The organism is Anaerocolumna jejuensis DSM 15929 (assembly GCF_900142215.1).
GTDB classification, from domain to species: Bacteria; Bacillota; Clostridia; order Lachnospirales; family Lachnospiraceae; genus Anaerocolumna; species Anaerocolumna jejuensis.
Genome location: NZ_FRAC01000007.1, coordinates 356,083 through 586,768 on the forward strand (window position 1 = coordinate 356,083; position 230,686 = coordinate 586,768).

General features: G+C 41.7%; 195 protein-coding genes, 1 other RNA gene and 1 other annotated feature (1 of these 197 cut by a window edge). Of the genes, 158 read left to right on the forward strand and 38 right to left on the reverse strand.

The window, feature by feature from the left end; genetic code table 11:
* Positions 1-95: 95 nt before the first annotated feature.
* The 5 genes from BUB77_RS05055 (at position 96) to mutY (ending at position 5,110) form a co-directional block, all read left to right on the forward strand.
* Positions 96-1,088 carry a glycosyltransferase family 2 protein gene (locus BUB77_RS05055; RefSeq protein ID WP_073273523.1) on the forward strand — a complete coding sequence of 331 codons (993 nt, stop codon included), beginning with the start codon at positions 96-98 and terminating at the stop codon, positions 1,086-1,088.
* Positions 1,089-1,134: 46 nt separating this feature from the next.
* Positions 1,135-2,094, forward strand: a complete 960-nt coding sequence (locus BUB77_RS05060) for a glycosyltransferase family 2 protein (RefSeq protein ID WP_073273525.1) — start codon at positions 1,135-1,137, stop codon at positions 2,092-2,094.
* Positions 2,095-2,283: 189 nt separating this feature from the next.
* Positions 2,284-2,790, forward strand: coding sequence for an acetolactate synthase small subunit (gene ilvN, locus BUB77_RS05065; protein WP_073273527.1), 507 nt, complete (start codon positions 2,284-2,286; stop codon positions 2,788-2,790).
* An 83-nt stretch (positions 2,791-2,873) separates the two neighbouring features.
* Positions 2,874-3,884 (forward strand): ketol-acid reductoisomerase, encoded by a 1,011-nt coding sequence (gene ilvC / locus BUB77_RS05070; RefSeq protein WP_073273529.1) that lies wholly within the window; start codon positions 2,874-2,876, stop codon positions 3,882-3,884.
* Between the two features lie 140 nt (positions 3,885-4,024).
* Positions 4,025-5,110 (forward strand): A/G-specific adenine glycosylase, encoded by a 1,086-nt coding sequence (gene mutY / locus BUB77_RS05075; RefSeq protein ID WP_073273531.1) that lies wholly within the window; start codon positions 4,025-4,027, stop codon positions 5,108-5,110.
* 114 nt (positions 5,111-5,224) lie between these two features.
* Here the strand turns inward: mutY and BUB77_RS05080 are convergent, their stop codons facing one another.
* Positions 5,225-5,722, reverse strand: coding sequence for a hypothetical protein (locus BUB77_RS05080; protein ID WP_073273533.1), 498 nt, complete (start codon positions 5,720-5,722; stop codon positions 5,225-5,227).
* 20 nt (positions 5,723-5,742) lie between these two features.
* A complete protein-coding gene (locus BUB77_RS05085; RefSeq protein WP_073273534.1) occupies positions 5,743-6,696 on the reverse strand; it encodes a LysR family transcriptional regulator in 954 nt (317 codons plus the stop codon).
* 120 nt (positions 6,697-6,816) lie between these two features.
* On the opposite strand from BUB77_RS05085, the gene leuB reads away from it, so the two are divergent.
* The 6 genes from leuB (at position 6,817) to BUB77_RS05115 (ending at position 13,091) form a co-directional block, all read left to right on the forward strand.
* Positions 6,817-7,902, forward strand: a complete 1,086-nt coding sequence (gene leuB / locus BUB77_RS05090) for a 3-isopropylmalate dehydrogenase (protein ID WP_073273535.1) — start codon at positions 6,817-6,819, stop codon at positions 7,900-7,902.
* Positions 7,903-7,987: 85 nt separating this feature from the next.
* The gene (gene leuC, locus BUB77_RS05095; RefSeq protein ID WP_073273537.1) at positions 7,988-9,253 is read left to right on the forward strand and encodes a 3-isopropylmalate dehydratase large subunit; all 1,266 of its coding nucleotides are present in this window, start codon (positions 7,988-7,990) and stop codon (positions 9,251-9,253) included.
* A gap of 101 nt (positions 9,254-9,354) precedes the next feature.
* Positions 9,355-9,885 carry a 3-isopropylmalate dehydratase small subunit gene (gene leuD / locus BUB77_RS05100; RefSeq protein ID WP_330392505.1) on the forward strand — a complete coding sequence of 177 codons (531 nt, stop codon included), beginning with the start codon at positions 9,355-9,357 and terminating at the stop codon, positions 9,883-9,885.
* Positions 9,886-10,301: 416 nt separating this feature from the next.
* Positions 10,302-11,174: a DegV family protein gene (locus BUB77_RS05105; RefSeq protein WP_073273540.1), complete on the forward strand. Its 873-nt coding sequence runs from the start codon at positions 10,302-10,304 to the stop codon at positions 11,172-11,174.
* 95 nt (positions 11,175-11,269) lie between these two features.
* Positions 11,270-12,901 carry an MBL fold metallo-hydrolase RNA specificity domain-containing protein gene (locus BUB77_RS05110; RefSeq protein WP_073273542.1) on the forward strand — a complete coding sequence of 544 codons (1,632 nt, stop codon included), beginning with the start codon at positions 11,270-11,272 and terminating at the stop codon, positions 12,899-12,901.
* A gap of 1 nt (position 12,902) precedes the next feature.
* Complete coding sequence (locus BUB77_RS05115) at positions 12,903-13,091, forward strand: hypothetical protein (protein WP_073273545.1); 189 nt, start codon at positions 12,903-12,905, stop codon at positions 13,089-13,091.
* Between the two features lie 6 nt (positions 13,092-13,097).
* Here the strand turns inward: BUB77_RS05115 and BUB77_RS05120 are convergent, their stop codons facing one another.
* On the reverse strand, positions 13,098-13,892 hold the full coding sequence (locus tag BUB77_RS05120; protein ID WP_073273547.1) for a shikimate dehydrogenase family protein: 795 nt from the start codon (positions 13,890-13,892) through the stop codon (positions 13,098-13,100).
* Positions 13,893-14,322: 430 nt separating this feature from the next.
* Between BUB77_RS05120 and spoIIIAA the strand changes: the two genes are divergently transcribed.
* The 8 genes from spoIIIAA to BUB77_RS05160 all read left to right on the forward strand — a co-directional run bounded on the left by spoIIIAA (position 14,323) and on the right by BUB77_RS05160 (position 19,841).
* Complete coding sequence (gene spoIIIAA / locus BUB77_RS05125) at positions 14,323-15,276, forward strand: stage III sporulation protein AA (RefSeq protein WP_073273549.1); 954 nt, start codon at positions 14,323-14,325, stop codon at positions 15,274-15,276.
* A 16-nt stretch (positions 15,277-15,292) separates the two neighbouring features.
* Entirely contained in the window at positions 15,293-15,823 is a 531-nt protein-coding gene (locus BUB77_RS05130) for a stage III sporulation protein AB (protein WP_073273550.1), read from the forward strand.
* A 37-nt stretch (positions 15,824-15,860) separates the two neighbouring features.
* Entirely contained in the window at positions 15,861-16,055 is a 195-nt protein-coding gene (spoIIIAC, locus tag BUB77_RS05135; protein ID WP_073273552.1) for a stage III sporulation protein AC, read from the forward strand.
* A 15-nt stretch (positions 16,056-16,070) separates the two neighbouring features.
* Positions 16,071-16,454, forward strand: coding sequence for a SpoIIIAC/SpoIIIAD family protein (locus BUB77_RS05140; RefSeq protein ID WP_073273554.1), 384 nt, complete (start codon positions 16,071-16,073; stop codon positions 16,452-16,454).
* Positions 16,455-16,481: 27 nt separating this feature from the next.
* Complete coding sequence (locus tag BUB77_RS05145) at positions 16,482-17,612, forward strand: stage III sporulation protein AE (RefSeq protein ID WP_073273556.1); 1,131 nt, start codon at positions 16,482-16,484, stop codon at positions 17,610-17,612.
* A gap of 11 nt (positions 17,613-17,623) precedes the next feature.
* Positions 17,624-18,262, forward strand: a complete 639-nt coding sequence (locus tag BUB77_RS05150) for a stage III sporulation protein AF (RefSeq protein ID WP_073273558.1) — start codon at positions 17,624-17,626, stop codon at positions 18,260-18,262.
* Positions 18,263-18,404: 142 nt separating this feature from the next.
* A complete protein-coding gene (locus tag BUB77_RS05155; RefSeq protein ID WP_073273560.1) occupies positions 18,405-19,001 on the forward strand; it encodes a hypothetical protein in 597 nt (198 codons plus the stop codon).
* A 21-nt stretch (positions 19,002-19,022) separates the two neighbouring features.
* Positions 19,023-19,841 (forward strand): SpoIIIAH-like family protein, encoded by an 819-nt coding sequence (locus BUB77_RS05160; protein ID WP_073273562.1) that lies wholly within the window; start codon positions 19,023-19,025, stop codon positions 19,839-19,841.
* Here BUB77_RS05160 and BUB77_RS29790 read toward each other — a convergent pair.
* The gene (locus BUB77_RS29790; protein WP_170866585.1) at positions 19,816-19,965 is read right to left on the reverse strand and encodes a hypothetical protein; all 150 of its coding nucleotides are present in this window, start codon (positions 19,963-19,965) and stop codon (positions 19,816-19,818) included. The genes BUB77_RS05160 and BUB77_RS29790 overlap by 26 nt on opposite strands.
* Positions 19,966-20,131: 166 nt before the next feature.
* Between BUB77_RS29790 and BUB77_RS05165 the strand changes: the two genes are divergently transcribed.
* The 10 genes from BUB77_RS05165 (at position 20,132) to BUB77_RS05210 (ending at position 28,524) form a co-directional block, all read left to right on the forward strand.
* On the forward strand, positions 20,132-20,518 hold the full coding sequence (locus tag BUB77_RS05165) for an Asp23/Gls24 family envelope stress response protein (RefSeq protein ID WP_073273564.1): 387 nt from the start codon (positions 20,132-20,134) through the stop codon (positions 20,516-20,518).
* A gap of 99 nt (positions 20,519-20,617) precedes the next feature.
* Positions 20,618-21,019, forward strand: coding sequence for a transcription antitermination factor NusB (gene nusB, locus BUB77_RS05170; RefSeq protein WP_073273566.1), 402 nt, complete (start codon positions 20,618-20,620; stop codon positions 21,017-21,019).
* A 7-nt stretch (positions 21,020-21,026) separates the two neighbouring features.
* The gene (gene xseA, locus BUB77_RS05175; RefSeq protein WP_073273568.1) at positions 21,027-22,241 is read left to right on the forward strand and encodes an exodeoxyribonuclease VII large subunit; all 1,215 of its coding nucleotides are present in this window, start codon (positions 21,027-21,029) and stop codon (positions 22,239-22,241) included.
* 31 nt (positions 22,242-22,272) lie between these two features.
* Entirely contained in the window at positions 22,273-22,482 is a 210-nt protein-coding gene (xseB, locus tag BUB77_RS05180) for an exodeoxyribonuclease VII small subunit (RefSeq protein WP_073273569.1), read from the forward strand.
* A 63-nt stretch (positions 22,483-22,545) separates the two neighbouring features.
* Complete coding sequence (locus tag BUB77_RS05185; protein WP_073273571.1) at positions 22,546-23,445, forward strand: polyprenyl synthetase family protein; 900 nt, start codon at positions 22,546-22,548, stop codon at positions 23,443-23,445.
* A 60-nt stretch (positions 23,446-23,505) separates the two neighbouring features.
* The gene (gene dxs / locus BUB77_RS05190; protein WP_139241109.1) at positions 23,506-25,413 is read left to right on the forward strand and encodes a 1-deoxy-D-xylulose-5-phosphate synthase; all 1,908 of its coding nucleotides are present in this window, start codon (positions 23,506-23,508) and stop codon (positions 25,411-25,413) included.
* 45 nt (positions 25,414-25,458) lie between these two features.
* Entirely contained in the window at positions 25,459-26,274 is an 816-nt protein-coding gene (locus BUB77_RS05195; protein WP_073273573.1) for a TlyA family RNA methyltransferase, read from the forward strand.
* 73 nt (positions 26,275-26,347) lie between these two features.
* Positions 26,348-27,220, forward strand: coding sequence for an NAD(+)/NADH kinase (locus BUB77_RS05200; protein ID WP_073273575.1), 873 nt, complete (start codon positions 26,348-26,350; stop codon positions 27,218-27,220).
* Complete coding sequence (argR, locus tag BUB77_RS05205; protein ID WP_073273577.1) at positions 27,217-27,678, forward strand: arginine repressor; 462 nt, start codon at positions 27,217-27,219, stop codon at positions 27,676-27,678. The genes BUB77_RS05200 and argR overlap by 4 nt, the downstream gene beginning before the upstream one ends.
* A gap of 117 nt (positions 27,679-27,795) precedes the next feature.
* Positions 27,796-28,524 carry a YebC/PmpR family DNA-binding transcriptional regulator gene (locus tag BUB77_RS05210; RefSeq protein ID WP_073273579.1) on the forward strand — a complete coding sequence of 243 codons (729 nt, stop codon included), beginning with the start codon at positions 27,796-27,798 and terminating at the stop codon, positions 28,522-28,524.
* A 538-nt stretch (positions 28,525-29,062) separates the two neighbouring features.
* Here the strand turns inward: BUB77_RS05210 and BUB77_RS05215 are convergent.
* Positions 29,063-29,476 (reverse strand): DUF4362 domain-containing protein, encoded by a 414-nt coding sequence (locus BUB77_RS05215; protein ID WP_073273580.1) that lies wholly within the window; start codon positions 29,474-29,476, stop codon positions 29,063-29,065.
* Between the two features lie 142 nt (positions 29,477-29,618).
* On the opposite strand from BUB77_RS05215, the gene BUB77_RS29795 reads away from it, so the two are divergent.
* Entirely contained in the window at positions 29,619-29,789 is a 171-nt protein-coding gene (locus tag BUB77_RS29795) for a hypothetical protein (protein ID WP_170866586.1), read from the forward strand.
* 5 nt (positions 29,790-29,794) lie between these two features.
* Positions 29,795-30,001, forward strand: coding sequence for a helix-turn-helix transcriptional regulator (locus BUB77_RS05220; RefSeq protein ID WP_073273581.1), 207 nt, complete (start codon positions 29,795-29,797; stop codon positions 29,999-30,001).
* 124 nt (positions 30,002-30,125) lie between these two features.
* Here the strand turns inward: BUB77_RS05220 and BUB77_RS05225 are convergent, their stop codons facing one another.
* The gene (locus BUB77_RS05225; RefSeq protein ID WP_139241110.1) at positions 30,126-30,881 is read right to left on the reverse strand and encodes a hypothetical protein; all 756 of its coding nucleotides are present in this window, start codon (positions 30,879-30,881) and stop codon (positions 30,126-30,128) included.
* A 660-nt stretch (positions 30,882-31,541) separates the two neighbouring features.
* On the opposite strand from BUB77_RS05225, the gene BUB77_RS05230 reads away from it, so the two are divergent.
* From BUB77_RS05230 to smpB, 15 genes are all read left to right on the forward strand, one after another.
* A complete protein-coding gene (locus BUB77_RS05230; RefSeq protein WP_139241111.1) occupies positions 31,542-32,144 on the forward strand; it encodes a hypothetical protein in 603 nt (200 codons plus the stop codon).
* Between the two features lie 206 nt (positions 32,145-32,350).
* The gene (locus tag BUB77_RS05235) at positions 32,351-36,205 is read left to right on the forward strand and encodes an Ig-like domain-containing protein (RefSeq protein ID WP_073273585.1); all 3,855 of its coding nucleotides are present in this window, start codon (positions 32,351-32,353) and stop codon (positions 36,203-36,205) included.
* Positions 36,206-36,614: 409 nt separating this feature from the next.
* Positions 36,615-38,297, forward strand: a complete 1,683-nt coding sequence (gene recN, locus BUB77_RS05240) for a DNA repair protein RecN (RefSeq protein ID WP_073273587.1) — start codon at positions 36,615-36,617, stop codon at positions 38,295-38,297.
* 231 nt (positions 38,298-38,528) lie between these two features.
* Entirely contained in the window at positions 38,529-39,818 is a 1,290-nt protein-coding gene (spoIVB, locus tag BUB77_RS05245) for a SpoIVB peptidase (RefSeq protein ID WP_073273589.1), read from the forward strand.
* A gap of 482 nt (positions 39,819-40,300) precedes the next feature.
* The gene (gene spo0A / locus BUB77_RS05250; RefSeq protein ID WP_073273591.1) at positions 40,301-41,104 is read left to right on the forward strand and encodes a sporulation transcription factor Spo0A; all 804 of its coding nucleotides are present in this window, start codon (positions 40,301-40,303) and stop codon (positions 41,102-41,104) included.
* 164 nt (positions 41,105-41,268) lie between these two features.
* Entirely contained in the window at positions 41,269-42,711 is a 1,443-nt protein-coding gene (glgA, locus tag BUB77_RS05255; RefSeq protein ID WP_073273592.1) for a glycogen synthase GlgA, read from the forward strand.
* 130 nt (positions 42,712-42,841) lie between these two features.
* Entirely contained in the window at positions 42,842-43,027 is a 186-nt protein-coding gene (locus BUB77_RS05260) for a hypothetical protein (protein ID WP_073273593.1), read from the forward strand.
* 11 nt (positions 43,028-43,038) lie between these two features.
* Entirely contained in the window at positions 43,039-43,323 is a 285-nt protein-coding gene (locus BUB77_RS05265) for a spore coat protein (protein ID WP_073273595.1), read from the forward strand.
* 351 nt (positions 43,324-43,674) lie between these two features.
* A complete protein-coding gene (gene gap / locus BUB77_RS05270; RefSeq protein WP_073273597.1) occupies positions 43,675-44,688 on the forward strand; it encodes a type I glyceraldehyde-3-phosphate dehydrogenase in 1,014 nt (337 codons plus the stop codon).
* A 158-nt stretch (positions 44,689-44,846) separates the two neighbouring features.
* Positions 44,847-46,043, forward strand: a complete 1,197-nt coding sequence (locus tag BUB77_RS05275) for a phosphoglycerate kinase (protein ID WP_073273599.1) — start codon at positions 44,847-44,849, stop codon at positions 46,041-46,043.
* A 72-nt stretch (positions 46,044-46,115) separates the two neighbouring features.
* Positions 46,116-46,862, forward strand: a complete 747-nt coding sequence (gene tpiA / locus BUB77_RS05280) for a triose-phosphate isomerase (RefSeq protein ID WP_073273601.1) — start codon at positions 46,116-46,118, stop codon at positions 46,860-46,862.
* A 334-nt stretch (positions 46,863-47,196) separates the two neighbouring features.
* Positions 47,197-48,741: a 2,3-bisphosphoglycerate-independent phosphoglycerate mutase gene (gene gpmI / locus BUB77_RS05285; RefSeq protein WP_073273603.1), complete on the forward strand. Its 1,545-nt coding sequence runs from the start codon at positions 47,197-47,199 to the stop codon at positions 48,739-48,741.
* 64 nt (positions 48,742-48,805) lie between these two features.
* Positions 48,806-49,042 carry a preprotein translocase subunit SecG gene (gene secG / locus BUB77_RS05290; RefSeq protein WP_073273605.1) on the forward strand — a complete coding sequence of 79 codons (237 nt, stop codon included), beginning with the start codon at positions 48,806-48,808 and terminating at the stop codon, positions 49,040-49,042.
* A gap of 179 nt (positions 49,043-49,221) precedes the next feature.
* Complete coding sequence (gene rnr / locus BUB77_RS05295; protein ID WP_073273606.1) at positions 49,222-51,348, forward strand: ribonuclease R; 2,127 nt, start codon at positions 49,222-49,224, stop codon at positions 51,346-51,348.
* A gap of 65 nt (positions 51,349-51,413) precedes the next feature.
* Positions 51,414-51,881, forward strand: coding sequence for an SsrA-binding protein SmpB (gene smpB, locus BUB77_RS05300; RefSeq protein WP_073273934.1), 468 nt, complete (start codon positions 51,414-51,416; stop codon positions 51,879-51,881).
* Between the two features lie 103 nt (positions 51,882-51,984).
* Here smpB and BUB77_RS05305 read toward each other — a convergent pair whose 3' ends face one another.
* Positions 51,985-52,320, reverse strand: coding sequence for a hypothetical protein (locus BUB77_RS05305; RefSeq protein WP_073273607.1), 336 nt, complete (start codon positions 52,318-52,320; stop codon positions 51,985-51,987).
* Between the two features lie 109 nt (positions 52,321-52,429).
* Entirely contained in the window at positions 52,430-52,984 is a 555-nt protein-coding gene (locus tag BUB77_RS05310; RefSeq protein ID WP_073273609.1) for a hypothetical protein, read from the reverse strand.
* A gap of 148 nt (positions 52,985-53,132) precedes the next feature.
* Here BUB77_RS05310 and BUB77_RS05315 point away from each other — a divergent pair, with 148 nt between their 5' ends.
* The 4 genes from BUB77_RS05315 (at position 53,133) to BUB77_RS05330 (ending at position 56,412) form a co-directional block, all read left to right on the forward strand.
* Positions 53,133-53,372: a hypothetical protein gene (locus tag BUB77_RS05315; protein ID WP_073273611.1), complete on the forward strand. Its 240-nt coding sequence runs from the start codon at positions 53,133-53,135 to the stop codon at positions 53,370-53,372.
* Between the two features lie 617 nt (positions 53,373-53,989).
* Positions 53,990-54,973 carry a hypothetical protein gene (locus BUB77_RS05320; protein ID WP_073273935.1) on the forward strand — a complete coding sequence of 328 codons (984 nt, stop codon included), beginning with the start codon at positions 53,990-53,992 and terminating at the stop codon, positions 54,971-54,973.
* 290 nt (positions 54,974-55,263) lie between these two features.
* Positions 55,264-55,624: a transfer-messenger RNA gene (gene ssrA, locus BUB77_RS05325) on the forward strand.
* Positions 55,625-55,956: 332 nt separating this feature from the next.
* Positions 55,957-56,412, forward strand: a complete 456-nt coding sequence (locus tag BUB77_RS05330) for a GNAT family N-acetyltransferase (RefSeq protein ID WP_073273613.1) — start codon at positions 55,957-55,959, stop codon at positions 56,410-56,412.
* A gap of 49 nt (positions 56,413-56,461) precedes the next feature.
* On the opposite strand, the gene BUB77_RS05335 is transcribed toward BUB77_RS05330, so the two are convergent.
* Positions 56,462-56,647 carry a PF20097 family protein gene (locus tag BUB77_RS05335; RefSeq protein WP_073273615.1) on the reverse strand — a complete coding sequence of 62 codons (186 nt, stop codon included), beginning with the start codon at positions 56,645-56,647 and terminating at the stop codon, positions 56,462-56,464.
* A gap of 278 nt (positions 56,648-56,925) precedes the next feature.
* Here BUB77_RS05335 and BUB77_RS30260 point away from each other — a divergent pair, with 278 nt between their 5' ends.
* The 3 genes from BUB77_RS30260 (at position 56,926) to BUB77_RS05345 (ending at position 59,201) form a co-directional block, all read left to right on the forward strand.
* Complete coding sequence (locus BUB77_RS30260; RefSeq protein ID WP_207650831.1) at positions 56,926-57,753, forward strand: hypothetical protein; 828 nt, start codon at positions 56,926-56,928, stop codon at positions 57,751-57,753.
* 36 nt (positions 57,754-57,789) lie between these two features.
* The gene (locus tag BUB77_RS30265; protein ID WP_207650832.1) at positions 57,790-58,539 is read left to right on the forward strand and encodes a hypothetical protein; all 750 of its coding nucleotides are present in this window, start codon (positions 57,790-57,792) and stop codon (positions 58,537-58,539) included.
* Positions 58,540-58,940: 401 nt separating this feature from the next.
* Entirely contained in the window at positions 58,941-59,201 is a 261-nt protein-coding gene (locus tag BUB77_RS05345; RefSeq protein ID WP_073273616.1) for a phage holin family protein, read from the forward strand.
* Between the two features lie 233 nt (positions 59,202-59,434).
* Here the strand turns inward: BUB77_RS05345 and BUB77_RS05350 are convergent, their stop codons facing one another.
* Both BUB77_RS05350 and BUB77_RS05355 read right to left on the reverse strand, forming a co-directional pair.
* Positions 59,435-60,148, reverse strand: a complete 714-nt coding sequence (locus BUB77_RS05350; RefSeq protein WP_073273618.1) for a zinc ribbon domain-containing protein — start codon at positions 60,146-60,148, stop codon at positions 59,435-59,437.
* Positions 60,149-60,166: 18 nt separating this feature from the next.
* The gene (locus BUB77_RS05355; protein WP_073273620.1) at positions 60,167-60,637 is read right to left on the reverse strand and encodes a zinc-ribbon domain-containing protein; all 471 of its coding nucleotides are present in this window, start codon (positions 60,635-60,637) and stop codon (positions 60,167-60,169) included.
* Between the two features lie 748 nt (positions 60,638-61,385).
* Here BUB77_RS05355 and BUB77_RS05360 point away from each other — a divergent pair.
* From BUB77_RS05360 to BUB77_RS05395, 8 genes are all read left to right on the forward strand, one after another.
* Complete coding sequence (locus BUB77_RS05360) at positions 61,386-62,144, forward strand: N-acetyltransferase (RefSeq protein ID WP_073273622.1); 759 nt, start codon at positions 61,386-61,388, stop codon at positions 62,142-62,144.
* A gap of 412 nt (positions 62,145-62,556) precedes the next feature.
* Positions 62,557-63,936, forward strand: coding sequence for an ABC transporter substrate-binding protein (locus BUB77_RS05365; RefSeq protein ID WP_073273624.1), 1,380 nt, complete (start codon positions 62,557-62,559; stop codon positions 63,934-63,936).
* A gap of 145 nt (positions 63,937-64,081) precedes the next feature.
* Positions 64,082-64,954, forward strand: a complete 873-nt coding sequence (locus BUB77_RS05370) for a carbohydrate ABC transporter permease (RefSeq protein WP_073273937.1) — start codon at positions 64,082-64,084, stop codon at positions 64,952-64,954.
* On the forward strand, positions 64,951-65,811 hold the full coding sequence (locus tag BUB77_RS05375) for a carbohydrate ABC transporter permease (RefSeq protein ID WP_084123929.1): 861 nt from the start codon (positions 64,951-64,953) through the stop codon (positions 65,809-65,811). Before BUB77_RS05370 ends, BUB77_RS05375 begins: the two co-directional genes overlap by 4 nt.
* A gap of 51 nt (positions 65,812-65,862) precedes the next feature.
* Positions 65,863-67,608, forward strand: a complete 1,746-nt coding sequence (locus BUB77_RS05380) for a sensor histidine kinase (protein WP_170866587.1) — start codon at positions 65,863-65,865, stop codon at positions 67,606-67,608.
* Complete coding sequence (locus BUB77_RS05385; protein ID WP_073273628.1) at positions 67,601-69,331, forward strand: response regulator transcription factor; 1,731 nt, start codon at positions 67,601-67,603, stop codon at positions 69,329-69,331. Before BUB77_RS05380 ends, BUB77_RS05385 begins: the two co-directional genes overlap by 8 nt.
* 101 nt (positions 69,332-69,432) lie before the next feature.
* On the forward strand, positions 69,433-70,233 hold the full coding sequence (locus BUB77_RS05390; RefSeq protein WP_073273629.1) for an MBL fold metallo-hydrolase: 801 nt from the start codon (positions 69,433-69,435) through the stop codon (positions 70,231-70,233).
* A 362-nt stretch (positions 70,234-70,595) separates the two neighbouring features.
* A complete protein-coding gene (locus tag BUB77_RS05395; protein WP_073273631.1) occupies positions 70,596-70,976 on the forward strand; it encodes a DUF3783 domain-containing protein in 381 nt (126 codons plus the stop codon).
* Here the strand turns inward: BUB77_RS05395 and BUB77_RS05400 are convergent.
* Together BUB77_RS05400 and BUB77_RS05405 are read right to left on the reverse strand one after the other, a co-directional pair.
* Entirely contained in the window at positions 70,973-72,010 is a 1,038-nt protein-coding gene (locus BUB77_RS05400; protein ID WP_073273633.1) for a bifunctional glycosyltransferase family 2/GtrA family protein, read from the reverse strand. The genes BUB77_RS05395 and BUB77_RS05400 overlap by 4 nt on opposite strands.
* Positions 72,011-72,256: 246 nt before the next feature.
* Positions 72,257-73,180 carry a phosphodiester glycosidase family protein gene (locus tag BUB77_RS05405; protein ID WP_073273635.1) on the reverse strand — a complete coding sequence of 308 codons (924 nt, stop codon included), beginning with the start codon at positions 73,178-73,180 and terminating at the stop codon, positions 72,257-72,259.
* 514 nt (positions 73,181-73,694) lie between these two features.
* Here BUB77_RS05405 and BUB77_RS05410 point away from each other — a divergent pair.
* The 18 genes from BUB77_RS05410 to BUB77_RS05495 all read left to right on the forward strand — a co-directional run bounded on the left by BUB77_RS05410 (position 73,695) and on the right by BUB77_RS05495 (position 91,699).
* Entirely contained in the window at positions 73,695-75,398 is a 1,704-nt protein-coding gene (locus BUB77_RS05410) for a phosphatidylglycerol lysyltransferase domain-containing protein (RefSeq protein ID WP_084123931.1), read from the forward strand.
* Between the two features lie 414 nt (positions 75,399-75,812).
* Positions 75,813-76,466 (forward strand): flavodoxin family protein, encoded by a 654-nt coding sequence (locus tag BUB77_RS05415; RefSeq protein WP_073273637.1) that lies wholly within the window; start codon positions 75,813-75,815, stop codon positions 76,464-76,466.
* Positions 76,467-76,607: 141 nt separating this feature from the next.
* Positions 76,608-77,333 carry a peptidylprolyl isomerase gene (locus tag BUB77_RS05420; protein ID WP_073273639.1) on the forward strand — a complete coding sequence of 242 codons (726 nt, stop codon included), beginning with the start codon at positions 76,608-76,610 and terminating at the stop codon, positions 77,331-77,333.
* A gap of 223 nt (positions 77,334-77,556) precedes the next feature.
* Positions 77,557-78,231 carry a response regulator transcription factor gene (locus tag BUB77_RS05425; protein WP_073273641.1) on the forward strand — a complete coding sequence of 225 codons (675 nt, stop codon included), beginning with the start codon at positions 77,557-77,559 and terminating at the stop codon, positions 78,229-78,231.
* A 20-nt stretch (positions 78,232-78,251) separates the two neighbouring features.
* Positions 78,252-79,775 (forward strand): sensor histidine kinase, encoded by a 1,524-nt coding sequence (locus BUB77_RS05430; RefSeq protein ID WP_073273643.1) that lies wholly within the window; start codon positions 78,252-78,254, stop codon positions 79,773-79,775.
* Positions 79,776-79,876: 101 nt separating this feature from the next.
* Positions 79,877-80,641 carry a DUF4352 domain-containing protein gene (locus BUB77_RS05435; RefSeq protein WP_073273645.1) on the forward strand — a complete coding sequence of 255 codons (765 nt, stop codon included), beginning with the start codon at positions 79,877-79,879 and terminating at the stop codon, positions 80,639-80,641.
* A gap of 25 nt (positions 80,642-80,666) precedes the next feature.
* Positions 80,667-81,005 (forward strand): PH domain-containing protein, encoded by a 339-nt coding sequence (locus BUB77_RS05440; RefSeq protein ID WP_073273646.1) that lies wholly within the window; start codon positions 80,667-80,669, stop codon positions 81,003-81,005.
* Between the two features lie 569 nt (positions 81,006-81,574).
* Entirely contained in the window at positions 81,575-82,351 is a 777-nt protein-coding gene (locus tag BUB77_RS05445) for a threonine/serine exporter family protein (protein ID WP_073273647.1), read from the forward strand.
* Positions 82,348-82,773: a threonine/serine exporter family protein gene (locus BUB77_RS05450; protein ID WP_330392494.1), complete on the forward strand. Its 426-nt coding sequence runs from the start codon at positions 82,348-82,350 to the stop codon at positions 82,771-82,773. Before BUB77_RS05445 ends, BUB77_RS05450 begins: the two co-directional genes overlap by 4 nt.
* 83 nt (positions 82,774-82,856) lie before the next feature.
* A complete protein-coding gene (locus BUB77_RS05455; protein WP_073273649.1) occupies positions 82,857-83,429 on the forward strand; it encodes a histidine phosphatase family protein in 573 nt (190 codons plus the stop codon).
* Between the two features lie 56 nt (positions 83,430-83,485).
* Positions 83,486-83,965 carry a 23S rRNA (pseudouridine(1915)-N(3))-methyltransferase RlmH gene (rlmH, locus tag BUB77_RS05460; RefSeq protein WP_073273651.1) on the forward strand — a complete coding sequence of 160 codons (480 nt, stop codon included), beginning with the start codon at positions 83,486-83,488 and terminating at the stop codon, positions 83,963-83,965.
* 70 nt (positions 83,966-84,035) lie between these two features.
* Positions 84,036-84,662, forward strand: coding sequence for a histidine phosphatase family protein (locus BUB77_RS05465; RefSeq protein ID WP_073273653.1), 627 nt, complete (start codon positions 84,036-84,038; stop codon positions 84,660-84,662).
* A gap of 278 nt (positions 84,663-84,940) precedes the next feature.
* On the forward strand, positions 84,941-85,711 hold the full coding sequence (locus tag BUB77_RS05470) for an ABC transporter substrate-binding protein (RefSeq protein WP_242962379.1): 771 nt from the start codon (positions 84,941-84,943) through the stop codon (positions 85,709-85,711).
* 176 nt (positions 85,712-85,887) lie between these two features.
* Positions 85,888-86,526, forward strand: coding sequence for an amino acid ABC transporter permease (locus tag BUB77_RS05475; RefSeq protein WP_242962394.1), 639 nt, complete (start codon positions 85,888-85,890; stop codon positions 86,524-86,526).
* Positions 86,513-87,235: an amino acid ABC transporter ATP-binding protein gene (locus BUB77_RS05480; RefSeq protein ID WP_073273659.1), complete on the forward strand. Its 723-nt coding sequence runs from the start codon at positions 86,513-86,515 to the stop codon at positions 87,233-87,235. Before BUB77_RS05475 ends, BUB77_RS05480 begins: the two co-directional genes overlap by 14 nt.
* A 182-nt stretch (positions 87,236-87,417) precedes the next feature.
* Complete coding sequence (gene pflB / locus BUB77_RS05485; protein WP_073273661.1) at positions 87,418-89,643, forward strand: formate C-acetyltransferase; 2,226 nt, start codon at positions 87,418-87,420, stop codon at positions 89,641-89,643.
* A 182-nt stretch (positions 89,644-89,825) separates the two neighbouring features.
* Entirely contained in the window at positions 89,826-90,560 is a 735-nt protein-coding gene (gene pflA, locus BUB77_RS05490; RefSeq protein ID WP_073273663.1) for a pyruvate formate-lyase-activating protein, read from the forward strand.
* Positions 90,561-90,676: 116 nt separating this feature from the next.
* Entirely contained in the window at positions 90,677-91,699 is a 1,023-nt protein-coding gene (locus BUB77_RS05495) for a LacI family DNA-binding transcriptional regulator (protein ID WP_084123952.1), read from the forward strand.
* Between the two features lie 335 nt (positions 91,700-92,034).
* On the opposite strand, the gene BUB77_RS05500 is transcribed toward BUB77_RS05495, so the two are convergent.
* Together BUB77_RS05500 and BUB77_RS05505 are read right to left on the reverse strand one after the other, a co-directional pair.
* Positions 92,035-95,079 carry a CBM35 domain-containing protein gene (locus tag BUB77_RS05500; protein ID WP_073273667.1) on the reverse strand — a complete coding sequence of 1,015 codons (3,045 nt, stop codon included), beginning with the start codon at positions 95,077-95,079 and terminating at the stop codon, positions 92,035-92,037.
* Positions 95,080-95,253: 174 nt separating this feature from the next.
* Entirely contained in the window at positions 95,254-97,068 is a 1,815-nt protein-coding gene (locus BUB77_RS05505; RefSeq protein WP_073273669.1) for a glycoside hydrolase family 2 protein, read from the reverse strand.
* A 544-nt stretch (positions 97,069-97,612) separates the two neighbouring features.
* Here BUB77_RS05505 and BUB77_RS05510 point away from each other — a divergent pair.
* From BUB77_RS05510 to BUB77_RS05530, 5 genes are all read left to right on the forward strand, one after another.
* On the forward strand, positions 97,613-98,695 hold the full coding sequence (locus tag BUB77_RS05510; protein WP_073273671.1) for an ArsR/SmtB family transcription factor: 1,083 nt from the start codon (positions 97,613-97,615) through the stop codon (positions 98,693-98,695).
* 346 nt (positions 98,696-99,041) lie between these two features.
* Complete coding sequence (locus BUB77_RS05515) at positions 99,042-100,385, forward strand: ABC transporter substrate-binding protein (RefSeq protein ID WP_073273673.1); 1,344 nt, start codon at positions 99,042-99,044, stop codon at positions 100,383-100,385.
* A gap of 140 nt (positions 100,386-100,525) precedes the next feature.
* Complete coding sequence (locus BUB77_RS05520) at positions 100,526-101,566, forward strand: carbohydrate ABC transporter permease (RefSeq protein WP_073273675.1); 1,041 nt, start codon at positions 100,526-100,528, stop codon at positions 101,564-101,566.
* Positions 101,567-101,580: 14 nt separating this feature from the next.
* Positions 101,581-102,423, forward strand: coding sequence for a carbohydrate ABC transporter permease (locus tag BUB77_RS05525; protein WP_408606382.1), 843 nt, complete (start codon positions 101,581-101,583; stop codon positions 102,421-102,423).
* Positions 102,424-102,523: 100 nt separating this feature from the next.
* Positions 102,524-104,194 (forward strand): glycoside hydrolase family 13 protein, encoded by a 1,671-nt coding sequence (locus BUB77_RS05530; protein WP_073273679.1) that lies wholly within the window; start codon positions 102,524-102,526, stop codon positions 104,192-104,194.
* Between the two features lie 409 nt (positions 104,195-104,603).
* Here the strand turns inward: BUB77_RS05530 and BUB77_RS05535 are convergent, their stop codons facing one another.
* The 4 genes from BUB77_RS05535 to BUB77_RS05550 all read right to left on the reverse strand — a co-directional run bounded on the left by BUB77_RS05535 (position 104,604) and on the right by BUB77_RS05550 (position 108,546).
* On the reverse strand, positions 104,604-105,410 hold the full coding sequence (locus tag BUB77_RS05535; protein WP_073273681.1) for a Cof-type HAD-IIB family hydrolase: 807 nt from the start codon (positions 105,408-105,410) through the stop codon (positions 104,604-104,606).
* A gap of 24 nt (positions 105,411-105,434) precedes the next feature.
* The gene (locus BUB77_RS05540; protein WP_073273683.1) at positions 105,435-106,340 is read right to left on the reverse strand and encodes a GGDEF domain-containing response regulator; all 906 of its coding nucleotides are present in this window, start codon (positions 106,338-106,340) and stop codon (positions 105,435-105,437) included.
* Positions 106,341-106,710: 370 nt separating this feature from the next.
* Positions 106,711-107,052, reverse strand: a complete 342-nt coding sequence (locus BUB77_RS05545) for a putative heavy metal-binding protein (RefSeq protein WP_456297827.1) — start codon at positions 107,050-107,052, stop codon at positions 106,711-106,713.
* 288 nt (positions 107,053-107,340) lie between these two features.
* Complete coding sequence (locus BUB77_RS05550; protein WP_170866589.1) at positions 107,341-108,546, reverse strand: argininosuccinate synthase; 1,206 nt, start codon at positions 108,544-108,546, stop codon at positions 107,341-107,343.
* 451 nt (positions 108,547-108,997) lie between these two features.
* Between BUB77_RS05550 and BUB77_RS05555 the strand changes: the two genes are divergently transcribed.
* The 17 genes from BUB77_RS05555 (at position 108,998) to BUB77_RS05635 (ending at position 129,813) form a co-directional block, all read left to right on the forward strand.
* Positions 108,998-109,588: a Maf family protein gene (locus tag BUB77_RS05555; protein WP_073273687.1), complete on the forward strand. Its 591-nt coding sequence runs from the start codon at positions 108,998-109,000 to the stop codon at positions 109,586-109,588.
* A gap of 98 nt (positions 109,589-109,686) precedes the next feature.
* Positions 109,687-110,907 carry a bifunctional glutamate N-acetyltransferase/amino-acid acetyltransferase ArgJ gene (gene argJ, locus BUB77_RS05560; RefSeq protein WP_073273689.1) on the forward strand — a complete coding sequence of 407 codons (1,221 nt, stop codon included), beginning with the start codon at positions 109,687-109,689 and terminating at the stop codon, positions 110,905-110,907.
* 60 nt (positions 110,908-110,967) lie between these two features.
* Positions 110,968-111,870, forward strand: a complete 903-nt coding sequence (gene argB, locus BUB77_RS05565; RefSeq protein ID WP_139241121.1) for an acetylglutamate kinase — start codon at positions 110,968-110,970, stop codon at positions 111,868-111,870.
* Positions 111,871-111,882: 12 nt separating this feature from the next.
* On the forward strand, positions 111,883-113,061 hold the full coding sequence (locus tag BUB77_RS05570; protein ID WP_073273692.1) for an aspartate aminotransferase family protein: 1,179 nt from the start codon (positions 111,883-111,885) through the stop codon (positions 113,059-113,061).
* Positions 113,062-113,120: 59 nt separating this feature from the next.
* Positions 113,121-113,555 carry a DMT family transporter gene (locus BUB77_RS05575; protein WP_073273694.1) on the forward strand — a complete coding sequence of 145 codons (435 nt, stop codon included), beginning with the start codon at positions 113,121-113,123 and terminating at the stop codon, positions 113,553-113,555.
* 137 nt (positions 113,556-113,692) lie between these two features.
* Positions 113,693-114,418, forward strand: coding sequence for a ComEA family DNA-binding protein (locus BUB77_RS05580; RefSeq protein WP_170866590.1), 726 nt, complete (start codon positions 113,693-113,695; stop codon positions 114,416-114,418).
* A gap of 65 nt (positions 114,419-114,483) precedes the next feature.
* Complete coding sequence (locus BUB77_RS05585) at positions 114,484-115,170, forward strand: response regulator transcription factor (RefSeq protein ID WP_073273698.1); 687 nt, start codon at positions 114,484-114,486, stop codon at positions 115,168-115,170.
* Positions 115,127-116,584 carry a HAMP domain-containing sensor histidine kinase gene (locus BUB77_RS05590; RefSeq protein WP_073273700.1) on the forward strand — a complete coding sequence of 486 codons (1,458 nt, stop codon included), beginning with the start codon at positions 115,127-115,129 and terminating at the stop codon, positions 116,582-116,584. The genes BUB77_RS05585 and BUB77_RS05590 overlap by 44 nt, the downstream gene beginning before the upstream one ends.
* Positions 116,585-116,660: 76 nt before the next feature.
* A complete protein-coding gene (locus BUB77_RS05595; protein ID WP_073273702.1) occupies positions 116,661-116,927 on the forward strand; it encodes a hypothetical protein in 267 nt (88 codons plus the stop codon).
* 41 nt (positions 116,928-116,968) lie between these two features.
* Positions 116,969-117,928, forward strand: coding sequence for a GerMN domain-containing protein (locus BUB77_RS05600; RefSeq protein WP_073273704.1), 960 nt, complete (start codon positions 116,969-116,971; stop codon positions 117,926-117,928).
* Positions 117,928-120,462, forward strand: a complete 2,535-nt coding sequence (locus BUB77_RS05605; protein ID WP_073273706.1) for a ComEC/Rec2 family competence protein — start codon at positions 117,928-117,930, stop codon at positions 120,460-120,462. The genes BUB77_RS05600 and BUB77_RS05605 overlap by 1 nt, the downstream gene beginning before the upstream one ends.
* 137 nt (positions 120,463-120,599) lie before the next feature.
* Entirely contained in the window at positions 120,600-121,430 is an 831-nt protein-coding gene (locus tag BUB77_RS05610; protein ID WP_073273708.1) for an undecaprenyl-diphosphate phosphatase, read from the forward strand.
* Between the two features lie 519 nt (positions 121,431-121,949).
* Entirely contained in the window at positions 121,950-123,422 is a 1,473-nt protein-coding gene (locus BUB77_RS05615; RefSeq protein ID WP_073273710.1) for an ABC transporter substrate-binding protein, read from the forward strand.
* An 86-nt stretch (positions 123,423-123,508) separates the two neighbouring features.
* The gene (locus BUB77_RS05620; RefSeq protein WP_242962380.1) at positions 123,509-124,426 is read left to right on the forward strand and encodes a carbohydrate ABC transporter permease; all 918 of its coding nucleotides are present in this window, start codon (positions 123,509-123,511) and stop codon (positions 124,424-124,426) included.
* Between the two features lie 11 nt (positions 124,427-124,437).
* Complete coding sequence (locus tag BUB77_RS05625; RefSeq protein ID WP_073273711.1) at positions 124,438-125,316, forward strand: carbohydrate ABC transporter permease; 879 nt, start codon at positions 124,438-124,440, stop codon at positions 125,314-125,316.
* Positions 125,317-125,319: 3 nt separating this feature from the next.
* Positions 125,320-127,614 (forward strand): glycoside hydrolase family 65 protein, encoded by a 2,295-nt coding sequence (locus tag BUB77_RS05630; protein WP_073273712.1) that lies wholly within the window; start codon positions 125,320-125,322, stop codon positions 127,612-127,614.
* An 18-nt stretch (positions 127,615-127,632) separates the two neighbouring features.
* Positions 127,633-129,813 (forward strand): glycosyl hydrolase family 65 domain-containing protein, encoded by a 2,181-nt coding sequence (locus tag BUB77_RS05635; RefSeq protein WP_073273714.1) that lies wholly within the window; start codon positions 127,633-127,635, stop codon positions 129,811-129,813.
* A gap of 149 nt (positions 129,814-129,962) precedes the next feature.
* Here the strand turns inward: BUB77_RS05635 and BUB77_RS05640 are convergent, their stop codons facing one another.
* The gene (locus BUB77_RS05640; protein WP_330392497.1) at positions 129,963-131,090 is read right to left on the reverse strand and encodes a LacI family DNA-binding transcriptional regulator; all 1,128 of its coding nucleotides are present in this window, start codon (positions 131,088-131,090) and stop codon (positions 129,963-129,965) included.
* Between the two features lie 368 nt (positions 131,091-131,458).
* Here BUB77_RS05640 and pgmB point away from each other — a divergent pair, with 368 nt between their 5' ends.
* From pgmB to BUB77_RS05695, 11 genes are all read left to right on the forward strand, one after another.
* Positions 131,459-132,109, forward strand: a complete 651-nt coding sequence (gene pgmB / locus BUB77_RS05645; RefSeq protein WP_073273716.1) for a beta-phosphoglucomutase — start codon at positions 131,459-131,461, stop codon at positions 132,107-132,109.
* Positions 132,110-132,184: 75 nt separating this feature from the next.
* The gene (locus BUB77_RS05650) at positions 132,185-133,762 is read left to right on the forward strand and encodes a glycosyl hydrolase family 28 protein (RefSeq protein WP_170866591.1); all 1,578 of its coding nucleotides are present in this window, start codon (positions 132,185-132,187) and stop codon (positions 133,760-133,762) included.
* A gap of 23 nt (positions 133,763-133,785) precedes the next feature.
* Entirely contained in the window at positions 133,786-134,409 is a 624-nt protein-coding gene (locus tag BUB77_RS05655; RefSeq protein WP_073273720.1) for a discoidin domain-containing protein, read from the forward strand.
* A 331-nt stretch (positions 134,410-134,740) separates the two neighbouring features.
* The gene (locus BUB77_RS05660) at positions 134,741-137,020 is read left to right on the forward strand and encodes a heavy metal translocating P-type ATPase (RefSeq protein ID WP_073273722.1); all 2,280 of its coding nucleotides are present in this window, start codon (positions 134,741-134,743) and stop codon (positions 137,018-137,020) included.
* Positions 137,021-137,132: 112 nt separating this feature from the next.
* Positions 137,133-137,366 (forward strand): heavy-metal-associated domain-containing protein, encoded by a 234-nt coding sequence (locus BUB77_RS05665; protein WP_242962382.1) that lies wholly within the window; start codon positions 137,133-137,135, stop codon positions 137,364-137,366.
* A gap of 18 nt (positions 137,367-137,384) precedes the next feature.
* Entirely contained in the window at positions 137,385-137,657 is a 273-nt protein-coding gene (locus tag BUB77_RS05670; protein WP_073273725.1) for a metal-sensing transcriptional repressor, read from the forward strand.
* A gap of 317 nt (positions 137,658-137,974) precedes the next feature.
* Positions 137,975-139,273, forward strand: coding sequence for an LCP family protein (locus BUB77_RS05675; RefSeq protein ID WP_073273727.1), 1,299 nt, complete (start codon positions 137,975-137,977; stop codon positions 139,271-139,273).
* A 506-nt stretch (positions 139,274-139,779) separates the two neighbouring features.
* Positions 139,780-140,487, forward strand: coding sequence for an ABC transporter ATP-binding protein (locus BUB77_RS05680; protein ID WP_073273729.1), 708 nt, complete (start codon positions 139,780-139,782; stop codon positions 140,485-140,487).
* A 105-nt stretch (positions 140,488-140,592) separates the two neighbouring features.
* Positions 140,593-142,167 carry a hypothetical protein gene (locus BUB77_RS05685; RefSeq protein WP_073273731.1) on the forward strand — a complete coding sequence of 525 codons (1,575 nt, stop codon included), beginning with the start codon at positions 140,593-140,595 and terminating at the stop codon, positions 142,165-142,167.
* Positions 142,168-142,186: 19 nt separating this feature from the next.
* Positions 142,187-142,507, forward strand: coding sequence for an autorepressor SdpR family transcription factor (locus tag BUB77_RS05690; RefSeq protein ID WP_073273733.1), 321 nt, complete (start codon positions 142,187-142,189; stop codon positions 142,505-142,507).
* Positions 142,500-143,132 (forward strand): SdpI family protein, encoded by a 633-nt coding sequence (locus tag BUB77_RS05695; protein ID WP_073273736.1) that lies wholly within the window; start codon positions 142,500-142,502, stop codon positions 143,130-143,132. Before BUB77_RS05690 ends, BUB77_RS05695 begins: the two co-directional genes overlap by 8 nt.
* A 275-nt stretch (positions 143,133-143,407) precedes the next feature.
* On the opposite strand, the gene argH is transcribed toward BUB77_RS05695, so the two are convergent.
* The gene (argH, locus tag BUB77_RS05700; protein ID WP_073273737.1) at positions 143,408-144,784 is read right to left on the reverse strand and encodes an argininosuccinate lyase; all 1,377 of its coding nucleotides are present in this window, start codon (positions 144,782-144,784) and stop codon (positions 143,408-143,410) included.
* An 847-nt stretch (positions 144,785-145,631) separates the two neighbouring features.
* Complete coding sequence (locus tag BUB77_RS05705) at positions 145,632-147,137, reverse strand: carboxypeptidase M32 (RefSeq protein WP_073273739.1); 1,506 nt, start codon at positions 147,135-147,137, stop codon at positions 145,632-145,634.
* A gap of 245 nt (positions 147,138-147,382) precedes the next feature.
* On the opposite strand from BUB77_RS05705, the gene eno reads away from it, so the two are divergent.
* The gene (gene eno, locus BUB77_RS05710; RefSeq protein ID WP_073273741.1) at positions 147,383-148,693 is read left to right on the forward strand and encodes a phosphopyruvate hydratase; all 1,311 of its coding nucleotides are present in this window, start codon (positions 147,383-147,385) and stop codon (positions 148,691-148,693) included.
* A 398-nt stretch (positions 148,694-149,091) separates the two neighbouring features.
* Here the strand turns inward: eno and BUB77_RS05715 are convergent, their stop codons facing one another.
* On the reverse strand, positions 149,092-149,298 hold the full coding sequence (locus tag BUB77_RS05715; RefSeq protein ID WP_073273743.1) for a hypothetical protein: 207 nt from the start codon (positions 149,296-149,298) through the stop codon (positions 149,092-149,094).
* A gap of 477 nt (positions 149,299-149,775) precedes the next feature.
* Between BUB77_RS05715 and BUB77_RS05720 the strand changes: the two genes are divergently transcribed.
* The 5 genes from BUB77_RS05720 (at position 149,776) to BUB77_RS05740 (ending at position 155,523) form a co-directional block, all read left to right on the forward strand.
* Positions 149,776-150,693: an ABC transporter permease gene (locus tag BUB77_RS05720; protein ID WP_073273745.1), complete on the forward strand. Its 918-nt coding sequence runs from the start codon at positions 149,776-149,778 to the stop codon at positions 150,691-150,693.
* A 12-nt stretch (positions 150,694-150,705) separates the two neighbouring features.
* On the forward strand, positions 150,706-151,749 hold the full coding sequence (locus BUB77_RS05725) for an ABC transporter permease (RefSeq protein ID WP_073273747.1): 1,044 nt from the start codon (positions 150,706-150,708) through the stop codon (positions 151,747-151,749).
* An 18-nt stretch (positions 151,750-151,767) separates the two neighbouring features.
* Positions 151,768-152,775: an ABC transporter ATP-binding protein gene (locus tag BUB77_RS05730; RefSeq protein WP_073273748.1), complete on the forward strand. Its 1,008-nt coding sequence runs from the start codon at positions 151,768-151,770 to the stop codon at positions 152,773-152,775.
* Positions 152,765-153,742 (forward strand): ABC transporter ATP-binding protein, encoded by a 978-nt coding sequence (locus BUB77_RS05735; protein ID WP_073273750.1) that lies wholly within the window; start codon positions 152,765-152,767, stop codon positions 153,740-153,742. Before BUB77_RS05730 ends, BUB77_RS05735 begins: the two co-directional genes overlap by 11 nt.
* A gap of 77 nt (positions 153,743-153,819) precedes the next feature.
* Entirely contained in the window at positions 153,820-155,523 is a 1,704-nt protein-coding gene (locus BUB77_RS05740; protein ID WP_073273752.1) for a peptide ABC transporter substrate-binding protein, read from the forward strand.
* 105 nt (positions 155,524-155,628) lie between these two features.
* On the opposite strand, the gene BUB77_RS05745 is transcribed toward BUB77_RS05740, so the two are convergent.
* Entirely contained in the window at positions 155,629-158,448 is a 2,820-nt protein-coding gene (locus BUB77_RS05745; RefSeq protein WP_330392498.1) for a cation-translocating P-type ATPase, read from the reverse strand.
* Positions 158,449-159,497: 1,049 nt separating this feature from the next.
* On the opposite strand from BUB77_RS05745, the gene BUB77_RS05755 reads away from it, so the two are divergent.
* The 3 genes from BUB77_RS05755 to BUB77_RS29800 all read left to right on the forward strand — a co-directional run bounded on the left by BUB77_RS05755 (position 159,498) and on the right by BUB77_RS29800 (position 164,763).
* Positions 159,498-161,294, forward strand: a complete 1,797-nt coding sequence (locus tag BUB77_RS05755; protein WP_073273952.1) for an ABC transporter ATP-binding protein — start codon at positions 159,498-159,500, stop codon at positions 161,292-161,294.
* Positions 161,284-163,029: an ABC transporter ATP-binding protein gene (locus BUB77_RS05760; protein WP_073273756.1), complete on the forward strand. Its 1,746-nt coding sequence runs from the start codon at positions 161,284-161,286 to the stop codon at positions 163,027-163,029. The genes BUB77_RS05755 and BUB77_RS05760 overlap by 11 nt, the downstream gene beginning before the upstream one ends.
* Positions 163,030-163,146: 117 nt before the next feature.
* Positions 163,147-164,763: a L,D-transpeptidase family protein gene (locus BUB77_RS29800; RefSeq protein ID WP_073273758.1), complete on the forward strand. Its 1,617-nt coding sequence runs from the start codon at positions 163,147-163,149 to the stop codon at positions 164,761-164,763.
* Between the two features lie 141 nt (positions 164,764-164,904).
* Here BUB77_RS29800 and BUB77_RS05770 read toward each other — a convergent pair whose 3' ends face one another.
* Entirely contained in the window at positions 164,905-165,180 is a 276-nt protein-coding gene (locus BUB77_RS05770) for a hypothetical protein (RefSeq protein ID WP_073273759.1), read from the reverse strand.
* Complete coding sequence (locus tag BUB77_RS05775) at positions 165,173-166,345, reverse strand: dermokine domain-containing protein (RefSeq protein ID WP_073273761.1); 1,173 nt, start codon at positions 166,343-166,345, stop codon at positions 165,173-165,175. Before BUB77_RS05775 ends, BUB77_RS05770 begins: the two co-directional genes overlap by 8 nt.
* A gap of 117 nt (positions 166,346-166,462) precedes the next feature.
* Here BUB77_RS05775 and BUB77_RS05780 point away from each other — a divergent pair, with 117 nt between their 5' ends.
* The gene (locus BUB77_RS05780) at positions 166,463-167,200 is read left to right on the forward strand and encodes a hypothetical protein (protein ID WP_073273764.1); all 738 of its coding nucleotides are present in this window, start codon (positions 166,463-166,465) and stop codon (positions 167,198-167,200) included.
* Here the strand turns inward: BUB77_RS05780 and BUB77_RS05785 are convergent.
* Positions 167,197-167,676, reverse strand: coding sequence for an S-ribosylhomocysteine lyase (locus BUB77_RS05785; protein WP_073273766.1), 480 nt, complete (start codon positions 167,674-167,676; stop codon positions 167,197-167,199). The genes BUB77_RS05780 and BUB77_RS05785 overlap by 4 nt on opposite strands.
* Positions 167,677-167,964: 288 nt before the next feature.
* On the opposite strand from BUB77_RS05785, the gene BUB77_RS05790 reads away from it, so the two are divergent.
* The 15 genes from BUB77_RS05790 to BUB77_RS05850 all read left to right on the forward strand — a co-directional run bounded on the left by BUB77_RS05790 (position 167,965) and on the right by BUB77_RS05850 (position 189,794).
* Complete coding sequence (locus BUB77_RS05790; protein WP_084123937.1) at positions 167,965-168,948, forward strand: C39 family peptidase; 984 nt, start codon at positions 167,965-167,967, stop codon at positions 168,946-168,948.
* A 105-nt stretch (positions 168,949-169,053) separates the two neighbouring features.
* Positions 169,054-169,671: an HAD family hydrolase gene (locus BUB77_RS05795; RefSeq protein ID WP_073273768.1), complete on the forward strand. Its 618-nt coding sequence runs from the start codon at positions 169,054-169,056 to the stop codon at positions 169,669-169,671.
* Positions 169,672-169,736: 65 nt separating this feature from the next.
* Positions 169,737-169,983, forward strand: a binding site (T-box leader).
* Positions 169,984-170,103: 120 nt separating this feature from the next.
* Positions 170,104-171,114 carry a tryptophan--tRNA ligase gene (gene trpS / locus BUB77_RS05800; RefSeq protein ID WP_073273769.1) on the forward strand — a complete coding sequence of 337 codons (1,011 nt, stop codon included), beginning with the start codon at positions 170,104-170,106 and terminating at the stop codon, positions 171,112-171,114.
* Between the two features lie 123 nt (positions 171,115-171,237).
* Entirely contained in the window at positions 171,238-172,197 is a 960-nt protein-coding gene (locus tag BUB77_RS05805; protein WP_073273771.1) for a D-2-hydroxyacid dehydrogenase, read from the forward strand.
* Between the two features lie 417 nt (positions 172,198-172,614).
* Positions 172,615-173,637, forward strand: coding sequence for a LacI family DNA-binding transcriptional regulator (locus tag BUB77_RS05810; RefSeq protein ID WP_073273773.1), 1,023 nt, complete (start codon positions 172,615-172,617; stop codon positions 173,635-173,637).
* A 199-nt stretch (positions 173,638-173,836) separates the two neighbouring features.
* On the forward strand, positions 173,837-176,842 hold the full coding sequence (locus tag BUB77_RS05815; protein WP_073273775.1) for a glycoside hydrolase family 2 TIM barrel-domain containing protein: 3,006 nt from the start codon (positions 173,837-173,839) through the stop codon (positions 176,840-176,842).
* Positions 176,843-176,955: 113 nt separating this feature from the next.
* Positions 176,956-178,362: an alpha-L-fucosidase gene (locus BUB77_RS05820; protein ID WP_073273778.1), complete on the forward strand. Its 1,407-nt coding sequence runs from the start codon at positions 176,956-176,958 to the stop codon at positions 178,360-178,362.
* 392 nt (positions 178,363-178,754) lie between these two features.
* Positions 178,755-179,714 (forward strand): ABC transporter permease, encoded by a 960-nt coding sequence (locus BUB77_RS05825; protein ID WP_073273779.1) that lies wholly within the window; start codon positions 178,755-178,757, stop codon positions 179,712-179,714.
* A gap of 30 nt (positions 179,715-179,744) precedes the next feature.
* Complete coding sequence (locus BUB77_RS05830) at positions 179,745-180,671, forward strand: carbohydrate ABC transporter permease (RefSeq protein ID WP_073273781.1); 927 nt, start codon at positions 179,745-179,747, stop codon at positions 180,669-180,671.
* An 89-nt stretch (positions 180,672-180,760) separates the two neighbouring features.
* Entirely contained in the window at positions 180,761-182,257 is a 1,497-nt protein-coding gene (locus BUB77_RS05835) for an ABC transporter substrate-binding protein (RefSeq protein WP_073273783.1), read from the forward strand.
* Positions 182,258-182,478: 221 nt separating this feature from the next.
* The gene (locus BUB77_RS29805; protein WP_170866592.1) at positions 182,479-182,619 is read left to right on the forward strand and encodes a hypothetical protein; all 141 of its coding nucleotides are present in this window, start codon (positions 182,479-182,481) and stop codon (positions 182,617-182,619) included.
* A gap of 44 nt (positions 182,620-182,663) precedes the next feature.
* Complete coding sequence (locus BUB77_RS05840) at positions 182,664-183,647, forward strand: glycoside hydrolase family 130 protein (RefSeq protein WP_073273785.1); 984 nt, start codon at positions 182,664-182,666, stop codon at positions 183,645-183,647.
* A gap of 92 nt (positions 183,648-183,739) precedes the next feature.
* Positions 183,740-183,856 (forward strand): hypothetical protein, encoded by a 117-nt coding sequence (locus BUB77_RS29365; protein ID WP_139241113.1) that lies wholly within the window; start codon positions 183,740-183,742, stop codon positions 183,854-183,856.
* A gap of 9 nt (positions 183,857-183,865) precedes the next feature.
* Entirely contained in the window at positions 183,866-186,967 is a 3,102-nt protein-coding gene (locus tag BUB77_RS05845; RefSeq protein WP_073273787.1) for an alpha-mannosidase, read from the forward strand.
* A 208-nt stretch (positions 186,968-187,175) separates the two neighbouring features.
* Positions 187,176-189,794 carry a glycoside hydrolase family 3 C-terminal domain-containing protein gene (locus tag BUB77_RS05850; RefSeq protein ID WP_073273788.1) on the forward strand — a complete coding sequence of 873 codons (2,619 nt, stop codon included), beginning with the start codon at positions 187,176-187,178 and terminating at the stop codon, positions 189,792-189,794.
* Between the two features lie 438 nt (positions 189,795-190,232).
* On the opposite strand, the gene BUB77_RS30795 is transcribed toward BUB77_RS05850, so the two are convergent.
* The 7 genes from BUB77_RS30795 to aroC form a co-directional block, all read right to left on the reverse strand.
* A complete protein-coding gene (locus BUB77_RS30795; protein ID WP_330392500.1) occupies positions 190,233-191,315 on the reverse strand; it encodes an ABC transporter substrate-binding protein in 1,083 nt (360 codons plus the stop codon).
* A gap of 42 nt (positions 191,316-191,357) precedes the next feature.
* Positions 191,358-192,152 (reverse strand): ABC transporter permease, encoded by a 795-nt coding sequence (locus BUB77_RS30800; RefSeq protein ID WP_330392501.1) that lies wholly within the window; start codon positions 192,150-192,152, stop codon positions 191,358-191,360.
* Positions 192,146-192,964, reverse strand: a complete 819-nt coding sequence (locus tag BUB77_RS05860; protein ID WP_084123938.1) for an ABC transporter permease — start codon at positions 192,962-192,964, stop codon at positions 192,146-192,148. The genes BUB77_RS30800 and BUB77_RS05860 overlap by 7 nt, the downstream gene beginning before the upstream one ends.
* Complete coding sequence (potA, locus tag BUB77_RS05865) at positions 192,954-194,033, reverse strand: spermidine/putrescine ABC transporter ATP-binding protein (protein WP_073273792.1); 1,080 nt, start codon at positions 194,031-194,033, stop codon at positions 192,954-192,956. The genes BUB77_RS05860 and potA overlap by 11 nt, the downstream gene beginning before the upstream one ends.
* Before the next feature lie 39 nt (positions 194,034-194,072).
* A complete protein-coding gene (locus BUB77_RS05870) occupies positions 194,073-194,612 on the reverse strand; it encodes a cupin domain-containing protein (RefSeq protein ID WP_073273794.1) in 540 nt (179 codons plus the stop codon).
* Positions 194,613-195,106: 494 nt separating this feature from the next.
* The gene (locus BUB77_RS05875) at positions 195,107-195,640 is read right to left on the reverse strand and encodes a biotin transporter BioY (RefSeq protein ID WP_073273796.1); all 534 of its coding nucleotides are present in this window, start codon (positions 195,638-195,640) and stop codon (positions 195,107-195,109) included.
* A 9-nt stretch (positions 195,641-195,649) separates the two neighbouring features.
* Positions 195,650-196,756, reverse strand: a complete 1,107-nt coding sequence (gene aroC / locus BUB77_RS05880) for a chorismate synthase (RefSeq protein WP_073273798.1) — start codon at positions 196,754-196,756, stop codon at positions 195,650-195,652.
* Between the two features lie 265 nt (positions 196,757-197,021).
* On the opposite strand from aroC, the gene BUB77_RS05885 reads away from it, so the two are divergent.
* Positions 197,022-197,252: a hypothetical protein gene (locus tag BUB77_RS05885; RefSeq protein WP_073273799.1), complete on the forward strand. Its 231-nt coding sequence runs from the start codon at positions 197,022-197,024 to the stop codon at positions 197,250-197,252.
* Positions 197,253-197,374: 122 nt separating this feature from the next.
* On the opposite strand, the gene BUB77_RS05890 is transcribed toward BUB77_RS05885, so the two are convergent.
* The gene (locus BUB77_RS05890) at positions 197,375-197,593 is read right to left on the reverse strand and encodes a hypothetical protein (protein ID WP_073273800.1); all 219 of its coding nucleotides are present in this window, start codon (positions 197,591-197,593) and stop codon (positions 197,375-197,377) included.
* A gap of 256 nt (positions 197,594-197,849) precedes the next feature.
* On the opposite strand from BUB77_RS05890, the gene BUB77_RS05895 reads away from it, so the two are divergent.
* From BUB77_RS05895 to BUB77_RS05910, 4 genes are all read left to right on the forward strand, one after another.
* Positions 197,850-198,392, forward strand: coding sequence for an isochorismatase family protein (locus BUB77_RS05895; RefSeq protein WP_073273802.1), 543 nt, complete (start codon positions 197,850-197,852; stop codon positions 198,390-198,392).
* 257 nt (positions 198,393-198,649) lie between these two features.
* Positions 198,650-200,308 (forward strand): 2-oxoacid:acceptor oxidoreductase subunit alpha, encoded by a 1,659-nt coding sequence (locus tag BUB77_RS05900; RefSeq protein ID WP_073273804.1) that lies wholly within the window; start codon positions 198,650-198,652, stop codon positions 200,306-200,308.
* Between the two features lie 4 nt (positions 200,309-200,312).
* Complete coding sequence (locus tag BUB77_RS05905; protein WP_073273806.1) at positions 200,313-201,155, forward strand: 2-oxoacid:ferredoxin oxidoreductase subunit beta; 843 nt, start codon at positions 200,313-200,315, stop codon at positions 201,153-201,155.
* A gap of 86 nt (positions 201,156-201,241) precedes the next feature.
* Positions 201,242-201,796, forward strand: a complete 555-nt coding sequence (locus BUB77_RS05910; RefSeq protein WP_073273808.1) for a rubrerythrin family protein — start codon at positions 201,242-201,244, stop codon at positions 201,794-201,796.
* Between the two features lie 88 nt (positions 201,797-201,884).
* On the opposite strand, the gene BUB77_RS05915 is transcribed toward BUB77_RS05910, so the two are convergent.
* Complete coding sequence (locus BUB77_RS05915) at positions 201,885-202,841, reverse strand: S8 family peptidase (RefSeq protein ID WP_073273955.1); 957 nt, start codon at positions 202,839-202,841, stop codon at positions 201,885-201,887.
* An 850-nt stretch (positions 202,842-203,691) separates the two neighbouring features.
* On the opposite strand from BUB77_RS05915, the gene BUB77_RS05920 reads away from it, so the two are divergent.
* The 14 genes from BUB77_RS05920 to BUB77_RS05990 all read left to right on the forward strand — a co-directional run bounded on the left by BUB77_RS05920 (position 203,692) and on the right by BUB77_RS05990 (position 224,476).
* Positions 203,692-204,108: an Hsp20/alpha crystallin family protein gene (locus BUB77_RS05920; protein ID WP_073273810.1), complete on the forward strand. Its 417-nt coding sequence runs from the start codon at positions 203,692-203,694 to the stop codon at positions 204,106-204,108.
* 172 nt (positions 204,109-204,280) lie between these two features.
* Positions 204,281-206,050 (forward strand): methyl-accepting chemotaxis protein, encoded by a 1,770-nt coding sequence (locus tag BUB77_RS05925; protein WP_073273811.1) that lies wholly within the window; start codon positions 204,281-204,283, stop codon positions 206,048-206,050.
* 407 nt (positions 206,051-206,457) lie between these two features.
* Positions 206,458-208,770 (forward strand): hypothetical protein, encoded by a 2,313-nt coding sequence (locus BUB77_RS29060; protein WP_278277705.1) that lies wholly within the window; start codon positions 206,458-206,460, stop codon positions 208,768-208,770.
* Positions 208,771-208,994: 224 nt separating this feature from the next.
* Positions 208,995-210,086, forward strand: coding sequence for an exosporium glycoprotein BclB-related protein (locus BUB77_RS05940; protein WP_073273813.1), 1,092 nt, complete (start codon positions 208,995-208,997; stop codon positions 210,084-210,086).
* Positions 210,087-210,345: 259 nt separating this feature from the next.
* Positions 210,346-210,864 (forward strand): peptide-methionine (S)-S-oxide reductase MsrA, encoded by a 519-nt coding sequence (msrA, locus tag BUB77_RS05945; RefSeq protein WP_073273815.1) that lies wholly within the window; start codon positions 210,346-210,348, stop codon positions 210,862-210,864.
* 259 nt (positions 210,865-211,123) lie between these two features.
* On the forward strand, positions 211,124-211,762 hold the full coding sequence (locus BUB77_RS05950; RefSeq protein WP_073273817.1) for a DUF3793 family protein: 639 nt from the start codon (positions 211,124-211,126) through the stop codon (positions 211,760-211,762).
* Positions 211,763-211,851: 89 nt separating this feature from the next.
* Positions 211,852-212,610, forward strand: a complete 759-nt coding sequence (locus BUB77_RS05955) for a tRNA threonylcarbamoyladenosine dehydratase (RefSeq protein WP_073273818.1) — start codon at positions 211,852-211,854, stop codon at positions 212,608-212,610.
* Between the two features lie 355 nt (positions 212,611-212,965).
* The gene (locus tag BUB77_RS05960; RefSeq protein WP_073273820.1) at positions 212,966-215,896 is read left to right on the forward strand and encodes an ABC transporter substrate binding protein; all 2,931 of its coding nucleotides are present in this window, start codon (positions 212,966-212,968) and stop codon (positions 215,894-215,896) included.
* 126 nt (positions 215,897-216,022) lie between these two features.
* Positions 216,023-216,217: a CDIF630_02480 family spore surface protein gene (locus tag BUB77_RS05965; RefSeq protein WP_073273821.1), complete on the forward strand. Its 195-nt coding sequence runs from the start codon at positions 216,023-216,025 to the stop codon at positions 216,215-216,217.
* A 64-nt stretch (positions 216,218-216,281) separates the two neighbouring features.
* Complete coding sequence (gene nifJ / locus BUB77_RS05970; RefSeq protein ID WP_073273823.1) at positions 216,282-219,824, forward strand: pyruvate:ferredoxin (flavodoxin) oxidoreductase; 3,543 nt, start codon at positions 216,282-216,284, stop codon at positions 219,822-219,824.
* 311 nt (positions 219,825-220,135) lie between these two features.
* Positions 220,136-220,951, forward strand: coding sequence for a methionine ABC transporter ATP-binding protein (locus tag BUB77_RS05975; RefSeq protein WP_073273825.1), 816 nt, complete (start codon positions 220,136-220,138; stop codon positions 220,949-220,951).
* Between the two features lie 5 nt (positions 220,952-220,956).
* On the forward strand, positions 220,957-221,667 hold the full coding sequence (locus BUB77_RS05980) for a methionine ABC transporter permease (protein WP_170866596.1): 711 nt from the start codon (positions 220,957-220,959) through the stop codon (positions 221,665-221,667).
* A 2-nt stretch (positions 221,668-221,669) separates the two neighbouring features.
* Positions 221,670-222,575, forward strand: a complete 906-nt coding sequence (locus BUB77_RS05985) for a MetQ/NlpA family ABC transporter substrate-binding protein (protein ID WP_073273827.1) — start codon at positions 221,670-221,672, stop codon at positions 222,573-222,575.
* A gap of 203 nt (positions 222,576-222,778) precedes the next feature.
* Complete coding sequence (locus BUB77_RS05990; RefSeq protein ID WP_073273962.1) at positions 222,779-224,476, forward strand: methyl-accepting chemotaxis protein; 1,698 nt, start codon at positions 222,779-222,781, stop codon at positions 224,474-224,476.
* Between the two features lie 87 nt (positions 224,477-224,563).
* Here the strand turns inward: BUB77_RS05990 and asnB are convergent, their stop codons facing one another.
* Positions 224,564-226,417 (reverse strand): asparagine synthase (glutamine-hydrolyzing), encoded by a 1,854-nt coding sequence (asnB, locus tag BUB77_RS05995; protein WP_073273829.1) that lies wholly within the window; start codon positions 226,415-226,417, stop codon positions 224,564-224,566.
* 249 nt (positions 226,418-226,666) lie between these two features.
* Between asnB and BUB77_RS06000 the strand changes: the two genes are divergently transcribed.
* On the forward strand, positions 226,667-228,460 hold the full coding sequence (locus tag BUB77_RS06000) for a methyl-accepting chemotaxis protein (protein ID WP_073273831.1): 1,794 nt from the start codon (positions 226,667-226,669) through the stop codon (positions 228,458-228,460).
* A 560-nt stretch (positions 228,461-229,020) separates the two neighbouring features.
* Here the strand turns inward: BUB77_RS06000 and arcC are convergent.
* Positions 229,021-229,953 (reverse strand): carbamate kinase, encoded by a 933-nt coding sequence (gene arcC / locus BUB77_RS06005; protein WP_073273833.1) that lies wholly within the window; start codon positions 229,951-229,953, stop codon positions 229,021-229,023.
* A 583-nt stretch (positions 229,954-230,536) separates the two neighbouring features.
* Here arcC and BUB77_RS06010 point away from each other — a divergent pair.
* Positions 230,537-230,686 carry the 5' end (the start) of a beta/alpha barrel domain-containing protein gene (locus BUB77_RS06010; protein WP_073273835.1) on the forward strand. The gene runs 1,230 nt beyond the window's last position, so only the first 150 of its 1,380 coding nucleotides appear in the window; the start codon lies at positions 230,537-230,539; its stop codon lies beyond the right edge, outside the window.

Sequence of the window (230,686 nt, forward strand, 5' to 3'; positions counted from 1 at the left end):
ATAAGGAAAAAGTAACATTCTAATTCCTTGACAAACAGAAGCACACACGGGTATGATGTAGTTTATAGATTAAGAAAAGTGAGGTCATATCTGTGATGGAAGCAGCGGATATTAAGATAGATGTTATTATACCGATATATAAGCCGGATATTAAATTCAAACATTTGATAGAGCGTTTAAAAAAGCAGAAGGACAAGCCGGACAGAATAATCCTCCTTCAGACCATAGAAGAAGAAAAACAGGGAGAAAAGAATAAGAGCCTGATAGGAGAAGAATTTATAGCCTATGCCATGGAACTGGAAGCAAGTGACTTTCGCATTGAGTGTGTTGAAATAAACAAAAAAGATTTTGACCATGGCGGTACCAGGGCTTACGGAGCCTCCCTTTCCAACGCAGATTTATTGATGTTCATGACGCAGGATGCGGTCCCGGCCGATACCCTGCTTATTACAAAGCTGAAAGAGGCTTTTACGGAACCGAATATCGGAGCAGCCTACGGGAGGCAGCTTCCCAGAGAGGAAGCCGGAATCGTTGAAAGCTATACCAGAAAGTTCAATTACCCGGAAGCCGACTCGGTCAAGACCCTGGAGGACCTGCCAAAGCTTGGGATTAAGACCTATTTTTGTTCTGATGTCTGTGCTGCATACAGAAGAAGTGTCTATGAGGAACTGGGGGGTTTTGTTACCAGGACAATTTTTAATGAGGATATGATTATGGCAGCCGGCATTATAAAAGCCGGGTATGCCGTTGCCTATGTATCGGGAGCTAAGGTGTATCATTCCCACAGCTATACCTATAAGGAGCAGTTCCGAAGGAACTTTGACATGGCTGTTTCCCAGGCAGAGTATCAGTCGGTCTTTTCCGGCATCAAATCAGAAAGCGAAGGGAAGAAGCTGGTACTTCAGACTGCTTCCCATTTGGTAAAAAGAGGGAGAATTTATCTGCTGCCCGGGCTTGTTGCTGAGAGCGGCTTTAAATACCTGGGATATCTGGCAGGCAGGAATTACAGAAAGCTGCCCCTTTCCCTTATCAGAAAATGGAGCATGAATCCAGGCTATTTCCGGGAAGGAAAAGGCAGCCGGAAGTAAGCAGGAATATCCGGTCAGAGATTGGATATTTACGAAAGGGGTAAAGATGGACAGGGTTCATATTATTATGGCAGTTTATAATGGAGCAGCATATCTGGCAGAGCAGATTATGTCCATTAGAAAGAATACTTTTACTGATTGGGTGCTATGGATCTTTGATGATGGCTCCTCCGATGAAACAGAGGATATTATTAACAGGCAGTCAGCAGAAGCCGATGGCAGAATCCATTATATGAAAAATGCAAGAAATAAAGGAGTGACCCTTAATTTTCTGGAGGGCATAAGAACTGCTGTAACGGGAGCAGCGGACAGTATTCCTGTAAAGGCAGCAGAGAATTACTATATGTTCTGTGACCAGGATGATGTCTGGATGCCGGATAAAATTGAGAAGACTCTGAAGGCTGTGAAGCGGAATGAGAAGAGGTATTCAAAAAAGCTTCCTCTGGCGGTATTTACCGATGCCCTGATAGCAGATGAGAAATTAAAGGTAATTAACCCTTCTTTTCATAAAAGCAATCACCTGAATACAGGGAAATTAGACCTTCCCCACATCCTGATGGAGAATAAACTTATCGGATGTACGGTTATGTTTAACAGTGCCTTAGCAGACAAGCTGACGGTAATTCCCCGTAATGCCAGATACCATGACTGGTGGATAGGCTTGCTGGGGGCTGCCTTTGGGCATCTGGTGTATCTGCCTGCTCCTACGCTTTATTACCGGCAGCATGGAGAAAATGTTGTCGGGAACCAGGATTTTCATGCTTATGTAAGGAAGAGGACAGCCGCTTTAAGGGAGCAGAAAAAAGTACTTTACTCCAACGTAACGCAGGCAAAGGAGTTTTATGACATCTACCGGGACTCCCTTTCAAAGGATAAAAAAATGCAAGTTTATGCAATGGCACATCTCATGGAAAAGAACTGGTTTTATAAAAGATATCAGTGCCTCCGCTTTGGATTCTTAAAATCCGGGTTGGTAAGAAATGCCGCATTAATGTTGATATTATAGAAAAATCAAGGCTTTTTATGCAAGGAACTTCATCTGCTTTGAGAAAGATGCTGGATTTGGATAGTTCCTGAAAAGTGAAAAAGAAACATTTCCGGTTTTATTTATTGACATTTGATATTCATATTGTTACAATGTAAACAATTTATATGCAGGAAGCGAAGGTGTTACAATCCGCTAAAGGAGGTCAATATGAAGAAAATGGTTTTGTCAATACTGGTGGATAATACTGCCGGAGTGTTAAGCCGTGTCTCCGGATTATTCAGCAGAAGAGGTTATAACATAGACAGCCTTACTGTCGGCGTTACCCAGGATCCTTTGTATTCCAGAATGACAGTAGTAGTTAATGGGGATGACCAGATACTGGAGCAGATCAGAAAGCAGCTCTTAAAGCTTGAAGATGTAAGGGAAGTAAGGGAGCTTTTACCGGAAGAGTCTGTATGCCGGGAATTGATTTTGGTCAAGGTGCTTGCCGCCGTGGAAGAACGACAGGCTGTTATTGCAGTAGCGGATATTTTCCGTGCCAAGATAGTGGATGTGGCGATGGAATCTTTAATGATAGAGCTAACCGGAAACCAGGCTAAGATAGATGCTTTTATAAAGCTTTTAGAGGGCTTTACCATCAAGGAAATGGTCAGGACCGGTATCACAGGACTGGCAAGAGGTTCGGGGGATATTGCGGACTATCTGGATGATTAGGTATTATTCCTAAGTGTAACCACACTATTGTGTAGCCACACTTTTTCAATAATAATTTTAATTTTATTAGGAGGATAAAAGATATGGCAAAGATTTTTTACCAGGAAGACTGCAACTTATCATTACTGGAAGGCAAAACCGTAGCGATTATCGGTTATGGCAGCCAGGGACACGCTCATGCATTGAATGCGAAGGAATCCGGTGTTCATGTCATTATCGGACTCTATGAAGGCAGCAAATCCTGGAAGAAGGCAGAAGCAGCGGGCTTTGAAGTGTATACGGCGGCAGAAGCTGCAAAGAAAGCCGACATCATTATGATTCTGATTAATGATGAGAAACAGGCAAAGCTCTATAAGGAATCCATCGAACCGAACCTGGAGGCAGGTAATGTACTTATGTTTGCCCATGGTTTTTCCATACACTTCGGACAGATATTACCTCCTTCTGATGTAGATGTTATTATGATTGCCCCCAAGGGACCGGGACATACCGTTAGAAGCCAGTACCAGGAAGGCCAGGGTGTTCCCTGCCTGATAGCTGTTGCACAGGATGCGACCGGTAAGGCACATGATATCGGACTTGCCTATTCACTTGCTATCGGCGGAGCAAGAGCAGGTGTTCTTCAGACAACCTTCAGGGAAGAAACAGAAACAGACCTTTTCGGCGAGCAGGCTGTTCTTTGCGGCGGTGTAACACAGCTTATGAAGACAGGCTTTGAAGTACTTGTAGAAGCCGGTTATGAACCTGAAAGTGCTTACTTTGAATGTATCCATGAAATGAAGCTGATTGTTGACCTGATCAATGAAAGTGGTTTTGCCGGCATGAGATATTCCATTTCCAATACGGCAGAGTACGGTGATTATATAACAGGACCTAAGATTATTACGGAAGATACCAAGAATGCCATGAGACAGGTATTAAAGGACATCCAGGAAGGTGTATTTGCCCGTAACTGGCTCCTTGAGAACCAGATTGGATGTACGAACTTCCTTGCTATGAGAAGAAGGGAATCCGAGCATCAGCTGGAGAAGGTCGGAGACGAGCTTCGTAAGATGATGAGCTGGACCAATAAGAACAAATTAATTAATAACTAACAGCTTTGCAGACAGTAAAATATAAAAATTATTGACAGGAAAGCATAAGCTGTCAGAAGCAATAATAGAGGGCGTGCCGGAACGAAAGGTTCCGGTGCGTTTTTTCACGAAGAAAACAGCATTTGAAAGGCCATGGAAATATGAAATATGATTATTCCCCAACAATAGATTTTTTACTGGACTGGTATGAGCAGAATGCAAGGATACTTCCCTGGCGTGAGAATCCAAAGCCTTATTATGTCTGGATATCTGAAATCATGCTTCAGCAGACCAGAGTGGAGGCAGTAAAAGCTTACTTTGAACGTTTCATTAAGGTACTGCCGGATAGTAAGGCTCTGGCTGAGGTGGAAGAAGAAAAGCTGTTAAAGCTTTGGGAGGGGCTGGGTTATTATAACAGAGCCAGAAACCTGCAAAAGGCAGCCGGAATACTTGTCAGTGATTATGGCGGAGAGCTTCCGGGAGATTATGGAGAGCTTCTGAAGCTTCCGGGTATTGGCAGCTACACGGCCGGAGCAATTGCCTCCATTGCCTTTCATATTGCAGAACCGGCTGTTGACGGAAATGTGCTAAGGGTAATGATGAGAGTGTCTGGCAGCTTCGATGACATAACGGAAATGAAAGTAAAGAAGCAGCTGGAAGAGGATTTAAGGGCGGTGCTGCCAAAGGACAGGCCGGGGGATTTTAATCAGGCGGTCATGGAATTAGGTGCAACCGTCTGCATCCCGGTAGGAAAGCCTCTGTGCGAAAAATGCCCCCTTATGCATCTGTGCCAGGCATTTAAGAACCGAACGGAGAACCGGATACCGGTCAAGAAGGAAAAAAAGCCGAGGCAGGTTCAGGAGCGGACGATTCTTATACTGGAAATGGGCGGAAGATATGCTATTTGTAAAAGAGAAAAAAAGGGACTTCTGGCCGGAATGATGGAATTTCCGGGAGTTCCGGGGAAGCTTACACCACTTATGGCGGAAGAATATCTTCAGGATTTGGGGTATGGAGCAGAAGAATTGATACCCTTAGGAGAGGCAAAGCATATATTTTCTCATGTGGAATGGCATATGACGGGCTATCTTGTACACTTAAGGGAAGGTGTAGCTGAGGCTGCCGGGTGCTATAAGACGGGTAATGAGGAGAACAGGGCATCTTTGGTCTGGGCCCTGAAAAGTGAAATAGAAGAGAGATATTCTCTCCCCTCGGCCTTTGATTTTTACAGAAAGTTTGTTATCTGACAAAAGTACGGATAAATTATAATTAAGTAGGTAAATTAGCGGCTCGACGCTAAACAAAAGCTGCTGCAGGCTTGTTAAGCAGGATATATATAACAAGGCTGCAGCAGCTTTTGTTTAATTTTGATTACATAGCACAATAATCCGGTAGGGAGTCGTGATGGCAGGAATACTTCTGGTGGTAGGGCCGTAAAGCACGATAAGATTGTGATTTTCGGGATTTTGATAGAAGTATTGACCGTTTTCTAATACAATAAGGGTAGTTGGAGCAATATTTAAACGAAGCATTCCATTACTGCTTATCAGATTCCGGTTAAAAAAATCCACTGTAATGTTAATATCACCCAGATTTACAGCCATTATCAGAGCACGGAACTGGGGAGGATATATAAGAGGAACCGGGGCATTGCGGTCATAGAAGCCGGTAACAAAGTCACCCTCCTGGGCTAAGGTGTTGTCAATAAAGTAGGTGGAAGGGGTTACAAGAAAGTTGATTATGTTTTTTTCGTTATCTTCTATGGTAAACAGCTTGCTGCAGCCTAAAGTATCTCTTGAGTCCAGCAGGATATCCTCTATGGACAGAATTGTTCCGGAATAGGAATTATATTGGATCATAGGAGGCTCTTTCCGTTATTTTATTTTAATATATGCACCTGGCTTATGCAGCGTTCCTTGTAAAAATTGATAAAATGCTTTACGGCTTGAGGAAGAAAGGCCTCCTTACTGTGAGCAAACCCGACAGACCTCTTTTCCAGAGGCGGGTCCAGGGGAAGTTCCAGAAGCTCCCCCGTCTTTAGCTCCTCCTGTATAAATTCCTTTATGACACAGGAAATCCCAAGGCCGATTTTGGCAAAATCAATCAGCAAGTCCATGCTGCTTACTTCCAGCAGTTGATTTGTCTTTATATTGTTTCTGGTAAAGTAATCCTCCACATATAATCTGGTAATGTTCTTTTCATCCAGAAGCATTACATTGGAATACCTGAGAATTTCTGTGGCGTTTTGCGCTTTCGGGGAAACTTTATTCCTGGTATTCTTTGACAGCTGAAGGCTTAAATTGTCCAGGTAGGTCTGGGTGCTGACAAAGATATCTTCAATCTGCTGTATTTCATAAAAGTCCATGCCTTTCAGATTGTCGGGCTTACCAATTAAGCCGATATCTATTTTATTCTGGTTCAGAAGCTCCAGGGTCTTATAGGTGGACTGGCACTCCATGGTGATTTTAATATGGGGATACTGCTTTACGAAATCTTTCAGATATGGCAGCAGGATGTACTTGCACAGGGTATTGCTGACACCGATACGAAGGTGCCCCATACCAAGCTCCTGCATGCGAAAGAGCGTCAGCTCCCCCTGTTTTAAGGTGTCAAAGGCAGATTTCGTATATTCATACAAAAGGCTTCCTTCCTCTGTCAGGCGGACACCTCTGGAGGAACGGATGAATAAGGTCATGTGAAGATTATCCTCCAGGGCCTGGATTGCCTTACTGACAGCCGGCTGGCTGATAAAAAGCTCCTTGGAGGAGCGGGAGATATTCCCCGTTCCGGCTACGGAATTGAAAATACGGTATAGGGTCAGATTGGTTTCCAAAAAAATCTCCTCCTTTATCATAACTTATAGTTATAATAAATATTCTTATTATGTATTTCAATTATATCAAAATTTGTGTTAGAATACCAGTAAAAGAAGGAAAGGCAGGAAATTAAGTCGATGGAATTCAGTGTTGCGGTTATTCCGGGAGATGGAATCGGACCGGAAATTATAAGAGAAGCAAAGAAGGTTCTGGATAAAGCAGGAAAGGTTTACGGACACCGTTTTCACTACACGGAGCTTCTAATGGGAGGGGCATCTATCGATGTCCATGGCGTTCCCCTTACGGAGGAAACCCTTGCCACAGCAAAAAAGAGCGATGCTGTGCTTTTAGGAGCAGTAGGAGGAAATGTGGGGGTATCAAACTGGTACAGCCTGCCGCCGGAGCTAAGACCGGAAGCAGGACTGCTGAAGATTCGAAAAGGCCTAGAACTATTTGCCAACTTAAGACCCGCACTGCTTTTTGAGGATTTAAAGAAAGCCTGTCCCTTAAAGGAAGAGATAATCGGAGAAGGTTTTGATATGATCGTGGTAAGGGAGCTGACGGGAGGACTTTATTTCGGAGAGAGGAAGACCGTAGTAGAAAACGGACTGAGAAAGGCCTATGATACCCTGACCTATGACGAGGAAGAAATAAGAAGAATAGCAAGGGCGGGCTTTGAAACTGCCAGAAAGAGAAGAAAGAAGCTGTGCAGTGTGGATAAGGCGAATGTAATAGACTCCTCCCGGCTATGGAGACAGGTAGTTAAGGAAGTGGGAAAGGATTATCCGGACGTGGAGCTGAGCGATATGCTGGTTGATAACTGTGCCATGCAGCTGGTGAAGGACCCGGGACAATTTGATGTAATCCTTACGGAAAATATGTTCGGAGATATTTTATCCGACGAAGCAAGCATGATAACCGGCTCCATCGGAATGCTCCCTTCGGCAAGCCTTGGAAAGACAAAGCTTGGACTTTATGAGCCCAGCCATGGCTCGGCACCGGATATTGCAGGACAGAATAAAGCCAATCCCATGGCAACTATTCTATCGGCGGCCATGATGCTAAGATATTCCTTTGACCTGGAGGAGGAAGCCCTGAAGATAGAGGAAGCTGTTAGAAAGGTATTAAGCAAGGGCTACCGCACTGTCGATATTATGTCCCCGGGAAATGTTTTAGTAGGAACGGATAAGATGGGAGACCTGATTGCAGAAGAAGTCAAATAATAGTACTTTTGATTTTAAATAAATTCTTCAAAACATAGTAAGGAATATGAAATCAAGGATTTGATATTCCGGAAAGAGGGATATTATGGGAATGACAATGACGCAAAAAATTCTGGCTGCCCACGCAGGGCTTAAGGAAGTGGAAGCCGGCCAATTAATAGAGGCAGATTTGGATATTGTTTTAGGCAATGATATAACGGCACCCGTTGCCATACAGGAAATGGAAAAGATTAAGAAAAAACAGGTTTTTCACAAAGACAAGATTGCTTTGGTGCCGGATCATTTTACCCCCAATAAAGATATAAAATCAGCGCAGAACTGCAAATGCTTACGAGAATTTGCAAAGGAGCATGATATTACCAATTATTTTGAAATCGGTGAAATGGGAATAGAGCATGCCCTGTTACCGGAGAAGGGATTGGTAGTCGCAGGGGAGGCGGTAATCGGTGCAGATTCCCATACCTGTACTTACGGTGCCCTGGGTGCCTTTTCAACAGGGGTCGGAAGCACGGATATGGCCGCCGGAATGGTAACCGGAAAAGCCTGGTTCAAGGTACCGGCAGCCCTGAAGTTTGAGTTAACGGGATGTCCTGGCAAATGGGTCAGCGGTAAAGATATTATACTTCATATAATCGGATTAATCGGCGTGGACGGGGCACTCTACAGATCCATGGAATTTGTGGGAGACGGTATTAAGAACCTTTCCATGGATGACCGCTTTACCATGGCAAATATGGCCATTGAAGCCGGTGCCAAGAACGGAATCTTCCCTGTGGATGAAAAGACAATTGCCTACATGGAGGAACATTCCAAAAAGGAATATAAGGTTTATGAGGCAGATGAGGATGCCGACTATGAGAAAACCTATCCCATCGATTTATCAAAAATACGCCCTACGGTAGCATTTCCCCACCTGCCGGAGAATACAAGAACCATAGATGAAGTCGGGGAAGTTGAAATCCAGCAGGTCATAATCGGTTCCTGTACCAACGGCAGGATTGAGGATTTAAGGGCAGCTGCTAAGGTTCTGGAAGGCAGAAAGGTAAAGAAGGGCATGAGGGTTATTATCTTTCCTGCAACCCAGGACATTTACCTTCAGGCAATGGAGGAAGGGCTTCTTTCTACCTTCATTAAGGCCGGTGCTGCCGTAAGCACTCCGACCTGCGGACCCTGCCTTGGAGGGCATATGGGCATCCTGGCTCAGGGTGAGCGTGCCGTTGCCACCACTAACCGTAATTTCGTCGGAAGAATGGGGCATGTGGAATCGGAAATATACCTGGCAAGCCCTGCGGTGGCCGCTGCCAGTGCCGTAACCGGAAGGATATCCGGCCCGGAAGAACTGGGTTTATAAGCAATATCTCAATCCTTAAAACGAACAGAATAGAATAAATGATTGAATGGGAGCAAGGAAAAGGGTTAGAAACAGCCATGACATTGAAATAAAGCAGGCAGCTGTTCGGGAAAACCTCAAATAATTGCCGCCCGGAAAAGGAGTCGGAAATGAAAGCACAGGGAACAGTGCATAAATACGGTGACAACGTTGATACAGATGTAATTATACCCGCCAGATACTTAAATTCCACCAGTCCTGCGGAACTGGCACAAAAGTGCATGGAAGACATTGACCCGGAATTTGTAAAGAGAGTAAAGAAAGGCGATATCATTGTTGCCAATAAGAATTTTGGCTGTGGCTCCTCCAGAGAGCATGCACCTATAGCCATAAAGGCCTCCGGCATTAGCTGTGTTATTGCAGAAAGCTTTGCCAGAATCTTTTACCGTAATTCTATTAATATAGGACTTCCTATTATTGAATGCAGGGAGGCAGCGGCAGAAATCGAGGCAGGCGATGAAGTGGAGATTGATTTTGACAGCGGCAGGATTTATGACCTTACCAAAAAGACAGAGTATAAAGGTCAGCCCTTTCCGGAATTTATGCAAAAAATCATAAAGGCGGAGGGCCTTATCAACTACATCAACAGTTAATTGACTGGATTTCGCCTATGACAATTCAGCGGATTGCCTATTACTGATATTATCTATAGAAGGAACCATCCCCAATAATACTCACCCTTTGGCTCTGCGCCGGCTGGTATTATTCCGGATGTTTTCCTTTTTGTTTTCCTGGGGTGAGTATTCAGGCAGAGCCTGACTGTGATTCACATAGCTTAAGTGTTCTCCTGACCAATCTCCGGCTCCTTAATAATTGATTTCATGCGTTTACTCTGGAAACAGCCAGCTTGTATTGATATCCAATAAGTGTTAAAATAATACTGTGGAAGTAGATTATGTCGAACTATTTATCAGCTGGAAGAAAATAGAGAGGGAAAGGATGCCAAAAATATTCTTGCAGCACCATTTTGGCAGTATCATGGTAATACTCCTGATACTTGGAAATATAAATGAGGGACTATGTCATTGTCACGGATGGAACAGCGGACCTGACACAGGAAATGATAGAAAAATTAGGAATTATATCCATACCTATGGATTTTGAGGTGGAGGGAAAGACTTATGTTCATTATCCGGATGCAAGGGAGTTATCAGCCCACGATTTTTACGATATGCTGAGACAGGGAAGCAAGTCTGTGACATCCCTGATTAATGCGGAGACTTTTCTGACAGTTTTTGAGCCCCTTGTAAAAGAAGGAAAGGATGTTTTATATATTGCATTTTCCTCTGCTCTAAGCGGAACCTATAATTCTTCTCTGATTGCAAAGGAGGAGCTGGAGGAAAAATATAGCGATGCAAATATCAAATGCATTGATTCCAGGTGTGCATCCGTTGGGGAAGGACTTTTGGTTTATACGGCAGCAGGACTTAAAAACGAAGGCTATACCATAGAAGAGCTTTATGCCTGGCTTGAAAAGAATACATTGCAGTTATGCCATTGGTTTACCGTGGATGACTTGTTCCATTTAAAAAGAGGAGGAAGAGTCAGTGCACTTAGTGCAGGAATCGGTACGGCACTTAACATAAAGCCGGTTCTTCATGTAGACAATGAAGGACGCCTTATTCCAATGGAAAAGGTAAGAGGCAGAAAGAAATCTATTCAGGCTCTTTTTGAACATATGGAGGCTGCTGTTACAAATGCAGAGGACCAGGTAATCTTTATAGGGCACGGTGATGCGGCAGAGGATGCGGAATATCTGGCAGAACTGGTGAAGGAAAAATTCCCTGTAAAGGATATCATTATTAATTACATCGGCCCTGTTATCGGCACCCACTCAGGTCCCGGAACCATTGCATTATTCTTTTTCGGATCCGGAAGATAAAGTTTCGTAGCAATTCAATCACGAAGTTTCATTCCTTTATCCAGCCATGTATGAAGTACTTGGTATAGGGAATGATAGAGAACAGGAGGTTGTTTATGAAATTAATATTTATCGGAGCTGCCCATGAGGTAACAGGCAGCTGCTATTTATTAGAAGCCTGCGGCAAAAACATTTTGATTGACTGCGGCTTGGAGCAGGGACGCGATGTCTTTGTGAATAAGCCTATTCCCATTTCAGACAGGGAAATAGATGCCGTTTTACTCACACATGCCCATATGGACCATGCGGGAAGACTTCCCCTGTTATATAAGGAAGGCTTTAATGGCAATATACATTCTACAGAGGCGACGAAGCAATTATGTGAAATCATGCTTTTGGACAGCGCGCATATCCAGTTGTTTGAAGCAGAATGGAAGAACAGGAAGGGCATCAGAAAGGGTGAACAGCCTGTTGAACCCCTATACACCATGGAGGATGCGAAAGGCACTATAAAAACCTTTGTGGCTCATGAATATGGGGAAAGGACAAGCCTCTTTAACGGAATTGAATTCCGATTTGCAGACAGCGGCCATTTACTGGGTTCTGCCAGTATTGAAGTCTGGATTACAGAAGAAGGAGTAACGAAGAAGCTGGTATTTTCCGGAGATATCGGAAATATCGACCAGCCCCTGATTAACGACCCCCAGTATATAAAGGATGCGGATTATGTCGTAATGGAATCCACCTACGGAACCAGAGACCATGGTGCGGCACCGGATTATGTAAAGGAGCTGACAGAAATCCTGCAGACCACCTTTGACAGAGGAGGAAATGTGGTGATTCCCGCCTTTGCTGTAGGCAGGACCCAGGTTCTGCTCTATTTTATCCGCCAGATAAAGACTGAAAACCTGATCAGAGGCCATAAGGATTTCAAGGTTTATGTGGACAGTCCTCTGGCCAATGAAGCGACGGAAATCTTCACGGAAAATGTACGGGGATATTATGATGCCCAGGCTATGGAGCTGGTGGAGAAAGGGATAAATCCCATACAGTTTCCGGGGCTTATTACGGCCGTTTCGGCGGAAGAGTCCAAGGCCATCAATTTTGACAAGGATGTAAAGGTTATTATATCTGCCAGCGGTATGTGCGATGCGGGCAGAATCAGGCATCACTTAAAGCATAACCTCTGGCGCCAGGAAAGCACCGTTCTGTTCGTAGGGCACCAGTCGGAAGGCACCCTTGGAAAGATTATCATAGACGGAGCGGAGCAGGTCAAGCTCTTTGGTGAAACCATCCAGGTGAATGCGGAAATTAAAAGGCTTAACGGAACCAGCGGCCATGCGGATAAAACTGGACTTCTGAAGTGGATTAATTCCTTTGAGAAGAAGCCGGCCCTGGTGTTTGTGACCCATGGAGAGGAAGAAAGCTGTGAAGCCTTTGCCGGAGTGTTAAAGGAAGAATACGGACTGAACAGCTTTGCCCCTTTCAGCGGTGATTGCTATGATTTAAAGGAAGGTGTCTGGCTTGAGCAGAATCAGGGCATCAGGGTTAAGCGGGGAGAAGAGAGAGCAGAAAGAACAGAAAAAACAGAAAGAACAGAGAAGAAGGCTGCCGCTCCCGTATACGGACGTCTTTTGGATACGGCTAACAGGCTCATGGCCCTTATCCGTCAGAGTGAAAAGAGGTCGGGAAAGGATTTGGCCAGGCTTAATGATATGCTGAATTCTATGATAGATAAATGGAAATAGTGTGAAAATTAAAAAGCAATTTTCACACACAAGATTGGGCCTGCGAAATCCTCAGCCCAATCTTGCGGCGCGTTGGGAAGGCATGGCTGTTAGTGTGAAAATTAAAAAGCAATTTTCACACAAGTGCCTGCGAAATCCTCAGCCCAATCTTGCGGCGCGTTGGGAAGGCATGATTATTAGAGCGAAATAAATTCTTTTAAGCAGTCCCTTTGCCAAGCTCTGTCATCATCTCATTAAAAATATCCTGGATGGCATTGTCTGTAATGGCAGTATCTAAAAATATTTCAACAGCCTGCTTTGCCTGGGCTATCAGCATTTCAAGACCGTTTACGGCAGGAAGGCCAAGACTTTCTGCCTGCAATAGAAGCTTTGTCTTAAGGGGGTTGTAGATAATGTCTACAACTCCCTTTAAGCCTGTATAGGGAGTAAGGTCCATGGGAGTGGCATCTGTGCCGGGGTACATTCCTACCGGGCTTGTATTTATGATATAAGAAACATCCCGGTGGTTTTCTAATGCTTCCTCATAAGTGATACAGCCTGTATCCTTTCTGTACTTAACAATAACAATCTCAGAAGCACCCAGATAGGAAAGCACGGCAAGTACGGCCTTGGCAGCTCCGCCGTTACCAAGGACAAATACTTTCTTATCCCTTACATCCATAGCATGGTACTTAAGTGTATATAAAAATCCATAAAAATCGGTGTTGTAGCCGCATAACCGTCCGCTGCGGTTAACGATGGTATTGACAGCACCAATTTTTTCAGCGTGTTCATCAATCTCGGAAAGATAAGGAATCACGTCACTTTTATAGGGAATGGTAACGTTAATGGCCTTAAAATCCTTCTTTTCCATAAATTCTGCAAATTCATCCCTTGGTACGGGCCTTATCCCATAGCTGTAATCCTTGACGTTATGATAACGCATCAGCTTTTCATGTATGGGCTTTGAGAAGCTGTGCCCTAACTTTTCTCCGATTAATCCATAATCCATATTGACCTCTTTCTAATATTTCTTAAAATTTAACTTCCTTAATTTAAAATTTTCAAAGTATTGATTCGAGTACTATAATTAATCTCAGCTTTCTTTTATGTATATTTGGGGTATAAAAATGCAGCGAAGCGACTTTCACGGAGCTGAGTGTATTTTTATACCCCAAATATACATTCGATAAACATGAGTTCTGACACCTTTTATTAGGATTCTAAAATACTATCTTCAAATATATCCAGTCAAAGCTCTGTGATTTCAGCACTTTTAATTTACATATGCTTCATTATTTATTCATTAGGATAATATATAAAAATCTATTTTGCAAGTTAAAATATCAGGTCATAAATTCAACAGGGGGACATATATTGTTTTAAGGAGGAGGACGAGTACTGAAAAGGTTTTGATTAAACCCCTTCGGGAAGGATGCACAATGAATAAGAAAGAAGAGCTTCTTAAGATCTTTTCCATTAAGCTTAGGAATATACTGGCGAAGGCAGAGCTGGATTATGAACTTTTACAGGAAATCAGGCTTCGGGTGAATGCTCCTTTGCTTATTGTTTATGACAATAAGGAATATTTTCTTACTGAGCAGTCAGAGCTATCAAAGGACTGTGAGAACAGCTACCTGTTAACCAAAAATGAATTAAAGGAAACCATGGAATATATCAGTAATTATTCCCTGTACGCCTTTGAAGAAGAACTAAAGCAGGGGTTTATTACCATAACAGGAGGGCACAGGGTAGGAATCGCCGGAAAAGCGGTGCTGGAAGAGAACAGGATAAAAAGCATCAAGCATATTTCCTTTATCAACATCCGCCTGTCCCATCAGATAACGGGCTGTGGGGAGAAGGTGCTCCCCCTTATTATGGAGAATGGAAACTGCCTTCATACCCTTATTATTTCCCCGCCCTGCTGCGGTAAAACGACACTGCTAAGAGATATTATAAGGCTGATTTCGGACGGCGGAAAAGACAGGGCCGGGCTTACGGTAGGAGTGGTGGATGAAAGGTCCGAAATCGGAGCCTGTTATATGGGGGTGCCTCAAAATGACCTGGGTATCCGTACGGATGTACTGGATTGCTGTCCCAAGGCAAAAGGAATGCTGATGCTGATCCGTGCAATGTCTCCCAGAGTAATTGCAGTGGATGAAGTCGGCTCCAAGGAAGATATCGAGGCAATTGAATATGTTATAAACTGCGGATGCAAGCTGATTGCAACGGTACATGGCAACTCTCTTTTGGATGTTAAGGGGAAACCCTTACTCAAGAAATTAATTGAGGATAAGCTCTTTGAGAGGTATATCCTTTTAAGCAATAAAGGAAGTGTGGGACATCTGGAGGAGATTTATGACAGGGAAGGCAATGGAATTTACAAGATAACGTAAGAAGCGGAGGAAGAAGATGATTATTACCTTTATCAAAATGCTGGGCTGTGTATTGATACTTACCTCCTCGGCAGGAATGGGCATCTATTTCAGCGGAGAATTAAAGGGCAGGATTCAGGATCTGAAGGAGCTGAGAAGAATCGTTACCCTTTTGCGGGGGGATATCCGTTATGCTAATTCACCGCTGCCGGAAGCAGTACAAGCCCTTTCAGTAAGGCATGACGGTAAGTACAAAAAATTCTTGCAAGTAGTTTCGGAAAAATTAAATGAGTTTGGGGGGATTTCCTTTGGAGACATCTGGAAGGAATCCATAAACAAGGGACTCGAGAATACCTCCCTTAGCAAAAAGGACCTTGTGAACCTGTCACAATTTGGTGAGAATATGGGCTACCTGGACAAGGAAATGCAGCTTAATACCATTGATTTATACCTATCGCAGATAGAAGAGGAGATAAAAGACCTGTCTAAGAATGTGAAGGAAAAGACCTATATGTACAACACCCTTGGCATTCTTGGAGGAATCTTTTTAACAATTATTATGCTTTAAGTTAATCTAAGTTTTGACATACACGAAAGGGGATAACATGGACATCAACCTGATATTTAAAATTGCTGCGGTAGGAATCCTGGTCTCGGTTCTAAATCAGATACTAAAGCAATCGGGAAGGGATGAGCAGGCTTTTTTAACCACTCTGGCAGGTCTTATCCTTGTTCTGTTCTGGATTGTACCTTATATCTCGGAATTATTTAAGACCATACAAAACCTGTTTACATTATAGGAAAGGGAGAATGGGATGGTACAGATTGCCTTAGTTGGAATCAGTGTAATACTGCTTGCAATCATTTTTAAAAACTATAAATCGGAATATTCGGTGTACATCAGTCTTGCAGGCTGCATCCTTATTTTCTACTTAGGATTAAGTAAATTAGAGCTGATTATCAGCACCATAAAGAAAATCCAGGCATATATAAACCTAAATGAATCCTATTTAGGCATATTGATAAAAATTATAGGTATAACCTACATAGCGGAATTCTCGGCAGACCTTTGCAAAGATTTTGGACATACTGCCGTGGCAAACCAGATTGAACTGGTGGGAAAACTGACGATACTAGCCACAGGAATGCCTATTTTACTGGCCCTTTTGGATACCATTAATAAATTCCTGACCTCTTAACGGAAAAGCGCAGGAGAAGGGGGACCTATGAAGAAAATATTCCTATCAATGCTGCTGCTGTTGATAGTAACGGTAATACCCGAAGTTAAAGCTTATGCTGCCTCCGGGAATTCGGTGAATGGAGGGGAAGATATCGACTTCAGCCAGATTCAGTCTGTGATAGATGATACCCTCTCGTCAGGCAATAAATTTGATTTTATGGATTATGTAAATGATCTGATAGCAGGCAGGAGAACCTTTTCCATAACCGGTATACTGGATGACTTAAAACAGGTGGTATCAAATGAGGTGAAAAATAATATAAATACCTTTACCGGGCTTATATCAATTGCGGTTATAGCGGCTGTATTTACGAATTTCTCCTATGCCTTTAAGAACATACAGGTGGCGGATACCGGATTTTATGTTGCTTATCTTTTACTGTTTTCCGTTTTGACCGGTTCCTTTATAACAGCCTCCTCCATGGCGGCAGAAACACTTTCCTCCCTACTGGAGCTGATGAAAGCCCTGGTTCCCTCCTACTTTATGGCAGTGGCCTTTTGCAGCGGCGCCGGAACTTCCATGGTGTTCTATCAGGTGACTTTGTTTTTGATAACATTTGCAGATATTCTGCTGATTAAAATAATTATACCTCTTATTAATATCTATCTGGTAATATCCATGGCAAACAATCTATCCAAAGAAGACCTGCTCTCAAAGCTTACTGATCTGCTGGAAACTTTAATGAGCTGGGGACTTAAAACACTGGTAGGCGTTGTAGTGGGCTTTAATGCCGTGCAGGGACTTATAACACCGGTATCGGACAAGATGAAAAAATCATTGGTTTTTAAAGCGGCAGAAGCTATCCCTGGAATCGGTGATATCTTTGGCGGTGTGGCGGAAAGCGTCCTTGGAGCAGGAGTCCTGCTGAAAAATGCCATAGGCGTTGCCGGAGTTGTGGTTATTGTCACCCTCTGTGCCGTGCCGGTGCTCAAGCTGGCAGTCATGACCCTGATTTATAAGGTCAGCAGTGCCGCTGTCCAGCCGATATCGGACAAGCGTATGCTGAAATGTATCTCCGCTTCCGGGGATGCCTGCCTGTTCCTTCTGCAGACCGTCATAGTCGGAGCAGTTCTCTTTATTATTACCATAACCATAGTAGCTGCCACGACTACATAGAAAGGAAGAGTATGCATTATATTTATTCCTGGGTTAAGGACATTGTAATATTTATGGTACTCATCAGTGTGGTAACGAACCTGATGGGGAAGAGCTCCTATAAGAAATACCTCAATCTCATATCGGGTATTATTCTGGTCATCCTTGTGATATCTCCATTTCTTAAGGTGTTTCAGCTGAATAATACATTGGATTATTACTTTACCACCAATTCCCTGGTAGCAGAAGCCGGGGATACCCTTGATATGGAAGAGAAATTCAGCAAAACCGAAGCTAAGCAGCGGGATGCGATTTTTATACAGGTAAAGGAGAAAATAGAAAATAAGGTAAAGGAACTGCTGGAGGGAGAAAATATTGCGGTCAGCAGTGTAAAGGTCACTCTGGATGAAAATGCGGAGAGCGGCAATTACGGCAATTTAACAAAACTTGATATAAAGGGGGTATATGGTGAAAAAAAGGAGAATAAGAAAGAAAAGGAGGCAGTTACAATTGACCAGATCGTAATAGACAATATCAATATCAAAAAAGACAAAGAGGACAAGGAGGTCAGTAAAAACATCCTGTCCCCTGTAGAAATCAATGCAAAAAAAGTTTTGTCGGACTTCTATAATTTAAAGGCTGATAATATAAATATTAGTATACAGGAGTAACACTCCCTTATACTAAGAATGTTTCTTTGGTATAAAGAAGCAGAGAAAATAATAAGATACCAATTAAAATGCACCCAGATGGGAACCACCCTTATGTATGCTTTGTTGCCGGAATATCTGCAATGGGCATGGGAGCCAAAGTATGGAAAAAGAAAAGAAAAAGATCACGTTAAAGGAAATAGGACCTGCAAGGCTTGTAATGCTGCTTATGGCAGGAATATTCCTGGTGTTATTATCAATTCCCAATCTACCGTCCTCTGATAAAAAATCCAAGGAACCTTCCGTTAGCAGTAATAAATTGATGGGCCAGACATCCGGCACTGCAAATGATGAAACAGAGCTTTATGTTACAGACCTTGAGGACCAGTTAAGAACCCTGCTGATGAAGGTGGAGGGAATCGGAACAGTAGAAGTCATGATAACCTTAAAAGGGTCCAAGGAGGTCGTAGTATTAAAGGATAGGCCATATACCAAGGAAAGCGTGAATGAAGTTGACGGGGAGGGCGGAAGCAGGAACAGTAATAAAACAGAACAAAGTGATACCACCGTTATGGTAGAGGGCAGTGATGGCGTTAAAAGACCTTATGCCCTGAAAGAAATCGAACCGGAAGTGGAGGGTATCCTTGTGATAGCCCAGGGCGGTGATAAGGCTGTCATTCAAAGTGAAATAATCGAAGCTGTACAGGTATTATTTGGTGTTCCGCCACATAAAGTTAAAGTAATGAAAATGAAATCATAAAGAATCTTTAAGGAGGCTAGCATGAAAAATTTATTCAGGAAAAATAATATCATTATTGCGGCATTGGCAATCATGATAATAATTGCCGGGTATTTGAATTTTAGCGGTAAACATGACCCTATAAAAACCGGAGATACAAATGACTATAACACCACCGAATCTACAATGGGAGACGATATAACGGACAGCGACATCCTTTCACTGGATGATCAGGGCAATGTATTGCCGGAATCAGCACTGGATTTATCGGACAGCAGCAAGAGCACATCAAAAGATACGGCAAAGGATTCCTCGACAAAAGACACTGCCTCCAATGACAGTTCAAAGGATACGGCAGACAGTAAAGATTCTGCTGACACAGCAAAGAATGACGATGCCAATGTAGCAGACAGTAACAGCGATACTACGAATACAGCAGATTCCAAGGACAACAAGGAAACCAGTACACCTGGTGAAGCAGTTTTGGTAAGCACGACGACCACTTCTGATTTCTTTGAATCCGCAAAGCTGAACAGGGAACAGTGGAGATCTAAATACATAGAGACCTACAACGGTATTATTAATAATGAAAGCCTGTCAGAAGAGAGCAAACAAATTGCAGTAAACGCACTTTTGAAATTAAATAAAGTAAAAGATGCAGAAAATGCCGCAGAAACCTTGTTAAAAGCAAAGGGCTTCAGTGATGCGCTGGTGTTCATGCAGGATAAGAGAGTTGATGTTGTTGTAAACGCTGAGAAATTAACGGAGCAGGATGTTGCGCAGATTATGGATGTCGTAAAAGCCGAAACCGGAAGAAAAGCAAACCAGATTCATATTAACCCGACCATAGCAAACGAATAGAAATATTACGCTTTAAAACCGCAAAGACCGGGAAGGCAGCCCTGTAAAGGCTGCCTTCCTTCTGTTTCTGATAATCACTGAGCCAGAGGGCAGAGCCATTTTCTATCAGTACAGTATGAAACAAAAATACCTGTTAATAATAGAAAAAGCAGTAAATATAGCCGTATTACAGGCCTTAACGGAAAAGATGCATAAAATCATTTGCAAATAGGTATATTTTTGGTATAATAACTGGTATAGGGATTGTTTGTATTTGAGGGCATTTGCCTTAGACTTAGGAGGTAATAAAGTTGGTCAAAGAAGAAAATAGAAACACTTATCAGATACATGCTGACAGCAATGTCGGAGAAGTTCAGATAGCGGATGAAGTAGTTGCCACCATAGCAGCCCTGGCTGCGACCGAGATAGAAGGAGTGGCAGCCATGAGCGGTAACACGACCAGGGAACTGGTAAGCAAGCTTGGCATGAAGGGATATTCCAGAGGAGTAAAGATTGATGTGAGTACGGACTCTGTTGCTGTGGATTTATCACTTACTTTAAACTATGGCTACAGCATTCCGGAGACTTCCAGGCAGGTTCAGGAAAAGGTAAAGACAGCCATTGAAAATATGACCGGATTATCTGTATCAGAAGTAAATGTCAGAATCTCCGATGTGAATATCGATAAGAATAAATAAGCAAAACGAATAGTGTTAATCCTATGCAGCCCTTAGATATATCCTATTTAAGGGTTGTTTATGCGTTAATGTATAAGTACTGAGAAAGGTTGGTTACCGATGAATAGAAGAGAGATAAGGGAGCATTTGTTCCGCATGTTGTTCAGGAAGGATTTTCATAAAGAAGACGAGATGTCGGAGCAGATGAATTTATATCTGGAATCCCTGGAGGAGCCAAAGGAAGAGGACATGGCGTATCTAAGGGAGCGTTCCATGCAAATGCTCTCCAAAATTCCGGAGATTGATGAAATCTTAAGTGAAATCTCCAGCGGCTGGAAGCTGAACCGTATGGGAAAGGTAGACCTTACCATATTAAGACTTGCCGTATATGAAATCAAATTTGACGAGGAAGTACCAACCAAAGTTGCAATTAATGAGGCAGTGGAAATTGCTAAGCTCTTTGGAGGAGACTCTTCGGGAGCCTTTGTAAACGGTGTTCTTGCAAAATTAGCAAAAGAATGAGGTTACTATGAGTAATGTTTATACTGTGACACAGGTCAATACCTATATAAAAAACCTCTTTGTACGGGATTACAACCTTGGGAATATCTATGTAAAGGGGGAAGTATCCAATTGTAAATACCATACCTCTGGACATATATATTTTACCCTAAAGGACATAACCGGACAGATAGCCTGTGTCATGTTTGCCGGGCAGAGAAGCGGGCTTAAATTCACACTGAAAGAAGGCCAGAGCGTAATAGCCCTGGGAGCAGTCAATGTTTATGAGAGGGACGGTAAATACCAGCTCTATGCAAAGGAAATTATTGAAGAAGGCCTGGGCCTTCTTTATCAAAAATACGAGCAATTAAAAGAACAGCTGGAAAAGGAAGGCTTGTTTTCAAGGGAGCATAAGAAGGAGATTCCCGCCTATCCTGTTTCAGTGGGAATTGTCACTGCCAGAACAGGTGCGGCAATTCAGGATATCATCAATATTGCAAAAAGGCGTAACCCTTATGTACAGCTGTATCTGTATCCTGCACAGGTTCAGGGAGAGGGTGCGGCAGAAACCATTGTGGCAGGAATTAAGGCATTGGAAAAAAGAAAGGTCGATACTATAATAGTTGGCCGTGGCGGAGGCTCAATTGAGGATCTTTGGGCTTTTAACGAGGAAATTGTAGCAAGAGCCATTTACCAATGCAGTATACCGGTTATATCTGCGGTAGGACACGAAACGGATGTGACCATTGCGGATTTCGCAGCGGATTTAAGAGCACCGACACCTTCAGCGGCGGCAGAGCTTGCCGTACCCGATGTCCGTGGGGTACTGTATGAAATGGACAAGGCCAGAAATGCCCTGAACCGGAATATGGAAATAAAAGTTTCCCTGTGCCGCAAGGAGATTGAGAGCCTTACCTTAAAGCTGGAGCATTTAAGCCCTATTTACCAGATCAGGCAAAAACGCCAGTTACTTGTGGATCTGGACCAGACACTAAACCAGCTGCTTCATAATAAGATAATAAAAAAGAGGCATATGCTGGAGCTCTACATAGAAAAGCTGGAGGGGCTATCCCCGGTCAAAAAGCTGAATAAGGGCTATGCACTGGTGGCAAATGAACAGGGCAGGATTGTAAACAGTATCAAAAAAACAGCCCCCGGAGAAAAGCTTAGAATCAGTGTAACGGATGGAGATATCCTGGCAGAGGTTACTCAGCTGACGGAGGTTAACAGACCGGAAGGTTAACAAATACAATGTTTTAAGAAAAGAGGCAGATATGAAGGAAAAAGAGAATAATCTGGAACAATCCTTTCTTGAATTAAATGAAATTATAAAAAAACTGGAATCAGAAGACGTTTCTTTGGAGGATTCCTTTTCGTTATATCAGGAAGGAGTAAAGCTGTTAAAGAGCTGCAATGATTCCATAGACAGGGTTGAAAAGCAGCTGATCGTCCTGGGAGAATCCAAGGAAGCTTACAACGAATAGAGACTTATAACTTAAGCTTAAGAGGACAGACATGCGGCTTGCCGGAGAGGATGGAATTCATTTATGGATACGGAAATATTTAACGGATTGCGCAAGAATAAAAAAGAGTATATTGATGAAGTGATCAACGGATATTTGCCTGCCGGTGAGGAACCCCAGAGTAAAATATACGAAGCCATGAATTACAGTGTGCTGGCTGGCGGAAAACGCTTAAGGCCCCTGCTGATGCTTGCTGCCTTTGAAGTATTTGAGGGCAGTGACAGGGATATTCTGGAACCGTTTCTTGCTGCCATTGAGATGATTCATACCTATTCACTGGTACATGATGACCTTCCGGCTATGGATAACGATGAATACAGAAGAGGAAGAAAAACCACCCATACCGTTTACGGAGAAGCTCTTGGCATCCTGGCGGGAGACGCCCTGTTAAATTATGCTTTTGAAATAGCCTGTATGGCTTTCGGGAAAAACAGGCACTGTGATAGAATTTCCGCAAGTATGGCTGTATTGGCGGGAAAATCCGGCATCCATGGCATGCTCGGCGGGCAGGTGGTTGACATGGAAGGCTTTTTGGGAACAGCAGAAAAAAGCCGGCTTGATTATATGTATCAGCTAAAAACGGGAGCCTTGCTGGAAGCATCCCTTATGATAGGTACTATCCTGGCAGGCGGCAGTGAGGAAGATGTATTAAAGATGGAACAGCTGGCCAGGAATGTCGGATTGGCCTTTCAGATACAGGATGATATTCTGGATGTGACCTCGACGGTGGAAATCTTAGGGAAACCTGTTTTAAGTGATGAAAAAAACAATAAGGTAACCTATGTGAAGCTATTGGGTCTGGAGGAAAGCCATCAGGAAGTGTCCAGGCTTACTATAGAGGGCTTGGAGACATTAAGAAGCCTTAACAGGAATTCAGAGTTTCTGGAAGCTCTTTTAACCAGTCTGATCAATCGTAAAAGCTAAAAAGAGCGGTACCTTGGCAGAGAGCTAGAAACGGACAATAAAAGAAATGAAGGTGAATCAGTGGCAGGGATACTTGACCTCATCAATGGGGCAAATGATATAAAAAAGGTAAAACCATCGGATTACAATAAGCTGGCGGAAGAAATCAGGGAGTTTTTAATAGGGAATATCAGCAAGACCGGAGGGCATCTTGCATCGAACCTGGGAACAGTGGAACTTACCATGGCTTTACACCTGTACCTGGATTTTCCGGAGGATAAGCTTGTATGGGATGTGGGGCATCAGGCCTATACCCATAAGCTCCTCACCGGAAGAAAGAAGGAATTTGCAAGCCTTCGTACTTTTGAAGGCTTAAGCGGTTTTCCAAAAAGGAAGGAAAGTGCTTGTGACTCTCTTGATACAGGCCACAGCTCCACTTCTTTATCGGCAGCCATGGGCCTGGTACGGGCCAGGGATTTAAGAGGCGGCGATGAAAAAATAGTGGCAGTAATCGGAGACGGCGCCCTTTCCGGCGGAATGGCCTTTGAGGCATTGAATAATGCTGCCGAATTAAAATCCAATCTGATCATTGTATTAAATGACAATAAAATGTCTATCTCCGAAAATGTGGGAGGGATGGCAAATTATCTCGGAAAGCTCAGAACCGGAGATAAGTATATTAATTTAAAGCAGACCGTTGAAAAAGCACTTAATAATGTACCGGGCATCGGAAAGAAAATTGCTGACAAAATCAGAAAATCAAAGGATTCTCTGAAACGGCTCGTAATACCAGGGATGCTCTTTGAGGACATGGGCTTAACCTATATCGGCCCCATAGACGGACATAATCTAAATGAGCTTTCCATGGCGTTAGCCAGTGCTTCCAAGGCGAAAAAAGCGGTTATTATCCATGCGGTTACAAAAAAAGGCAGAGGATACAGGCCGGCTGAAAAAAATCCCAGCTATTTTCACGGTGTGGATGCCTTTGACGTGAAGACCGGGAAGAACAGCAAGGCAAAGAAGGGAGCCACTTATACGGATATCTTTTCTGAGACAATGCTGGAGCTTGGGGAGAAGCATAACAATCTTGTTGCAATTACAGCAGCCATGCCAAGCGGTACAGGTTTAAATAAATTCAAGCAGAAATACCCCGAGCGCTTCTTTGATGTAGGAATAGCGGAAGAGCATGCGGTAACCTTTGCGGCAGGCCTGGCCTTAGGCGGTATGAAGCCTGTTGTGGCAGTCTATTCGACCTTTTTACAAAGGGCATATGACCAGATAGTCCATGATGTATGCCTTAGCAGCCTTCCGGTAATATTTGCCATAGACCGGGCGGGAATCGTAGGAAATGATGGTGAGACCCATCAGGGAATCTTTGATATCTCTTTCTTATCCCATATTCCTTCCCTCACCGTAATGGCTCCTAAAAATGCCACGGAATTAAAAGAAATGCTCTGTTTTGCTTATACCCATGACGGCCCTGTTGCCATACGCTATCCCAGAGGAAGGGCCTATGAGGGCCTGGCGGAGTACCAGGAGCCTGTTGAATATGGCAGGAGTGAGGTTATTTATCAAAGCAATACGGCCGGAAAGAAAAAAAATGCCCAGAAGAACAGAATCCTCCTGCTTGCAGCCGGCAGCATGGTAGAAACAGGAGCACAGATACATGATATACTGACAGAAGAAGGCAGGGAAGTAACCCTGGTAAATATCCGCTTTTTAAGACCGATGGATACGGAGCTCCTAAAGGAAATGGCAGCAAGCCATGGCATATGGGTGACACTGGAGGAGAACGTTAAAAGAGGCGGTTATGGAGAAGGGGTCGCAGCCTATCTGTTTGAACAAAATCTAAGGGATATAAGACTCCTGAATATTACGCTGCCGGACCAGTTCATTGAGCAGGGCGATGTAAGTGTGTTAAAGGAAAAATTCGGATTTGACCCGTTATCACTTACGGCACATATAAAGGATTTTATCTCTCATTCCTAGAATGTCAGGCAGGATAAGGATTTCAGCAGCCGGGAGGAAAAAGAAGTGAAAGAACGTTTGGATGTCTTGTTAGTCAAGAGAAATCTGGCAGAATCCAGAGAAAAGGCCAAGGCTATTATTATGTCCGGCAATGTGTTTGTAGATGGTATCAGGGAAGACAAAGCAGGTACTTCTTTTCCTGATACCGTGAATATAGAAGTAAAGGGACAGAACCTTAAATATGTCAGCAGAGGCGGCTTAAAGCTGGAAAAGGCCATAGAAAATTATGGACTGGCACTTGGGGGAAAGACCTGCATGGATGTCGGCTCCTCCACCGGAGGTTTTACAGACTGCATGCTTCAAAACGGAGCCGTCAAGGTATATGCCGTAGATGTGGGGACCAATCAGCTTGCCTGGAAATTAAGGCAGGACGAGCGTGTGATTTCCATGGAAAAGACAAATATACGGTACGTAACCCAGGAGGATATAAGGGAGGAGATGGATTTTATCTCCATTGATGTGGCTTTTATATCACTTACTCTGGTTCTGGAGCCCGTTAGAAACCTTCTGAAAGAAGAGGGTGAAGTGGTATGCCTTGTAAAGCCCCAGTTTGAAGCTGGAAGGGAAAAGGTTGGAAAAAAGGGAGTTGTAAGGGAAAAAAGTGTCCATAAGGAAGTAATCATAAAAGTGATAGATTATGCAAAATCCATTGGATTCACTGTCTTAAACCTGGACTATTCCCCAATTAAAGGCCCGGAGGGAAATATCGAATACCTGCTTTACCTTAAGAAACCGGGGGAATCCTGTGATTTGGAAGATTTAGCAGGGGAAGCCCTTATAGATGAAGTAGTAGAAAAGTCGCATAATACTTTAAACTTGTAAATATTGGAGCTTTATGCTACAATGAATACATCATTGTATAAATAAACATAACAATGTAAATACAGGAGTTTTCATGAATAAATTTTGTCTGATAACCAATCGTAGTAAAGATGCAGATTTAGAGCTGACCAATGAGATAATAAAATATATGACCTTGCATCAGAAGGATTGTGTATGTATTGACAGGGAAGAAAGCTATGGGAACGGCAGCAGTGCCGCCATTACGGAGAAGATTGGGAACGACACAGACTGTATCCTGGTCTTAGGCGGCGATGGAACAATTATTCAGGCTGCCGATATCGTATGTGAATTGAAGATTCCTATTCTTGGGATTAATCTGGGGACCCTGGGCTTCCTTGCAGATATTGAAAGAAATCAGGTTTGGGCTGCCCTTGACTGCCTGTTTTCGGATGATTATTCCATAGAAGAGAGAATCATGCTCCGCGGAGTTCTGATAAATGATAAAAGGCAAGAAAATCTTGGTGTTGTACTCAATGATATTGTGATATCCAGGAGCAATTTTTCCAAGATTATAAATATCAGCATTTATGTTAACGGAGAGCTTGCGGACAGCTATCGCGGTGATGGGGTTATTGTATCCACTCCGACCGGCTCTACCGGTTATAGTCTTTCCTCAGGAGGACCCGTAGTAAAGCCCGATGCAGACATACTGGTATTAACACCTATTTGTCCGCATACTTTGGGAGCCAGAAGTATCGTTATATCCTCCAATGATTCTGTCAGAATACAGATAAGTGAAAATAAAATACCAGATCAGGAAGGTGCTGTTGCTGTATTGGACGGTAAGCTGACAAAAGAGCTCACAGCCGGAGACAGCATTCATATAACAAAGGCATCAGAAAAGACCAGAATGGTTAAAATTAACCACGTAGAATTTTTTGAGGTCCTGAGAAAAAAAATCGGACAAGGCGGAGAAAAGAGATGAAAGTTGGCAGGCAAAGTAAGATAATAGAGCTTATCAATAAATATGATATTGAAACCCAGGAAGACTTGGCAGACCTTTTGACCCAGGCAGGGTATAACGTGACCCAGGCAACTATTTCCAGGGATATCAGAGAATTAAAGCTGACAAAGGTAGCCGTAGATGACGGAAAGCAGAAATACATCGTGTTAAACAATACGGAAACAGGTATGAGCGACAAGTATGTAAGGGTGCTGAGAGAAGGCTTTATTTCAATGGACATGGCTCAGAATATTATTATTGTCAAGACAGTATCCGGTATGGCAATGGCTGTAGCAGCTGCCCTGGACGCACTGCATATACCTGGAATTATGGGCTGTATAGCAGGTGATGATACGCTGATGTGCGTCATAAAGACCAATGAAGAAACAGTCGGTGTAATGGAGAAGCTTAATAAACTTATTAATTCTAAAACCTTGTAAAGAATAGCTATCCATGGTAAAATAAATTAAGTTTTTAAAAGTTAAAGTATCAGTCTGTAAAAAGGAGCCGTTTTTGCGGCCTTTTTTGGGTCTGGGAACAGATAAAGGAGATATATTATGTCAGGACATTCTAAATTTGCGAATATAAAGCATAAAAAAGAGAAGAATGATGCTACAAAGGGTAAGGCATTTACAAAGCTTGGAAGGGAAATAGCAGTTGCCGTAAAAGAAGGCGGTGCGGACCCTAATGCCAACAGCCGTTTAAAGGATGTGATAGCAAAGGCCAAAGCCAACAACATGCCCAATGATACCATTGATAGAAGTATCAAGAAAGCAGCGGGAGATGCCAATTCCGTTAATTATGAATTTGTAACATATGAAGGCTATGGACCCAATGGTACTGCCATTATTGTTGAAGCATTAACAGACAATAAGAACCGTACGGCTTCCAATGTCAGAAATGCCTTCACCAAAGGAAACGGTAATATAGGAACACCGGGCTGTGTATCCTTTATGTTTGATAAAAGAGGACAGATTATCATAGACAAGGAAGAGTACGAAAAAGAAGCTGATGATTTGATGATGATTGCACTGGATGCTGGTGCATCAGATTTTAACGAGGAAGAGGACAGCTTTGAAATCCTGACCGAAGAAGACAGCTTCAGTGCTGTAAGAGAAGCCCTTGAAAATGCAGGAATCCCTATGGCACAAGCCGAAATCACTATGATTCCCCAGACCTGGGTAGAACTTACCGACGAGCAGGGTATTAAAATGATGAACCGTACGCTGGATCTGCTCGATGAGGATGATGATGTACAGGAAGTATATCATAACTGGGATGAGTAGGGAAAGTCTGTGAAAGCCTTTATTTATCGGCAACTGAATTGATTTGTAAATGATTTACAAAATGATTTAACAGTGATTCTTGGTCCGATGATGTTGTACTGGCGATTTTGAAAACTGAAAGAACATATACTACTAGAACCTCTGTACACTGTCACTGGCGGATATGTATGGAGGTTTTTATGCTATAACAGAAAGTGAATACGATATAATGTTATAAAAAATGGTCGGCTTGTCAGAGTCAGGTATTAAACTAAGTAATTACAATTGTTAAAAATATTAATTATAAAGTATCTAAAACTGAAATTAAGTCTGTAAAATATGCATGCTTACATAAAAAATTGATATTTTAATCGTACAAGGGATATATAGATTCAATTGATACTGAAATTCAACAAATTTGGTATGAATTACCAATGAAATATATTCCATCAGATGTTAAAATAGTAATGCATTGTAGGAGATGCAATATGCTGCACTCATAAAATCACTCCGATTGGGTGCAGCAGTTTAACTATTGCAATAAACAAGTAATATAGGTTTAAGGATTTCCATATTTATATAAATTAAATACTAATTCTTCACCACCATCGCATTTTTTAAGAAAATATTGCCATGGTCCATCAGGTTGTCTATATCTGTAAATAATTTCATTTCCGTAATATGTTACTGGGGAGACCTGGCCGTCGGAGAGAGAAAATATTAAGAAGGTCCCATTATATTCAAGAATTGTTTTTATAGCTAATTCAGGATTATCATAGCCATATCTTGTTATTCTAATTTTATCAGTTTTACCTTTTCCTATATTTGATAAGAATTCATAAAACCGTTCAGTATTATTTGGATTGGAGGGATTTACTACAATATCATTGTTATGAATGGCTTTCTCCAGTGGATATGTTTTTGGTAAAGTATTTAGCTCCATAGCATGTTTGGGGTATACACAATAATTCATCTTATTACCTGATTTTTTTCTATAATATATGATGGGATTTTCAATTAAATACTATTTCTAAAATGTAAAAAACTCTTGACATTAATAAATTCATATAGTATTCTTGGAATGTAAAATACATTTGACATTATGGAGGCTTATTATGAGAAAAATGGATGAGATGGAATCAAAGATAGTCTACTTTTTTGTTACGAACCTTGAGAAGCAGAAGGTTGACGATGACAGTGGTAAAAAACAAATTTTAATTTCTTTGGGTTTAATATTTTCACTCATTGTATTTGGCGCAATCCTATATTTTACCGTTGGCCGGTGAGAAGCATGAAGAATACCATAAGAGATTTACGTAAAGAAAAAAATTATAGGCAGGAAGATTTGGCTACAGCATTAGGGGTAACGAGACAAACAATAAATGCGATTGAAAATAACAAATATGATCCCACTCTGTTATTAGCCTTTAAGCTGGCTAACCTGCTTGGAACAACAGTAGACACTCTTTTTGAACCTGACCCAGCGATGCTGAAATAAAAACTGCCCTGCGGCAAATAAAAACCGAAGGGCAGTTTTGTTTAGCAAGACAGCCAAACGATTACCGATGAATTGTAAATAATCTTTATTGGAGGATTTACTTTGGGATAGCCCCGGCAGCACGTTAGTCAACCTGAAACAATTGTATATTTAGTGTTATTTTATAATTCTTTCCTTGATAGCTATTAAAAATCAATTTATTTGTTCCCTTTGGCAATTCAATTTCTTGAACAAAGCTATCCTGCCATGCATAGCCTCCCATGGCAAATTCATTTGTCTTATGCTTTAATACTTCAACCTTTTCACCATCTTTTGTTTTGTAAGTCAGCCGAAAGCCGCCAAAGCATAGATTATCCTTATGGTCAATATTAGATACATTTGCTTCAACCAGTACTTTTATGTTTGTATCCTCGCTAAGTGATGTATTTAACACAGTACATTTATCGTCTTTATCTGTGTAAGTTACGGAAACTTTTTTCAGCAATTTATCTTTGCCTTCATTCCTTATTTTTTCGCCCTTAGAATCTGAGTATTCAATATTGTCTCCCTCAAAACTTTCTTCATCATATTCCTCTTCCTCTTCTGCACTGAAATACTCGAACTTATCCTGAGCTATATGGGCAAACAACAAATCAAATTTAAAGGAAGTATCTTTTCCTCTAAATTCGAGGCGGCTTTTTCCTTTATCAAGTTTAATACTTGTATCAAGTTTTAATTTTCCTTTTCGTGAATCGTTAGTGCTATCGGATATAACGGTTTCTTTATTATCAGGATTAATATATACTATCTGAACATCCCCGGATATAGATTTTAATTCACCAGACAAGTCCACGCTGGTATCTTCCAACGCGGAAATATATAGTAGATGTAAAGAATTCACAACCTGTGACCTCCCGGATATTTCATATTTGCCGTCTTCCCCCTTTGCTGTAAAATTGCTATAACGACTGCTTTGAATAATGGAAAGATGATTGCTGCAAGCAACAAGCGAAAAACATAAAAATACACAGCATATTCCAATAAAAATCCGTTTCATAACGCTCTCCTCTCTTTTGTCAATATTAAAGAAAGCTTTTCCTCTTATATAACATAAGACGAAAACACTTTACTTCAATAATAAACTTAAAGTATAAGGAACTTCTTCATAAAATTCTAAAAATTCATGAAAGAAAATAGAAATTTGTTAAATCTCTCAGATATCTATTATTTTCTTTAGCAGCAAGGTCACTTTGGTCATAGTACTAAATGTTAATTTATGGCACTCGAACCATTTATTAAATATTTATAATAAAGCTATTAAAAATTAGGTTGAAATACCTATATGGATTTGCTTACTAATGGATGGACATAAGGAAATCAATAAGATAGAATATATCTACAAAAGCAAAAAAACGGTTCGAAGGTCCTTATGCAGCTAATGACAAATATGGTGCGATATGTAAGGATGAGTTTTTGCAATGGTGGATTTATTACCGCCAAAAAATAAGTATAAAAAAAAATTAAACATCAACCAAATACTGTTATACAGAGGGGAGTTAAAATGTTTAAGAAACTACTTAAGATAATGCCGTGGGCTAATAAGGATACAAACGAGTTTATCATTGTCCAGTTAAATGATAAAATAATGCCGTTGGACAGAGGGGATTTTTATGAAGAGCCCCTTAATGAATTTCTTCAGAAATACGGATATGGAGAAGTCAGCGGCGGTGGAACAATGCAGTCAGAAACCGGTGAAATAATTTTTTGTGATATAGAAATTATGGTTTATAAAAATCAAAGCTGTGAGCAGATCGCTAATGGAATTATTCCTTTTCTGGAAGCGAAAGGGGTGCCCAAGGGGTCTGCGGTTACCATAGAAGAATCAAAAGAGATATCCTTTGGGAAGTCAGAAGGGCTTGCCATATATCTTGATGGGATCAATCTTGCGGATAATGTATATAATGAGTGCGACCCGGACTATGTCTTGCAGGAGCTTAGTATGCTGACAGGAAATAGTGGAAATCTCCAAAGATATTGGCAGGGAGAAACTGAAACAGCATTTTATTTTTATGGTAAATCCTATGAGAAGATGAAGGCTGCCATAACAGAGTTTGTCAGCTCTTATCCTTTATGCAAAGGGGCGAGAGTCGTACAGATAGCATAGTTAATGCAGTAACTTGGAATGAAAGGGTTGATATACTGTTTACATTAGAGGATACTATTTTTTACAAGAGGATATGACACAGAAATGACAAAACATAGAATTAAATTTTTAACAGAAAAATATAAGATAAATATAAGAAAAAACGTATATTATGACGATATATGTTTAAGGACAAAATTAGGTGGGATTCGGACAGGGAGGTCAGAATGAATAAAGTATTTATTAAACGATGGACAGCAGTTATATGCTGTCTGATTATAGCAATGGTAACAATTTTTCAGCCAATTGATTTACAGAAGGTAAAAGCAGCAGATTCTTATTATTTTATGGTAAATGGAAATCCAAAGACATCTGGTAGTGAGGTGAGTCTCACTCAGAAAGACAACAATCCGATATACCTGTCCGGTTCCGATGGAGTTTACATAAAAAACTTTGACCCGAGTACGATAAAATGGTCTGTCAATTCAGTTAATGTCAGTGATTCTGCACATGATGAGAGCGCACTTGGTGTTATTACCTTGAATAATATTGATAACAATACCCTATCTGCTAATATCAAAGTAAAAGGTCCTGGATATGCTACCATAAGGCTTTTTTACAAGGACAATGATGGGTATGCACATAATTATTCCTTAAATATAAAAGTAGAATTTGGAATTAAATATACGGGATTTACCAATGCCCTTATTACTGGAAGCGATTTTGACAAGAATATTATGGTTTTTAATAATGTGGGCGAAACCAAAGATGTGGAAATAAAATACAGTAAAATAAATCCGGAAGATCTGAATTTAGTTGGTTCCTTTACCTCCGTTTCGAGTTCTGATCCCTCTGTTGTAGTTGTTCAGAATGGCGTCGCCAAGGCAGTGGGAGCGGGTGTTGCCACGATTACCATTACAACAAATACTGCTTCAGGAGACAGTAAGACAACTGCTTTAACAGCCAGTTTTAAGGCGATCGTTACGCCAAGGATTAACACTGCACCTCCGGGCGGCGCGGATGGTACCGATTATTCGGCGTTTAAGTATGAAACGGATACCATAGAAACCAAGAAAAGCGTAACCTTTTATACCAATTCAAAGGATGCATCAAAAATTATCTGGAAATTTTACCGTGATACAACTACCGGGCCTCAGCTAATAGCCAATCCCGCAGGTATTATATCCTATACGGCAAGTGAGACGGACGGAACGTTTACAGTAAATAATGCAAAATCAGGCAAGTACATTATTATGGGTTTTGCTGACAATATGTATATTCCGGATAAATTGGATGTTGCACCCGGCAGTGTTAAGGTGCCATATATTAAACTCCATCTAAATGTGAATCCTGACATTCCTCCTTTTCTGGTAATGAATGTGAATGATACCTATGATCTGGGCAGCCTTATAAATCCACTGGATGGAGTCTATACCTATTATTCCGATGATACATCGATTGCAGGCATTAACAGCCAGGGAATCCTTACTGCCAGAAAAAGCGGTAATGCGACAATTACGATTACGAAGGATGATGGAACGAAATATGTAATTAACCTTACTGTTATAGACGGTATTTCATTGAACCTTACGGAAGCAAATATTTATATATCAGGAACGCTGCAGCTGCTTCCTACCGTTACCAATGATTCTACTGAGGTAAAATGGTATAGTGTAAAAGATCCTACTATTAGCTATGATGATAGTATTAATAACGGAACCAGTATTGCAACGGTATCGAATAATGGTCTGGTAACAGGTGCAGGTGAAGGAACTGCTTATATTGTGGCAGCGATTACTACCGGTGGAGTAACAAAAAAAGCTGTATGTAAAGTAACTGTTGGTAAGACCATTACCCAAATTACGATAGATCCGGCGGCGCTGTCATTAAATATGGCTGAAAGCTATATATTAAAGGCTAAATTCGATCCTACCATTTCAAGAAATGTGCCGGTAAAATGGATAAGTACGGATGAGAAGGTTGTTAAGATTACCAACAGCAGTTCCGAACTTGTTAATATTACTGCACAGAGCCAGCCTGGGTCAGCCCTGATTATTGCTGTCAATACGGAGAATTATATTATTGGTTCCTGTAAGGTAACCGTTAAGCAGCAGGTAAGCGGTATTACCTTATCGGCAACCAACCTCAGCCTGATGAAATCAGTCGGAACCTATCAGCTGAAAGCAACCGTGACTCCCAGCGATGCTACGAATACCGGGGTTAGCTGGAAGTCTACCAATCCTTCAGTAGCAACCGTAAACGATTCGGGTCTGATTACATTATTGTCTTCCGGCTCTACTTCCATTATTGTAACCTCATTGGATAATCCCAATGTTTCTGCCGTATGTAATTTGGCAGTAGGGGTTCCTATAACAGCGATTAAACTGGATGACACCAAAAAAATAATGTATACAGGGGATACAGCAAAGCTTTCCTATACCATAACCCCTACCAATGCCACCAACACGGATGTTACCTGGAGTACTTCGGATGCCAGTGTAGCCAGTGTGGATGCAAAAGGAAATATCAAGGCCCAGTCAGCTGGTACGACTGTTATTATTTTAAGGACGGCAGATGGACTTTATATGTCCAGCTGTACGATAATAGTAAAGGAAAAAGCAACAGGTCTTGCCTTTGATGTAACAAGCCTTGAGCTTTATATCGGAAAGACCTATACCATAAAAGTAACTCCCACACCTGCTACGGCAACGGACTACACCTTGACCTGGAGTTCATTGGATGCGACCATTGCCTCTGTAGACAGCACCGGTACCATAACAGCAAAAGCAGCCGGCAGAACCATGATCACGGCTACCACTTCAACGGGAAGCGTACTCTATTGTACAGTAACGGTAAAGGCCGAAGCGACAGGCCTGCAGCTTAATTACACGGAGAAGACAGTAGTAATCGGAGATTATTTTGATTTAAAAGCTACAATTAAGCCAAGCTCAGCCGCAAGCGAAGAATCCATAGTCTGGGTCAGCTCCAAGACCAGCGTTGCCACAGTATCAGCAAACGGCAGGGTCAAGGGTAAAAAGGGCGGTACGGCAGTTATAACCTGTAAAACTACGGACGGTAAGTTTACGACCTTCTGTACGGTAACAGTAGTGGAAAGAGTTACAAGTGTTACTTTAAATAAATCCAGCTACAAGCTTGGACTTGGAAGAACCTATGCCTTGGTTGCAAAGGTTAAGACCAATGCAGCCAACAACCCTAAGATAAAATGGACTACCAGTAATTCCAGAATCGTAACGGTTGACCAGAAAGGCCATATAACCGGAAGGAGAGTGGGAACGGTAACTGTTACAGCCGCTGCAACGGACGGAAGCGGCGAGAAAGCAAAAGTGAGGGTTAGAGTAGTAAGGTCAGTCTCCTACATAAGCTTAAACAGAACCTCAGTTACAACAGTAGCAGGCAGAAGCTTTAAACTGAAAGCAACTGTAAAACCCAAAAGTGCATCCTTTAAAACAGTTAATTGGAAATCCAGCGATGAAACAATTGCCCTTGTAGATGCTTCCGGTAAGGTTACGGCATTAAAAGCAGGAAATGTAACGGTTAAGGCATCAGCAAAGGATAACAGCGGAAAATATGCTATCAGCTATGTCATTGTACAGCCCAGGGTTCCTGCTAACAGCGTTACAATATTAAATCAGAACCTGACCATGGTTGTGGGAGAAACGGCAGTTCTTCAGAAAGCCATTAATCCTTCTACATCTACGGATAGTGCAAGCTGGGCAACCGATAATAAAACAGTCGCTACCGTAACAACCTCCGGCAAGCTTACAGCCAATAGGCCAGGTATTGCCAATGTTTCAGTAATGACGGAATCGGGTAAGACGGCTACTACAAAAGTAACAGTAGTTGGGCTGAATGCCACAAATCTCGTATTAGAGCAGTATACTGACTATACATTGACGGTATTGGGAATAACAAGCGGTGTAACCTGGGATATTGTGGATTCCAATATCGCTGTTGTCAATAACGGTGTGATCAGTACAAGAAGAGTAGGTTCAACAACGATTATTGCCACCGTAAACGGCAGGCGTTTAACCTGTAGTTTAAAGGTTACTAAAATAAAGTAAAGAGCTATAAAATAAGCTGATTTAAATTTATATTAATAAATTCATAGCCCACAGCCTTTGGATGTAAAATTATTTATAATGCAGGCATCCAAAGGCCGGCTATGAAAAATATAAGACAATGTGACGGATAGATATCCCGAATACACTAATATCATTTTCCTTTCCTTTATTCTTTTAATTCAGTAATTTCTTTTAAAATTCCTGTTAATTTTGATTTCCTTTTAAATTTCATTGAAAAATTCCTTTTCCGGCTATTTCTATCTGATTTAAAATTTCTTGCACAAATTAGTAAGTTATGCTAATATAAAGAATATAAAAGAGAACATATGTTTTGAATATGCTCTTGGTTTCACTTTAATCCGACAACAATGCTTACCAATATAATATCAAACCTTTAGGAGGAAGAGACTTGCTGCTCAATTTACATGTAAAGAATTTTGCTATTATTGATGAAGTGGATATTACTTTGAAGGATGGCCTTAATATATTGACAGGAGAAACAGGAGCCGGTAAATCCATTATAATCGGCTCCGTGAATGTCTGCCTGGGAGGGAAAATAAGCAAGGACATTATAAGGCATGGGGCGGAATATGCAATGGTCGAGCTGCTGTTTGAGTCAGGCAGCAGGGCAGTCATAAATAAAATGCAGGAACTGGATTTGCCCATGGAAGACGGGCAGATTCTTATTACACGAAAGATTACAAACGGAAAAAGCATCAGTAAAATAAACGGTGAGACGGTTACGGCCCAGAGCCTTAAGGAAATAGCGGGTTTATTGATCGATATCCATGGACAGCATGAGCACCAGTCACTTTTATATAAAGAAAATTATCTGGACATCATAGACCGTTTTGCCAGGGAGGAAGCTTCAAAGGTCAAGCAGAAGCTGGCAAAGGAGTATAATACCCTGGCAGAGCTTAAAAAGCAGCTGACACAGCTGACAATAGAGGAAGATAAACGGTTAAGGGAAATTTCTTATCTGGAATATGAAGTAAGCGAAATCAAAGAAGCTAATCTGAGACCGGGAGAAGATGAGGAGCTTACCAGCGAATATAAGAAGCTTTCCAATGCAAGAATAATTGCAGAGGGGCTTTCCCAGGTTTATGAGCAGATGGGCTATCAGGCTGCGGGCTCTGCCGGAGATATGATAGGCAGAAGTGTTAAGCAGCTGGCAAAATTAATGGATTATGACAAGGGACTGAATGAATTTTATAATCAGAGTCTGGATTTGGAAGCCCTTGTAAATGAATTTAACAGAAATTTGTCCGAGTATACAGCGGACCTCAGCAATCATGAGGAAGATTTTAAAGAGGTGGAAGAACGTCTGAATCTGATAAACCACCTCAAAGCGAAATATGGAAATTCCATCGAGGAAATTGCGAAAGTGGTGGAAGAAGGAGAGAGGAAGCTGGAGCAATACTATCATTATGAGGAAACCCTTCGGGAGCTAAATCAAAGTATTGCTGTACAGGAAAAGGAAGTAAGAAGCCTCAGTGAAAAACTCTCAGAGATTAGAACCAAGAATTCCAGGGTTTTATCGGCAAGGATAAAAGAGGCCCTGGTAGATTTGAATTTTTTAGATGTGAGTTTTGCAATTGAACTGACCAGAAAAGAGAATTATACACAGGATGGTTTCGATGATGCGGAATTTCTGATATCCGTTAATCCCGGTGAGGAGCTGAAGAACCTTTCAAAGGTCGCTTCCGGAGGTGAATTATCCAGAATAATGCTGGCAATTAAGTCCGTTTTTGCGGATAAAGATGAAATTGAATCTTTAATTTTTGATGAGATAGATACCGGTATCAGCGGAAGAACCGCCCAGAAGGTGTCGGAGAAGCTTTCTGAGATATCGGGCAGTCATCAGGTAATATGCATTACACATTTGGCACAGATCGCTTCCATGGCCGACACCCATTATATAATTGAGAAGAACACCGATGGAAGGACAACTCGAACAGAGATAAGGCAGCTAAAGGACCAGGAGTCAATCGAGGAAATTGCCAGAATTCTTGGAGGTGCCAGGATTACAAAAACAGTAATTGAAAGCGCCGAGGAAATGAAACAATTAGCGAAAAAAACAAAACAAAAATAGTTTGAATTTGAATTTTCTACACATACTAACATAAGGCAGGTATTTAAGGATATACACTCAAGAGTGTATATCCTTTTTTTAAAATGCAATTTTTGAACGAACATTTTTTAAATTGGAAGTAAGATGGACTAATAAAATGAAAATATCAGTTAAGAATATGTTTATGATGTTAAGAGCAAAATACATCAGAAATGAAAAAATAGCGATAGATACGTAAAGGGAGCTAATATCATGCATAAAAAATTAGTTTACAGAAGAATTCTCATCCTGGCACTGTGTATAAACATACTTGTATTACTTTTTTTTACTTACCGCTACATTGACAGCAGTGTACCGGATTCCATAAAAATCATGGTAGGGGAAAATGAGAAATTTGATTTTAATCTTCCGATGGAAGGCAGTGTAACCTCCGGAGATGTAGATGTATTGAGCGTAAATAATAAAACTGTTCCAAAGGGTCTGATTAAGCTGAACCTGGGAGAACCTTTTACGTTAAAATCAAGCTCAACGGGAAATTATAAGATTCATTTAAAACTATTCGGTTTTCTGAATTTTAAGGAAGTTACCATTGGAGTAATTGACCAGAAAGAACTGATACCCTGCGGTGACCCAATCGGTATATATATTGAAACGGATGGAATTATGGTCCTGGGGACTGGTGTTATAAATGGTGCTGACGGCCTTAATTATGAACCCTCTCTCAATAAACTGAAAACCGGTGATTACATCACCAAAATTAATGATACGGTTATCCATAACAAGGAAGAATTAATTGAAGAGATACAGCATTGTGATGGTAAGGATATAAAGGTAACTCTGCGCAGAGACGATAAAATAACAGTTTATAAGATATCACCTGTAAAAACAGCGGACGGTGAATACAAGATAGGTGCATGGATCAGGGATAATACCCAGGGTATCGGCACGCTGACCTTCATAACAAAGGATGGGCAATTTGGTGCTCTGGGCCATGGCATAACCGATATTGATACAAGCCTGCTGATGGAAATTGAAAGAGGATATCTTTATAATGCCGATATCATGACGATAATCAAGGGCAAGCAGGGAGTTCCGGGGGAGCTGATAGGTCTTATTAAGCAAAATGATGACGACAAGATAGGTGATATTAAAAAGAATACCAATCAAGGAATATTTGGCAGAGTGGGTTCCGGTTTTGTAAGGGCAAACGAGCAGGAGGCCATTCCGGTAGGCTTAAAGCAGGAAATAAAGCTTGGACCCGCTACCATTCTTACCTGTGTGGAAAACCAGGTAAAAGAGTATAGCATTAATATTGATAAAATTGACTTAAACAGCCAGAGCCCCAACAAAGGTATGGTAATAAGCATAACAGACCCTGCCCTGATAGATAAGACCGGAGGTATCGTCCAGGGAATGAGCGGAAGCCCTATTATCCAGAACGGTAAGATAATCGGAGCCGTTACCCACGTATTTATACAGGATTCCACCAAGGGATACGGGACATTTATCGAAAATATGCTGAATAACCTTGAAGATAAATAAAAACTCACCGCAATCGACTTAATATAACCGCAGCAGTAAAATGTAACAGGATATAACATTAGAATTACTTAAGATAAAATTTTATATTTGAAAATTAAATATTATTTTTCACTTGCGCTCAAAACAATAGCCCCTGTGTCGTAAATTGCGATAAGAAAGAATTGATAAAATGGAAATAAATGTATATAATAAGAACATGTAAATAATTTACAAATCATTATTTGCAGATTATTTGAATTGACTTTACTCATCCGTAATATATTATGTAAAAGGCTGTATATTTAAAGTTGATTTTTAAAATCAATAGAAAAAGCCGAGATTTCGTCAATGAATATGGAAAATATTGACTTGGAAACGATAAAGAGTTATAATATGGTACGGATGAACTATTTTTCACGCATATTTCACACAAAAGGAGGTTAGGAATTATTCTGGTTAGACAAAATTTATAAGCAAAAGGAATATTTTGGGAGGAAAACAAAGTGGGTAAGATCAATGTAGCAATTGTGGATGACAATGAAAGAATTGTAAAGCTTTTAGAGGAGATCTTGAAGGGAGACTCCGACATTGAGGTGGTTGGGACCGCCGACAATGGAATTGACGCACTGGAAGTAATAAGAGATAAGAAGCCGGATGTTGTTCTTTTGGATTTGATTATGCCTAAATTGGATGGTTTAGGTGTTATGGAAAAGATAAGACTCGACGATAGCTTCAAAAATGCGCCGGCCTTCATCGTTATTACGGCAATCGGGCAGGAAGGCGTAACAGAAAATGCATTTGAATTAGGTGCAAGCTATTATATTATGAAACCCTTTGATAACAATATGGTGCTTACCAGAATTAAGCAGATCAGAGGCGATTTACATAATACAAAAGTATTTGAGAATCACCGGGTTAGTACTTATGAAAGTAAAGATGACTATAAGGAAAGAAATCTGGAATCCGATGTGACGAATATCATCCATGAAATCGGTGTGCCTGCACACATTAAAGGATATCAGTATTTAAGGGATGCAATCATGATGTCAGTTAATGACAGCGAGATGTTGAACTCCATTACAAAATTGCTGTATCCGTCCATTGCAAAGAGACATAAAACAACACCGAGCAGGGTGGAAAGAGCTATCAGACATGCTATTGAAGTGGCCTGGAGCAGGGGAAAGATGGACACAATTGATGAGCTATTTGGTTATACTGTCAGTAACGGTAAGGGAAAGCCGACTAATTCTGAATTCGTAGCTTTAATAGCTGATAAAATAAGATTAGAATATAAATTAAGAGCATAATAGTAAGAAACTTACTATAAAAAATTACACTGCTTCAGTAAAAGGGGTACGATGCATATTAAGCGTCGTTTTACTGAAGCAGTTTTTTGTTGAAAATAAACTTTGCTAATAGTGGAAAATCATGTATAATCAAGATGTAACACATAAATATTCCGGAGGTAGTTATGAAGAAAATATTATTCGCAGCTTCTGAATGTGTCCCATATCTTAAAACAGGTGGTCTTGCAGATGTTGCAGGTGCCTTACCAAAATACATTAACAAAGAAGAATATGATGTACGTGTAGTAATGCCGAAATACAAAAGCATACCGGAAGCCCTGCAGGAAAAGATGTTATACAGGTTTAACTTTAATATGGACCTTGCCTGGAGGAACAAATATGTAGGTTTGTTTGAAATAATAGAAGACGGCATACATTATTACTTTATTGACAATGAATATTACTTTTGCGGAAATACACCTTACGGAAATATCTATGAAGACATTGAGAAATTTGCCTATTTTTCAAAGGCAGTACTCTCCATATTACCCCAGATAGATTTCAGACCGGATATTATACACTGCCATGACTGGCAGACAGGGCTGGTGCCTGTATATTTAAAGGATTTATTTTCAAATAATGAATTTTACTGCGGCATCAAGTCCATAATGACCATACATAACCTTAAATTCCAGGGAGTATGGGATTTAAAGACAGTAAAGGATGTAACCGGATTGGGGGATTATTATTTCACTCCGGATAAATTGGAAGCCTACGGTGATGCAAATTATCTAAAGGGCGGCATTACCTATGCTGACACGGTGACCACTGTCAGTAAGACCTATGCGGAAGAGATAAAGACACCTTACTATGGAGAAGGGCTTGACGGGCTTATGAGGGCGAGAAGCAATGTTCTTACAGGAATCGTAAATGGAATCGATTATGAAGAATATGACCCCTTAAGTGACCCTTTAATACCCTTTCATTACAATATAAAAAATTTCCGTAAGGAAAAGGTCAAGAATAAAAAGGCCTTACAGGAAGAACTGGGCCTTGCGGCAGACCCTAAGAAATTTATGATAGGAATTGTATCAAGGCTTACAGACCAGAAGGGTCTTGATTTAATCGACTGCGTAATTGAAAATATCTGCGCGGAAGATATACAGCTTGTTGTGGTAGGAACCGGTGAAGGCAGGTATGAGAATCTGTTCAGGCATTATGCCTGGAAATATGGAGACAGAGTTTCTGCAAATATCTTTTTTTCAGAGGAAAGAGCGCACAAAGTCTATGCTGCCTGTGATGCCTTTCTGATGCCGTCCCTGTTCGAACCCTGCGGGTTAAGCCAGTTAATCAGCCTTCGCTATGGAACGGTGCCTATTGTCAGGGAAACCGGAGGGTTAAAGGATACGGTCATACCATACAACGAATTTGAAAATACCGGAACAGGCTTCAGCTTCCGTAATTATAATGCCCATGAAATGCTTTCCGTAATAAATTATGCCAAATCGGTATTTTATGATAAAAAAAGAGAATGGAATAAGCTGGTCGACCGGGGAATGGCAATGGATTATTCCTGGAAAACTTCCGCCCTTCTCTATGAAGAGCTGTATAACGGGCTAACCTCCTGAAAAAGAAATTGAATTTATCCATTACCGTTTTTTTGCCTGTATAAGAAAGCCCCCTTTTTGAGATAATAATTTCTGATAGTGTGCAAAAAGAATTGCTATTATCATAAAATCACAAAAGGAGGAAATATGAATGAGTAACTTATCCAAACTTGATGTTCAGAACCTGAGGCATTTATTAGTATTTGGAGAGACAAATAAGCAGAAATACCAGACCTATGCTGAACAGTGCACAGATCCTAATGTAAAACAGTTTTTCCAAAAAGAAGCCCAGTCAGCAGAGCAGACAAGACAAAAACTAATTCAATTTCTAAAATAGGAGGTTTCACTATGCAAGAACAGGCAATGGTAACAGATGCGCTGAATTCAATTAATGCAGGCCTTAAGAGCCTGGGAGATATGATTTCTCAGTCGGAAGATATGCAGCTTAGGCAGACTTTACAGCAGATGAGAAATGAGGCAGAAACCTGCCAGCATGAATTATATACAATTGCTACGAATAAAAATTATTATCAACCGGCACAAAAAGCATCACAGGATGAAATTAATGACTTAAGAAATGTTATAACACAGATTACAAACCAGGCATCCCAGGGCGGACAGTCAATGAGATAGGAAGTACTGAAATCGGGAGGGGCAGCTGCATTTTAAAGAAAGGCAGCCCCGGGCCCCGGTTCCTTTTTAAAATAATTTTATTGAAAAAAGGAAAAAATCACCTTTTGAATTTTGACAAGAGTTAAAGTGCACAAAGAAATTTATTCCCAAAAAGCTTTTATGAAGTATCTATTAATCTTAATCTAATTTATATTTTACTCTTGAAATTTTCTTGTAAAAAAGGTAAAATAATATAGTGTTTGAGAAAAATTTGTCAATCATAATGGTTAATAGCTGTCGCTCCTACATAAAGTTGATGTTATGGAACATTATGGCAGCATATTATAAAATTAACAATTAGGAGGAATAAAAATGGCAGTAAAAGTAGCAATTAATGGTTTTGGACGTATTGGACGTCTTGCATTCAGACAGATGTTTGGAGCAGAAGGATATGAAGTAGTAGCTATCAATGACTTAACAAATCCTAAAATGCTTGCACACTTATTAAAATATGATACAGCACAGGGAAGATACGCTTTAGCAGATAAAGTTGAAGCAAAGGAATCTTCTATCGTTGTTGACGGAAAAGAAATCAAAATCTATGCTGAGAAGAATGCAGCTGATCTTCCTTGGGGAAAAATCGGTGTAGATGTAGTACTTGAGTGTACAGGCTTCTATGTATCAAAAGCTAAATCTCAGGCACATATCGACGCAGGTGCTAAGAAGGTCGTAATTTCTGCTCCCGCAGGAGATGATCTTCCTACTATCGTTTTCGGCGTTAACGAAAAAACTTTAACAGCAAAAGATACTATCATTTCCGCAGCATCCTGTACAACAAACTGCTTAGCTCCTATGGCTAAAACATTAAATGATTTAACAGAAATCGAAAAAGGTTTCATGACAACAATTCACTCTTATACAGGTGACCAGATGACATTAGATGGTCCTCATCCTAAGGGAGATTTAAGAAGAGCTCGTGCAGCTGCTGAAAATATCGTTCCCAATTCAACTGGTGCTGCTAAAGCAATCGGTCTTGTTATTCCTGCATTAGCAGGCAAATTAGACGGTGCTGCTCAGCGTGTACCTACCCCTACAGGATCTATCACAGAATTAGTTGCTGTTTGCAAGAGCAAGGTATCCAAAGATGATGTAAATGCAGCTATGAAGGCAGCAGCAAGCGCATCTTTCGGTTATACAACAGAAGAATTAGTATCTTCCGATATCATCGGTATTACTGAAGGTTCTTTATTCGATGCAACTCAGACAAAGGTTACTCCTCTTGATGGAGACAAGACTTTAGTTAAAGTTGTTGCTTGGTATGACAATGAAAATTCCTACACAAGCCAGATGGTAAGAACAATTAAATTTTTCGCTGAATTAGCATAATTCATAATTAGCATAATTTAATTTTATAATTTATAGATCCTATTATGGGTCCGGTCTTTGAAAGAAAGTCGAGGAACGTTTACCGAACCCTCTGTGACTTTCTATAGAGATACGGGCCCATTATTATTGTGTAACATCATTTTGAAAGGAGCAATTACATGCTTAATAAGAAATCCATCGATGATATTAACGTAAAAGGAAAAAGAGTTCTTGTTCGCTGTGACTTTAACGTACCTCTTCAGGAGGGAAAAATCACAGATGAAAACCGTCTGGTTGCAGCACTTCCTACCATTCAGAAATTAATCAAAGACGGAGGAAAGATTATTCTTTGCTCTCATCTTGGAAAACCCAAGGGAGAACCCAAGCCGGAATTATCTTTAGCTCCCGTAGCAGTAAGACTTTCTGAATTATTAGGACAGCCTGTAAAATTTGCAGCAGATGCTACCGTAGTTGGCGAAAATGCCAAAAAAGCCGTAGCAGAAATGAAGGACGGAGAAGTTATCCTTCTTGAGAATACCCGTTACAGAGCAGAAGAGACCAAGAATGTTGACGCTTTCAGCGAAGACCTTGCATCTATCTGCGATGTATTCGTAAACGATGCTTTCGGTACTGCACATAGAGCTCACTGCTCCAATGTCGGTATTACAAAATATGTAGACACAGCTGTTGTAGGTTACTTAATGCAAAAAGAAATTGATTTCCTTGGAAATGCCGTTAATAATCCCGAAAGACCTTTCGTAGCCATTCTTGGCGGTTCTAAGGTATCCAGTAAGATTTCCGTAATCAACAACCTTCTTGATAAAGTAGATACCCTGATCATTGGCGGAGGTATGGCATATACTTTCATGAAGGCAAAGGGCGAGGAAATCGGTAACTCCATGCTGGAAGCAGATTATCTTGACTATGCAAAGGAAATGATGGATAAGGCTAAAGCAAAGGGTGTTAAGCTTTTAATTCCCGTTGATACCATAGAAGCAAAGGAATTCTCCAACGATGCGGAATTCAAGACCGTTACCAGCGAAGAAGGTATCAGTGAAGGCTGGCTTGGACTTGATATCGGAGAGAAGACCTGCAAGCTTTATGCAGATGCTGTAAAAGAAGCTAAGACTGTTGTTTGGAACGGACCTATGGGTGTATTCGAAATGGCTAACTTTGCAAAGGGTACTATTGCAGTAGCAAAGGCTCTTGCAGACCTTAATGCTGTTACAATCATCGGCGGCGGTGATTCTGCAGCAGCCGTTAATACCTTAGGCTTTGGTGATAAGATGACACATATTTCCACAGGCGGCGGCGCTTCTCTTGAATTCCTGGAAGGAAAAGAACTTCCCGGTGTAGCTGCAGCAAATGACAAATAAATTAAATTAAAACCAGGGACTGGCAGAGAAAATGCCTGACAGTCCCTTTTCTTGATAAAAAGGAGAAAAGCTATGCGTAAAAAAATTATTGCAGGTAACTGGAAGATGAATAAGACCACCAGTGAGACTGTTACACTTATCAATCAGTTAAAGCCCCTTGTAGCAACGGAAGATGCAGATGTTGTATTCTGTGTTCCGGCAATTTCCTTAACAACTGCCGTTGAAGCTGCCAAAGGTTCCAATATACAAATAGGTGCTGAAAATATGCATTTTGAGGAGAACGGTGCCTATACCGGCGAAATCGCTCCTGGAATGCTTGATGATATCGGCGTACGTTACGTTATAATCGGACATTCTGAAAGAAGAGAATATTTTGCTGAAACAGATGTTACGGTAAATAAAAAAGTATTAAAGGCTTTCGAGCATGGCATTACTCCCATCATCTGCTGCGGCGAATCTCTTACACAGAGAGAGCAGGGGGTAACAATTGACTTTATCCGTCAGCAGATTAAGATTGCATTCCTGAATGTAACTCCAGAGCAGGCTAAGACAGCAGTTATTGCTTATGAGCCTATCTGGGCAATCGGAACCGGTAAGGTTGCAACCTCTGCACAGGCACAGGAAGTATGTAAAGCAATCCGTGAGTGTGTTGCAGAAATTTATGATACGGATACGGCAGCTGCCATCAGAATTCAGTACGGCGGAAGTGTTACTGCGGATTCTGCAGCAGAATTATTTTCACAGCCTGATATCGACGGAGGCCTTGTAGGCGGAGCAAGCTTAAAGCCGGATTTTGGAAAAATCGTTAATTATAAATAAGTGTAAGCTCATTATTTGAATTAGATAAAAGGTTTTTCAAAATCTTGCACTTAATCTATATTCATATATAATATAGATAAAGCGCAGGATAAAAATTATGTTCCATTGCAATATCAGCGTACATAAAGTGAATAACTTTATGTACGTATTCGCAGTGTTAAGCTGCCCGAAATTATTGAGACAGAATGAGACTCACGGTATATAATTAAAAAACACGATGCATCTTTTACACCGATTTGAAGCAATAGATCACTGCAATCAGACGGTTTATGCCGAAACTGGTGCGAATTCGGGAATTTTTATACTCGTGGGCTTAAGGAAAAGGAGTATTCATATGAGCAAAAAACCTACAGTACTAATGATATTAGATGGTTACGGTTTAAATGATAAGACCGAAGGTAATGCAATTAAACTGGCAAAAAGGCCTGTAATGGATAAATTAATGGCTGAATATCCCTGGGAGAAAGGTTATGCCAGCGGTCTCGCAGTAGGGCTTCCCGATGGACAGATGGGTAATTCGGAAGTAGGACACCTGAATATGGGTGCCGGAAGAATTATATATCAGGAACTGACCAGAATTACAAAAGAAATAAAGGACGGCGATTTCTTTCAGAATGAAACTTTAAAGAAAGCCATGGAAAATTGCAGGGAGAATAACTCCGACCTGCATTTATACGGACTTCTTTCCGACGGCGGCGTACACAGCCATATTACACATGTATACGGATTATTGGAGCTTGCTAAGAGAGAGGGCGTAAAGAATGTATATGTACATGCTTTCTTAGACGGAAGAGATACACCTCCTACCTCCGGCAAAGGCTATGTTATTGCTCTGGAGGAAAAGATGAAGGAGCTTGGAATCGGTAAAGTGGCTTCCGTTATGGGTCGTTACTATGCAATGGACCGCGACAACCGCTGGGACAGAGTAGAAAAGGCTTATCGTGCCCTGGCTGATGGAGAAGGAATAGAAGCTAAGAGTGCCGCTGAGGCAATTCAGGCTTCTTATGATAAGGAAGTAAATGATGAGTTTGTACTTCCTGCCGTTATGACGGAAAACGGAAAACCCGTTGCGGTTATTAAGGAAAATGATTCTGTTATCTTCTTTAACTTTAGACCCGACCGTGCAAGAGAAATAACCAGAGCCTTCTGTGATGATGAATTCAAGGGTTTTGAAAGAACAAAGGGAAGAATGCCCTTAACCTATGTATGCTTTACAGAGTATGATGTAACCATTGAACATAAGATAGTTGCCTTCCATAAGGTTTCCATTGACCATACCTTTGGTGAATTCCTGGCTGAAAATAATTTAAAGCAGTTGAGAATAGCAGAGACTGAAAAATATGCCCATGTGACCTTTTTCTTTAACGGCGGCGTGGAAGTTCCTAACGAAGGTGAAGAAAGAATTCTTGTTAATTCGCCGAAGGTTGCAACCTATGACTTACAGCCTGAAATGAGCGCATACTCAGTTGCGGAAAAGCTTTCAGAAGCCATTGAATCCTTAAAATATGATGTAATCATTGTTAACTTTGCAAATCCTGATATGGTAGGACACACGGGTATCGTTGATGCTGCTGTAAAGGCAGTGGAAGCAATTGATGAATGTGTAGGCAAGGTATATGATTCCCTTATAAAGGTTGACGGACAGATGTTTGTATGTGCCGACCATGGAAATGTAGAGCAGTTAATTGACTATGAGACAGGGGAGCCTTTTACAGCCCATACCACCAATCCTGTACCTTTTGTCCTTGTAAATTATGATAAGGCATATGGTTTAAAAGAAGACGGCTGCCTTGCTGATATCGCACCTACTTTGATTGAAATGATGGAAATGACAAAACCGGCCGAAATGACAGGAAAATCACTTTTAATTAAAAAATAACTAGATAGTTGTTTTTTGAGACAGACTGTGTTATAATCAGAACAGTGCGTTAGGAGGTGTCTTAATGGAAGTATTAAAAATAATCATAACAGTTATATTTGTGATTGCGTGCATTGCATTATCAGTATGTGTATTAGCGCAGGAAGGCAAATCTGCCGGTTTATCCGGTTCCATCAGTGGTTTAGCAGATACTTATTGGGGTAAAAATAGAAGCAGATCGAAGGAAGGCGGCTTATTAAAAGCAACCATCGCTCTTAGTGCTGTATTTTATATTTTCTCCATCATATTAAACGTAATATAAGTAAACTCAAATCAGTTAATAGAAGCATCCCTGGATCGGAAATGGTTTCCAGGGATGCTTTTATTTTATAAATATGGTGAAAAGCTCGTTAAAATACAGTATAAAACACAGGATAATTATGGTATACTATTGGTAATACTAATAAAAGAATGAAAATTAAAGAAGCAGAAAGAGGATATATGGATAAAATATTACTGGAAGAAAGAAAAAAAATTCTGCTTGAGTTTTTGAGCAGTACAGAATACAAGCCAATGAAATTAAAGGAAATGGCCGGTATCCTGCAGGTGCCGAGAAATGAAAAAACTGATTTCAGAGAAATCGTGGAAGCATTAGTAGCAGATGGTAAGATTGAAGCAGATAATTCGGGTAAATACAGAGTATCCGATAACAATACGAAAGCAGGAATTTTTACAGGCACTCAAAGGGGATTTGGCTTTGTAGTCATTGAAGGAGAAGACGAGGATATCTTTATACCTGAGAGCAGCACAAAGGGAGCCCTTCACAATGACAAGGTACTTGTAAGTATCAAAGGTGAGCAGACAGGAAAGCGCAGGGAAGGGGAAATCCTTTGCATTATAGAGCGGAGTAATACTACCGTAGTCGGTACATTTGAGAAAAGCAAAAATTATGGATTTGTCGTACCGGATAATACGAAATTCGGAAAGGATATCTTTATACAGAAGGAGCATACCAAGGGAGCCGTCAATGGGCATAAGGTAGTTGTAAAGATTACCAATTTCGGAGATAAATCAAAAAATCCGGAAGGCAGGATTATAGAAATTCTGGGGCATATAAACGATCCCGGCGTTGATATCAAATCAGTAATTGCAGCCTACAATCTACCTCTTGAGTTCCCGGAGGAAGTATTAAAGCAGGTCGAAAAAACAGAGGAAGAGATAGGGGAAGAGGAGATTAAGGGAAGGAAGGATTTAAGAGACCTTCCAACTGTGACCATAGACGGAGAGGATGCCAAAGACTTGGATGATGCCATAACCCTTTCAAAAGAAGGAGATATCTATCATCTTGGAGTTCATATTGCGGATGTTTCCCACTATGTCAGAGAGGATACCCCCCTTGATAAGGAAGCCTTAAATAGAGGAACCAGTGTGTATCTGGTTGACAGGGTTATCCCCATGCTGCCTCACAAATTATCCAATGGAATCTGTTCCCTGAATGCAGGTACCGACAGGCTGGCACTTAGCTGTCTGATGGATATTGATGATAAGGGAAATGTCATAGGACATGAGATTGTTGAAGCAGTAATCTGTGTAAACCGGAGAATGACCTATACCAGCGTAAAGAAAATCCTGGAAGACAAGGATGAAGCTGAAATGAAGGAGTATGAGGAATTAGTTCCCATATTTCTTTTAATGGAGGAGCTGGCGGAGATACTAAGAGAGAAAAGAAGAAAACGGGGTTCCATTGATTTTGATTTTCCCGAAAGCAAGGTGATTCTAAATAAAGAAGGGCATCCTGTTGATATTAAGCCCTATGACAGGAATAAGGCGACAAAGTTAATTGAGGATTTTATGCTTATAGCAAATGAAACAGTGGCAGAGGATTATTTCTGGCAGGAAATCCCCTTTGTATACCGTGTCCATGAGAACCCGGATTCTGACAGAATTAAAGAGCTGGGCATTTTCATCAACAACTTTGGCTACAGCATCCGCATCGGACAGGAGGACATTCATCCGAAAGAACTGCAGAAGCTCTTGCGCAAAATTGAAGGGAGCAGTGAAGAAGCGTTAATCAGCAGGCTTACACTTCGTTCCATGAAGCGTGCAAAATATGCAGCTGAGAGTGACGGGCATTTTGGCCTGGCAGCAAAATATTACTGCCATTTTACCTCCCCCATAAGAAGATACCCGGATTTGCAGATTCACCGTATTATAAAGGAAAACCTAAAGGGAGGGTTAGGTGAAAAGAGATTCAACCATTACCACAAGATTCTTCCGGATGTGGCAAGGCAGGCCAGCATTACGGAGCGCAGGGCGGACGATGCGGAAAGAGATGTGCTGAAACTGAAGAAGGTCGAATATATGAGTGACCATATAGGAGAAGAATTCGACGGCGTTATTTCCGGAATTACAAGCTGGGGCATGTATGTGGAGCTTCCCAATACCGTAGAAGGACTTGTGCGGGTGGCAGATATGGAGGATGATTTCTATGTCTACGAGGAAGAGAAATATGCAATGACAGGCGAGCATACCAGAAAGAGCTATAAGCTGGGACAGAAGGTAAAGGTTGAAGTCGTCGACACGGATAAATGGCAGAAGGTAATCGACTTCAGGCTGATAGAAGAATAACAGGAATTATAAGCGCAAAAGCAGCAAGAATGTTTAGCATGCTTACTATTTGGGAGATAGAGTATATGGCGAAAGACAGTATCAAAATGATAGCAAATAATAAAAAGGCCAGATTTGACTTCTTTATTGAAGATACCTTTGAGGCGGGAATCGTACTCCATGGTACGGAAGTAAAATCCATTAGGATGGGGAAATGCAGTGTAAAGGAATCCTTTATCCGCATAGAGAATGGAGAAGTTTATGTTTATGGCATGCATATCAGCCCTTATGAAAAGGGAAATATCTTTAATAAAGACCCTCTTCGGATCAAAAAATTACTTCTTCATAATTATGAAATCAACAAAATAATGGGAAAAGTGGCACAAAAGGGTTATACCGTTGTGCCCTTGACCGTTTACTTAAAAGGAAGCCTGGTAAAGGTTGAAATCGGCCTGGCACGGGGAAAGAAACTCTATGATAAGAGAGAGGACATAGCAAAGAAGGACCAGAGAAGAGAGGCAGAGAAGGATTTTAAGATCAAAAATCTGTACTAATTTCGGAAGGTATAAAAGATAGGGCAGACTATACTCAATAAGCCAGATGATAAAACAATCGGGGCCTTGTTTTGGGTACAGGCTGCCTTTTTAAATTGGGGGATTAATGACACCAGTGCAATGAAGTTATAACGATAGAAGGTCCGGCATTGAGGAAGAATATTTTAGGAGTGTTATTTATAAATCTGTCAACTGCACTTCCTCTTTTCCTGACAGCCAGTTCTGTGCTGGCGCATTGACCGAATTCACAGTAGCAGGCACATATACAGTCAAGAAAGGGATTAAATTCGTTTCCAAAGCAGACCTTTTTACATTCTCCAATATGCAGGCAGAATTCCTCTCTTCTAAAGATACATCCCGGGTTATCATTTTCTCTGACAGTTAAGATCACATTAAGGTCGGCACAGGTATTATTGATGAACTCTTTTATACCCTCCATAAACCACCTCCGTACATATTGTCAAAACAATCGACACATTTATATATTATTATATGTCGCTTAATTTTCCATTGTGATGAAAGCAGGCTATATAAGTTAAATTAAGTTTTTAAGTATAAAATTTTTTCACCATACCATTCCAGAGAATGTCAGCTATCATAAGGACAAAATATTCAATATTGTCAAATTGATAAACTTCATCCGCATATTGCATATTCTTTCTTTTCGTTGCTTCATCCAGCGTCATGGATAAAAGATTAACCAGTAAATTCTCAAGCTGCTGCTGATTCCAATAGGGATTCATAAGGGACAGATGTGCTGAAAGAGCCTTTGCGTTCTCATTCCAGGCTGTCATTGTATGAGCAAAGGACGTATTATCCCCGGCAATTGAAGCTTCCACCAAATCGATGGTCAGCTTAATATGGGTTCTGAACAAATCCTCAAAGACATCCGTCATTTTTGCATCAAAGTATATACGAAAAAGCCTGGCCAAATCAATGGGTATTTCAAATAACCGGTTCTTAATAACATCCAGGTCTTTCAGGTTAGCTGCACTGCTTACTATCAAAAATCTCATCCACATAGCATAATCGACAAAGTACTGCCGTAATACATTTCTTAAATCCTCTTCCGAATAATATCCGCTGCGACTGGCATTGTCCAAGGTAATACCTCAATTAAAATTACTTTTATATTTTATGTTATGTAGGGTTACTGGATTTCATGTAAAAAACATCTTTCTATGAGAACCGGGCAATTTTTAGATTCTGCTGCATATAATGGTCTAATATGAAAAGAAAGGGAGCAACACTATGAAATATCAGGAATACGAGAGTATATTAAAAGAAGCACTTCTTGAATATCTGCAAAATGGGGGGTCCTTGGTAGAAGCCGCACTAAAGGATATGCCAAAGGAGTACATATATGAATTTGATGAAAAATATCCCGAAGATATAAAAAAACAGTTAATTGACAAAGCTCACCGTGCTATGAGAGTAAAAAAAGACCTTCCGGATGGGATAAGGTTAGTAAAAGTAGTCATAAAGAAGTAAGGGATATGTTTAATGGGAAGAATCCATTTAAAAGAAAGAATCAATTAAACTGGATAGAATCGATTTGACTAGACAGAATTGCTTAAACTAGTAGGGATTGAATTAACTGGGAAGAATCACTTTAGCTAAAAAGAATTGAATTAGCTGGTAAGAATCGCCTTAGCTAGAAAGAATTGATTTAACTAGAGAGAATTGGATTAACTGGTAAGAATTGCCTTAGCTAGAAAGAATTGATTTAACTAGAAAGAATTGATTTAACTAGAAAGAATTGATTTAGCTAGAAAGAATTGATTTAACTGAGAAGAATCGCTTTAGTTAGAAAGAATTGATTTAACTGGAGAGAATCACTTTAACTGAAAAGAATCCATTAATTAGAAAGAATCATTATAAAAAGAACAATTTCACTATGAGAAAAGAAAACTATCCGGATAGGCAAATAACCAAAATAAATTGTTATATCCAGATAGATGAGTATAATAAAATGGGACAAGCTGATCTTTGAGCTGCAAAATAACCAATTATGCAGTTACAAACAAATATTTTCCTGCTACTTTGCAATATTGATTCCTGGTCTTATAGATGCTATTCTTAGAAAAAACAGGCAGGAGGAGAATGGCTTGGGTAAAGAAAATCTTTGTTATGAAACCAAATATGGATGTCTAAAGGAGATATCCTCTCCTGAATATTATTCGAATGGGACTTTAATGGAATGCAGCCTGGAAAAAGAGGTCATATTAAAGACACCTTATGGAATCCTTATTCCCCAGTATACAACAGAAGCCGTTAGGAAGAAGTATACGAAATCAATTGCCTTTTATCAAAACGGTAATCTTAAACGGATTGCAATGGAACGGCAGACACCGGTAAATACGCCCTTAGGGCAATTAAAAGCTGAACTTGTCACCTTCTATGAAGACGGAAGCATAAAAAGAATATTTCCTCTCAACGGGAAGATTACCGGCTATTGGACGGAAGAGAATGAACTTGAACTGGCTCAGGCCATACCTTTGGAGCTTCCTTTTGGAAAATATGATAAGAAGGTCATCAGTCTTCAATTTTATGAAAAAGGGCAGCTAAAAAGCCTGACATTGTGGCCCAAAGAGTTTCTCATGGTGCCGCTGTATGGGGGGAGGGTCAAAATTCGATTTGGAATGGCCTTTTACCCTAATGGAAAGGTCAAATCCTTTGAACCGGCCTATCCTTTATTTATTAATACGCCCATAGGAAGAATAGCAGCATTTGATAAGAATGCCAATGGTATAAATGGAGACGATAATTCTCTTGCCTTCTATGAGGATGGCAGTGTTGCGTCCCTTATTACCTCATCAGACAGACTGCTTATAAATAATAAGAGAAATAATACCATAGATATTTTAGAACCAAGTATCCGGCCCAGTATGATTGGAGGGAATGATGAGGAAGTGGTTCCATTAAGAATCTGTTTTAAGGAAGAGATGTGTTTTATATACGGATATTATAAAGAAGGGTGGAAGGAACATATATATCCCTTGAGCGAGTATGACTTTGAAATCTGTAACATGGCAGTAACCTTGAAAACTGTTTGCGGGGATTGCAATTCCTGCCAGGGAGGATGTCATTGAAAGAAGGAAGGCTAAACGGCCGTAATTGGAGGAGGGGCTGCAGCAAACCCAGTTATGCGGATAAGTTTGCGGCAGCCCCTTTTTTATGAAAAAAATTATTTAACCAAGAATTCTCTTGTGTTTACAAGAATGATTATAACGTTCATATATGTATATACTTTGAATATAGTATAAATATATTATTAATTTTTTTTAGACACATTTTAGACACAATTGCTGGTTATAATAACAACTGAAGTTAGTTTAACTTTAACTTTCGAATGTCTGCAAACCAAAGGAATCCTTTATAGGGGGTTGTACTGGTTTCGACGGGGGTTTTGAAGTTGCGGAAGCCATTCGCGGACTAGGACCGCGTCACCAACTTAGAATAAAATTTAAACGCAGACGATAATTTAGCGTACGCTGCCTAATGGCAGCTGTCGAACTTAAGCTTCTTGCGGTTTAAGACCTCGGCATCAAATTAGCAAGGCACTTTGTCCTCAAAGCTTTGAGAGGATAAAAGAATTATGAAGCTACTGAAGTCATGAGCCTGTCAACCGGCGCTTGATGGAGGGAATGTGTGAACTTGTTCACGAAAAAGATTGACTGTAATGGGAGATGCTGCAATGAATGGGCTTTCGGACAGGGGTTCGATTCCCCTCAGCTCCATACTAAAACCTCAGTATTTACTGAGGTTTTTATTTTTGTGTTGCATTTCGTGTTGCATTAATTCTTTAAATCCATTCTTTGAAACTTCATTATCCGGTTTATCCTATAGCATTAACCAAGCATTATATTTCTTAATATCAATACTTTCACTGTTAATCCCCAGAGCCTTCTCACTAAAAGAGGGAATGAAAATTGACAACTGAATATGGATAGTTGGTGGAAAAAATATATTTTTTATCTAACTTGATTTTATCTTACCATTTCTTAAAATAATAGTCTACTCATTTTTAATGTATGCTTTATACTAGAGGTATACGAAAAGGGAGGTAAACAATATGTTGAGTATTGAACGTGCAGATATACGTGACGCAAGTGTAATTACAGAAATTAAAATCGCAGCATATAATCAAGAAATTAGTACATATCTGGGAAGAAATGGAGGCCCGCCTGGTTATGATAGCATAGAATCACAAATTCACATAATAAAAAACTTTATTGCCTATAAAATAATATTAGATAGCCATATTATAGGTGGCTTATTTCTCATACTGATAGATAGTGAAACAATGCGTTTTGAGGACTTTGTTATTAAACCGATATACCAAGGTAAAGGATATGGATATAGAACAATGGAATTAGTTGAAGAGAATTATAAGAATATCTTAGTATGGCAGCTTTCAACGCCTATTTTTAGTAAAGGTAATCAATATTTATATGAGAAATTCGGATACATCGAGTTCTCCAGAGATGACAATGAGATAGAATACATAAAGAGAATAACGGATAAATAGGCTTAAGGATAAACTACCAACTGACGTTGATAGTTGGTAGCTGTCAATTTTAAAGCTTCTCCGGGTTTTTAACCTTTATCCTAACAACTGAACCGCACTCTTTACATACATAGATGTCAACAGGATATGTATCTTTTGTAAAATGTCTGTCTTTATTAGATATGAATCGTATTTTATAGGCTCCCATCAAATAACCGGATATTATATTATCGCTCTTACAGAAGGGACATTCCATGTTTTTCTCCTTTTAGCATTGGTTTGTACATTTTATGCAGATGCCCTCACAAAATTCCCGTTTTCACCCTATTTTCTCACATAAGAGTATATCCCATGCCAGACCGGAGCAGTAAGTTCCTGGCCCGGAATAAAAGTAACTGATTGATGTATAGTTATAGGAAAAATATAAAGGGGTGAATTACGTAAAATAGGTGATTGAATTGATAAGAACCTAAGTAAATTGAATGATTTAAACGATAAATAATATGTAATGTGCAATGTGAGAAGGAGAGTAAAATGAATGGAATAACAAACGATTACACCAATAAAGTTGATGAAAGGCCAAGTGATGAGTATGAGAAGTTTTTGGAAGCACTGAAAGATCACTTTAATATTCTTTCCAAAAAAGAAAATGTTAAATTATTTACAACAAATGCCACAAATCTATATGATATATTTCTGGATAACCTTCCAGAAGAGGCAAGAAAAAATTATACCTGTAGAGCGTGTAAGAATTTTGTAGAACGGTTTGGAGGATTAGTTTTTATAAAAGAAAATGGGGATGTTGAATCAGCTATCTGGGGAAAAGTTCCACTATTTTTTACGCCTTCTGTTAATGTTATTATTGATAAGATACTCAATTCCAGGGTCACCGGAGTGTTTATTTCTGATAATGAAATATTAGGTAAACCAATAACAGGAGTATGGCAGCACATTTCAGTTCAATTACCTTCGCATATGGTATCTACTTCGAGACTTAGAAATCAATCTCAGTTAATGGCTGAAAAGGCTGAGGACTATAATATATTAATTAGTGCAATTAACAAATACCCTGTGGAAGCAGTAAACCAGGCTATAACTCTATTAAAGACTGATTCTTTATATCGTTCTGAAAAGTGTTTAGGTGTTGCAGAATGGTTTAAAGATATACATAATAAAATTTCCTGTATCAATGACAGTAGAAAAAAGAATAATGTACTTTGGCTTGCTGTTGCTATGGCTCCAACAGGATTTTGTCATATAAGTAGCAACATGATAGGAACCTTACTAGACGATATAGTAGATGGATTACCATTTGAAAGTGTTAGTAAAAGATTTGCTGAGAAGATGAGTCCTTTACAATAACAAAGACCACAAGCTAGACCAACAGTCGGAAATATTATGCAAGCAGAAAAAATCATAGAGAAATTAGGAATTGAAAAATCTCTACATCGAAGATTTGCAGAATTGGAAGAATTAAATCTATTGTGGAAGCAGGTCAAAAGACAAGAATTAAAAGATACCACGCAAGGTGTATTCTCTCATTTAATTACTAAACCTAAAGTAAAAAAAGGTATGGACATACCTACTGTTACAATCACTTGGGAGAAATTTTATAGAACAGTACTACCCTTAGCTAAAGATATCGAATACTTAGTAACTTCAGGGAAAAAGAATTATTCTGCAATTTTAACAGCTGAATTCGATGATGCTCCGCCAATTATTCAATGGGACACCAATGAACGTAGGAATCCTTTTTCTCATTATGTATACATTGGCGGATCAAGTTATAGTGTATGGAATTTAAATATAGGATATTGTAAAGTAACAGGGATATGCTATCAACCTTCGATGTGGTATGGGAATTTTGAGCACCATGGTAAATCTGTGCATTTTATACTGAATGGAGCAAAGGATACAAATTATAAGCATGGTGGTAGTGGCAATGCTTTATTCCCAGAGGATTTAAAATCAGAATTACGTGAGATTAGGTCTACAATTGAAGCATATTCTAAAGAAGAAGACATTTGTGGATATAGTGATTCTTCTGCTTGTGGTATAAGACTTCAAAGTGGAAGTGAATGGAATGAAATATTCAAAGTGACAACTGATATTGGAACTGTATTATATAAAATAGATAGGTGGGATTAACCTTTTAGTATATAGGTTTAATATTTCTGAGTATTTTGGAGATAGAATCGATTCCACTCAGCTTCATACTAAGGGTCTTGTGTATACAAGACCTTTTTTTGTTGTATTTCGCGTTGTTTAAACTCTTTAAATTCATCCATAAGGCCATCAGAAAAATATGAAGTTCCATGAGGGTATAGCTCTTCTAATTATTTTGCAGAAATAGTAAATATATGGTAATATGAATTATAAGAGACTGGTTTGAAACATTATAACCTTTGTAGTATCTGGATTCGGATTAGCAATAAAATGTATTTTTACACAATTTAAAGCTTAAGTTAAGAATTAGACGGAAAAGGAACTGTAACAAGATTATATGTGGAACTTAAAGACCTATCCACAAGAAAAGGAGAGTATTAAATATGGAAATCTTAACACAGTATGTAGTATTACTAGTAATGGCAATTTGCCTGGCAGTAGGCTATATCATTAAACATAGCCTTGACTTCATCCCCAATAAATACATACCTCTAATTATGGGGATATTGGGGGTTATTTTAAACGTTTGGATCAGTGGATGGGAGTTCACACCAGAAATTCTCTTAGGAGGATTAGCGAGTGGATTAGCCAGCACAGGAGCTTTTGAAGCTGTTAGGAATCTTACAAAGAAAGAAGGTGAATAAATATGCTTCCAATAGAGCAGTAGTGGATCCAGGAGGCTATAAATAAGGTAAACAGCTACTATAATACATGTAAAGAGCAGGATGATTCTAAGAATTGAACAGCCATTCTATTATATTTAGAATAGTATTATATGTATAGGTTACATATTGATGTTGGCAGGTATGAAAAAGATAAAAAATTGCTTAACTAAAAATTTAATTAAAAAACCCGGAGTAAATCTCCGGGTTGTCAATTAATCAAATAGTGAACTATATGATATTTTTACACCATTAAATTTTTTAGTCTTGCTATCCATGTCATAAATCCAAAAGTCATAGACTCCGCAATTCCTACATCTATACGCTGTATTGATATCTTTTATAACAGTGTCAGAATACTTTTTTAAACCAAACATCTTAAGTATATCGTCTTTGTCATTATAATTATATGTATTATCAATACTTATTCTTTGAAGGTGTTTGTTATTAAATGAATATTCATATTTACCCTTATCATAAGACAAAGTTCTTATAGGATATTTCATATCATTTGCCTTATAATTCCATTTATCAATATTTTCCGGTTTTCCAAGTATTTTAATTAGCTCTTTTTCAGTTACAGTTCTTTTATTATTAACAATAAACCTGCTGGCATCAAAAACTACTTTAACAGGCTTAACGCTGGATGCAGGTTTTGTGTCTGAGTTGCTTGTTACATTTACTAGAACTGTTATTAGTACTGTTACTAATAACAAGAAAAACAGAAAACCTCTAAATCCAGACCATTTATTTTTATTGAATGGCTTTTGATTTATGCGAACTTTTTGTGTTTGCTGAATACGTTGTGAAGGCTCTTTGTGTTCAGTTCTTACATACTCTACTTCACTATCAGCTTCTATGAGTACAGGTGTACCGCAAGCTGGACAAAATTTTCCTTCAAATTCTTTTCCACAATTTCTACAAAACATTTTCCTTTTCTCCCTGAATCAGATTTTAAATTGTTTTCCGCAACTTAAGCATGTTACTGTAACCTTTTTCGCACCAATATTACCGGCCACTAACCCCAATGGGCCAAATGCCCATGCACCTACTACAGCTTTGCCGATTCCAAATCCTTTTTTATTTCCTGACAAGGAAGTGGAACCACAACGAGGGCATTTAGGCATAGATGCATATTGTTTTTGCTGCAATTGTAGTTGTTCCTGCTGAGCTTTTAAAGACATAGCCTGAATTTGAAGTTGGGCTTTCTGGAAGGCTAAATCTGTATCCGAAGATTTAACAGCGGTACTGGATACAGGAGAACCACAATTTACACAAAATTTGTCATCGGCACGTATTTGGCTGCCACAAGAAGTGCATCTACAACTATTAGAGTATGTTTCAGTGAGTTTTTTTCCACAATTTACACAGAATCTGCTGTCATCTGGTATATCTTTAGAACAATAAGGGCATATCATTTTACCCCTCCTATGTAATATATTGTATTTATTATGGGACAAAGTACCTATTTTGTCAATAAAAAACACAAACATAGTAAACAGGGTTTTCCTCTCTGTAGATTATTATAAAATAACATTAATAGACCCTGAGATTCTTTCAAGTATGATTTTTCTACCATTTATTAATCTATGAATTTTACTTTTTATATTTAAATTCATAGATTTATTATGTTTTGATTGAAAATATAGTTAACAAGGCTTGGTATCGTAGTCATGGGAATGTTGCCGAGTAACCTATCATCAATGACCAAATTCATTATACCATTATGTATAAAGTTTACTTGTAAATTTACTGAACTAATTTTATAATATTGCATAAGAAACCTATGCATTAATGGGATGAGCTTAAAAATAAATATAATTTGTATTATGTTTTACCATGTAATGATTATTTAAGCTATTAAATAAATACATCTTAAGGTCTATATAAAAAGTTTCTAAGCTCAAATTACCTGGGTAGGGTAGACGCATTCAATTAGTTATTGTAGGGGGGATTCCACTCTGTTACATCAATTAGCCTATACTTGTAAGAGCTTATATATAGTATTGAGCAGCATGTTGAGCCAGCATAGATACTGATGCTGTGAAGTGGTATTAATTATATATTAGATATACTATCATAAACACGGAGAAAGCAAGATACCCTATATGGAAGGTACCAGGCAATCCTGCTACAAATACATACTGTAAGGTAAGGAGATGTTCAATGGAAATCATTACTGTGACAAAGGACAATTTAGAGAAAGAGCATATCTGCTGCGCGATTTCAAATAACAACGACTGCCAGGTTTCTGCAAAAAAATCCTGGCTGGCGGAAAGATTTGACGATGGACTTGTATTCAAAAAAGGTGATGTAAGAGGTAAATGCTTTATTGAGTATATTCCTGCTGAAAAAGCGTGGGCACCGATTATAGCGGAGGGCTATATGTATATAGATTGCTTTTGGGTATCGGGACAATTTAAGGGACAGGGCAATTCGAATCTGCTGTTGGAGGAATGTATCAGGGATAGCAAGGAAAAAGGCAAAAAAGGACTTGTAGTTTTGTCGTCAAAGAAGAAAATGCCCTATCTGTCGGACCCAAAGTATTTAAAATATAAAGGCTTTGAATTGGCTGATAAGGCAGAACCATTTTACGAGCTTTTGTATTTGCCTTTTGAAAAGGGAGCAACCAGGCCTTGCTTTAAAGATAATGCGAAATCCCCCAAAATTGATGAACAAGGTTTCGTACTATATTATGCGTATCAATGCCCCTATACAGCAAAATATGTGCCTTTAATTGAAGCTGTTGCTAGTGAAAAGGGCGTTCCATTAAAAACAGTCCGCTTTGAAACGACGGAACAAGCCCAGAATGCTCCTGCTCCATTTACTTCTTATGGCTTGTTTTTTAATGGCGAATACGTAACAAACGAAATTCTAACGGAAAAGAAATTCGAGAAAATTATTGAAGAAAAATTTCAGAAATAGCAGGGGCATTTAAAACAACAAAATGTTTAAATCTGTATTAAAACTGGCAGGCCATTATATATGACCTGCCAGTTTTTTATCAATGGCATATACAATGCCCTCTTTCCTGTACAATCAAAAATTTTGGAACAGGAATACTTCTAAGGAATAAGTTGTCTGCCATTTACCAAATTTGAAGCTCATATTCGAAGAATCTCTCCTGAATAAGACCTGCTTTCTACAATAATTCCAATAAAGCATATAAACAGCAAGCGAAAATTGTGTAAATATTATGCGAATAAAAGATTCATCTTTCTGAAAATGAAAAAATATATAAAAAACAAAAAAAATACTAATAAATCTAAGAAATTATTACAACTTCAGTTGTATTTCATTGCTATAATAAAAGTATCAAAAAAAGGAGGAAAGTGTTATGAAAAAAAGGTTTTTAAGCCTTGCAATGAGTATGCTCCTGATTGCAGGTATGGCTGCCGGCTGCAGTTCAAAACCGGCGGACAGTGGCACGGCTGTAACAGATACTCCCCAGGCAACAAGTGCTCCGGCAGATACCCAGGGAGCAGCAGAGGGGACAGAGGGGACAATTGACGGAAAGGGTACTTCCTTAACTGTTTTATGCCATTCCAGCTGGAGGACGGAGGAAGCGAATAAGGTTTTTGATTATGTAGCGGATAAATATAATGTAAAATTTGAATTTGAGGAGGTGCCGGAGGGCGGCAGCGGTGAAGAGTTTATTTATGCAAAGGTTCAGTCCGGTGAGGTGCCGGATATCCTCTGGTTCCAGGGGGCCCAGGTAAGTGTGCTGAACATGGGAGAAGATTCCTTTGCAGAATTATCCGGTGACTGGACAAAGGATTACAGTGATATCATCCTGGAATCTCCGAAGCAGACCGTTAACGGCAAGCTCCTTTGTGCACCCTTTGGAGATGTAACGACCTTCGGCATGTGCTACAATAAGAAAGTTTTTACTGATAACAATGTGGCAATTCCCCAGACCTGGGATGAGCTGATGGCAGCCTGTGAAATCTTTAAGAAAGCCGGAGTTACACCAATCTTTACATCCGGTGCCGCAGGAAATGAGTGGACGCTTCAAATCTTTTCCATTGACTCACGTGCAAAAATGCTTCTGAAGGAGCAGGGGATTTTTGATAAGCTGAACAATCACAGTGCTAAATGGGCCGATGATGAGTATTCTAACTGGATGCTTTCAGAATTCAAAGGCTTGTTTGATAAGGGATATACCCAAGATACCTTCCTGTCAGACACCTATGAGGATGCCCAGCAGGCTCTGCTAACCGGCAGCTGTGCCATGTATCCCCAGGCTACCTGGGTTTACTCGGAGCTGGCAAAAGTTGCTGAGTCCAAGGACGAGCTGGACAATATTGGTATGTTCGCAATACCTTCCAAGGATGGCTCCGCAACGGTGGCCTATACGGAAACACCCACGGGCTTTTTAGTTCCGTCGGCGGGCAAGAATGTGGAGCTGGCAAAACAGATTGCAGGTGCACTTTCTTCCAAGGATGCCATGAGCGTTTATTATCAAAACCATTCCGGTGTTCCGTCCGTCAATGGAATTGATGTTGACCTGCTGGGTATTCCGAAGGATGCCTATGCTATGATTCAGGCAGGTAAGACACAGTCCCAGCCCTATATGATTTATTCCGTACCGTCCCTTGCAACGGATATTCAGGCCATGCTGGCAGGTGACAAAACACCGAAGCAGGTATTAGAGGGGACAGACAATGATTGGGATACGTATGCAAAGGATAATAAAAATGCGGATTGGGGTTATTAAGAAATCCCATAGCCGGGTTAGCTTGCTATAAAAATACATATAGGTGCTTTTGCAGTTTGGATGGAGGGCCGGCATTACTATTTGCCGGCACCTCTTTCTGAGCAAGGAAGCATCCGGGACTGCGGAGCCCTGTAAACGGAAAGGAATGAGACAGATCAGAAATAAACAATACCCTTACTATTTTATTATCCCGGGCATTACGGTATTTCTTTTATTTTTTATCCTCCCCTTTTTCATAGGATTTCGATATTCCTTTACGAATTGGGATTTTAAAAAAGCAGATTTTGTAGGCTTAGAAAATTATATCAATATATTAAAAAAAGAGAATATGAATATTGCCTTTAAAAATACGTTTCTGTTTACAATCGTGACCACAATGGGGAAGGTAATTATCGGCCTGGTTCTGGCGGTATTTTTAAACAGGACTATGAGGGCTACCAAGTATTTAAGGACGGTTTTCTATATGCCTGCGGTTATCAACTCCATTGCGGTTGGTATTGTATTTACTTCCATTTTGCACCCGGGCAAGGGAATTCTGAATAATTTCCTGGGAGCGGTGGGCCTTGGCTTCCTGGAGCAGAAATGGCTGACAGACCCGAAAATAGCCATGCTGTCCATCTGTGCAATTGAAATCTGGAAGTGGTCGGGCTATACCATGATGATACTTCTGGCCGGTATGCAGAATATTTCAAAGGATTATTATGAAGCGGCCACAGTGGATGGGGCCACTGCCTGGGATAGATTTTACCGCATCACCTTTCCGCTGCTGCTTCCCTCTGTCAACAATGTCATTGTTCTTTCCATTATCGGAGGGCTGAAGGTATTTGATATTGTTGTGGCAACCACCGGCGGAGGACCGGGATATGCCACACAGGTATTTAACACCGTAATTTACCGTTCCTACAGCTACCAGATGTATGGGGAAGCTACGGCCGGTACTACGCTGCTTGCGGCAATCATACTAATCATAACCCTGTTCACCTATAGAACCATTGCCAGAAAAGAGGTAGAGCTATGACAAATAAAAGTTCAAGGGCAGGACACAGAAAAATAAAGGAAAAACTTCTAGAGCTCCTTGGAATTCTGGCAAGTTTTGTGATATTAATCCCCTTTCTTCTGGTATTGGTGAATTCCATGAAAACCAAGCGTGAGGCAAATCTGCTGCAGCTGAATCTACAGGGTGCCTCCTTCAGGCAGTTTTTTGAGAATTATTCTACGGTATTTCGGGAAGCACGGATACTATCCAGCTTCTTTAACAGTACGGTCGTAACGGTGGGGGGCTCTGTTCTGGTTCTTTTGTTTGCCTCTATGGCAGCATTTGTCATCATAAGAAGAAAGACCAGACTTTCCCAATTTTTCAATAATTTTATTATCATGGGTCTGACCCTTCCCCTTGCCATGGTTCCTATTTATTTTGAGCTATCCAAGTTGAAAATGACTACTGGCAATGCGGCTGTATTTGGTGCTATACTGGTATATGCGGCCAGTACGTTTCCATTTACCTTTTTTCTGTATACGGGATTTATAAAAGGAATTTCCGGTGAAATAGACGAGGCAGCCATAGTTGATGGCGCCAGTCCTTTAAAAATGTTTTTCGGTATTATTTTTCCGCTCCTTAAACCGGTTACGGTAACGGCACTGATGAATTGTGTCATGACAATCTGGAATGATTTTGGAATATCCCTTTACTTGCTGAATAACTCAAAGCGTACGACGGCAGTATTGACAACCTATTTATTTTTGGGGCAGAAGGCATCGGACTGGCATCTGCTGTTTGCCGATGTTGTGATTGTTGCCTTGCCGGTAGTGGTTATTTATCTGGCAGTTCAGAGACACATAGTTGCAGGGCTTTCCGACGGAGCAGTGAAAGGTTAAAATAGGGTATTTTGCATGGGTTTATGGGAGAGAGAGGCATATTTGCTCAGAGTGAAACAGAAATTTTCAGGCATGAAGGCGAAATTTATCATTATCATGGTCAGCATGGTGGTTTCCTTTACCATAGCTCTGGCATTGCTTTGGGGAAGCATTTATACAGACCAGCTGATGGATAATGCCATTGACTATGCCAATGAGATGACGGAGCTTACCAATAACAATGTGGACTCCTATTTGAAAAAAGCACGTCTTCTTGCCTATATTCTGCAGAATAACAAAACCATAACGAAGATTCTGGCAAAGTCATCCTATAATGGCCACAATGAAATGTATAACGATATCAGTGAGATGGGCCAGATATTAAGGATGGGAATGACCGGTGCGGAATATCTTGAGAATATTGTTGTCGTATCTGAAAATGGAATGTATTTTACCGGCGGAGGCAGCAGTGTAAAAATAGCAGGTGACAAGCTGGAGCATTACAAGAATATGACCGATGGGGAGGAGATATCCTTCTCCATAGACCCTGCTGCAGACAAATATGATTATTCCAAGCTGATACTGATAAAGAAGCTTAAACTGTCCGAGCAAAGCCCCAGGGCCTGGACAATAATGACGGTAAACTGTAAAGGCCTGTATAAAAAATACAATACTGCCGCAGGCTATTCCTCGGCCATGCTCATTGCCGATCCGGAAAGCGGAGAGATTGTCTACGATAAGGATATGGAGAATCTGGGCCTGTCCAGTTCATCAGAACTTGGTGACCTGTCGAAATACGGAACGGACAACTCTTATAAAATAGGCAGAATCAACCATGTGAAAACCGTTGTCATTTGTAATATATCTGAGGTGACCGGATGGAGAAATTATATATTTATACCTTACCGCGAAATAGCCGACAGCTACGATAATCTGCTTTCGGTTCAGTTTTTCATTATTGCTGCGGTCGTAGTCCTTACAATCATTCTTTCCTTAAGCCTGGCAAAGCATTTCTTAAAGAATATGAGTACCCTGATTACCGGAATTGAGCAGGTAGATGCGGACCATTTGACTTTGGAATGCACGATTGACTCAGGGGATGAGGTGGAACTGCTCTATCATAAATTTGAGCAGATGATTGAACGTATTAATCAGCAGATGGAAGCTATCAAAAAGAATGAGAGGGATAAGCGCAAGCTTGGCTTAAAGGCACTTCAGGCACAGATAAATCCTCATTTTCTGTATAACAGCCTGAATACTATTAAGATTATGGGAAAGATGCAGGAAGCAAACCCGGTAGCCGATGCCTGTGACGCATTGATTTGCATTATGCGGACCAATATGTCCAAGAAGACTTATCATACCTTTCAGGAAGAAATTGAATATTTAAACAAATACATTTGTATGAAGGAATACCAGAGTGCCAGCCCCATTAAATTTATCTGTAAAATCGAGGATGGGTTAGAGAACTGCTATATACTTAAGATGCTGATACAGCCTCTGGTCGAGAATTCTCTCAAGCACGGCGGTATTATGAATGATCCCAGGGGATATATCACGGTTATGATTTATTCGGAAGGGGATAAAGTCCAGGTTGTCTGCGAAGATAATGGGATTGGGCTTAGCGAGGAGGAAAGCAGTGAGTTATTATCAACCATGAAGGACTCGGCTGGGATTGGGCTTTTTAATATTTCCCAGAGGATTTTGCTGCATTACGGAGAAGAATATGGTGTAAGCATTACCGGAGAAAAAGGGATTTATACACGGATAACCCTGCGGATTCCCCGTTTGACGGAAGTTGGTGGTGAGGATGATTAAAGTTCTGATAGTAGATGACGAGCTCCTGGTACGGATTACACTTCGTACGCTTTTGGACTGGGAAAAGTATGGCTATACGATCTGTGGTGAGTGCAGCGACGGAGAACAGGCAATGGGTTTAATCCCAAAGCTTCATCCGGACATTGTGATAACCGATGTGAAGATGGAGCATGTAAACGGGGATGAATTAGTACGATTTATAGATAAAAATTATCCTGAGATTGGTACGATAGTCATCAGCAGCTACGATGATTACCAGTACGTAAGGGATACTATGAAGCATAATGCACTGGATTATTTAATTAAAAATGATTTAACTGGCGAGGTTTTACTGGAAGCCTTAAAAAGAGGCAGCGGGAAGCTGAACCTGGGACTTGATACCCTGAAAAATGAAAGCGATCGGAAAGCAATCTGCAAGCAGTTCGTATGGCAGCTGCTGGGCGGCCTTTACCATGGCAGGGAAGAGCAGCTTAAGCTTAAGCTGAAGCTGATACGGTTGGATATGGGAACAGCACAGGTATTGCCCATACTGGTCTCCTTTGGGCGTATGGAGGAGATGTGTGAAAGAAAAGCATTTTCACACACCGTTATTAATGGCAGTACCGCAGACTCATCTGCGGTATGCAACGGGAGCAAGTGTGAAAGAAAAGCATTGCCGCACACCGTTATTAATGGCAGCAATGGGAGCAGGAGCGTGGAAAACCACGTGCAGGAAAAGCTGATGACAGATGCTTCCATCTGTACGATGCTGGAGCACATTATTGTTGAAAATCATCAGGGACTTGCGGTTTCTATAGAAGATAACCTGATTCTGATACTGGTCTCCTTTGACGGAGTGGTCAGCCGGAAAACGGTCAGCGAGGATGTGCAAAGATTAGTGCAAAGAAGCGAATTCTGCCTGTATAAGTACCTGCAGCAGAAGGCCAACTTCCATGTTGGCAGGATATGTGCCCTGCAGGAGATTGACCAAAGCTATCTGGAGCTGTATGAGAGAAGAAAAAGTATGTTTTTGGAGGAAGAGGGTAACGGCATCAGCTCAAAAGCAGTGAAAGAATATAATAACGGGCAGGGGATATCCCTTAAGGATGAACAAAGCATTCTCCTGGCTGTTAAAAATAAAGAGGAAGAAAAGCTGCAGTACCTACTGAATACTATCTTTGAAACAATCAGGAGAGAGGAAATACCAAGAGCGGGCTGTGCACAGTTATTTAATGAGCTGGTGATTCTTTCTTTTTCCATCTGCAAAAAATATGGAATTGACTATAGAAATATCTATGATAAATCAACCGGTATTATGGAATACGTGGGAAATATAGAACGATTCAGGGACTGTAAGGCTTTTATGATTGGATTATACGGTTCTATCCTGGAGGTTCTTATCAAGCGGGAAGCGGATAAGTCCTATTCAAAACCGGTCAGAAGCATGATTGCCTATGTTCATAATCATTTTCGGGAATCCATTTCTCTTGGAGAAATTGCCCGGAGCCTGAATATGAACAGCTCCTATATCAGCAAGCTGTTCAAGGACGAGGTTGGAGTCGGCTTTGTGGAATATTTGAATGAGGTAAGGCTTGAGCATGCAAAAGAACTGATGGACCTTAAAAACAGGAAGCTGAAGGAGTTGATTGAAGAGTCCGGCTTTTACAGCTATCAGTATTTCTTCAGCTTATTTAAAAAGAAATATAACATGACTCCAAAGGAATATATGGAGCATTTGATGTAATAGTACTTGTTATAAAATAATGCCTGATAACGGTTGTGAAATACTGTATTATGGCATTATGGCTAAAAAATTTAAATCTGGCATAAGGATTGAGGATTAATATGAAGAATTTTCAATTTATATTTCTGGGAACCGGTGCGGCAGACTGGGCATATCATCCCCAGGGGGATTTAAAATTTGACAGGGGCAGTAAACTGAGAAGAACCAGCAGTCTGTGGATAAATGGGCATATTTTAATTGATCCGGCTCCTGAGGCTTTCTTTTTTGCTAAAAATGTGTTGAAGCTTGATTTATCTCAGCTGACAGATATTTTTCTTACCCATAGCCATGAAGATCATTTTGACAGGGAAGCGTTAAGTAATTTTATCCTGGAAGCAGAGGGGAAGGTCCACTTTTTTTGCCATGAAAGTATGGTACCATACCTGCAGCTTGACAAGGAAACCTTATACCGGACAGAGCTGCGGCCCCTGAAGGTACAAAAGCCTGTGATGCTTGATGAGCTGCAGGTTATGCCCCTGGCTGCCAATCATGAAGTTGCAATGGTCATGGAAGCTCCCTTGCATTATGAATTTGAGCTGGGTGGAGAAAGAATTCTCTATGGCTGTGATGGCGGATGGTTTCTTGCCGGAACCTGGAGTTATCTAATGGGACGGGACCTGGATGCTGTTATCCTGGATGCAACCGTAGGAGATTATGCGGATGATTTCAGAATAGCCTCACATAATACTCTGCCGATGATACGAATGCTTCTGCCTGCCATGAAGAGAAACCATGTTTTGAAAGAGAACGGAAGTGTGATACTGTCTCACTTTGCAAGAACCTTGCATGACAGTATTGAAGAGACAGAAGTAAAGTTAAAGGCAGAAGGTATGATCTGTGCTTTTGATGGGATGGTTTTGTAGTAAAGACCGGGCTGGCAGCAGGAGGAATATAGGAAGATAAGTACCGTATAGGGCTCATTTTTTAATAAAATGGTTTCGGGAGGTAATGGAAATAAACAGAAGGGAAAACAATAATTTTATAGAGAATGAAGATTGATAAAATAAAGGTTGATTAAAATTAAAAACTGAATAATAATAGAAAAAGAAAAATGAAAATGGAATGTAATAAAGTGAAAAAGCAGTAGAAAGAAAAACAATAATAGCAATAAAATAGAAAAACTAAAACCAATATAAACCATAATGAAAGGACGCCGCATTGTAATTTTAATTACTTCCTTTAGCTGGCAGTATTACAATGATATGCGGCAGGCAGAGAAACAGAAATGAAAGAAACTATAGTACTTTTTAATATACCTGTAAGGGAAAAAAGGCTGAAAATCGGGAAAGCGCTACTTCCTCTTGGTATTGCAGTTAAGGCGGCGGACAAAAAGGATTATCTTCAAAGCATCGACTACCTCGCCGGATATAAGGATATGAGTGGCATAAAGGATATCTATGACGGCAGTGAACTGGAAGGCGAAATGATTGTTATGGCAGGTCTTTCCGGTGCCAAAATGGAAACGGTATTGACTGCACTTAAAAAAGCAGGGGTACAAAAAACATGCCTAAAGGCAGTCCTTACCGATACGAACCGGTTCTGGACTGCCCCTGAGCTTTATGAAGAGCTTATAAAAGAATATAATAAGATGAATGAACAGCCTTAAGCATATTCCTTGCGAAAGATGTACAGGCGCTGGATCTGGTAACCAAAAAAGAAAAGAATAATTTCGGTTAGAATTTTACCCGCCAGCAAAGGCATATGCACCACATAGGTAAAGGAGTGGATAAGGGTGTAATTGCACAGCAGGATAAAGGCTGCCAGCAGGTAGTATTTTACCAGGCTTTCCTTAAGGGATAGCTCCTTTTTCTCAAATACCAGAATTTTATTGCAAAAGAAATTAACAGCCGAACTGATTACTCTTGCAGCTATGACGGAGAATAGCAGACTGTCCGACAGCTTCATAAAGAGAAACAGCAGGATAAAATCAATTCCGCCTGCCATAAGGGAAGAAAGCAGGTATTTTAAGATAGGCAGATATATCCGTATGGAGTCTCTGACAGGATGAAAATGGCTTCCCGAATTCTTATTTTCGTAAACGGTCTCAATGGGAACACAGCAAAGCTTTACATGGGCACCCTTTGCTTCCAGGAGCTGGTTCATCTCGTACTCATAGCGGCTTCCCTTTATACTTACCAACCAGGGAAGAAGCTCAGAGGAAAATGCCCGAAGGCCGGTCTGTGTGTCTTTCAGATTCTGCCCGGAGATAAAGGAATAGATTGCTCCTGTCAGCAGGTTGCCAAGCCGGCTCTTTAAAGGAACCTTGCCGACAAAATCCCGGCAGCCCAGTACAAGAGAGTTTGTATTACCGGGCAGGGAAGCAGCAACCTTTTCAACATCCTCAGGGCGGTGCTGACCGTCACAGTCAGCGCATACAATAAAGCCCTGGTATCCGGTTTCTATAAGATGGGAGAAGGCTGTCTTTAGAGCGGCTCCTTTTCCGAGATTCTTTTCATGGGTCAGGAGAGAGCAGCCTTTTCTTGCCGCTTCAGAAAAAATTCGGTTATAGTTTGGGGAGCTTCCGTCATTGACAATAAGTATGTTTAGTTCCCTGCCAAAATCAGGACGGGACTTCAAGGAATCGATAAGAGTTAGCAATTTATTATCCGGCTCATATGCCGGGATTACGATATTTAACATAATACCTCCTTTCATTGATAGTGCAACGTATGCAAGCAGACGCAGCATGTAATGGGAGCTGGATTGAAAAATGTGCTGTGTTTTTTAACTTATTATTTGAGCAGTATTGCGAGTAAACTTGCGATACTGCATGGGGATTAGTGAAATAAAAGACATTTCACACCCTGATTGATAGCAGCTAAATCCTCAAGCAGAATCTGCATGCAATAGGAGCTAAGCTGGAAGGGTTATTTATCAGGCAGGCAGTTAACCGACGTAGAGAATATCACTTACACCGCGTTCATGATTTCTGCCTAAGGGATTATTTACGACTTTTCCCATAAAATACATGGTAGAGGAGCCGCCGCCGTCCAGATTGTAAGCATCCGTACAGCCAAGGTTTACAAACAGCTCTGAAAATTCATCAAGGCTCATGCCTTTGCTATATCCGCTGCTTCGCCCGTCCACAACGACGAAAACATAATGCTTGGGGCTTATTATGCCAACTCCGGTTCTGGGATTGGAGCCCTGTATGGTATGGTTGCCGAAATTTGTATCGATTTCCACCTTGCCAAGTCCGGTTATTGCCTTACTGTCTTCTACGAGAGCAGGTCCAAAGGAAAGGGTCTGTGTTACTCCCTCTTTTATTAATTTTTCAGCGGTAGTTTTCGTTTCGTCATATATCTTCATGGAGCCGTCAGAATAAAAGGCCAGCCCGGTTCTAGCCGGGATATCACGAAAGATTTTACCGTTCCGTATTATGATTCCATCATCACGAAAACCATAATAATCACCATTAACGGCAAAAATAGCATTATTTGCACTTGCTATTACCGAGGTGTCCTCTACGATATTTTGTCCGAATTTATTGTCAGCGAAGGCTGATTTTAAACTGGAGGAATCCTTTAAGGTAACGTCCGCGGTGTAATAGGTTACGGTGTCATCACCTGTACCGGTGGAGACTTTGTTGATTTTAATCGTTACGGAATCACTGTTGTAATTCCAGTCATCGGAGGTATAATTCGTATCAGAATTTTCTGTTCCGGTATTGCCGGTATCCAGCGCATTATTTACTTTGACATGCTGGATAAGGTAGCGGTCTGCAGCCATATAAAGTATGGCTGCAACGGCAGCGAGTACTATAATCAGTATAATTAACGGTTTCTTACGATTTTTCTTATCTGTATGCAAAAAAGCAGCTCCTTTCAAAATGCTAGGGTTTCCTTTAGTGTAGAGCAATATTATGTTCAGGCTGTTAGAAAACTGTGATATTTTTGTGATGCGCCCTAATTGCAGTAATCTATATCTGAGGCAAACGTATGAAACCCAATAATGGATATACACAGATGACCAAGGAGATTGTTTGGGAGTTTTGTCTCAAGAGGTTCCTTATGACACTTAAGCGGCAGGAAACGTGACTAGGTAAAACAGTGCCACTGTTTGAGCTTGATAACTAACACAGCCAAATTTGTTACAGCGAGTTTGGCGCTGATTTACCTGCCAGTTACGTTTTCTGCCGTTTTAGTGGAATAAGGGTTCTCGCGTAACAAACCTCCCAAACAACCTCCTTGGTCATCGTCCGGTTCCATAAACTATCATGCGTCTGCCGTGCCTATATTTACCTGCCTGCTTGAAAAATAACGTCTGGGGTAGTACAATGGCAGAAAGGCTCCGCTTTAGAAAAGTAAAAGGAAGGTAAGTAATCATGAAGGCCTTTATTAAAAAAGCACTGCAGTATCTGGCAATGATATTATTGATTCTGGTAGCGCTCAAAAATATTCTTTTATCACTGCCGATAAGAAGGCATGGCGGCCTGCAAAATATGTTAAGCGGAATGCATTCCACACTTCCCCTGCAGCCACGGGGTATTCTTCCTTTTTTATCCGGTACCCTTATGCTGCTGCTGGCATATAGGCTCTATAAAAGAGTGCGGCTGGCCTGGCTGATTGAAATAATTGCCTTAACAATGGGACTGACCTATCATCTTACCAGGCATCAGGTGCTGCCGTTCCGCACTGTTTTGGTGGATGTATTTGTACTGGTGGTGCTTCTGGCCTCCTATAAGGACTTTGCAAGAAGCAGCGACCGGATAACGGTAAAAAGAGCCGTGGGTTTTATTTTTTGCTCTTTTTTTCTAGTGCTGACCAATGCGGCTATTGGCTTATTCTTAATGAAAGAGGATATCAGAAGCATTCATTCGATCTATGATGCCATCTTCAGCTCCGTAAAGCTCTTAGTCTTTATGGATACGGACAGCCTTGGCATTAAGGGAGCAGCAGGAGAATTTTACAGCAATACACTTATTATCATAAACTGGATATGTATTATGACATCTGCTTTTCTTTTGCTAAAGCCTCTGGTATATAATCCGATTGCCAACATACAGGGAAAGCACAAGGCCCGCCAGCTTGTATTAAAATATGGTGACAATCCAATGGCTTATCTGGCCTTGGAAAATGATAAGAAATATTTTTTCGGCAGCGGCATTGAAGGCTTTTGTGCTTACAGTCTGGCGGGAAGCGTATTTACCGTATGTGGTGACATGATATGCGATGAAAAGGACAGCTTTTTATTTTTAGGAGAAATAACGGATTTTTGCAGGAAGAATGGCTATGATATCCTGTTTATCAATATCACGGAGAAATTTCATTCCCTGCTAAAGCTGGCAGGCTTTGGCATTGTAAAATATGGGGAGGATGCCTGTTTTTCTCTTGCCGAATATAATCTTGCAGGCGGAAGGGCTGCCAAGGTAAGAGCAGCTATCAACCATGCGAACAAAGAGGAAATCACTGTTTCGGAATACAAGCCACTTGAAAGGAAGGACCACCTGATTGAAAAGCAGATGCAGTCCATAACAGAGGAATGGCTGGTGCAAAAGGGCGGAGTAGAAATGAGCTTTATGCTTGGCGGAATGGGATTAAATGATCCCATGGACAGAAGGTATTTCTATGCCCTTAGTAAAGAAGGAGAGATGCTAGGATTTGTAGTTTTCCTGCCTTATATGGAAGGAAAGGCTTATCTTGCAGATGTAACCAGAAGAAGAAGCAATGCACCTCAGGGAGTGTTGGAGAAGATTATTTACGATGCCTTTATGAAAATGAAGGAAGAGGGGGTGCTGTGGGGGAATATGGGACTCTCTCCCCTGTATAATATCTGCAACGAGCAAAATTCCAGCTTCACGGAAAAGGTTTTTACCTTTATATATGAAAATATGAATAAGACCTATGACTTTCAGGCCCTGCACCATGCAAAATTAAAATACGGTCCAACAGACTGGCAGCCCAGATACCTTGCCTTTAATCCAAAAACCTTTTCCCTGAATTTCGGCTATGCCATATTGAAAGTACAGATGCCGAAAAATATGTTCAAAACCATACTGCCCAATCTTCTTAAGCTGGACAGGCAATGAACCTGGGGAAGGGAACACGGCTAACAAATAAAGGAAGTTAGTGGAAACGGACGATGACCAAGGGGGTTGTTTGGGAGTTTTGTTATGCGAGAACCCCTATTCCACTAAAGCGGCAGAAAACGTGACTGGCAGGTAAATCAGTGCCAAACTCGCTGTAACAAATATGGCTGTGTTAGTTATCAAGCTCAAACAGTGGCACTGCTTTACCTAGTCACGTTTCCTGCCGCTTAAGTGTCATAAGGAACCTCTTGAGACAAAACTCCCAAACAACCCCCTTGGTCATCTGCTCATTTCAATTATTTGGTCTTATGCGTTTGCCGTGCGGAAGGGTCGGGACATACTTGACAGGACGGAGAAAAAAATTATAGAATAAGTTTAAATATTCCATTTTTTTAATAAGAAAAGGAGGCAGCTATGAAAGTTATTGCAATTAACGGAAGTCCAAGAAAAAAAGGAAATACGGCAGAGCTGATAAAACGTGCATTGGAAGGGGCCAAGGAAGGCGGAGCCAAAACGAAGCTCTATCATTTATATGAGCTTGAATATACAGGCTGTGTCAGTTGCTTTGCCTGTAAGAAGAAAGGAAATGACTGCAAGGGCCTTTGTGTTATCAAGGATGATTTAAAGGAAGTATTGGAAGAAATCTTAAAATGTGATGCTCTGATAATTGGTTCACCCATTTACTTTTCGGATGTGACAGGAGAGATAAGGTCCTTTTTGGAAAGGTTTCTATTCCCTATACTATCCTATAATGAGGGAGAAAGGGAGCAGCTTAAGAAAAGCATACCCTCAGCCTTTATCTATACCATGAACGTACCAAGAGAGCAGTATGAGAGCGGGAGTTATAAGGCTTTGACAGAAAGAAATCAGGATATTATCGGAGGGCTGCTAAAGGCAGAGTCCAGGACGCTGGTTTCCTGTGATACTTATCAGTTTAAAGATTATGACAAATATAATGCCAGCCGTTTTTCAGTGGAGGAAAAAGAGAAGGTAAGGAAGGAACAATTTCCTCTGGATTTACAGGAGGCTTTTGAAATAGGAAAACAGCTTTCATTAAAATTGACGTAAGAAGTCAGCTGTGTTATGATAAATCCTTGAAGAAAGAGAAAAAAGGAGCTTATGTGTTTTAGCCTGAGCTGGACGTATAAAGCTCCTTCGCGCAGGAATAATAGGGAAGGGCAATAATACGAGAAAGGGAAACAGTATAGTATGAAAAAAAGTCAGGTTACAATTTTAGTTGTTCTAATTCTCCTGATAGGAGTTGTGGGCGTCGGTTTTGCCATAAAAAACGGGAAGACAGCCGGCAGTTCATCCGTATCCGGTTATGAGGACCAGTTAGCTGCACCTAAAAAAGGAGATACCGTAGCAGAAATCGTTGTGAAGGATTTTGGCTCCATGCATGTTAAATTCTTTGCGAAGGAAGCACCCAAGGCAGTGTCTAATTTTACCACCCATGCCCAGAAGGGTTATTATGACAAACTGATCTTCCACAGGGTTATGGATAATTTTATGATTCAGGGCGGTGACCCTACAGGAACCGGTACCAGCGGAGAGAGTATCTGGGGAGGCAGCTTTGAAGATGAATTTTCCGATAACCTTCAGCCTTACAGAGGAGCCCTTTGCATGGCAAACAGTGGTCCTGATACCAATGGAAGCCAGTTCTTTATTGTCCAGGATAAGGATACCTATGATAGAGCTACCCTGGATTCCATCACAGCGCAATACGGGAATAAATTCAGTGAAGATGCCGAAGAAGGCTACAGCAAAACCGGAGGAACACCCTGGCTGTACCGCGCACATACTGTTTTCGGACAGGTATATGAAGGACTTGATGTACTGGATTCCATTGCGGCAACCAAGACGGATGAGGAGAATAGTAAGCCTTTGACCGATGTTGTAATTGAGAAAATAATTGTATCAAAATACGGAGAATAAATTACGGCGGTTTTGAATGAAACGTCGGTAATAAGAGATAATGATAAGGACTGCCCTGTGTAAGGGGCAGTCCTTATCATTTACCGCTGAAAACATACTTTTTTCATAAATATCTGTTATAATAATATTATCGAAAGCAAATCAGTACGGATACATATAGCAGGAGGAACGCCGTAAAACGTGGAGAGTATAAGGGCAGTTCCGGAAAAGAGGTTAGGTCCATATGGATAAATTAAAGGTATTGGTCGTAGATGATGAAAGCAGAATGAGAAAACTGGTCAAGGATTTTTTGAGCAAGAAAAATTATGAGGTATATGAAGCAGAAAATGGGGAGCAGGCTGTGGATATGTTCTTTAATACAAAGGAGATATCTTTGATTATACTGGACGTTATGATGCCGAAGATGGACGGATGGCAGGTATGCCGTGAAATCAGACAGTATTCCAAGGTTCCTATTATCATGCTGACTGCAAAGAGCGACGAGAAGGACGAACTGCTGGGCTTTGAGCTTGGCGTGGATGAATATATTTCAAAACCCTTTAGCCCCAAGATACTGGTTGCCAGAGTGGAAGCGATACTTAGAAGAACAAATGTCCTGGAAGAGGGCATAATGGAAATAGGTGGTATTGTATTGGACAAAGCCGCCCATATGGTAAAGATTGATAACGAATCCATCGACTTAAGCTTTAAGGAATTTGAGCTTTTGACCTATTTTATCACCAATCAGGGAGTTGCATTGTCCAGAGAGCGGATACTCAACAATGTATGGAATTATGACTATTTCGGAGATGCCAGAACCATTGATACCCACGTGAAAAAGCTGAGAAGCAAAATGGGCATCAAGGGTGATTATATTAAGACAATATGGGGGATGGGCTATAAATTTGAGGTTGACTAGAAAGAGGCTTGAGCATAACCATGAAGAAAAGAGCAGGAAAGTTTTTATATAAGGATTCCATCAGGGTAAAATTAACCCTGACCCTAGCTATTTTAATAATTTCAACAATAGGCATACTATGGGTATTAAACAGGACCTTCCTGGAAGAATATTATATCAGGAGCAAGGCAGAGAGCCTTGGAAATATCTATGTAGACATTAAGAAAGTTATAAATGAATCAAAGGATGCAAACGAATTAGCCGATACATTGAATTTAATGTTCGAGAAGTATAGCGAAAACAGGAATATCAGTTCTTATATTTTTGCAAATGGAATGTGGTTCTATAAAGATGAATGGATTAACCTTGAAGATGCTCCTGACGTGTTACAAAGACGTATAAACCAGTATAAAGGATTATTATTTTCCTCAGATAGTGAACTTATTAAAACTACAAAGGATTATTATATACTAAAAGGATATGACGAAAGACTGGATACAAAATATCTTGGCTTACTGGAAAAACCAAATGGCAGTAAAAGTATTGTAATACTTGCATCCAGTCTGCAAAGTATGAAAGAGAGTGCCAAGGTAGCCAACCAGTTTCTAGCCTATGTCGGATTAGGGGCTGTAATTGTTTCTATTTTGATAATGCTCTGGATTAGCAAGAGGTTTACAAATCCAATCCTTCAACTTGCAGGAATTGCAAAAAAAATGAGCGATTTGGACTTTGATGTAAGATATCAGGTAAAATCCCAGGATGAATTAGGGGTACTTGGAAACAGTATTAATGCTCTCTCAGAAAAACTGGAGGGAACCATAACTGAATTAAAGAAGGCAAATAATGAGCTGATGTCGGATATTCAGGATAAAATGCAGATAGACGAAATGCGAAAGGATTTCCTTTCCAATGTCACCCACGAATTAAAGACGCCCATTGCCCTTATTCAAGGCTATGCGGAAGGGTTAAAGGATAATGTCAATGACGATGAAGACAGCAGGAACTTTTACTGCGAGGTTATCGTCGATGAGGCCCAGAAAATGAATTCCATGGTGAAAAAGCTTCTTTCCCTGAATCAGATCGAATTCGGCAACAACCAGCCTGGTATCGAGCGGTTTGACCTTACCGCCCTTGTGGTTTCTGTCATCCATTCCACCGAGATCTTAATGGAGCAAAAGAAGGTAACCCTTGATTTTGAACAGACAGAGCCATTGTATGTATGGGCGGATGAGTACATGATAGAGGAAGTAATGACCAATTATATAAGCAATGCCCTGAATCATGTTGACGAGCCAAGGATAATTGAAGTGAAATTTATTCAGAAGGAGAGTGTCGTCCGAATCAGCGTATTTAATACCGGACTGCCGATACCAGAGGAAGACCTGGAGAATATATGGATTAAATTCTATAAGGTAGACAAGGCCAGAACCAGGGAATACGGCGGAAGCGGTATCGGACTATCCATCGTAAAAGCAATTATGGATTCCCATAATCAAAAGTGCGGCGTTATAAATCATACCGACGGGGTAGAGTTCTGGTTTGAACTGGATACCAAGGTCCAATAGGAAATGAGTCATGAATTAAGGATAGTTTTAAAATTTTCATTGCCCATTATTGTAAATAGTGGTATTATATATTCACATATACTTGCTACGGAGGATGAACTATGAAAAAAACTTTCTTAGTGCTGGTGCTGGCATGTGGTCTATTACTTACAGGCTGTGCGCAGCTGACAAAATTAACGGATAAACAAAGCGATGTGATTGCAGAATATATGGCAGGTTCTGTGTTGAGATATACGGATAATTACATGGAAGCCCTGGTTTACCCGGAGGATAAGGGTACTGATGATAAACAGACATTGGACAAAATGTCCGACAAAGCGTCTGATACTTCAAAAGATGCTGCTAGTGAGGCAACCAAGAACAGCCAGTCAGGTAATGCGGCGGATGCAGCTGCAAAAGATAATAGTGCAAACAGTACTTCAAAGGATGCAAAGAACGCAAACAAATTAAATTATCAGGAATTTTATAAGAATTTAAGTGATAATACCTATCAGGTAAAATATACAGGCTTTAAGCTATATGATTCCTATGCCCAGAGAGACAATTATTTTACGTTGCAGCCAACAGGCGGAAGAAAGCTTCTGATAATGAGCTTTGAGGTAAAGAACGATACCAAGAAGGCAATAAAAATGAATCTGGGTAAAATACATATAGACTATAAGCTGAATCTGGCTGACGGAAAGTCCTATAAGCCAATGGTAACCCTTCTGGATACGGATTTAAACTATTTGAACTATACGTTAAAAAGCGGTAAATCAGATGATGCAGTTCTGGTATTTGATGTACCGAAGGATTTGAACAGCGAGGGGCTTACTCTAAGTATTTCACTAAACGGACAAAATACGGCAATAGATTTGAATGAATAATGGAATTCCTTAAAGGAGCAAAGCAATGATTTATACAGAAAAAAAGCGGACGAAGTTATTCGGACTGCCTCTCACTTTTACATCTTACACCATAGCGGACGAAAAAATAACAATCACGAGCGGGTTCTTAAACATTACGGTAGATGATGCGTATATGTATAAAGTTCAGGATGTGAAACTTACGAAGAGTTTTTGGGAAAGAATCTATGGATTGGGCTCCTTGACCTGTTATACGGGGGATACGACACACCCGGAATTAAAAATATTGCATATTAAAAATGCATCAGAAATTAAAGAATTTCTCTTAACGGCTTCCGAAGAGGCCAGAAGAAAGAGAAGAGCATTGCATACAATGGAAATATAACACACAGATAAGGACGAGCTTTTTAGCTTGTCCTTATCTGTGCCAGAGAAAAAATTGCCAAAAGAATATTTTAGATAAATATCTTCTTTTGGCAATTTCTCGGCAATGTACAAATGCCTGTATGTATAATATAGGGGAGGAGAAAGTAAAAGCTGAAAAATATTGTTTTTCTTTCTAAATGTATTATAGTATGAATTTATAAGTGAAGTATGAAGATAATAAAAATTAATTGTGAACATTTTAAAATTCGCACTAACTGCTATGCACTCCCAACGCGCCGCAAGATTGGGCCGAGGATTACGCAGGCACAATCTTGTTTGTGAATTATGCTTTTCAATAATTCACATTACCTGCCTTGCCTTCCCAGCGCACCGCAAGATTGGGCTGAGGATATAGCAGGCATAATCTTATTTGTGAATTATGCTTTTCAATAATTCACATTACCTGCCCTGCCTTCCCAGCGCACCGCAAGATTGGGCCGAGGATTTCGCAGGCACAATCTTGTTTGTGAATTATGCTTTTTAATAATTCACATTACCTTAAAGTAAGAACGGAGCCTCTGAATCACCATGAATTATAAGTTACTTGCCGATACTGCCATGCTGGCAGGAGAAATTATGTTAATAAGCGGAGCGGAGACTTACAGAGTTGAAGATACCATGAGCAGAATTCTAAGGACCTCGGGACTTGAGAGAACAGAAGCTTTTGTAACTCCGACAGGTATATTCCTGTGCCTTGATGATGCTGCCATCGACGGCATTACTCTTGTGAAAAGGGTGGACAACCGTATAACTAACATCGCACATATATATGAAACCAATAATGTTTCAAGAAATTTGTGCTCTGGTATTATTTCGGTAGAAGAAGCCTTCCTGGAACTGAAAAGTATTAAGACCAGGAAACAATACAGCAATTATCTGATATACCCCTGTACGGTCGTCGGTTCTTCCGCTTTTACCATTCTTTTGGGCGGAGATTTACTTAACAGTATTATAGCCGGGCTGAACGGAGGCTTTATAGTACTTGTAACAATTCTTACCATGAAATTAAATATAAACACCTTTATAAAGAATCTGACGGCTTCCGTATTAATTGCCTTTAACAGTATGCTTTTCCTGCATTTTATGGGCAGATATATCCAACTGGATGCCTTAATCGGCGGTTCGATCATGCCATTGCTTCCGGGAGTTGCTATAACCAATGCAATCAGAGACACCCTGCAGGGAGATTATATGTCGGGAGGGGCAAGAGCGATAGAATCCTTTGTGCTGGCTGCTTCCAGTGCGGTGGGAATAGGTATTGGAATTGCTGTTTATTCTGCTTTGGCAGGGGGGATAAACCTATGATGTTCGTACAGGTAGTGGGAGCCTTCATCGCAGTTGTTGCCTTTGCTGTGATTATCGGCGTACCCCGTAATTTTTTGGGACATGCTGGTCTTGTAGGTGCCGTGGGCTGGTTCGTATATCTGATGTTGGAATCTACCGGTCTGAGCATTGTAGGCAGAATGTTTTTTGCTGCCCTTATGGTAGCCTTAATATCCCACAGCTTTGCAAGGCTGATGAAAGCTCCGGTAACATTATTTCTGATTGCCGGCATTCTTCCTCTGGTACCGGGAGTGGGAATGTACCGTATTGTTTATAACCTTATAACAAATAATAATGGGCTGGCAGCCCACTATATGAATGAGACCATTCAGATAGCGGGAATGATAGCCCTTGCGATTTTCATTATGGATACGATATTCCGCATGTTTCAAAAGAAAGGCTGAAAACGCGGAATCATTCTTGCAATCACAGGGAAAAGCAGATAGAATATTATTATCAAAAGAAACAAAGCCGGTAGGAGAAACACATGAGAATAGGTCTGGTAAGGCATTTTAAGGTAAATTGCCCTCATAATAAAATGATGACATCGGAAGAATTCCGTCAATGGTCAATGCTCTATGAAAAGGCAAAGGTCATTAAAAATAAAGTGGAGATGTATGGAAGTAAGTGGGATATCTGCTATGTAAGCGATTTGCCGAGAGCAATTACAACGGCCAAGGAGGTTTACAGCGGACACCTGCATATTGATAAATTACTCAGAGAAGTGGATAACGCACCTTTTATTCATACGGAAAGAATAAAGCTGCCCTTTGAAATATGGCATGTCTGCGGAAGACTGGCCTGGTACTTTAAATCCAAGAGCCAACCTGAGACCAGAGAAGGAACCAGAAAGCGCATCAATGCATTTCTTGATAAGATAGACTGGAATCAGGAAAATATTCTGATTGTATTTCATGGATTCATGTTATATAACTTTCAGAAGGAGCTTAAAAAAAGAGGCTTTACCGGTGAAAAGATCAGAAGGGTAAAGAATGGGGTATTATATCAGTACATAGGTGAGAATCCCATGAGTAATGCTGTACCTGAAATGGAGGAATAGCAGGCTGAGAAATGACAGATGATTTTATGGATACGGACAGGCAGAAAAGAGGTTAAATGAAGATTACACTAATAGGTGTCGGGAAGATAAAAGAAAACTATCTGGCACAGGCTATTTCTGAATATTCCAAAAGGCTTGGCAGGTACACCAAGCTTGAGATTATTGAGGTGGCTGACGAAAAAACACCCGATGGGGCAAGCGAAGCGGAAGAGCTGCAGATAAAAAATATAGAAGGCGAGAGAATTTTAAAGCAGATTAAGGACAGCTCGTACTGCCTGGCTCTTGCAATTGAAGGAAAAATGTATGATTCAGTGGAATTTGCAGAACAGCTTGAGAAGTTAAGAATCAACGGAAAGAGTCATTTGACTTTTCTTATTGGCGGTTCCCTGGGACTAAGCGGAGAAGTTTTAAAAAGAGCCGATGCCCTTATCAGTTTTTCTAAAATGACATTTCCTCACCAGCTGATGAGAGTGATATTACTGGAACAGGTATACAGAGCTTACCGTATAACTTTGGGCGAGCCCTATCATAAGTAGGATGTTGTTAGTTTGATAAAATGGATTTCAATACGTGTGCATAAAAATTTATATTGGAATGGAGTAAATTATGAATATATATTTAATAAGGCATGGCAGACAGAACAGCCCATTATGCAATGTGAATGTGGAGCTGGCTAAGGAGGGAAGAAGGCAGGCGGAATTCCTTGGCAGGCGTTTGGCGAACTACCACATAGATGCCCTTTATTCCAGTAATTTAATACGGGCGGTAGAGACAGCTGAGATATTGAATAAATATATTAACCAGCCCCACCTTATCAGGGAAGATATCAGAGAAATATCTTTCGGGCATTTAGAGGGAATGTCCAATGAAGAGATTGACAGTGAATTTGCGGCCTTTAAAAGGGAGCAGATGCTGCTGGAGGAGGATATCCCCTATCCGGGCGGAGAATGCGGCAGACAGGTATTTGAAAGAGCCATGAGGACCATAGAGGAAATCCGTACCTCCGGTAAATCCAATATTGCTGTAGTGACCCACGGAGGTGTAATCAGAGCTCTGGTATCGGGCCTGCTGGGGCTTGATATGAGCAAAAAGCTGTTACTGGGAGCGTCCCTGGAGAATACCAGTATTACTCAGCTGGTTTATTATAATGACAGTAAACGCTTTTACCTGCAGCGTTTTAACGATTATGCACATCTGGAGTCAGAAGAGGGATTACTTCGGACCATCCTATAGCTGTAAACACATTTTCGAAAAAATATTCTGACTTTTTGAATAAAAATACTTGAAATTTTGAAAAAACATGATACAATACTAAGCATTAATATTAGTTTTATTAAATAATTATAAGGTATCTTCCATTCGTCAATGAAGGCCGAATTCCCTTGTTTGACGTATTTTTTATGGGCATGTGCCAAATGGATGGATGTACATAGAAGATGCCTGTCCATTATTTAAGCGCTTACGAAAGAGTATTGAATAAAAGGTATTTGATATTCATGAAAGGAGTTAATATGAAAAAGATTGTGTGTTTACTACTGGCAGCTGTGACAGCTGTATCTCTGGCAGGATGCGGTAAATCCTCGGATGATAATAAGCTGATCGTAGGTACGGAAGCAGGATTTGCACCTTATGAATACATGGAGGGTGATAAGGTAGTTGGAATCGATATGGACATTGCCCAGGCCATTGCGGATGATATGGGAAAAGAACTGGTAATTAAGAATATGGAGTTTGAAGGAGCCCTTTTGGCAGTTCAAAAGGGAAAAGTTGATTTTGTTGCAGCAGGTGTATCAATTGATGACAAGCGTAAGAAAAAGATGGACTTTTCACATGAATATGTAAGCTCCACGGATGTTATTGTAGTGAATAAGAACACTCCCAATGTGACCAGTGCCAAAGATTTAAATGACAAGATAGTCGGTGTACAGCAGGGAAACATTGCGGATTTTTATGTTTCAAATCCGGAGAATGTAACACCAAAGGATATCAAAAGGTACTCAAAATTTGTTCAGGCTGCGGAAGACCTTAAGAATAATAAGATTGACTGTATTGTAATGGACCAGTATCCCGCACAGGAGCTGGTGACAGCAAATGATAACCTGGCAATCATAAAAAAGAGTGACGGTACCAATGATGTGCTTTTTGAAGATAAATATGCAATAGCAGTTAAGAAGGGAAATAAAAAGCTTCTTGACGAGATTAATAAAGTAATTGATAAACTGATTGCCGACGGTAAAATTGAGGAATTCACTGCAAACCATACAAAAACAAGCGGTCAGTAAACAACCTGATTATTATTGGTGAAATGGATAGACTTCATAATTAGCAGCAGCCAAGATTTGATTGTCTGCTGCTAATTATGTGTAAAGAAGGAGAAGGAATTTTGAATGCAATAATTGATTGGTTTAATCAGCTGGGCCAGAGCTACTATGATGCTTTTATAACAGAACATAGATATATGTTTTATTTGCAGGGGCTGGGGAATACTCTGCTTATATCTTTGATTGCGCTGCTGATCGGAGCGTTTCTTGGCATACTGGTCGCAGTAATTCGGTTTTCGACAGCCGGTATAAATGGGCTGAGCTGGCTGAAGTCCCTGTGTAACCTGTATGTGACGGTAATCAGAGGTACGCCGGTACTCGTGCAATTGTTAATTATCAGTAATCTGGTGTTTACCGCAAGGGATACGAATGAAATTATCGTGGCAGGAATTTGCTTTGGTATCAATTCCGGTGCCTATGTAGCGGAAATTGTGAGAGCTGGAATTGAATCCATAGAAAAAGGCCAGTATGAAGCCGGACGGTCTCTTGGACTTAATGGAAACCAGACCATGTTCACTATTATTATGCCCCAGGCAATCAAGAATATATTACCGGCCCTTGGCAATGAATTCATCGTGTTGATTAAAGAGACCTCTGTTGCCAGCATCATAGCAGTAACAGACTTATCAAAAGCGGCCCAGTACATCGGTTCCAGGACCTATGATGTGCTGCCTCCGCTGATGATCGCTGCTGCCTGCTATCTGATTATGGTATTAGGCTTTACAAAGCTCTTGCATTTTATTGAAAGGAGGATGGCTCAAGGTGATAGAAACTAAAAACCTGAAAAAGCAATTCGGCTCCCACGTAGTGCTAAATAATATCACGGAAACCATAGAAAAAGGCGAAAAAGTCGTTGTTATCGGTCCCTCCGGCTCCGGTAAATCCACCTTTTTACGCTGCCTTAACCTCCTTGAGGTACCCGATGGCGGAGAAATCTGGTTTGAAGGAAAGAATATTTTAGACCCTAAGAATGATATTAATCTGTTAAGAAGAAAGATGGGAATGGTATTCCAGCAGTTTAACCTGTTTCCACATAAGACAGTGAAGGAAAATATTACTCTTGCTCCTGTTAAGCTTGGAGTTATGAACAAGGAAGAAGCGGAAGCAAAAGCAATGGAACTTCTGAAACGCGTCGGACTTCCGGAAAAAGCAGACAGCTATCCCAAGCAGCTCTCCGGCGGCCAGAAGCAGAGAATTGCCATTGCCCGCGCCCTGGCAATGAGTCCGGATGTGATGCTCTTTGATGAGCCTACCTCAGCCCTTGACCCGGAAATGGTGGGGGAAGTATTGGAGCTTATGAAGGAACTGGCAGATGACGGAATGACTATGGTAGTGGTAACGCATGAAATGGGCTTTGCAAGAGAGGTTGGAACGAGAGTCCTGTTTATGGACCAGGGAATGATAAAAGAGCAGAATAAACCACAGGAATTCTTTGGAAATCCCATGAATACAAGGCTGAAGGATTTCTTATCAAAAGTGCTGTAAGAAGTGCTTTGTAAAAATAGTTTCATAGCAGTTTCTCCTAAATGATAAAAAAGGTCATTAAAAGTATTGACAAGTCACTGTGTATTCTTTAGTATTCTCTATATATTGATGTATTAATTCATAATTCTTTGATTAACTACTAGATATATAAAGCTATTGAAACGATAGTCAGGAGGAATTTCATGAGAGAAGAATGGAATGGTTTTGCAACCGGAAGCTGGACAACAGATATTAATGTCAGAAGCTTCATTCAACATAATTATACACCCTATGAAGGGGACGGCTCCTTTTTGCTGGGACCTACGGAAAAGACCAAAAAGCTTTGGGATAAGGTCCTGGAGCTGATGAAAGTAGAAACAGAGAAGGGAATTGTGGATGCCGAAACAACGAAGCCTTCTACAATTACTGCTTTCAGCGCAGGATACCTGGATAAGGACAATGAGATTATTGTCGGCTTTCAGACAGATAAGCCTTTAAAGAGAGGCATTATGCCAAACGGCGGAATCCGTGTGGTAAAAAATGCCTTGGAATCCTATGGCTACAAGCTGGATGAGCGGACAGAAGAGGTGTACACCCATCTCAGAAAGACTCATAACGATGGTGTCTTTGCCGCCTATACCGATTCCATGAGAAAGGCAAGGCATACCGGTATTATCACAGGCCTTCCCGATGCTTATGGTAGAGGACGTATTATCGGAGATTACAGAAGAGTGGCACTTTACGGAGTGGATGCCCTGATTCAGGAGAAGATGGACCAGAAAAAGCTGCTGGAGCGTAATACTCTGGAATCACCGGAAATCCTTTTAAGAGAAGAAATTTCAGAGCAGATTAATTCCTTGAAGGAATTAAAGGCAATGGCTTCCAATTATGGCTGTGATATCAGTAATCCTGCCAGGAATTCTCTGGAAGCAACCCAGTGGACCTATTTTGGATACCTTGGTGCGATTAAGGAACAGGACGGAGCAGCCATGAGTATCGGAAGGGTCAGTACTTTCCTGGATATTTATTACGAAAGAGATTTAAAGAACGGCGTATTAACAGAAGAGGATGTACAGGAAATCGTAGACCAGTTTGTTATGAAGCTGCGTATGGTACGTTTCTTACGTACCCCATCCTATAATGATTTATTTTCCGGTGACCCCACATGGGTAACGGAAGCTATCGGAGGAATGGGACTTGACGGACGTACGCTGGTTACGAAGAGCAGCTTCCGTATTCTTCATACCCTTTACAATTTAGGACCCGCTCCTGAGCCCAATCTTACGGTGCTATGGTCAACCTTCCTGCCTCAGGCCTTTAAGGACTTCTGTGCGAAGGTATCCATTGATACCAGCTCCATCCAATATGAGAGCGATGATATCATGAGAGATGTATGGGGCGATGATTATGCAATTGCCTGCTGTGTATCTGCCATGAGAGTCGGCAAGCAGATGCAGTTCTTCGGGGCACGTGCCAATCTTGCAAAGGCTCTTCTTTATGCAATCAACGGCGGTAAGGATGAAAAGACCGGCGAACAGGTCGGACCTATGTTTGAACCTGTTAGGGGAGAGTACCTGGATTATGATGAGTTAATGATCAAATTCGACCAGACCCTGGAATGGCTGGCGGAGTTATATATCAACACTCTTAATGTCATCCACTATATGCATGATAAATATAACTATGAGAGGCTTCAGATGGCTCTTCACGATATTTCCATCCTTCGTACGGAAGCCTGCGGTATTGCCGGACTTTCCGTAGTAGCAGACTCCCTGTCCGCTGCCAAGTACGCAAAGGTTAAGATAATCCGTGACGAGAAGGGCCTTGCGGTGGACTATGAAATTGAAGGAGAATATCCTGCTTTCGGAAACAACGATGACCGTGTAGACCAGATTGCCGTAGAATTAGTAGAAAGATTCATGAATAAGCTGCGCAAGTTTAAGACTTACCGTAATGCAAAGCAGACCCTCTCCATCCTTACCATTACTTCCAATGTTGTTTATGGTAAGAAGACAGGCAACACCCCCGATGGAAGAAAAGCTGGCGAGCCCTTCGCACCGGGAGCCAACCCCATGCATGGCAGGGATAAGAAAGGTGCTGTTGCCTCCATGGCATCTGTTGCCAAACTTCCCTACAGACATGCGGAAGACGGTATTTCCTATACATTCTCCATTGTACCAAGGGCTTTAGGCAAGACAGGAGAAGAACGTGCCACAAACCTTGTGGGACTTTTGGATGGATATTTCTTTGATAAAGGACATCATATCAATGTAAACGTATTTGACAGAGAGACCCTTATGGATGCCATGGACCATCCGGAAAAATATCCTCAGCTGACAATCCGTGTATCAGGATATGCCGTTAACTTCGTGAAGTTGAACAGGGAGCAGCAGCTGGATGTTATTAACCGTACTTTCCATGAGAGGTAATCAGATACAGTAAAGCACTAACAATAAATATAAGGTAAATGAGGGGCTTGCTATCTTTATAGGATTGGCTGGTATTTTGTCCTTGGGACGGAATTCAACCGGTTTTATAATGGTTTCAGGCCCTGCATGTTTATCAGGAAGGAACCAGTACCTTGAAGCAAAGCGAAAGGGGTGGACTTACTATGAATATAACAGGAAGAATACATTCAGTAGAAAGCTGCGGTACGGTGGACGGACCTGGCGTAAGATTTGTGGTGTTTATGCAGGGATGTCCCTTAAGATGCCAGTTCTGCCATAATCCCGACACCTGGGATACCAATAAAGGCACCATTTATACGGCAGACCAGCTTATGAGTGAAATTATAAAATATAAATCCTACATGCTTTTTTCGGGAGGAGGAGTAACCTTTACAGGAGGAGAACCCCTCCTGCAGGCTGATTTCATACTGGAAATGAGCAGAAGATGCAAGGAAGAAGGCATATCCGTGGCAGTGGATACCTCAGGCTATGTATTTTCCGATACGGTTGAGAAGGTTCTTGAAAGTACGGACTTGGTACTTTTGGATATTAAAAATTACGATCCGGAGGTATATAGCAAAGTAACGGGAGTTGAACTGGCACCCACACTTAAATTCCTGGACCATACCAGAGACAAGGAAACAGCCGTCTGGCTCCGTTATGTCCTGGTTCCGGGGCTTACGGATAATATAGAAAGTATCAGAGGGCTGGCGGAGCACCTGAAGGCTTACCCGAATATCTCCCGAATAGACATTCTTCCCTTCCATAAGATGGGAGAATACAAGTGGAAGGCCCTGGGGTATGAATATAAGCTCTATGATACAAAGGAGCCGGATAAGAAGCTGGTGGAAGAGGTAAAAGGAATCTTTCGTATTTCCGGAATACCTGTTGCAAATTAGAAGAAATCAAAATATACTAAAGTTAGAACTTTTTTGACAGGCTGAAAAAATGCTACGGGGGAGTGCCTTTTGGGGTTATGCAATTCTTTAAATTCAAGCAAAGTGGGGTTTGCATTGTGATTACGATTAAAGAAATAGCTGATATGCTGGGAATCAGTACTACCACGGTCAATAATGTGATACATGGAAAGACCAATCAGGTATCACAAAAGACCATAGAGAAGGTACAGAAGGTTATTGAAGAATACGAATATGTTCCCAATATGAATGCAAGAAATCTTGCACAGAATAAATCTAAAATCATTGGATTTGCCATGAAGGCAAAAAGTGAAAAATATGAAAAAAATGCCTTAAAGGATACCTTCATCAGTGAGCTGGTAGGAGCCGTTGAAAAAAGCCTGCGTATCAGCGGATATTTTCTGATGATTTATATTTCCGAGGATTTGAAACAGATTATCAATTATGTATCCACCTGGAATGTGGACGGTCTGATCTTGTTTGGTATGATAGGCGATGATTGCATCCTGCTTAAAAGTAAGGTCAGCAAGCCCATGGTCTTTATTGACAGTTACTTCAGTGAAGAGGTAATGGAATATATAAATGTAGGCTTGAAGGATTTACAGGGAGGCTATGATATTACCAGGTACCTGCTGGATTGCGGACACAGAAGAATTGGCTTTGTTGCGGATAACTGCCTGGGAGCGGATAAAGAGAGGTTTCTTGGATATAAGCAGGCATTAAGAGAACAGGAGATAGCCTACAGAGATAAGGATTTCTTTTTAATAACTCCGGGTGAAAAGGAACTGGAGAAGTGTCTTAAGGATCTGCTGGAGTATACAAAGGGCTATACAGCACTTTTTTGTGTTTCCGACTACTATGCCGTGATAATCATGAATTATTTAAGGGATCATGGAAAGAGGATACCCGAGGATATTTCTATCGCAGGCTTTGATGATAATGCATATGCACGGATAGTGCGGCCCTCCTTAACTACCATTCACCAGGATGTATCCCAAAAAGGAGAAATAGCGGTGGAGAAAATCTTGAAGCTTGTCAACGGCGAAGACATAGAGGAGAGGATAATCATTCTTCCCACTGAGTTAATTGTCCGCCAAAGCGTCAAAATGCTAAAGAAATAAAGCGGGGTTGGAAAGTTAAATTACTCCTCCTGAAAAAAATAAATAAGAGGTTGTAATTTAGTTTGTATTTTTAATTTTCATAGTTTGGAATTTTACAAAATCCCAGAAATACCGTAAAGTAAGGAATCCTTGCATTAACTGTATTTCTGGGATTTATATTGTAATTAAGCTTAAAATCATGGCTTGCGAAATCGGAATTTACACATAATAAATTACCGGGCCTCTGTAACACTTGTGGTTTTAATTTTTGCCCAATCTCAGAAGTTTTAGCTTACGCTATTATCCGTTACTGTTTCAGCTATAATCTCCGATACCAGTATAAATTCTTCGCTCACTTAGGGAATATCTATCTTCCACAGCTGATTTTCTCCGCCCACATATTCCCACTGATGCACTTTTGCACCGTCATCTTTTGAAATATTACTGACATCAAGCACCTTTCCGCTGTTTCTATTTTTTATTTTATAGTAATCGCCTACCTTCTCCAATGCCCATTGCTGGCTGTTTTTCCCGGCAACATAAGCTGACTGGCATATATTTGCATCATTTTCGGTTGAGCCTCCCACAACTTCCAGGACACGTCCGCTATGAGCCGATTTTATTATAAAATATCCCGATCCGGTGTCTGAAATTTCCCATTTTTGATTGTTTCCGCCAACATAAGACCATTGATTGACCAGCGCTCCCTCATCCGATGAATAATTTGATACATCCAAGGATTTGCCGCTGTGTTTTGCCGTAATCTTATATATTCTTCCGGAGGCTAATACACTGTTATTTGAGACTGTATTTCCGCCGCTGTACTTGTCGATTGTGATACAGTCAATATTCATATCACCGGTGTCACCTTCATCATATCTATATTCCACTATATTATTGCCGGCCTTCAGATTTACTGCCTCCGTAGATTCGGCCCAAGCATCCCAGCTTGCTGTCTGGGGCAGTGAAATCTGTTTTACTTTAGTACCGTTAACATACAGGCTCAGGCTTAAATTTCCTTTTGAAGGCCAATATCCTGAATATCTCAAGGTTGTAGTGTAAGAAGCTGTATTCGGTACGCTTACATTGAACTGGGTCGATGCACCCTGCTGCCAGAAACCGGCAACAAAGCCTGTTCCATCGTACCATAAGTGGTCTGTAGCAGTTTTTGCGCCTCCTGACAGGGCTGAGCTTTCCGCCTGATACTTCCAGGGTACACGTTTGTTGAGATGGATATTGTCAATATTAATATTAGCTGAATCACTGGTATCATATTTAAAGGTAATAGTGTTAGTCCCTTTATTTAAGTACACGGTTTCCACTTTTTCACTCCAGGTATTCCAGTTTCCGGTTTTTGGCAAGGATATCTGTTTAACCTTTGAGCCATTTAAATAAAGGCTTAAGGTCTTGCTTTCATTATTGCCGTTTGAATATCTCAGTTTCACATCATAGGACGCAGCAGTTTCAGTATCCACTGAAAAATCCACTGCTGAGCCGGCAACCCAAAGCCCGTCTATAAAGCCTGTTCCGGCATAGCCGGAATGGTTGTCCGCTATTTTGGCATTTCCTGAAAGAACTGCATTTTCTGCTTCATAATGCCAGGTGGCTGCTTCGGTGACGGTGATTGAGTCAAGATTTACATTGCCGCTGTCATCGTCGTCATATTTATAGGTTATGGTATTATTTCCGGCTTTCAGCGTAATATTGTCGTAGCGGTCGGCCCATTTGTCCCAGTTTCTGTAATTGAGCAATTCTATTTGCTTGACCTTTTCATCATTTACATAGATACTCAGAGTCTTGTCAGTGTCATACCCATTGCAGTAACGGAGATTAACCGAATAATTTCCTGCGTAAGGAGCATTTACGGTAAACTGAGCCGAAGCTCCCTTGTCTAACAGCCCGGCTACAAAGCCGGTTCCGGTATAACCGTTATGGTCGGCAGCTACTGTGGCACCACCGGATAAAGTGGCATTTTCTGCTTCGTACATCACACTTCTTTTTAAAATCAAAGCATCCAAGGCCAGTCCGCTTTTTCCGCTTACAGTAAGACGAATCTTGTTGCTTCCTGCATTAAGCTGAACATTGTTAATTCTTAAAAGATCATAATTGTACTTATTTCCGGCATTTGAGCCAAAGGAAATATCACTGCTTTTTTGATTTACCTGTAATTTCATGGGAATATTTCCTGCTGTATTATTGTTGTATCTGAAATTCAGTGAATAGCTGCCTGCCGCTTCCGTGTTTACAGTAAACTCCACATAGTCATTGCTGTTATTATTGTATTGGGCATATCCGCTGCCCGAGCAATTCGGACTATTGCTTAAAATTACTTTTGAAGCTCCTGATAACGAGGCATATTCCGCTTCATAAGTCTCACTTTTTTCTTCACCGGATGGTCTGCTGAGCACTGTACCGGGATTTGAAGGAATTCCGAGGTTTATAAAGCCATCCTCATTCCAATTGATGCGCTGGGCTCTTACCCATCTGTTTGAACCTGTCTGCCCGCCCACCGGTCCGGCATGGTAAACAATCCAATCCTCTGTTTCATCCTCTGATTTTACAAATAAGGGTGAGCCGGGTCCAAAAGCACTGTTATCAGGTGATTTCACCATCACCGGCTGAGGATTTTTCACCCAGGAGTTACTGTCCAGCAAGTTGCTGTCTGATTTAGCCGATGAGATTCCGACACAATAGTTGTCATTCATAAAGCTGCTTGCAGAGTAACCAAAATATATCTTACCGTTTCTTTCAACTACAGCACAGCCCTCATCTATGCTGCCGCCATTTTTTTCCCATGAGTTTACCGGATAAGCTACGGTACCTTCCGTACCTTTTAATGTCCAGGGATTACTCATCTCCACCAGGGTCGGGCACTCGTCAAAGGAATCTCCCTTATAGAAATATTTTGTATAGCTAAAATACCTCTTGCCATTCAGTGTTACAACTCCGCATGCCAAGCCATTGCTTTGAGTATTAAGCTTTCCCTTCTCGACCCATGTTCCTTCATAAGGATCAGGAGATGAGTTTTCCAGGACGTAAGAATCAGGATGTCCAAAACCATAACTATCTTCACTGCTGGATGAGAAATAAATATACCATTTCCCATCCAGACGGTAAATATATGGTCCCCATACATAGCCATAAGAATCTGGCTCAGGCCATACTAATCTGCTTTTTGCAGTTGTTACCCCTAAAATAGTTTCATGTTTCTGCAAATGGATACCATCTCCAGTAGAAAAGCAGGAATAATAGTAACCATCTGCAGCCCTGGCAATTGTAGGGTCGGCTCCGCGTATAAGCGGGTTCTGATAACTGGATGTTACATCAGCATAGGTAATGCTTGTTAGCAATAATGTAAATATTATTGCTAATGGTAGAATAACTAAACTCTTTTTTCTCATATTTAACTCCCTTTATTATTTATTTCAATGTTCTTGCAGTATTACAAGCACACTGATTTCATTAGAATCTCCCCATAGATTTATAGAATCTTTTTCCCAGGTTTATTTAAAATGTAAGTACCGGCAAACATAAAAACCAGAGAAAAAATTTATGCTGCCAAATGCAGGAATTGCTTAATCGTGAGGAATAGTGGCAATATTGTGACGGTATTGGCCGTTAATTGCCTTTATTTTCAATGGATCACATTTTGGCTCTCTTTCATAAGTCAGAAGGCCGTTGGTTTCCTGCTCCACGTCGGATAACTGGGTATAACAGAAACCATATATATAATCAGACTGCATGATGTTGTCGATGACAAAGCTGTACTGCTTCAGAAAATCCTCTTCACTGTCCGCGCTGGTATAACCCCAGCTTCCATTCTCAGAATTGTTATAATGAATTCCGCCGCATTCTGTTATCAGAATTGGCTGGCCCTGGTATTTATAGGGAGGAGCAAAGATGCTTCTTCCTGCGGAGAAGGGAGAGAGGAGGATACTAAGGTCTGAGGTAAAACGTTTGAAGGTGTCCTGCTTTCCCGGTTCCTTTGCGGTTCCGTGGGAATAGTTATGGATGGCACAGATGTCAGTTCTGGTCTGCTCCCAGCCGTCATTGTTCACTACAAGCCTTGTAGGGTCGAGTGCCTTAAGCATGTGATACAGGGAAAGGGTGTAATCCTGCTGAAGAGCATTGCGGCCGATATCCGGCACCGCCCAGCTTTCGTTAAAGGGTACCCAGGCAACGATAGAAGGATGGTTGTAATCTCTTTCCAAGACCTCCATCCATTCTTTGATATAGCGCATCACGGAATTGTCTGTGAACAAGCAGGCGGCAGCAACCTCCTCCCAGACTAAATATCCTAATTTATCTGCCCAGTAAAGGAATCTGGGGTCTTCTGTTTTCTGATGCTTTCTGCAGCCGTTAAATCCCATTTCCTTCATTATCTCAATATCATATTGAAAATCCTCATCCTTTGGCGCAGTAAGAATGCCCTCCGGCCAATAGCCCTGGTCAAGCACCAGCTTCAGATAATAAGGATAATTATTCAGATAGACCATTCCGTTTTCAGTATGTATCTTACGCATGCCAAAATAACTTTTGACACAGTCATGAATGCCTTCGCCTGATTTCAGGGTAAAGCTGATATCATAAAGAGCAGGGTTTTCCGGTGTCCAGGAGCGGCTGGCGCCATGATTATTGGTGTAAAAAATCTTATCCGCTGCCAGATGGATGCTTCTTTTGAATACCGTATTGCTGTTTATGGAATAGGAGTCCTTGCAGATAAGCTCTTCTCCGAAGGAAATAGTGACCTCCAATGCCATATTGGGAATGAGCTTACTGAAAGTGCATTCCAGGTCCAGAATATCGTGGTCAAAATCAGGAGTCATTTTAATTCTGGTTATATTTACGGGGTCAACGGGTTCCAGCCACACAGACTGCCAGATGCCTGAGGTCCTGGTGTACCAGATTCCGGCACTTTTTTCTTCCCAGAACTGTTTCCCTCTTGGGATGGTTTCGTCGGCAGCAGGATCCTCTGCTGACACAGAAAGGCTGTGTATGGTAATAGAGTCCCTGAGACAATGGGTGATGTCAAAGGAAAAGGCAGAGCTGCCGCCTTCATGCTCCCCGCACAGGGCTTCATCAATATAGACTTTGCAGCGGTAGTCCACCGCACCAAAGTGCAGCAGAATATTTTTTCCTTCCCATTCTGCCGGCAGGGTAAAGGTACGTTTATAAAAACATTTATTATGGATGGATGTATCCTTAATTCCGCTAAGCCCGCTCTCAAAGCAGAAGGGAACCTCTATCCGTCCGGACAGGGTATGGGAGTCCTTTTCCCAATGACAGCTTTCGGCTTCCCCCATGTCATCAAAATCAAAATCCCATGTTCCGTTAAGGCATTGCCATTCCTCCCGGACGAATTGGGGGCGTGGATATTCAGTACGCAGCATAAATAAAAACCTCCTAGTTTAAATGTTTGTCAATTAATTCTGTCTTAAGAGCATGATTTCCGAAAAAGTAAGGTCCTTCTTTTATGTGATGCTTACCTCATTACTGCGCTGCTGCCCGCTTTAGCCTTTTATGGTTGCAGCGCAGATACAAACTTGTCGTTACTGATAATTTTTAAAAAGCTACAACATGATTGTAGGATTATTTTATAAAAAGACGAAAATTACAACATAAAAAACTGTAATAAAATTAATATGACATTTCTTGTAAAGATATCTAAATATAAAACTACAATAAAATCGAGTACATTACTATACAAAAAATATCCAAATTAACAGAGCAATAATTGTACAATATTTATAAAATGAGTTAAATGCTATAAAAAAATAATAAATGCAAAAGGATTTATAAGCAGAAATAATGTAATTAATACAACATAAAAAATGTAATAAATGATTGACTGTATGACATAAGAATGTTATATTAAAAATGTAAGATACGTTAAATTACATGAATAATGTAATATTCAAGAAAGGAGGAGTTTATTTGAAGATCAAGAAGAAAAGGATTGCTCTTGACTTTGATAACAAAGAAAAAATCGTACAGGTGGGAAAGGCACTTTCTTCTGATACAAGACTTGATATATTAAAACTGTTAATTGATAAGTCGGTGAATATCAGTGAAATTGCAAATACCTTTCAGATCCCCTTATCAACCGCAGCATTGCATGTAAAGGTATTGGAAGAAGCAGGTATGATAACGGCAACAGAGCAGCCGGGAGTAAGAGGTGCGCAGAAGGTCTGCGGTATTGCATTTGAAGATATCTATTTTAATGCATTCCGTCATAAAATGGACAGGGACAATATTAAAGTATATCATTTCCCCATGGGAATCGGTAATTACTATAACTGCATGGTGAATGAGAACTGCGGTATTATCAGCGAGCGTTCCTACCTTGGGGTGGAGGATGCCCCTTATGGCTTTTATGCACAAAACCGCCATGAAGCCCAGCTTATCTGGTTTATGTCAGGCTATCTGGAATACCGCTTTCCCAACTATATGTTAAAGAAGAACAAGGTAAAAGAATTGTCCTTTTCTTTTGAAGTCTGCTCGGAAGCACCGGGATATCAGAATGACTGGCCTTCCGATATAACTGTATGGATTAATGAGAAGGAGATTGCAACAATTTATTCCAAAGGGGATTTTGGCGGCAGGAGAGGACATTTGAATCCGGACTGGTGGAGCGATACCATGACCCAATACGGAGTATTAAAGAATGTTACCATTAATGGGCAGGGCTGCTTTGAGGATCTGGTAAAAACCTCCGATGAAACACTGGATACCCTTTGTATCTGTGACGACTATTTTATCAGCTTTAAGATTGGCATTAAGCCCGATGCTAAAAATCTTGGCGGAATGAATTTGTTCGGAGAAAAATTCGGAGATTTTGCCCAGGGAATCGTCATGAGCGTATTAATGGACAGCAGTGAGGAGGAGGAAGAGGAGGAACCTGAGGCAGAAGAAGAGGATTCTAAGGCAGAAGAAGAGGATTCTGAGACAGAAGAAGAGGATTCTAAGACAGAAGAAGAGGATTCTAAGACAGAAGAAGGGGTCAATGAAGAAACTTAATTTCATTGAAAAACAGAGAAAGTGGTTTGGGTTATGGAGGTAAGGCAATCTGCATTATTATATTTTCAGGATGCGTTTTGATGCTTGGGATGCAGCGGTAGACCTGCAGCTGTAAAAAAGTATAATCAGGATTTTACAGAAAATACGGCTGCCGGCTCAACAAGGAAGGTGAAAAATATAGTAATAATTAAAAGCATCTCCGGCAAAACGTAAAAATGCACAAATAATAATTAAAAAAGTAGAAAAATATACTTGTAAATTATAAAACAAAATGATAATATAAAAAATGTAAGGACCTTATGCGCAAAAGGTAAAATAAATTATATCTTGATATTGGAGGTTTTATATGAAAAAGAGATTGTTTGCAGTTTTACTTTCAGCTGTGCTGACAGCGGCTTCCTTAACAGGCTGTGCAAGCAGCAATGCCCCGGCTGATAATGCCGGCAGCGCCAACACTAACAATTCTTCTACAGCAGAAAAGGACAAGAAGGACGATACTTCCAAGGGAACGGGTAAACCCATCCGTCTGGTAAATGGAAAGATTGAAATCGATAATCAGTTAAAAGCTTTTGCAACAGCTTATAAAGAAAGAACAGGGCAGGAGGTTATTATAGAGTCCTTAGGCGGCGGTGCGGATATCAACGGAACCTTAAAGGGATATCTTGCAACAGATAACATGCCTGATATTTTTGTATTTGGCGGTGAAGGAGATTATCAGACCTGGAAAGACTATATGGCAGATTTAAGCAGTGAAAACTGGGCTTCCCAGACAGATTTCGGTTTTAAGGACGGGAACGGCAAGACCGTAGGGTTCCCTTATGCCGTTGAAGGTTATGGAATTACTTACAATGCTGATATTTTAAAAAAGGCCGGTGTTGATCCGAAGTCCCTTGTGAACTTTGATGCCTATAAGGCAGCTTTTGAAAAGATTGACTCCATGAAGGACGAGCTTGGCATAACAGCCGTATGCTCCGTTGCTGCAGAGGCAGGACAGATGTACTGGTCAACTGCCAATCATATTTTTGGCTATTATTTATCAGCAGGTTTAAAGAGAGATGATACTACCTATATCGACATGTTAAAGGAAGGCAAGGTAGATGAGCAAAGGCTTGGACAGTTTGCTGACTTTACAAAGATGCTGTTTAGCTATTCCGATCAAAAGGTTTTGATATCCGGTACATATGATGACCAGCTGGCACTCTGGGCACAGGGAAAAGCAGCATTTATCACACAGGGCAACTGGATCGATCCTTCCCTTCCCAGCTATAATGCTACCTTTGACTGCGGAATTGCACCTCTGGCTTTCTTAAAAGAAGATACTTCAGGTATACTGGCAGATTGCCCTTCTTGGTGGGCTGTATATGGCGACGGTAAGAACATTGATGCCTGCAAGGCTTTCTTAAATGACCTTGCTACTTCTGCGGAAGGTCAGAAGGCACTGGTAAAAGACTGCGGTATGATATCACCTTATAAGACCTGTAAGGAAGTACCGGAAACACCTCTTGCAGTCAGCTTAAAGAGTTATATTGATGCCGGAAACACCTATGCATGGCAGTGGGCAAAAATGCCAGAGGGTATTGCAACCAATGCAACTGGTGCGGTATTTGAATTATACGCAAAGGGTGATATTGACAAAGATGGATTTGTTAAAATGCTGGGCAAAGCAATTGCTGATTATGTAAAGAAATAAATGCTGACAGAGGGCGGCTGCATACTGGATGAAACCGGCTGGAAGAAGCGGGGTGTTTCTTACGGCATCTGCATTCAGTATGCAGAAAGTCCTTTATGGGATAATCTCAGGCAAGGCTGCTATGTGATAGGAGGACTATAGTGAATACACAGCTAAAAAGAACTTTCTCCCTGATAGAAATGATACTTGGACTGGGTGCAATGGCATTTGCTCTGTACCTGGATTTTACGGGCAGTGAAAGCAGCTACAGGGGGATATTGCTTGCGGCAGGACTAGTACTGGCAGTAGCGGGACTTTTTATACTGCCTTCTAAAAAACACCGTTCTATTGTAAATGTCCTGTTTTTGCTCCCGGTTCTGCTGACATTTTTCTTCACCGTTTTAAACCCGTTCATACAGGGTATTTTCCTCTCTATGACGGACTGGAATGGTATTAAATTTACAAAGTTTACGGGGATAGAGAATTACATTACCATGTTTCGGTCAGGAGATTACATCTATTCTTTTCTGATAACCTTCCTTTATACCATATTAAATATGATAACAGTAAATATTGCAGCCTTTGCACTGGCGCTTCTTTGTACATCAAAGGTAAGGGGCAGAAATTTCTACCGTGCTTCCTTCTTTCTGCCAAACCTAATTGGCGGAATTGTACTGGGCTATGTCTGGCAGTTTATCTTTAATAAGGTATTTACATCTGTCATTGCTGACAGCCAGTCCATGTTAACGGATCCCAATATGGCCCTGCTGGCCATTTTGATTGTAAGTACCTGGCAGTATGCCGGTTATATCATGATGATTTATGTAACCGGGCTGCAGGGAGTGCCAAGGGATATTATGGAGGCATCCAATGTAGATGGGGCAAATTGGTGGGTAACCCTTCGAAGAATAAAAATACCCATGATTGCCAACACCTTTACGGTATGTCTTTTCCTGACGCTGGTAAATTCCTTTAAACAGTTTGACTTGAATTTTGCCATAACCAATGGCGCACCCAGCAGAATTCTGCAGGATAAAGCCGTACTGTCAACGGAATTCATGGCACTTAATATCTATAAAACAGCAATTGCGAAAAATGAATATGCCTTGGGGCAGACGAAAGCCGTTGTATTCTTTATTATACTGGCGGTGGTATCTCTTACCCAGGTTTCCATAAATAAGAGGAAGGAGGTTGAATTGTGATGAAAAAGCAAAGAATGAATCTGCTGCTTGCGGAAATCATGGGAATCCTGCTGTCCATCGTGGTACTGCTCCCATTTGTTCTGGTGCTGTTTAATTCCTCTAAGAAAAGTGCTGATATTGTAATCAGTCCAATCATGCCTCCGACTCACATAGGCCAATTGTTCAAGAACCTTAGCAATGTTATACATAACCAGAATTTCAGCTATTGGAAGTCCTTCTCCAGCTCTTTGATCATTACCGTAGTGTCCCTGGTGCTGCTGTCTTTGTTTGCCGGAATGGCGGCATGGGTCCTGGTGAGAAACAAAAAGAATTGGTCCAACTTTATATTTATGCTCTTTGTAGCTGCCATGGTTATTCCCTTTCAGGTGGTCATGCTTCCTCTTCTGTCTACCTTCAGAAGCTTATCCGTCTTTACCGGAATACAGTTCCTTAACAGTTACACGGGGATTATATTTGCCTATTTAGGCTTTGGCGGTTCCATGTCTATTTTTATTCTGCATGGTTTTATCAAGGGAATTCCTTATGAATTAGAGGAGGCTGCCTGGATTGACGGCTGCAGCCCGGAAGGTACCTTTTTCAGAATCATTTTTCCCCTGCTTAAACCGGTACAGATGACCGTTCTGATTCTTAACGGTATCTGGATATGGAACGATTACCTGCTCCCTTCCCTCATGCTTGGGCTGAACGGAAGAATTAAGACGCTGCCCATTGCGGTAAGCAGCTTTGTGGGCTCTTATGTAAAGCAATGGGATTTGATACTGACAGCAGCACTTTTGGCAATGATTCCGATTATTATTCTGTTTGTATTTGCTCAGAGACAGATTATTCAGGGAATGGTCGAGGGTGCAATTAAGTAATACGTATTTCAAGCTTAGGAGTAATAGAAGCAGATTTTTCATGGAAATTTGTACCTGCAGTCAGTAATTTGCAGGTACCGGAAAGGGCTTGGGTAGTAAGATGCAAAAGAAGTGGTGGCAGGATAAGTTTGCCTATCAGATATATCCAAAGAGCTTCGCTGATTCAGACGGTGACGGAATAGGAGATTTACGGGGAATAATAAACAAACTGGATTATTTACAGGAACTTGGAGTGGACATAGTATGGCTTTCGCCGATTTTTTGTTCTCCGCTGGCGGACCAGGGCTATGATATTTCCGATTATTATAATATAGACCCCAAATTCGGCACCATGGCGGATATGGAAGAATTAATTGCCAAAGCCAGGGAAAAGAATATCTGTATTCTGATGGACCTGGTGGTCAATCACTGCTCTGATGAACATATATGGTTTAAGAAGGCGATGGAAGAGCCGGAAGGCAGATATGGAAAGTATTTTTATATCGAGGAAGGAAAAGGAGAAGAGCCTCCCTGTAACTGGCGCTCCTATTTTGGAGGCAGTGCCTGGGAGCGGATACCCGGAACCAATAAATATTACTTTCATGCATTCCATAAGAAGCAGCCGGATTTAAACTGGGAGAATGAAGAAGTCAGGCAGGAAATCTATAAGATGATAAACTGGTGGCTGGACAAGGGCCTCGGCGGATTCCGTATAGATGCTATTATCAACATTAAGAAAGTGCTTCCCTTTAAGGATTATGAACCGGACAGGGAGGATGGCATGGTAAGTATTAGGACCATGCTGAAGGAAGCAGAGGGTGTAGGAGAATTCTTATCGGAAATGAAGAGGGAAACCTTTGAAAAGTATGATGCCTTTACTGTGGGAGAGGTATTTGATGCCAGAGTGGAAGAGCTGCCCTTATTCTTTGGGGAAGACGGGTATTTCTCCAGTATTTTTGAATTTGGCCCCGCACTTATCGGAAAGAGTGACAATGGATGGTATGACTGCAAAGAGGCTGAAAGAGAAGTATATAAAGAGGTATGCTTTAAGAGCCAGTTAAAAGCAGACAAGATTGGATTTATGTCAAATATTATAGAGAATCACGACGAACCCAGAGGAGTAAATGAATTTATACCAAAAGAGGATTTATCGGAGAAAAGTAAGAAGCTTCTGGCAGCAGTATACTTCCTTCAGAAGGGAATCCCCTTTATCTACCAGGGACAGGAACTGGGTATGGAGAATACCGTGTTTCATTCCATGGAAGAGGTGGATGATATTTCCACCAGGGATGAATATCAGGTCGCTTTGGATGCCGGGTATTCAGAGGAAGAGGCTCTTAGGATCGTAAGTAAATACAGCCGTGACAATGCCAGAACTCCTTTTCAATGGAGCGACGAGGACAATGCAGGCTTTACCAAAGGTAAACCATGGCTTGCCTTAAATCCCAATTATCCGGTTATTAATGCTGCCGAACAGATTAAAAGAAAAACTTCAGTATATTACTTTTATAAGGAATTAATAGCTCTGAGAAAATCGGAAGAGTATAAGGAAACCTTTGTATACGGCGAGTTTGAGCCTGTATTGCCTGAGGTTAAGAATTTTATGGCATACCTTCGGAAGGGGCAGGATAAGAATATTCTGGTAGCTGCGAACTTCCAGAAGGAAGCAGTTACTCTTACTTTACCGGTTACCTGTAAGAAAGTACTGCTTCATAACGATGAGGATATCAGAATGGAGCGGAGCACAGTAACCTTTCAGGGGTATCAGGTGGTGGTTATGGAGGTGAAATAAAAAGGGCGGTTTTTTCGCAAGGGGACGGCAGTTTGTACAAAATAGAAAGCTTCCTGCTTCGATTGCAATGTATAAGAAGTCCTAATTCTCTGAAGCTTTTGTGCTGGACATATCATCAAACAGATAACTCGCTAGCTCAAACAATCTGTGTGATGATATAGCACAAAAGCTTCAGAGAAAAGGACTTCTAATACATTTCCATAGGCGCAGGAAGCTTTCTATTTTGTACAAACTGCCTGTATACAGATAGAAACAAGTCATATACCGGGCGAATCATAGTATATAAAAGAGCATCTGCGATGAGGGCTTTCGGAAAACTTATATTTTAGTCAAACCATTAAGTTAAAGTAATTTGTTAAAGTAAATAGTTAAAGCATAATAGTTATAACATAAAGTTAAAAGCATAAAATCAAAGCATAAAGGCTTCGATTACATGAGCAACTCCGTCCTCATCATTGGAAAGAGTGATGTAATCTGCTTTGCTTTTTACGACCTCCTGGGCATTTGCCATAGCCACACCCATGCCGGCATATTCAATCATGGAGATATCATTAAAGCCGTCACCGCAGCTAATCATCTGTTCCTTTGATAAATTCAGATAGTCCAGAAGCTTACCAAGAGAATAGGCTTTATCGATATTTCTAGGCATTATTTCTATGAAGTAGGGTTCGGAGCGGTAGATATTAAGCTCACCCTTAAGCTTCGCCTTCAGTTCTGGTTCTATTCTTTTTAAAATATCAGGCTCTCCGGTCATAAGGCATTTATTAATATCAAATTGAATATAGGATACAAAATCATCCACCTGTTTTACCGGAATCCCATTAATTCGGGATTCTATTTCAATATATTGATCAATTTCGGAATCGGTGATAACGCAGTCTCCCTCATAGGATAACAGGCCAACCTTATTTTCAACAGCGGTAGTATGAAGGAGTGGTATGTAATCACGGTTTAAAACCTGCTGAAAGATGATTTTCCCGTTTCTGCAGTTCATTACCTTAGCTCCGTTAAAGGAAAGGATATAACCGTCATATTCAGAGAGCTTTAATTTCTCAGCCAGGGGCAGGATGCCAGGGGTAGGTCGTCCAGATGCCAATACTACCTTGTGGCCCCTTTCCTGAATTGCCATGATGGAGCGGTAGGTTTTATCCGATATCTGTTTTTGGGAGTTGGTCAGTGTTCCGTCTATGTCCAGTACAAGTATCTCATATGCCATATTATGTCCTTTCCTGCTTAACGTCTATACATCCGAGTAGCATATACAAATATTTTTCCCAAGGGATTTGCCCTGATAGAGGGCCTGATCCGCGCAGGTAATGTTCTTTTCCACAGAGAGGGCGGAATCGTATCTGACCACACCACCTGTTATGCTGCAATGAAAATCTTTGTTTTCAAAGGTAAAGGTGTATTTTTCAACCTCTTTGCGCAACTTATCCGCAATTTTCAGGGCAGAATCAATATCGGCGTTTGGCAGGAATACCAGAAATTCTTCTCCTCCCCAACGGCTTACAGTGTCTTCTTCTTTCAAAATAAGCCTGAAAATATTGGATATACTAACCAAGACAATATCTCCGGCATTATGGCCATAAGTATCATTTATATTTTTAAAGTTATCTACATCAAACAATATCAGGGTAAATTCTGTATAGTCGGATTCTACATATTCATGGAGCTTCTCCATAAAATAGCGCCTGTTATATAATTTTGTGAGATAATCGGTAATTGCCATCTCCTTTAGCTCATTCATAAGAACCTGAAGTTCGCGCTGATTCCTGACATTTTGCATATGTACCTTGACACGGGCTTTAAGCTCTTCCGGAATAAAGGGCTTGGATACATAATCGGCAGCCCCTACCTCGAAACCGCGCAGAACGGATTCCGAGTCGTTATTACCGGTTATAAATATAATAGGTATATCTTTGGTTTCGGGAAAGCCTTTTAAGATTTTACAGGTTTCATATCCATCTATCCCAGTCATCATGATATCTAATAATATCAGGGTAGGGTGAATAGTTTTGGCAATAGAAATACTTTCCTCCCCTGAGTGGGCAATAGCTATGTGCAATGATGAGGATACTAATATATCCTTTATGATGGTGCATATAATCTCACTGTCATCAACTACCAAGACGGTGTCTTTTTCCATAATAAATCTCCTTGCATAATTAAAATTGCAATACTGAAACCAGTAACTAATTTTATATTATAGCATTTTGGAGAAAATTTCAACTTAATCCAACATAAATTAAAAAAATTGTTGAGGTATCCGCGGTTTTAGCGGATTATAGCATAATATAAGGATTTATGCTGGGCATCAGTAAGCGAAAAAACGGCAAATTTCGTGCGTGTTACGAAAATTTACTTAACTTCACTGCAGTTGTTGCTGAGTAACCATAGTTATTACGGCGTAACATAGTTATTGCAGAGCAACTGCAGTTATTTCGGAGTGACCGCAATTATTGCAAAGAAACTACAGCTATTGCAAAGTAACTGCCATTACAGCTAAATAATCGACGTTACTTTAAAGTAACTGCCGTACCGGAAACAGTAACCATAAGCATACCGTTATCGGAGCCCAAAACCTCATAATCCACATCAACGGCAACTACAGCATCGGCACCCATGCTTCTGGCGCGCTCCTCCATCTCTCTTATTGCATTCTGCCTTGCCTGGATTAATTCCTCCTCATAAGTGGCTGAGCGGCCTCCAAAGAAATTGGATAATCCGGCAGTAAAATCCTTTATGAAGTTAACACCGGATATGACTTCGCCAAAAACAATGCCCTTATACTCTGCAATAGCTCTTCCCTCAATGGTATTTGTAGTTGTAATAATCATAATTTCCTCCATTCTTATCATACATGCTCCCATTGCATACCGCAGACTTGTCTGCGGTATTGCATAAATAATGGAGTGTGAAAACGCTTTTCTTTCACACCTGCTCCCATTGCATACCGCAGACTTGTCTGCGGTACTGCATAAATAATGGAATGTGAAAACGCTTTTCTTTCACTCTTATCGTATGATATCTGCTTTATAATAATAAAAGTAGAACATAAGCTTTACAATTTCAAATCATACCGTATAAATCTTAAGCATCTGTGAGAGGAGTATTAACCTTTTATTAAAAATTAATTCTAGTGTAAATTATTTCAGGCCGCCCTGCTTCATGGCGCGAACCTTTAAGGAGAGGCCGAAGAGGTTGATGAAGCCTTCCGCATCCTTATGGTTATAGAGCTCACCGGTTGTAAAGGAAGCTATACTTTCATTATATAAAGAATAGGGAGAAGTTGTACCCTGCTTGATAATATTACCCTTATATAATTTCAGCTTAACGTCACCGGTTACGTATTCCTGGGTGGAGTCTACGAAAGCCTGAAGGGCTTCCCTTAAGGGAGTAAACCATTTGCCTTCATATACAACATCAGCGAATTTATCCCCAATGCCCTTTTTATAGGCAAGGGTATCACGGTCCAGTATCAGTTCTTCCAGGGCGGTATGTGCTTCCATAAGAATTGTTCCGCCAGGGGTCTCATATACACCGCGGGATTTCATTCCAACTACTCTGTTTTCTACGATATCCACAATACCGACACCATGCTGGCCGCCCAGTGCATTCAGTTTCTCAATGATTTCGGAAACCTTCATGGACTGGCCATTTAAAGTGGTGGGGATACCTTTTTCAAAGGAAAGGGTTAAGGTTTCTCCTTCATCAGGAGCTTTTTCGGGAGAAACACCAAGAACCAGCAGGTGGTCGTAGTCAGGAGCGTTGGCAGGGTCTTCAAGCTCCAGGCCTTCATGGCTGATGTGCCAGAGGTTTCTGTCACGGCTGTAGCTGTTATCGGCGGAAAAAGGAAGGTGAATGCCGTGGTCTTTGCAGTATTCAATTTCTTCTTCACGGGAAGAGATATCCCAGATCCGCCAGGGAGCTATAATCTTTAAATCAGGTGCAAGAGCCTTGATACCAAGCTCAAAGCGCACCTGGTCATTGCCTTTGCCGGTTGCACCGTGGCAGATGGCAGTAGCATTTTCCAGTCTTGCAATTTCCACAAGGCGCTTTGCAATAACAGGTCTTGCCATGGAAGTACCGAGTAAATATTTATTTTCATAAACCGCACCTGCCTTCACACAGGGTACAACGTAATCATCTACAAATTCATCTACCACATCTTCAATATAAAGCTTAACGGCTCCGGAAGCCTTGGCTCTATCCTCAAGGCCGTCCAATTCGTTGCCCTGCCCTACATTAATACATACACATACAACATCATAATCATAGTTTTCCTTTAACCAGGGTATAATCACAGTGGTATCAAGACCTCCGGAATAAGCAAGTATTACTTTCTCTTTCATGATAAATCCTCCTTGTTTTTCGTTTTAAATTATTATAAATATACATCAAATTGTTAATTTATGCAATACTTAATTTTCAAATAATAAAATTAGAGCAGTAAAACAGGGAAGAGAGCATATTTATAATATCAGCATGGACCCTTGTTTCCTTATATGGACAACCATTTGAAGAAATGATATAATTTGGAAAATGAAAAGAAAAGGTCAAGTCAGGAAGAAAAGTATTAAAAATACATTGTATTTTTAATACTTACTATTTAAGCAGTATCGCAAAGAAGCTTGTGATATCATTGGATTAGCTTTATAAATGAGTTGCATTTTTAAATTCACTGTAAGCAGTATTGCAAAGAAGCTTGCGATATACATGGAATTAGTTCTATAAATGCGCTGCATTTTTAAACACATAATAAGCAGTATCGCAAGTAAGCTTGCGATAGTATGGAGGATAAGTATGTATAAAATTATATTGGCGTCCGGTTCGCCGAGAAGAAAAGAGATTTTGGAGCAGGCAGGTGTGGACTTTGTAATAAAGGCAAGCAATGCAGAGGAAATAACGGATAAGACAAATCCGCCTGAAATGGTGGAGGACCTGGCACGCCTAAAAGCAGAGGAGATAAAGAAGAAGGAAGAAGGAGAGTTTCTTATAATAAGTGCGGATACGCTGGTGTTTTTGGATGGCAGTCCCCTTGGAAAGCCGAAGGGAAGAGAGGATGCTTACCATATGCTTAGCAGCCTTTCCGGCAGGAAGCACGAGGTATATACAGGCGTTGCCATTATAATAAGAGAAAAGAGAAAAGCAGAGAAAGAACTGGTATTCCATCAAATGAGCCGTGTGGAGGTGGAAACCTTATCGAAGGAGCAGATAGAGGCCTATATTTCATCCGGTGAACCCTTTGACAAGGCAGGAGCCTATGCCATCCAGGGAAAATTTGCCGTGCATATCAGTGGGATTGAAGGAGAGTATAATAATATTGTCGGGCTGCCCATAGCCAGAATATATCATGAGCTTTTAAAAGAAGGAATTGATATTTTAAAAAAATAAAGTTGGGTATTGCATAATAATTTATTAATGTGTATAATTATAAATCAGTTAAGATAGAAAAACGGATGATGCGGTAACAAAGCATAGGAGGTATACACATGGAAATTATTAGCGGCGGGGTCACGGCCCCAAAAGGATATAAGGCAGCAGGTATTTATGCAGGAATTAAGAAGAAGAAAAAGGATATGGCACTGGTTTACAGCGTTGTTCCCGCAAAGGCTGCCGGTACCTTTACCACCAATCTGGTAAAAGCTGCGCCTGTTGTATGGGACATGAAGATTGTACAGGAATATGGTGCGGCTCAGGCTGTGGTGTTAAACAGCGGGGTAGCCAATGCCTGTACCGGTGCATTGGGAGTGGAAAATAACGAAAAGATGGCTGCCTTTATGGCAGAGGAATTAGGCCTTAAGAAAGAAGAAGTGCTGACAGCTTCCACAGGCGTTATTGGAAACCAGCTTCCTATTGAGATTATCGCAGAGGGCTGCAAGCTGTTGAAGAAGGAACTGGGGGAAGATGCGGAGCATGCTGGTCTGGCTGCGGAAGCAATTATGACCACAGATACCTGTTCAAAACAGTATGCGGTTTCCTTTGAAATAGGAGGAAAGGCTGTAACCATAGGAGGAATGTCAAAGGGCTCCGGTATGATACATCCCAATATGGCTACCATGCTTGGAGTTATTACGACGGACCTTGCCATCAGCAGGGAATTGCTGCTTACGGCAATCAGGGAGGATGTGAAGGACAGCTTTAATATGATATCTGTTGACAGGGATACCTCAACCAATGATTCCCTCCTGATACTGGCAAATGGTATGGCCGGAAATGAAGAAATCACAGAAAAAGGCGAGGCATATGATAGCTTTGTGAAGGCACTTCACAAGGTGACGACAGAGCTTGCCAAAATGATGGCTGCCGACGGTGAAGGCGCAACCAAGCTGTTTGAATGCAGTGTGGTGGGAGCTGATACCAAGGAACAGGCAGTTATTTTAAGTAAATCCATTATTACCTCCAATTTGGTAAAGACAGCCGTATACGGCAATGATGCTAACTGGGGAAGAATTCTTTGTGCGATGGGTTATGCAGGTGTTGCATTTGATCCTGATAAGGTAGATTTATATGTAGAGAGCTGTGCTGGCACCCTTAAGCTTGTAGAAAATGGAATGGCCACAGATTACAGTGAAGAAAAGGCTACGGAAATCCTGAAACAAAAGGAAGTGAAGGCAGTCGCCGACATCAAGAGCGGAAGCTTTCAGGCTACAGCCTGGGGATGCGACTTGACGGATAAATATGTGTATATTAATGCAGATTATCGCTCTTAAGAGAATATTGTTTCAGAAATAAAACCCAATGATATCGCAGGAGGAATTTAGATGGAACCCATGGACCAGATACTTATGAAAGCGCAGACTTTGATCGAAGCGCTTCCTTATATACAGAAATTCAATAATAAGAAGGTTGTCGTAAAATATGGAGGCAGTGCCATGCTGGATGAGAATCTTCAGTTAAATGTCATAAAGGATGTGGCATTGCTAAAGCTCGTTGGTATGCAGCCGATTATTGTCCACGGAGGAGGAAAGGAAATCACGAAATGGGTGAGCCTGCTGGGACATGAATCCACCTTTGTGGAAGGCTTGAGAGTAACGGACGAAGAGACCATGGAAGTGGCGGAAATGGTGTTGGGCAAGGTCAATAAGAACCTTGTACAGATGTTAGAAAAGCTGGGAGTAAAAGCCGTAGGGATAAGCGGTAAGGACGGTTCCACCATAAAGGTAGAGAAAAAATACGTAAATGGGAAGGATATCGGTTTTGTGGGAAATATCACGGAGGTGAAGGCGGATTTAATTAATACACTGATTGATAATAATTTTATTCCGGTCATAGCACCTATCGGACTGGATGAGGAGTACCACGCCTATAATATCAATGCCGATGATGCCGCCTGTGCGGTGGCAACGGCAATCGGAGCGGAGAAGCTGGCATTTCTTACGGATATTGAAGGGGTTTATACGGACCCTTCCGATAAGAGTACGCTTATATCGGTACTGACCCTTGAAAAAGCAGATGAGCTGATGCAGAAGGGCTTTATCGGAGGAGGTATGCTGCCAAAGCTTAAGAACTGCATTGATGCTGTCAAAGAAGGAGTTTCCAGAGTGCATATTCTGGACGGAAGAATGGAGCATTGTCTGTTATTGGAGTTCTTTACAAACAGGGGAATCGGAACGGCTATTATTAATAATGAAAGTATCCTGTATGACAATGAGAAAGCACCGGAGGAAAGTTAAGGAGGGAAAGCCATGGAAGAATACATAAAGGAAGCGGAAAGTCTGTTAATGCACACCTATTCAAGATATCAGATTATTCTTGACAGGGGCGAAGGAGTATATCTCTATGATACAAACGGGAAGAAATATCTGGACTTTGGTGCGGGGATTGCTGTGTTTGCCCTGGGATATGGAAACAGGGAATACAACGATGCACTGAAAGCGCAGCTAGATAAGCTTATTCATACCTCCAATTACTTTTATAATGTACCTTCTGTCAAAGCTGCCTCTAAATTTACAAAAGCCTCCGGCATGGACCGGGTGTTTTTTACCAACAGCGGAACAGAAGCGATCGAAGGTGCTATTAAGCTTGCCAGAAAGTATTATTATAAGAAGCATCAAAGGGGTGACAGCCAGATCATAGCCATGAACCGCTCATTTCACGGTAGAAGCATGGGAGCACTTTCCGTAACCGGTCAGCCCTCCTACAGGGAGGCTTTTGAACCGTTAATCGGCGGAGTTGTGTTTGCAGACCTGAATTCCATTGAGGATATCAAGGCTAAAATAAATGACAGGACCTGTGCCATATTGCTGGAGCCTGTTCAGGCAGAAGGCGGAGTTTATCCGGCTGGGGAAGAATATCTGAAGGAGCTGAAAAAGCTGTGCGAGGAAAGGGATATTCTTCTCATATTCGATGAAATCCAGTGCGGCATGGGAAGATGCGGAAGCATGTTTGTCTGGCAGGAATATGGCGTTAAGCCTGATATCCTGACCTCTGCCAAAGCCCTTGGCTGCGGCGTTCCGGTGGGAGCCTTTGGTGCGGTGGAAAAGGTCTGTATGGCCTTTGAGCCGGGAGACCACGGAACGACCTATGGCGGAAATCCCTTTACGGCAGCAGCGGTAAATGCTGTATTTGACCAGTATGAGAAGCTTGACCTTCTAAACCATGTAAAGGAAATATCCTCCTATCTTGAATTGCAGCTGGATGAGCTGGCAAAAAGCCATAATGCCATTAAGGAGAGAAGGGGGAAGGGGTTACTGCAGGGACTGGAATTTGAATATCCGGTAAAGGATATTATACTGAAGGCCATGGACAATAACCTGATTCTGTTTTCCGCAGGCAGCAATGTGCTTCGCTTTGTTCCGCCCCTTGTCATTACCAGGGAGCATGTGGACGAAATGATAGAAATTCTGAAAAAAGTAATATCCTAAAGAGTAAATGATCCCATAATTGTACAGACTATAAAAGAAAGTTCAGGAAAAGGAGTACAATTATGGGATTTATTATGGCAATTATTTCAGGAGCCCTCATGAGTATTCAAGGGGTTTTTAATACAGGAGTAACAAAACAGACAAGTATATGGGTTTCCTCAAGCTTCGTCCAGCTTACGGCATTTATCGTATGCATAATAGCCTGGTTTATAACAGGAAGGGATGGAAGCTTTGGAGGCCTTTTTAAAATTGACAATAAGTATATGCTTTTAGGAGGAGCTATCGGAGCCTTTATCACTTACACGGTCATTAAAAGTGTGGATACCCTGGGTCCTGCCAAGGCAATTATGCTGATTGTCACCTCCCAGCTTATCGTAGCCTACCTCATTGAGCTGCTTGGAATATTCGGAGCGGAAAAGGCAGATTTTGAATGGCGCAAGGTGATAGGCCTGGTACTGGTAATTGGAGGCATACTGACCTTTAAATGGGAGTAAATTTTACGATTTTCTTAAGGTTACAAAGTTTTCAAAATACCTATTGTAATCCCACAATTTATTAGGTAGAATGATAACATGCAAATGTATTGAGGATACACTTTGTGAGACCTTTCTGAATGAAGAAAGGTGTTATCATGAAAAAGATTAAATATTTAAAAGCAGGTCTTATAGCTGTCTTTCTTGTTCTGACAGGAATTATCTACAGCTGTCAGAGGGGTGGAAATGAACAGCCTGACAGCGCTTTAGGCACTCCCCTTACAGCAGAGGAAACAAAGCAGGAAGATACCCTTGCTGATTTACCAAAAGATACCGATATAAAAGAAGATACCGATATAAAGGAAGATAAGGTTACCGCCGCCAAAAAGGAGGAAAAGTATTTCGTCCATATCTGCGGTGCAGTCAAAAAACCCGGAGTGTATGAGGTCTCTCAGAAAACCCGGATTTTTGAGGTGGTAAGTATTGCGGGCGGTTTTACGAAGGAAGCGGATGAAGATTATATTAATCAGGCAGTTTCCATAGAAGACGGGCAGCAAATATACATTCCTACGAAAGCAGAGGTAAAGAGGGAAAAGGCGGGGGAAGCCGAAGTTACGAAGGATGCCTCGGGCAAGCTAAGCCAAGCCTCCGGCAGACTGGGCCAAGCCCAAAACGATGCAGGGAGTACGGATAAAATCAATATTAATTCTGCTACAAAGGAAGAGCTGTGTACTTTGCCGGGGATAGGAGAGGCGAAGGCAGGCAGCATTATAGAATACCGCACAAGCCATGGCGGGTTCCAGAGTATTGAAGAATTAAAAGAAATTGATGGAATCAAGGATGCTGTTTTTAATAAAATAAAAGATAGGATAGTCAGTAAATAGGGCATAGGTACAGAGAGGTACTATGCTTGTCAATTAGAAATTGTGAATTGGAATAGGTGATTAAAGTGGGAAAAAAAGTACTTGTTGTAGACGATGAAAAATTAATTGTAAAGGGAATCCGCTTTAGCCTGGAGCAGGACGGAATGGAAGTGGATTGTGCTTATGACGGCGAGGAAGCGCTGGAGTTCGCAAAGAAAAAAGAATATGATGTGGTGTTACTGGATGTCATGCTTCCCAAAATGACAGGTTTTGAAGTATGCCAGCAGATAAGGGAATTTTCCAATATGCCTATTATCATGCTTACTGCCAAGGGAGATGATATGGATAAAATCCTTGGTCTGGAATACGGAGCAGATGACTATATCACGAAACCCTTTAATATCCTGGAGGTAAAGGCCAGAATCAAGGCTATTATGCGCCGCAGCACCAAGCAAAATGCGGATGTCCAGGCAAAGGTCGTTGTATTCGGAGATTTAAAGATCGACTGCGAAAGCAGAAGAGTTTATGTAAGCAGCAAAGAGGTGAATTTAACGGCAAAAGAGTTTGATTTGCTGGAGCTATTAATATTCAATCCCAATAAAGTCTACAGCAGGGAAAACTTACTTAATACCGTTTGGGGATATGATTATCCCGGAGATGTTAGAACAGTGGATGTGCATATAAGAAGACTTCGTGAAAAGATTGAAGATAATCCCAGCGAGCCAAAATATGTACATACAAAATGGGGTGTTGGCTATTATTTCCAAAATTAAAGAAAAATTCTGGTTTTTTAAAAGCATGAGAGTACATGCTCTTCTTGCTCTTTTTATAATAGGTGTCATACCTCTTTTGTTTTTTTCCTGGGAAATCTTAAATACCTACGATAGTACTGCCATGAGCCAGAGAAAGGCTGATATGCAAAGTCAGGGCAATTCTCTTGCCAACCTTCTGGTGTCATCGGGATATCTTTCGGACACTTCCAGTGATGAGGTAAACACGGAGATTTTAAGAATTGCGGATCTTTATGAGGGAAGAATTCTTGTAATAGACAGCAAGCTTAATATTGTTAAGGATACCTATGGAATCGAGGACGGAAACGTCATCATATCCGAGGATGTCATCAAATGTCTTAACGGCAGCAGCAGCAGTGCTTACCGTGGGGACCACAATATTGAAATGACAGTTCCTATCACCCATACCTCTTCCAAAGAAATTGTGGGTGTTATTCTTATGAACTTTTCTACGAAGAACATCCAGAATATTTATGTGATACTTTACAGGAAAACAACGGTTTTATTTGTCACAACAATCATGCTCATATTCATTTATGCCTTTTTCTATTCCGGTGTATTTACAAAGCCATTTTTGAACTTAAAAAAGGCAATCGGTCACCTGACGGAAGGGTATATGGATGATGAGGTAAAGATTGATGGCTTTTATGAGGTACAGCAGATTTCCCTTTCCCTGAACCAGATGCTTACACGAATTAAGAATCTGGAGAATTCCAGGCAGGAATTTGTATCCAACGTATCCCATGAGTTAAAAACACCCTTAACCTCCGTAAAGGTTTTGGCGGACTCCCTTTTGATGCAGGAGAATGTAGCACCTGAATTGTACCGGGAATTCCTGGTGGATATCGCAGATGAAATCGAGAGGGAAAATAAAATCATCAACGACCTTTTATCTCTGGTAAAGCTTGATAAAGCGGCCAGTGATATGAATATAACCTCTGTCAGTATCAATGATCTGCTGGAGCTGGTATTAAAAAGACTTCGCCCCATTGCAAAGAAAAATAATATTGAGCTGATTTATGAAAGCTACCGGCCTGTAATTGCTGAAATCGATGAGGTGAAGCTGTCCCTGGCCTTTTCCAATCTGATAGAGAATGCCATTAAATACAATGTGGAGGACGGATGGGTAAGGGTATCCTTAAATGCCGACCATAAGTATTTTTATGTGAAAGTGTCCGATTCCGGTATCGGGATACCGGAGGAAGCCCAGGACTCCATCTTCGACAGGTTTTACAGAGTGGATAAAGCACGTTCCAGAGGTACCGGAGGGACAGGGCTTGGTCTTGCTATTACAAAGAATGCCGTTCATATGCATAAGGGTGCTATAAAGGTATACAGTAAGGAAAATGAAGGAACTACCTTTACCGTACGAATTCCTATGAATTACATTGCATAGACGGAATTATATTGATGGGATAGCAGTATTTCTGGCAGTGACGCAGATATAACAGAGATATACAACAAGAGCCAGTGTGAAAGATAAGCATTTACGCACACCAATATTTCTGGCATTACTGGAGACATATCTGTGGTATTCAACGGGAGCAGGTGTGAAAGAAAAGCATTTTCACACACCACTATTTCTGGCATTACTGCAGACATATCTGTGGTATTCTACGGGAGCAGGTGTGAAAGGAAAGCATTTTCACACACCACTATTTCTGGCATTACTGCAGACATATCTGTGGTTCAACGGGAGCAGGTGTGAAAGAAAAGCATTTTCACACTCCATTATTTAGTCATATCGCAGACCTGTCTGCGGTAGGCAATGGGAGCAAGAATGAAAGAGTTAATTCATAAATTATTAAAAAACAGAATAATGAAAAAATTGTCTTTGACCTTTCTTTTACTGCTGCCTGGCATTCTTCTTCTAGGAGGCTGCAGTAAAAATGAAAAGGATACGGCTGATAGTGCCAAGGGACCCTTTGTCTATTGCATGGACCAGGCTGAGACAAAGGTAGTGGAAGCAAAATATACCCCAGAGGCGAAAAACAAGGAAGGGCTTATCAGGGAATACCTGGAAGCCTTATCGGTGGAGCCGGAGGATATCACCCTGAAGCGGGCCATTCCGGATGGGGTTTATGTGGAAAAAGCACTATTAAGTGACAGCGGACTCAGCCTTTATTTTAATTCGGCCTATAATAATCTTACCGGAGTAACAGAGGTGCTGGCAAGAGCCTGTATCATTAAGACCCTGTGCCAGATTGACGGAGTAGATGATGTTGCCTTTTATGTGGAGGGACAGCCCTTAAACGGCCCTAACGGCAACCCAATAGGCTTTAAAAATGCAGATGATTTTATTGATGACAGCAATGCAGAGGATGTCACTGTTACCGTTTACTTTGCCAATGAAAAGGGAAATAAACTGGTTGCCAGTGATTTGAAGGTTTCCTATGATGGGAATATGCAGCCTATCGAAAAATCCATCATTAAGGCATTGATAAAGGGACCCATTGAAGCCAACATGAAAAAATGCATCCCTGACGGAACACAGCTTTTAAAAGTTACTACCAAGGATGGAATCTGTTATGTGGATTTTAATGAAAATTTTCTGAATAAGGTGTCAGGGGTCAAGCCTGAGGTTGTACTGTATTCTGTTGTAAATTCCCTGGATGAACTATCAACAATCAATAAGGTGCAATTTACCATTAACGGTTCCAAGAAAAAGACCTTCCAGGAGGACATTCCCTTTGACGGCCTTTTTGAAAGAAATCTGGACTTGCTGAGCGGGGATAAATAATGGGAATAAAAAGACCTTTCATATGGATTCTTGCCGCATATCTTGCCGGGCTTGCTGTTCATGAGGCAGATTTTCCGGCGGTGCTGGCAGCCGGGGCAGGCATGCTCCTTGCAATACTTGTCTGGCTGCTGCTACCGCAGCGGCGACGGCAAAGGCTTACGAATTACTCCTTTCTTCTGCTTCTTCCCCTGTTGTTTCTTATGGGATATATACAGATAAATAAAGAGCTTCTGACCCCGGCGGCAGACAAAGCCTTTGAACAAAAGCACAGGGCACGGGCACAAGGAGAAGTAAGTCTTGTGGAAGAAACAGAAAAATACACGAGGCTGACCATAAAGGAATCGGTGCTTTCAATAGAGGGCGGAGGTACCTATCAGGACCTTAAGCTGTTAGTCTATATCGATGATAATGAAAAATACCGTGCCGGCAATAAGGTGGAGGTATCCGGCAGCGTAATCAAGTTCACAAAAGCCTCTAATCCGGGCCAGTTCAACGAATATCTGTTTTATCGAACCAAAAAGTATCATTACAAATTCTATGCAGAGTCTGTTATAATTCTCAATTCTAAAATCAATTCTTACCATCAGACCCTTTTCACAATAAGAAAACAATTAACGGCTACCTACTATATGTTGCTTTCGGAAAAAAATGCAGGAATTCTTACAGCCATGATGTTAGGTGATACCAATAATCTGGACGCTGATATAAAGGAGCTCTACAGGGAAAACGGCATATCCCATATTCTGGCCATTTCAGGGCTGCATATATCTCTTCTGGGACTTACACTGTACAAGATATTCCGGCGCCTTCGCGTTCCTCTCTTCTTATCCACGGCTTTTACCCTGCTGTTCTTATATTCCTACGGAATCCTAACCGGTTTTGGTGTATCCACCAACCGGGCGGTAGTCATGATGGGAGTATACATGGCGGCACTTCTTGTGGGAAGGACCTATGACCTTCTTTCCGGGACAGCCTTCAGTGCGCTTATCATATTGTTACAAAGCCCCCTTGAAGTTACCAGTGCCGGTTTCCTGCTTTCCTTTGGGGCTGTTATAGGAATAGGTACGGTTTATCCGGCACTGCAAAATGCATTATCCGGAAAGGAGATGGATGGGCAGAGGAAACCGGATGAGCAGAGGAAACCGGATGGACAGAAGAAACCGGATAAGCAGAGGAAACCGGATGAGCAGAAGAAACCGGATGAGCAGAAGAAACCGGATGGGCAGAAGATGCCGGATAAAAAGGCGGGTCCTTCATTTCGAAAGGCGGCTGGTAATTTAATATGGCAGACGCTGCTTACAAGCCTGAGTGCCCAGGTTATACTTCTTCCAATTCTTTTGTGGTTCTTTTATGAAATGCCTGCCTATTCTCTCTTTGTAAATCTTTTGATAATTCCCCTGTCCTCTCTGCTGACCATACTTGCTTTTATAACTGTGCTTGCAGGCTGTATCAGTGTGCCACTTGGTGTTTTTTTAATGGGCAGTGTAAACTATATTCTGGAATTTTATGAGGGAGTATGCCGTTTGGGTTCTAAGCTCCCTTATAAAAGTATCCTGACGGGAAGGCCCGGGATATTGGTGATTCTTATCTTTTATGCAGCGCTCTTTTTCTTTGTGCAGTGGAACAAAAAGAAGGGAAGAAGGCTTAGCTTGCTGCTATTGCTTTCTTTCGTTATCCTGTTGGTACCGGTAAAGGAGAAGCATTTGGAGGTGGTATTTCTGGATGTAGGCCAGGGAGACGGGATATTTTTGAGATTTCCAGACGGTACCACCATGCTGGTGGACGGCGGCAGTTCTGATGTAAAGGAATTAGGGAAATACCGGCTGGAGCCCTTTTTAAAATACAAAGGAATAAAGAGGATTGACTACGCTGTCGTTACTCATGGGGACAGTGATCATTATTCCGGTGTCCTTGAATTCATGCAGCCTGAATACAAGGGAGATATCAGGATAAAGCATCTGATACTTCCTGGTGTTTCATTAAAGGTAGAAGCTTACCATAACCTTATTCAGGCTGCAGAAAAGAGGAGTGCTGGGGTATCTGTTCTGAGCAAAGGAGATTCCTTGGAGAGGGGAGGGGTATATCTTAGCTGTCTTTGGCCGGATAAAGGAGCAATCGAATCCTCCGGGGAAGCTTCAGATACCAACAGCCATTCCATTGTGCTGAGCCTCCGTTACCTGGAATTCGACCTCTTACTTACCGGAGATCTGGAAGGTATGGGCGAAGGGGAGGTTACTAAGGAAATTGAGAAGGGAAAACTGCAAAAGAGGATACCTATTTATTACGATATTCTTAAGGTGGCACATCATGGTTCAAAATACTCCTCCGGCAGTGAATTCCTTCATGCCGCAGCGCCTGCCTATTCTATAATTTCATGCGGAGCAGATAATTCCTACGGCCATCCCCACAAGGAAACCTTAAAACGGCTGATGGACAGCGGCTGCAGAATATTTCAGACGCCGGAGAGCGGGGCTGTAACGGTAATAACGGACGGAAAAAATATGTGTATAGATGAATGGAGCAAGGGAGGATAATAACGGAGAAGAGATAGCTGCATAATTTAATAAATTTTAAACTATTAGTAACTTGCCTGTTATGCTATAATATAACAGAACGTTTAAAAAAGGGTGCTTTAAACACCCCAAAATAAGGAGGAAGGCAAGGTAAAGGAATGGATTTCATCGAGATTTTAAAAGTTATTTTTTACGGAATTGTGGAAGGTATTACAGAATGGCTTCCTATCAGCAGTACAGGGCATATGATTTTGGTAGAGCAGATAATGCCCTTAAATGTCAGCAAGGAGTTTATGGAAATGTTCCGGGTAGTTATTCAGCTGGGAGCCATCTTTGCAGTTCTTGTTCTCTACTGGAATAAAATCTTTCCCTTTCAGTTGAAAGATAAAAATAAACCCTTTATAAAAGGGGATATTATGAATCTTTGGTTCAAAATTATCGTAGCAATACTTCCTGCCATGATAATTGGAATACCCTTTGACGACAAAATCGATGCGCTGTTTTATAACTATGTAACAGTAGCAATTACGCTGATTGTATACGGTATCCTCTTTATTCTTATCGAGAACCGCAATAAGAGCGGGAATTTTAGAATCAGAAAGTTATCGGGCATTACATATCAGACGGCGATTATTATCGGCGTTTTCCAGGTACTTTCCCTGATTCCAGGAACCTCCAGATCAGGAGCGACCATACTGGGTGCCATATTGATTGGTGTATCCAGAGAGGTTGCGGCAGAATTCACCTTCTTTTTAGCAATTCCTGTTATGTTCGGAGCAAGCTTAATTAAAATGCTGAAGTTTGGTTTCGATTTTACCGGGAATGAGGTACTGGTTCTGGTACTTGGCATGTTAACCGCTTTTGTGGTTTCCGTTCTGGCTATCAAATTTCTTATGGGATATATTAAGAAGCATGATTTCAAGGCCTTTGGAATTTACCGAATTGTATTAGGAATTTTAGTGTTACTGTACTTTATTGCAGTACATTAATCAAAAATAGGAAGATTGGGCTTTTTCAAATGGGAATAAGAAGATTAGCTATTTTCAAATCTAAATAATAAAATCGAGCTACTATTTAATAAAAAATAATAAGATTGAGCTGTTTTTAATTAAGAATAAGATTGAACTGTTTTTATTTAAGAATAAGATTGAATTGTTTTTAAAAAAGAATAAAGACTTGAGCTACTTTTCAAAAAAGGGGGGTGTACTATGGAGATAGTATCATTCCCCTTTTTGTCAGGCTGATTTCTTTCCTAGACCATATTAGAAAGAGAGCGCAGAACAGCTTTACAGCTTGTTTCATAGATGGCAGATTTCGAAATAGTTCTGTAAGGAGCAGCATTTTACCATACAATATATACAATAGAAAAATATAATTAAAACCTATTGACAGCAAATCACACAACTGCTATAATAAGTTTAACGTTAAACGCACAATACATAGAAAATAAAGAGGGTAAGTTTAACGTAAAACTATATAAGAACCTAAAATAAGGAAGGGGAAGATTTATGAAAAAAACGAAAAGACTTGTTAGTATGCTCCTGTGCTTTTTGTTAATTGCAGCCATGCTTGCCGGCTGCAAGAAGAATAACAACACAGCAAATACAAGTACGGGGGATGCAGCACCTGCAGCAACAGATGAAACGACGCCTACGGAAGCAGCAACAGCCGCTCCAGCTGAGAAATTCCAGATAAAGCTTGGCATCTGGCCGGAAGATACCTTAACAGATGATATTAAGCTTCATGAAGGTTATGTAAAGACCTTTAATGAGAAGCATCCCAATGTTGAAGTTGTTCCTGACCATTACAAATATGCAACGGATACCTTCGTTTCCCTTGCAGAATCAGGAAACCTTCCTACTATTTTTGAAACCTGGTACACAGAACCTCAGAAGTTGATCAACGGTGGTTTTGTAGCCGATATTACCGATGAATTAAAGGCAAGAGGCTGGGATACGGCAATGAATCCTTCAATTCTTAACCTGCTTTCAAAGGACGGAAAAATTTATGGTATTCCCCGTGACGGATATGCCCTGGGCCTTATGATAAATACGGAACTCTTTGAGGAGGCCGGTCTGGTAGATGACAAGGGAATTCCCAAATATCCCAAGACCTGGGAGGAATTTGCCCAGACCGCTAAGACGATCAAGGATAAGACAGGCCAGGCCGGTCTTTGCCTCCTGGCAAAGGACAATGCAGGCGGCTGGCATTTCAGCAACCTTGCATGGGATTTCGGTGCAACCTTAACTCTTGAAAAAGATGGCAAATTCGTTGCTAATGTAAATACTCCGGAAGCTATCAAGGCAATGGAATATGTAAAATCCTTAAAATGGGAATATGATGTACTTACTCCCGATCCTACCAACGAAGATTGGGGAACCGGCTTTGTGAACCTGGGAACTGGCACGGCAGCTATGTATATAGCAGCGAATGATGCTGTTAACCAGCCTACTCAGGTCAATGGCCTGCCTGTTGACAAATTATCTTTAGTACCCCTGCCTGCAGGTCCTGGCGGACAGTACTCCTTATCCGGCGGCACTCCTTATATGTTCTCCAAGGATGCTACTCCCGACCAGATTAACGCAGCTCTTGACTATCTTGAAGTTATGGGTAAAGCTCCCGTTGCTACCGATGATGCTGTTGCCGGTATGAAGGCAGACGCCCAGAACAAGAAAGACAGCGGCGTACCTGTAATTCCCCGTTTCCCCTGCTGGATTGACCAGAAGGTTCTGGATGCCGAGAGTGCTGTTCAGAAAGAGTACAGCAATGTTGATATGAATCTTTTCAATGATTACTTTAACATCATTAAGACAGACGGTAACTTACGTTTGGAAGAACCCGGTTCCGCACAGGATTTATATGCTGAGCTTACAAAGGTTCTTCAGGCAGTTATTACTGACAAGAACGCAGATGTTGCAGCACTTATGAAGACAGCTAACGATAACTATCAGAAGCTTCTTGACGAAAATGTTAATAAATAAATAGACATACGAGTTGATGGGGATCTTAAGCAAGATGCCCATCAACTCTGATAAGACAAAATTGAATTACAAGGAGGGCAGATAACGTGGCTGGAACGAAAAATAACATGGCAAATAAGGCATCGGGAACTGGTGGTAGGATAAAGAGAAAAGATTTAACAGGATGGCTTATCATGCTGCCGACAATCCTGTTATTTGCATTTTTTGTGTGGGAGCCATTGGTTGAAAGTATCCGACTCTCTCTTTATACCGCAAAAGGAATCCGCTTAGATAAGTTTATAGGCTTTACCAATTACATAAAGGTATTAAAGCATCCGGATTTTTTGGCGGCATTTTCCAACACATTCGTATATATTTTATGGTCTTTGATTATCGGATTTTTTGTTCCGATTATCATGGCGGTATTGATAACAGAAACTACACATTTCAGAAGCTTTTTCAGAGTAGGAGTATATTTCCCTAATATTATGCCGGGACTTGCCACCGTACTTATGTGGGGATTCTTTTTCCGTCCCGGAAATACAGGTGTTTTGAACATATTGCTGGATAAAATCGGTGTGGCACCTCAGATTTGGCTCACCAATCCCAAATGGACCATTCCCCTTATTGTGGCTGCAATGACCTGGAAGGGGGCCGGCTCCACTGCCTTAATTTATATGGCAGGTATATCGAATATTAATCCCGAGCTGTATGAAGCAGCAACAATTGACGGCGCGGGTATCTTAAGTAGAATGCGATACATTACAGTCCCCAGCATCTTTTCTCTGGGCAAGACCTTACTCATTCTGCAAATAATCTCTGTGTTCCAGATAATTTACGAGCCATTGGTTATGACAAACGGCGGACCAAACAATGCAAGTATTTCCATTATGCAGCTGGTATACAATTACGCCTTCCGGGATTACAACTATCCCATGGCAGCCGCCCTGTCCGTTATGATGAGTATCGTGCTAATTATATTAAGCGGCTTGTATTTTAAAATTACCGCTTCCAAAGAAGACTAGGGGGTGTTTGAATGTTCTTTGATAATTACAGAAAAAAAGAAGACGGTGTTGTCCGTTTTTATGACCTTCATTCCAAACGCACCAAAACATTGCTGATTATTATTTATATCATATGTTTTGCTATTATCATAACCTCCCTGTTTCCGCCTGTATGGGTATTCCTGGCAAGCTTTAAGGACATCAGGGAGTTCAGAAGAAGTGCAACTATTTTGCCTTCCCATTTTGATTTCAGTACGTTTTCGAAGACCTGGAATGATTTGAAATTTGCCAAGTTTTATATTAACTCCTCGATTTCCGTTGCCGGCAGTGTTGTGTGTGCGGTTATCTTTAACGGACTGATTGCATATGTTATCGGAATATTAAAGCCCAAGGGACATAAAGTGGTTTTCGGATTGGTTATGTGGAGCTTATTAATCCCTACAACAACCAGCGTTGTTGCATTATTTGTAAATATTAACAGAATCGGATTGAACCAGTCCTTCTTACCTTTGTGGCTTTCCTTCGGCGCCAATGCGTTTTATGTGGTGTTGTTTAAACAGTTCTTTGAAGGACTGCCAAAGGAATTAATAGAGGCTGCCAAGCTGGACGGATGCGGATATCTGAAGACCTTTGCCAGCATTGTACTTCCGCTGTCAAAATCTATCGTTATGGTAGTAGTAATATTTGCCATCAATGCTGCCTGGTCCGATTTCCTCCTGCCTTACCTGGTATTAAACGGTTCGGGAAAGGAAACGGTTATGGTTCGCTTATTCATGTTCAGGACTTCCACCGCCACAGATGTTGAAGTTCTGAGAGCAGTAGCTTTTTCAATTATTCCTCCAATTATTTTATTTACTATTTTCCAAAAACAAATAACAGAAGGCGCAGCAGCAGGAGCATTAAAGGGGTAGAGTATGGCAAAATCAGCAGATATTTATTATAAAGTACATCCATGGAAGATTATTGAAAAAGGCTTTAACAAGGATTATGCAAGGGTTTCTGAATCGGTATTTTCTCTGGGAAATGAATATATGGGAACCAGAGGCTATTTTGAAGAAGGCTATTCAGGCGACAGCCTTATCGGTAATTATTTCAACGGAATATATGAAGCGGCAGAACTGGAGAAGTCCGGTTATAAAGGAATAATAGACAGGACGGAGTTTATTGTGAATTCCGCAGACTGGTTATACACAAGAATCGAAGCAGACGGTGAGGCGGCAGACCTTAATACCGCCGCTTTCAGGGATTTTGAAAGAGTGCTGGATTTAAAAAGCGGCATTTTGACCAGAAGCTATACCTGGGTTTTAAAGAGCGGTAAAAAGCTCAGGCTTGAATTTGAACGTTTTTTATCTATGAAAGAGGCGGAAATCGCCGTACAAAGGATTAAAATTACACCTGTTGATTTCTCCGGAGAGATAACCCTCTATTCCGGTATTGATTTTACCCAGATTCATCATATGACCGGCAATTGTATGTGGAACGTTACGGAAGCCGCATCAGAAGATAACGCTATCAGCCTGTTGGGAAATACCGTCAGTACGGACCAGTCTCTTTTAGTAAGCTGCCTGTTTCAGTGCGATTGCGAGGAGAAGACAGATTATAAAGAGGAGAAGAAGCTGGTAAGAAAATTCCTGCTTTCAGGAGAAGAAGGAAAAACGGCAGAGTTCACCAAGATTATCAGAAATATCAGCAGAAAGGGAACCGGTTACCGGGAGAAGGAAGAATTTCAGAAGAAATGCAGGGAAAACAGCCAGGTACTGAAGTCCTTAAGCTATGAGAAGCTCAGGGAGGATACCCTTAGCTGGTGGGAAGAGACCTGGAGGGATTCTGATATTGCAATTGAGGGAGATGAATTGAACCAGCAGGGTATCCGCTACTGCATCTTCCAAATGCACCAGACCTATCATGGCGCCGACAAAGGGACCATTATCGGCGCAAAAGGATTAACAGGAGAAGCCTACAGCGGGAATACCTTCTGGGATACCGAAGCCTACTGCCTTCCCTTTTATATCTTTAATAATACAGAAGCGGCCAGGCATCTGCTGGAATTCCGTTATCTGACACTTCCTGAGGCAATGGAAAGAGCAAAGGCACTGGACTGTAAAGGTGCCTTCTATCCGATTGCTACCATCACAGGCAGAGAGTGCTGTTCCCTCTGGCAGCATGCCAGCCTGCAGCTTCAGGCTTCCACAGCAGTTGCTTATGGGTTCTGGCATTATGAAAATATAACCGGGGATGAAGAATTTATCTTTGAAAAGGGCCTTCCCATCTTAATCGAATTAAGCAGGATGCTTGCAAGCCGGGGAGATTGGAGTGCAGATCAGACGCGTTACGGCTTCTATGGCGTAATGGGGCCCGACGAATTCCAGATGATGGTAAACAATAATTGCTATACCAACTATCTTGGAAAGAAGACGCTGGAATATACCCTGGAGGTTCTGCAAAGATGTGCCGGAAAAGACCCTGCCGGATATCAGGAGATTCGGAAGGAACGTAATCTGACTGCAGAGGAGATTGGTTTTTTCCGTAATATAGCAGAGCATATGTACATTCCTTATGACGAAGAGACCGGTATATTTGAGCAGCATGAAGGATACTTTAACCTGCCCCATGTGGATATAAATAAGATTCCCATAGCGGAATTTCCGCTGTACCATCATTGGACCTATGACAGAATATACCGTAATGATATGTTAAAGCAGCCGGATGTCCTGATGATGATGCTTTTGTATAACAGGGATTTTACAGAAGAACAGTTAAAAAATAATTATGAGTACTATGAGCCCAGATGCATTCATGAGAGCTCTCTTTCACCCTCTGTCCACTCCATCCTGGCTTCCCAGCTAAGGAAGGAAGAAGAGGCATACAAATTCTTCGGTTTTGCCACCAGAATGGATCTGGATAACTACAACCGAAATACCGGTGAAGGTCTTCACACCACTTCCATTGCAGCAGCCTGGATGAATATTGTCTATGGCTTTGGCGGTATGAGGTCTGACGGAAAAGAGCTTTCCTTTGCTCCTTCTTTGCCGGAGGAATGGAAGGGCTATTCCTTTAAGGTGCATTTTAAGGAGGATGTCATTCTGACCAGTGTGGATGAGGCAGGTATTAAAATATCCTCCCGGAAAGGGTCTGGCATTCAGGTTCTGATTTATGGAAAGCCATATACTTTAGGGCAGGAGGAATTGGTAATTCCCATCACCCGTTAGGAAAGGATTTCATGTAGGATGAAATGGAAGATAGAAGAAAATGGATTTGATACAGAAAAAGCCACAGGCCTTGGCAATAAGTTCTTAATCGGCAATGGCTATATGGGCATCAGGGGAACACTGGAGGAATTTAAGAAGGACCAGTTCCCTGCTGTCAATCTTTCCGGTATTTATGACCAGGTGGGAAGCGGCTGGAGGGAGCCGCTGAATGCACCCAATGGTCTTTATACAAGGGTACTTGTCTCCGGAGAGGAATATGCTCTTCCGGAGCAAGAGTGCCTTTCCCATAAAATGTTACTGGATTACAGGCATGGAATCTTTTCCAGAGAGACCGGCTTTATGACCAAAAAGGGCAGGATACTCCTTGAAGCGGAGAGGTTTGCAAGTATGGAGGAAAAACACCTTATTTGCCTGAAGGTTAAGATTACGGCCTCCTTTGACGGCAGCCTTGAAATTCTTACGGGAATAGACGGAGATGTCTGGGATATCAACGGACCTCATTATGACAAGGTCGAGACCGGTACGGAGGAAGGGGTTATTCACGCTCTGGGAATTACTCATGAGAACAGGGATGAGGTCATAGTATGTGAGGGCCTTGAGACTTTCTTTGAGGCAGAGGAAAAAATGGAAAGCACTGGAAGAAAAATAATCCGGCATCTGAGGTTCCAGGTTAAAGCAGGTGAGGAATATATCTTCCATAAGTATATCAGCGTTTATACCAGCAAGGATTTGGAGAGCTTCCGGGAAGAAGGAAAAGCTCTTGTGAAACAGGCTGGGAAAGACGGCTATGAAAAGCAGTCAGAAAAGCATTGCGGCAGATGGGAAAAATTGTGGAAGGTATCGGAGGTTCTCATTGAAGGGGATGATGAGGCGATGGAAGCCCTGAATTATTCCCTCTACCACCTTCATTGTATCGCACCCAGGCATTCTAAGAGTTTGTCCATTGCTGCAAGAGGCCTTTCCGGGCAGACATATAAGGGAGCCGTATTCTGGGATACGGAGATGTTTATGCTGGACTTCTTCCTCTTTACGGAACCGGAGGTCGCAAAGACACTGCTGAAATACCGTATTGATACCTTGTCCGGAGCCAGGAAAAAGGCAAAGGACTATGGCTTTGACGGAGCCTTTTATCCATGGGAGAGTCAGGAGGGCGGTTTTGATGCCTGCTCCGACTATAATGTAACGGATGTATTTACGGGACGTCCCATGAGAACCTATTTTAAAGATAAGCAGATACACATTTCAGCAGCTGTAGTGTACGGCATTATGCGGTATTCCGAATTTACGGGAAAGGATGACCTGTTAAGGGAAGGCGGAGCAGAAGTAATTATCGAATGTGCCAAATTCTATTACAGCCTTTTAGTAAAGCAGGTGAATAAGGACAGGTATGAGCTATGGGATGTTATCGGCCCTGACGAATACCATGAGAGAGTGAATAATAACGCCTACACCAACCGCATGGCCAAATTCACCTTTGATTCCGCCATTAAGCTGCTGGAGGATTACCCGGTACAGGATGGCACAGGCAGTAAAGAGCTCCTTGATAACTTCAAGAATGCAGCCGGACATCTGTATATTCCCCAGCCCCATGAAAGTACAGGGGTAATTGAGCAGTTTGACGGATATGAGCAAATGGAAGAAGCAACTGTTTCCGAGGTCAAATCACGGCTCCTGAACGAGAAGGAATATTGGGGAGGAGCATATGGAGTTGCCTCCCATACCAAGGTGATAAAGCAGGCGGATGTTGTAACCATGGTAAATCTCTTTTCAAGAGAATACGACAGGGATATTCTTTATAAGAATTGGTCCTACTATGAACCAAGGACAGAGCACGGTTCCTCTTTAAGTGCCTGTATGTATTCCATGCTTGCCTGTAAGTGTGGCATGGCGGATAAGGCCTATCCCTTCTTTATTAAGTCTGCAAAGGCAGATTTGGAAGAGGGCGGAAAGCAGTGGGCAGGCCTCATCTATATAGGAGGCACCCATCCGGCAGCCAGCGGCGGCGCTTATATGACAGCAGTGGAGGGCTTTGGAGGAATCCATATTGAGGATGGTATATTAAAAGCAGAGCCGAAGCTTCCAAAAGGATGGAGCAGGTTAAGCTTTAAACTTTATTATCTGGGAGATTTGTATCAGGTAACGGTAACGGAAGAAGAAGCCAGTGTGGAGAAACTGCAGGCAGTGGACTGGATGGACTGATAACAGGGAACGTTCCGATAACAGCAGATTCTCTGAAAACAGCGGATGTATGGCTAGGAATTTCGTCTGAAAGGAACGTAATTTCACACTCCATTAAGAATGTTTAAAAGGGGATGAATGGCTTTACATGCTTTACATCCCCTTTCTGGCTAGCTAAGAAGTGATTTTACACTGTTTCGTTCAACAAGATGGATTGGAAGGATAACTTCCTTGTTAAGGATGGGCTTATTGTCCAGTTTATCCATTAGAAAATAAACTGCCAGCTTTCCCTTTAAGGGGGCATCCTGGTGAATAGTGGTAAGGGTAGGGCATGTCAGCTGGCATAAATTGATATCATCAAAGCCCATAACGGAGATATCCTCAGGGACCCTTTTACCGGCTTCCTTCAGGCCGGCCATAATACCGGCGGCTAAAATATCTGCGGTGGCAAAGACTGCGGTGATATCATTGCGGGCAGCAAGGGTGGTACCAAGAGCAATGGTCGTTGCCGTATCAAGCTCCTGCTCAAACACGATATTTCTGCGGAAGGGAATGGCTGCTTCCTCCAGGGCTTTCTTATATCCCTGAAAACGTTCATAAACAACACCCTTTTCCTTGATACTGGGTGAAGCAAAGGCAATGTTCTGATGCCCCTTATCAATCAGATATCTGGCAGCAGTGTAGCCTCCCTGATAATCCTCCAGACCTACATTGCAGATATTAGGATGTGATACGTAGCTGTCAATCAGTACCACAGGTATCTTAAGGTTTGTCAAAGCTTCAAAAAATTCATCCTGGAATACACCGGTACAGAACAGGCCGTCCACATTCCAGTTGTGTAAAAAGTTTACCAGATCAGAGGTGGTCTCAACTGTACGCAGCATTAAATAATAGCCGTTTTCCCGTAAGGTTTTTTCAATGGACCCAATAAAGGCAGAGTGAAAGGGGTCTTCTACGATACTTTCTTTTTTATTTGAAGTAAGGTGGCTTATCATTCCGATAACTTTTGAGGAACTGGACACCAGGGAACGCGCGGACATATTCGGAACATAACCCAGTCTGTCAATGGCTTCGTTTATACGGGTAATGGTTTCTGCCGATACACGGCCTGTCTTTCCGTGGATTACATTGGAGACAGTGGTAAAGCTTACCCCTACAGCCTGTGCAATATCTTTAATGGTGGTCATTTTCATGTTCCTTTCTTTCAAAGGTTTAATGTTAAACTTCAGTGTAAACAGTTTACCATATTTTTCGTAAAATGTACAGATTAAATAGGATTCCATACACAGCAAACGCATAAAGAAAGTTGATGGAAGCGTACGATGACCAAGGGGGTTGTTTTGGAGTTTTGTTATGCGAGAACCCTTATTCCACTAAAACAGCAGAAAACGTAACTGGCAGGTAAATCAGTGCCAAACTCGCTGTAACAAATTTGGTTGTGCTAGTTATCAAGCTCAAACAGTGGCACTGGTTTACCTAGTCACGTTTCCTGCCGCTTAAGTGTCATAAGGAACCTCTTTGAGACAAAATTCCAAAACAACCCCCTTGGTCATCTGTTCTTATCCATTATTTGGTCTCATGGGTTTGCCGTGGGATTCTATATGCAGTATCGCAAGCCAGCTTGCTGTATACATGGAAATTAAAATAAATTTCAGGAGATGATAAGATGATTAAAGGAGTAATTTTTGATTTGGATGGGGTGCTGGTGTCTACGGACGAAATGCATTTTGAAGCCTGGAAGATGTTGGCGGAGGAGCTTGGCATTGATAAATTTACAAAGGAGGATAATAAAAGGCAAAAAGGTGTAAGCAGGATGGAATCCCTGGAAGTGGTCCTTAGTAAGGGCGGCAGGATTTATACGGCGACGGAGAAAGAAGAAATGGCGGAGCGAAAGAATAATTTCTACAAGGAGCTTCTTGCGGGGCTGGATGAGAACGCCATACTTCCGGGAGCGGTTGATTGCCTTAAAATGCTGAGAAGCAGAGGAATACTGATAGGAATCGGTTCTGTAAGCAAGAACGCCCCCCTTATCTTAGCGAGAACCGGATTGATGGAATACGTTGATAAGGTTAGCTGCGGTCTTGACATTACCAGGTCAAAGCCGGACCCGGAAGTATTTGAGGTGGCAGCCAATAAGCTGGAGCTGAAATATGAGGAGTGTCTTGTAGTAGAGGATTCCCTTGCCGGAATCGTTGCAGGCAGAGCAGCACATATGAAGACCCTTGGAGTTGGAACGGAATATGTACAGCTTCGTGCAGATTATGAGGCGCCGGGCCTTAACGCACACATTGACTGGGAGACAATCCTGGAAGTATAAGAGAAGTATAAGAGGGGACAACTTAATTTATAGTATAGGGCTGAAAGAAAATAAGAAGGAGAAAGGATGCCACCAATGGGTCTACACATGGGAAGCAGGAAAAAAACAGTAATGATTATTGAATGGTTTGCAATTCTCACGCTTATTATCACTGCAGTGGCGGCGGGAATACATTTAAAGGGCAGAACGGAAGAGGCCGGTAGCATGATAAGCTATGAAGGCTCCAGGCTGGTTCTGTATGAAGGCCCGGAATCCTTAAAGGATGCCACGGCGGAGGACCTTGTAAGTGCCGGGGAGAAGGAGAGGAACTTTGCATTATTACATTGTACGGATACGAAAGTTAAGGTGGACGGCTATGATTGCTATGTTTATGATACCAATGTTAATCACAGCAGAGCCTGGTATCCCAATTATATGCCCCCTCAGTCAAGGACACCTGTCACATACTTTGATTTTGAAGGTACTGCTAAAATTGAAGTAAGTGTTCCGGACAGGGCTTTCAACTCAGTAAAAATAAGCCCGGTCAGCTATGGCATTAAGCCTGAAGTGGATAAGGCAGCAAAAACAGTAACCTTTACAATTACCAGACCGGATAATTATACCCTGACCTTTAATGACTCACCGGAACGGGCCTTACATATCTTTGCAAATGCAATTGATTCGGAGGCACCTGTAAAGAGTTCCGATACGATCAAATATATCGGACCGGGTGAATGGAATATTGAAAACATCGTGCTGGAGGATAACCAGACCTTATATCTGGCAGGCGGAGCAGTTGTACATGGCATTGTCAATGCCAGCTTTGCAAAGAACATAAAGGTAGAGGGAAGAGGAATTCTGGATGGTTCCGGCTTTGAGGGCTGGATGGGCAAGACCGCCTATATTCCTCTCAAATTTGATAACTGTGACGGCGTGACCTTAAAGGATATTATCGTATTGAATCCTAATGCATGGGTCTGCTCTGCAAAAAGTTCAGCGAATGGTGTGATCGACGGTATCCGCATTATATCCTCAAGGCCTAACGGTGACGGTATTACCCTGCAGTCCTGCACCAATTATAAGGTATCCAATTGCTTTGTAAGAAGCTGGGATGATTCTCTGGTCGTAAAGAATTATGAGGGCAGTTCCTCCGGTATTTCCTTTCAGAATATGCAGCTTTGGACTGACTTTGCCCAGTCCATGGAAATCGGCTATGAGACCAATAAAGGGCAGCAGGCGGGAGTGTCTGTTTCCGGTATAAGCTTTAAAGACATCACTGTTCTAAATAACTTTCACAAGCCGGTCATATCCGTACATAATGCAGATGATGCAGTGATAAAAGACGTGGCATTTCAGAATATAACCGTTGAAAATGCACAGATGGGCTCAGGAGACGGAGAGGAGATGCCCTATCTTATTGACCTCAATATTCCAAAGACCTCCAATTGGACCTCAACCAAAGAAAGAGGACAGATTGATGGCGTGACCATTGAAAATGTAAAGGTACTTTCAGGGAAATTCAGTCCTTCCAGAATCCAGGGCTTTGATGGGACACATAAAATCAAGTATATTACCATCAGCAATCTGGAGATTCTGGGAGAGAAGATTACAAGTCTTGACCAGGGTAAATTTGAAACTGACCCTGATACGACTGAAAATATTACCATGAAATAACCGAGGCTATGGAGGAGAGGCATATGAAAATAGTACGTCCCATTATTATTGTACTTTTGCTGGCGGCAGATATCTATCTGATTGGCTTTGCACCGGAAAAAATAAAGGAGCCGCCCAAGGAAATCGAAGCTTCCAGGGTAACTGTGGTAAGTGCACCGGACCAGACAGAGAGCATGGAGCATCCGGATTTTAAGAAAAAAGAATATAAGCTGGTACTGCCGGAGGGCAATAATATTGCACTGAAAAAGAAAGTGACGGCAAGCAGCTTTGCAGACGTTTATACTCCCAGAAAAGTAACGGACGGAGATGCCCTCGCAGCATCCTACTGGGAAGGAAAATCAGATTATCCCAATTATCTTGCGGTGGATTTGGAGAGCAAGGAGAAATTCCATGCAGTAAGAGTTGCATTAAGTCCCTTGGCAATATGGGGAAAGCGAACCCAGACCTTTGCGGTGAACTTAAGCGACGACGGAAAGAATTTCACTCCCTTTATTGAAAGCAGACAATATACCTTTGACCCGGATACGGGCAATGAAGTACAGCTGCTCTTTGAGGATACCCAGGCAAGGTATGTACAGCTGGTATTTACAGAAAATTCAGGATCCGGCGGCGGCCAGGCTGCGGAGTTCGAGGTCTATCAGAAATAATTCCGGAAAAGGATAACCGCCTGAAAGGAAAGTCAGATTATAAGAAAAGCAAGGGGGACTGTACCCCTTGTATTACCAATAGCTCTATGAACTTCTGAGAAATCAGGCAGAAGCTTTATAGGGCTATTGGCAGTTAGATAAATCCAATGAAAATCTTTTAAAATCGACTTGACAGACGAAGAAAGATGATGTATTTTAATAATATAGACACCCCACGGGGGTATGGTAGTAACGCGGCTGCCATTCTGCTGCTTGCATCATTTATGTTTTTTGCAAAATGGGGAATATTAAAAATATATCACAAGCATTACTATTCATGAAAGGGGACACTATGAATCAGAAATTTTCTGTTACCGGAATGACCTGTTCTGCCTGCTCTGCGGCTGTTGAAAAAAGTGTTAAAAATGTGCAGGGTGTTAGCTCCGTTGTTGTCAATTTGCTTGGTAACAGTATGCTGGTAGATTATGACGGCGAAGCAGCCAGTCAGAATACAATTATTAATGCGGTAGAAAATGCAGGCTATCATGCAGCTGTCTTTGTAAAGGGAAACGAGGCAAAGAGCAGCGAAACTGCGGAGAATAAAGTACAGTCGGAATTAAAAGAAATGAAACAGAGGATTATCATTTCCGCCTGCTTTTTAATACCATTGCTTTATATTGCCATGGGACATATGTTTAAATTTCCTCTGCCCTCGATCCTCCACGGCGAAAAGAACAGCATAACCTTCGCTTTTCTGCAATTTTTACTGACCCTGCCTATCGTATATGTAAACCGTAAGTATTATCAGGTAGGCTTTAAAACCCTCTTTAAGGGTCATCCCAATATGGATTCCCTTATTGCCATTGGCTCCGGTGCTGCCATATGCTATGGTATATTTGCCATTTTCAGAATCGGGTATGGTCTTGGACATATGGATATGGACGTTGTAATGAGTTATTCCATGGACCTTTATTTTGAATCGGCAGCTACCATATTGACCCTTATAACCTTAGGGAAATTTTTAGAGGCCAGGTCAAAGGGCAAGACCTCCGAGGCAATCAGTAAGCTTATGGACTTATCACCGAAGACTGCCGTGGTGATAAGAGAGGGAAAAGAAGAAGAAATACCAATAGAGGAAGTTGCAATCGGAGATATCCTGGCAGTTCGGCCGGGCCAGAGCATCCCTGTAGATGGTGTAATTATTGAAGGAAGTACGGCAGTGGACCAATCTGCACTGACCGGTGAGAGCATCCCGGTAGAAAAGAGTGCAGGAGACAAAGTAATAGGTGCAACAATAAATAAAACAGGATACTTTCAGTTCCGTGCGGAAAAGGTAGGAGACGATACGACCCTGTCGCAGATAATTCAGCTTGTAGAGGACGCCAATTCCTCCAAAGCACCGATCGCAAAGCTCGCAGATAAAATCAGCGGGGTATTCGTGCCGGTAGTTATAACCATAGCTGTATTGGCAACTGTGGTCTGGCTGCTCACAGGAGCACCCTTTGAGTTTGCACTTTCCATCGGAATAGCAGTACTTGTAATTTCCTGCCCCTGTGCGCTGGGTCTTGCCACACCTGTTGCTATTATGGTCGGAACAGGAAAGGGAGCTAGCAACGGAATTCTGATCAAGTCCGCAGAAGCCCTGGAGATAGCTCATAAGGTAAATACCGTAATCCTTGATAAAACCGGTACTATCACAGAAGGCAAGCCAAGGGTCACAGACATTCTGACAGCAGAAGGTGTCAGCGAAGAAGAGCTTTTAAGGACTGCAGCCACCATTGAGAAGCCCTCCGAACATCCCCTGGCCGAAGCTATCCTGGAAAAGGCAAAGGAAATGGCTATTGAGCCTCTTGTGGTTACAGAATTTAAGGCGGTGTCAGGCAGAGGTATTATTGCAAAGGATCAGAATGAAACTTATTATTCCGGAAATCTCTTTATGATGGAAGAGCAGGGAATTGATACTGCAAAGCTTCTTAAGAAGGCGGAAGCACTCTCGGAAGACGGCAAGACCCCCCTGTTTTTTGCGAAGGGTGGTAAATTCTTAGGCCTGATAGCTGTGGCTGATGTTGTTAAACCTACCAGTGTCACTGCTATTAAGGAATGGAAGAGCCTTGGCATTGATGTGGTTATGCTTACAGGGGATAATAAAAAGACGGCGGAAGCTATCAGAAAGCAGCTGCAGATAGATAAGGTCATAGCAGAGGTGCTGCCTCAGGATAAGGAAAGTGAAGTAAGAAAGCTTCAGCAGGCCGGCAAAAAGGTAGCCATGATTGGTGATGGTATTAATGATGCACCTGCCCTTGCAAGAGCTGACGTGGGAATTGCCATTGGGGCCGGAACGGATATTGCAATTGAATCCGCCGATATCGTACTTATGAAGAGTAATTTAATGGATGCGGTTACAGCCATTGCCCTCAGTAAGGCAACCATAAGGAATATCAAGGAGAACCTTTTCTGGGCCTTCTTTTACAATACCATCGGTATTCCGTTGGCAGCAGGTGTGTTTTATAGTATACTGGAGTGGAAATTAAATCCTATGTTCGCAGCTGCCGCCATGAGTTTAAGCTCCGTATGCGTTGTCACAAATGCACTTAGACTTCGCTTTTTCAAACCAAAATTCAAAACGCTGTAAGGAAAAAGGAATAGAAAATCTTCCTGAAAATGTAAAGTGACGTTAAAGATGACAAACAGGTAATTTTGATATATAATAAAAGAAAGGAAGGCCGTGATTACGGCTGGGTAGAATGATGAAAAAAGTAATGAAAATTGAAGGAATGTCCTGCGGACACTGCCAGGCAAGAGTTGAAAAGGCTTTAAATGATATTAACGGAGTGAGCGCTAAAGTAAATCTTGGCAAGAAGGAAGCTGTAATTGACTATTCTGCTGATATTAATGATGATGAGTTTATCAATGCTGTTACCGACGCAGGATATGAAGTAGTTTCCATAGCAGAGAAGAAGGGGCTTTTTGGAAGATAGAACGGGGAAGAGATTATTATGAAAGCGGATAAAGAAAAGATTGCACGTCTGTTAAAAACTGCCAGAGGGCAGATAGATGGTTTGCTGAAAATGGTGGAAGACGACAGATATTGTATTGACATTTCTAATCAGCTGTCAGCTACCCAGGCAATCCTGCAAAAAGTAAACAATGAAATCATCCAGTCCCATTTAAAAAGCTGTGTAAAGGATAGCTTTGAACGGGGAAGCGAAGAGGATAAGGATGAAAAAATCGAAGAAATTGTGAAATTGCTGGATAAATTATCAAAATAATCCAGATTAAAAAGCAAAAGTAAATAAAGACTGCCGGTAAAACACCGTAAAAGAACAATATTCTTTATGTGTTTTACTGGCAGTCTTTTGTTGATTTGACATTGAACTCCTGAATGATAGCAGTAAAAAAAACAAATTATAATAAATACAATACGGATTCATTAAGTTATTCTTAAGTTTAGAAAATACACTTTTCATTTTACGAAAAGCTGTGATATAATTGTTCGAGATTTAACGCAAAATTTAAAATAATTAAATATTTTATTTCCTTTGTAATGGAAACATAGTATAATTAAGGATTATATAGGAGAGCAGGTATGGATAATCAAAAGAAAGAAGGCAGAGATTCCTTGGGGGAAACGGATGCGGAGAAAAATAAAGGCAAATGGTCTTCTTATACGGGAGACTTGGAAGCCGGCGTTAACAGCTATAGTGATGCGAATGACAATTTTATGCAGGAAGTGAATGCTTCTTTGGCACAGCAGATCAGCTCAGAGTTGGAGGATAATACTACGGATACAATAAATGAAATGAATAAGAAAAAGAAATTTCCGAAAGGATTAAAAATATTTACGATTATATTTTCAGGTATTATGCTGGCGCTGGCACTGCTGGTATTTACGCCGGGAGGGCAAAAACTGTTATTCAACCTGGCCGGCAATTATATATACAATAAACTGGATTACAATAAAGGCAACAAGCCGTCAGGTGAAGAAGTTAATAACAATGTAACACCTACCCCTGTTCCGGTAAAGCCTGATAAGGATGTAATTAACGTATTGCTTATCGGTGTGGAAGAAATCGGCGGGGCAACCAATACGGACTCTATGATTGTTGCTTCTATGAATACCAAGGACAAGTCGGTAAAGCTCACGTCCATTATGCGTGACTTATATGTACAGATACCGGGGCATAATAATAACAAGCTGAATGCAACTTATTCCTTAGGCGGTATCGACCTTTTATATCAAACGATAAAAGAGAATTTTGGAATAGATATTGATGGATATATGATGGTCAACTTCTCTTCCTTTGAACAGATTGTTGATCTGGTTGGCGGTGTAGATGTCACTCTGACAGCGAAAGAGGCAAGTTATCTGAATAGAACAAACTATATTTCCAACCCGGCCAACCGAAAAGTTCATGAAGGAACACAGCTCATGAACGGCAATCAGGCACTTGGCTATTGCAGGGTGCGTAAGGTATCTACCGGAACGGAAAATAATGATTTTGGCAGGACACAGAGACAGAGAGCAGTTTTAAATGCGATATTTGATAAGATAAAGAGTAAGAATCTGCTTCAATTAGGCCTATTAATGAATGATATGCTAAACAAGGTGAAGATTGATACGGATATAACAAATTCTGATTTCAATAATTATCTGCAATGGGGAGCAAGCATGAATTTAAAGGAACTGCAGAATTACAGAATCCCCACTGACGGAAGTTATGGCTCCCAAAGAGTGCCAATCGGAAAATACAATGTAGATGTTTTAGTACCAACGGATTGGGATGCAACCAGAGCTGAGATTCATAGTTTCATCTATGGTAGTGAAGAAACAGTCTCCAGTGATGAGGCAGTAACTCCAACTGACCAACCGGCATCAGGACAATAGAATAGTTTATATAAAATACCGTTATTTATTGCTAGCAGCTTTCAGGATGAAAATGCAATAAATAACGGTATTTTTGGGATTTGGAAATTGCAAATAGGCAGTTTTTCGCAAGGGGACGGCAGTTTGCACAAAATAGAAAACTTCCTGCTTCCTTCCAATGTATAAGAAGTCCTAATTCTCTGAAGCTTTTGTGCTGGACATATCATCAAGCAGATAACTCGTGAGCTCAGACAATCTGCTTGATGATATAGCACAAAAGCTTCAGAGAAAAGGACCTCTAATACATTTCCATAGGCACAGGAAGCTTTCTATTTTGTGCAAACTGCCTGTAGTTATATAGAAACAGGGATTTGTTGGGCAAATCCTAAAATTATAAATAAGTATGCGTTAAAATTAGAATTAAAGGTTGTATTAATATGTTGACATTTGTATATAGTAGTAGTAATATACGGATAGATATTTAGATAATTATCTAAATATCTATCCGTAAGAAAGGAGAAAAATTTATGCTTCAGATTATTAATTTGAGTAAAAGCTATGAAGGTAAAAAAGCAGTGGATAACCTCTCACTGGAAGTAGAAGCTGGTGATATATATGGCTTTATCGGGCATAATGGTGCCGGTAAAACGACCACATTAAAGGCTGTCTCTGGAATTCTGGATTTTGAAGAGGGAGATATTATAATTGATGGGATTTCTGTTAAGAAGGATGCTTTAAGCTGTAAGAAAAAGATGGCTTATATCCCTGATAATCCCGATATATATGAGCATTTGACTGGAATGGAATTTTTAAAGTTTATTGGGGATATTTATGAGGTGCAGAAGAGCGAAAGGGTGCTTCGGATAGAGAGATACGGAAAGGAATTTGAGCTGCTCTCGGCACTGTCCGATCCCATTGCCTCCTATTCCCATGGTATGAAGCAAAAGCTGGTGCTTATGTCGGCTTTCCTTCATAAACCCAGGCTTTTATTACTGGATGAGCCATTTGTTGGATTGGACCCTTCGGCATCCCATACCTTAAAGAATCTTATGAAGGAGCTGTGCAGTGAGGGCAGTGCCATATTCTTTTCCACCCATGTATTGGAGGTGGCGGAAAAACTGTGCAATAAAATAGCGGTTATTAAGGGCGGAAAGCTGATTGAATCGGGAGAGACAAATAAGGTTAAAGGCAATCAGAGCCTTGAGGATGTATTCCTGGAACTTACAAGGGAATAGGGGATTTACGAATATCCAATAAAGGACGGATATTAACGAATATCCAATGAAAGACGGATATTTACGAATATCCATAAAGGACGGATATTCGGGAAAGAGGATATTATGAGAGAATGGACTAAGCTTATCCGGCTGCTGAAGATTCAGTTTCCGGAGGTATTTGACCTGCCCTTTCTTAGGAAGGGGAGAAAGAAAAGATTAAGTAACAGCGTATTAATGGTATTCATTGCAGCATTTGTTATATTCCTTAGTTTTGTGTCCTTTCTTTACAGTTATGGGCTTGGCTTGGGATTAAAGTCGGCCGGCAGGGTGGATATGCTGATAGAGCTGGCGGCAGCCATTGCTTCTGTAGCCATCTTTTTTACTACGGTTTATAAAATCAGAGGGATTATATTTGATTTTAAAGATTTTGATTTTCTTTTAGCATTGCCGGTTAAATATACCACCATTGTAACAGGCAGATTGCTGCTTTTGTATCTGATTAACCTTCCGACTGCAATTCTTATAATGGTACCGGCAGGAATATCATATTGTATGCTCACCGGGTGGGATGCGGCTGCATTTATATATAATATAGCAGGAGCCTTGCTGCTTCCCATGCTTCCGGTAACCCTGGCAGCTATTGTAGGAATCCTGGCGGCTTTTTTTGCCTCCCGATTCCGAAATAGCAAAGTGATAAATATAATACTGATATTTATAATATTATTTGGCTTTATGGCAGTTCCTTATTTTGGCGGATTGGGAAGCCTGGATAGTATGACACAGATATATCCGCCTGCTGTACTTTACGAGAGTGCCTTTTGGAAGAAGGAAGCTGCGGCGCTAGCAGGGTACCTTTTAATTTCCCTTGGCAGCTTCGGTATTTTTTCCGTGGCGGCAGGTAAACGGTTCATAGCTTTAAATACACAACTGGTGAAGAAGACTGGCAGCAGAAACAGGAAAGGATTACAGGTTCGTACAGACTCTCCATTTTGTGCCCTCTATAAAAAAGAAGTGAAACGATATTTTTCTTCGGTTAACTATGTAATCAATACGGGCTTTGGAATGGTACTGTTAACAGTTTTGAGCATTGCTTCGCTTTTTCTTGCTCCGGATACGGTAAGCAGGCTTCTTAAGATGCCGGGGGCCATCGAGCAGTTAAAACAATTCTTACCGGAATTTATGGCTTTTTGTATAGCTATGACCTGTATCAGTGCAAGCTCCATTTCCCTGGAAGGAAAAAATCTCTGGCTTATAAAATCCCTGCCCTTGTCTGCCGGCAGGATATTTTGCAGTAAGATAGCTGTCAATCTTACAATGACTGCACCTTTGGCTTTCATAGATGTTCTTTTATTGGCTATTGGATTAAGGCTTACTGTTAAGGAAATTATTGTCCTTATGGTTTTTGATGTAAGCATTAGCGTCTATACCTCTGTTTCTGGTTTATTTTTTAACCTGCTTTTGCCGAAATTTGATTGGAGTTCGGAAATTACCGTTATAAAACAGAGTATGGCAGTGCTTGCATCGTTATTTACCGGAATTGTGGCAGCCATGGTGCCAAAGATACTCGCGGGGGCATTGCCTTCTATAGCAGGCTTTGCAGTTTTTTTAGCCTATGCAGTATTCCTGTTAGCGGTAAGCGGCCTTCTATACCTGGCCATTATGAGGTCAGGGGAGAAAAGGTTCAGAGCTTTTACGTAAGAAAAGACAGGAGGTCATAATGAATGATGTTTTTAAAGCCTTATCCGATTCTACAAGGCGAAAAATACTTGAGTTATTATCTGAAAAAGATATGAATGCAGGAGAAATTGCGGACTATTTTAATATCAGCAAACCGTCCATAAGCCATCATCTGGCCATTCTTAAAAATGCTGATTTAATCAGCGATGAAAGAAAAGGTCAAAATATTGTATATACCTTAAATACCACAGTTTTTCAGGATGTGGTCCGATGGTTTTTTGATATAACAAAGAATGAGGAACAAAAAGAAATGCAAGGGAATAAGGAAAAAGACGGGCAAGGAGAAAACAGGGATGAGTAAAAAGGCACATATTATTTTATGGATAGCGTCAGCAATATCATATATTGGAATTCTGATTCTTTACAATAAGCTGCCGCAGATGGTTCCGGTACACTGGGACAGCAATTGGGATATTAACGGCTATGCTGATAAGAAGTATATGTTTCTCATAGGCGCACTGCCTGCCATATTAAATGGGCTTTTTTATATTCTGAAGGAGATAGATCCCAGAAGAAAGAATTATGATCCCAAAACCTATGGGATTATCAGAGGGGCCATTGTTCTCATGAGTATATTTTTTACATGGGCCACTGTGGTTACTGCCCTAAAGATTAATTTGAATTTTAAATTGTTTCTTCCTGCTGGTCTTGGCATTGTCTTTATGGTAATAGGAAATTATCTTCCGAAGGTAAAGACGAATTTCTTTATGGGAATTAAGAACCCGTGGACTTTATCGGACGGCAATGTCTGGCGGAAGACCCATAAGGCAGGAGGATATCTCTTTATGGTCTTTGGAATCTTGATGGTTCCTATGGGTATTATAAATGAAAAAGCCTACAACTATTTTGTGATAGGCCTGTTGTTAGCCGGTATCATTGTGACAAATATATACTCTTATATCCTTTATGTCAGAATTAAAAGGTGATTAAGTAGAATAAAAAAGAAGGGGTCATTTTCTTTCGTTTGAAAGGTCCCTTCTTTTTCTGAAAAGATAACTATTGAATTTATGTGATAACTATTGAATCAGGTGTAAAAGCTCATGTTTGCATAATTCACACACAAGATTGTGCCTGCAAAATCCTCAGCCCAATCTTGCGGTGACAGGGACGGAATGGCTGTTAGTTTTAAAATACGTTGCATTTTTTGCTCCAAATACACATAGAAGAATTCAGAGTTTACATACGGCACCAGGATCAAATATTATAAATTCTTTAACCAGTCTTCATTTAGCCTGATTGCATCCGACATTGCCTCCCTGCCGGGAGCACCCTTTGTAGTACGTTTCTCCACACAGGTCTTAAGGGAAATCACATCGTAAATGTCAGACTCGAATACAGGAGATACAGCTTTAAATTCCTCCAGGCTTAAATCCTCCAGGGCTGCGCCTTTGCCGATGCAATGAATTACTAACTGGCCGATGATTCCATGGGCATCACGGAAGGGAACTCCGTGGTTTACCAGGTAATCAGCGGCATCCGTCGCATTGGTAAAGCCGCCCCTGGCACTGTTTTCCATTTTATCCTTGCAAAAGGTCGTGGTGGAGAGCATATCAGTAAAGAGCTTAAGGCATCCCTTTACAGTGTCCATTGCATCAAAGGTCAATTCCTTATCCTCCTGCATATCCTTGTTATAGGCAAGGGGAAGTCCTTTCATGGTGGTAAGAAGAGAGACCAGGGAGCCATATACACGGCCTGTTTTTCCTCTGATAAGCTCTGCTATGTCGGGATTCTTCTTCTGGGGCATGATACTGCTTCCGGTGGAATAGGCATCGTCTAATTCTATAAACTGATATTCATTGGTATTCCAGATTATGATTTCCTCGCAGAAGCGGCTTAAATGCATCATGATGATGGAGAAGGCACTTAAGCTTTCAATCAGATAATCTCTGTCCGATACGGAATCCATGCTGTTATTGGTTGCTCCATAAAAACCAAGGAGCTTTGCGGTATATTCTCTGTCAAGGGGATAGGTGGTTCCTGCAAGGGCACCTGCCCCCAGGGGGGAATAATTGCATCTTTCCAAGGCATCTCTTAATCTTTCGTAATCCCTTTTGAACATTTCAAAATAGGCCCCCAAATGATGGGAGAGTGTGACCGGCTGTGCTTTTTGCAGATGTGTAAAGCCGGGCATATAAGTATCAAGGTGTTCCTTCATAAGCTTAAGAAGAAGCTCCAGTAAATCCTTTAGAAGTACCTGAACATTTAAAAGCTCATTTCTGGTATACAGCTTCATATCAAGGGCAACCTGGTCATTGCGGCTTCTACCCGTATGCAGCTTCTTTCCCGTATCACCGGTTCTGTCAATGAGAATTGATTCTACGAAGCTGTGAATATCCTCCTTGGTCTCATCAAAGAGAAGCTTGCCCTCTGTCAGTTCAGCCTTTATTTGATTTAATTCCTTTATCAAAAGAACGGCCTCGTCCTTCTTTATGATTTCCTGTTCAGAAAGCATGGTCACATGTGCGATGCTTCCTTCAATGTCTTCCTTATAAAATTTACTGTCAAAGGAAAGGGATGCATTAAAATTATGAACCAATTCATCGGTTTCCTTCGTAAATCGTCCGCCCCATAGCTTCATGTTATTACCTCATTTCTTTCGTTGACTATGATTTTTATATTTAAAATTAATTAATTATACAATAAATATTATAATTATACAATAGAAAGATTTGAAATTACCACGGAGCACGCATGAATCTTTTAATTGCTGATTGGGAACGGACGATGATTTTGGCTTACCTTTCGTAATTTTCTCGTTCGGGGTTCCGAATTCCACTAAAATGCCAGCAGCTGTTCCTGGCAGGTGAAAATTATACCAAACTCGCTGGAAGGTTGTATTTGTGCAGGGCTGTGAGCTCAGACAGTGGTATAATTTTACCTAGGAACAGCTGCTGCCCTTTCAGTGTCATTAGGGAACTCCTCAATAGAAAATTACGAAAGGTAAGCCAAAATCATCTGGGGATTGGCAATAAAACCTTGGAAAGTTGTTGTTTTGTTTTGGTCTTATAGGGTTTTGGGCACAGCAACCGCACAAGACCAAATAATGGATATACACAGATGAGCAAGGGGGTTGTTTGGGAGATTTGTCTCAAGAGGTTCCTTATGACACTTAAGCGGCAGGAAACGTAACTAGGTAAAACAGTGCCACTGTTTGAGCTCGTTAACTAACACAGCCATATTTGTCACAGCGAGTTTGGCGCTGATTTACCTGCCAGTTACGTTTTCTGCCGCTTTAGTGGAATAAGGGTTCTCGCGTAACAAAACTCCCAAACAACCCCCTTGCTCATCGTCCGTTTCCACTAACTTCCTTCCTGCGTTTGTTGTGTTGAAATTACAGCAAAATGATTGAGAATGATGAGAGGGTAATAAATTAAAAGCACCGGGATGAATGAACTCCCGGTGCTTCCTTATTTGATATTTAGTTATTATAGGTTATAAAGCTTTGTATATTTATCAGTCAGGTAAGATACATAGTAGTCGGCATTCAAATCTTCCTTCATCATGCCTGTCAGTAGTTCGGAGGTATTCTTTGTAGCTCCATATTTATGAATGTGCTCTTTTAAGAATGCAACAATGGGAGCCAGATTACCCTGCTTTAAGTGCTCTTCCACGGGAAGCATTTTTGCCATGCAGCTGTATATCTGTGCGGAAATAGCGCTGCCTAAGGCATAGGAAGGAAAATATCCGAAGCTTCCGCCTGCCCAGTGGATATCCTGTAAGATGCCTTCCGCATCGTTTTCCGGTTCAATTCCTAAATACTCTTTGTATTTGCGGTTCCAGATAGCCGGAAGGTCCTTTACGGATACATTTTCCTCAAAAATCATCTTTTCTATTTCATAGCGGATAATTATATGAAGGGAATAGGAGAGTTCATCAGCCTCCGTACGGATTAAGCCCGGTTCTGATTTGTTGATTCCGGCAATGAACTGCTCAAGAGGAATGTCACTTAGCTGCTCGGGAAAATATTCCACTAATTTCGGATAGACCGGAAGCCAGAAAGCTTCACTTCTGCCCAGCATATTCTCAAAGAAGCGGGACTGGGATTCGTGGATTCCCATGGAGCTGCCGCCGCCTACCGGAGTAAGGGTTATGGCATCATCAATACCCATTTCATAAATGGCGTGTCCGCTTTCATGGATTACGGAGAAGATGGAGCTTTCCAGATTATTGGGATAAATATGTGTGGTTATTCTTACGTCCTTATTGTGCAGATTGGTCGTAAAGGGATGGGCGCTTTCGGCAAGAACTCCCTTGGAGTAATCAAAACCCACATAGGAGCTGATAAACTTTCCGAAGGCTAGCTGCTTTTCCTTATCAAAAGTCTGATAATTATAGGATTTGTCAATCATATCCTTCTTGTCCGTAACCTGTTTTAATAAGGGTACGAGGGAAGCTTTGATCTTGTCGAAGAAGATATCCAGTTTTTCCATGGAAAAGCCTTCCTCAAAATCATCCAGAAGGATATCATAGATTTTCCTGTCTCCTTTTTTGCGGTATGAGGCAAATTTCTTCTGGTAGTTTATGATTTCCTCAAGGGTTGGAGCAAACTCGTCAAAGGATTTATTCTTCTTAGCTCTTGCCCAGATTCCGGGAGCTTTGGCAGTCAGCTCACTGTAAGCCCTGTATTCCTGGGGAGGAATGGACTCCATCTGTTCATAGGACTTCTTCATGTTCTTTACAATTGCCTTCTGGTTAAAATCCAGGCTTTTTCCTTCTTCTTCGCCGGAAAGGACCGTTAGCAGCTCTTTGACTTCGTCGTTTATCAGGGTCTTAAAATATTCGCCGGATATCACGCCGATTGCCTTAGAGGTATTTTCTGCGGAAGCTTCCGGTGCCAGTGTTTCGTTATCCCATTCAAATAAGGTTAACGCTTCCCGAAAGGAAATATTTTTTTCAATATATTCACATAATTTAGCATAAGCTTTATTCATAGGTATCTCCTTTTTTGATTCATTTTTTCCAGTATATCATATGGTAAGAGCTGGCAGCAACTTAAAAAGAATGTTTTTATAATGTGTAAAACACAGCCAGACTTAGGATTACCTTAGAGCATAAAGAATATGCAGAACAAACCGCAGGAATGAATACATGGAAAGGGATTGTCTATAATATATAGAGAAAGAAATAGATAGAAAATCATAAAATGTATAGCTGTGCAGAAAAAGGAGAATTCATTATGAAAAAGCATTTTGAGATTGAAAAAGTCACCGGAAGAGAAATACTGGATTCCAGAGGAAATCCCACGGTGGAAGTAGAGGTGTTATTGGCGGACGGAAGCCTTGGAAGGGCGGCAGTTCCCTCAGGAGCTTCCACAGGAGCCTTTGAAGCAGTGGAGTTAAGGGATAATGATAAGAAAAGATATCTTGGAAATGGTGTAAAAAAAGCAGTTGAAAACGTTAATAAGGTCATTGCAAAGGAAATTGCCGGACTCAATGCACTAAACCAGGTGGAAATTGATAAAAAGATGATTGAGGCCGATGGCACTGAAAATAAAGGTAAACTGGGAGCCAATGCCATTCTGGGAGCCTCCCTTGCAACGGCAAAGGCTGCTGCCGAAGCACTGAACCTGCCCTTATACCAGTATATTGGCGGAGTAAATGCCAAGGTATTGCCGGTGCCTATGATGAATATTATAAATGGCGGAAAGCATGCGGATTCCAGCCTCAATATCCAGGAGTTCATGATTATGCCAATTGGTGCCAAATGCTTCAGTGAAGGGCTGGAATGGAGTACCACCATATTCCACACCCTGAAAAAACTGTTAAAGAGCGAAGGCTATGTGACAGCAGTAGGAGATGAAGGCGGCTTTGCTCCGAAATTCAAAAGTGATGAGGAAGCACTGAATTACATTGTAAAAGCGGTAGGAGAAGCTGGCTTTGAACCAGGAAAGGATTTCGGCATCGCAATGGATGTGGCTTCCACCGAGATGTATGATGAAGCGAAAAAGGCCGGCAGAGAAGGAGAGTACCTGTTTTGGAAGGCCGGAGAATATAAGAGTGTGGACGATATGATTGCCTACCTGGAGGATTTATGCGGCAGGTATCCGGTCATGTCCATTGAAGACGGCCTGGCAGAGGAAGATTTTTCAGGCTGGGAGAAGCTTACAAAAAGACTGGGCAGCAAAGTCCAGTTAGTAGGTGATGATTTGTTCGTGACAAATACAAAGAGAATCAGAAAAGGGATAGAGCTTGACATATCCAATTCTGTTCTGATTAAATTCAACCAGATCGGTACCTTAACGGAAACCCTGGAAGCAATTGAGATGGCAAAGAATAATAAATGGACGGCTATTGTGTCCCACCGGTCAGGAGAAACGGAGGATGTTACCCTGGCAGATATCGCTGTCGCTACCAATGCAGGGCAGATTAAGACAGGTGCTCCTTCCAGAAGCGACCGTGTAGCAAAATATAACAGGCTTCTCAGAATCGAGGAGCAGTTAGGGGATACGGCCATATACCTGGGAAGAAATTGCTTTCAGGTTAAATAAAACGGTTCAGCAGTATTTAAGGAAGGGATATTAATAAACAGATAAAGCAGCTTTGTGGAAAGGCTGTTAAATAAACGGATAAAGCAGCTTTGAGAAAGGGATATTAATAAATGGATAAAGCAGCTTTGAGGAAGGGCTGTTAATAAATGGATAAAGCAGCTTTGAGGAAGGGCTGTTAAATAAACGGATAAAGCAGCCTTTGAGGAATGAATGTTAAAAAACAGTTAAAGCATCCTGAGGGTGGGTTGTTAAAAATAGTTAAAGCAGTCTGATGGTGGCCGTTAAAAAGCAGCAGAATAATACAGGAACCCTGTGTAAAAGAAAGTTGTTTCTTCTGCACAGGGCTCCTGTTCCATAAAATTTGTGATTTTTTTGACTGGTTCCTTATTAAAGCACATTCACTGCTTTAATGGTACGGTATATACATTATCAACAATACAGCGGAATCCTTTGATAACATTTCCGCTTACAAGTCTGTGCTCGTTTTTAGGGCATAAATCCACATCCATTGTATAGAACAGGTTGTCATAGATTTGGCAGGCATCCTCCATGTTGTCATTATAGGGAGCCATATCCTTTCTTTTGCGAAGCTCGTATGCATTCATAAATATCATCCTCTTCTCATTCGTATTTTTTGTGTATCATTGTATTCGTTCTTTTTTTAATCAGAGAATCCTAGAATTTTTTACATTGTTTTTATCTATATTATACCTGTAAAATCTTTATTTTTCAATTATCATAAATTTTTTTTATTAAAAATTAATTAAAACCCGGTACTTTAGCGGTTTGAAGCATTAATTGGAAAAAACTTCAATGCTTTAATGTGCCATGTTTTACTTGACAAACATAAAGATTTATAATATTCTTACTAAGTTGATATATACCACAAATACTTACTGTATATAACTTCCGACATAAGAGTATATATAAAAATGAAGTCTGCACAATGGCGTGTATACATGTATTTTACATGGTAGTAGTGGAGATTTTTTTGTTGTAGGTATAAATAAATACAGGAATGAAAGCTCTTGTAAATGCAATATATCATCAAATAAATATTTTGATAGAAGGTAGGTTATTGTATGGGTAGATACATACTAAAAAGAGTAAGTGCAGCAGTGGTAACCATTTTCCTTGTTGCAACAATTACATTTTTCCTTATGAATTTAGTGCCGGGTGGACCATTTGTATCGGAAAAATCCATCAGTGCTCAGGCACAGGCTGCTCTGAATGAGAAGTTTGGTCTAGACAAACCATTGATAGTTCAATATAAAAATTACATGGTAAGTATTCTTCATGGAGACTTTGGCCTAAGTCTGAAGCAGCGCGGACGTACTGTAATGGAAATTATCACCAGCAGATTTCCTGTTTCTGCAAGACTCGGAGGTATATCCGTACTGGTTGCCATACTGATTGGTATACCATTAGGTTGTACGGCTGCCATTAACAGAGGAAAATGGGGAGATAATTTTATTATTGTTATTGCGACTTGCGGCATAGCAGTTCCAAGCTTTGTAATTTGTACGGTGGGTATGTACTTCTTTGGTGTTCACTTGGGAATACTTCCTACTTACGGATTGACATCACCGGCTCATTATGTACTGCCTGTAATTGCACTTGCCTTTTATCCTACAGCATATATTACCAGACTGATGCGTTCCTCCATGCTTGATGTAATTGGTCAGGATTATATCCGTACCTCCAAAGCAAAAGGTGTTTCACAGTTTATCTCCCTTTTCAAACATGCCCTGCGTAATGCAATATTACCCGTAGTAACCTATGTTGGTCCTCTGCTGGCTTATACTGTGACAGGAAGCTTTATTGTAGAGAAAATATTTGTTATTCCCGGCTTAGGAGGCCAGTTTGTAAGTTCCATTACGAACCGTGATTACACTGTTATTATGGGTACTACAATATGTCTTGCAACATTAGTTATCGTAATGAATACGATTGTGGATATTGTTTATAAGATAATTGATCCACGTATCCAGCTGAATTAGGAGGAACCAGAAATGAAGGATAAGAATGTACTAAGTTTTCAGTTGAATGTGGATGATTTCCTGCCTGCAACTGACGAGGAAAGGCAAAGCCTGGTGCAGATGCGTCCCAGTGTAAGCTTTTGGAAAGATGCATTACGCCGTTTATATAAAAACAAAGTGGCGATGGTAAGCCTTGCCGTAATTATATTTATTTTGATTTTTTCGTTTGCTGTTCCCAGCTTTTATCCATATAAATATGACCAGCAGATTCAAGGCTCCGAGTATTTAAAACCCATGACTTATTCCAAACAGGAAACAGCTCTTAAGGATGCAGGAAAAAGTGTATTCCCGCATATTCTGGGAACGGATAATCTTGGCCGTGACTATGCGGTCCGTGTAATGGTGGGAAGCCGTATTTCACTGCTTGTAGGTTTGATTGCTTCAGCCATCATTTTAATCATTGGTTCCGTATATGGATCAATAGCAGGCTTTTTCGGCGGCTGGGTAGACCTTATTATGATGCGTATTGCAGACATTGTTTATACAATACCTGATATCTTATTGATAGTATTAATATCCTTTGCCATTAAGTCTCCCATGGAAACACTTGCTACAAAGCCTGGATTCCAATGGATTCAGACGGTAGGCGTTAACCTGATCAGTATCTTTTTAGTATTTGCCCTTTTATACTGGGTAGGTATGGCAAGAATTGTCCGAAGCCAGATACTTACCTTGAAGCAGAGCGAATATGTAACTGCTGCAAAGGCATTGGGAGCTTCCAATGGACGAATCATAGGAAAGCATCTGCTTACCAATTGTATTGGTACCTTAATTGTAACTACAACATTACAGATTCCATCCGCTATTTTTACGGAAAGCTTTCTTAGCTTTCTTGGTTTGGGAGTTGCTATTCCCTTACCATCCCTGGGATCTTTAGCAAGTGATGCTGTTAACGGATTGAATTCCTATCCTTATTTATTAGTGGCACCGGCCGTTGGTATCAGCCTTATAATCCTCAGTTTTAACTTACTTGGAGACGGACTGAGGGATGCATTTGATCCGAAAATGAAGAGTTAATTGGAGAGGATGAATGATATGAGTGAATATTTAGTAGATATACAAAATGAGCGGCTCTCCTTCTTTACCCCTGCGGGCGAAGTGAAGTCATTAAATGATGTTTCACTGAAAGTTGCAGAAGGAGAAGTTTTAGGGATTGTAGGCGAAAGTGGTTCCGGTAAGTCTGTTACAGCTTACAGTCTCATGGGACTTACAGCATATCCCGGTAAATTAATCGGCGGTGATTTGTACTTTAACGGTCATCACATAAATGAAATGAAAGAACGGGAAATGCGTAAAATGAGGGGAAATGAAGTCTCTATTATTTTTCAGGACCCTATGACAAGCCTTAATCCGGTTTTTACAATAGGAAATCAGATTATGGAGGCTATTCTTCTCCATACAGATAAAGATAGAAAACAGGCTCATGACCGTGCAAAGGAACTTTTGCAGTTAGTAGGTATTAATGAACCTGAAAAGCGTTTGAAACAGTATCCCCATGAGCTGTCCGGTGGTATGAGACAACGTGTTATGATTGCTATGGCACTTGCATGTGAGCCGAAGCTTCTGATAGCGGATGAACCAACCACAGCTCTTGACGTAACCATCCAGGCCCAGATTCTTGAACTTATGACAGACCTTAAGAAAAAATTAGGAATGGCAATTATCCTTATTACCCATGATTTGGGAGTTGTGGCCGGTATGTGTGACAGGATTGCTGTAATGTATGCCGGTAAGGTAGTGGAAACCGGAACAACGGATGATATCTTCTACCATCCATCCCATGAATATACCAAAGGCTTACTTTTAAGTGTTCCAAATTTAAATGACACAGAGCATAAGAAGCTTGTTCCCATAGAAGGTCAGCCCATAGATATGCTGAATCCGCCGGCAGGATGTCCTTTTGCACCCAGATGCAATTCCTGTATGAAGATTTGTCTTCGCAAAATGCCTGAATACACCGATTTAGGAAATGGACATCAAAGTGCATGCTGGCTGTTAGATAAGGCTAAATTTGAAAGTGAGGTGCAGACTAATGGAAAATAAAAAACTAGTTGAAGTAGAGCACCTGAAACAGTATTTTCCCGTCAGCGGCGGAGGAGCTTTTAATAAAAAAGTAGTAAAAGCGGTAGATGATGTTTCCTTCTTTGTAAATAAGGGAGAAACCCTTGGACTTGTGGGTGAATCAGGTTGTGGAAAAACTACTACCGGACGTACACTGCTTCGTCTCCATGAACCTACAGGCGGTAAAATCATCTACGACGGTAAAGATATCACACATGTTAACATGTTACCTTACCGCAGGAAAATGCAGATTGTTTTCCAGGATCCATATGCCAGTCTGGACCCTCGTATGACAGTAGGAGACATCGTAGGTGAGGCTATTGATATTCATAAACTGGCTGCCAATAAGCAGGAACGCCGTGACCGGATTGTGGAGCTGTTGAGCCTCGTAGGATTAAATACAGAGCATGCCAATCGTTACCCTCATGAATTTTCCGGTGGGCAGCGCCAGCGTGTCGGTATAGCCCGTGCATTGGCTGTAAATCCGGAATTTATTGTATGCGATGAACCTATTTCCGCTCTGGATGTATCTATTCAGGCTCAGGTAGTTAATATGTTTGAAGAACTTCAGGAAAGTATGGGATTGACCTATTTATTTATTGCCCATAATTTAAGTGTAGTGAAGCATATATCGAACCGTATTGGGGTTATGTATTTAGGTAAGATAGTGGAATTAGCGGACAGCAGGGAGTTAACCTTCCATAGTGTCCATCCTTATACAAAGAGCTTAATTTCAGCAATCCCTGTTGCAGATCCTATAAAGACCCGCGAATCAAAACGAATTGTTTTAAAAGGCGATGTTCCAAGCCCGGTATATCCACCGTCCGGCTGCCGCTTCCGTACCCGCTGCCCCTATGCAGACGAGTGTTGTGCGGCGCAGGAACCGGAATGGAAAGAGGTTTCACCCGGTCATTATGCTGCATGTCATCATCTTGACAGAGTGAAATAGCTGTTTCAAAGACGCATCCAATTTCATCATATATAATATGGTGAATTGAATATAAATTAAAAATAAGGAGGAAATTTATGAAGAGAAGACTTTCAATTCTTTTAGCTCTTATAATGGTGGCAGCAATGGTATTAGGTGCTTGCGGTAAGAGCGACAACAACAGCGGCAGCAATAATGGCAACAGCGGCAAAAATAACACCAGTGATAATAGTGGTGACGGCGGAAGCAGCACCGGCGGTAAAGAAAAACAGCTTATTGCTGAAATTGGTCCTAACCCTGAGACGATTGATCCTGCATTGAATAGTGCGGTTGATGGTGGAAATATGCTTCTTTTTGCTTTTGACTGTTTATTAAATGTTGACAAGGATAATAAGATTATTCCTGGTGCTGCAGAAAAATATGAAACAAGCAAAGACGGTCTGAAATGGACCTTCTACTTAAGAAAAGACTTAAAGTGGTCCGATGGTTCTCCGTTAACAGCAAAAGATTTCGTTTACAGCTGGAAACGTGTTGCAGATCCTGCTACGGCTGCACCTTACAGTGAAACAGTTCTTGGCATGGTAAAAGGTTATGATAAAGCAGCAAAGGGAGATGTTGATGCATTAGCGGTTTCTGCACCTGACGATACCACTTTTGTTGTAGAACTTTCACATCCCTGCGTTTACTTTGATAAGCTGGCTGCTTTTGCAACACTGTCTCCTGTAAATCAGGCAACAATTGAAAAGAATGGTGATTCCTGGGCAACAAAGCCTGAATCTTATATCGGCAATGGCCCTTTCTATATTAAGGAATGGGTACCCAGCTCTTATATTCTTTTTGCAAAGAACGAAAATTACCGTGATAAAGACTCCATCAAGCTGGATTCTATTAAACTGCTTCTGATGGAAGATCCTAACGCAGCTTACAGTGCTTACAACAAACAGGACAGCGAATCACCTTTGATGATCAAGGATGTACCTACAGCTGAAATTCCTTCCCTTAGCGGAAATCCGGAATTCCATATTGAGCCCCTTTTAGGAACCTATTATGTTGACCTTAACAACACATTGCCTCAGTTCTCTGATTCCAAGGTACGTCAGGCTTTAAGCCTTGCAATCGACAGAAAGTATGTTGCTGAAACCTTAATGCAGGGTACTTACACAGCTGCTACAAACTTTGTTGGAACAAGTGTTGCTGATTGGGATGGAAGTGCTTTTATGGCCAATGCAAATGGTGGTAAGCCTTATATCAATAATGACGATTATGAAGGCAACCTTGCAAAAGCAAAACAATTATTAGCAGATGCCGGTTATCCTGATGGTAAAGGTTTCCCTGTTATTAAGTATTCTATCAATGATGCCGGTTACCATAAGGTAGTTGCCCAGTACTTACAGCAGGCTTGGAAAAAGCTTGGTATTACTGTAAATGTAGACGTTGTTGAATGGGCATCCTTTACTCCTATGCGTCGTGCAGGAGATTATGAATCAAGCCGTGACGGTTGGGTATTTGATTACAATGATGCCTCCAATATTCTTGATCTTATGGTTAGTACAAATGGTAATAATAATGCAAAATACAGTAATCCTGCTTATGATGAATTAATGCAGAAGGCTGCTGTTGAAAAAGATGCTAAGACACGTTCCGGTTATCTGCATAAGGCAGAAGACCTTGTAATGTCAGATACTGCAGTTATTCCGATTGCATACTATAACGAGTTCTATCTGCAGAGCCCCAAGGTTACCGGATCCTGGCATTCACCTTATGGATACTGGTACTTCCAGTATGCAGATATCACAGAATAATCTATAATATTTTACATTCGTAAATATAATAAAATTACGGAACGGAAATAAGAAAGAGCCCGCAGCTTGCGCTTTATATCAGCGTAAGCTGCGGGCTCTCTTTTTCTATCTGTTCCTTCTGTTCTTTTGCAGCTCTACTACAACAATCGGCAGGAAGGAAAATACCAGCACGATGGACCACTGGGCAGGTGTCAGAGGAACAACCTTAAAGATGTCAGCCAGAGGTTTTACGGATATTACGATTATTTGCAGGAAGGCACATATAATAAAGGATAGTACAAGCTTCATATTGGAAAACAGTCCGATTTTAGTCAGGGAATGCTCACTCCGCATATTAAAGGCATGGAAGAGCTGTGAAAGGCTTAGTACAGCAAAAGCCATGGTTCTTCCCACATAGGGAGTTGTAAGGGTCGCAAGCTCTACGGTCCTTGAATTCCGGACTAAATCTCCGGGAAGTGCGGCACTGTCAAAAAATCGGATACCAATGATAAAGGCCAGGAGGGCTAAGGAACCGATTAAGATACCTTCCGTAATGATTTTAAAGGCCAGGCCATCGGCGAACATACCCTTGTTAGGCGGAATCGGTTTCTTTTTCATAATGTCCTTATCCGGCGGATCCACACCCAGGGAAATGGCAGGGAGGGAGTCTGTCACCAGGTTTACCCAAAGCAGCTGGACGGCAACTAAAGGGGAGGGGAGACCAAAGAGGATAGCCACGAAGATGGTAAGGATTTCTCCGATATTGCAGGAAAGCAGGAAATGAACGGCTTTCTTGATATTGTCATAGATGCCCCGCCCTTCCTTAACAGCAGCAACAATTGTGGCAAAATTATCATCCGTAAGTATCATATCCGCCGCATTCTTGGCAACATCTGTACCGGTAATCCCCATAGCACAGCCGATATCAGCGGCCTTTAAGGCAGGAGCATCGTTTACACCGTCTCCGGTCATGGCAACCACTTCGCCCCTTGTTTGAAAGGCCTTTACAATCCGGACCTTATGCTCCGGGGAAACTCTGGCAAATACCCGGTAGTCCTTAATTTGCTCCACCAGCTCTTCCTGGGTTATCTGAGAGAGCTCTGCGCCGGTCATGGCCTGGGGGACGGGGGAAGTGTAGCGGTCGGGGTGATTGCTTCTGATTTCTGCTGCCCTAAGCTGTGCCATAGAGGTATCCTTTGTTAATATTCCCAGCTCTTTTGCGATGGCACAGGCAGTGGTAACATGATCACCTGTAATCATAACAGGGGTGATACCGGCCATCTGGCAGGTCAGAACAGCTTCACGTACCTCAGGCCTTGGCGGGTCAATCATACCGATCATGCCTGCCAGCGTCAGTCCCTGTTCCAGCCCGGTGGCTCTGTCTTTTTGAGTCCCGTTAAAGTTTTTCAGCCTGGCAGGAAAGGAGCTGTCAGCAGGATAATCCTTGTAGGCTACTGCAATGACCCGGAGTGCTTTTGCAGTCATCCCTTCATTTAAACGTGTAAGCTGTTCCCGAAGGGTATTGGAAATGGGAGCGTCCTTGTTTCCACGGTAAATATTGATGCACTCAGACAGCAGTATATCAAAGGCACCTTTTGTAATCTGCCTGTAGCTTCCGTCAGAAAGTTTATGTACGGTGGTCATTTGCTTTCGCCCTGAATCAAAGGGAATCTCAAATATCCTGGGATTCAGCAGATCAAGCTGGGATTTGCTTAGCCCTACCTGGTAGGCGGCCATAATGAGGGCATTTTCCGTGGGCTCTCCCGTAGCGGATACATTTTGGTGTTTTCCCTTACCTGATACCTGTAATACGGCGTCATTACATAAGCTTGACAGGGTAAGGAGAAACTTTCCGGTGCTTCCATCGGGAGCTTCCTTGCCCTTACAGGAGCAAAGTTCCGTTACCGTCATTTTATTCTGTGTCAGGGTACCGGTCTTATCGGAACAGATGACCGTAGCGCTTCCAAGAGTTTCAACGGCAGGGAGCTTTCTTATGACAGCATTTTTCCTTGCCATTCTTTGCACCCCAAGGGAGAGCATGATGGTTACAATGGCAGGAAGACCTTCCGGAATAGCTGCCACGGCAAGGCTGACGGAGGTCATGAACATCTCAAATATGGGCCGGTTTTTTAAGATGCCGACCAGAAAAATTATAATACAGATGATAAGGGCAGCGATACCCAGAGCTTTGCCGGTACTGGCAAGCTTTTTCTGAAGGGGAGTCATGGGAGTCTCATCCTCCATAATCATTCTGGCTATATGGCCGACCTCGGTATGCATGCCTGTTGCTGTTACCACTGCCGTACCCCGGCCATAGGTAACGATACCCGTGGCGGCTACCATATTAATACGCTCTGCCGACAGAAGATTTTCCATTAATACCTTGTCGGCATCCTTTTCAATGGGATGGGATTCGCCGGTCAGGGAAGCTTCGTCAATCTTTAAGTTAACGGAGGTTATTAGTCTTGCGTCGGCAGGTACAAAATGTCCCGTTTCAAGATATATAATATCACCGGGAACTAATTCCTTGGCATCTATACTCTCAAGCAGACCATCCCGCATAACCAGAGCGGTCGGTGCGGACATTTTTTGAAGGGCTTCCAGGGATTTTTCGGCCTTGCTTTCTTGTACAACTCCTAAGATTGCATTCAGCGTAATGATAGTAATTATTATTGCAGGCTCAACGATATCCAGCTCTCCATGTAAAAAGGATACCAGGAAGGAGACCAGAGCAGCAAAAATCAATGTCAATATCATAAAGTCTTTAAATTGGCTTATAAATCGCAAGATTAAAGGCGTTTTTTTCTTAGCCTCAAGCAGGTTATACCCATATTGTTTCTGCCTTTTTGCTGCTTCCTTTTTTGTCAATCCTGTAAGTGCAGAATCCAGTTCCTGCAGGGCTTCTTCCTTTGTAATACTGTGCCAATTGGTCATTTTAACACCCATTGCATATCCCGATTTTGGCGTAGGGGATTTTGCTCCTTTCTTTATTTAATCTCAACACTTTGTCAAATTAATTATATGACGGGCTATTCCTTTTTATTTCATATAGAGCCGAAAGCCTTGAAACTGTTAAAGCGGCAGGGCAGTTATAGTTGTTTTACAGCAAGCCTTGCATATCTATTTACGGAAATTTTAAGGTAAAGTACAGATGTATGAAGGAAGTTTATGGGTACGGACGATGACCAAGGGGGTTGTTTTGGAGTTTTGTTACGCGAGAACCCATATTCCACTAAAGCGGCAGAAAACGTGGCTGGCAGGTAAATCAATGCCAAACTCGCTATAATAACTATGGCCGTGTTAGATATCGAGCTCAAACAGTGGTATTGCTTTACCTAGTCACGTTTCCTGCCGCTTAAGTGTCATAAGGGACCTCTTGAGACAAAATTCCAAAACAACCCCCTTGGTCATCTGTGCATATCTATTATTTGGTCTTGTGTATTTGCCATGCCCAAAACCTTATAAGACCAAAACAACACAACAACTGTCCAAGGGTTTATTGCCAACCCCCAGATGATTTTGGCTTACCTTTCGTAATTTTCTATTGAGGAGTTCCCTAATGACACTTAAATGGCAGCAGCTGTTCCTAGGTAAAATTATACCACTGTCTGAGCTCACAACACCACACAAAAACAACCTTCCAGCGAGTTTGGCATAATTTCACCTGCCAGGAACAGCTGCTGGCATTTTAGTGGAATTCGGAACCCCGAACGAGAAAATTACGAAAGGTAAGCCAAAATCATCGTCCGTTCCCAACCCCCTGGCACATGCAGATAATTGGGAAAAAATACTGGAGTTAAAAATTAAAAAAGATGGTTTTAAATTGGGACTGGAAAAAGATTCATGTGAATATCGTACAAATATGCGGATAACTCTTAACAAGTGTTACAAACAATGGTATAATTTAGAGCATGTTTGTTTAAAAGGGTACCTTTTCAGGCAGAATTAGGTAAATAGTATAGTGAGGTAAAGAAGTGAAAGAGAAGAATTTATATATGGGAAATCTGGGAATTTTCTTTAAACCCTATAAGAAACTTCTTATAATAGGGCCTGCTTTTAAACTGGCAGAAGCAATACTGGAACTATTCCTGCCTTTTCTTATGTCAAAGGTAATTGATGTGGGTATAAAGAACGGAGACAGGGATTATGTCTATCGGATGGGTGCAGTGATGCTTGTAACAGCCATCGTAGGGGTTATCTGTGCCCTGATATGCCAGTACAGTGCTTCCTTAGTATCCCAGGGAATAGGAACGGATATCAGAAATGAGCTTTTCAGGCATATGGAGACCTTGTCGGGTAAGGAGCAGGATAAGTTTGGGACAGCTTCATTAATCAACCGTATAACCAATGATGTAAATCAGGTACAGCTTGCGGTCGCCATGTTCATCAGGCTTGTTATCCGCGCACCCTTTCTATGCATCGGAGGCCTTATCATGTCCTTTCTGCTGGATGTAAAGCTGTCTCTGATAGTACTTCTGGTACTTCCTGTTTTTGTTGGGGTATTATACCAGACCATGAAGAAATCAATCCCCCTTTATGGCAGAGTACAAAAGAAGCTGGATGAGATTTCCCTGAGCTTAAGAGAAAACCTGAGCGGAGTCAGAGTTATCAGAGCATTTGCCAGAACAGCGGCAGAGGAGGAAAAGTTTCAGAAAGTAAATAATGAGTATGCCATGAATGCCGTAAAGGTGGGTAAAATTTCGGCTATGCTGAATCCTGTGACAACGCTCATATTAAATGTGGCTATTGCAGCCATCATCTGGCTGGGAGCCGTCAGGGTGAATAAGGGGTTTATGGAAACCGGTGAAGTGATTGCCATTGTGGGATATGTTACCCAGATACTTGCCGCATTAATCGTAATATCCAATCTGGTGGTCATCTTTACGAAGGCCTATGCCAGTGCGGGAAGAATCAATGAAGTATTAAGTACAGAGACAAGTATTACAAATCCTGCCGCCGCCGGCAGAAGGGAAGGAAATTATAGGGAAGGAGCACCTGCCGTAGAATTTGATAAGGTTTTCTTTGCATATAAAGAGGACAGTAACGAGAGCAAGGATAATATGAAAGAAACAGGCAGCTATGCCCTGAATGATATATCCTTTAAGGTGATGAAAGGGGAAACCTTTGGTATTATCGGTGGCACAGGCTCGGGAAAATCCTCTGTGGTAAATTTGATTCCGAGGTTCTACGATACCCTGCTTGGGTCCGTTAAGGTATTTGGGAAAGAGGTCAGGGATTATGACCTTGCAGAGCTAAGGAGGAAAATCGGCATGGTGCCCCAAAGGTCCGTACTGATTACCGGGACAATTGCAGAAAATCTCAGGTGGGGAAAGGAAGACAGTACCGTGGAAGAATTAAAGGAAGCCGCATCCATTGCCCAGGCGGAGGAATTTATCCGCTCCTTACCGGAGGGCTTTGATACGCCTATCAGAAGGGGAGGAGTGAATGTATCAGGCGGGCAAAGGCAGCGTTTGGCCATTGCCCGGGCTTTGGTGAGAAGGCCCAAAATCCTGATTTTGGATGACAGCTTTAATGCCCTTGATTATGCCACAGATGCCGCCCTGAGAAAAGCCCTGAAGGAAAAGACAAAGGGAATGACGGTATTTATGATATCCCAGAGAGCAAGTACTTTACGAAACTGTGACCAGATAATGGTTTTAAATGAAGGAGAGATTGCCGGCCTCGGCACCCATGAGGAGCTTCTTAAAAACTGCCAGGTCTATGAAGAGATCTGCCGTTCCCAGGAAACTTCTGAAACCGGTGAGAAAGAGGGTGTCGGCAGTGGAAAGTAACCATAGGGTATCTACGAAAAAAACAACGAGAAAGAGATTATGGGGTTATATTGGGAAGAGCAAGAAAGTACTCCTTACAGCATTTCTTTTTTCCATCCTGGGGAATACCATGGCAGTGTTTACTCCTCTGTTAATGGGAAAAGCCGTTGACACGATTATTGGAGCCGGTAAGGTCGATTTTGAGACCTTGAAGGGGATACTGCTCCTGATGCTGGTGCTTTATCTGGTAAGCAGCCTTTTTCAATGGCTCATGTCCGTCTTCAGCAACCGGGCATCCACGAATATCGTAAGGGAAATGAGGGAAGATGCCTTTCGTAAGCTTAATAAATTGCCCGTCAGCTATTTTGACAGGCATCCCCACGGCGATGTTATCAGCAGGCTGACCAATGATATTGATGCCATATCTGACGGACTGTTTCAGGGGATTACACAGGTTATGTCCTCGGTGGTTATTATTGCAGGAAGCTTTGTATTTATGATGACAATAAGCCCTTTGATAACCCTGGGAGTCATTATAGTGACACCGCTTTGCTTCTTCCTGGCTTCCTTTATCGCAAAGCACTCCAAGCTGATGTTCCATAGGCAGTCAAGCCTTACAGGAGAACTCAATGGCTATGCGGAAGAAATAATCGAGAATCAGAAGCTGGTTATGGCATTTAGCTATGAAGAGAAAACAATGGACCATTTTAAAGAGCAAAATAAGGAGCTGTACCGTGTGGGGCAGAAGGCTCAATGGTATTCCTCCCTTACCAATCCTACCACTAGGCTTATCAACAATATCGCATATGTTATGGTGACGGTAATGGGCGCTCTCCTTAGCCTGGCGGGAAAGCTTTCAGTTGGTAATATTGCAAGCTTCCTTACCTATTCCAACCAGTTTGCCAAGCCAATCAATGAAATAACGGCAGTTACTACTCAGATACAGGCAGCCTTTGCATCCGCTGAAAGAATATTTGCACTTCTGGATGAAGAAGAGGAGAGGATTGCGGAAGAGCCCTATGAGGAACTGACGGACTGCCAGGGAAATGTGGAATTCAGGGAGGTCTGTTTTGCTTATAAGAAGGAGGTTCCCTTAATAGAGAACTTTAATCTGAAAGTGAAAAAGGGAAGTACCGTAGCAATTGTAGGGCCTACCGGCTCCGGTAAAACAACCCTAGTAAATCTGCTGATGAGATTCTATGAATTGGACAGCGGACAGATATTCGTTGATGACAAGGACATCCTTCACATTAAGAAAAATAATTTAAGGCAGAGCATAGGAATGGTTCTCCAGGAAAGCTGGCTCATTACGGGAACCGTTGCCGAGAATATAGCCTACGGAAAAGCGGGGGTAACCAGAGAGGATATCATAAACGCTGCAAAAGCCGTGAAAGCCCATGGATTTATTATGAGGCTTCCCAAAGGATATGACACCCTTATAGAAGAGGATGGAAGGAATCTCTCCCAGGGGCAAAAACAGCTGCTCACCATAGCAAGAGTGTTAATTATGGACCCTCCCATGCTGATACTGGATGAAGCGACCAGCAGTATTGATACCAGAACAGAGATAAAAATACAGGAAGCCTTCTTAAAGATGATGAAGGGAAGAACCAGTTTTGTCATTGCACACAGGCTTTCCACCATAAAGGAGGCGGATACCATTCTGGTACTAAAGAACGGCAATATCATTGAACAGGGAAATCACAATGAACTGCTTGACAGAAAGGGCTTCTATTATAAGCTGTATCATTCCTAATTCTCGTCTTAACAGATTTGAAACAGTTTTGCCATAAGATTAACACAAAAATTACTTATGGTATCAGTACTTAGTACGACAAAATATGGTAAGAAAAATAGCTGCAAGGAGTAATCAATGACACATTCAAAGAAAACCATACAAAGGATTATTATCTTAAGCATTGCCACGCTGATAATAAGTTTTTTTTCTCCGGTAATAACAGAAGCAAATGTAACAAAACCATACTATATCAAGGTTAATAAGCAGCAAAATTGCGTCACAGTATACAAAGAGGATGCAAAAGGGAATTACACGGTGCCGGTTAAAGCAATGATATGCTCCGTGGGTGCCGATACCCCCTTGGGAGTATTTAAAACGCCTGCCAAATATCGTTGGAAGTTACTGATGGGAGACGTTTGGGGACAGTATTCCACCAGAATTGTTAAAGGGATTTTATTTCATTCCGTCTGGTACTACAAGATGGATGCCTCCACCTTGTCTGCAGCCCAGTATAATAAGCTTGGTACTACCGCATCCCATGGCTGTGTAAGGCTGACGGTGCAGGATGCCAAGTGGATTTATGATAATTGTCCTCTTGGAACCTCAGTAGAAATATATAATGGGAAAGACCCGGGACCACTTGGAAAGCCGGAATCAATAAAGCTTTCACTTGGTACAGGCTGGGATCCCACAGACCCTGATAAAAATAATCCATACCTGGATAAAGCACCGGTTTTAACAGCTGCTAGCAGTAAATCGGTGGAATGGGGTTCTAAAATTGATCTGTATAAAGGCCTTAAGGCAGTATCTTCTACCGGTGTTGACATTACAAAGAGCATCAAAGTCAAAGGAAAGGTAGACAGCTATACAGCCGGAAAATATAAAATCAACTATTCAGTCAGTGATGAGCTGGGAAGAAAGACCGGTAAAACCGTAACCTATACGGTCAAGCAGTGTAAGGAAGCACCTGTGATTAAGGGAGCAGCTGACAGAATCACAGGAAAAGGTACCGTAATTAACAAAGCCTATGCCCTTAAAGGAGTATCCGCATACCTTTCAACGAAAAAGCTTTCAAGTAAGGATATTAAGGTTACCATTAAGAAAACCAGTGCGGATGAATATGCTTTTGCATATAGCATAAAGGCTGAAAACAACAAGACAGGAAAGGCAGCTGCATCTGTTTATATTGATACGACTCCTCCTGATCTGGAAGGGGTTTCCTTTAAGACTATTACCAAGAAACAACTGGCAGCCGGCAAGAAGGAGATTCTGAAGTTAGCGAAAAAGGATATAGCGGTAAATGACGATTATTCGGAGCTGACTCCTGATGATATAAAGATAACGGTAGAACCCAAGGAAGATTATGCATACATGGTTCATTATGAGGTTGCTGATAAAGCAGGTAATATTACGAAGGAAACTGTGCAGTACACCTATTTTGACAATATGCGTATTGAGGGAATTGAAAATCGGTATGACATACCTCAGGATACGGTAATAGATGATGCATTTGCATTGTCAGGCATTCAGGCTCTTGACAGTAATAATACTGACTGCGCAGGACTTTTAACAGTAAGCATTTCAACGGAGGATAATAAAACCTATGAGGTGACTTATACCATTATCCAGCAGCATAACAAGAAAGCATCGGTTGTCTGCCATTTTACACTGGATTCACAGAGTAACGGGGAAGCAGACCAAAAGGAGCAGCCTGCTCCGGAGCCAACTACTCCGGAGCCGACTAATCCGTAAAGAATCAGTTCGGGCAAACAGTACAACAGGAAAGTGATTTAAGAAAAGGGATTGTCGTAATAAGAAGAACAAATACCGGATACTGCATCCATTATTGAATTTATGGACTGTATCCGGTATCTGCTTTTTTATCTATCATTTTTATTTCATTGTTCTGGCCATTCTTTTTATCATTTCAACCTTCTGTTTTTCAGCAGGGGACATATCCTGTGTCAGTATATCTACCAGCAGATCGTTTTCTTCCTTTGTAAAGGACAGATTCATAGTCTTAAGCTGCGCATTGGCCTTTACCATAAGCGGGACCAGCTTATCCTGGGATTTTCCTTCTGCTTCCTTTGCCAAATCCATAAGGATTGCGAGCTTTCTGGCATCGATATTTTTTATTGCCGGATGATTCATCCACGAAAAATTATTCATAATTACCTCCGTTTGGCATCATATTAAACATCATAGAAATGTTATCGAAAGTACTTTTTTGTTCCGGTGTCAGCATAGTCGACAGGATTTCCATCATATTCTGGTTGAATCCGGTTCCATTTCCGCCGGGATCATCCTTATTGCTTTCAGGGTTCTCTCCGGTACCTGGCTGGGAAGCCATCATACTGGACAGGACGGAATAGGTTTCGAACATATTTTTCATTCTTAATAAGTTGAGTATATTATCAATAATTTTCCTTTCGCTGGCATAACAGACATTGCGGATACTGTTCAGAAGAGCTTCCAGGTCTATATTTTGCAAGTCGAAGCCAAGGGCAGATACATGTTCATTACTACCGACAGTCCGAAGGCTATCCATAAGCTCGGAGGTTTTAATAATCAGGCTGGCAGATTCCTGTGTCTGGCCATTTAGATGCGGGAGGGCAGCTTTCATAATATCGACCATGTGCTTTAAGCTATTTTCGGGAGCGGTTTCATCAGAACCGGCGGAATTGCCGGAGCTTTCAGAGCCAGTAGAACTGCCGGAGCTGCCGGAATTACCGGGATTTCTAAAGCTTTCAGAGCTGCCGGAATTACCGGGATTTCCAAAGCTTTCAGAGCCGCCGGGATTGCTGGAATTTCCAAAGGGGTCGGAAATGCCGGAACTTCCATAGCTGTTGGAATTATCATAGCTGCCATAGTCAGCGGAACTGCCAGAGCTGCTGGAAGTGCTGAGATTTCCATAGCTGTCAGAGCCGCCAGAATGAATAGAACTGCCAGGGTTATCGGAACTTTCATGGCCTTCAGAGCTGTCAGGAGCTTTCAATTCATCGGAATGTTCAGTACTATTAGAATATCCTAAAGAGCCGGAGCCTGCGGCATCACCAGCGTATCCGGGGCTGCCCGTGTTAACTCCGTTATAAGAGTAGCCGGAGTCATTGATTTCCGCTGCACTGTAGTTATATCCGTAGTCACTGGTTATCGTAGCACCATAGGGATATCCGTAAGGATACCCATTGCCAAAATTACCGGTACCAAAATCCCCGTTTGTATTTCCTGTATTACCGTTAACAGGGGGAGGAGTAGGTCCATTTGCAATGTCTGGATTATTTTTTTTAATTGCCTCCTCTTTATCAAAGGAACCTGGATTACCGTAACCTTCCATGACTGCTCCATTTCTGCTTTATCATTATACTATATTCAGGGAAGGGAAAAATATAACCAATAGGAGTGACAAGCCATCAGAAAAAGAAGCCGGAAGGCTTAGAAAGTGTGAATACAAATGACTTCAAAAGAAAAAAAGAATCTGGTTCTGAAAGAGATTGTAAAACCCTTATTAAAAAAAGCGGGGTATCGCAGCTCCGGGAGGGTTTATTATTCCCAGCGGGGAAACTGCTGCCTTGCCCTTTGCCTGAAAGGCTCCCACTATAACTCGACTGTTACAGGCTACTGCTTCGGATTTGAAATCATGGCCTTTGAGGGAGAGGTGACAGAGAGTATTAAAAAGGGATGGTGGATGGAGTACACCTCCATTTCCGAAGCAGTTCTGCTGCCGGATATGGGATATCTGCATCCTTACCGGAGGGGGATGGAATACCAGATTGATGGATATAAAAATTATCAGCCCCAGGATATGAATCTGGAGGATATAGTGCTGCATATCAGGGAGGATTTGGAACACTATATCCTCCCTGAACTGGCCCAGGTGGAAAGTCTTGCCGGCTGGGAACGCAAGAGAGAAGAGTGGAAGCAGCGCGGCTGCACAGAGCGGGTTCGTTTACTTCGGTATTTTGAATGGGCTAATCCCCTGACTTGCTCCACAAGAAATATTCCTCAGCTTCTCGCTGCCCGGCGGCAGCTTGAGCTTCCAATTGAAACAATCCGAAATAATTCGGCATTGTACCACCAGATACAAAAGGCATCTCCGTGGCCGGAAACGGATGGCTGGAGCTTCATTCTTTCCGTTCTGGAGGCAGAAGAAGCAGCCGTAGCTCAGCTGGCAGAAGAGGAACAGACCTAAACCGGATAGGTCAGGTGTGTTTCATCAATATCCGTCAGAACCTCTCTGAGATATTTGTCCGCCAGATATTTGGCCATGGAAAGGTTTATATCAAGGTAATTACCGCAGTTAATAGCCGCGGCACCGGGTACCTCTCCGGTAAAATCACGGATAAATTCATACATCTCTGTAATTAGCGGAACAATCTCACTGGATTGATAATCTCCCGCTAAGATAAGATAAAATCCGGTACGGCAGCCCATCGGACCGAAGTAAATCGTCTTGTCGGCAAAAGCCAGGTGGTTTCTCAGGAAGGTTGCTCCAAGATGTTCGATGGTATGGGCCTCTGCAGTATTCATAACAGGCTCGAAATTCGGCCTTGTCATACGGATATCAAAGGTGGTAAGAGTCTCAGCGCCTGCTTTGTCTTTTCTGGATACATAGATTCCTGGCAGCAGCCGCAGATGGTCTATGGTAAAGCTTGCAATCTGTTCCATATTATTCTCCTTTCAACTTTCTATATTTTTTGTTATCATAAGTTCAGTTAGTAAAAATGACAATCGGTTAAGATATCATGGATATTATAGCATAACAGGGAAGCGGATGAAAGAAAAAATTAGATATCCGGAACCGGTATCGCGAGCTGCTAGCACAAAGGGCCTTCGAAAGTTCGTAATATAGAATTAAGAAAATGTTTTATTGATAAGGCCTAATCGATGTAATATAATAATAAATAGCGATAAATGCAGATTATTATCAGAAAAAAGGGACAGGTTTGATCTACGATGGATAACCAGAATATAAATGAAAAAAGGATGAGGCAGCTGCGTAGAAAGCAAAGAAGACGCCGCCGGATGATATTGACATTTTTAGGAATTTTACTCGCATACCTTGCGGGTTATATGGTTGGCTCAGGGAAGATGGACCAAACAATAGCCAGTGTTTCCAGCCGGGACACAGTTGACCCGGGCAGCGGGGCCGGCATAGGGAAAGCAGAAAATCCGGTACAGATAGCCAGAAATATGATGAATACGCAGGAGGGAGAAATTACGGTAGCTGCTCCTGAGGATTATTCTGAAGAGGAAGTAATGCAGAAGCTAGAATCTCTGTCAGAGGATGAGAGATATGAGACAATTCTCAATCAGATGAATGAATACCCCTACGAATTGCTGAAAGATTTAGCAAACAACCCTGAAATGGCTTCTTTTGTTGCAAATTATCCAAGTCTGTCGGGAGATTCCGGAAAAGGAAGCATTTCAAAGGAAGAACTAAAAGAAAAATGCCCGCTTTTTTTGCAATGGGATGAACGCTGGGGAGCGTTTACTTATGGAAATGAAAGTATGATAGCTGTGAGCGGATGTGGACCAACAGCACTTTCTATGGTTATTGTAGGCTTGACCCATAATCAGGAGGCAACCCCCGATAATATAGCTGATTTTGCCATGAATAACGGATATTATTTGCAAGGAACAGGCACCAAATGGTCTTTGATGACGGAAGGTGCTGCCGAATATAAAATCAACTCTGAAATGATTCCATCGGATAAGAAAAGGATGGAGCAAAGTCTCGATGAAGGAGGCTTTCTGATATGTTCCATGGGTCAGGGGGATTTTACACTTGCAGGGCATTTTATCGTAATATATGGTTATAACAAAAAGGGCTTTCAGGTTAATGATCCTTTTTGCCTGTACCGAAGCAATCAGGAGTGGACTTATAGCCAGCTTGAGAATCAGATAAAGAGTATATGGGTATTAAAAAATGAAGTATGACCTGGTACTGCTTTGCATTCGAAATTTATGCAAAGGCAGTACTGGTACATTATAACAGAAACTAAAAAATCTCAGAAGCAAAAGATTAAATTCAAGGAGAGCATTATGTGGGATGGCATTATATTTGATTTAGACGGGACCTTGTGGGATGCAACGGACGGAGCAGCAGAGGTCTGGAAAGAGGAAGCCAGGAAATTCGGTGATGTAAAGGATATTATCACAGCGGATAAGTTAAAGGCCCTTTATGGACTGCCGCTGGAGGAGATAGCAGTCAGACTGCTGCCGGGTGCAGAGGAAGAAACAGCTCTTGCTATTATGAGAGAAAGCGTAATAAAGCAGTGTCCATATCTGGAAAAGGATGGAGGGATACTCTATCCCGGACTGATCGATACATTAAAGGAATTGAAGAAGAAATATAAGCTTTTTATTGTAAGCAACTGCGAAGAGGGATACATCCAGTGCTTTTTAAATGCCCATAAGCTGTGGGACATCTTTACGGATTTTGAATATCCTGGCAGAAGCGGACAGTTAAAGGCAGAAAATATAAAAAGCGTTGTAGCTAGAAATGCCCTGCAGAATCCGGTCTATGTAGGAGATACCCTGGGAGATTTTACAGCAGCCGGCAAGGCGGGTGTGCCTTTTATTTATGCCAGATACGGTTTCGGGGAAGTAAAGGACTGTGACAGGGAAATCGACAGCTTTGCCGAGCTTTTAAATTTTTAACGGCATATATTTTTGGTTGACTTATATTGGTTAAATGGGTATACTAAAAGCAGGAAAAGAAATGAATAACGCCAATGATTAAGAGTAGTAATCAGTTTTATCTGCTTTCAGAGAGCCGGCAGAAGGATGCGAACCGGCAGCAGATTCTGCATGAATGGACTTATAGGCTCGGGAGGAAAGGAGAATTCCAAGTAATGCCCGACGGGAGCTTCATCCGTTATCAGCGAAGCATATATTTATGTATATGAAATAAGAGGGCGCTATGCGCCAAACCGGGTGGTACCGCAGAAGCTTATAACTTTTGTCCCAGTAAATATTACAACAGTAATATGCTGAGGCAAAAGTTCTTTTTATGTCAGGAAACTTATTTCTGCTTGTATGATAATTCAGGCATATCAAACCGGAGATTTGGTTTTATGAAAGGAGATTAAAATGTTAGACGGAAAGAAAGTATTATTCAGCGGAATGCAGGCAACAGGGAACATTACCCTGGGAAATTATATGGGAGCTTTAAAGAATTGGATTGCATTAAATAATGATGAGGCATACCAGTGCCTTTACTGTGTGGTGGATCTTCATTCCCTTACCATAAGGCAGGATCCGGCAGAGCTGAGAAAGAGGGCCAGAACCCTTCTGAGCCTTTATATTGCCGCCGGCCTGGACCCGGTTAAAAACTGCATTTATTATCAGTCCCACGTATCAGGGCATGCAGAGCTCAGCTGGATATTAAACTGCTTTACCTATATGGGAGAATTAAACCGGATGACCCAGTTCAAGGATAAGGCAGCCAAGCATGCGGACAATATCAATGCCGGCCTTTTTACCTATCCGGTTCTTATGGCAGCGGATATCCTTTTATTCCAGACAGACGTTGTTCCCGTTGGAATTGACCAGAAGCAGCATCTGGAAATAACCAGGGACATTGCGGAGCGCTTCAACAGTATCTATGGAGATGTATTCACCATACCCGAACCCTACATCGGAAAAATCGGAGCAAAGATCATGAGCCTTCAGGAGCCGGATAAGAAAATGTCCAAATCCGATGAGAATGTCAATGCAACAATTTACCTGATGGATGATGCGGATACCGTTATCCGCAAATTTAAGAGAGCAATAACGGATTCCGATAATGAAATCCGCTATACAGACGATAAACCCGGAATCAAGAACCTTATTGATATCTATTCTGCTGTTAACGACAAGACGCCTGCTGAAGTTGAAAAGGAATTTGACGGTAAAGGCTATGGGGATTTTAAGCTGGCAGTAGGAGAAGCTGTAAATACCGTTTTACGTCCCATACATGCAAGGATGGAGGAACTTACAAAGGATAAGGCTTATGTGGACGGCATCATTAAGGATAACGCAGAAAAAGCCAATTATTATGCGACCAAGACCTTGAGAAAGGTACAGAAAAAAATCGGACTTCCTGAAAGAATACGTTAAAAAGAATTAACAGGGTAAATTACAAAAAACTAAAAGACATAAATCACGTAGTATTAAGAAATGTCAAAAGTTAAATGACAATGCCACTCCATAGAATGCTGATATAAAAAAGGATAGAAGTTTATGAAAATAGTTTTCTTGGAAACCGATTCATTAGGTGATGATGTGGATTTATCCATCTTCGATTCCCTGGGAGAAGTTATTAAGTACAATAAAAGTGAGACAGATAAGAACAGTACCAGGATAAAGGAAGCTGACATACTCGTGGTCAATAAAATCCCCATGAAGGAAGAAAACCTGAAGGAAGCAAAGAATTTAAAGCTGATCTGCATCACGGGTACCGGGACTAACATGGTTGATTTTCCTTATGTGAATGGGAGAGGAATTGCTGTGGCCAATGTGAAGGGCTATTCTACACAGTCAGTTGTCCAGCACACCTTTGCACTGCTTTTCTATCTTTATGAGAAGCTGAGCCATTACGATGCTTTTGTAAAATCAGGAGGCTACGTAAGAAGCGATATTTTCAGCTGTTTTGATGAGAAATTCAATGAGCTTTACGGCAAGACCTGGGGAATCATAGGGTTGGGAGATATCGGAAAGGGTGTAGCCGGCATAGCCGGGGCCTTTGGCTGCAAGGTGGTATATTACTCCACCTCCGGCAGGAATCAAAATAAGGAATATACCAGAGTGGATTTTGACACCCTTTTAAAAAAATCGGATATCATATCCATTCATGCACCCTTAAATAAGGATACGGAAAATCTGATAGGTGAAGAAGCTCTTTCCAAAATGAAACCCTCAGCCCTCCTTTTAAATCTGGGAAGAGGGCAGATTATTGATGAGGCAGCCCTTTACAGAGCCTTGTCGGAGGGCTGGATTGCAGGAGCAGGGCTGGATGTATTAAGGCAGGAGCCAATGGCTGCGGATAATCCGCTGCTTGCCATACAGGACAGCAAAAGGCTCATTATCACCCCCCATATCGCCTGGGCAACTGTAGAAGCCAGAAAACGGTGTGTGGAGGAAGTATTGGAAAACATGAAGGCTTTCTTAAGAGGAGAAGAGCGGAATATTGTGAAACAGTGATGGTTTATATTTCAGCCTGCAGTAATACATATATCGATAGCTATGTATTACTGCAGGCTTTATTATTGTGGCATTTTCAATCAACTCCCCATGCCTTTCCAGAACGCCGCAAAATTGTGCCGAGGATTTCGCGGGCACAATTCAGCAGCTTTGATATATCACCCATATATAAATAAAACAGTTATAATCCTAAAGGCTCCAAGGTTGAAATTTACAAAAGTTAAAAATGTTGCAATGTTATCAAAAACGTGTTAACATAATGACAAATCAGCGTTGAAAATCGAAGAAGTATGAGGGGGAATTAGAAAAAGAAATAATATATAAACTTTTGATGAGATTTTGCTATAATCTCACACATTTGCATTAATTACCTAAAAGGAATCAAATCTGGAACATATATGAAAGGGTTTATATTGGATGAAACGAGCAAAAATACAGGATATCGCTGACTTACTGAATATTTCCAGAGTAACAGTCTGGAAAGTCTTTAATAATAAAGAGGGTGTCTCAGAGGACATGAGACGGAAGGTGCTGGAATGTGCAGCCGAGCTGAACTTTCAACCATCTAAATTGCAGGAAGCAGGTTTTTCGTTTCCTTTAAAGAAACAGGCATTGGTATCGGTGGTAGTATCACGTCCGGAAACATCGGTATTCTGGATGAAAATTATTCATCAGCTGGCAGAAGAATTTTCTAATACCGGAATTGGTTTAATGTACACTTACCTTCCGGCAGAGATTCCGGACGGGTATATACTGCCTCAGTCTTTGATGGATGGGAGTATTCAGGGAATTATTATTATGAATGTATATGATAAGACTGCCCTCAGCTTGCTGAATGAATTGTCACTTCCAAAGGTATTTCTGGATATTGTTACGGATATGTCAATTGAATCCTTAAACGGTGACATTCTGCTTCTGGAAGGCAGGGATAGTATTAAGGAAATCGTTACATCTTTGGCCAATAAGGGACATAAGCGTATCGGCTTTATTGGTGATATACAATATGCAAAAACCAATATGGAAAGATATGAAGGATATGTATCGGCAATGTATCAGATGGGAATACCAATAGAGCCGAATATTTGTTATACCGGCAACATGACAGTGAAAACATATGTTGAAATAATCGAGGAATTTATGAACAAGATAGAGCAGCTGCCGGATGCGTTTGTATGTGTAAATGACCATGCTGCAAATATGCTGGTACAGTATTTGGAAAGCCATGGCTATCGGGTCCCGGAGGATGTTGCCGTGTCCGGTTATGATGATAATAATGAGTTCATATATACAAAAAATTTAACGACGGTTCAGGTTAATAATTCTCAAATTGCCAAGCGCCTGGCAAAGCAGCTGCTATACCGGATAGATAATTTGGAAGATCCCTATGAGATAACCTATATACGCACAAAGGTCATCTATAGGAATTCTACCAGCATATAATATTAGGGATAAGCTCTGGAAAAGTACAAAAATGATAAAAAGTACTCTTTCCAGGGCTTTTTTTTGTCTAAGTTTATTTGACATTATATTCAGATTGTGATAATATTACGTTAAAATGTTGCTTTAAATGTTAATAATGTTAATAATATTGTGATATTGAAAAAATGATTTTACTTTTAAGAATTAGAAAGAGGTTGCTATGAATAAAACAGAATGGCAAGACCCGCAATTCTTGCAAAAAGGCAGAGAAAAGGAAAGAGCGTATTTCATTCCGTATCATAACATGGATACGGCATTGCAGGGAATTAAGGAGCAATCTGGCGCTTATGAATTATTGAATGGTACCTGGGAGTTTAAGTATTATGAGAAATATTACGAGGTACCGGATGTAATTGAACAGTGGGACAGTATTCCGGTTCCGTCGAATTGGCAGATGTATGGGTATGATAAGCCATACTATACCAATGTAAATTATCCGCACCCTGTAGATCCTCCTTATGTACCGGATGATAATCCATGCGGGGTATATAAAAGAATATTTCATGTGGATAAAAACTGGCTGGTAAGAGAGACCTATCTTGTGCTGGAAGGAGTTAACTCCTGCTATTATCTTTCTGTGAACGGTGTGGAGATTGGGTATAGCCAGTGCAGCCATATGCCGGCTGAATTTCGGTTAACTCCGTTTCTAAAGGAGGGTGATAACGAGTTAATGGTCAAGGTGCTGAAATGGTGTGACGGGAGTTATCTGGAAGACCAGGACTTCTTTCGGTTATCCGGCATCTTTCGGGATGTGTATCTGCTATCCAGAGGCAGAAATCATATTAGGGATATTGAGATAAACAGTGATCTGTCCAGTGTTACAGCCAGAATCAATACCGTTAACTATCAAAATGACGGCGAAGAGGAACCTGTGTGGAGCAGCCTTTATGATGATGGTATTCTTATTGAGAAGAAAAAAGTGATTGACGGTGCAGTTACATTTACAGTAGATAATCCCAGGCTTTGGACGGCGGAGACCCCCAATCTGTATACCCTGGTATTTCAGATGCAAGACGAATTCATACCGATTCAAACAGGCTTCCGGACGATTGCAGCAACGAACAGAGGGGAATTGCTTATCAACGGTACCTCGGTGAAGCTAAAAGGCGTGAATCATCACGATACCCATCCGACCAATGGGCATGTAATGTCACTGGAGGATATTCGCAAAGACCTTATTACAATGAAGCGGTTAAATATTAATACAATACGTACCTCTCATTATCCGCCCACATCGGAATTCCTGCAATTATGCAATCAATATGGCTTTTATGTTGTGGATGAAGCGGATTTAGAAATGCATGGCTTTGTTTCCAAGATAACGGGCTGGGAATACAAGGCCTATGCAAAAGACTGGCTTACGGATGACCCGCTGTGGGAAGAAGCTTTGCTGGAAAGAATAAGAAGGATGGTTGAAAGGGATAAAAATCATCCCTGCGTTATTATGTGGTCTTTGGGAAATGAGTCCGGTTATGGCTCTCACTATGACAAAATGTGTGAATGGATCAGGAGCAGGGACCAGGTCAGGTTAATACATAACGAAAGAGCTAATATGGTGGATAATCCTCCCTGTGTGGACGTTGTCAGCTACATGTATGTGGACTTGCAGACCCTGGAGAAGGAAGGGAAAGAGAAGGATAAACGTCCGTATTTTCTTTGCGAATATTCTCATGCAATGGGAAATGGCCCGGGAGATTTAAAAGACTATATGGATGTGTTTTACCGTTATCCAAGGCTGATTGGCGGATGCATCTGGGAATGGGCGGACCATACGGTGCTAAAAGATGGAAAATATTATTATGGCGGAGATTTCGGGGAAGCTACCCATGACGGGAATTTCTGCGCGGATGGTCTGGTTTTTGCAGACCGAAGCCTGAAAGCCGGCTCCCTGGAAGCAAAAGCTGCCTACCAATATATGAAAGCAGAATTGGTAGAGGGGACTTGCGGTAAGCTTATTGTAACAAATCTGCATAATTTTACCAATCTGAAAGAATTCAGATTAAAATGGGAACTGACAAGGGACGGGGAAGCGGTGGACCAGGGAGAAGTGTTTCTGGATTTGGAACCTCACCAGTCCAAGGAGATAGTACTGGGGTACAGCCTTCCGGCTGACTGCAGACTGGGCTGTTTTCTGAATCTTACGCTGGTAAAGCTTCATGACTGCGGGTGGGCCGAGGCAGGTTATGAAACTGCCATGGTACAGCTTGCCTTACCTGAAGTCCAAGCTGACAGCTGGTTTTATAAAGCCGATAAGGAAAACCTCCAAGCCTCCCGGGCAGACTTTCGGATAGAGGAAAACAAGGATGTTTTAAAAATCCATTGCAGTGATGACAGTGAATACAGCTTCGACAAGAATAGAGGGAAGCTTCTTGGCATCAGAGCAAAGGGGCAGGACCTTCTGACGGAAGAGGCAAAGCTTACCGCGTGGAGAGCACCGACGGATAATGACAGGCATATAAAACACCGGTGGGGACTGTTTGCAGATAATATCAGCGCCTGGAATATGAACCGGCTGTTTCACAAGTGTTATCAGCTGGAATGGAAAGAATGCGGGGAAGGGGTTATTACTGTTAACGTAACGGGAAGCCTTGCCGGAGTTGCCAGAGAGCCCTTCGCCAGGTATGAAGCATGCTATACAATAGACTCCCATGGATATTTAACAATTGATATGGATGTAAAAATACACAAGGACTGCATATGGCTCCCGCGATTTGGGTTTGAGTTTGTTTTACCGGAGGAGATGGAACAGATAGAATACTTTGGAAAAGGACCTTATGAAAATTACATTGATATGTGCCATCATGTTAAAACCGGCAGATTTCATTCTACCGTATCAGGGGAATATGTTCCCTATATCATGCCCCAGGAGCATGGCAATCATACCGGTGTGAAATACCTGAAGGTACACAATGACAAAGGGCTTGCCTTAGAATTTTTCTCTGAAAAGGGATTTGAGTGCAATATATCTCACTATAGCTCGGAACAGTTGACAAAAGCTGCCCACAGCCATGAATTGGAACGCGGCAGGCAGACTATAGTCAGAGTGGATTACAAGGTCAGCGGCATTGGTTCTCATAGCTGCGGACCTGAATTAATCGAAAAGTACAGGCTTAGTGAGAAGGAGTTTCGCTTTTCCTTTGGCGTTCATGCTGCCTCCATAAAGTAAAAATAAAAGCACTGTCGCTTTCTTTCATATTGTATGAAAGTGACAGGGCTTTTTAATTTGGCTACGCCAATCAGCGGCCACATAAAAAAACAAAAAGCAGGGAGAATACACTTATGAAATCATTTTTGGAAGAGTTGGTATCAATTGTTCCCAATGAAAACCAAATCAATTGGCAGAAGCTTGAGTATACGGCTTTTTTTCATTACGGGATGAATAGCTTTACGGACCGGGAATGGGGAACGGGAAAAGAGGAGGCATCCTTCTTTTGCCCGAAGGACCTGAATACGGACCAGTGGTGTGAAGTATTAAAAAAGGCGGAAATAAAGACATGTATTATAACGGCAAAGCACCATGACGGCTTTTGTCTTTGGAATACGGAATATACGGAGCATTCGGTCATGCACAGTCCGCTGAAACGGGATATTGTGGCTGAGCTAGCCGCATCCTGTGAAAAATACGGAATTAAAATGGGGATTTATTTATCGCCCTGGGACAGGCATGAACCTGCTTATGGCAGCGGGAAGGAATACAATGATTTTTTCTGCGGACAGTTGACCGAATTGTTAACAAGATATGGCAGACTATATAGTGTCTGGTTTGATGGTGCCTGCGGTGAAGGAGCAAACGGTAAAAAACAGGAATATGACTGGAAACGTTATTATGATTTGATACGAAAATTGCAGCCGGAAGCGGTTATTTCGGTATGCGGACCGGATGTGCGCTGGTGCGGAAATGAAGCCGGTGATTGCAGGGAATCTGAATGGAGCGTTGTACCGGCGGAGGTTTTCTCACAATCGGATATTATGGAGAATTCTCAAAAGGATGATAATGCTGTATTTCGAAAGCAGGGGCTGGATCAACAGACGAGAAATCTTGGAAGCCGGGATATTGTAAAGAAAGCAGATAAGCTGATCTGGTATCCGGCGGAGGTGAATGTATCTATCCGTCCCGGATGGTTTTATCATCCATCAGAAGACCACCTTGTAAAGCCCTTAAGCCATTTAAAGCATATTTATCTTAATTCTGTGGGGGGAAACAGCGTATTGCTGCTAAATATACCGCCTCATAAGGACGGGTATATTGCACGGTTTGATGAAGAGCGGCTGACGGAATTGGGAAGCTTTATCAGGACAGCCTTTCAAAAGAACTATGGGGAACAAGCCTTATTAAAAGCATCAGCATCGGAGCCGGGAAGTGATGTTCATAATGTTGTAAAGGAGGACGAAGCATACTGGAAGGCAATTGATAATTGCAGTTCCTGTGAAATTGATATAACACTGAACGAACCCGCTGTAATTCAATATGTTATACTCCAGGAGCAAATCAGGCAGAGCCAGAGAGTGGAGGGCTTTGAAATTTGGGCGGAGGACGAAAAGCATGTCAGCCGCAGGATTTATAGCGGAACTACCATTGGCTATAAAAAGATATGCGAGATAACCCCGGCCAGAATTACGGCATTGAAAATTGTTTTTAGTGAATACCGTGCAGCTCCGGTTATACGGTTTATAGGGATATATTAAGATAATAAATTCAAATTATTGATATTTTAGGCAACATACGTTAAATAAAATAAACATTAATACTACCATATAGTAAATGGAAACAATTATAGAATATGCATAAAAAAGTATTCTTGTCCATGTTGGGCTTATAAAGATTGGGCGAAAAACATATAAAATAAATTCTAAAACAAAATTTTTTAGTGATAATTTTAAAAATCATATTGACATGAAGAGGGTTATAGATTAAAATGATGTTAACGATTTGAAAAATACGTTAATATAAATGTTAAGTAAAAATTCTTTATAGTAATACATAGGTTGTTATATTCGATTGTTGTTTGATTAACATTATTGCCGTATTGTTTATTTTGTTGCGTGGTTTACAGATTATGAAAGGCAGAGGTATTAATATGAAAAAAGATTCCCAAAAGAAAAGAATAAAAAGAAGGCGCTGGTCCAAGGATGATACCCAATTATCTTTGTTAGCTATGCCTACCTTTGTATGGTATGTATTATTTAGTTATTTACCTATGTTTGGTGTAATAATTGCTTTTAAAAATTACAGGATTACCGCCGGCAAGGGGTTTTTATACAATCTGTATCACAGTGCCTGGACAGGGACCGGTAATTTCGCATATATGTTTAAATCCAACAGTTTTGCAATCCTGCTGCGTAATACGATCCTGTACAATATCGTGTTTGTTATATTAGGTATTCTGATACCGGTAACATTGGCAGTCATGCTCAGTCTGGTGCACAGCAAGTTTAAATCCAAGGTTTACCAGACCTGTATGTTCTTTCCTCATTTCTTATCATGGGTAGTCGTAAGCTATTTTGTTTTCTCATTCCTCAGTGCAGACAAAGGAATATTAAATCATATACTGGAAGCCTTTGGACATGAACCGGTCCAATGGTATATGGAACCGAAATACTGGCCCTTTATTCTAATATTTATGAAGATGTGGAAGGGCGTCGGATATGGAACCGTTGTTTATCTGGCCAGTATAACAGGAATTGATTCGACCTATTATGAAGCTGCCGTTATTGACGGCGCTACAAAATGGAAGCAGGTAAAATTTATTACCATACCATTTTTAAAGCCAATCATAATCATGATGTTCATCTTAAATATTGGAAGTATCTTCAGCTCTGATTTCGGACTCTTTTTCCAGGTGACAAGAGGAATACCGGCTTCCCTTTATAATGTATCGTCAACCATTGACACCTATATTTACAACGCAATAAGATCCAATGCACCGATTGGTATGACATCAGCAACGTCACTTTTACAATCTGCCGCCTGCTGTATCACTATTCTTTTAGCTAACTGGATTGTTAAAAAAGTGGATGACGAGTATGCGATTATTTAATCATGACAATATAGAGGAAGGTGAAGAAAGATGTTTCGAAAAAATAAAGAAGAAGAATCAGATTACAAATTAAATCGAATTTCAAAGCCAACAAACTTTTTATTCAATATCATTTTTATCATTTGTGCTTCCGTAGCCATTGTTCCCTTTTTGTTTGTAATCATGATATCCGTATCATCAAAGCAATCCATTGCAAAATGGGGATACCAGTTCATTCCTAAGAGTTTTTCTCTTGACGCCTATTTGTTCCTGTGGAATGAGAAGGATACCATATTAGGCGCTTTCGGGATTTCGGTGCTGGTTACCATATTGGGAACAATAATAGGTCTGATACTTACCTCTTCCATGGGATATGTTTTATCCAGAGCTGAGTTCAAACTAAAAGGATTTCTGACCTGGGTCGTGTTTATTCCCATGATATTCAGCGGCGGTATGGTGGCTTCCTATGTAGTGAATATAAATATCCTGCATTTAAAGGATACTATTTGGGCATTGATACTTCCTTTGGCGGTGTCCTCCTACAATGTAGTCATATGCAAGACCTTCTTTAAGACCAGTATACCGGACTCCATTGTAGAAGCTGCGAAAATAGACGGAGCCAATCAGCTGAGTATTTATACAAAGGTCATCCTTCCTATTTCCAAGCCTCTGTTAGCGACAATCGGACTGTTTTTGAGCTTTGGTTATTGGAATGACTGGTTCCAGTCTTCCCTTTATATAAACAATAGCAGCTTAATGTCCTTACAGGCTATATTGAACAATATTCAAAAGAATGTGGAATTTCTGGCGAACAACCCTTCTGCGGGCTTATCCCTTCAGGAGTATAAGAACATGATTCCCGGGGAGTCGGCAAGAATGGCAATTGCAGTATTGATTGTAGTGCCCATTGCATGTGCCTATCCGTTTTTCCAAAGGTATTTCGTCTCAGGATTAACTATTGGCTCAGTAAAAGGGTAAAGTTGATTGCCTGCAGCATTAGGAAGATTTATAAAAGTATTTATACTTTAATAAATAAATATCAAACAAAATAGGAGGTATAGGTTTTTATGAAAAGAAAAATCGCTTTGTTACTATCACTCGTACTTATCCTCAGTACAATCTTTGCCGGATGCTCCAAAGAGAATACAAAGAATTCCGGCAATCAGGGAACTGCCAACGGAGCAGCAACCACAACACCCGACGGAAAAGATAACAGCACTTCCGGTGATAAGGTAGTCACCTTAAAGTGGATTACTGTCGGAAGCGGTATGCCGGATAATTACGATGCATGGCTGGCTAAAATCAATCCTTATCTGGAGGAGAAAATTGGCGTTAACATCGACATGGAAGTTGTATCCTGGGGAGACTGGGGAAACAGAAGAAATATTATCGTTAACTCCGGTGAATATTTCGATATTCTCTTCACGGATGGAAGTAACTTTTCCAGCGATGTTGCTTTAGGAGCTTACTATGATATGAAAGATATACTTAAAACAAGCGCTCCTGATTTATATTCATATATTCCGGAAAACTACTGGAGTGCTGTTTCCGTTAACGGAGGCATTTACGGTATTCCTACTTACAAAGATTCCTCTATGTCTAATTATATCGTATGGGATAAGGCAATGGCTGCCAAGTATGGCATTGATTATTCAAATATCCATACATTAGACGCTCTTACGGAGCCTTTAAAGAAAATTACCGAAGGTGAAGGTGCACCTGCTTTCCCTATGGATCAGAACGGACTTAGCATGGTTACGAGCTTATATGATGGCGTAGGCCTTGGAATTCCTGCCATCGGTGTAAAATTTGATGACCAGAACCACAAAGTAGTAAATACACTGGAACAGGAAGATGTTTTATCACAGCTGAAGACTCTTCACAGCTGGTATAAAGACGGCATTATCAATTCAGATGCACCTACGACCTCTGAATCTCCTACTTATAAGAGTGTAAGCATTGCACAGGGATGGCCCTCTGCTGCTAAAACTACCTGGGGACCTAACATGGGTGTGGAAGCAGACGCTGTTCAGATCAACGACACAATCGTATCCAATGAAACAGTACGTGGTTCTGTGAATGCTATTTATTCCGGTTCCAAATATCCTGAGAAATGCCTGGAATTCTTACAGCTTGTAAACCTGGATCCGAAGGTCAGAGACGCTTTCTATTATGGCGTTGAGGGAGAGAACTTTAAATATACGGATGACGGCAAAATCGATAAGATTAATTCAGACTGGAAGATGGCAGGATATACACAGGGAACATTCTTTACCGTATCTCAGCTGACAACCGATACAGTAAATCAATGGGATGAAGTTAAGAAATTAAACGAAAGCGCAAAACCTTCCGTTTTATTAGGATTTAATGCAGATACCTCCAAGATTCAGAACGAACTTGCTAACTGCAGGGAAGTATATAACAAATATAAGAGTGAGCTCTTAACAGGTGCTTCTGATCCGGCAGAGTCCGTGTCAAAAATCACAAAAGAGTTAAAAGCAGGCGGGATTGATACAATTATTTCAGAAGTACAGAGTCAGATTGATGCATATTATAAGAAATAATTAATAGGTTATTAAAATTAAACGGGCTGTTACAAAATACAGACGGAAAGTTCGCGTTGAAATTTTGCAATGGCCCGTTTAATGTCTGAGAAAGGTAAAAACGGAAATTTCGAACCCTTGAAAATACATTGGAATATTTAGTTCCACGAAAACCAATTGTAAGATAGATCATACTGAAAACGCCATAGAGCAGCGGTACTTGATAGCATAATGGAGGAAGTGTGAAAGAAAAGCGCTTTCACATTCCATTATTTATGGCAGTACCGCAGACCTGTCTGCGGTATGCAATGGGAGCAAGAGTGAAAGAAAATAACATTTTGAAAGGATGCCACTTACAGATTCTTTCACTCATTTTTATTTAAGGCAGTATCGCAGGCTTGCCTGCGATATACAATGGGAATAAAATATGAATAAAATTATTGGAAGAGAAAATAATAATCTTCCGTGGCAGGATAAACCGGAAGGGTACCAGCATCCCGTATGGCGATACAATGCAAATCCTATTATCGGAAGAGAAGCGATACCGACATCAAACAGCGTATTTAACAGTGCGGTAGTACCCTTTGAGGGTGGGTTTGCAGGCGTGTTCCGATGCGACAGCAGAGCCGTAACCATGGATATCTATACAGGATTTAGCAAAGACGGAATCCATTGGGACATAAATCCCGAACCAATTGAATTCACCGGTGAGGATGAAGAAATCACTAAGAAAGTTTACCGTTACGATCCGAGAGTTTGCTATATGGAAGACCGGTATTATATTACCTGGTGCAATGGGTACCACGGACCGACCATTGGAGTTGGATATACCTTCGATTTTAAGACCTTTGTCCAATTGGAAAATGCTTTCCTGCCCTTTAATCGAAACGGAGTTCTTTTCCCGAGAAGAATTAACGGAAAATATGCCATGTTAAGCCGCCCCAGTGATAACGGACATACACCCTTTGGAGATATCTACTACAGCCAAAGTAATGATATGGAATATTGGGGACATCACCGTTATGTTATGGGAACCACTCAATTCGAGGCTTCCGGCTGGCAGGCAACAAAGATTGGCGCCGGAGCTACTCCCATAGAAACGGAAGAGGGCTGGCTGCTCATATACCACGGTGTACTGGCAACCTGCAACGGCTTCGTTTACCGTATGGGCTGTGCTATGCTTGATATAGATAACCCCTGGAAGGTAAAGAAAAGAACAAAGAGTTATATCCTGGCTCCTCAGGAATTATATGAAACCACCGGGGATGTTCCCAATGTCATATTCCCGTGTGCAGCCTTAACCGATGAAAAAACCGGAAGAATTGCAATTTATTATGGCGGTGCCGATACCGTAGTCGGTTTGGCTTTTACAACCGTTGATGAGCTGATGGCAGCCATGGAGGATGTGTAACTTCTGAAACTATCCGTTAATTTATTATTATGAGGCATCCTGTATACATGATATAATGAAGGAAAATAATAGAAGATGTGGGGATACGTATTATGAAAAAGCCATACATAATAGGAATTGCCGGAGGCAGTGCCAGTGGAAAATCTACATTAAGCGATAAACTGGAGAAGCAGTTAAACCAGTATACTAAAATTAAGAAACGGGCATAGGAGGCGTCTATGGTATTTTTAGATAAGAGAATTCGTGTGATTTGTGATGAATTAAAAAAACTGTCAGTAGTTCAAAAAGTTCCGGTAGATGACTGGAAATATAAGAAGGGTAATTATGTGTATCCCAGGGATGCCGAGGAAGCAAAGGCAGAATGGGAGCAATTTGATTGTAAGACCATGCACTGGTACGGGCCTGACGAACACTATTGGTTCCGCGGGGAATTTACGGTACCTCAGTCTATGGAAGGCAAAGCGGTATGGATGAATGTAAAAACCCAGATAGAGGAATGGGATGACGGCAAAAATCCGCAGTTCCTGCTATACGTTGACAATACAGCGACTCAGGGAATTGATATGAATCACAGGAGAGTTCTTCTGACAAAGGAAGCTGTTTCAGGTAAGACCTATCACCTGGATCTGCAATCCTATACGGGAACACTGCATAGTGAATTCAACCTGATAGTAGAAATGCTGGAGATCGATCCGAGAATTGAGAAGCTCTATTATGATATCAGTGTTCCTTTAAGCGCCTTTACCCGTATGGAAAAGGATGATAAAGTAAGAAGAGATATTGAGGCGGTATTAAATAACTGTATTAACCTGCTGGATCTTAGGAACCCTTACTCCAAAGAATTCTATGATTCACTGGGGGAAGCGGATGCATATCTGGAAAAAGCTTTGTATGAGGACATGGCAGGCTATGAGGATGTCATTGCCACCTGTATCGGCCACACCCATATTGATGTTGCCTGGTGGTGGACGGTGGAACAGACCAGAGAGAAGGTCGGACGGAGCTTTGCCACGGTATTAAAGCTGATGGAGGAATATCCGAATTATAAATTTATGTCAAGCCAGCCCCAGCTGTATTATTTCCTGAAGGAAAGATATCCGGAGCTTTATGCCAGATTAAAGGAAAGAGTAAAGGAAGGCAGATGGGAACCGGAAGGCGGCATGTGGGTAGAAGCTGACTGTAACCTTACTTCCGGGGAATCTCTGGTGCGCCAGTTCCTGCACGGCAAAAAGTTCTTTAAAGAAGAGTTCGGCGTTGATAACAGAGTATTATGGCTTCCTGACGTCTTTGGTTATTCCGGAGCACTTCCTCAGATCATGAAGAAATCAGGCATTGATTATTTTATGACTACCAAGCTGGCCTGGAATCAGTTTAATAAGATACCCAATGATACCATGTATTGGAAAGGAATCGACGGAACCCAAATCTTTACCCACCTTATTACGACTCTTGGAGTAGGCCAGAGTACGGAGGAATTCTTTACTACCTATAACGGTATGCTTCATCCTGACTCCATTATGGGCGGCTGGACGAGATACCAGAACAAAGATATTAACAATGACATTCTGATTTCCTATGGATACGGAGATGGCGGCGGCGGTCCCACCAGGGAAATGCTGGAGACCTCCATCCGTATGGAAAAAGGGGTGCGCGGCATACCAAAAGTACGCCAGGAATTTGCAGGAACTTATTTTGAGGAATTATTTAATCGTGTAAAGGATAATAAGAGGCTTGCGGTTTGGGAAGGAGAATTTTATTTCGAATACCATAGAGGAACGTATACTTCCATGGCCAGAAATAAGCGTTCCAACCGTAAGAGCGAGCTTATGCTGATGGATCTGGAGCTGCTTTCCGTTCTGTCATTGAAGAACCAGGTACCCTATCCGGCAGAAGAGCTTGACGCCATGTGGAAGAAAGTACTGCTTAACCAATTCCATGATATTTTACCCGGCTCCTCTATCAAAGAGGTATATGAGGTTACAAAGAAGGAATATGCAGAGCTGGCAGAAAAGGCCGGAGCTGCCATTCATAACTGCTTAAGTGAATTAACAGGTGACGGAGAAGGGGTAACCGTATATAACACCCTGGGATTCCTTCGTGATGATATTGTAAATCTGGGTGATATCAATGCAGAGGCTTTAAAGGATACAGAGGGAAATATCTATCCGGTACAAAAATCAGCAGATGGCGCTGTTGCTTACTTAAAAGGAATACCATCAAAGGGCAGCAAGACTTTTGAAACCGTAACCGGCAAGGAAGGAGATAAGCCTTTTTACTTAAAGGGCAATCACCTGGAAACACCTTATTACACCATAGAGCTTGATGAACAGGGCTTATTTACTTCCATCTATGATAAAGAAAACGACCGTGAGGTATTACAGGACGGGCAGCAGGGAAATCTCTTCCGCATGTATGAAGACAAGCCGATTTATTATGATAACTGGGATATTGATATTTTCTATACGGAAAAATTCTGGGATGTAACGGATATTTTCCGCATGGAATGGACGGAAATCGGAGAGGTGCGTGCAACTCTGGAAATCCAGAGAAATATCAGTAGCTCTGTTATCAGGCAGAAGATATATTTCTACGCCCACAGCAGAAGAATTGAGTTCAATACTTATGTTGACTGGAAAGAACACCAGCATTTATTAAAAGTGCATTTCCCTGTTAATATCCACTCCGATGAAGCTTCCTTTGACATTCAATTCGGTAACCTGACCAGGAAAGTACACAGCAATACCAGCTGGGATACTGCCAGATTTGAAAGCTGCGGACATAAATGGATTGATTTATCCGAGGGTCATTATGGTGTCAGCCTGTTAAATGACTGCAAGTACGGTCATTCGGTAAAAGACGGCAATATGGCAATTACCCTTATTAAATCCGGTATTGAACCGAACCCTGCGACAGACCAGGAAGAGCATTACTTTACCTATGCCATTTATCCTCATGCTGAGAACTGGAGAGCTGCCGGTACCGTTTTTGAAGCAGCTAAGCTTAATCAGCCGGCCTACGCAGTGAAGGGTGGTAACCCCGGTGCGGCGTTCTCTTTCGTATCCGTTAATAAACCCAATGTTATGATTGAGACTGTGAAACAGGCAGAAGACGGAGCTGGTGTTATACTTCGTATCTACGAATATGAGAATGCCCTGACGAAAGCGCATATCAGCCTTGCTATGGCACCGGAGATTGTATCCATTGAGGAATGCAATCTGATTGAAGAGGTAATTGAGGCAGTTCCTAAAACAGAGGATGGATTCGATATTGAGATAAAACCTTACGAGATAAAGACTTATAAAGTCAAATTTACGAATTAATATTGATTCGGGTGAATAAGTTAACCTCATTAAATTTGATAGACTTATGATACCCCATTCAATATTTGATTTAATATTTTTGAGTTCTATAGAAGGGCTGTTGCAAAATAAACATTCATGACGGATGATAATATAAATCCGATTCCAAAGATGTTATGATGCAGCAGCCCTTAATTAAAATATATAAATGAACTTATGAGGTGCGATTATGTTAAGAGAAGATTTAAAAGCTTACCCCTTTATGAATAAGAACGTTGATACCGAAGAACGTATACGGGATTTAATAAACAGAATGACCTTGGAAGAAAAGGTACGCCAGCTTGATATTTATTCAGGAACAGAATTTTTAGAGGATTCTGAAGGAATGTCTGAATTTGACGGAGACAGGTATAAAGAATTATATGGTGAAGCAGGTATTGGCTGCCTGCAAATCAGATATTCATCCGCTAAGCTCAATAATCAGATACAGGAATATAATATGAAAAATACACGCCTGAGCATTCCGGTATTATTTAGCGAAGAAACGCTGCATGGATTGGTCTGGCCGGAGGCTACGATATTTCCGCAGCAAATTGCCTTAGCCGGCACATTTGAGCCGGACCTCGCCTATAAGCAAGGCAGAGCCATTGCAGCAGAGGCACGAAGCTTAGGCATACATGAAGGGTGGTCGCCTGTACTTGATCTGGCCAGAGACCCGCGATGGGGACGAGTGGAAGAGGGGTATGGTGAAGACACCTATTTAAGTTCAAAATTTGCATACAAAATGGTAAAAGGATTACAAGGTAACGATTTAACTCAAAAGGATTCGATCGTAGCTGAACCGAAGCACTTTTCAGGATATGGTTCCCCAAGCGGAGGACTGAATTGCGGGCCTGCAACCTTTGGACGCCATGATCACGCAAGTTATTGTCTGCCAATATTTGAAGCAGCGTTTAACGCCGGAGCCTTAAATACAATGTGCTCTTATAATACAATCGATGGTGTGGCGGTTGCCGGAGATAAAGAATTACTTACAAAGGTGCTGCGTGAGGAAATGGGAATGAAGGGTTTTGTCCGTTCTGATATGACGGCAGTTCGTATGCTGCATACTTGTCATTATGCAGCCAGAAGCGACAGAGAAGCTATAAAGATGGGGATAGAAGCAGGTGTGGATATGCAGCTGTATGATTATCCTCATGAAGAATACCAGAATACGCTTATTGATTTAGTTAAGTCCGGAGAAATTACAGAAGGAACAGTTAATATTTCCTGCAGCAGAATTTTAAGAGTTAAATTTATGTTAGGCCTGTTTGAAAATCCATTTACAGATGAGTCCTTAAGTGAAAAGGTAGTGAACAGTCGGGAGCATAAGGAGGCAGCGTTAGAGGTTGCAGAGAAATCAATATGTCTCCTCAAAAATCAAAATAACATCTTACCGCTTAAAAAGTCAATGAAAAATATAGCGGTTATCGGACCAAGTGCTGCAGCCTGCAGATTTGGCGGGTATAGTTCAGCCAGCAGCGTAGACCGTGGGGTTACATTACTTGATGGAATAAAAGCTATTGTTTCAAAAGATACCACTGTAACATATAATTCAGGCTGCGGTATTTTAGATGCGGAAATAAAACCTGTTCCCCAGAATTGGCTGCGGGACATAAACGGCAAAAACGGGTTGACCGGGGAGTATTTTAATAATCTGGATTTCTCAGGAGAACCGGTGTGTACGAGATTGGATGGGATGATAAACTTTAACTTTATCTATTCCAAACCGGCAGCGGGTGTAAATGCGGATAGATTTGCAGTACGCTGGAGCGGAACTTTAATAACTGACCACAGCTTTAAGGGCTGCCTTGGACTAAGTACCATGGACAGTATGAGATTGTGGGTGGATGATAATTTAATTGTGGATGGCTGGGAAGAATTGAATGCAAATCAAATGGTGGATTTTGATTTTGCAGAGGGCAGAGAGTACCAAATTAAAATTGAGTATAAAAATGACCAAAGAGGCGCCAGAGTGATTTTGGGGTATAATAATGGCCGCCTGAATATGGATGAGGCAATCCGCATAGCCCAAGAGGCAGACGTTGCCATTGTTGCGGTAGGCGACAGCGAGGAAACCTGCGGTGAGAATTTTGACAGAGCCGACCTGAACCTTCCGGGAAAGCAGCTGGATTTGGTTAAGGCTATACATGCAACGGGCACCCCTGTCGTACTGGTCCTGCAAAATGGCAGACCCTTGTCAATTACATGGGAAAATGATAATATTCCTGCTATTATAGAGGCCTGGCATGTAGGGGAGCAGGGCGGCAGTGCCATTTCAAAAGTGATATTTGGTGATGTTAATCCTGCAGGCAGGCTGCCGATGTCTTTTCCTAAATCAGTCGGGCAGATACCTGTTCACTATAACAGATGCCCCTTTAGTGCGACGAAATATGTTGAAATGGATTGGCTGCCGCTATACCCTTTTGGGTATGGTCTAAGCTACACAAATTTTGAATACTCAAACATAAGCTTATCAAAGTCAGAAATCAGAGCAGATGAAGAAATCGATGTCATGTTTGATGTAACGAATATTGGTAACTGTAAGGGGGAAGAAGTTGCACAGCTCTATATTCATGATGAATATAGCAGCGTCCTGCGTCCTTATAAGGAATTAGCAGGATTTAAAAGAATTCAATTAGAGAAAGGTGAAACAAAAAGGGTAGTATTAACATTAGGATATGAGCAATTACGGGTATTAAATAAAAACTTTAAATGGACTGTTGAAGAGGGGAAATTTGAAGTCATGGTCGGCAATAACTCAGCCAATATATTATTAACGGCTGAATTCAATGTTTTACCGTTATAAGATGATTTAAGAGAAAAAGGACAGTTTTTCACAATGGGACGGCAATTTGCACAAAGCAGAAAGAACGAATGCTTCGATTCCAAGGTATAAGAAGTCCTAATTCTCTGAAGCTTTTGTGCTGGACATATTATCAAACAGATAACTCGCTGCGCTCAAACAATCTGCTTGATAATATAGCACAAAATCTTCAGAGAAAAGGACTTCTAATACCTTTCCATAGTCGCATTCGTTCTTTCTGCTTTGTGCAAATTGCCTGAAACATATTGAAATGAGGTTTTTGACGATTGAAGCATCATATATATTGAAGGTACTTTAAATTTTTGCTTAGGCGGGTAAAGTATATTTGTGACATAAAATTATAGAATATAAAGGAGGATATCACAAGACATGTAATGACTTGGGATATCCTCTTTTTGAAATTATCTATCTCTATGCCGATTATTTATTGGTTGATTTTACTTCATTCCATTTCTTGATATAAAGAGCGTCCATATTCTCGCCAAGGTAGTGGTATGTGGTGCAGCGGTCTAATACATCCTGGGCGGGAAATGCGATAGGGCTGTCTTTGATATCCTTATCCTTGATTAATTCCCTGGCAGCTTTATTGGGAGTAGAGTAAGTAATGTAATTAAAGTTCTTAAGGGCAATTTCAGGGTCGCACATGAAGTTAATCCATTTTTCTGCATATTCCTTGTTGGGGGCATTTTTGGGAATAACCCATCCGTCTATCCATACATTGGAGCCTTCCTTTGGAACGACATATTCAAGGTCAGGATTTTCACGCTGTGTAAAGATAGCTTCTCCGGAATAGATAACACCGATTGGATTGTCGCCGCCGATCATCTTATCTCTTACCTGGTCCACTACATAAGCATCCACCAGAGGCTTTTGCGCCTGTAATAGTTTTTTTGCTTCCTCTATCTGCGCTTCGTCCGTTGTATTAATAGAGTAGCCAAGATAGCTTAAAGCAATGGCAAAAGCATCTCTTACACTGTTAATCATTAAGAGGTCGCCGGTATAGCCGTTTCTTTTGATAAAATCCTTATCAAAGAGGGCACCCCAGCTGTCAATGGGCTCCTTGATCATGGTTTTATTATAAAGGATTCCCACGGTGCCCCAGCAGTAGGGAACACTGTATTGGTTGCCCGGGTCGAACTGCTCCGCGCTTTTCAGATAGGCAGGGTCAATATTCTTGATATTCGGGACATTGTTGTAATCTATCTTGGTAAGGAGGCCTTCACCAATCATCTTTTCAATCATATAGTCGGAAGGACATACCACGTCATATTTCTGGGAACCGGTCTTTATAACAGGATACATATCTTCATTCTGCTCGAAGTAGCTCATAACGACCTTAATTCCGGTTTCTTTTTCAAAGAGCTTTACGACATCAGGATCTATATATTCACCCCAGTTATAAACCAAAATCTTTGGGGTATTATTTTTGGAACAGCCGGTTATAACTCCTGTGCTGGTCAGGATAAGACTGCATAGAAGCAGCAGGGCGGTTATTCTTTTCATCATTGACTCCTTTCGAGAACATCAAACTTTCATTTACTTTAATCAGGCATTTCCATAGGACTTTTCACCATGCTCCTTGTCTTTTCTGCGGTTGATCAGCACTAAAAGAATCAGGATACTGATAAAGAGAAGAGTGGAAAGGGCATACATTTCCGGCTTGATTCCTTTTCGCACTTCCGTGTAAATAATCGTGGAAAGGGTATCAAAGCCTGCGCCTTTTGTAAAATAAGTAATTACAAAATCATCCAGGGACATGGTAAAGGCTAAAAGGAAGCCGGAGAGAATACCTGGAAAGATATCCGGCAGTATAATCTTAAAAAAGGCATAAGATTTTGTAGCCCCTAAATCCAGGGCAGCCTCATAGATACTGGTATTCTGCCTGGTAAGTCTTGGCATGACGCTTAAGATGACATAAGGGATATTAAAGGTTATATGAGATAACAGCACACTGGAAATACTTAAGGGGTAATTCAGTGCGATAAATAACAGCATCAGGGAAATACCCGTTACAATATCCGCATTCATCATAGGAACATTGGAGATTCCTAAAAGAATTGTCTTGGGAACCTTTCTCATATTGTTAATGGCAAGGCAGGCACAGGTACCGATAACGGCAGCGATAAAAGCCGACAGCAAGGCGATGATCAGGGTATTGGTAAGTGCCTCCATAATCGCTTCATCCTGGAACAGATTGCGGTACCAGGTGAAGGTAAATCCGCCCCATCTGGAACGGGACTTGGATTTATTAAAGGACAGTATAATAAGGATGAAGATGGGGGCATATAAAAACAACAGAATCAGCCCCAAATAAAAACGGGAAAAGAATTTCTTTACCATATATTCTTACCCTCCGATTCCTTGTCATATTTGGTAAGGATAGCCATGCTGAGGAGAATGAATACCATGAGCACCAAAGACAGGCCAGAGCCGGTATGCCAGTTGTTTACTGTTTTGAACTGCTGCTCGATGATGTTTCCGATCAGGACTACCTTGCTGCCACCAAGAATATCCGATATAACGAAGGTGGTCAGAGACGGCACAAATACCATGGTAATGCCGCTGACAACCCCTGGTAAGGAAAGGGGCAGGATTACCTTCAGAAAGGTCATGAAGGAACCGGCACCTAAGTCCCTGGCTGCATTGACATAATCATCGCTTATTTTAGACAGTGAATTATAAATGGGAAGTATCATAAAGGGCAGAAAATTATAAACCATACCGAATATAATGGCTCCCGGCGTATTTATCAGTTCAAGGGCGGGCAGATGGAGGAACTTCAAAAAGGTATTGATAACCCCGGTCTTCTCCAGAATGTTCTGCCATGCCAGTGTCCTTAACAGGAAATTCATCCACATGGGAAGAATAAATATCATAATTATAAAGGAATTGCTCTTCAATTTCATTCCATGGAGGATTAAGGACAGAGGATAAGCCAATAGCAGGCATATTACCGTACTGACAATGGAAAGCTCCAGGGAAAGCCATAGGGACTGCAGGTTGATAGGGTCTGTTATCAGAGCCAGATTACTCAGGGTGAAGCCTCCCCCCTCTGCGGTAAAACCATAGTATATTATGATAAAGAGAGGAACAATAACAAATATACCCATCCAGATGGTGTAGGGATAGGAAAGCCATTTCTTAGTATTCATCCGGTGCCACAGCCTCCTCATCCTCTGATTGAGGTTTATTCATAATGTGAATGTCAAAGGGATCCACTTTAATACCAACCTTGCTTCCTACGGGAAAGAGGTCCGTACTGTGAACAAGCCATTCATGACCGCCTGCAAGTACCTCCATCTCATAGTGGACACCTTTGAATATCAGAGAGGTAACCACACCGTTAAGGGCAGCTTCTCCGTCCTTTACAAGGTCGATATCCTCCGGCCTGATTACAACGTCCACAGGCTGGTTCTTGCCAAAGCCCTTATCCACACAAGGAAATTTTGTTCCGAGTATATTTACAAGCCCATCCTCAATCATAATGGAAGAGAGGATGTTGCTTTCACCGATAAAGTCGGCGACAAAGGCATTTTGAGGCTCGTTATATATCATTTCGGGAGAGCCTATCTGCTGGATATAGCCCTGGTTCATGACAACAATCGTGTCGGACATGGTAAGGGCCTCCTCCTGGTCATGGGTTACATAGATGAAGGTAATACCAAGTTCATTTTTCAGACGGATAAGCTCATACTGCATATCCTGTCGGAGCTTTAAGTCCAAGGCTCCCAACGGCTCATCCAGTAAAAGTACCTTCGGCTCATTCACAATGGCTCTGGCAATGGCAATACGCTGCTGCTGTCCGCCGCTCAGGGATTCGGGACTGCGGTTTTCATAGCCGTCCAGATTAACAAGCTTTAGGGCATATTTTATCTTATCCTGTATGTAGGATTTGCTTTTCCTCTTGATTTTTAGTCCAAAGGCAATATTCTCCGCTATGCTCATATGGGGAAAAAGAGCATACTTTTGAAATACTGTGTTTAACTGCCTTTCGTTGGGCGGCAGCTTTGTAATATCCTTTCCGTCAAAAATCACTTTGCCGCTGTCAGGATTCTCAAAACCGCCGATAATGCGGAGAGTTGTAGTTTTTCCGCAGCCGCTGGGACCTAGGAGGGTCAGGAATTCATTCTCCTTAATATATAAATCCAGATTATCCAAAACGACATTGTCGCCAAATTTTTTTGTTATTCCCATTAAATCAATCAGCTTACCGCCAGCCATGCCAGAATCCTCCTATGTAATCATAAAAAATAGTCCGAATTAAAAGCTCGGGGGTGTGGAAATCCACAACAAGCTGGCACCCTGTTTATCAGAAGCAGTGATATAGTGGTTTTTACCAGCCTTATAATAAAAGGATTCCCCTTTTTTTGCCCTGTAGGTTTTATTTCCGATATGAAGAACAATACTTCCGCTTAAGACATATCCGAATTCCTCTCCCTCATGGGGATTGTCAGGATAGGTGGAACCGCCGGGCTCCAGGGTAAGCAGAATAGGCTCCAGCATATTCTTTTGGGCATTGGGTATAATCCATTGTATATTGTTTTTTAATTCAGAATCATACTTTTCAAAATAGTCTGTTTTTTTAAATACTACCTGTTCGGTAGAAGTATCCGAAAAGAATTCCTCCAGATTCGTACCAAGACATTGTAAAATATCAACTAAGGTTGCAATGGAGGGACTTGTTAAATCTCTTTCCACCTGGGAGATAAAACCTTTGGATAGCTCGGCTCTGTCTGCCAGCTCCTCCTGGGTCAGATTCTTTTGTACACGGAGTTCCTTGATTTTCCCACCAATTTTCATACTGACTCCCATCTGTGCGCCGTGGCACATGTATAATCAGGATTACAACATACTCATTTATGCTGTTTTCCCACTCAAACCGGTATGATGCCGCCTTGCAGTATTTCAAATAATATGGAAAGAAGTCTGAAGGAGTACCCTCATCGCTCATTGTGGAGAACTTCTGTGATGAGATGCTTCTTCCTTGTCTACTTTCCTTAATAAAATTAAACTCAAAGTTTAGTGTTGCTAAACAACATCATCATAATTATACACGGAATTAGTCCTATGTCAATGGGTTATTTATTTTTATACAGAAAAATGAATAGGATAAGAAAATAATGGAAAAAAGAAAAATTATCAGTATTTAAAATGACAGTATCTGAAAGGCCCCTTTGGGGAGAAAAGTGATATTAAAATGGCCCTATAAAGGAACTTTGCTGATTGTCCACTTTATAGGGTCCATTTTATATGCCTCCGGAAGAAGGCATTTTGAATCAATAGAATAAACGGGTCTAATAACGGGAGGGTGACAGATTTGACAATATTTTATATACCTCCCTGCCAAGAGTGATGGCAAGTACAGTAGTTACAAGGTCCTTTGCAAGCATAAGGGGAACGGAAGGCAAAATCCATGTACCGGTGACGCGGTAATATTCAAAGAGCCCAAGGGCATGGCATACCAGCAGTCCGCAGATACTAAAGAAAACATTGGCATAGTAGGGCTTTTTGCTGCCTAATCCGGTAAGGTATACCATGGGAAGAAATCCTATCAGATAACCGCCGGTAGGACCAACCAGAGTATCCAGACCGCCTCCAAAATTAGCGAAGACAGGGATTCCCACCACACCCATTAACAGGTATAACAGAACAGAGAGGAGTCCTGATTTTCGCCCCAGGATAGCACCGATCAAAACGATACCAAAGGTTTGCAGGGTTATGGGGATTCCCCCGGGAAGCATAAAGGAAATCTGTGACAATATGGATAAAATAGCTGTAAAAAGCGCAATTTTAACCATTTCCTGAGTCGTTATAAACGTTCGTTTCATCTTTTAAACCTATTCTTTCTGAAAAAATTTAACAATAGAATCCATTTTCGAGGTCATGCTCATGAAAAGCATGTCTACTAAAGTAATAGCAGCCATTGCTTCCACTACCACGACAGCTCTTGGAACAATAACCGGGTCATGACGGCCCTTAATATTGATGTTGATATTTTCTCCTGCCTTGTTAATGGTTCTTTGGGTACTGGCAATAGAAGCGGTGGGTTTTACTGCGGCACGGAAGACAATCTCGGAGCCGTCACTGATACCGCCAAGTATTCCGCCGGCATGGTTGCTTAGCTTGGTCACCTTGCCGTTATCCGTATACAGGAAGGGGTCATTATTTTCCATACCGGTTTTTTCCGCCGCCTGAAAGCCTGAACCAAATTCAATTGCTTTAACGGCACCGATGGAGAGAATCGCTTTTCCAAGGTTGGCATCCAGCTTATCAAAGACCGGCTCCCCGATACCTGCCGGAACGCCTGAAATAATACATTCGATAACACCGCCCACAGAATTGAGCTCCTTCATTTTTTCCTGCATCAGTATTTCCGCAGCTGCAGAAGCCTCCATATCAGGCATATAAAATGGACTTGTTAGAATGTTATCCTTATTGCATTTTGCATAATCAATAGAGACATTGCCAATGGACTTCGTATAAGCGCAGACAGTGATTCCAAGATCTTTTAAGATGGAAGAAGCAATAGCCCCTGCGGCTACCCTTCCGATGGTCTCCCTGCCGGAGGACCTGCCGCCTCCTCTGTAATCACGAAAACCATACTTGGCATCATAGGTATAATCTGCATGCCCCGGCCGGTAGTAGCCTGCTATTTCCGAATAATCCCTGGATATCTGATTGGTATTCATAACTGCCAGAGATATAGGGGTTCCAGTGGTTCTGCCTTCAAACACACCGGATAATATCTGAACGGCATCTGCCTCATTTCTTTGAGTCGTATATTTTGTCTGTCCGGGACGCCTTCTGTCAAGGAATACCTGGATTGCTTCTTCGTTAAGTGCCAGACCTGCCGGGCATCCGTCTATTATTGCACCAATTCCCTGGCCGTGGGACTCTCCCCAGGTCGTAACCCGAAACATGGAACCATATGTTGAACCAGCCATATTAACCTCTTTCCGATATAAACAGCTATATCCATAAATATTTTCCTTAGTATATAAGAAAACTCTATTTTTATCAATATCTTTTGAGGACATTTTAAAAATACAATTCATATATTGTAATGATTGGGAAAGAAATAGTCAAAGAATAATTTCCAAGGTACCAGGTTAACGTCTTTTATTCTAATAAGTCTGTAATATTCAAAAACATTCTTTTTCTCCGGCTATTTTAGGGCGTTATAAAAGTATAATTTACAAGGAGGTAATCATGCCAAATTATTATGCAAACAGAGGAAATGATAATAAGAGAGGAAATAGCAGTAATGAGAATATCCGTAATACGGATTATTCATATATGGAGCAAAAAAATGAGAGGGTTGAAAAATCTTCAAAAGATTTAATTATAGACGGCAATTCGGTTTATGAAATAGACCCGGATTGTTTTGAAAAGGTTAAACAGCGCAGGCAGAATTCCAGGCAGGATTGGAACAGGAGATAGTTATTCTATTAAAGCAGTATCCCGGGCATGCCTGGGATACTGCTTTTAAGAGGGCAGAATCAGAAAAAGCTGCCCTAGGGCAGCTCTTCTGGTTTGATGTAGTTTCTAATGATAAATAGTAATTAGAAGGAGTTTCCGCATAAGCAAAGGATTAAGATAATCCAGATGATAGATCCGCAGCCATCGTTGCCGCCACATCCGCATCCATTGTTAAAACCGCCTCCAAAAAATCCGTTACCACCGCTACCACAGCAAAATAATAGGATAATAATGATCCATATGCTGTTATTATTACCGCATCCGCATCCACTACCGCAGTTTGTTGCTGCTAAATCACTCATGTAAGAGCCTCCAATTTGTTATTACAATGTATCATATGAAATTGAGCTTGCCCTATTTCCTATATTTACGCTAGAAATTGTTGAGCTTTTTCGACATAATTCAGAAGGAAAAGGGAGACTGAAAAATTGGTTCGGGTGTTATAAGTTAATCTCAATAAACATGGCAAATATATCAGTTTAAAGTTGTACCTTCTTAACTGTAATGCTATAATTTTTATAATAAAATAAAATTTTGGAATTCAGGAAAGGGGTTATTATGAGAATAAACGCAGAAGATACTATGGCTTTGGTTATTGATGTACAGGAAAGATTGGTTCCCGCAATGAAAAACAGTATGGAGTGTGTCCGTAATATAAAACTGTTAACAGAAGGTCTTACGCAGCTTCACATTCCTTTTTTCATGACCCAGCAGTACACAAAGGGGCTTGGCATGACAGTGCCTGAAATCCAGGAAGACAGGGAGCCTTTTTCCTATTATGAAAAAATATCTTTCAGCTGTTATGAAAACGAAGAAATAAAGGAAAGCATTCAAAAGCAGCAGCGAAAAAATATCATAATCTGCGGAATAGAAGCACATATCTGTGTCCTGCAGACGGCAGTGGACCTGCAGGCAGCAGGCTATCAGACAATTGCAGTAACTAACTGTATTGATTCCAGAAAGGAAGAGGATAAGGCAGAAGCCTTAAAACGCTTTGCCTATGAAGGAATAATGACAGCCACCTATGAGTCAATCCTGTTCGAGCTGACCCGAAGGGCAGGAAGTGATACTTTTAAATCCATCTCCAGGTTAATTAAATAAGAATAACACAAACTTCACAATCATATACCTTATATAAATTATGCCCTTTTGCGTAAATTTCCCCAAGGGAATAGATGTATAAATGGTGGGACCTGCAAAAGAAAATAGATAATTATCTAGAAAATGTACAATAATCTATTAAATATAAAATAAAAATAAAAATAAAATAATTATAAAAATGATAATCATTATTGAAATTCTTAATGGAATGAGTTATAATAACGTAATACTAAAAAAATAAAATAAGGAGGAAAACTATGTATAATATTTTAATCGGCGGTGCAGCAGGCCAGGGAATCGATACCACTGTTGCAATACTGGAGAAGCTATTGAAACACTCCGGTTATTATATCTATACCACAAGGGATTTTATGTCCCGTGTACGCGGCGGCCATAATTTTTCCCTGCTCCGGTTCGGATCAGAGAAAATAACTTCTCACAGTGACAAAATAGATGGCATCATTGCTTTAAATGATGAGACCATTCATTTGCATAAACATCAGCTGACGGAGAAGGGCTTTATACTTTGTGACAGCAGCCTGGCCTATTCGGAACCCGGTGTGATTAAGCTGGATATGGAAAAAAAAGCAAAGGAGCTTGGGAATATAAGAGTGTCCGGCAGCATTGCCATAGGTGCCGTATTAAGACTTTTTGGCGAACCGTTTACATATGTGGAAGAAGTTATGGCTAAGGTTATAAGAAAGGAATTGCTGGAGATTAATTTAAAGGCTATACAGCTGGGATATGAGAGCGTTGAACCGGTATTTGAACATTTGGACGGACCTTTTAAGGATTATATGCTGATTTCCGGCAGCAAGGCTCTGGGACTAGGTGCCATAGCCGGAGGGCTTAAGTTCTACGCCGCCTATCCCATGTCACCTTCTACGGCGGTTATGGAGTACCTTGCTAGAGTCAGCACGGAAGCCGGAGTGGTGGTAGAGCAGGCAGAGGATGAGATTGCCGCTATTAACATGGCTTTAGGCGCTTCCTATGCAGGAGCCAGAGCAATGACCGGAACCAGCGGCGGAGGCTTTTGCTTAAAGGTAGAAGCCCTTGGTTTCTCCGGTATTGCTGAAATACCTCTGGTAGCTGTGGATGTACAGCGTCCGGGACCTGCCACAGGGCTTCCGACCAGAACGGAGCAAAGTGATTTAAAGTTTGTAATTTCAGCGGCTCAGGGCGAATTTCCCCGTATGGTCATTGCCTTAAGAAACCATGAGGATGCCTTTTATCAGACAGCAAGGGCACTTAATCTTGCGGAAAAGTACCAGATACCGGTAATACTCTTAAGTGACCAATACCTTGGTGACACAACGGCCTGCGTAAAACCTTATGATACAACAGGCATCACCCTTGTAAAACCTGCCGAAGAGGCAGAGGGGGAATACCTGCGCTATAGGCTTACGGAGGACGGAATCTCTCCCAGACTGATACCGGGGAAGACAGAACACCTGGTTACGGCAGACAGTGATGAGCATGACGAGAGAGGCTTTATAACGGAATCCGCCGAGGTCCGGAATGCCATGATGGATAAGAGAATGAAAAAGCTTAATAAGCTCATAGAGGAATTACAGGAGCCGGAATTTATCGGAGAAGAGAACTGCAAAGTCCTGTTATTAGGCTGGGGTTCCACCTACGGTCCTGTTGCCGAGGCAGTTTCAACATTAAACAAGCAGGGAAAGGGCAGCTTTGGCGCCCTTGTCTTTGGAGATATTTATCCTCTTCCCAAGAAGAGCCTGGAAAAGTATGGGCAGGGCAGGGTATTGATTAATGTGGAGCAGAATGCAACCGGACAGCTGGCCTCCTTAATCAGGGAACAGACAGGCATAACCTGCAGCAGAAGTATTTTAAAATATGACGGCAGGCAGATTTCCGGAGAAGAAATCGTAAAACAGGTTTTGGAAGGAGGTTTTTAACTGTATGGGTAAATTTGAGACATATGAGACGGCATGGTGCCCCGGCTGTGGTAACTTTGCCATATTGAACAGTTTAAAAACAGCCCTGGAAGAGCTTGATAAGGATCCCAAGGAGGTATTGATGGTAGCCGGTATCGGCCAGGCAGCCAAAACACCCCAGTATATCAGTGCAAACAGCTTCTGCGGCCTTCACGGAAGGGCTCTTCCCGCTGCGGTAGCAGCCAAGATTGCAAATGAAAAGCTTACGGTAATCGTAGATTCCGGTGATGGTGATTCCTACGGTGAAGGAGGAAACCACTTTATCCATAATATCAGAAGAAATGTGAATATTACGCACTTTGTCCATGATAATCAGATATATGGCTTAACAAAAGGGCAGGCCTCGCCTACCAGTAAGGAGGGGCATGTTACCCCGGTACAGACCTACGGTAATATCAATGTGCCTTTAAATCCCGTGCTGATGGCAATTGCAGCCGGAGCAGGTTTTGTTGCCAGAGGCTTCAGCGGTGATGCCAGGCAATTGGTAGCCCTGATGAAGGAGGCTATTTCTTATCCCGGTTATGCCTTCGTGGATATTATGCAGCCCTGTATCAGCTTTAACAAGATAAATACTTTTTCTTATTATAAAAATGCTGTCAGACCTCTTGGTGAAGAGTATGACCCTACGGATAAGAAAGGGGCCATGCTGATGGCAATGGAAGAGGAATGGATTCCTACGGGAATACTTTACCGCGAGGATAAGCCGGATTTCCATAGAAAGCATAAACTTTTAAAAGAAGGTAAGACTCTAATAGAACAGGAGCAAAGCCAGGATGCCCTTGAAGGCCTGATTCAGAGATTTATTTGAGAACAGTATAAAGACAGTAAGGAAAGGAAGTGCCATTTATGGCACTTCCCCCTGAAAAATAAATTATATTATACAGGAGGTTTAAGATGGCAGTTAAAAATGCAATGACCAGTGACTTTTTACATTCTGCTTACGGCGGAGAAAGCATGGCCCATATGAGGTATCTGACCTGGGGAGCCATGGCTGAGAAAGAAGGCTTTCCTAACATAGCAAAATTATTTGAGGCAATTGCTTATGCGGAAAGAGTACATGCCAATAACCATTTTAAGGAAATTGGAGGCGATACGGCGGATGCTACAGTAGTGGCAGGCGCGGTATTTGGCACCGGAAAAACCGTGGAAAATCTGCAGGGAGCCATTAATGGTGAGCTTCATGAGGTGGAACAAATGTATCCTGTATACCTGAATGCTGCTGAATTTCAGGAAGAAAAGGGAGCCCAGCGTTCCTTCCACTTTGCACTGGAAGCTGAGAAAATTCATGCAGAGTTATTCAAGCAGGCACAGGATGCTGCAAAGGGCAAGCAGGATATTAAGCTGGAAGCAGTTTATGTCTGTCCTATATGCGGACATACTATTTTAAACGATGCCCCGGATAATTGCCCTGTATGCGGTGCGAAAAAAGAAATGTATAAGAAATTCTGATAAAGGTGCTAATAAAGAGGCTCCATAACTTTCCGTTGCTCGTCTGTTTAGAGGACATTACAGGAAAGGAATGGAGCTTTTTGAAATTTTACTGTAACAGCCTTGGGATATTTAGAAGTCCCCAGCCTTGTTTGGACCAGGGAAAGCCAAGATCTATGGCGCAGTCCCTCAGCCTAAGTTTGGCCTCCTTGTTGGAAAGAGAAGGATATGCGGAAAGCAAAAGAGCTATGGCACCGGTCACAATGGGGGTAGCCATGGAGGTGCCGCTCTTAACAGCATACATAAGATTGGTATAATCATTTCTGGGATTATTTAAAACATTATAACGGTATCTTTGATAATTTTTCATGGTACCGCAGGATACGATATTAGATCCGGGTGCAACAATATCCGGCTTTTTTACGCAGGAAGCCGTAGGACCCCTGCCGGAATAATCCATCGTCTTGTTTCCGAAAAGCTCTACGGTAATCCGGTCATCAGAGGAGCCGACGGTTATTACCTTTCTGCTGATACCGGGAGTAGAGATGGACATGGGACTCGGCCCGTTATTACCGGCGGCTACCACCACTACGATGCCTGCATCCCATACGGCATTGACCCCCTTTACCAGGAGAGAATTCTCGTCTGCATTGTCCTTGGTAGTAGTACCTACAGATATATTAACAACCCGGATGTTGTATTTGGATTTATTATCAATAATCCACTGCAGGCCGGCTAAAACATCCGAGATATTTCCGTCCCCTTTCTGGTCCAATACCTTAATTCCAATAAGGTCACATTTAGGGGCTACTCCGGTATATCTGCCCCCGGAGAGAAAACCGTTTCCGCCGATAATACCGGATACATGGCTTCCATGGCCGTTATCATCATAGGGCTCAATTCTTCCGTGTATCAAATCGTGAAAGGATTTAATACGGTTTTTACCTTCCGTAAAATCCTTATGCATGCAGATACCCGTATCTACGACAGCAACCCCGATATTTTCCCCCATGATATTTCGGTCATGGGCCCATTTTAAATCTATGATATCCGCAACACGGTTCATCTGTGCAGTAATATGGGTATCCAATTCGTAACTCCACAATTGATTCTCTGACTGGAGGTCTTTTAACTTATCCGGTTCCACTTCTATAACATAAGAATCAATCATAGGCAATTTATATTTCAGCTTACCCATAGAAGCAACTTCATTGTAGTTATTTTCGTAATCACTGCAGCGGACAATAATCTGTACCTTTTCTTTTTGGTTCATATGGCAGCCATTCTTTCTTTACGGTCTTATTAATCTTATGAAGCTTCTTCTTGTCTTTATGCGAAATATCATTTAAAATCATTGCAATTTCTGATAAATAGTTTAGAATTCTGTGATTTGGGAAGGGAGACTATTGAGGCAGGTTTAGATACGAGACAAAAGGGCAGTTTATCACAAGGGGACGGCAGTTTGCACAAAATAGAAAGCTTCCTGCTTCCTTCCAATGTATAAGAAGTCCTAATTCTCTGAAGCTTTTGTGCTGGACATATCATCAAACAGATAACTCGTGGGCTCAGACAATCTGTTTGATGATATAGCACAAAAGCTTCAGAGAAAAGGACTTCTAATACATTTCCATAGGCGCAGGAAGCTTTCTATTTTGTGCAAACTGCCTGTTGTTATAGAAATGGGGGGATTTGTTGGGGAGATCATGTCATAAATCTGGTGTGAAAGGGCTTTTCTTCCATAGAAATACCAATGCTTTATGGAAAGAAGACTATACTTTATTATAAATTTACAGAATGTTTATTTTTTATTTATTGATTTGATGTTATATATGATGTATAACATTTAGCGTAAATAGAACATATAGATACCAGGACCGGCATAAGGAAAGGTCCTCACATTTAAAGGAGTGATTTTTATGTTAAGACCTATGTTAAAGGAACAAAGAAGACCTGCGGTTTTATTCAGTAATCTGTTTGATGATTTCTTTGATGACTTTTTTAGCCGCTTTGAAGGCGGAAGCACAGATGTGCTGGATAAGGGGGACCATTACCTTTTACAGGCGGAGCTTCCGGGCTTTAAGAAGAAAGATATCTCTCTGAAGCTTGAAAATGACATGATTATTATTAAGGCCAGCCATCAGGATGAGACAAAAGAGGAAAAGGATAATTATATCAGAAGAGAGAGAAATTTAAGTTCCTCTCAGAGAGTTTTTTCTGTAGCTGGAGTTGATAAGGACAGAATAATGGCTTCGTATAATAATGGTATTCTTGCCGTTACACTTCCCAAAGAAGATGCTTTGACAGATGGCAATAAATCAATTGAAATTCAGTAATGTAAATTCTAAGTTTCCATTGCATATAAAGTAATTCCAAGGCTGCACTGACCGGATGAAACGGTCAGTGCAGCCTTTTTACATGAACTTTACAATAGTGCAATAAAGATTTTACAGGAAATTGCTAAATTATTTCTGGATAATAAAAAGGGGTCAAGACGGAGGCTGTGTGATGAATATTACAAAAGAGAAGAAACAGGGAAGGGCCGAAAAGCAGAAGAACAACAGAAAACGTATACACATTAAGGATAAAATAAACCGAATCTATGATATGCCCATAGGAAAGAGGCTTAATGTAACTTTTGGCTATATAGGAGTAGTAGTTCTTTTAATGGTAGCAGTATCTCTTATAAACATCATTTCTTTAAGAAACATGACGAATAAATTCCACTCTCAGATTTATACAACAGAAGAAAAGGTATTAAAAGCTCAGGTTTCCATGAAAACCATAGAGAATAATATTTACCGCAGCTATATGACAAAGAATAAGGAGTTGTGCAGTAAATATATTGAAGGCTCCGAAACAGAATATGGCTTGCTGGATTCATACATAAAGGAACTGGCTTCCATACCTGTTTTACAAAACAAAAAGAATCAGGAAACTATAAAAAGCCTGCAATTGGAGCTGGAAAAAGCAGACCGTTACAGGCAGCAGATATTAAAAAGCGCAAAGGAATTTGACCAGGAGAAAATATACAGTACCTATAAAAATGATTATGTCCCCATACATAGTCATATGCTGGAGGAACTGGAAGGTCTGGAAAGCTTTACGGCTTCTTATGGACAGCATTATATGGACGTTACGAATATAAAAGTTGCAGTAAGCATAGGGTTATTCTTACTGCTTTTTGCTGTGGGTACTGTCAGCGGTATCCACATTTTGAAAAGGACAATTAAGAGCATAATCAATCCGGTTGAGAGCATTATGGCAGTTATGAAAGAGATGGCGGACGGTAATTTAGGCGTTGAACTGCATATTTCCTCTCAGGATGAAATGGGAATTCTGTGCCGGGGAATCATGCTGACTATAGAAAAATTAAATAATTATATTAATAATATTACCTATGTAGTAAAGCAGCTGGAGGAAAAAAATCTTACGGTTGAAGTGGACCTGGATTATGAAGGGGATTTTAAACCCATAAAGACATCTCTGGAAAATACAATTTTGTCTCTGAAACAGGTCATAGAAGCAATATCAGTGACTGCAAAAGATATAACAACAGGTTCTGCCCAGATTGCTTTAACAGCTAAAACAGTGGCGGATGGAAGCGTAGAGCAGAATAACAGGATAAACGGCCTGATGGGAGAGCTTGAAACGATTGTTGGCATGATAAATACAAATGCCTTGCAGACCAGGCAGGTCAGTGAACTTACGGAGGCATCGGTAAGAGCAGCCAGGGAAGGTGACGGCGGCATGAAAAAGGTGCTTGAAGCCATGGAGGTCATTAAGCAGCAGGCAGAAGAGATATCACAAATTATTGCCGTAATTGAACAAATAGCCGAGCAGACAAATCTATTGGCTTTAAATGCGGCTATTGAAGCTTCCAGAGCGGGAGAAAACGGAAAGGGCTTTGGTGTTGTGGCAACGGAAATCGGGAAATTAGCTGCCAGGTGTACTCAGGCAGTACAATCCACCTCCGGTTTAATCAGTAACACAGTAAATGCTATTCAGTCAGGGGCCAGGCAGGCAGACAATACGGCAGGAAATTTTATCAGAATTGTAAAGGCTGCAGAAGAGACCAACAATGTGATGGAAAAACTGGCTCAGAATACAAGCGAAATACAAAAAGAGCTAAAAAATACCCATGTGTTTTTAATGGACATAACACCTATTATTGAAAAAAATGCCGCAGCTGCGCAGGAGAGTGCTGCTATGAGCGAAGAATTTATTATTCAGGCAGACAAGCTGGAAAGGTATTTACTGGAGTATTCCATGAATTAAATCTCTTTATATTTTTTTAAAAAGCAAAATAACAGACACAAAACAGCGTATCTATCATATTTATATGATAGGAAGCAAGAATGGCTTCCCTTATATTATCGTGCAGGATATCTTATCCTGAATTCATGAAAGGAGCTTTTTGCATGAACGCTGGTTTTAATTTATCAGACTCTGGAAAAGCAGGTAAGCGTCTAAAAGATGATAGATCTACCGTTTCAGCATCTGCTTTAAACGGTGGATGGAATACAGGCCGTCCCGGCGACGGTTATGGACATAACCCTTCTAGTCCACCGTCTTCTTGCCCACCTGGACCGCCCGGACCACCTTGCCCACCGCCAGAACCTCCTTGCCATCCCGGCCCTCCTGGACCACCTGGACCTCCCGGAACTATGGGACCACAAGGCCCTATGGGTCCTATGGGTCCCAGAGGTCCGGCAGGCCCGGCAGGCCCTCCCGGTCAGCAAGGTCCGGCAGGAGCCACAGGAGCTACAGGAGCTACAGGTCCGGCAGGATCACCTGGTGCTATAGGTCCTACTGGCCCGCAAGGTGAACAAGGTCTTATCGGCTTGACAGGAGCTACAGGAGCCCAGGGTCCGCAAGGTGAAGCAGGTCCGGAAGGTCCGGCAGGTACAGCAGGTCCCTCAGGTTTAGCAGGTCCGGCAGGTCCACAGGGTCCGGCAGGAGCCACAGGTCCGCAAGGGCTGCAGGGAGAATCCGGTACAGCAGGTCCGCAAGGTGAAACGGGAGCCACAGGAGCACAAGGCCCGGCAGGAGCCACAGGTCCGCAAGGGCTGCAAGGAGAATCCGGTCCGGCAGGTCCGCAAGGTGAAACGGGAGCCACAGGAGCACAAGGCCCGGCAGGAGTTACAGGTCCGGCAGGTCCACAGGGAGAACAGGGTCCGGCAGGTCCGACAGGAGCAACTGGAGCTACGGGAGCAACTGGTCCGGCAGGTCTACAGGGAGAACAAGGACTGACAGGTCCGGTAGGAGCCACAGGGGCCACAGGAGCCACAGGCCTCACAGGCTCGCAAGGTCCCCAGGGAGAATCTGGTCCGGCAGGCCCGGCAGGTGAAGCAGGTCCGGCAGGAGCACAAGGCCCGGCAGGAGCCACAGGACCGGCAGGCCCGCAAGGAGTCCAGGGTCCGGCAGGTCCCATAGGAGCAACAGGAGCAACAGGAGCCACAGGGCCGGCAGGTCCACAGGGAGAACAGGGACTGACAGGTCCGGTAGGAGCAACAGGAGCAACAGGAGCCACAGGCCTCACAGGCCCGCAAGGTCCCCAGGGAGAATCTGGTCCGGCAGGACCGGCAGGTGAAGCAGGTCCCGCAGGAGCTCAAGGCCCGGCAGGAGCCACAGGTCCGCAAGGTCCGCAAGGGGCACAAGGTCCCGCAGGGCCAACAGGAACTACAGGAGCCACGGGAGCAACAGGCCCGGCAGGAGCCACAGGACCGGCAGGTCCACAGGGAGAACAGGGACCGGCAGGCCTCCAAGGAGAAACAGGAGCCACAGGAGCCCAAGGCCCGGCAGGAGTCACAGGTCCGGCAGGCCCTCAGGGAGAGCAGGGACCGGCAGGCCCGCAAGGAACCACAGGAGCCACGGGAGCCCGAGGTCCGGCAGGAGCCACAGGCCCGGCAGGTCCGCAAGGTGAACAGGGTCCGGCAGGTACCACAGGAGCAACAGGAGCCACGGGAGCCCAAGGCCCGGCAGGAGCAACAGGCCCGGCAGGTCCGCAAGGAGAACAAGGCCCATCAGGTACCACAGGAGCAACAGGAGCCACGGGAGCCCAAGGCCCGGCAGGAACCACAGGTCCGGCAGGTCCGCAAGGAGAACAGGGTCCGGCAGGCCCACAAGGAGAAACAGGAGCCACAGGAGCCCAAGGCCCGGCAGGAGTTACAGGTCCGGCAGGTCCGCAGGGAGAACAGGGTCCGGCAGGGGCCACAGGAGCCACAGGAGCTACGGGAGCTCAAGGTCCGGCAGGAGCCACAGGCCCGCAAGGCCCGCAGGGAGACCCTGGCCCGGCAGGTCCGCAAGGAGAAGCAGGTCCCGCAGGAGTCCAAGGTCCGGCAGGAGCCACAGGCCCACAAGGTCCGCAGGGAGATCCTGGCCCGGCAGGTCCGGCAGGAGCCCAAGGCCCGGCAGGAACCACAGGTCCGCAAGGTTCACAGGGAGACCCCGGTCCGGCAGGAGCCACAGGTGCAACAGGAGCAACAGGAGCACAAGGTCCGGCAGGAGCTACAGGTCCGCAGGGACCGCAAGGACTACAGGGACTTCAAGGTCCACAAGGCCCACAGGGCCCGGCAGGTCCGGCATTCACCAGTTCCTATATTTTCCGTTACAGTACGAATTCTGACAGAACCATAGCCGGCGGTGCAGAGTTTGTATTTGACACCGGAAATGTTCCGAATACGCCTGCAGGAGTTTTGTTATCTAACGAAACAGATACTGTATTGACCCAAACCGGCGTATATCTGGTTATATTTGAAGCAAATGTGTTAGGAACTCTGACATCAGTCTCCATTAACCTTAATGGAGCACCGATTCCGGGAGGTACTACAGGTGATACGGCTACTACAATCAGAGTGGAAATCACTGCAATTGTGGAGGTAACAACTGTACCAGCCGTCCTGACAGTCACTAACGATTCTTTCATTTCCATTACCTTCCCTGATCTTGCACCAGGCAGCGTAGTAGCAGCCCTTACGGTTTTAAAATTATCATGATGTTTTAGGATAAGGCGCCCGATCTTAAGGGCGCCTTATTACTATGTAATGTACATTGTTGAAAGTATGGCCAAATACGAGGAGGGGCAGTAGCGTTTACCTGGAATTTTCTTGGAGTTAGGTAGAGGGACGAATAATGCGGAAATATAGGAACCTATCAGTGTATATGTCATATATATAATGTAGGATTTCAAAATCCTATTTTATTGGAGAGGAGTTTTTGCATGAATAGTAATGATTCGTCAAAAAGCAAATCCTATGACCAAGATGACATGAATGTAAGTGCAGCAAATTATTATGGATCAAGGAATTCAGGAAGATCAAATTGCTGTGATCCGGATCCGTACCCGCCTGGACCTCCCGGACCTCCCGGACCACCTGGACCTCCCGGACCACAGGGACCTCAAGGAGCCACAGGACCCCAAGGCCCACGAGGAGCCACAGGCCAGACAGGAGCCACAGGAGCCACAGGAGCCCAAGGCCCGGCAGGCCCGGCAGGAGCCACAGGAACCCAGGGACCGGCAGGCCCGGCAGGAGCCACGGGAACCCAGGGACCGGCAGGCCCGGCAGGAGCCACAGGAACCCAGGGACCGGCAGGCCCGACAGGAGCTACAGGAACCCAGGGACCGGCAGGCCCGGCAGGAGCTACAGGAACCCAGGGACCAGCAGGCCCGGCAGGAGCTCAGGGACCAGCAGGCCCGGCAGGAGCTACAGGAGCCCAGGGACCGGCAGGCCCGGCAGGAGCCACAGGAACCCAGGGACCGGCAGGCCCGCAAGGACCTCAGGGGCCGACAGGTCCCGCTGGTGCAGCTACCATTATTCCTTATGCATCCGGTAATGTTGTTGCATTGACTACAATACTTGGTGGATTAGTTGGTACGACAGCCGCAGTTGGTTTTGGAAGTTCCGCTACAGGAATTCGAATAATCAATGGTATAATTGACACTACTAATATCAATAATTTTGCATTTTCCATGCCTAGAAATGGAACAATAAATTCTTTGGCAGCATACTTTAGCGTTGATGCCGCAATCAGCTTGATTGGTACCACAGTCAGGATTACAGCACAGCTGTATAGAGCTTCTTCTTCGAGTAACCAATTTACAGCTATACCCGGAGCAGTAGTACAGCTTGCACCGACACTTACAGGTATTATTGCAATTGGAGAAAAAGTAAGCGGAATTACAACAGGCCTTTCCATACCTGTAACAGCAGGATCAAGATTATTGCTTATATTCTCTGCATCTGTTGTTTCCGGTCTGGGAATTGCAACAAGCATCGTAGGGTATGCGAGTGCAGGGCTTGGAATTTCATAAATAACCTCAAAGCCTCCTAGTTAAATATAAAAGGGATATTGCAGTCAGAATGGATAGCCGATTCATTCTTTCAGCAGATATCCCTTTTATATTGAAAATGATTCAGGTGGAATCTGTTCTAAATATATCGTTTATAAACAAGTATATAATGACACTGGTATCAAGTCTTAAAAAAGGATTTCGGGAATATGTTAAAAGTTATCCGCCTGTGTTATAATAACTGTTAGATAGCAGAATTGAACAGAAGGAAGGTAGTGAAATGTCTAATATCACGGAAAAAGAAATATATCTTGCGGGAGGGTGCTTCTGGGGAACTGAGAAATACCTTTCGGGAATACAGGGAGTACTGGCAACCAGTGTAGGATATGCCAACGGCAATACGGAGAATCCCACGTACCAGGAAGTATGCCGCAATAATACCGGACATGCCGAGACCGTGAAGGTGGTGTATGATTCTGAAAAAATAGAGTTGGCCTTTATTTTAAACCTTTACTATGACGTTATAAATCCCACCTCTGTCAATAAACAGGGAGCGGATGTGGGAAGCCAGTACCGTACCGGTATTTATTACGTGGCAGAAGAGGATTTGCCCGTAATCAAAGCATCCATACAGGAGCTGCAGAAAAAATATGAAAAGCCTGTTGCCATTGAGGTACTGCCCTTAAGAAATTATTATCTGGCAGAAGAATACCATCAGAAGTACCTGGATAAGAATCCCGGCGGCTACTGCCATATAGGGGCTGATAAATTCGAAAAGGCAAGAACAGCTACAAAATAATTTAATTAATTCGAAAAGGCAAGAACAGCGACAAAATAATGTAATTAATGCAAAAAGACAAGAACAGCGGTAAAATAATGTAATTAATGCCAATAATCCGGCAGCTCATAAAATTCATAAAAGTACAAATCCTACCTATAAAAATATAGAAGTAGTAAGTATTGATAATTGTTCTCAAGAATACTGTTGACTGATAAAGCAGTTGTGGAATACAATTATATGAGAATGATTATCAAATACTGACTTGCAGGAGAATTTTATGAGCGATGATATCTTTTTAATAGGAGAGGACAGAACCTCTTCTTATGTGGCTTTTACCCTGGCCAACTGCTGTATGCCGACCCTTGTTAAAGCAAAGCCCTCCAGTCTGGTCAGTTTTCGCAAGAGGTATATTGATAGCAGAGACAATTTTTTGAAAGCTCTTTTACGGGAAAGCGGGAACTTTGGCTGCACTTACCGGATTCTTTATGAAAGTGAAACGGAAATATATATCATAGTATACAACAGGAACCTGCTTTATGAGGTGCTTAAGAGAAATGCAGGTAATCCGCTGCTTTCCGGTAACGGTTATACGCTTATTACCTCCGGTTTGGAAGAAGTAATGGAGCAGTTAATGAAAAGGTACGGCAGGTACCAGCAAAATAAGGTCATGGGAATTCAAAAGGATTTTCCTCATGAAATCGGCATTATTCTGGGGTATCCGGCTGCCGATGTGGAGGAATATATCAGAAATAACGGGGAGAACTATATTCTGTGCGGTTATTGGAAGGTCTATCAGAATGCGGATGAAGCAATAAAGATATTTGATACATTTTCCAGAATCCGCAGGGAAGCGGTCAGGCTGTTCTTTGCCGGAAGGCCGTTAATAGATATCATAAGTTTCTCTCCGAGGCATTAAAAGGTTCAATTGACAGGGGTGGGGTTTAATGTTATCATAATCCAGGTCAAAGAAAGGCATTACAGTGAATTTTCAGAACGGAGCAGAAAATGTTAAACCAATTTTCAAGAACAGAACTTTTATTTGGTAAAGACAGTATGGAGAAGCTAAAAGACGCAAGAGTTGCGATTTTTGGTATCGGCGGTGTCGGAGGCTATACGGCGGAGGCTTTGGCAAGAAGCGGAGTAGGTACTTTTGACCTTTTTGATGATGACAAGGTCTGTTTAACCAATATCAACCGCCAGATAATCGCTACCAGAAAGACTGTGGGAAAATACAAGGTTGAGGTCATGAAGGAACGGATACTGGATATTAACCCAGAAGCAGTAGTAAATACTCATCAGACTTTTTACACTCCCGAGGTAGCCGAAAAGTATGATTTCTCGGAATACACCTATATTGTCGATGCTATTGATACAGTAACCGGTAAAATTGAGCTTGTATTAAGAGCGGATAAGAGCGGTGTACCTATTATAAGCTGTATGGGAGCCGGAAATAAATTAGACCCTACCATGTTTGAGGTGACAGACATTTATAAGACCAGTATCTGCCCTCTGGCAAAGGTTATGAGAAAGGAATTAAAGGTCAGAGGAATCAAGAAGCTTAAGGTGGTCTATTCCAAGGAACCTGCCAGAAAGCCTATTGAAGATATGGCAATCAGCTGCAGAGCCAATTGCATCTGTCCTCCCGGTGCCCAGAGAAAATGTACGGAGAGAAGGCAGATTCCGGGAAGCAATGCCTTTGTGCCCTCTGTAGCCGGTCTCATTATTGCCGGAGAAGTGATTAAGGATATAACAGAAGTACGATAAAGGAAGGGGCTGTTGCAAAGGGAAGCTCTGCGGAGTATAACTTGCCACACACACCGGTTGACCGACATCTGACATGATTTGTATGCTAAAATCGTACATAAAATGTTCGCTTATAGCATACAAATCATATCATCTGTCTGTCAAACAGTGCATCATGGCAAGTCATACTCCGCAGAGCTTCCTTTTGCAACAGCCCCTTTTTAAACTATAATAATTGTATATATTGTATATAATAATCAATCAATTTACTGCATTAATTTGCTCCTGAAGAAAATTACAGTAAACTATAGCAGAAACAGTCGATATGTGTTATAATAAATAAAATTACAGTATATGGAATAAATAAGGGGAATCTATGCATAAGAGAAAGCGGATATTGAAGATTATAACCTGTATACTGGTGGTATTTGTTATTTTTTCGGTATACAATAATTTAACTGCATATTCTGCCAATGAGAAGAAGGGAAAGAATATACTCTTTATTAGTTCTTATAATGAAAATTTTCCAAGTGTTCCCGATGAAGTGAAAGGAATCCGGTCCGTATTCCCGGAAGAGAAGTACAATGTAGATTTTGAATATATGGATTCCAAGCGCTTTGTTACGGATGAGAGCAGAAAATTGTTTCATGATCTTCTTCAGTATAAGCTGGAACATCTTCCTGCTTATGATGGTGTTATTGTTGGGGATGACTATGCACTGCAATTTGTAATGGATTATCAGGAAGAGATGTTTCCAGGTATTCCCATCGTGTTCTTAGGAGTTAATGATACGGACAGGGTGAAGGCAGCGGAGCAGAAAAGCAATATAACAGGCATTGTCGAAGAACTTTCCCTGGAGGATAACATCCGTTTAGGACTCAGCCTTAATAAGAAGGCGAAGAGAGTTGTTGCCATTGTTGACGGCACCTTAACGGGAATTGGCGATGAAAGGCAGTTTTACTCTTTAAAAGATGAATTTCCGGAGCTTACCTTTGATGAGATCAATGCGGCAAAGTACACCTTTGCTGAAGTGGGCGATTTGGTAAGTAAGCTGGGAAATGATACTATTCTATTATATTTAAGTATGTATACGGACAAAACGAACACCGATATTACCATACCGGAAGCATCCGCCCTCTTGAGCGAAGCTGCCAAAGTTCCCATAATCCGCGCGGAAGTCGGCGGAGTCGGCAATGGAGTACTTGGCGGTAAAATGTTTTCGTATTATCATTCCAGTGTAAAAGCTGCCAAAACTCTTAAGAAAATTTTTGAAGGAACCTCTCCTGATTCAATCCCTATTGTTACTAAAAGTCCTAACTACTACATTTTTGATTATAATGTTTTAAAAAAGCACCATATTTCATTACATAACCTTCCTGAAGGTTCTAAGATAGAGGGACGTAAAATTTCCTTTATGGAACAGCATCCGATACTTACAGCGAATTTCGTTTTAATTGTATCTCTTTCATTACTGGTTATCATACTGCTTAGTACGGATAATATCAGACGAAGGAAAATGGAAAAAAGACTGCAGGAAAGTCATGAGGAATTAGTTCAGACCTACGAAGAGCTGACGGCATCGGAAGAGGAATTAAGAGTGCAGTATGAGCTTTCCCAGCAGCATATGGAAAAAATAGAAATCCTGAACCAAAAGTACAGCATAGCCGTAGAAAGTACCGGCAGTGCTGTCTGGGAGTATGATGTTACCTTAAGGACCCTGTCTGTTTCAGAGGGATTTTTAAACAGTGTTGATTCCAAGCTTACACAGATGAAGGATATTGACATACTTCTGGACGGAATTTTGAGTAAGGAGCAGAAGGATACTGTTATAGCGGAGTATACCCGTTACCTTAATGGGGAAATAGATAAGATTTATAGGGAGCTCATGCTCTATAACCACAAAGGGGAGAAAATCTGGGTGCTGCTCAGCGGCAAGGGAGTCCATGATTTAAAGGGAACGGTAACGTCGTTGAACGGGCTGCTCATTGATATTACAAAAATTAAGGAGCAGGAGGAATTTATCAAGTATCTGGCAAGTAATGATCATCTGACCAATCTTCCCAACCGGATGAGCTTTATGGAAAAGATAAACACGGAATTACAGGCAAAAGCCTGCGGAGCCATCCTTTTAATGGATATCGATAATTTTAAGGGAATCAATGATTCCGTAGGGCATTTGTACGGGGATAAAATGCTTTCATTGATTGCAGAGCGTATCCGTACTCTTATAGGTGAGAATATATTGGCCTACCGTTTTGGAGGGGACGAGTTTATCGTCCTGATTACCGGCAATGATGTTGAATTATTGATAGAAAGCTGCCTGGAGAAAATAAAGGAATTATTCAGCGAGCCCATTCAGCTGATGGGAACAGAGCACCTTGTGAAGTTCAGCATCGGAATTACTGTTTTTCCGAAAGACAATTCGGACATGGAACGGCTCCTGATCAACGCAGATACAGCCATGTATTTTGTTAAGGATAATGGCAGGGACAACCATATGTTTTACAGTGATAAAATTCTGGAGGACATCAGAAGCAAGGCTGAAATCGAGGATATCCTGCGGGATGCCTTACGGGATGACGGCCTGCGCCTGCTCTATCAGCCCCAGATAAATGTCAATACGGGAAAGATTGATGAATTCGAAGCACTTCTTCGCTTAAAGAACAGAAATCTGTCACCGGCAAAGTTCATTGAAGTGGCGGAAATGAGCGGATTAATTATTGACATCGGCAGATGGGTAACCAAAGAAGCAATCCGTCAGATGGCAGAATGGCGGGATAAAGGATATCCGGTAAAACCCGTTGCCATTAACTTTTCAGGAAAGCAGTTAAATGACAGAGAGTATATTTCCTTCCTGCATGATACGCTGCAGGAGTACCAGATTGACCCCAGATATGTGGAAATCGAAATTACGGAAAGTATTTTGGTAGAAGAGACGGAAAATACACTGACATTTTTAAATGAGCTGAAGGCTATGGGACTGCGGATTGCCATGGATGATTTTGGAACAGGGTATTCCTCCATCAATTACCTGACCTTCATTCCTGTCAACAAGATCAAGCTGGATAAGTCCCTTTGCGAGAAATTTATAAATCTGGACAACAGTGTAATGTGCAGCCTCATTGGTCTTATGCATAGCCTGAATCTCATTATAACAGCGGAGGGAATCGAGGAGACTTATCAGTATTACAGGTTAAAAGAGGGCGGCTGTGACCTTATTCAGGGATATTTGTTCAGCAAACCTCTTGCCAGCCAGGATATTGAAAATGTCTATAATTATAATTTTATCAATCAAACAATGCAATAAAGCAGAAACAGAAAAAGTCAGAGCTGCCGCAAAGGTTAATTCCAAAGCCTTTGCGGCAGCTTTTTGTATATTTTAAAGGGTTTTGGTTAATTAATATCTTTATCACATGATGGAAAAGGAGATATTATGCAGGAGAAAAAAGAAGATACTTTAAACTCTGTCCAAAATAAAAGACTTAATAAGATTAAGGCTACGAACAGTGAAGAAACGGCAGCCTGGGCTAACGAAGAAAAATCAGTAAATGACAGTAATGTGTCCATACCTTCAGAGTATGAGGTGGGAAAAGCCAAGAACTGGGTTGACAATGGAAGCCAGTTATAACAATTTTTAACTACTGATTATCGAATATCCATTTGGAGAGCGGATATTCAGGAAAGAGGAAAAAATGTCTAAAATAACAATGACAGTAGACGGTAATACGGCAGCAGCCTATGCAGCCTATGCCTTTACCGATGTAGCAGCAATTTATCCCATAACCCCATCCTCCAATATGGCCGAAGTTACCGATGATTGGGCGGCAAAGGGAAGAAAAAACATTTTCGGACAAAGTGTAAATGTAGTAGAAATGCAGTCTGAGGCCGGAGCTGCCGGTGCATTTCACGGCTCCCTGCAGGCAGGGGCATTGACGACTACCTTTACGGCGTCCCAGGGCTTGCTGCTTATGATTCCCAATATGTATAAAGCAGCAGGTGAATTGCTTCCCGGTGTTTTCCATGTCAGTGCAAGAGCCCTGGCAGCCCATGCCTTGAGTATCTTCGGAGACCATCAGGATGTTATGGCCGTCAGGCAGACGGGTTGTGCCATGCTGGCAAGCGGCTCTGTACAGGAGGTAATTGATCTGGCACCGGTCGCCCACCTTTCTGCCATAAAGGGAAGGGTGCCTTTTGTACATTTCTTTGACGGATTCCGTACCTCTCATGAAATACAAAAGGTAGAAGCTCTGGATTATGAGGATTATGCATCCCTTCTTGACTGGGAGGCCTTAAAGAAATTCAGGGAAAGGGCACTTTCTCCCAACCATCCGGTTACCAGAGGAACGGCTCAGAATCCGGATATCTATTTCCAGGGAAGGGAATCCAGCAATCCCTTTTATCAAGACCTGATTCCAATTGTAGAGGAATACCTGGAGAGGACAGGAAAGCTGACAGGACGCAAATACGGACTCTTTGATTATTATGGAGCAGAGGATGCGGAATATATTATTATTGCCATGGGTTCCGTGACCCAGACCATAGAGGAAACCATAGACTACCATAACAGCAGGGGTGAGAAATACGGACTTGTAAAGGTACACCTCTACAGGCCCTTCAGCATGAAACATCTGATTGATTCTATTCCTGGTTCTGTAAAGAAAATTGCTGTTCTTGACAGGACAAAAGAACCCGGAGCCCTCTATGAGCCACTTTATATGGATGTCTGCGCCAGCTTTTCAGATAGAAAGGATAAGCCCCTCATTATCGGAGGACGCTTTGGCCTTGGCTCCAAGGATACGGGACCGGTTGATATTACCTCAGTTTATGAGAACTTAAAGCAGGAAACACCCAAAGACCATTTTACTATTGGCATTACGGATGATGTCACGGAAACCTCTCTGCCCCTGATTCCGAAATTCCAGGCAGAGCCTGCTGACAGAAAGTCCTGTAAATTCTGGGGACTGGGCTCGGATGGAACGGTGGGAGCCAATAAGCAGGCAATCATGATCATAGGAAATTCTACCGATTATAATGTACAGGCATATTTTGACTATGACTCCAAGAAATCCGGCGGTATTACCATGTCCAATCTAAGGTTTGGCAAATCACCCATAAAGTCCACCTATCTGGTAGACCATGCGGATTATGCGGCGTGCCATAACCAGTCCTATATCAATAAATATGATATGCTGAGTGATTTAAAGCCCGGCGGAATCTTTGTTTTAAACTGCCGGTGGAAGGAAGAGGAACTGGAAGAAATGCTGCCTGCAAGGGTAAAAAGGGCACTGGCAGATAAGGCAGTCCGCTTCTTTATCATTGATGCCGTAAGCATTGCTGCGGAAATTGGCCTTGGCAACCGGATTAATATGATAATGCAGGGCGCCTTTTTTAAACTCATTGATATTCTGCCGGAAGAAGTATTTGTAAAGGCATTGAAGGATGCGGCAGCCTATTCCTACAGTAAAAAAGGGGAGCAGGTCGTAGCCATGAACCATGCAGCCATTGATAAGGGTGTTTCGGGAGTTCATGAGGTCAAAATACCGGAGAACTGGAAGGATGCCAGAGAGGAAAAGCGGGAAGGGGAAAAAGAGCCGGAATTCGTGGAGAATATTATGCGCCCCATACAGGAATTAAAGGGCAATGCCCTGCCTGTCAGTGCCTTTAACGGAAGAGAGGACGGAACCTTCCCCAATGGCTCCACCGCTTTTGAAAAGCGCGGCATTGCCGTCAATGTACCGGAATGGATTGATAAGAACTGTATCCAGTGCAACCAATGCTCCTTTGTTTGTCCTCATGGAGTTATCAGGCCCTTCCTGATGACGGAAGAGGATATGAAAAATGCCCCGGCGGATTATACTGCTATTAAGGCAACAGGGAAAGGTTATGAGAATTATGTCTTCCGTATACAGGTAAGTACCATGGATTGCACCGGCTGCGGCAATTGCGCGGATATTTGTCCGGCAAAGGAGAAAGCCCTGGTTATGAAGCCCATTGACACCCAGACAGAGGTGCAGGTTCCCAACTGGAAATATGCTTTTTATGAAATAGGCCACAAAAATGATACTCCCCTTGGAAGCACCGTAAAGGACAGTCAGTTCAGGCAGCCACTCATCGAATTTTCCGGAGCCTGTGCCGGCTGCGGTGAAACACCTTATATTAAGCTTATTACACAGCTTTACGGGGATAGGATGATGATTGCCAATGCAACAGGCTGTTCCTCCATCTGGGGAGCCTCTGCACCGAGCACATCCTATACTGCCAATAAGGAAGGAAGAGGACCGGCCTGGGCTAATTCACTCTTCGAGGACAATGCGGAATATGGCTTTGGCATGTACCTGGGCAATAAGCAAATCCGGAATAAGCTGGAGGCTCTCATGAAGGAGCTGCTGGATACCGGGATTGAAGAGGAGCTCAAGGAGCTGTTAAATGATTGGATTCACTATAAGGAGGATGGAGAAGTCAGCAGGACGGTCAGTGAAAAGCTGTTAAAAGCGTTGTCGGGATACAAGACCGCTGACAAAGAGAAGGAAAAGCTGATAGGTGAACTTCTTGAGAAGAAGGATTATCTGGTGAAGAGGTCCCACTGGATTGTGGGAGGCGACGGCTGGGCTTATGATATAGGCTATGGCGGACTTGACCAGGTAATGGCCTCCGGAGAGGATGTTAATGTGCTGGTGTTTGACACAGAGGTCTATTCCAATACCGGCGGGCAGGCATCCAAATCAACTCCTGTTGCCGCTGTAGCCAAGTTTGCTGCTTCCGGCAAAAAATCCGGCAAAAAGGATTTGGGAAGAATGATGATGACCTATGGCAACGTCTATGTGGCACAGGTGGGAATCCATGCGGATAACAATCAGCTGTTAAAGGCAGTAAAAGAGGCCGAAAGCTACAAAGGGCCCTCCATTATCATTGCCTATTCCCCCTGCATCAGTCATGGTATAAAGGTCGGAATGGGTAAAAGCATGGAGACTGTTAAAGAAGCCGTAAAGGCAGGCTACTGGCATCTGTACCGCTATAATCCGGAGCTTAAAAAGGAGGGCAAGAATCCTTTTGTCCTGGATTCCAAAGCACCGACAGGCAGCTTTAGAGACTTCCTTTTAGGACAGGTGCGCTACAGCTCCCTTGTAAAGGCATACCCCAAGGAATCGGAAGAACTGTTTCAGAAAGCAGAAGAGCAGGCAAGAGAGCGTTACGAGACCTATAAGACCCTTGCGGAGCTTAAAGTAAATTCATAAAAAATAAAGTTAATTTTATGCATGAGTTTTGATGCGCCGTAATGCGGAGATTTAAGTATTACGGTGCATTTTTATGTTGTGGGCGGAAGCTTTTCCGTCATTGGTCTCATGGGTTTGCCGTGCATAAAAGAAGCATTAAAACTTGACAGAGGACAGGGTAGTATAGTATAACTGCATATGTTATTGCATATTGATACAAAAAAATTTTATAATATCGAAAAAGAGTTATTGACAAATAGTAGGAAAGGTAGTATAAATTATTCATACAAATCATATCAAAAAAGTATGAAATAAAAACACAGGGTGAAGGTATGATTGAGGTAAAGCAGTTAACAAAAGAATTTTCCATTGCCAAGGACAAAAAGCTTACGGTTCTGAAAGATATCAATCTGGTAATTGAAGATAGGGATATCTTTGGAATAATAGGTATGAGCGGTGCCGGAAAAAGCACATTTATCAGATGTTTGAATTTGCTGGAAAAACCAACAAAGGGAAGTATTCTGATCGACGGGGTGGATATAACAAGGAAAAGAGGCAGGCAGTTACTTATTCTTCGAAAACAAATCGGAATGATATTCCAAAACTTTAACCTGTTAATGCAGAAAAATGTCAGCAGAAACATTGCCTTTGGACTGGAAATAACCAAGGCAAGGTATTTTAAGATTCCCGGCATGTCCGGGAGGGAATATGAAGAGCTAGGTTATTTTAAGAAGAGAAGCCTTAAGAAAAAGGAAATAGAAAGACGTGTAGATGAATTGCTTAAACTGGTTGATTTGGAGGATAAAAAATACGAATATCCCTCCAAGCTAAGCGGCGGACAGCGTCAGAGAGTAGCAATCGCCAGAGCACTTGCCACCTATCCCTCCATCCTGCTGTGTGATGAAGCGACCTCAGCCCTTGACAGCAGAACCACAGAATCCATCCTGAAGCTGCTAAAGAAGATCAATGAAGAAACCGGCGTTACCATTGTTATGATTACCCATGAAATGAATGTGGTGCAGAAGATTTGCAACAAGGTTGCTGTTCTGGATAAGTCGGAAATTGTGGCTTCCGGTTATACGAAAGAGGTGTTCGGGGATACCTCGTCTGAAATCGTAGCACAGCTATTAGGGGGAGAGGAAGCATAATGTACATGGAGATTTGTTTAACAGGCTTTACTAAGATAGTAGGAGGATTATATTCTGAGTATGGAAGCATGCTCGGCCAGGGAATTCTGGATACTCTTTTTATGACCTTTGCCTCAGCGGCAGCAGCGTACATAATGGGCATTCCTATTGGAATCCTGGCAGAAGTAACCAGAAAGGGCGGCATTCGTCCTGTTCCGGTATTAAACGCAATCTTAGGCTTTATTATTAATATGGGCAGGTCCATTCCTTTTATTATATTACTGGTAGCAGTAATGCCTTTTACCAGAATAGTGGCAGGAACTACCATTGGCCCAAAGGCGGCAACCGTTCCTTTGATAATCGCAGCAACGCCCTTTGTAGCAAGACTGGTAGAGAGTTCCCTCAGGGAAGTGGATGCCGGTGTCATAGAAGCGGCTAAGGCGATGGGAGCCAACACCATGCAGATCATATACAAGGTATTGCTTCCGGAAGCACTGCCATCCCTCATTATGGGAGCATCCCTTGCCACAATAACGCTGGTAGGATATACGGCAATGGCTGGTGCTGTCGGCGGCAGAGGATTAGGCGATATCGCACTGAGATTCGGTTATTACCGTTATGAGGCAGATGTTATGCTTGTAACAATTATCCTGCTCATTATTATGGTCCAGATAATCCAGAGTCTGGGACATTTCATATCAAAGAAGATTGATAAAAGAGGAAAAGGAGAGAATTAATTATGAAAAAAACGAAAAGACTGGCAGCATCCGTATTAAGCCTGTTATTGGTGGGAACGTTACTTGCAGGCTGCGGAACCAAGAACAACAGCACAGGAGCAGCAGATACTCCGACACCGGAGCCTACGAAAGAAGCTGCCGCAGATGACAAGTCAGGGGAGCAGAAAGAATTAACGGAAATAGTAGTGGGAGCAACCGTTGAACCCCATGCTACCATTTTAAATTCCGATGCGGTAAAGAATTCTCTTGCAGAGCAGGGATATTCCATTAAGGTAGTAGAGTACACCGACTATATTCAGCCAAATTCAGCTACCGAGGACGGAAGTCTGGATGCCAACTTCTTCCAGCATGTACCTTATCTGGATGATTTTAATTCCAAGAACGGCACCCATTTAAAGGCAGTTGCGAATGTACATTTTGAGCCTCTTGGCATTTATCCCGGTAAGACAAAGACCCTGGATGCCATTTCAGAGGGAGCACAGATCGCAGTTCCCAATGATACCACCAACGAAGCAAGAGCTTTACTGCTCTTAGAAAAAGCCGGATTAATCAAATTAAAGGAAAATGTCGGCCTTGAAGCTACCGCAAAGGATATCACGGAAAATTCGAAGAAGCTGAAAATAGTTGAAATCGAAGCTGCCCAGACAGCGAAAGTATTACAGGATGTGGACCTTGCCGTAATCAATGGTAACTATGCTTTAAGCGAAGGGCTTTCTGCTTCAAAGGATGCCCTGCTGGTAGAGGATGCTTCATCAGATGCCGCTAAAACCTATGCCAATGTAATCGTAGTAAAAGAAGGAAATGAAGATTCCGATAAGACAAAGGCTCTCATCAAAGCAGTTACCTCCGAGGAAACAAAGAAGTTTATTGAGGATAAATGGCAGGGTGCCGTAGTACCGGTATTCTAATAATAGAAAGTTTATGAAGTATTCTGAATAATATTCTGAATAACAGACCAGATTTGAACCATTGTAGAAAACAGCCGGATTTTATGTGATTCCGGCTGTTTTTATGTTATCTTTGGGATTGTTTTGTCATTTAGGGTAGAGTATAATAAACACATATTGAACAAAGGAAAGGAAAAGCGTTGGTTATTAACGCAGAAAATACCATGAAGATAAAACATAAGATATCCATTGCTGCGGCAGTGATTTTACTATGCTTCATTGTTATTGCAGGTATATTTTTCCGAATGACAGTCAAGAGTGTAGTCTTGAATGAGATTGATGACAGGCTTGCCAATAACTCGGCTGTAGGCTTGCTGCTGCTTGACAGTGAGGTACCGGGGCAATGGCATTTGGATGGGGATAAGCTTTATAAGGGAGATACCCTTATGAATGATAATACAGAACTATTGGATAAATTAGCAGAAGAAACAGGCGTAATGTTTACACTTTTTGCGGAAGATACCAGAGCGGCAACTACGGTAAAGGATGACAAGGGCAGCCGGGTGACAGGTACCAAAGCTGCAGATAATGTAGTACAGACAGTAATAAAGGATAAAAAGGTATATTCCGGTAATGCAGTTATTATGAAAAAAGAAGCCTACACCTATTATACACCCATTTTAGATGAGAATAATAAGGTTGTCGGCATGTGGTTTAACGGTATGTTTACACAGAATATTGACAAACAGCTGCTCCACAGTTCCATTTATATTATCATCATACTGGGCATCATGCTGCTAGCGGGATTAGTTATATCCTATATTCTTGGCCATATCATATCGAAAGGTTTTGTAAAAATCAAGGAAAGCATGGGCAAAATTGAAGAAGGAGATTTAACCGGTATTTTTTCGGATAAGCAGATACTGCGGAGGGATGAATCCGGTGATATCAACCGTTCTTTTATGAAAATGCAGCAAAATATAGTAAGAACTCTGGAGAACATACACCTGGAGAGCGGGAAGATAAAAGAGTCCATTGACGGCATGGTAAGCAGCTCCAATGAGGTCTATGATGACATTGAAAATATTTCCGCCACTACGGAAGAACTCTCGGCGGGGATGGAAGAAACCGCAGCCTCTGTTCAGGAAATCAGTAATACAGCAGTGGATATTGAAGGTGAGATCATTACAGTTGCAGAAAAGCTGGAGCACGGTCTTACCGTATCCGGGCAGATTAAGGGAAGGGCGGATGGCTTGAAGCAGTCAGCTCTGGGCTCCCAGCATACGGCTGTCACAGCCTATGATGCTGCCAATAAAAAGCTTCGCAATTCCATAGAAAAAACAAAGGCAATAGAAGAAATAAGATCCCTGTCACAGACGATTCTCTCCATTACCTCACAGACAAACCTATTGGCCCTCAATGCCTCCATTGAATCGGCCAGGGCAGGCGAAGCAGGAAAAGGCTTTGCAGTGGTCGCAGAGCAGATCCGGGTATTGGCGGAGAACTCCAAGTCGGCAGTCTCAAGAATAGAATCCATAACAGGCCTGGTAGCGGAAGCAGTGGAAGAGCTGGTATTGGATTCCCAGAATATTTTAAGCTTTGTGGATAATCAGGTAATCAAGGATTATGAGAATACCGTCCATATCGGTGAGCAGTATGATATGGATGCAACTACGATAGAAGAAATGGTATCGGAAATTAAGAATTCAACTGAAAAGCTAAAGCAATCCATACAATACATAAGGACTGCCATTGAAGAGGTGTCACTGGCTACCAATGAAGGTGCCAAAGGGGCATCTGATATTGCTGAAAAATCCTCTTCCATTGCGGAGATGACTTCAGAAGTATTAGATCAGGCCAGAGCTAATGAGAAGAGTGCGGAAACCCTGAACAAACTGATTGCTTTCTTTAAGGTAAAATAGTTGAGGCTTCCTGGAATAGAAGGTGCGGCGTATTGAGCACCTGTTTCCAGGAAGCCTTTTCTATATACTGGAGTTTGGGGAGTATTTTCAGATGGTAAGCTCAATTTTATACTTATCCAGCCAATAATTAATTTGAAGCAGATAGGCTATCATCTGGGGACCTGCCATTAACTGGCCGAACCAGGGCTTTCCGTAGTCGGAGGGTGCAGCGAGAAAATCGGCAACTTTTTTCTTATCTACCAATTTGTTGATGGGGGAAGAGGAATCCTTTAATATTTCGCCCAGACGGCTTGCCAGAATACCTTCATAGTGGGGATTATATGTCTTGGGATAAGGACTCTTTCTGCGGTAGAGTACCTCATCGGGAAGGAGGCCCCTGGCAGATTCCCGGAGCAGATGCTTTACCACACCGTCCCTGCATTTGATATCCCAGGGCACATTCCAGACATAATCCAGTATCCTGTGGTCAGCCAGGGGTACTCTTGCTTCTAACCCTGAAAACATGCTGGTTCTGTCCATGCGGTCTAAAAGTGTTGCCATAAACCATTTGATGTTAAGATAGGCGATTTCCCTGCGCCTGCCCTCTTCCGGACTTTCAAAGGGCAGCTTTGGAGTCTCAGCTACGGAGGTCTCATAGGTGTTATTGATATAATCCTCCAGCTGGAGTATATCTAACAGGTCATCCTTTAATAACTGCTTTCTGGGTTCGATATTTCTGGACCAGGGGAAAGCATGGGCTTCAAAGGCTTCTTTACTGTGGAACCAGGGATAGCCTCCAAAGATTTCATCTGCGCATTCACCGGTCAGGGTAACCTTATTGAATTTTTTCACTTCACTGCAAAAGTGCAGCAGGGAGGAATCTACATCTGCCATACCCGGCAGGTCCTTTGCATCCACTGCTTTGTACAGGGCATCTGCAAGCTTGATATTATCACATTCCAGGTAGGTGTGGTTCGTATGGAAATGTTCTACCATCATATCCACATAGGGACGGTCTCTGGAGGGCTGGAAATCATTTGCCTTAAAATACTCATCGTTGCCGGCAAAATCAAAGGAGAAGGTATTCAGCTGTTCCCCTCTCTTAGCAAGCTCGTCAGCACAGACGGCTGTTACAATGCTGCTGTCAACGCCGCCGGAAAGAAAGGTGCAGATAGGAATATCGGAAACCATCTGCCTTATGATAGAGTCTTTTACCAAAAAGGCAGTCTTTTCTATGGTCTCTTCATAGGAATCCGTATGGGGCCTGCTGACTAGCTTCCAGTATTGGCAGGTTTTCATACCGTCACGGTTATAGACATTATAATAGCCCGGAAGAACCTCACTGCAATCCTTGAATACACCATTTCCGTAGGTTCTGGCGGGTCCTATTCCGAATACCTCACAAAGTCCCCCACGGTCAATTACAGGCCTTATTCCCGGATATTCAAAAAGCACCTTCAGCTCGGAGCCAAAGACGCAGACGCCATCCCTCAGGGTGTAAAAAAGAGGTTTTATTCCCAGCCGGTCCCGGAAAAGGCTTAAGGTCTCATTATCGGAATCCCAGATAGCAAATGCAAAAATACCGTTTAATTCTTTTACGAATTCATTGCCGTATTCGATAATTCCTACCAGTATGACCTCTGTGTCGCTGGTGGTCTGAAAGCGCCAGCCCTTAAGCTCCAAATCCTCCCGCAGTTCACTGGTATTATAGAGCTCACCGTTATATATAATCGTATACAGACGATTTCCAATCTTTCTGCTCATAGGCTGCTTGCCATTTGCCAGGTCGATAATAGAGAGTCTGGCATGGGCAAAACCAACATGTTCAGCCAGCATGTATCCGTCTTCATCAGGGCCTCTGTGCTTAATACTGTTTTTCATATTTGCCAGGGTGTCCTGCCACTTGGCAGACCTGCTGGTGTAATTTTCCTTGAAGCTGCAAAAACCTGCTATACCGCACATTTTGCCACCATCCTTAATTATAATAGTTATTCTATGCATGATAAAAAAGGATGATACCCGCATATAGACAAATGGAAGCGGCGCCAGGGAATTTACTAACCAAGCAGTTGTAAAATTTATCTTTCAGAGCAGGTTGCACCATATTGTATTTTAGAAATGGATGCTTTATAATGAGTAGGGAATTATGAGACAAATAAGGGAAAAGTGTTATAAATAAAGGTATAATATCAATTCAAAGGAGGAAAATTTATGAAAGGTACAGTTGTTTCATCTTGGGTAGAATCCTGCAGAAGGCTGTATGGTGATGAAATTGTAAATAATGCTTTAAAGAACTTTAATCTTTCAAGTGATCATATATTTACACCATTTGAAGATGTTGAGGACAGGGTAGCAAGGGGAATTGTTGATCATATCGGAAACCAGATGAGTAAGACAACAAAGGAAATCTGGAATACCATGGGTGAAGAGAACATCAAAACCTTTAGTAAAAACTATCCCGGGTTCTTCCGCCATGAATCGGCCTATCAGTTTTTAAAGTCTATGAATGATGTTCATGTTATAGTAATGAAACGCTTCCGTGGAGCAAAACCTCCTATTCTTGATGTGGTTCCCATCTCTTCTCATGAAATTTTATTTACATACCGCTCGAAAAGAGGGATGATTGACTATCTTATCGGACTGACCCAGGGTGCCATCAAGCATTTTAATGAAAAGGCTGCCATTGTAGTTATGTATCAGAAGGAAGAAGAAACCCAGTTAAAGTTAACCTTTGAGAAGGAAATCCAATCAACAAAGAAGTACCGCATTAACAAACTTTTATCCTTTGGATTTATTAAAAATACAGCAGCAAAGGCTTCTATCGTGAATACGGTGATTGTTGGGGCCGTCTCACTGATACTGTCCCAGGACGGATTAAAAACTGCCGTTTTAGCTGCAGTGACCTTTCTGATTTCCTTTCTGTCAGGCAGTCTTCTGAACCGCCCGAAAAGGATGATAATACAGGAGCTAAAGAATTTAAGCGAGCGCAAATTTGTAGAATCCATCGCTTTGAAGTCAGGGGATGAGTATGAAGCCTATATGGAACAGATAAATGAGGTCAAGAGGAATATCCAGAAGGATTTTATTGGCTTCAATGCCATTGTGGATGAGTTATACACCTTTAACAAATCGGTATCGGAGATTGCAGGAACCATGAAAAATACCTCCGATGATATCACCGCTGTTCTTGACCAGGTTGCGCAGGCAGCTATTACCCAGGCAGAGGATACTACAAAGGCCATAACCATTCTGGATGGCAGCGTTCAGAATGTTACGAGCATATCCAATGACGGCCAGGCCAATAAGACACAGATAGAAGAGGCGGTTACAGGGATTGAAGATAGCTTTCAGAATGTACAGGCCACGGCAGCCCAGATAACCACAGTGCTGAACAGCTTTCGGAATATCAAGAAGGAAAGTACGGAATTAAAGAATAATGCAGACGATATTACCCAGATCGTATTAATCGTAGCAGCGATTGCGAAGCAGATTAATTTACTGGCCTTAAATGCTTCCATTGAAGCAGCAAGGGCAGGTGAGGCCGGAAAGGGCTTTACCGTTGTGGCAGAAGAAGTCAGAAAGCTTTCGGAAGAAACCAATCAGGCAGTAAAGCAGATTAATGAAAGTCTTATGACCTTTGCTTCCAGTATCGGAGTTGTAGTAGAGGGAATTGATACGCAGTATTCCGTACTGGAGAACGAAAATACCAAGCTCACAGACGCCGTTATGAAATCCAGCCAAATGAACCAGAATCTGAAGGTGGTATCGGAATTTCTCATTAAAAATTCCAGCGAGCTGAAGTCGGAGGCAGATAATATCACGGTTCTTTTTGACGGCATCCAGAACCTTGCTGCCATTGCAGAAGAGAATTCCGCATCCACACAGGAGGCAAATTCCAATGTGACTGTTTATGTGGAGCAGATAAAGAAGCTGACGGAGCAGATAAATGTATTTGATGCAATGATACAAAACTTTCAGGAGGACTTAAGCAATTATATAATTTAATAATTGTACTTATGATATATAAATTAATTTTAGGATGGCAAAGGGCAGTTTCTCGCAAGGGGACGGCAGTTTGCACAAAATAGAAAGCTTCCTGCTTCATTCCAATGTATAAGAAGTCCTAATTCTCTGAAGCTTTTGTGCTGGACATATCATCAAACAGATAACTCGTGGGCTCAGACAATCTGTTTGATGATATAGCACAAAAGCTTCAGAGAAAAGGACTTCTAATACATTTCCATAGGCGCAGGAAGCTTTCTATTTTGTGCAAACTGCCTGTGTACTATGGGAAACAGGGTATTTGTTGGGGGAAGCAGATTATATGGTATGAGAGTTATTGATATGAAAGGCCTTAGCATTTTGGAGAGAGAAGTCTCTGAAATGTTAAGGCCTTTTCATTAAAAGGTTATAATGCTTTGCTTAAGGATATTTATTATGCTTAAGGATATTTATTATGCTTAAGGATATTTATTATGCTTAAAGATGTTTATTTTGTTTAAGGATATTTATATTGTTTAAGGATATTTATTTTGTTTAAGGATAATTATTTTGCTTAAGAATATTTATTTGATAAAATGTGTGCCGGTTTTTCCGTGTACGGCATCCAGGGCTTTATCAATGCTGGTAACAATGGCCTCTCTGGTATCGGAGCTGTCGATAAAACGGACGGAGGCTTCAATTTTGGGAAGGATGGAACCTGCTTCAAACATATTCTTTTCAATGTATTCCTTTGCCTCGGACAGAGACAGGGTATCAAGAGGATGCTGGTCAGCCTCTCCATAGGCATAGTATACTTTTTCAGAACCGGTTAAAAATAAAAGGAGCTGGGCACCTACTGCTTCGGCTAGCAATTCACTGGTGGCATCCTTTTCTATTACGGCACTTGCGCCTTTTAGGACAGTGCCCTGTTCCAGGACGGGAATACCGCCGCCGCCTGCGGCAATTACCACCTGATTGGCATCCAGGAGGGCGCTGATGGAATCGATTTCATATATTTCAAGAGGCTTGGGGGAAGCGATAATTCTGCGGTAGCCCTTTTCCTCTTTTACAACATGGTTTCCCTTTTGTTTTTCCTTTTCTGCCTCTTCCTCGGACATGTATCTGCCAATAATCTTGGTAGGATTTGCAAAGGCCTCATCGAAGGGGTCTACCTTCACCTGGGTTATAATGGTGGCTACGGGTCTGTAAAGGCCTCTGTTTAACAATTCAGTACGCAGTATGTTCTGAAGGTCATAGCCCATGTAGCCCTGGCTCAGGGAACTGCATACGGGCATGGGAGCCACTGTGTAGTGATTATCAAGCCTTGCGAATTCTGTCATGGCTGTATGGAGCATTCCCACCTGGGGACCATTGCTGTGTGTTATAACAATATCATAATTATCTTCAACCAAATCTGCGATTGCTTTAGCAGCATTCTTAACTGCCTTCTGCTGTTCAGGAAATGTTTCACCGAAGGCGTTTCTGCCCAGGGCAACGACTATTCTCTTCTTTGGCATAACAGTACCTCTTTTCTAATGGATTATTAGCAGAACCTTTTCCCCTTAGTTTTCTGCTAAGGAATGAATACCTTTATTATATTATATCCGGAGAAAAAAGAAAAGATAAAAGCGCCTGTAATAAGTCTTATTATTAATCATAATAAATTTCCAGTAAATGATTTCTTGCGTTTCTTTGAAAAGTATGATAGTTTAATAAGGTAACGTGATGATACATTATCTAATTGCATTGCAAAATTTGTTCTTGACAACACAGGTATAATTGTATACAATAAGGCGGATTAATAAATTCGGGCATCGGAGTACATACATTTCAGAGTACAGAGGTGCAGGAGTACACTTATGTAGGGGATACACACACATAAGGGATACATCTAAATAAAGGATACACATATTAAGGGATACACATATAAAAGAGATACATACATAAAAGAGATACATACATAAAAGAGATACACAAACAGCTGGGATACATATGTCGGGGGGACAGTAAGCAGGGGAGATAGAATCAGCAGGCGTGTAATATACAGCCTGATATCAATTTCTTATACATAGACTTAATAAAAGAATGAGGAGCAAAGCGATGGAAAACAGGAAAGTATTTATGAACCGTCAGAATAACCTGCTTGAGCTGGAGGAGCACCTGTATACTCTGGTTGATGTGGAGCAGCCAAATGTTTTCAGAAATTTATTTCCCTATGATGAGGTCCCCAAAATAGCCTTCAATGACAGA

Excerpts from the sequence above, each read along its gene's own strand:
- BUB77_RS05895 (WP_073273802.1), top strand. The coding sequence starts at position 197,850 with ATGAGAATAAACGCAGAAGATACTATGGCTTTGGTTATTGATGTACAG.
- BUB77_RS05650 (WP_170866591.1), top strand. The coding sequence starts at position 132,185 with ATGGGTCTACACATGGGAAGCAGGAAAAAAACAGTAATGATTATTGAA.
- trpS (WP_073273769.1), top strand. The coding sequence starts at position 170,104 with ATGTTAGACGGAAAGAAAGTATTATTCAGCGGAATGCAGGCAACAGGG.
- BUB77_RS05390 (WP_073273629.1), top strand. The coding sequence starts at position 69,433 with ATGAAGAATTTTCAATTTATATTTCTGGGAACCGGTGCGGCAGACTGG.
- BUB77_RS05580 (WP_170866590.1), top strand. The coding sequence starts at position 113,693 with ATGAAAAAGATTAAATATTTAAAAGCAGGTCTTATAGCTGTCTTTCTT.
- BUB77_RS05550 (WP_170866589.1), bottom strand. The coding sequence starts at position 108,546 with ATGAAAGAGAAAGTAATACTTGCTTATTCCGGAGGTCTTGATACCACT.
- BUB77_RS05920 (WP_073273810.1), top strand. The coding sequence starts at position 203,692 with ATGTTAAGACCTATGTTAAAGGAACAAAGAAGACCTGCGGTTTTATTC.
- BUB77_RS05105 (WP_073273540.1), top strand. The coding sequence starts at position 10,302 with ATGAGGGACTATGTCATTGTCACGGATGGAACAGCGGACCTGACACAG.
- BUB77_RS05915 (WP_073273955.1), bottom strand. The coding sequence starts at position 202,841 with ATGAACCGTGTTGCGGATATCATAGATTTAAAATGGGCCCATGACCGA.
- BUB77_RS05385 (WP_073273628.1), top strand. The coding sequence starts at position 67,601 with ATGATTAAAGTTCTGATAGTAGATGACGAGCTCCTGGTACGGATTACA.
- BUB77_RS05860 (WP_084123938.1), bottom strand. The coding sequence starts at position 192,964 with ATGAATACTAAGAAATGGCTTTCCTATCCCTACACCATCTGGATGGGT.
- BUB77_RS05665 (WP_242962382.1), top strand. The coding sequence starts at position 137,133 with ATGATGAAAAAAGTAATGAAAATTGAAGGAATGTCCTGCGGACACTGC.
- BUB77_RS05840 (WP_073273785.1), top strand. The coding sequence starts at position 182,664 with ATGAATAAAATTATTGGAAGAGAAAATAATAATCTTCCGTGGCAGGAT.
- arcC (WP_073273833.1), bottom strand. The coding sequence starts at position 229,953 with ATGCCAAAGAAGAGAATAGTCGTTGCCCTGGGCAGAAACGCCTTCGGT.
- BUB77_RS05755 (WP_073273952.1), top strand. The coding sequence starts at position 159,498 with ATGGGAAATCTGGGAATTTTCTTTAAACCCTATAAGAAACTTCTTATA.
- BUB77_RS05985 (WP_073273827.1), top strand. The coding sequence starts at position 221,670 with ATGAAAAAAACGAAAAGACTGGCAGCATCCGTATTAAGCCTGTTATTG.
- BUB77_RS05500 (WP_073273667.1), bottom strand. The coding sequence starts at position 95,079 with ATGAGAAAAAAGAGTTTAGTTATTCTACCATTAGCAATAATATTTACA.
- BUB77_RS05515 (WP_073273673.1), top strand. The coding sequence starts at position 99,042 with ATGAAAAAGAGATTGTTTGCAGTTTTACTTTCAGCTGTGCTGACAGCG.
- eno (WP_073273741.1), top strand. The coding sequence starts at position 147,383 with ATGAAAAAGCATTTTGAGATTGAAAAAGTCACCGGAAGAGAAATACTG.
- BUB77_RS05825 (WP_073273779.1), top strand. The coding sequence starts at position 178,755 with ATGAAAAAAGATTCCCAAAAGAAAAGAATAAAAAGAAGGCGCTGGTCC.
- BUB77_RS05410 (WP_084123931.1), top strand. The coding sequence starts at position 73,695 with ATGAAGGCCTTTATTAAAAAAGCACTGCAGTATCTGGCAATGATATTA.
- BUB77_RS05140 (WP_073273554.1), top strand. The coding sequence starts at position 16,071 with ATGGTACAGATTGCCTTAGTTGGAATCAGTGTAATACTGCTTGCAATC.
- BUB77_RS05715 (WP_073273743.1), bottom strand. The coding sequence starts at position 149,298 with ATGAATGCATACGAGCTTCGCAAAAGAAAGGATATGGCTCCCTATAAT.
- BUB77_RS05130 (WP_073273550.1), top strand. The coding sequence starts at position 15,293 with ATGATTATTACCTTTATCAAAATGCTGGGCTGTGTATTGATACTTACC.
- BUB77_RS05470 (WP_242962379.1), top strand. The coding sequence starts at position 84,941 with ATGAAAAAGATTGTGTGTTTACTACTGGCAGCTGTGACAGCTGTATCT.
- BUB77_RS05730 (WP_073273748.1), top strand. The coding sequence starts at position 151,768 with ATGAGTGAATATTTAGTAGATATACAAAATGAGCGGCTCTCCTTCTTT.
- BUB77_RS05420 (WP_073273639.1), top strand. The coding sequence starts at position 76,608 with ATGAAAAAAAGTCAGGTTACAATTTTAGTTGTTCTAATTCTCCTGATA.
- BUB77_RS05625 (WP_073273711.1), top strand. The coding sequence starts at position 124,438 with ATGTTCTTTGATAATTACAGAAAAAAAGAAGACGGTGTTGTCCGTTTT.
- BUB77_RS05605 (WP_073273706.1), top strand. The coding sequence starts at position 117,928 with ATGGGAATAAAAAGACCTTTCATATGGATTCTTGCCGCATATCTTGCC.
- BUB77_RS05080 (WP_073273533.1), bottom strand. The coding sequence starts at position 5,722 with ATGATCCAATATAATTCCTATTCCGGAACAATTCTGTCCATAGAGGAT.
- BUB77_RS05505 (WP_073273669.1), bottom strand. The coding sequence starts at position 97,068 with ATGCTGCGTACTGAATATCCACGCCCCCAATTCGTCCGGGAGGAATGG.
- BUB77_RS05430 (WP_073273643.1), top strand. The coding sequence starts at position 78,252 with ATGAAGAAAAGAGCAGGAAAGTTTTTATATAAGGATTCCATCAGGGTA.
- BUB77_RS05110 (WP_073273542.1), top strand. The coding sequence starts at position 11,270 with ATGAAATTAATATTTATCGGAGCTGCCCATGAGGTAACAGGCAGCTGC.
- BUB77_RS05345 (WP_073273616.1), top strand. The coding sequence starts at position 58,941 with ATGGAAATCTTAACACAGTATGTAGTATTACTAGTAATGGCAATTTGC.
- BUB77_RS05545 (WP_456297827.1), bottom strand. The coding sequence starts at position 107,052 with ATGATAAGAATGGAGGAAATTATGATTATTACAACTACAAATACCATT.
- BUB77_RS05260 (WP_073273593.1), top strand. The coding sequence starts at position 42,842 with ATGAGTAACTTATCCAAACTTGATGTTCAGAACCTGAGGCATTTATTA.
- BUB77_RS05440 (WP_073273646.1), top strand. The coding sequence starts at position 80,667 with ATGATTTATACAGAAAAAAAGCGGACGAAGTTATTCGGACTGCCTCTC.
- BUB77_RS05365 (WP_073273624.1), top strand. The coding sequence starts at position 62,557 with ATGAAAAAAAGGTTTTTAAGCCTTGCAATGAGTATGCTCCTGATTGCA.
- BUB77_RS05145 (WP_073273556.1), top strand. The coding sequence starts at position 16,482 with ATGAAGAAAATATTCCTATCAATGCTGCTGCTGTTGATAGTAACGGTA.
- BUB77_RS05400 (WP_073273633.1), bottom strand. The coding sequence starts at position 72,010 with ATGTTAAATATCGTAATCCCGGCATATGAGCCGGATAATAAATTGCTA.
- BUB77_RS05690 (WP_073273733.1), top strand. The coding sequence starts at position 142,187 with ATGAATGATGTTTTTAAAGCCTTATCCGATTCTACAAGGCGAAAAATA.
- secG (WP_073273605.1), top strand. The coding sequence starts at position 48,806 with ATGGAAGTATTAAAAATAATCATAACAGTTATATTTGTGATTGCGTGC.
- BUB77_RS05770 (WP_073273759.1), bottom strand. The coding sequence starts at position 165,180 with ATGAATAATTTTTCGTGGATGAATCATCCGGCAATAAAAAATATCGAT.
- BUB77_RS05535 (WP_073273681.1), bottom strand. The coding sequence starts at position 105,410 with ATGGCATATGAGATACTTGTACTGGACATAGACGGAACACTGACCAAC.
- BUB77_RS05435 (WP_073273645.1), top strand. The coding sequence starts at position 79,877 with ATGAAAAAAACTTTCTTAGTGCTGGTGCTGGCATGTGGTCTATTACTT.
- BUB77_RS05680 (WP_073273729.1), top strand. The coding sequence starts at position 139,780 with ATGCTTCAGATTATTAATTTGAGTAAAAGCTATGAAGGTAAAAAAGCA.
- spoIVB (WP_073273589.1), top strand. The coding sequence starts at position 38,529 with ATGCATAAAAAATTAGTTTACAGAAGAATTCTCATCCTGGCACTGTGT.
- BUB77_RS05925 (WP_073273811.1), top strand. The coding sequence starts at position 204,281 with ATGAATATTACAAAAGAGAAGAAACAGGGAAGGGCCGAAAAGCAGAAG.
- ilvC (WP_073273529.1), top strand. The coding sequence starts at position 2,874 with ATGGCAAAGATTTTTTACCAGGAAGACTGCAACTTATCATTACTGGAA.
- BUB77_RS05155 (WP_073273560.1), top strand. The coding sequence starts at position 18,405 with ATGGAAAAAGAAAAGAAAAAGATCACGTTAAAGGAAATAGGACCTGCA.
- BUB77_RS05445 (WP_073273647.1), top strand. The coding sequence starts at position 81,575 with ATGAATTATAAGTTACTTGCCGATACTGCCATGCTGGCAGGAGAAATT.
- xseB (WP_073273569.1), top strand. The coding sequence starts at position 22,273 with ATGAAGGAAAAAGAGAATAATCTGGAACAATCCTTTCTTGAATTAAAT.
- BUB77_RS05890 (WP_073273800.1), bottom strand. The coding sequence starts at position 197,593 with ATGAGTGATTTAGCAGCAACAAACTGCGGTAGTGGATGCGGATGCGGT.
- BUB77_RS05720 (WP_073273745.1), top strand. The coding sequence starts at position 149,776 with ATGGGTAGATACATACTAAAAAGAGTAAGTGCAGCAGTGGTAACCATT.
- BUB77_RS05655 (WP_073273720.1), top strand. The coding sequence starts at position 133,786 with ATGAAAATAGTACGTCCCATTATTATTGTACTTTTGCTGGCGGCAGAT.
- pflA (WP_073273663.1), top strand. The coding sequence starts at position 89,826 with ATGAATATAACAGGAAGAATACATTCAGTAGAAAGCTGCGGTACGGTG.
- BUB77_RS30265 (WP_207650832.1), top strand. The coding sequence starts at position 57,790 with ATGCAAGCAGAAAAAATCATAGAGAAATTAGGAATTGAAAAATCTCTA.
- rlmH (WP_073273651.1), top strand. The coding sequence starts at position 83,486 with ATGAAGATTACACTAATAGGTGTCGGGAAGATAAAAGAAAACTATCTG.
- BUB77_RS05555 (WP_073273687.1), top strand. The coding sequence starts at position 108,998 with ATGTATAAAATTATATTGGCGTCCGGTTCGCCGAGAAGAAAAGAGATT.
- BUB77_RS05790 (WP_084123937.1), top strand. The coding sequence starts at position 167,965 with ATGGATAACCAGAATATAAATGAAAAAAGGATGAGGCAGCTGCGTAGA.
- BUB77_RS05590 (WP_073273700.1), top strand. The coding sequence starts at position 115,127 with ATGTACATACAAAATGGGGTGTTGGCTATTATTTCCAAAATTAAAGAA.
- BUB77_RS05215 (WP_073273580.1), bottom strand. The coding sequence starts at position 29,476 with ATGAATTATTGTGTATACCCCAAACATGCTATGGAGCTAAATACTTTA.
- BUB77_RS05060 (WP_073273525.1), top strand. The coding sequence starts at position 1,135 with ATGGACAGGGTTCATATTATTATGGCAGTTTATAATGGAGCAGCATAT.
- spoIIIAA (WP_073273549.1), top strand. The coding sequence starts at position 14,323 with ATGAATAAGAAAGAAGAGCTTCTTAAGATCTTTTCCATTAAGCTTAGG.
- BUB77_RS05630 (WP_073273712.1), top strand. The coding sequence starts at position 125,320 with ATGGCAAAATCAGCAGATATTTATTATAAAGTACATCCATGGAAGATT.
- leuB (WP_073273535.1), top strand. The coding sequence starts at position 6,817 with ATGGAATTCAGTGTTGCGGTTATTCCGGGAGATGGAATCGGACCGGAA.
- gpmI (WP_073273603.1), top strand. The coding sequence starts at position 47,197 with ATGAGCAAAAAACCTACAGTACTAATGATATTAGATGGTTACGGTTTA.
- BUB77_RS29795 (WP_170866586.1), top strand. The coding sequence starts at position 29,619 with ATGAGAAAAATGGATGAGATGGAATCAAAGATAGTCTACTTTTTTGTT.
- BUB77_RS05810 (WP_073273773.1), top strand. The coding sequence starts at position 172,615 with ATGAAACGAGCAAAAATACAGGATATCGCTGACTTACTGAATATTTCC.
- BUB77_RS05415 (WP_073273637.1), top strand. The coding sequence starts at position 75,813 with ATGAAAGTTATTGCAATTAACGGAAGTCCAAGAAAAAAAGGAAATACG.
- BUB77_RS05900 (WP_073273804.1), top strand. The coding sequence starts at position 198,650 with ATGTATAATATTTTAATCGGCGGTGCAGCAGGCCAGGGAATCGATACC.
- BUB77_RS05640 (WP_330392497.1), bottom strand. The coding sequence starts at position 131,090 with ATGCGTTTGCTGTGTATGGAATCCTATTTAATCTGTACATTTTACGAA.
- BUB77_RS05670 (WP_073273725.1), top strand. The coding sequence starts at position 137,385 with ATGAAAGCGGATAAAGAAAAGATTGCACGTCTGTTAAAAACTGCCAGA.
- BUB77_RS05465 (WP_073273653.1), top strand. The coding sequence starts at position 84,036 with ATGAATATATATTTAATAAGGCATGGCAGACAGAACAGCCCATTATGC.
- nusB (WP_073273566.1), top strand. The coding sequence starts at position 20,618 with ATGAATAGAAGAGAGATAAGGGAGCATTTGTTCCGCATGTTGTTCAGG.
- BUB77_RS29365 (WP_139241113.1), top strand. The coding sequence starts at position 183,740 with ATGAAAAAGCCATACATAATAGGAATTGCCGGAGGCAGTGCCAGTGGA.
- BUB77_RS05745 (WP_330392498.1), bottom strand. The coding sequence starts at position 158,448 with ATGGGTGTTAAAATGACCAATTGGCACAGTATTACAAAGGAAGAAGCC.
- BUB77_RS05805 (WP_073273771.1), top strand. The coding sequence starts at position 171,238 with ATGAAAATAGTTTTCTTGGAAACCGATTCATTAGGTGATGATGTGGAT.
- BUB77_RS30800 (WP_330392501.1), bottom strand. The coding sequence starts at position 192,152 with ATGGTAAAGAAATTCTTTTCCCGTTTTTATTTGGGGCTGATTCTGTTG.
- BUB77_RS05815 (WP_073273775.1), top strand. The coding sequence starts at position 173,837 with ATGAATAAAACAGAATGGCAAGACCCGCAATTCTTGCAAAAAGGCAGA.
- BUB77_RS05785 (WP_073273766.1), bottom strand. The coding sequence starts at position 167,676 with ATGGAACAGATTGCAAGCTTTACCATAGACCATCTGCGGCTGCTGCCA.
- BUB77_RS30260 (WP_207650831.1), top strand. The coding sequence starts at position 56,926 with ATGAATGGAATAACAAACGATTACACCAATAAAGTTGATGAAAGGCCA.
- BUB77_RS05360 (WP_073273622.1), top strand. The coding sequence starts at position 61,386 with ATGGAAATCATTACTGTGACAAAGGACAATTTAGAGAAAGAGCATATC.
- BUB77_RS05675 (WP_073273727.1), top strand. The coding sequence starts at position 137,975 with ATGGATAATCAAAAGAAAGAAGGCAGAGATTCCTTGGGGGAAACGGAT.
- BUB77_RS05120 (WP_073273547.1), bottom strand. The coding sequence starts at position 13,892 with ATGGATTATGGATTAATCGGAGAAAAGTTAGGGCACAGCTTCTCAAAG.
- leuC (WP_073273537.1), top strand. The coding sequence starts at position 7,988 with ATGGGAATGACAATGACGCAAAAAATTCTGGCTGCCCACGCAGGGCTT.
- BUB77_RS05525 (WP_408606382.1), top strand. The coding sequence starts at position 101,581 with ATGAATCTGCTGCTTGCGGAAATCATGGGAATCCTGCTGTCCATCGTG.
- msrA (WP_073273815.1), top strand. The coding sequence starts at position 210,346 with ATGTCTAATATCACGGAAAAAGAAATATATCTTGCGGGAGGGTGCTTC.
- BUB77_RS05695 (WP_073273736.1), top strand. The coding sequence starts at position 142,500 with ATGAGTAAAAAGGCACATATTATTTTATGGATAGCGTCAGCAATATCA.
- BUB77_RS05960 (WP_073273820.1), top strand. The coding sequence starts at position 212,966 with ATGCATAAGAGAAAGCGGATATTGAAGATTATAACCTGTATACTGGTG.
- ilvN (WP_073273527.1), top strand. The coding sequence starts at position 2,284 with ATGAAGAAAATGGTTTTGTCAATACTGGTGGATAATACTGCCGGAGTG.
- BUB77_RS05705 (WP_073273739.1), bottom strand. The coding sequence starts at position 147,137 with ATGAATAAAGCTTATGCTAAATTATGTGAATATATTGAAAAAAATATT.
- BUB77_RS05610 (WP_073273708.1), top strand. The coding sequence starts at position 120,600 with ATGGATTTCATCGAGATTTTAAAAGTTATTTTTTACGGAATTGTGGAA.
- tpiA (WP_073273601.1), top strand. The coding sequence starts at position 46,116 with ATGCGTAAAAAAATTATTGCAGGTAACTGGAAGATGAATAAGACCACC.
- BUB77_RS05775 (WP_073273761.1), bottom strand. The coding sequence starts at position 166,345 with ATGGAAGGTTACGGTAATCCAGGTTCCTTTGATAAAGAGGAGGCAATT.
- BUB77_RS05850 (WP_073273788.1), top strand. The coding sequence starts at position 187,176 with ATGTTAAGAGAAGATTTAAAAGCTTACCCCTTTATGAATAAGAACGTT.
- pflB (WP_073273661.1), top strand. The coding sequence starts at position 87,418 with ATGAGAGAAGAATGGAATGGTTTTGCAACCGGAAGCTGGACAACAGAT.
- BUB77_RS05210 (WP_073273579.1), top strand. The coding sequence starts at position 27,796 with ATGTCAGGACATTCTAAATTTGCGAATATAAAGCATAAAAAAGAGAAG.
- BUB77_RS05740 (WP_073273752.1), top strand. The coding sequence starts at position 153,820 with ATGAAGAGAAGACTTTCAATTCTTTTAGCTCTTATAATGGTGGCAGCA.
- argH (WP_073273737.1), bottom strand. The coding sequence starts at position 144,784 with ATGAAGCTATGGGGCGGACGATTTACGAAGGAAACCGATGAATTGGTT.
- BUB77_RS05660 (WP_073273722.1), top strand. The coding sequence starts at position 134,741 with ATGAATCAGAAATTTTCTGTTACCGGAATGACCTGTTCTGCCTGCTCT.
- BUB77_RS05455 (WP_073273649.1), top strand. The coding sequence starts at position 82,857 with ATGAGAATAGGTCTGGTAAGGCATTTTAAGGTAAATTGCCCTCATAAT.
- BUB77_RS05975 (WP_073273825.1), top strand. The coding sequence starts at position 220,136 with ATGATTGAGGTAAAGCAGTTAACAAAAGAATTTTCCATTGCCAAGGAC.
- argJ (WP_073273689.1), top strand. The coding sequence starts at position 109,687 with ATGGAAATTATTAGCGGCGGGGTCACGGCCCCAAAAGGATATAAGGCA.
- mutY (WP_073273531.1), top strand. The coding sequence starts at position 4,025 with ATGAAATATGATTATTCCCCAACAATAGATTTTTTACTGGACTGGTAT.
- BUB77_RS05305 (WP_073273607.1), bottom strand. The coding sequence starts at position 52,320 with ATGGAGGGTATAAAAGAGTTCATCAATAATACCTGTGCCGACCTTAAT.
- BUB77_RS05795 (WP_073273768.1), top strand. The coding sequence starts at position 169,054 with ATGTGGGATGGCATTATATTTGATTTAGACGGGACCTTGTGGGATGCA.
- BUB77_RS05475 (WP_242962394.1), top strand. The coding sequence starts at position 85,888 with ATGTTTTATTTGCAGGGGCTGGGGAATACTCTGCTTATATCTTTGATT.
- BUB77_RS05265 (WP_073273595.1), top strand. The coding sequence starts at position 43,039 with ATGCAAGAACAGGCAATGGTAACAGATGCGCTGAATTCAATTAATGCA.
- BUB77_RS05350 (WP_073273618.1), bottom strand. The coding sequence starts at position 60,148 with ATGTTTTGTAGAAATTGTGGAAAAGAATTTGAAGGAAAATTTTGTCCA.
- BUB77_RS05355 (WP_073273620.1), bottom strand. The coding sequence starts at position 60,637 with ATGATATGCCCTTATTGTTCTAAAGATATACCAGATGACAGCAGATTC.
- BUB77_RS29060 (WP_278277705.1), top strand. The coding sequence starts at position 206,458 with ATGGGTCCTATGGGTCCCAGAGGTCCGGCAGGCCCGGCAGGCCCTCCC.
- BUB77_RS05150 (WP_073273558.1), top strand. The coding sequence starts at position 17,624 with ATGCATTATATTTATTCCTGGGTTAAGGACATTGTAATATTTATGGTA.
- argB (WP_139241121.1), top strand. The coding sequence starts at position 110,968 with ATGGACCAGATACTTATGAAAGCGCAGACTTTGATCGAAGCGCTTCCT.
- BUB77_RS05990 (WP_073273962.1), top strand. The coding sequence starts at position 222,779 with ATGAAGATAAAACATAAGATATCCATTGCTGCGGCAGTGATTTTACTA.
- BUB77_RS05335 (WP_073273615.1), bottom strand. The coding sequence starts at position 56,647 with ATGGAATGTCCCTTCTGTAAGAGCGATAATATAATATCCGGTTATTTG.
- BUB77_RS05835 (WP_073273783.1), top strand. The coding sequence starts at position 180,761 with ATGAAAAGAAAAATCGCTTTGTTACTATCACTCGTACTTATCCTCAGT.
- BUB77_RS05725 (WP_073273747.1), top strand. The coding sequence starts at position 150,706 with ATGAAGGATAAGAATGTACTAAGTTTTCAGTTGAATGTGGATGATTTC.
- BUB77_RS29800 (WP_073273758.1), top strand. The coding sequence starts at position 163,147 with ATGACACATTCAAAGAAAACCATACAAAGGATTATTATCTTAAGCATT.
- aroC (WP_073273798.1), bottom strand. The coding sequence starts at position 196,756 with ATGGCTGGTTCAACATATGGTTCCATGTTTCGGGTTACGACCTGGGGA.
- BUB77_RS05905 (WP_073273806.1), top strand. The coding sequence starts at position 200,313 with ATGGGTAAATTTGAGACATATGAGACGGCATGGTGCCCCGGCTGTGGT.
- BUB77_RS05950 (WP_073273817.1), top strand. The coding sequence starts at position 211,124 with ATGAGCGATGATATCTTTTTAATAGGAGAGGACAGAACCTCTTCTTAT.
- xseA (WP_073273568.1), top strand. The coding sequence starts at position 21,027 with ATGAGTAATGTTTATACTGTGACACAGGTCAATACCTATATAAAAAAC.
- BUB77_RS05530 (WP_073273679.1), top strand. The coding sequence starts at position 102,524 with ATGCAAAAGAAGTGGTGGCAGGATAAGTTTGCCTATCAGATATATCCA.
- BUB77_RS05635 (WP_073273714.1), top strand. The coding sequence starts at position 127,633 with ATGAAATGGAAGATAGAAGAAAATGGATTTGATACAGAAAAAGCCACA.
- glgA (WP_073273592.1), top strand. The coding sequence starts at position 41,269 with ATGAAGAAAATATTATTCGCAGCTTCTGAATGTGTCCCATATCTTAAA.
- BUB77_RS05965 (WP_073273821.1), top strand. The coding sequence starts at position 216,023 with ATGCAGGAGAAAAAAGAAGATACTTTAAACTCTGTCCAAAATAAAAGA.
- BUB77_RS05220 (WP_073273581.1), top strand. The coding sequence starts at position 29,795 with ATGAAGAATACCATAAGAGATTTACGTAAAGAAAAAAATTATAGGCAG.
- BUB77_RS05235 (WP_073273585.1), top strand. The coding sequence starts at position 32,351 with ATGAATAAAGTATTTATTAAACGATGGACAGCAGTTATATGCTGTCTG.
- BUB77_RS05685 (WP_073273731.1), top strand. The coding sequence starts at position 140,593 with ATGAGAGAATGGACTAAGCTTATCCGGCTGCTGAAGATTCAGTTTCCG.
- BUB77_RS05450 (WP_330392494.1), top strand. The coding sequence starts at position 82,348 with ATGATGTTCGTACAGGTAGTGGGAGCCTTCATCGCAGTTGTTGCCTTT.
- BUB77_RS05570 (WP_073273692.1), top strand. The coding sequence starts at position 111,883 with ATGGAAGAATACATAAAGGAAGCGGAAAGTCTGTTAATGCACACCTAT.
- spoIIIAC (WP_073273552.1), top strand. The coding sequence starts at position 15,861 with ATGGACATCAACCTGATATTTAAAATTGCTGCGGTAGGAATCCTGGTC.
- nifJ (WP_073273823.1), top strand. The coding sequence starts at position 216,282 with ATGTCTAAAATAACAATGACAGTAGACGGTAATACGGCAGCAGCCTAT.
- BUB77_RS05870 (WP_073273794.1), bottom strand. The coding sequence starts at position 194,612 with ATGAAAATTGGTGGGAAAATCAAGGAACTCCGTGTACAAAAGAATCTG.
- BUB77_RS05955 (WP_073273818.1), top strand. The coding sequence starts at position 211,852 with ATGTTAAACCAATTTTCAAGAACAGAACTTTTATTTGGTAAAGACAGT.
- BUB77_RS05845 (WP_073273787.1), top strand. The coding sequence starts at position 183,866 with ATGGTATTTTTAGATAAGAGAATTCGTGTGATTTGTGATGAATTAAAA.
- potA (WP_073273792.1), bottom strand. The coding sequence starts at position 194,033 with ATGGCTGGCGGTAAGCTGATTGATTTAATGGGAATAACAAAAAAATTT.
- BUB77_RS05230 (WP_139241111.1), top strand. The coding sequence starts at position 31,542 with ATGTTTAAGAAACTACTTAAGATAATGCCGTGGGCTAATAAGGATACA.
- BUB77_RS06000 (WP_073273831.1), top strand. The coding sequence starts at position 226,667 with ATGAAAGGTACAGTTGTTTCATCTTGGGTAGAATCCTGCAGAAGGCTG.
- BUB77_RS05735 (WP_073273750.1), top strand. The coding sequence starts at position 152,765 with ATGGAAAATAAAAAACTAGTTGAAGTAGAGCACCTGAAACAGTATTTT.
- gap (WP_073273597.1), top strand. The coding sequence starts at position 43,675 with ATGGCAGTAAAAGTAGCAATTAATGGTTTTGGACGTATTGGACGTCTT.
- BUB77_RS05375 (WP_084123929.1), top strand. The coding sequence starts at position 64,951 with ATGACAAATAAAAGTTCAAGGGCAGGACACAGAAAAATAAAGGAAAAA.
- BUB77_RS05370 (WP_073273937.1), top strand. The coding sequence starts at position 64,082 with ATGAGACAGATCAGAAATAAACAATACCCTTACTATTTTATTATCCCG.
- BUB77_RS05395 (WP_073273631.1), top strand. The coding sequence starts at position 70,596 with ATGAAAGAAACTATAGTACTTTTTAATATACCTGTAAGGGAAAAAAGG.
- argR (WP_073273577.1), top strand. The coding sequence starts at position 27,217 with ATGAAAGTTGGCAGGCAAAGTAAGATAATAGAGCTTATCAATAAATAT.
- BUB77_RS30795 (WP_330392500.1), bottom strand. The coding sequence starts at position 191,315 with ATGAAAAGAATAACCGCCCTGCTGCTTCTATGCAGTCTTATCCTGACC.
- smpB (WP_073273934.1), top strand. The coding sequence starts at position 51,414 with ATGGCGAAAGACAGTATCAAAATGATAGCAAATAATAAAAAGGCCAGA.
- BUB77_RS05055 (WP_073273523.1), top strand. The coding sequence starts at position 96 with ATGGAAGCAGCGGATATTAAGATAGATGTTATTATACCGATATATAAG.
- BUB77_RS05615 (WP_073273710.1), top strand. The coding sequence starts at position 121,950 with ATGAAAAAAACGAAAAGACTTGTTAGTATGCTCCTGTGCTTTTTGTTA.
- BUB77_RS05315 (WP_073273611.1), top strand. The coding sequence starts at position 53,133 with ATGAAATATCAGGAATACGAGAGTATATTAAAAGAAGCACTTCTTGAA.
- asnB (WP_073273829.1), bottom strand. The coding sequence starts at position 226,417 with ATGTGCGGTATAGCAGGTTTTTGCAGCTTCAAGGAAAATTACACCAGC.
- rnr (WP_073273606.1), top strand. The coding sequence starts at position 49,222 with ATGGATAAAATATTACTGGAAGAAAGAAAAAAAATTCTGCTTGAGTTT.
- BUB77_RS05910 (WP_073273808.1), top strand. The coding sequence starts at position 201,242 with ATGGCAGTTAAAAATGCAATGACCAGTGACTTTTTACATTCTGCTTAC.
- BUB77_RS05160 (WP_073273562.1), top strand. The coding sequence starts at position 19,023 with ATGAAAAATTTATTCAGGAAAAATAATATCATTATTGCGGCATTGGCA.
- pgmB (WP_073273716.1), top strand. The coding sequence starts at position 131,459 with ATGATTAAAGGAGTAATTTTTGATTTGGATGGGGTGCTGGTGTCTACG.
- BUB77_RS05275 (WP_073273599.1), top strand. The coding sequence starts at position 44,847 with ATGCTTAATAAGAAATCCATCGATGATATTAACGTAAAAGGAAAAAGA.
- BUB77_RS05980 (WP_170866596.1), top strand. The coding sequence starts at position 220,957 with ATGGAGATTTGTTTAACAGGCTTTACTAAGATAGTAGGAGGATTATAT.
- BUB77_RS05830 (WP_073273781.1), top strand. The coding sequence starts at position 179,745 with ATGTTTCGAAAAAATAAAGAAGAAGAATCAGATTACAAATTAAATCGA.
- BUB77_RS05540 (WP_073273683.1), bottom strand. The coding sequence starts at position 106,340 with ATGGAAAAAGACACCGTCTTGGTAGTTGATGACAGTGAGATTATATGC.
- BUB77_RS05875 (WP_073273796.1), bottom strand. The coding sequence starts at position 195,640 with ATGAAACGAACGTTTATAACGACTCAGGAAATGGTTAAAATTGCGCTT.
- BUB77_RS05600 (WP_073273704.1), top strand. The coding sequence starts at position 116,969 with ATGAAAGAGTTAATTCATAAATTATTAAAAAACAGAATAATGAAAAAA.
- BUB77_RS05200 (WP_073273575.1), top strand. The coding sequence starts at position 26,348 with ATGAATAAATTTTGTCTGATAACCAATCGTAGTAAAGATGCAGATTTA.
- BUB77_RS05885 (WP_073273799.1), top strand. The coding sequence starts at position 197,022 with ATGCCAAATTATTATGCAAACAGAGGAAATGATAATAAGAGAGGAAAT.
- BUB77_RS05425 (WP_073273641.1), top strand. The coding sequence starts at position 77,557 with ATGGATAAATTAAAGGTATTGGTCGTAGATGATGAAAGCAGAATGAGA.
- BUB77_RS05330 (WP_073273613.1), top strand. The coding sequence starts at position 55,957 with ATGTTGAGTATTGAACGTGCAGATATACGTGACGCAAGTGTAATTACA.
- BUB77_RS05185 (WP_073273571.1), top strand. The coding sequence starts at position 22,546 with ATGGATACGGAAATATTTAACGGATTGCGCAAGAATAAAAAAGAGTAT.
- BUB77_RS05820 (WP_073273778.1), top strand. The coding sequence starts at position 176,956 with ATGAAATCATTTTTGGAAGAGTTGGTATCAATTGTTCCCAATGAAAAC.
- BUB77_RS05780 (WP_073273764.1), top strand. The coding sequence starts at position 166,463 with ATGACTTCAAAAGAAAAAAAGAATCTGGTTCTGAAAGAGATTGTAAAA.
- BUB77_RS05940 (WP_073273813.1), top strand. The coding sequence starts at position 208,995 with ATGAATAGTAATGATTCGTCAAAAAGCAAATCCTATGACCAAGATGAC.